Here is a 224,939-nt window from a genome sequence, read left to right as displayed (position 1 = left end):
CCGCCGCGTAGGCCTCGGCGAACTCGTCGTAGTCGGTGGTCGGCACGGTGTCGGCCGGCTCAGTCGAGTACGCCGGGCGCGGCTCCCTCGTCGTCCAGCCAGTCCTGGCCGTCGTCGAACAGGTCGCGCTCCTGACCCTTCTCGTCGTCGCGCTTGCGCTCGCCGCGCCGGCCCCCGGCGGCCGCACCGGCGGCTCCGGACCGGCCCCGGGCGCCCTGGTTGCCGCGGCCGCCGGCCCCGCCCGCGGCGCCACCGCCCCGGCCGCCGCCCGCGCCGCGGCCGGCGGCCCGGTTGACCTGGCTGCCGGGCGTGCCGGTGCCGGTACCGGCGCCCACGCCGCCGCGGGTCAGCGAGCCCGGGCCGCCGGTGCGGGTGGTGCCACCGATGGTGCCGCCCGAGCCGCTCAGGCCGCGGCCGTTGAGCAGGCCGCGCAGGCCGTTGACCAGGCCCGGCCCGCCGAAGACGCCGGCGCCGACCGCGCCGCCGAGGACCGCGGGTCCGACGCCGCCGCCGCCGCCCGGGCCTCCGGGCACGTGCGGACCACCGGGGTCGACCGGCGGGAAGCCGGTCGGGACCTCGGGCGGGTGGACCGGGCCGACCGGCGGGACCGGCGGGTGCTCGATCGTGGGCGGCGGGTGCTCGATGATCGGCGGCGGCGTGACCGGGATGGTCGGGTGCAGCGGCGGCGGCACGTACGGCGTGCCCGGCCGCCCGATCGGCGGGACCCCGCCGCCGGCGCCCGGGTCGGCTCGCCCGGGCTTGTTGGGGGTGCGCTCCTCGGGCTCGCCGTGGATGCGCTGGAAGACGTCGCCGGCCTCGCGGTAGCGGGCCCGGAGGTTCTCGAGCTTGACCCGGGCGTCCTCGTCGGCCCCGGCGTACGCGCTGACCTGGTTGTTGTAGGTCTCCATCTGGCGCGCGTGCTTCTTGAGCGCCTGGATCTCGGCCGCGTCGTCGGTGCCGGTCGGCGTCGGGAAGGGCGGCGGGCTGCCGGGGGAGGTGCTGGGGGCGCCGGCGGCCGCGGTCCGGGCCGCCTGCATGGCCGGGAGCACCTTGAGCAGCACGTCCTGGGCGTCCGCGAGGTCGGTCTGGCGCTCGCCGATCCGGGTGGCCGCCTGGACGAAGGCGTCGTGGGCGTCGGTGCCGATCGTGGAGCCGGCCCCGAAGCCCTCGAGGATCTTGGGCGCGGCCTGGGTGAGCGCGCCGGCGATCTTCTCGAACGCGGTCGCGTTGTTGTTCCACGCACTGCGGGAGGTGGCGACGTCGTCCATCGCGCCCTCGTCGATCCCCGTCGTGACGTGCTTGAGCTCCGCGATGTGCTGCCCGGTCATGAGGGGTCCTCTCCGGTCTCGTCGTCGGTGCCCGCGGGGGTCTCGTTGCTGGGCAGGTCGTTGGTGTGGTCGTTCTGGGCGTCGACGTGGCCCTGCTGGCCCAGGTCGATGTTCTCGGTCCGGGCCACGATCTGGGTCAGGTCCGCCTGGGCCTGCTCGTCGGTACGGGTGATCAGCGCCTGGGCGTCGAGGACGGCGGCGTGGAACTTCTCCAGGTCGGCCTTCATGCCCTTGAGCGTGTCGACCACGACGCCGTGGGCGCGGGTGTGGTGGTACGACAGCCGCGTGGCCTCGGTGCCCATCCCGAAGGACGCGGCGCGGATGAAGCCGTCGACGGGGAACTTGTTGGTCTCCAGGTCGGTGATGCCCTCGTCGAGGGCGGTCAGGACGAGCTGGATCTGCTCCTCGACCAGGTCGAGGCCCTGGGCGGGGGCACCGTCGGGTTTGAGGTCGCCGATCGAGAGAGCGCCGGCGAGCCGTGTGCCGAGTTCAGCGAACATGGTGCGTATGTCCTTCGGATCCGAGAGGGGAGGGCCATCGGCCGACTACCCACCCCGGTCCGCGGTGAAACCGGCCCGTCGTCCTCCGTTGCTAGGGTGGCCGCTCCACTGCCCCCGGAAGGATGGGTCGGATGTCGTCTCGGGTCCCTCGTGCCGCGCTCGCGGCCCTCGCCGCCGGTGCGCTGGTCGCGGCTCTCGCGGCGTGCGACGACGAGCCGGGCAAGGCCGGGGGTGACGGCCCCAGCGGGACGCCGACCGCGGCGTCGACGGCCACCTCCGGCAGCACCGGTACGCCCTCGGCCACCGTCGAGCCCGCCACCGGCGAGGTGCTCGAGGTCGCCGCGCTGAGCCTGCACCTGACCGAGGGACCGCGGTGGCTCAAGCCGCCGGCGGGCGCCCTGACGGTCTCGGCGACCTACGTGAGCGACAGCGGCCTGCCCGTGACGATCACGCTCAGCGACATCAGCGCGGTGCAGACCGACCTCGAGGCGGACGCCGAGGCGTTCCTCCAGGTCTCCAAGTACGACCCGCCCCCGCGCCGTACCGACAACCGCGTCGTGGCCGGGGTCGAGGTCTGGGCCGCCGAGGGCAGCAACGCCGAGCTGCGCTCCTCGTGGATCGGCGGCATCCACGACGGCCGCCAGTGGACCCTCCAGGTGGAGACCCCGGTCGACCTCCCGGATGCCGACCGGCTGCGCGAGCAGGTCATCGCCAGCATCGCCTGGAAGTAGCCGGCGCCCGGGGCCTCAGCCCGCCGCGCCCACCAGGCGCAGCGCGAGATCGGCGTAGTAGTCGCCGATCTGGGTCGGGGTCCACTCGCCGTCCTCGCGGTACCACCGCGCGATGTCGACGCCCATCGAGGCGAGCGCCGTCGCGGCCAGGGCCGGGTCGGGGGCGTCGAAGACGCCGGCCGCGACACCGTCGCGCACCAGGGTGCGCAGCTCCTGGTCGATGCCGGTGCGCAGCTCGTCGATGCTCGCCCGGTGCTCCTCGCTGAGCGCGGCGAGCTCGTAGTTGAGGATCCGCGCGACCGTGTGGTGGTGGGCGTGGAACTCCGCGAACGCGCGGGCCACGGCCGCCAGCTGCGCGACCGGGTCGGCCGTGGTGGCGCGGGCCGCGCGGATGATGTCGAGCGCGGACTGGTGGCCCTCGCGCGAGATGAGGAAGAGCAGCTCCTCCTTGGACTTGTGGTGCACGTAGACCGCCGCCGGGCTCATCCCCGCCGCGCCCGCGATGTCGCGGGTGGTGGTGCCGTGGAAGCCCTTCTCGGAGAAGGCCGTGACGGCGGCCTCGAGCAGCCGGGCCCGGGTGGCCTCGGCACGCGACGAGCCGGTCATCGGCGTCCCTCCTCGGGTTCTTGACGGGGCGCGGTGCCCGCGTGCAGAGTAGAGGCTAGCGCGCTAAGCAAGCGCTTAGTAACCACTTGACGGAGTGAGGCAGACGGTGAGCACCAGATTCGAGGGCAGGACGGCGATCGTCACCGGCGCGAGCCGGGGGATCGGACTCGCGATCGCCGAGCGGCTCGTCGCCGACGGCGCGCGGGTGGTCATCACCGGGCGCGGCCAGGAGGCGCTGGACGAGGCCGTCGCGACGCTCGGCGGCCCCGCGCACGCGCTCGGCGTGGCCGGCAAGGCCGACGACGCCGCGCACCGCGCGGACACGGTGCGCCAGGCGATCGCGACCTTCGGCAGTGCCGACCTCCTCGTCAACAACACCGGCATCAACCCCACCTCCGGCCCGATGATCGAGCTCGACCTCGACGTCGCCCGCAAGGTCGTCGAGGTCAACTGCATCGCCGCCCTGGCCTGGGCCCAGGAGGTGCACGCCGCCTGGACCAAGGAGCACGGCGGCGCGATCGTCAACGTCTCCTCGGTGGCAGGGGTCAAGCCGGCGCCCGGCATCGGGATCTACGGCGCCAGCAAGGCCATGCTCATCTCCATCACCGAGCTCCTGGCCGTCGAGCTCGGCCCCGGCGTCCGCGTCAACGCGGTCGCCCCGGCCGTGGTCAAGACCAAGTTCGCCACGGCGCTCTACGAGGGTCGCGAGGCCGAGGTCTCCGCGCAGTACCCCCTCAAGCGGCTCGGCGAGCCCGACGACATCGGCAGCGTCGTGTCCTTCCTGCTCTCCGGCGATGCCGCCTGGATGACCGGCCAGACCCTCGTCGTCGACGGCGGCGTCACCCTCACCGGAGGTGTCGAGTGAACCCGCCGGGCCTCGACCTCGACCGCCTCGGCGCCTGGCTGTCCGCCGAGGTGCTCGGCGCCGGCGCACAGCTGAGCGCCGAGCTCGTCGCGGGCGGCAAGTCCAACCTGACCTTCGTCGTCTCCGACGGCACCCAGGACTGGATCGTGCGCCGCCCGCCGCTGGGTCACGTGCTGGCTACCGCGCACGACATGGGCCGCGAGTACCGCGTGATGTCGGCGCTGCAGGACACGGGCGTCCCGGTGCCGCGCACGTTCGCGTTCTGCTCCGACCCCGAGGTGATCGGCGCGGACTTCTACGTCATGGAGCGCTGCGCCGGCGTGCCCTACCGCCGCGCCTTCGAGCTCGAGCCTCTCGGCGCGGAGCGCACCCGCGGCATCTCCGAGCGTCTCGTCGACACCCTGCTCGCGCTCCACGCGGTCGACCCGGCGGACGTCGGGCTCGGCGACTTCGGCCGCCCCGAGGGCTTCCTCGGGCGCCAGGTCGGACGCTGGCGCAAGCAGCTCGACGCGTCGTACACGCGGGACCTGCCGGCCGCCGACGAGCTGCACCGCCGGCTCGCCGCGAGCGTGCCGCCCGAGTCGCCGACCGGGATCGTGCACGGCGACTACCGCCTCGACAACGTGCTCGTCGACAGCACCGACGGGCGCGACCGCGCGACCGCCGTCCTGGACTGGGAGATGGCCACGCTCGGCGATCCCCTCACCGACCTCGCACTGATGCTGACCTACCACCAGCTCGCCACCGAGATCGGCGAGGCCGTCGCCGACGCCTCCGAGGCGCCGGGCTTCCTGGGCGAGGACGAGATCGTCGCCCGGTACGCCGCCGGCAGCGACCGCGACCTGTCCCGCTTCGGCTGGTACCGCGGCCTCGCGGCGTTCAAGCTCGCCGCGATCCTCGAAGGCATCCACTACCGCTTCCTCGCCGGCCAGACCGTCGGCGAGGGCTTCGCCGGGATCGGCGAGGCCATCCACCCCCTGCTCGATGCCGGCCTGGCCGCACTGAAGGAGAACGACTGATGGACTTCGGATTCGACGCCCGTACCGAGGAGCTCCGGGCCACGCTGCTCGACTTCATGGACTCCCACGTGCACCCGGCCGAGGCGGTCTTCCACGACCAGCTCGCCGCGCTCGACGACCGCTGGGCCTGGGACTCGACGCCCGTCATGGTCGAGCTGCGCGCCGAGGCGCGCCGCCGCGGCCTGTGGAACCTCTTCCACCCGGGCGCGGAGGGCGCCGGCCTGACCAACCTCCAGTACGCCGTGATGGCCGAGATCTCGGGCCGCAGCATCCACCTGGCCCCGGCCGCGATGAACTGCGCCGCCCCCGACACCGGCAACATGGAGGTGCTCTCGCAGTTCGGCACCCCGGAGCAGAAGGCGCAGTGGCTCGAGCCCCTGCTCGCCGGCGAGATCCGCTCGGCGTTCGCGATGACCGAGCCCGACGTGGCGTCCTCCGACGCGACCAACATCGAGATGTCGATCGTGCGCGACGGCGACGAGTACGTCCTCAACGGCCGCAAGTGGTGGATCACCGGCGCGATGAACCCCAACTGCACGATCTTCATCGTCATGGGCAAGACCGACCCGGCCGCCGAGCGGCACCGCCAGCAGTCGATGGTCCTCGTCCCGCGCGACACCCCGGGGCTCGAGGTCGTGCGCGGCATGGAGGTCTACGGGTACGACGACCACGAGCACGGCGGCCACGCCGAGCTGCGGTTCACCGACGTCCGGATCCCGGTCAGCAACCTGATCGGCGAGGAGGGGGGCGGCTTCGGCATCGCCCAGGCCCGCCTCGGTCCCGGCCGGATCCACCACTGCATGCGGTCGATCGGCATCGCCGAGCGCGCCATCGAGATGATGTGCGAGCGGGCCGACGCGCGGGTCGCTTTCGGCAAGCCGCTTGCCGACCAGGGCGTCGTCCGGGGCTGGATCGCGGAGTCGCGGGTGCGCCTGGAGCAGCTGCGCCTGCTCGTGCTCAAGACCGCGTGGCTGATGGACACCGTCGGCAACAAGGGCGCGCACACCGAGATCCAGGCGATCAAGATCGCCACCCCCGAGACCGTCCAGTGGATCCTCGACAAGGCGATCCAGCTGCACGGCGCCGGCGGTCTCTCGCAGGACCTCCCGCTCGCCAACATGTACGCCGGCATCCGCACCCTGCGCTTCGCCGACGGCCCCGACGAGGTGCACAAGAACGCCCTCGCCCGCACCGAGCTGCGCCGCCAGGCGGCGGCCCGCGAGGCGCGCTGAGCGCGGCGGAGAGCTGCGGGGAGGGCCACTACGATCGTCCTCATGAGCGCGACCCTCGTCACCAAGGACCTTGCCGGGGGCCACGCTCACCGCACCCTCTTCGAGTCCCTCGACCTGACGGTCGCGCCGGGCGACGTGGTGGGGGTGGTCGGCGCCAACGGCGCCGGCAAGACCACCCTGCTGCGGATCCTCGCCGGTGACCTGGCGCCGCTCGACGGCGTCGTCTCGACCGCGCCCTCCGACGCCTTCGTCGGCTGGCTCCCGCAGGAGCACGAACGCATCGCGGGGGAGAGCGTCGGCCAGTACGTCGCCCGCCGCACGGGCGCCACGGCCGCGACCGAGGCGATGGAGCAGGCCGCGGCGGAGCTGGGCACCGGCGAGGATCCCAGGACCGCGGACGCCTACGCCCACAGCCTCGACCACTGGCTGGCCAGTGGCGCGCCCGATCTCGACGAGCGGATCCCGCCGATGCTGGCGGACCTCGGGCTGGAGGTCGGTCCCGAAGCCCTGATGACCTCGCTGTCCGGCGGTCAGGCCGCGCGCACCGCGCTGGCGGTGCTGATGCTGAGCCGCTTCGACCTGGTGCTCCTCGACGAGCCGACCAACGACCTCGACCTCGCCGGGCTCGACCGCCTCGAGGACTTCGTGCGGGGACTCCGCGCGGGCGTCGTCCTGGTCTCCCACGACCGCGAGTTCCTCTCCCGGGTGGTGACGCGCGTCGTCGAGCTCGACCTCGCCCAGCACCAGGTCGCCGTGTACGACGGCGGCTACGACGCGTTCCTCGAGGAGCGGGCCATCGCGCGGCGCCACGCGCGGGAGGCCTACGAGGAGTTCGCGGACAAGAAGGCCGACCTGGTCCGGCGCGCCCGGGTCCAGCGGGAGTGGAGCTCCCAGGGCGTGCGCAACGCGATGCGGAAGTCGCCCGACAACGACAAGGTCCGGCGCCGGGCGCAGTCGGAGTCGTCGGAGAAGCAGGCCCAGAAGGTCCGCCAGATGGAGTCGCGGATCGCGCGCCTGGAGGAGGTCGAGGAGCCGCGCAAGGAGTGGGAGCTGCGCTTCTCGATCGCCGCCGCGCCGCGGTCGAGCTCCGTGGTCGCCACCCTCGACGAGGCCACCGCACAGCTCGGCTCCTTCGCCTTCGGCCCGGTGTCGCTCCAGGTCAGCGCCGGCGACCGGATCGGCATCGTCGGGCCCAACGGCGCGGGCAAGACGACGCTGCTGCGGCTCCTCCTGGGCCGGCTGGGTCCGGACACGGGCCGGGCCGCCATGGGCGCGTCGGTCGCGGTCGGCGAGATCGACCAGGCACGCACCGGACTCGACGACGACCTGCCCCTCGGGACGGCGTTCGAGACGGCCATGCCGGACCTCGCGCCGGCCGACGTACGCACACTGCTGGCGAAGTTCGGGCTCAAGGCCGACCAGGTCACGAGCCTCGTCGGCCGGCTCTCGCCCGGCGAGCGGACCCGTGCGGCGATGGCGCTCCTGCAGGCCCGCGGGGTCAACCTCCTCGTCCTCGACGAGCCCACCAACCACCTCGACCTGCCGGCGATCGAGCAGCTCGAGGAGGCCCTCGACTCCTACGACGGCGCGCTGCTGCTGGTCACCCACGACCGCAGGCTGCTCGACAACGTGCGCCTCGACCAGCGCTGGCAGGTCGACGACGGTCGCGTCGCCGCGGTCCAGCCGGCCTGACGGGACCAGGGTCAGGTGAGCGCCCGCGCCGCCGCGGTCACCCGCCGCGTCCCGGCCTTCGTCTGACGCGAGGCCGCCCACCGGATCGGGCTGTTCGGGTCGGTGCCCTTGTCGACGAGGAACCAGTCCGCCTGCACCCGGTCACTGGCGAACTCCACGACGAGGCAGCCGGTCCGGAAGCCCTCGGACCAGCGGATCCACGGGTTCGCGAGCGCCGCGTTGGTGTTGAGGACGGTGTCGAGCAGGTTGCCGACCCCGGGCGCGACCTGGTTGACCATCGTCTGCAGCGACGGCGAGGCCACGCCCGGCGTGACGTACTCGACGGCGACGGACCTGCGGTCGAGCAGGTAGCGGTTGGGGCGGGCCGGGATCTCGCTGGCGAAGCTCTGGTGCACGTCGCCGGTGAGGATCACGACGTCCTCGATGCCGGCCATGCCGTCGACGAGGCGCTGGCGCTGGGCGAGGAAGCCGTTCCAGTCCTCGACGTAGAGCTGCAGCAGCGGCTCCTCCAGCTTCTTCGACAGCGCCGGGCCGAGCAGGTCGGTGATCTGGCCGGGGAGCTGGGGGAGCAGCACCTGCGGGAAGAACGGCACCTGGTTGCCGAGCACCTTCCAGCGCGCGGTGCTGGCGGCCAGGCCCTGGACCAGCCAGTGCTCCTGGTCGTCGCCGATCATCGACGCGTCGGGGTCGCTGGACGACGAGCCCAGGGCGACGTACCCGAGGAGGGCGCTCTTGGGCGGCTGGGTGCGGAACCGGCGCTCGTCGAGCATCCAGAGGTCGACCTGGTCGCCGAACGCGAGGCGGCGGTTGATCCGCTGCCAGTCGTCGGGGTCGGTGTGCCGGATCGGCAGCCACTCGAGGAACGCGCGGCGTCCCGCGGTGGCCCGGGTCGCCCAGTCGCCCTCGGTGGCGGGATCGTGGTTCTCCGCGCCGTTCTGCCAGGTGTCGTTGGCGATCTCGTGGTCGTCCCACACCGCGACCATGGGGTGCGCGGCGTGCAGGTCCTGGAGGTTCGGCTCGAGCTTGTAGCAGCCGTGCCGCACGCGGTAGTCGGCCAGCGTCGTGCACTCGTGGAGCGGGTCGGCGTTGCGCGGGTTCTTGGGGTAGCCGCCGAGGACGCCGCCCGGGGCGTACTCGTAGACGTAGTCACCGAGGTGCAGGATCGCGTGCAGGTCCGTGCGCTGGGCGAGGAACTTGTAGGGGACGAAGTAGCCCCAGTCGTAGTTGGCGCACGAGACCACGCCGAACCGCACCGGCGCCGACGAGCCGGGCGCGGCCGCCGTACGGGTGCGGCCGGTGCGGGAGGTCGCGCCCAGTGCGGTGAACCGGTAGAAGTACGCCGTCGCGGGCTGCAGCCCGCTGACGTCGACGTGCACGGTGTGGTCGCGCTCGGCGGAGGCGACGGCGCTGCCCTGCTGGACGACGAGGCTGAAGCCGGCGTCGCGCGCGATCTCCCACGTGACGTCGACGTCCGGGCCGACGCCGGAGCCCGGCGCTGCCTCGACCGACGGCGTGACCCGGGTCCACAGCACGATGCCGCCGGGCAGGGGATCGCCGGACGCGACGCCGTGCACGAACGGCGCGCCCGCGGCGACCGCGTCGGGCCACGAGGCGAGGGCGAGCGCCGCACCGCCTCCGATGGCGCCGGCGATGAGGGTGCGCCGGGACAGGGCGCGCTGCGGAAGGGACGAGTCGGACACGGGGGCCTCCTGCTGGACTGACCTCGCAACGACCCGGATGTGACCTGCGTTACGTCCCGGTCTGGTCCGGCCGTGCTTGCTTATCTTTGTAAGTCGTACTTATTGTTCTCAACATGACCACGCTGACACCCCGCGAGCGCCAGATCGTGGAGCTGCTGCGGACGCAGCCCCTCCTCGACGCGCAGGCCATCGCGGAACGGCTCGGCAGCACCCGCGCCTCGGTCGCGATGGCGCTCTCGTCCCTCACCCGCAAGGGCGCCATCGCGGGCCGCGGCTACATCGTGCGCGACGAGCCGCACGTCGTCGTGCTCGGCGGCGCGGTGATGGACATCAAGGCCCGCACCGTCGCGGCCGCCGGGCTGCACACCAGCAACCCGGCGACGATCCACACCTCGCCCGGAGGGGTCGGCCGCAACATCGCCGAGGGGCTGGCGCGGCTCGGTCGTCGTACCTCGTTGATCGCGGCGGTCGGCGACGACGTGTTCGGTCGCGAGCTGATCGCGCACACCGCCGACGCCGGCGTGTACGTCGACCACGTCGTCCGCGGCGCGCTCGCGACCGGCACCTACCTCGCCACGCTCGACCGCGACGGCGAGCTCCTCGTCGGCGCCTCCGACATGCGCGCGACCGACTCCCTGACCGTCGAGCAGATCGGCCGCGGGCGCGACGTCCTCGCCCGCGCCGACTTCGTCGTGATCGACGGCAACATCCCCGCCGACGTCGTGCGGTGGGCGCTGCAGACCTGCGCCCAGCACGGCGTACCGGTGCTGCTCGACCCGGTCAGCGTCGCCAAGGCCGCGCGCCTCGCGCCGCTCCTCGACGGCGTCGCGGTCGACACCGTCACCCCCAACATCGCCGAGCTCGGCGCCTTCGCCGGCGCCCCCGTCGCCGACAACCGGCCCGCGATCACCCGCGCCGCGGCGGCCCTCCACGAGCGCGGCGTACGCCGGGTGTGGGTGCGGCGCGGCAAGCGCGGCAGCCTGCTCAGCGACGACGGCGAGGTCACCCTCCTCGCCTCGCGCCCGGCTGACGTCGTCGACGTCACCGGCGCCGGTGACGCCATGACCGCCGCCTACGTCGACGCCCGCAGCGGCGGCGACACCCCCGTCGATGCGGCCGACCTCGGCCACGTCGCCGCCGCCCTCACCGTCGCCCACCCCGACAACGTCCGCCCCGACCTCGACGCCGCGGCCATCCGCACCGCCCGAACGGAGACCCCCTCGTGACCAGCATCAACCCCGTCCTGTCCGTCGCCCCCGAGGTCCGCACGGCCCTCGAGTCCGGCGGCCCGGTCGTGGCCCTCGAGTCGACGATCATCAGCCACGGCATGCCCTACCCGCGCAACGTCGAGATGGCCCGCGAGGTCGAGCAGATCGTCCGCGACCACGGCGCCACCCCCGCCACCATCGCCATCCTCGACGGGGTCCCGCGCATCGGCCTGTCCGCCGACGAGCTCGACGTCCTCGCCTCCGACGAGTCCGTCGCCAAGGTCAGCATCCGCGACATCGGCTACGTCGCCGCCCGCCGCGCCCACGGCGCCACCACCGTCGCCGCCACCATGCGCCTCGCGGCCCTCGCCGGCATCCGCGTCTTCGTCACCGGCGGCCTCGGCGGCGTCCACCGCGGCGGCGAGACCTCGATGGACGTCTCCGCCGACCTCACCGAGATGAGCCGCACCGACGTCGCCATCGTCAGCGCCGGCGTGAAGTCCCTCCTTGACATCGGCCGCACCCTCGAGGTCCTCGAGACCCTCGGCGTCCCCGTCGTCGTCCACGGCGCCGACGAGTTCCCGTCGTTCTTCTCCCGCTCCAGCGGCTTCGCCGCCCCCATGCGCCTCGACTCACCCGCCGACCTCGCCGCCATGATGCACGCCAAGTGGTCCCTCGGCCTCGAGGGCGCCGTCTCCATCGCCAACCCCGTCCCCGCCGCCGACGAGATCCCCCAGCCCGAGATCGAGGCCACCATCCGACAGGCGCTGGCCGACGCGGACGAGCGGGGGATCCGCGGCAAGGACATCACGCCGTACCTGCTGGGGCGGATCGTGGAGCTGTCCGACGGGGCTTCGCTGGAGACCAACATCGCGCTGGTGCGGAACAACGCGCGGCTCGGGGCGGCGGTCGCGGTGGCGTACGCGGGGCTCGGCGCCTAGAGGCTCTGGGCGCGGCCTCAGCCGGAGCCGCTGGCCTCAGCGGTGAGCGAGTGGAACGTCAGCTCAGGACCGTAGTCACCGTCAGGATCGGTGAGCACCCGGAACGTCCGCGTCGGGAAGGCTGCTCGCAGCGCCGCACCCCACGACGTCGCCAACGGGGCCAACAAGAGCTCCGTCTCGGCCTCGAAGGCGGTGCTCGGCGCGAAGACGTCCCAGAGGTGGATGTGGTTCATGACCAGCTCGACGGCGACGGCGTCGCCGTCGAGCTGTTGGAACCAGGCCTCCACGGCCTCCTCGTCGTATGCGCTCTCGAGGAGGACTGCTCCGCGGTGCTCGACGAACCTCGGGAAGGCGAACGTCAGGGCCAGCGCCATCATCGAGGGCTTGAGCATGATGCTCAGGTAGGTCCGCGGGTTGTACTCGGCTCGGGGACCGAGCAGCTCGGTCACGTCGGAGAACCCGGCCAGGTCGATCTCGACGTGCTCGGGATGCACCTGCCCGTCTGCGGTCACGGTCGCGAGCGTAGGCCCTGGTGAGCGAGCCGGGCCACGAGTTATCCGCAGTTTGCGAACAGCCCTTCCGGAGCCCGCAGACCCCGACCTAGGTTGCTGGTCAGCCAGCCGTCCTATCTCGGGGAGTCGTCATGGCGCTGCTCCAGCCACCCGTCGTGTCCGACGACCTCGTCGCGCGTCTCGACGACCACCTCCGCGCCGCCGTACGGCGTGAGGCGATCGACCCGCAGCGCGATCCCGCCGCCGTACGGCGCCTCGCGGTCGCCCTCGTCCGCGACCACGACGAGCGCAGCCTGACCGGTGTGGTGCCACCCGTCGGCGACCACGAGGCGGTGCTCACCGAGCTGATGGCGCGGGTGGCGGGGTTCGGGCCGCTGCAGCGCTATCTCGACGACCCGACGGTCGAGGAGCTGTGGATCAACGCGCCCGACCGGGTGTTCGTGGCCAGGGCGGGGCGGCACGAGCTGACCAACGTGGTGCTCACCGAGGCCCAGGTGGGTGAGCTGGTCGAGCGGATGCTCAAGTCGACCGGGCGGCGGGTCGACCTGAGCCGGCCGTTCGTCGACGCGGTGCTGCCAGACGGTCATCGGCTGCACGTGGTGCTCCACGGGATCGCGCGGGGGTTCTCGGCGGTCAACGTCCGCAAGTTCGTGGTCCGGGCGGCGCGGCTGGCCGAGCTGGTCGAGCTCGGGACGTTGACGCCCGAGGCGGCGCGGTTCCTGGAGGCGTCGGTGCGGGCCGGGCTCAACATCCTGGTCACCGGCGGCACCCAGGCCGGCAAGACCACCCTGCTCAACTGCCTGGCGGCCGCGATCCCCGGTGGGGAGCGGGTGATCTCGGCCGAGGAGGTCTTCGAGATCCGCTTCCCGCACCCCGACTGGGTCGCGCTCCAGACCCGCCAGGAGGGTCTCGAGGGCACCGGCGAGGTGCGTCTGCGCGACCTGGTCAAGGAGTCGCTGCGGATGCGGCCCAGCCGGATCATCGTCGGCGAGGTGCGCGCCGAGGAGTGCCTCGACCTGCTGATCGCGCTCAACGCCGGGGTGCCGGGCATGTGCACGCTCCACGCCAACAGTGCCCGCGAGGCGCTGACCAAGGCCTGCACGCTGCCGCTGCTGGCGGGCGAGAACATCTCGGCGCGGTTCGTCGTACCGACGGTGGCGGCGTCGGTCGACCTCGTCGTGCACCTCGCCCTCGATCCCTCGGGCGTACGCCGGGTGAGCGAGGTCGTCGCGGTGCCCGGACGGATGGAGGGCGACGTGATCGAGACCGAGACGATCTTCGAGTGGCGCGAGGGCGTGCTGCGCCGGGGGATCGGCCTGCCGCCGCGGATCGAGCGGTACGAGCGGGCCGGGGTCGACGTCGTCCGGCTGCTGCGCGAGGCCCGGTGACGACATGGGTGCGCTCGTCGGTCTGGGGTTCGGGCTCGGCTGCCTGCTGATCGCCCGGGCGTTCACCCAGCGTGCGCCCGTTGACGCCACAGTGTCGCCGTCGCCGCCAAAGCACGTCGACCGCGGCCTCGTCGCCCTGTGCCTGACCAGCGGGCTGGTCGGTGCCGTGCTCGCACTGGGGCTCACCCACGTGCTGCCGATCGCGGTGGTGCTCGGTGCGCTCGCCGGCTACCTCCCGCTCGCCCTCGCGCAAGGTCGGGCGCGGCGCCGGCAGCGTGAGCTCGCGGAGGTGTGGCCCGAGGCGGTCGACGACCTCGCTTCCGCCGTACGGGCGGGGATGTCGCTGCCCGACGCCGTCGCCGCGCTCGAGATACGCGGCCCGGGCCCGCTGCGGCCGGCGTTCGCGGCGTTCGCGCTCGACTACCAGGTCTCCGGCCGGTTCGGTGACTGCCTCGACCGGCTGGGGGAGCGGCTGGCCGATCCCGTCGGCGACCGCGTGGTCGAGGGGCTGCGGATCGCGCGGGAGGTCGGAGGCGGTGACCTCGGCCGGCTGCTGCGCAACCTGTCCGGCTACCTGCGCGACGACCTGCGCACCCGCTCGGAGCTCGAGGCGCGCCAGTCGTGGGCGGTCAACGGCGCCCGGGTCGCGGTCGCCGCGCCGTGGCTGGTGCTGCTGGTGATGTCGACCCAGCCGACCGTGCTCGCGCGCTACCAGTCGGCCGGCGGGGTCGTCGTCCTGGCGGCCGGTGCGGCGCTGTGCGTGGCCGCCTACCGGCTGATGATCCGGCTCGGCCGACTGCCCGCCGAACGGCGGATCCTGCGATGAGCGCCGCACTCGCCGGCGGCCTCGTCGGACTCGGTACGGCGCTCGGCCTGCTCCTCGTCGTCGTCCGCGTGGCCGCGATCCGCCGGCCGCCGCTCGAGGCGCGGGTCCTGCCCTACGTCCGCGACCTCCTGCCCGCCGCCACCGCGGCGACGCCGGCGCGGACCGCGACCGGCCGTGGCCCGGGCGTGGGTCTCGGCGTCCTCGTGGGGCTCGGCGACCTGGTCGACCGGGTGGTCGGCGGTGCGGCTTCGGTACGCCGGCGGCTCGACCGGGCCGGCCTCGACCTCACCGTGCGCGAGTTCCGTACCCAGCAGGTGCTCTGGGGACTGGCCGGGTTCGCCCTCGCGGTGGCGCTCGCGCTGCTCCGCTCCTGGGAGCGGCCCACCGCGAGCGCGCCGCTGCCGCTGCTGCTGGCCTGCGTGGGAGCGTTCGGCTGCGGGGTCCTGCTGCGCGACCAACGGCTGACGACCCAGGTACGGCGTCGCGAAGCCGCGATGCTCGCCGAGTTCCCCACTGTGGCCGAGCTCCTCGCGCTCAGCGTCGCCGCCGGCGAGTCACCCGTCGCCGCGCTCGACCGCGTCGTGCGCCGCAGCCGGGGCGAGCTCTCCCGCGAGCTGGGCGAGGTGCTCGCCCGGATCCGCACCGGCGAACCCGTCGCCGATGCCTTCGACCGGCTCGCCGCCGCTAGTGGCCTCGGCGTGGTCGCCCGGTTCGCCCACGGCATCGCGGTCGCGGTCGAGCGCGGGACGCCCCTCGCCGACGTCCTCCACGCCCAAGCCGCCGACGTCCGCGAAGCCGGACGCCGCGCGCTGATCGAGCAGGCCGCCCGCAAGGAGATCGCGATGCTTGTACCGGTCGTGCTGCTGGTGCTGCCGACGACCGTCGTCTTCGCCTTCTGGCCGGGCTTCGTCGGCCTGACCCTGAGTCACTGAACCGAGAGGAACCACCGATGATCCACCTCCGCCGCCCACCGCGCCACCGCCGCGCCGACCAGCGCGGCGACGTACCGGGCTGGGTCCTGGTGACCTTGATGACCGTCTCCATTGGCGTGGCGCTGTGGGGGATCGCCGAGCCGCGCCTGGTCGGCCTGCTCCAGTCCGCGCTCGACTCGGTGAAGTGACCCGGCTCGGCCGGAAGGCCCGGCTCGGTCGCGCGGGGAGCCAGCGCGGTACCGCCCTGGTCGACCTGACCCTGGTCACGCTCGTGCTGCTGCCGGTGGTGCTCGGGATCGTCCAGGTCGCCCTCGTCCTCCACGTCCGTACGACGCTCGCCGCCGCCGCGTCCGAGGGAGCCCGGCTCGCGGCGACCGCCGACCGCGACCCGGCCGACGGCGTCGCCCGGACCCGCGAGGTCGTCGCGACCTCGCTCTCGGGCCGCTACGCCCGCGACGTCACCGCCCGCCGAGTCCTCGTCGACGGGGCGCCGGGGGTGGAGATCACCGTCCGCGCCGTGGTCCCGGCGCTCGGCCTCGGCGGACCCGGTGTCGAGCTCGCCGTGACCGGCCGCGCAGTGTCCGAGGTCTTCGAGGCGGCGCCGCCGTGAGCCGGGCAGTGAGCCAGGTAGTGAGCCGGGTCGGGAGGGACCAGCGGGGGAGCGGCCTGGTCGAGCTGGTCTGGCTCAGCCTGGTCCTGCTGCTCCCGCTGCTGTGGATCGTGCTGGCGGTGTTCGAGGTGCAGCGCGGCTCCTTCGGGGTCAGCGGGGCGACCCGAGCCGCGGCGCGTGCGTACGCGCTGGCTCCCGACGACCGCACCGGCCAGGCGCGCGCCGAGCAGGTCGCCCGCCGGGTCCTCGCCGACCAGGGCCTCGCGGACGTGCCGCTGCGGGTGCGGATCACCTGCACGCCGTACCCGGGGAGCTGCCACCGGGGGACCTCGGTGATCACCGTCCGGATCGACAGCGCGGTCACCCTCCCGCTGCTGCCGGACGTGCTCGGCTCGGGGGCGCCGACCTTCCGGCTGAGCGCGGCGGAGAGCGTGCCGATCGGCCGCTACCGCGAGTCCGCCGGCGCCCCATGACCAGCCACCCCACGACCGGCCGCCCCACGACCGGCCACCCCACGACCAGCCACCCGGCGACCGGTGCCTCGGCAACCCGCGGCTCCACCACCCCGCTGGTGGCCGGCTTCGCCGCGGTGATCCTGCTCCTTGTCGCGGTCGTCGTCGACGCCAGCGCCGCCCAGCTCACCCGCCAGCGCCTGGACGCGGTCGCCGACGGCGCCGCGCTCCAGGGCGCGGACCTCGGTGCTCAGGGCCGTGACGCCTACGAGGGCGGCCTGGCCGGTCACGACCTCGCGCTGAGCCGGGCCGCGGCGGAGCGGGCGGTGGCGGGCTACCTGCGTGACAGCGGTGCGCTGCGCGAGCACCCGGGGCTGCGCGCGACCGTACGGGTCGAGGGGGAGCGGGTGGTCGTGGTCCTGGTGGTGGGGGTGGAGCTGCCGTTCCGGGTGCCGGGCGGACCGGGCTACGCGACGGTGCGGGCGGTCGGGTCCGCGGTGGTCAGGCCGGCTCGGCGTCCCACGACTGCGCCGGTACGCCGAGCTCGTCCATCCGCTCGGCGTAGCGCCGGTACGCCAGCCGGGCCTCGCCGTAGCGCCCGGCCGCGCGCAGGGCGCCCACGAGCGTGAGGTGGTCGGGCTCGTCGTAGGGGTCGGCCCGCAGCAGGCGGGTCAGCCAGGGGACGGCGGCGTCGGGCGCGCCCTGGCGCAGGTGGCGCCCGGCCAGGGCGCGGTGGACCTGGCGCGCGAGCCGGGCGAGCTCCTCACGGATGTCGTCGGCCCAGTCCGCGTCCTCGCCGTCGGCGAACGGGCCGGTGTAGAGCGACGCGGCCGTCTCGAGGGCGGCGAGGACGCGGCGGGCGTGCTCGGCGTCGCCGGGTGGGGTCCGGGCGTCGTCCTCGGCGAGCGCCGTGCGGGCCGCCTGGCGGAACTCGTCGACGTCGTGCTCGACGTGCTCCGGGGCGAGGGAGAGGAGGCCGCCGGAGGTACGGAGGAAGTGGTTGCTCGGGTGCGTGCGGGTCGGGTCGAGGGTGACCCGGAGGTGGGACAGGGCGACCGAGAGACGGTTGCTGACCTCGCGCGTGCCGGGCCAGAGCAGCTCCGCGAGCCGCGCTCGGGTGAGGCCGGCGGGACCGTGCGCGGCGATCAACCGCAGCGCCTCGTGCGCCTTGCGGGAGGGCCACTCGTCGACGGGGACCGGCTGGTTGTCGCGCAGGACCGCGAACCGGCCCAGGGAGTGGATCCGGACGGGTGCGGTGGTCGCTCCGACGCCGATCGCGTGGAGCTGTCCGGCGATCTGGCCGACGTCGGCGACGACACCGTGGCTGCGGAGCTCGGCGACGGCCAGCCGGCGCTCGACCGGGTCCGCGCCGAGGTGGGCGGCGACCAGCCGGTGGATCGCGATCCGGATCGGGTCGCCGATGCGGCGGCGGAGCTGGTCGGCCTCCCGCAGGCGGGGATCGTCGGCACCGGTCCGGTCGAGCAGGCACAGGATCTCCAGGGACTCCGCCATCCGGGTCAGGTCGTTGACCTTGCCGGACTCGACGACGGCGAGCTCGGCCTGCGCGCGGGCCCGTTCGGGGTCGCCCGTGCACAGGTGCACCCAGGCGGCCGCGGTGAGGACGCTGGCGCTGCGGACCGCGATCGGCTCGCGCTCGATGCGGGCGAGCAGAGCGGTCGCGGCGGCCGGCTCGCGCGGAGCCGTGACCAGGGCCAGCCCGGCGAGCGAGGGGACGAGCGTCTGGGCGTCGCCCTCGACCTGGGCGGCCTCGATCGCGTGCCGGAAGGACGCCGCCGCCTGCGTGGCGAGCCCGAGCACGGCCTGGACGTCGCCGGCCAGCTGCCAGGAGCCGCCGGCGTTGGGCGAGCCGGCCGAGACGTAGAAGGTGCGGGCCTGGTTGGCCGCGGTGAGCGCTTCGTCCAGCCGGCCGAGGGTCATCAGCGCCTCGGCGAGGTTGTGCCTCAGGAGCGCCAGCCCGGACTGGTGACCTGTACGGAGGTTGACCTGCTGGCCGGCGATCGCGGCGGCGACCGCTGCCTCGGGATCGCCCTCCTCGAGGGCTCGCGACGACAGGTTGTTGAGCACCCGCTCCAGGGTCAGGTCGTCCCCGGTCCGCTCGGCCCAGGCGCGGGCCCGGTCGTAGTAGCGCTGGTTCGCGTCGCGGTCGCCCTCGGCGGCCGAGAGCAGGGCGAGTGCCACGTCCACGACGCCCTGGGCCGCGCCTGCGGCGATCCGGTCGAGCTCGGTGGCCCGGTCCGCATGCCTGCGTGCGGCGTCCTGGTCGCCCCGGTTCCAGGCAACGGCGGCGCGGACGGCGTGGATCCGAGCGAGGTCGGCCGGCGCCGAGGCCGGGTCGACGCGCTCGGCGACCAGCTCGGCGTCGCGGAGGTGCCCGAGGTGGTGCAGGCCGTAGGCGGCGCGCCACACGAGCCAGCCGGGGACCGGGGCCGGCAGCCGGTCGAGCAGGGCCAGCCACTGGTCGCGCAGGAGCAGCGCCGTCAGCTCCGGGGCTCGCGCCCGCGCCCGCTCGAGCGGCTCGGTCGCCTGTAGGACATCGGCCAGCAGCGCATCCGCGGCCTCGTGGGGCGCCGGCTCGGTCACGCGCACATCGTAGAGGCGGGACGCCTCCCGAAAGACGACTTTAAGGTCGTCCGCTCACCCTGGTGCGGGCCGCACGGCCCCGGCATGCCCGCACACACCTAGGGAGACAGATGCGTTCCAAGATCATGACGGCCCTGACCGTCCTCGGCGCGGTCACCGTTCTGGTCCTCGCCGCCAACACCGCAGCCCTCGCCGCCACCGGCAAGGGCTTCCTGCTCGGCAAGGTCAACAGCACGAGCAAGGTGAGCACCCTGGCCCGTACGAAGCCCGGCCCGGCGCTCTCCGTCAAGACGAAGACGGGCACCGACGCCCCCTTCGCCGTCAACGGCAAGGGCAAGGTCACCAACCTCAACGCCGACACGGTCGACGGCAAGGACGCGAGCGCCCTCGGCACGCGCGCCTGGGTCTGGTCGTACTCCGGCTCGTCGTCCGCGTCGAGCGCGCACACCTACACGCTGCCCAACCTGCCCGCGGGCACCTACCTCTTCAACTACGAGGCGTGGCTGCGGCCCAGCACCTACAACGGTGCCGGGATCCTCGACTGCTACCTCAGCCGCGGTTCCCTGTACGGCGCCGAGTCGGGCGCCCCCGGCACCGCCGGCTTCGGCACCGGGGTCACCGGCTCGGCCACCATGACGCTGCCGGTCCCGGCCAGCGTGAGCCTGAACTGCCGGGTCAGCACCGGCACGTCCACCTGGACCTTCGACCAGAGCCAGCCCCTCCGGATCAGCGCCATCCCGATCAGCGAGCTGACGCTGAAGGGCTTCCCGAACGCTCGGGTGCTCCCACGGAGCAAGTGACCGAGCGGCCCTGACCTCGGACGCCCGACCCGTGGGGAGGTCGGGCGTCCGTGCGTCCGTGGACCGGGCCATTTCCGCCCCGCCGACCGCTCCGGCCCGCTAGCGTCCCGGGTAACTACGTCCCGGGCCACCCGGGCGACGACGATGGGGAGTCGACGAATGCGTGTGCAGATGCTGAGCCGTGCCCGGCGGCGCTGGGTCGGAGCCGCCCTGGCGGCCGCGACGGCCGCGGCGGCCGCGGCGGGAGCGGGCCTCGGGACGATGGCGAGCGCCGAGGCCGCCGAGCCGGTCCCGGTCGGGGCGATCTCGGGCACGGTGACCGCTCAGGTGGGCGGTGCGCCGGTCAAGGACGTCACGGTGATCGGCTACCAGCTGACCAGCGAGGCCGACGGCCCGGTGCGGACGTGGGTGCCGGTGCGGTTCGCGAAGACGAACGCGGCCGGGGCGTACACGCTCTACGGCTCCCCGGGCGAGTACCGGGTCCAGTTCTCGGCCTGCCCGTCGCAGGACTGCGCGGCGCCGACCTACGCGCCCGAGTTCTACAACGACGTGACGACGGTCGACGCCGCGACCACGCTCACCATCACCGACAACGCCGACCGCACCGGCGTCAATGCGTCGCTGGCGCCCGGCCACCTGCTCGCGGGCACGGTCACCGGCCCTCAGGCAGCGGCGGTCGGCGACGGCCTGGTCACGGCGTACACCAAGACCGGCGACACCTGGAACGCCACCTACTTCTCGAAGATCGAGTCCGACGGCACCTACTCGTTCGTCGTGCCCGACGGCAGCTACAAGGTCGGGTACGCCGGCAAGGGCGCCAACTACGCGCGGGAGTACTACAACGACAGCGCCGACCTCGCCGGGGCGCAGGCGCTCGCGGTCGCGGGTGCGCCGCGGACCGGGATCGACGCCCAGCTCGCGCTGATCAAGGTGCAGCCCACGGCCAAGCCCTACATCAGCGGCGTGCCGCGGGTCGGTGACACGCTCGCGGTGACGGTGGGCTCGTGGCTGCCGCAGTCCGACGACTACCAGTTCACCTCCACGTGGTTCCGCTCCGGCTCGCCGGACCCGATCGGGACCGGCGACAGCATCGTCGTCCCGGCCGCCGCGCTGGGGGAGAGGATCACGGTGCGCGTCTCCGGCACCCTCGCCGGGTACGACGCCAACGCGATCGCGTCCGAGCCGACCCCCACGGTGGCTCCCGAGCCGACCTCGCTCGCGTCGGTCGTCCCGCCGCGCGTGCTGGGCACCGCCCAGGTCGGCCGCACGCTGACGGTCGACCCCGGCACCTGGGAGGCGACGCCCAACGCCTACGGCTACCTCTGGCTGGCCGACGGCACGCAGATCCCCGGTGCGACCGCGAGGACCTTCACCCTGACGCCCGCCCAGCTCGGCAAGGACATCACGGTGCTCGTCACCGCGATCGCGCCCGGCTACCTGGCCGGCTACGGCCAGGCGCGTGCGGCGACCGAGGTCAAGCCGGGTGCGCTGAGTGTGCGCACCGCGCCGCGGATCAAGGGCAAGGCGAAGGTCGGCTCCCGGCTCACGGTCACGTACGCCGCCGCGAGCCCGGCCGCGACCGTCCGGATCCAGTGGACCGTCGGCGGCAAGCCCGTCGCGGGCGCCACCCGGGCGACGTACAAGCCGGGCAAGGCGGCCAAGGGCAAGAAGGTCCGCGCCGTGGTGACCTACACCGCGCCGGGCTACGACCGGCGGAGCGTGGGTTCGGCGGCCGTTCGGGTGCGATAGCCCTGGGATTCACCTGTCGTTGGCCGGGTGTCGTGATCGTGCGAGCGTGCGATCAACCCCCCGGCTCACCGGCCTGCTCGCGGCAGCGACGCTCCTGGTGCCCGTCCCGCTCGTCCTGTCCACCACGGCGCCCGCGCAGGCGGCTGCCTCCGACGTCCAGATCACCGAGTGGGCCTACAACGGCTCGGAGTTCGTCGAGATCACCAACACCGGGTCCGACCCGGTGGACCTGACCGGCTGGTCGTTCGACGACAGCAGCCGGACCGCGGGTGCCTTCCCGATCGGGAGCCTGGGCACGCTGCGGGCGGGGGAGTCGGCGATCATCAGCGAGGCGACCGCGGCGGCCTTCCGGGCCGAGTGGGACCTGCCGATCGGCGTGAAGGTGGTCGGCGACAACGACCAGAACCTCGGTCGCTCCGACGAGATGAACATCTACGACGCGGGCGGCACGCTGGTCGACCGGCTGACGTACGACGACCAGACCGGACTCGGCCCGCGCACCGACCTGTCGAGCGCCTGGGTGCCCGACGCGGCGGCGCTGGCCCACCCGGACGCGACCGGGTGGACGCTCTCGACCGCCGGCGACGCCGAGGGCTCCTGGACCTCGGCCGGCAACCACCACGGATCGCCGGGGGTCTCGACCCACGGCGGCGCGAGCACCGTGCGGATCACCGAGTGGGAGTACAACGGCTCGGAGTTCTTCGAGATCACCAACCTCGGCGCCGGACCGGCCGCCCTGACCGGGTGGTCCTACAACGACAGCGCGCGGACCCCGAACGCCGTCAGCCTCAGCCCGCTCGGCACGCTGGCGCGCGGTGAGTCCGCGGTCGTCAGCGAGGCGACCGCCGAGGCATTCCGCGCCGAGTGGGACCTGCCGGCGACGGTCAAGGTGCTCGGCAGCAACCCGGTCAATCTCGGGCGCAGCGACGAGATCAACATCCACGACGCCGCGGGTGCGCTGGTGGACCGGCTCACCTACAACGACCAGGGCGCCGGCGACGTCGCCGGTCCGCGCACCGACACCGCCAGCGCGTGGGTGCCGGAGGCCGCGCTCGGCGCCAACCGGGCCAGCGCCTGGACCCGGTCGACCGCCGGTGACGCCGAGGGCTCCTGGACCTCGACCTCGGCCGGGGCGTTCGTCGCCTCGCCGGGCACCAGCACGCTCGGCAACAACCCTCCGGGCAAGCCCGGTGGCGGTGGCACCGGCCCCGACCCGAGCACGATCAAGCTCAACGAGGTCGAGTCCAACGGCGACGCCGTCGGCGACTGGGTGGAGATCACCAACACCGGCACCGCGCCGGTCGACGTCTCGGGCTGGAAGGTCCGCGACGCCGACGCCGGGCACCCGTTCGCCGTCGTCCCCAGCGGTACGACGCTCGCGCCCGGCGCCTTCTTCGCGCTCTACACCGAGTTCCCCCCGCCCGGCTTCGGCCTCGGCGTCGACGACTCGGTCACGCTCTACCAGGCCGACGGCACCTCGGTGGTCGACACCTACGCGTGGTCCGGCGGGCACGCCGCGACGACGTACGGCCGCTGCCCCGACGGCACCGGCACCTGGGAGGTGACCACGGTCCCGACGCGCGGGGCGGCCAACGCGTGCAGCCCGATCCGGATCAACGAGATCGAGTCGAACGACGCGGCGGCGGGCCCGGACTGGGTCGAGCTGGTCAACCTCTCCGACGCCCCGGTCGACCTGGCCGGCTGGGTGCTCAAGGACAGCGGCGAGGCCGACCCGACCACGCTGCCCACGCCGAGCGTCGTCCCGGCGCACGGCCACCTCGTGGTGAGCACCCTGGCTGCGGGCCTGGGCGGCGCGGACAGCGTCCGCCTGCTCGACCCGGCCGCCAAGCTCATCGACTCGTTCTCCTGGACCGCGCACGCCACCCAGACCTACGGCCGCTGCAAGGACGGCGTCGGCGCCTTCGTCGACAACGTCGCGCCGACGCCGGGTGCGGTCAACAGCTGCCCGGGCCTCGACACCCAGGCTTGGCCGGGCTCCCAGACGGTCCGCACCGTCGACCAGGCGGGCACGTTCAACCAGGACGCCAGCGGCCTGGTCTTCGACCCCGAGGACCCGAGCACGCTGTGGGTCGCGCAGAACAAGGCGGGCACGCTGACCAAGCTGGTCAAGGACGGCGACGGCTACGTCCCGGCCGCCGGCTGGTCGCCCGGCAAGAACCCGCGCTACGCCGACGGCACCGGCGCCCCCGACACCGAGGGCATCACGATCGGTCCGGACCACGCGATCTACCTGGCCGCCGAGCGCAACAACGACGTCAGCGGCGTCAGCAAGAACGTCGTGCTCCGCTACGAGCCCGGCACGTCGATGAACGCCACCGACGAGTGGGCGCTCAACGGCCTGCTCCCGGCGGTCGGCGCCAACCTCGGCCTCGAGGGCATCACCTGGGTGCCGGACTCCTACCTCACCGGGGGCGGGCTGATCGACGAGACGACCAACCAGCCCTACAACCCGGCGTCCTACCCCGCGCACGGCACCGGCCTGTACGTCGTCGCGGTCGAGGGCACCGGCCGGCTCTACGTGCTCGCGCTCGACCAGACCGCCGCCGTCCAGGAGAGCGCCCACCTGGTCGCCACGATCGACCCGCAGCTCAAGACCAACGCCGGTCCTCCGGGCGTCATGGACGTCGTGTGGGACCCCGAGGCCGAGCGGCTCTGGGCGGTCTGCGACGACAGCTGCGACGGCGTCTCGGTGACGCTGAAGCTCCAGCAGAGCGGCCGGTTCGGGATCACCGCGGCCTACCAGCGCCCGGTCGGCATGCCGAACCTCAACAACGAGGGCTTCGCGCTCGCGCCGCAGTCGACCTGCGCCGCGGGGGAGAAGGCGGTGCTGTGGTCCGACGACGGCGACACCGGCGGCTTCTCGCTGCGCCAGGGCACGTTCCCGTGCACGGAGGTCTCGACCCCGCCGACGCCGGTGGTCAACACGGCCGCACCGGTGGTCACGGGCCGCGCCCAGGTGGGCGCGACCCTGACCGGCACGGCCGGGACCTGGACGCCGGCGCCGGGGACCGCGGCGTACCAGTGGCTGGCGAACGGTACGCCGATCGCCCGGGCCACCGGCACGAGGCTCGTCCTCACCCCCGCCCTGGCCGGCAAGCGGATCAGCCTGCGGGTCGCGGTCACCGCCGACGGCTTCCTCGAGGCTGCGAAGACGTCGAGCGCCACCGCACCTGTCGCGGCGGGCACGCTGGCGCTCGCGGGCCGGCCGAAGATCACCGGCAAGGCGCGCGTCGGCACGAAGGTCGCGGTCCGGCTCGGGCGGGTCAGCCCGGCCGCGAAGGTCGGCTACGCCTGGTACGTCGACGGCCGGAGGATCGCCGGTGCCAAGGGCGCGAAGCTCCGTCTGGAGCGGAAGTGGGCCGGGCACCGGATCACCGTCAAGGCGACCTACACCGCTCCCGGCTACGCGCCGGCGACGGTGACCTCGCCCGCGGTGAAGGTCCGCCGCCGCTGACCCGCGAAGTGCGCGGGTTGCTGGCACGAAGTTAGGGGGTTGCTGCCTCGAGATCCTGATCTCGAGGCAGCAACCCCCGCACTTCGTGGAGGGGTCAGCCCCGCCCGCCGCCGTGGTCGGTGGTCGGGAGGTAGCTGGCGTTGCCGGCGAACGTCACGTCGAAGCCCTCGGCGTTGACGTAGGCCGGGATCCCGCCGGGCACCCGGCACGACGCCGTACCGGCGCTGTCGGTGACCGCGTCGCAGATGAACAGGTAGCCGCCCGCCAGCGAGCTGGTCGTGGAGAAGACCAGACGCTGGCCCGCGAGCGGGGCCCCGCCGACGCCGCGCAGCGTCGCCTTGACCGTGCGGACGGTCCACAGCTGCGAGTTGATCACCGCCATGTCGGTGATCGTCGCCCGCGCCCGGTCGACGACCTGGACCAGCTCGGGCGAGGCGCTGCCCGCCCGGCTCAGGTCACCGGAGTAGGTCGCGGTCAGCCGGTGGCTGCCCGCGGCGAACCCGTCGACCTGCAGGGTCGCCCGCTGCTGGCCCTCGACCGTCGCCAGCGGCGCGGTGCCGAGCACCGCGTTGCCGGAGCGGAAGGTGACCGAGCCGGTGGGCTTGCCCGGGGTCGGGACGGCGTCGGAGACGATCGCGGTGAGCGTCACCCGGCCGCCGAACGTCGCCGGGTTGGCGCTCGACGTGATGCCGGTGACGGTCTCGACCGCGCCGACGCTCACGCCGGTGGCGGACTCGCTGCCGGTGTAGTTGAAGCTGCCGCCGTAGACCGCACGGACCTGGTGGGCGCCGGGCGTGAGCCCCGTGGTCGTGAACGACGCGGTGCTGGTGCGCTCGGCCGGCGCGGGAGCGAGGTTGGCCGCCCCGAGCAGGGTGTCGCCGTCCCAGAACTGGACCGGACCGGTGGCCCGGCCGGTGGCCGGCGAGACGACCTGGACCGTCGCGGTGAAGGTCACCGGCTGGCCCTGGTCGGCGGTCTCGGCGTCCGCCTCGAGGTCGAGCGCGGTGCCGCCCTTGCCGACGGTCTGGCCGTTGCCCTGGTCGAGCAGGCCGGTGCTCCCGACGAACCGCGGGTCGCCGCTGAAGACCGCGGAGATCCGGTAGGTGCCGGGTGCCGCCGAGCTGAAGGCGCTGCTCTGGGCGACGCCGCCGACGAGGGCCACCGGACCGCCGAGGTTGGCGCCGTTGATCTTGAACTGGACGGTGCCCGAGGGCGAGCCGGCGCCGGGGGCGACCGGGCTGACCGTCGCGGTGAAGGTCACCGAGCCGCCCGACGGCGTCGGGTTGGCCGACGAGGTCAGGAGCGTCGAGGTCTGCGCCCGCTGCACCTTCTGCGCCACCGAGCCGTTGCTGCCGGTGAAGCTGTCGTCGCCGTCGTACGTCGCGACGATCGCGTGCTGGCCGACGCCGAGGTCGTCGAGCGTGACCGAGGCGATGCCGCCGGTCGCGGAGGAGACCGGGACGGTGTCGAGCACGGTGTTGCCGTCGGTGAAGGTCACCGTGCCCGAGGGCGAGCCGGCACCGGGGGCGACGACGCCGACGGTGGCCGTGAAGGTGACCGGCTGGCCCGAGACCGCGGTGGGCGCGGAGCTGACCACGGTCGTCCTCGTCGCCGCCTTGTTGACCGTGTGGGTGGCGGTCGTGGAGACGCTGGTGACGAAGTTCGGGTCCGCGCTGAGGTAGCGGGCCTTGACCTGGTGGGTGCCGCGGGCGAGCGTGCTGGTGCTCATCGTGGCGGTGCCGTCCTCGAGCGCGACGTAGGGGCCGGGCTGGCCGTCGATCTCGAACTGGACGGCGCCCTGCGGGTCGCCGGTCGCCGGGGCGTCCGGGGTGACCGTCGCGGTGATGGTCACGTTCTGGCCGACCACCGACGGGTTGGGGGCCGAGCTGACCGAGGTCGTCGTCGTGGCCGCGAAGACCTTCTGGGTCAGCGTGGCCGAGCCGCCGGCGAAGCGGTCGTCACCCTCGTAGTTGGCCGTGATGACGTGGTTGCCGGCGTCGAGGCCGACCGGCGGGGAGACCGCCGTCCCGCCGTTGAGGGCGACCGGGGCGCCGATCGGCTCGCCGTCGGCGGCGAACTGGACGGTGCCGGTCGGCTCGCCCGCGCCGGGACCGGTGACCGTGACGTCGGCGGTGAAGCGCAGCGGCTCACCGGCCACGGCCTGGGCGTTGGACGTCGAGACCTCGACCGTGGTGTCGGCCCGGTTGACGCCGTGGGTGAGCTCGGCCGAGCTGCTGCTCGCGAAGTCGCCGTTGCCGTTGTACGTCGCCTGCACGGCGTGGTTGCCGGGACGCAGGTTGCTGACGGTCAGGGTCGCGGTGTCGCCGGTGAGCGGGATCGCGGTGCCGTACGGGTCGCCGTCGATGTTGAACTGCACGGCGCCGCCGAGCTGGCCGACGCCGGGCGCGACCACGTCGACCTCGGCGGTGAAGGTGACCGCCTGGCCGCTCACCGTGGGGGAGCCGGTGCTGGTGAGCACCGTCGCGGTGGGCGCCTTGCCGACCGTGAGCTCCTTGGTGGCGGCCGTGCTGCCGATCAGGTTGCCGTCCCCGCTGTAGGAGGCGCCGATGGTGTGGGCGCCCGTGCTCAGCGAGTCCGTCGACGGCGAGGTCGCGGTGCCGGCGACGACCGGGACGGGGGCCCCGAGGTCGTTGCCGTCGACCGTGAACTGCACGGTGCCGGTGGGCTCGCTGGTGCCGTTGACCCGGGCCACCTGCGCGGTGAACGAGACGGCCTCACCGTGGACCACGGACGCCGGCGGCGCCAGCGTCGTGGTCGACGGGTTCTTGCCGACGGCGAACGGGCTCGAGGCGCTCGACGGCTTGTAGTAGGCGGTCTGCGCGAACGACGCCGTCACGGTGGCGTTGCGCGGGGGACCGGACAGCGGCAGCGTCGCGGTGGCGACGCCGTTGGCGTCCGTGGTTGCGTTGACCGACGTACCGCCGCTCAGCGCGAAGGTGACCGTCCGGCCCGGCAGCACCGAGGTGCCGAGGTTCGGGTCGGTCAGCGTCGCCTTGACGGTCGCCGAGGTGTTCTGCGCGCCGTCCGTGGCACCGGAGTAGGCGAGCTGGGTGATGTTGTCGATCGTCACCGACCGGTTGGTGGTCTTGGTGTTGTTGGAGCAGTAGAGGAAGCCCGAGCGGTTCCGCTCGATGGCCCGGGCCGTGTAGGCCCCGTTGGGGTAGTTGTGGGTGTCGATGCCGGCGCTCTTGCCGCCGGTACCGCCCTGGACGCTCTCGAACACGACCCCGCCGGTGCTGTTGATCAGCTGCAGCGTGGTCTGCGGTCCACTGGCGTTGAGGCAGCCGGTGCCGTCGGAGGCACCGCTGTTGGACAGGGTCGCATTGCCCCGGAGGGTGGCCCCGTCGGCGGGCCCGTTGATGTCCGCGGACGCCGAGGAGGCGAGCAGGACGGGCGTGCCGAGGGTCAGGGCGAAGGCCGCGAGAGCGGCGATGGATCGGCGCACAGCGGGTCTTCCTTTCACTTGAGGATGGCGCCGCGCGCCGTCGAGGACAGGTGGTTGGCGTCGCCCTGGAAGGTCGCGACGTAGCCGCCGTTGAGGGTGAGCTGGAGCAGGTAGGCCGCCGCGCTGCACACGGCCAGGCCCGACTCGTTGGAGGTGGAGGTGCACACGACCTTGGCGCCGACCTTGAACTCCACCGGCACACCGGCCAGCGGGGTCGAGCCCGCGGTGACCGTCGCCCGGAGCACGCCGAGCGGGACCGCCAGCGGGGTCAGGGACAGCACGGCGGGAGCGGTGCTCACGCTGGTCGCGCGCTTGGCCACGGCGACCGGCTTGTTGCCGGACGTGCTGCCCTCGAACTTCGGGCCGCCCGCGAACACCGCGCGCACCGTGTGGTTGCCCGCGCCCGGCGAGGCCAGGGTCACCGTGGCGACGGAGGTGCCGCCGCTGCCGGCGACGAGGGTGCCGGTCGCGACCGGCTGCCCGTCGACGGTGAAGGTGACCGTGCCGGTCGGCGCACCGAGGTGGTCGTCGGCCGCGGTGACCGTGGCGGTGGCCGTGACCGGGTCGCCGTAGGTGGTCTGGGCGCGGTCGAGGGCCAGCGTGGTCGTCGTACCCAGGCGCAGGACGCGCTGGGTCAGCTCGGCGGTGGCCGCGCCGTAGCGCAGGTCGCCGGAGTAGACGGCCGTGACGGTGTGCTCACCCGGGGTCAGGTTCGCCAGCGCCGGGCTGGTCGCGGTGCCGTTCTCGAGGGTGAGGGCGGGACCGGACGGACGCCCGTCGATGACGATCTGGACCGAGCCGGTCGGGGTCAGCCCCGCGCCCGGAGCGGAGACCGTGACGGTGAACCGGACGTCGTCGCCGACGCCCGCGTCGGTGTCGGACGAGGTCAGGTCGACCTCGACGCTGCCGGTCTCGACCGTCTGGGTCAGGATCGCGCCGCTGCCGGAGAAGCCCGGAGCGCCGACGAAGCTGGCGATGACGGTGTGGTCGCCCGGCTCGGCGGAGGTGACCGCCTCGCTGCGCGCGACCCCGTCGCCGTCGACCGGCACCGGGGCGCCGACGTCCTGGCCGTCCACGGAGAACTGCACCGTGCCGGACGGGACGCCGTCGGTCGAGGTGACCTCGGCCCGGAAGCGCACCGCCTTCCCGTACGTCGCCGGGTTGGCGTTCGAGGTGAGCTCGGTCGTGGTGGCCGCGACCGCGGTCCCGGCGATCACCGTGTGGCTGGTCGGGGCCGACTCCGCGCCGCGGTAGTCCGCGTCGCCGTCGTAGGTCGCGACGAGCTGGTGGGTGCCCGGCGGCAGGTCGTCCAGGTCGAGGACGGCGGTGCTGCCGGACGCCGAGGCCTCCAGCGGCGCCGAGCCGATCGGGTCACCGCCGGAGAGGAAGGTGACCGTGCCGGTGGGAGAGCCCGAGCCGGGCGCGGTGGCGACGACGCTGGCGGTGAGCCGGACGTTCTCGTCCTGCACCGACGGCGACGGGTTGGCCACGAGCGCGACGGTCGTGTCGGCCGGAGCCACGTCCTGGGTGCGCTGGTCGGTGCCGGCGGCGTACCGCCCGCTGCCCGAGTACGACGCCCGCAGGGTGTGGGTGCCCGCCGTCAGCGAGGTCAGCGGCGGGAAGGCCGCGGTGCCGTTGACGACGTCGACCGGCGCGCCGACGGGGCTGCCGTCGACGAGCAGCTGCACGGTGCCGTCGGGGGCACCGCCGCCCGGGGACCGGACCGCGACGGTCGCGGTCAGGCCGACGGCCTCACCGGTGACGGTCGAGGAGTCCGTGGCGTCGAGGGTGACGTCGACGGCGGCCTTGTTGACGGTCACGGTGCGCGGCGAGGCGGCGCTGACGCCGAAGACGTCGTCACCGCGGTAGGTCGCCACGACCGGGTTGCTGCCGACCGGGAGGTCGCTGACCGTGGTGGTCGCGGTGCCGTCGGGGGCGACGCCCGCGCGGCCGACCTCGTGACCCTCGACGGTGAAGACGACCTCACCGGTGGGGGTGCCGACGGCCGTCGTGACGGTCGCGCCGAGGGTGACCTGCTCGCCGTACACGGCGGTGCCGGGGGTGACGGTCGAGGTGGTCGTGGTCGGCTTGAGCGGCTCGCGCACCCGGAAGGTGACCGCGGCGGAGGTGCTGCCGGTGTGGTCGGTGCTGCCGTTGTAGACCGCGGTGACCGTGTGGTCGCCGAGGGCCAGCGTGGACAGCGGCGGGCTCGTGGCCGAGGACCCGGACAGGGCGACGGCCGCGCCGAAGTCGGCGTTGTCGACGCGGAACTGCACGGTGCCGGACGGGTTGCCGCCGTGCGACGGGCTGACGTTCGCGGTGAACCGGACCGGCTCGCCCAGCGGGACGACGGCCGGGTCGGCCGCGACGGTCGTGGTGGTCGCGATCGTGCCGACGGTGAAGGCCGACGAGGTGCTGGCGGGCTCGAGGCCCGCGTTGCCGTCGTACGACGCGGTGACGGTGGTGGCGCGCGGCGGACCGGCGACCGGGACCGTCGTCTGGGCGACACCCGCGTTGTCGGTGGTGGCGGTCGCGGTGGCGCCGCCGGCGAGTGCGAAGGTGATCGTCCGGCCGCTGACGTCGCCGCCGGTGCGATCGGTGAGGACCGCGCGGAGGGTGGCGGTGCTGCCCTGGGCCGCGGAGGTGTCACCGGTGTAGACCAGCGTGCTGCAGCTGCGCGGGGTGACGACGAGGGTGCCGGCCGCGGACGCGCCGCCGGCCGTCACGACGACGCCCCAGCTGGCGCGGGCGCCGGTCTTGCTCAGGCCGTCGGCCTCGGCGGGCGCGGCGATCGTGGCGGTGTAGTTGCCGCCCGCGGTGGTCGTCGCGCTCGCGGTGACCGCGCCGCCCGGGTCGAACGGGGACTTGTCGAGCGCGATCGCGACCGGGACGCCGGCCGCGCCGCTGCTGAGCCGGCCGGCGACGGTGACGTCGCCCCCGGCGCAGGAGAGCGAGGGGGTGATCGTGCCGGTCAGCGTGGTGCCGGGCGCCGGGGTGGACGCCGAGGAGAGCTTGCGGTCGAGGGTCAGCGAGCCGCCGTCCAGGGGCAGCCGGAGCAGCTCCTGGGCGTCGTTGCGGTGCGTGGCCGACCACCAGTGGGTGTTGACGGTCTGGCCGTCGGCGCTCTGCGCGTGCACCCGGCGGGTGTTGACCGAGCCGATCGGGACGGCGCTGGTGGCGTTGGAGACCGAGGAGGGGTCCTTGAAGGAGAAGATCCCGTCGAAGGTCGACGAGCCGCTCGCCAGCGAGCCGGCGTTGTAGCTGAACCCGCCGTTGTAGGCGACGTCCACGTCGTTGTTCCACGACTGGCCCGCGTCGAGCGGGAACGCCAGGGCGCGCCAGCCGCGCTGCGGCGTCATCACCAGGTCGATGGTCGCGGTGATGTTCTGGGTGATGATGCTGACCTTGGCCCGGCCGGTGAGGTTCTGGTGCTGGGTCTCCTGCAGGAGGGCCAGGTCGGAGCGCCGGACGAACTTGGTGCCCGTGACCGAGCCGGCGAAGTTGCTCAGCTCGGCGTTGCCGACCCCGTCGACGGCCGCGCTGCCGCTGCCGCCGGTGATCGTGCCGGTGATGTTGAGCTTGTACGCCTGCTGACCTTGGAAGGTCTCCACACCGGCGACGGTGTAGGTGACGTTCTCGTTGAGGGAGACGTCGGTCCCCGCGGCGAGGTAGCGGAAGTTCGACTGGTAGGTCCACGACCAGCCGGTGCTCCAGGCCGGGACGTCGTCCCCGGAGGCCTGGGCGGCGCCGGCGGGCGCGGCTCCGGCGGTGGCCACCATCGTCGCGACGATGGTCGCGAGGACGCTGAGCCAGGCGAGCCGGCGTCGGAAGGCCCGGGCCGCGCGCTGGCGGCCGCGGGTGGGCAGGGTGCTGTCGATCGGCGCAGGGAGCATGCGTCACCGTCCCGTGGGTCGGGGGGATGCCACCCGAGAGGGACGGGCACGGGAGCCCATGTGGCGGAGGGAGTGGCCGGATTCAAGCAGGTTTGTGACCCGTCGCACAGTGTTTTCTGAAAAGGGTTCACGTTTTCTTTGCCTGAGTGACCGCGGTTCGCCGCCACGCGCCTGCGCGCCGTAACCTTGGGCCTTGTGGCTGGCCCTGACTACGACTCCGAGATCAAGCAGCTGACTGCGACGATGCACACCATCGAGCAGGTCCTCGACCTGCCCGCGATGGAGCAGGAGATCGCGGACCTCGGCGTCCAGGTCGCCGCACCCGACCTGTGGGACGACCAGGCCAACGCCACCCGCGTCACCGGCCGGCTCTCCGCGCTCCAGGGTCAGGTCGAGCGCTTCCGCACGCTGCAGCAGCGCATCGACGACCTCGCGGTCCTCGCCGAGCTCGCCGCCGAGGAGGCCGACGCCGACACCCTCGCCGAGGCCGACGCCGAGCTCGACAAGGTCAAGAAGGCCGTCGAGGGCCTCGAGGTCCGCACCCTCCTCTCCGGCGAGTACGACGAGCGCGAGGCCATCGTCACCATCCGCTCCGGCGCCGGCGGCGTCGACGCGGCCGACTTCGCCGAGATGCTCATGCGGATGTACACCCGCTGGGCCGAGCGCAACAAGTACCCCGTTGAGGTCTACGACATCTCCTACGCCGAGGAGGCGGGCATCAAGTCCGCCGAGTTCGCGATCCACGCGCCCTACGCCTACGGCACCCTCTCCGTCGAGGTCGGCACCCACCGCCTGGTCCGGATCAGCCCGTTCGACAACCAGGGCCGGCGCCAGACCTCCTTCGCCGCGGTCGAGGTCGTGCCCCAGCTGGAGCAGACCGACGAGATCGAGATCGACGAGAACGAGATCCGTACCGACGTCTTCCGCTCCGGCGGCCCCGGCGGTCAGTCGGTCAACACGACCGACTCCGCGGTCCGCCTCACGCACATCCCCACCGGCATCGTGGTCTCGTGCCAGAACGAGAAGTCGCAGCTGCAGAACAAGGCCGCCGCGATGATCGTGCTCAAGGCCAAGCTCCTCGCGAAGAAGAAGGCCGAGGAGGCCGCGCTCAAGAAGGACCTCAAGGGCGACGTCGCCGCGAGCTGGGGCGACCAGATGCGCAACTACGTCCTCAACCCGTACCAGATCGTCAAGGACCTGCGCACCGGCTACGAGACCGGCAACCCGCAGCCGGTGTTCGACGGCGACATCGACGGCTTCCTCGAGGCCGGCATCCGCTGGCGCCGCGGCGCCGAGAAGGCCGCCGACAACTGATCGTCAGCGCGCCTTGGCCGCGGCCGAGCGTGGGCTGAACCCGCTCCACCCCAGCTTGTTGCGCGCCTTGACCCGGACCGCCCAGCGGCCCTTGGGCAGCAGCAGCTGGACCGCGGTCGAGCCGGGCGGCAGCACCGCCGTGCTGCGGGTGCCGATGACGCGCCCGCCGGCGGAGATCTTGAACGCCTTGATCACGTAGCCGGTGATCGCCGCGCCGCCGGTGGCGGGCGGCGTCCAGCGCACGCCCACCGAGAGGCGACCACCTCGCGCTCCGGGCCGGACGGCGGCCGCGCGCGGCGTACCGGGTCGGGTGGCGGGTCCGGAGGCCGGCGGCTTGCCCGAGCCCACCGGGGGCGGATCGGTCGGGTCGGTGCCCGGTCCGGGGCCCGGCGTGCCGGAGCAGCCGGTGACGGACAGGTGGTAGCTGCCGGCGCTGCCGTAGCTGTCGTAGCCGCCCGAGCCCCAGCCGCTGCCCCCGCCGGAGAGCGAGCCCGCACCCGCGACGACGACGTGGAAGGGGCCGCCGTTCAGGGTGCCGGTGACGCTCGCGCCGAGGCCGGTGACACCGGAGGAGGTCCGGGCGGTGGCGGGGGCGGCGGCCTGGAGGAGGGCGCCGGTGCTGTCGCGCAGCTCGACGCGCAGGTCGAGGTTCGGGCCGACCGGCGCGGGGGTGGCGGTCGCGGTGACCGGACCCGTGCAGTCGGTGACGCTGAACCAGTCCCGGTCGTCGCGACCGGTGATCACGCCGTCGCCGCCGGGCAGGGACGACAGCGGGACGGCGGTGGCCGGGGTGCTCCCGGCCTCGTCGGGGCGCAGGCTCGCGCCGTTGGCGCCCAGCACGGCGAAGTCGTCCTCGCGGTTGTTCGCCGAGGGGTAGTCGCCGCGCGACCACTGGGTCACGCCCGCGGAGTAGGGGCTGCCCATGAGCGGACCCCACAGGGCGGTGCCCGCGTAGTAGCCGCTGCTGGTGGTGCCGTCGTGCCCGAGCCCGAGCGTGTGCCCGGCCTCGTGGGAGGCCGCCTCGGCCATGTTCTTGGCCTTGTTGCTCAGCGACGAGGGGAACACCCAGGCGGGGCTGCGGGTCTCGCCGTTGGTGATCGAGTCGAAGGTGCCGATCCAGGCGATGCCGCCGCAGGCGCCGCCGCACAGCTGGGTCTGGATCGAGCTGCCCGAGCTGAACGCCACCCGGGCGCCGTAGACCTGGTCGGCGGCCGAGCTGCGCCACAGCCCGCCGGCCGGGGGCTCCTCGGTCGTGACGTCGACGTCGAAGGGGGCGTAGTCCTCGGCGACCCGCGCCCACACCTCCTGGATCATCGAGCGCTCGGTGTCGGAGAAGGCCGACGAGCCGTCGAGCGACCAGCCGGGGAAGAGCAGCGTGCTCAGGCCGTTGAGCAGCCAGGAGTTGCTCGAGAGCAGCGAGCCCCCGTTGAAGTCGAGGTAGATCGTCCGGTTCGCGCCGGGGCGGCTGTGCAGCGTGAACGTGTCGGCCAGCGTCGCCGAGGCCAGCGCCTCGCCCTGGTCGAGCCGGGTGCCGTCGCCGGCCGCGCTCTGCGCCGTCGCGACCGGCGGGTGCCACTCGTCGACCGCGAAGAGCGTCCCGTCGGGGGCCACGTCGACCGCGGGGTCCGTGGCCAGCATCCTCGCCTCGTGGGCGCTCAGGCCCGGGACGTCGTCCCCGTCGGTCCGGTCCGGTTCGGTGGCGGAGGCGGGGATCGCGAGACCTGCCACCGTGAGGGCGAGCCCGGCGACGCCGAGACCCCCCGCACGCACGAGATGCAGCATGACGACACCGTTCGGTCGTCACGGGGCGCGCTTGAGGGGTCCGGGACCGTCGTCCCGGGAAGTCCGGGACGGGGTCCTGGGGGGTGTTCCGGGGGCTCAGCCGACGGGGACGGCGGCGGCCTGGGCGACCGCCACGCACCAGCGTCCGGCGCGGTCGACGAGCTGGTCCTGGGGGAGCCCGGCGGGCAGGCTCAGGCTGCACGCGAGCCAGGCGTCGCCGTACAGGCCGCGGAAGGTGATGCTGCGCTGGTCGCCGTTGGTGCAGACCAGGCCGACCGAGGGGGCGCCGTACGCGGGGGTGCCGGGGAGCGGCGCGCAGCCCGGGGTGCGCCCGGCCGCGGCGACCAGGCGCTGGGCCCAGTCCGCGGTGACCGGGGGAGCGAAGACCCACGCCTCGGCCAGTCCGGGCGTGGCGCCCTCGGTGGCGCTCGCCCGGCAGCCGTACTCGTGGGCGACATCACCTCCGGCGATCGCCTCGGTCTGCTCGCCGTTGTCGTAGCCCGCCGCCGACGCCTCGGTGCCGAGCGCGGCCTTGACCGCCTCGGCGGGCACGAGCTCGCAGAAGGGCGCACGTCGTACGACGGCCTTGGTGCTGTCGAACTCGCTCAGCGGCGTGCCCGTGTAGGCGGCGGGCTTGCGGGCCGGCGGGGGAGCGGTCTCGTCGGAGACGACCACCCCGATCGCGACGGGGATGAGCGTGAGCAGCGCGGAGAGCAGCAGCGCACGCAGGACCGTCGGCACGCAGGTCACCCTAGAGGACGCACCTGAGAGGCCGACGCACCGGCGCACGCGTCCACCGTGCGGCCTTGTCCGTGGCGTACCGTCTTGCCAGTGATTCGCTTCGAAAAGGTCACCAAGCGCTACCCCGGGCCCGGGAAGCCGGCGCTCGACCAGGTCACCCTCGACATCGACAAGGGCGAGTTCGTCTACCTCGTCGGTACGTCGGGCTCCGGCAAGTCGACCGCCCTGCGGCTGGTCCTGCGCGAGCTCCGTCCGACCACCGGCCGGGTGCACGTCGCCGGCAAGGAGATCAACCGGATGGCCGGGTGGAAGGTGCCCCGGCTGCGCCGCTAGATCGGCACCGTCTTCCAGGACTTCCGGCTGCTGCCCAACAAGACCGTCAGCGAGAACGTCGCCTTCGCCCAGCAGGTGATCGGCAAGTCCCGCCGCGAGATCGCCAAGGTCGTCCCCGAGACCCTCGAGCTGGTCGGCCTCAAGGACAAGGGCGACCGGATGCCCGACGAGCTCTCCGGCGGCGAGCAGCAGCGGGTGGCGATCGCTCGCGCGTTCGTCAACCGCCCGATGATCCTCATCGCCGACGAGCCGACCGGCAACCTCGACCCTGCGACCTCCGTGGGGATCATGAACCTCCTGGGTGACATCAACGCCACCGGGACGACCGTGCTGATGGCCACCCACGACCACGGCATCGTCGACCAGTTCACCAAGCGGGTGATCGAGCTCGAGCACGGCCGGGTCGTCCGCGACGAGGCTTCCGGTAGCTACGGCTTCCAGCACTGATCCAGGAGAGCGTCCCTTCCCATGCAGCTGCGCTACGTCTTCACCGAGCTCCGCACCGGTCTGCGGCGGAACCTGTCGATGCACCTCGCGGTCATCGTCACCCTTTTCGTCTCGCTGTCCCTGGCGGGCATCGGCATCCTGCTCCAGCAGGAGGCCAAGATCGCCCGCTCCACCTTGGGCGACGAGCTCAAGATCCTGGTCAACCTCTGCACCCAGGACGACCCCTCCAACAGCCCCAACTGCGGCAGTGGTGAGGTCACCGAGGAGCAGAAGCAGCGGATCGAGCAGGAGATCAAGGACAACCCCGAGGTCCGCTCCTTCCGCTACGTCTCCAAGGAGGAGGGCTTCGACAACGCCCGCAAGTCCGGCCAGATCCCCGACAGCGCCATCACCGGGCCCAACCCGGTCGTGACCGTCGAGCAGTGGCCCCAGGGCTACTGGGTGACCCTCAAGGACCCCAACGAGGCCGACGGCATCACCAGTGCTCTCGTGGGCCTCGACGGCGTCTCGGGCATCAAGGACCAGCGCAAGGCGCTCGGCCAGATCTTCGGGATCATGAAGGTCCTCAAGTACGGCTCCTGGATCGGCTCGGCGTTCCTGATCTTCGCCGCGCTCCTCCAGGTCACCAACACGATCCGGCTGGCCGCCCTCGCCCGGCGCCGCGAGATCGCGATCATGCGCCTGGTCGGCGCCTCCACGCTCTACATCGCGCTGCCCTTCCTCCTCGAGGCGCTGGTCACCGCGATCGTCGGGGTCGGGCTCGCCGCGGGCGCGCTGGCGGCGTTCCAGTACTGGGGTGTCGAGAAGGGTCTCGCCGAGCACGTGCAGTTCCTGCCGTGGGTCGACTGGGGCGACTACTTCCAGTCGCTGGTCGGGTTCTTCCCGGGGATTCCCGGCATCGTGATCCTCGGTCCGGTGCTCACGCTGCTCCCGACACTCCTGCTGACCCGCAAATACGTCAAAGTGTGAGTCCGGGCGGTTACGGTCGAGAGGTTCACTTCCCCGAACACTGATTGGTCTGACCCGTGCGCTTCTTCCCCAGCGCCCCCTGGCTCCGCCGTGCCTTCGATCGGCTGCCGGGATGGGCTCACCCGCAATGGCTCGTCGTCATCGGCGCGACCCTGGCTGCCGTCATCGGTCTGGCGATGCCGCTGGCCAACGCCGACGACCGCAACGACCTCAAGCACCAGCAGGACAAGGTGCGCGGCGAGATCTCCAGCGTCAAGGGAGACATCCACGAGGCCAGCCAGAAGGTCGCCCGGATCGCCGGCCGGCTCGAGACCGCCAAGGCGCAGCTGAGCACCGCGCGCACCAAGCTCGCCTCGGTCCGCAGCGACCTCGGCAAGGCGCAGGCGGCCGCGGCGACGCTGGCCACCAAGCTCGCCGACGCCGAGCAGAAGCTCGTGGTCGCCAAGGAGGCGCTCGTCCAGGCCCGCGCCGATGTCGTCGTCCAGCGGGGGGAGAGCCGCCGCGCCGTCGTGTCGATGGCCACCGGTGACGACGCCCGGATCGCGCTCATGGAGTCCTACCTCACCAGCGGCACCATCGAGGACGTCCTCACCGGCCAGACGGCGTACGAGGTGGTGACGGGGCGGCAGAACCAGGCCCTGGTCAAGCTCGAGGAGGCCGAGGACGCGATGCAGGAGCAGCGCGACGCGGTCCGCTCGGCGCGCGACGAGGTCGCCACCGCCAAGAAGGCCGCCGACGACAACGTGCTCACCGTCCAGCGCCTCGTCGACCGCGCCGCGGCCACCGAGGCCGAGGTCTCCGCCCTGGTCACCAGCACCGAGAGCGCCCGCGCGGCCGTCGTCCGCGCCCGGGCCGAGGACCAGGCGGCCCTGCGCCGCCTCGAGAAGCGCGAGGCCCGCATCCGCGCCCGCATCCTGGAGCTGTCGAAGAAGCAGGGCGGCTCCTACAACGGCGACACCGGCGGCCTCCTGGCCAAGCCCGGCCCCGGCCCCGTGACCTCGCCCTTCGGCTGGCGGATCCACCCGATCTACGGCTACTACGGCCTGCACAACGGCACCGATTTCGGCACCGGCTGCGGTGCCGCCCTGTGGGCCGGCGAGTCCGGCACCGTGATCAGCGAGTACTACGACGAGGTCTACGGCAACCGCCTCTACCTCGCCATCGGCAAGGTCAACGGCGCCAACATCACGCTCGTCTACAACCACCTGAGCCGCTACGCCGTCAGCCAGGGCGCCCGGGTCAAGCGCGGCCAGGTCGTCGGCTACTCCGGCACCACCGGCTGGTCCACCGGCTGCCACCTGCACTTCACGGTGCTGCGCAACGGCGAGGCCGTGAACCCGATGCAGTACCTCTAGGACTGCCGCCAAACCGGTTGCGGGCTCCTGAGAGAATCGTCGGTATGGCCAAGAAGTCGGGTGCGACGAAGAAGGAGGACGCGAGCGGGCGCACGCTCGTCGCGTCCAACAAGAAGGCGCGCCACGACTACCACATCGAGGACACCTTCGAGGCCGGCCTCGTGCTCCAGGGCACCGAGGTGAAGTCGCTGCGGATGGGCCGGGCCAGCCTCGTCGACGGCTTCGTCGACATCGACGGCGGCGAGGCCTGGCTGCACGGGGTGCACATCCCCGAGTACGCCCAGGGCACCTGGACCAACCACGCCGCGCGCCGCAAGCGCAAGCTCCTGCTGCACCGCCTCGAGATCGACAAGATCGAGCGCAAGGTCAGCGAGAAGGGGCACACCGTGGTCCCGCTGGCGCTCTACTTCGTCAAGGGCCGCGCCAAGATCGAGATCGGCCTGGCCAAGGGCAAGAAGTCCTGGGACAAGCGCCAGGCGATCGCCGAGCGCACCGCGGACCGCGAGAAGGAAGAGGCCATCGGCCGCCGGCTCAAGGGCATGCGTGACTGAGGCCGAGGTCGCCGACATCGCGGAGGTCGCCGAGGTCCGCGCGTTCTGGGAGCGGCTCGGCCTGCCGGGCCTGATGGACCTGCACGTGCACTTCCTGCCGCCGCCCATCGAGCGCGCGGTGTGGCGCGAGTTCGACAACGGGGGAGAGCTGATCGGGCGCGAGTGGCCCATCCGCTACCGCTTCGGCGCCGACGAGCGCCTCGCCCTGCTGCGCGCCTTCGGCGTGCGCCGCTTCCCGACCCTGCCCTACGCGCACAAGCCCGGCGTGGCCGGCTTCCTCAACGACTGGAGCCGCACGTTCGCCGCCGAGGTGCCCGAGGTGCTGTGGACGGCGACCTTCTACCCGGAGCCCGAGGCGCCGTCGTACGTGGAGGGGTTGGTGCGCGACGGCGTCGCGCTGTTCAAGCTCCACTCCCAGGTCGGCGGCTTCCACGTCGACGACCCCCTGCTCGACGGGGTCTGGGAAGTCCTCGCCGACAGTGGGACACCCGTCGTCGCGCACGTCGGCTCGGGGCCCGTCGGGACGCCGTACACGGGGCCGGAGGCGATGACCCGCCTGCTGCGCCGCTTCCCGCACCTCCAGGTGCTCATCGCCCACCTGGGCGCCCCGGAGACCGCCGACTTCATCGCCCTCGCCGAGCAGTACGACGGCGTCCACCTCGACACCTCCATGGCCCTCGCCCCCTTCTTCACCGACCCCCACGGCGGACGCGGCGAGCTCGGACGCGACCTCGTCCCACGCCTGGGCGACCTGCGGCACAAGGTCGTCTACGGCTCGGACTTCCCGACGCTGCCGTTCGGCTACGCCGAGCAGCTCGGCTGGCTCGCCGACCTCGACCTGGGTGACGACTGGCTGCGCGACGTGTGCTGGCACAACGCCGTACGGCTGGTGGGGGAGTCGGTCCCGGCCGCCGAGGGATAACCAGTGCCGCCCTCGCCGTACGGGTCGCTAGACTGGACCCGACGGCGCGGCGACGCGTGGTCGGTTGACAACTCAAGAGGGGCTGATCGGTTTCGACTTGGGACGTTTGTCCCAGGGGAAGCGGGTCGAGAAGCCAGCGTCATCTCGTAAACGATCGCTGGAAACCAATAACTGCCAACGCTAAGCGCAGTTCCTTCGCTCTCGCTGCCTGAGCAGTGATCGAAGCGTCTGACCGGGCATCCGTCTCCGTCCCGGACCCAGACGTCATCTAGGAGACTTGCTGCGTCACTCTCGCCGGGAGGGTGACGCGGGACTCAAACCCGGCTGGGCCTGTCGGCGACGTGTCAGTGCGAGCGCCGGGGCCGAGTAAGACGACACCACTGACTGCACCCGGAGAAGACCTGGCTCGGCGCTCGAGGACCGGGGTTCGATTCCCCGCAGCTCCACTCAACCCCCCAAGGGCCTGACCGCTGACGCGGTCGGGCCCTTCGTGGGTTTTCGTTGGAGCTGCAGGAGGTGGTCGCTGAGATCGACGGACGCTTCGGCCCGCCTGATCTAGGCTCGGTCGCTGTGCGGCGCTTTCTGATCATGTTCACAGTCCCCTCGTTGCTGTTCGCATTGACGGTCGGGGTGGCCCCGCCGGGCCACGCTGGGGAGCGTGACATTCCGTCGAACGGGTTGCGCGTCGGTCCGGGCTACTGGTGCGACAAGCCCGAGTACGACTTGCCGTGCACGACCGACCTCGAGGTCAACGCCACGAAGGTCATCAGTGTCGATGAGACCTCGGCGTCCGCACGGCTGATTTCCCTCTCGAACGGTCAGGTCGTCCCGCTGGACGACGACTACGCCTGGGGGACCGACAGCGACAAGGCGATCTTCGAGACGGCCAGCGTGCTTCCGACCGGCCGGTACGAGCTGGTCGTCACGTTCGATACGCCGGGGCACTGGTGGTGCTCGAAGTACAACCCGGACGGTTGCTCGTGGATGGAGAGTGAGACCGACACCCTGCGCTGGAGGTTCGTCCACACTGCGGGTGGTGGCTCGGTGTTCTACCGGGAGTACCTGGTCCCGAGGACGACGGTCCAGAAGTGGCGGCTGGGTTCGCCGTCGGCGACGAAGCGTTCGGTCTCCGGCACGGTCGTCAGCCGGATCGAGCAGTCGGACTACACGCTGACCGGGTGGCAGGTGCAGAAGGCCAGGAAGGTTCGTGTCCAGATGAAGGAACGCGGACGGTGGCGCACCATGAAGACGGTCCGCACGAATGCCAGTGGGAAATTCAAGGCGATCGTGCGGGTGAAGGCCCGAAGCCAGCACTACTGGCGGGTCGTGATCCCCGCTGCGGGCAAGTCGCCGGGCGTCACGTATTGAGGCTGGCGGCGGTTGCGCCTGACCGGTAGGGGAAGTGAGGCGCGGGCCAGGCTCAACCGCTGACGGCGGCCGCGACCGCCTCGGCGACCGGCGTGTCCCCACCGACCAGGTTCCACTGCCGCCCGACCGTACGAGCATCCCCGACCACCGCGGCGACCACCGCCGCGACATCGGCCCGGGTGACGTCCCCGCGCGCGACCGACGGCCCCAGCGCCACCCGGCCGGTGGGTGGGTCGTCGGTGAGGCGGCCGGGGCGGAGGATGGTCCAGTCGAGGGGGCTGTCGCGCAGGGCGGTGTCGGCGTCGCGCTTGGCGGCGACGTAGGCGGCCCAGACGGCGGGGGCGTCGGGGGAGACGGGGTTGTCGACGTCGATGGCGGAGACCTGGACGAAGCGCTGGATGCCGAGGCTCTGGGCGGCGGCGGAGGACTTGAGGGAGCCTTCGAGGTCGACGGTGCGCTTGCGGTCGATATTGCCGTCGGGGCCGCCGCCGGCGCTGAAGACGACGGCGTCGCAGCCGGCGAAGGCGGTGGCGAAGCCGGCGACGTCGCTGTTCTCGATGTCGAGCAGGCGGACCTCGGCGCCGAGGGCCTCGAGGGCGGTGCGCTGGGACTCGCTGCGGACCAGGGCGACCGGTTGGTGCCCGGCGGCGACGAGCAGGGGGTGCAGCAGGCGGGCGATCTGACCGCTTCCTCCGACGACGGCGATACGCATGCCCCCACCGTACGCCGGGCGCCCACCCGGTCCGCGCCGCCCGGCAGCGCCGTCCGGCGGTGGCCACGCCCTAGGCGTCGACCAGGCCCAGCCCGATCGCGACGGCGACGGCCTCGACCCGGGTGGTGACGCCCATCTTGGTCAGGATGTGCTCGACGTGGGTGCCGACGGTGCTGCGGGAGAGCACGAGCTCGGCGCCGATCTGGGGGTTGGTGCGGCCGCGGGCGAGGAGGGCGAGGATCTCGCGCTCGCGCGGGGTGAGGCCGAGGGCGGAGGCGTGGGCGGTCGTGGCGGCGAGGTCGGTGAGGGCCTGGGCGAGGCTGGTGAGGACGGCGCGGGCGTTGGGCGGGACGTAGGGCTCGGGGAGGCTGAGGTGGGCGATCCCGACGGCCTGGCCGTCGCCGCCGCGCAGTGCCATCGAGGTGCCCTCGGCGAAGCCGCACGGGCGGAGCACCTCGCGGGCGACGGTGTCCTCGGAGAAGCCGGTGATGTCCTCCCAGAAGTACGCCTTGCCGGGTTGGGTCATCAGCCGCCGGACGAGGGGGTGGGCGGCGAAGTCGCCGAAGATGAAGTCGACGACCTCGGGCCGGTAGCCGGTCTGGACGAGGGGGCGCATCCGTCCGGTGTGCGCGTCGCGGTAGCCCAGCACCCACGCGGAGAACGGCACCGCCGCGCTCGCCAGCTCGAGGAGCTGGCGGGCGCGGCGCGACGTCGACGGGTAGGCGTCGACCGGCACGGCTGAGGTCACCGCACCAGTATCGGTCAGCGGCAGGCGGGCGGACAGTGCTGCGCCCACGGCGCCCGCTCCTCCAGTACGGCGGCCGCGCGCAGCAGCAGCGCGTCCTGGTGCAGCCCGGTGGCGAGCTGGAGCCCGACCGGGCAGCCGTCGGGGGTGAACCCGGCGGGCACCGACATCGCCGGGGTGGTCAGCAGGTTGAAGGGGTAGGTCAGGAACCAGCCGAGCAGCTGCTCGCGCAGCGGGCGCCCGGCGAGGTGGTCGGGCGCGAACTGGCCGTGGGGGAACGCCGGGGTCGCCACCGTCGGGGAGACGAGGACGTCGTAGCGCCCGAGGAAGCGGGCGAAGGCGTCCCACATGACACCGCGGGCGGCGTCCGCACGGCCGATGTCGACGCCGGTCAGCCGCTCGCCCTCGGCGATGAGCTCGATCAGCTCGTCGTCGACCTCGCCGCGCAGCGAGGCCCAGTCGAGCAGGTCGTGCTCGGAGGCGAAGCCCGGCACCCAGATCCCGTTCCACATGGCCGTCTGCGGGTCGGCGCCGCCCCAGTCGGGGGTGGCCTCCTCGACGGTCGCGCCCGCCGCGGCGAGCGCCTCGACCGCGGTGCGGCAGAGCTTCTCGATCTCCGGGTCCACGGCGATGCCGAGGCCGAGGTCGCTCGACCACGCGACGCGGACGCCGGTGAGGTCGCGGTCCGCGATGGCGGCGGTGAAGTCGACCCGGTCCGGAAGGCTCAGCGGGTCGCGCGGGTCGGGTCCGCTGACCACGTCGAGCATGAGCGCGGCGTCGGCGACGGTGCGCGTGACCGGGCCGTGGTAGGCCCAGGAGTAGAAGCGTCCCGGGAGGATCGTCTGGGGGATCCGGCCGGTCGAGGGCTTCACCCCGACGACGCCGCAGAGGGAGGCCGGGATGCGGACCGAACCGCCGCCGTCGCTGGCCTCGGCGAGCGGCCCGAGGCCGGCCGCGACGGCCGCACCGGCGCCACCCGACGAGCCGCCGGCGGTGTGCCCGGGACGCCACGGGTTGTGGGTCGCGCCGAACAGGTGGTTGTCGGTCGCGCCCTTGTAGCCCGACTCCGGGGTGTTGGTCTTGCCGAGGAACAGCCCGCCCGCGGCGGTCAGCCGCTCGACGATCACCGCGTCGTGATCGGCGATGTTGTCGCGCAGGGGCTTCATGCCGAAGGTCAGCGGGACGCCGGCGACCGCGGTGAGGTCCTTGATCGTGAACGGTACGCCGTGCAGCGGGCCGGTCGCCGCGCCCGCGTCCTGGGCCGCGTCGAGGGCCGCCGCGTCCCGGCGTACCTGCTCCGGGTCGAACCACACCAGCGCGTTGACGGCGGGGTTGATCCGCTCCACGCGCTCGATCATCGCCTCCGCGATGTCGGCGACGCGCAGCCGCCGGCTGCGGACCGCCGCGGCGATCTCGGTCGCGCTCAGCCACCCGATCTCGTCGGTGGGGGTGGGCGTCAGGTCGGTCATCTCGGCTCCTCTGCTCGGTGGGTTCCGCGCACCGTAGGGCGGCGGGAGGAGCGAGCGGATCGGGCAGATGACCGACTTCGGCCCGGGAGTGCCCGGCGCTAGGGGCGCACCGTCAGCGTCTGCGCGATCGTGCCGAGGGGGCCGGTCTCGTCGTGCATCTTCGAGCTGGTGACCCCGATCCCGCCGGGGCCGTAGGACTGGGTGGTGTCGAGCCCGAGCCAGCCCTCGGCGGGGGTGCGCAGGAAGTGCGCGGTGAGGTCGAGGTTGGGGAAGGCCACCTTGGCCGGGTCGGTGCGGACCGCGATGCCGTTGGTGACGTCGACCAGCCCGGCGACCGCGGCGAGCCGGCTGACCGGCTCGTCGGCGACGAGCGGGTGGGCGGTGCGCACCCACACCATGGAGCGGCCGGGGCCGAGCTCCTTGCGGCGGACCTCGATCGAGGCGATGAACCCGCCGGCCCACAGCCCCGCCATGTCCCACGGCTGCAGCTCGTCGGGGCCGGGGATCGAGGGCAGGTCGGTGCCGGCGAGCGGGGAGGTGTCGTAGGGCTCCACCAGCCACGCCCGCAGGACGACGACCGCGCGGCCGCCGTGGCGGGCGGTCGCCTGGACCAGCTCGATCGTGCGGCCCGGGCGCAGCACCTCGACCTCGACCTCGATCGCCTCGATCGGGACGGTGCCGAGGATGTCGTAGGAGAGCCGGCTGACCACGAGGCCGTCGGAGCGCCGTGCGTCGCGGTCGCGCTCGATCTCGTGGGCCAGGACGCCGAGCGCCGGCGCGATGTGCTGGGTCGCGAGGTCCCAGGCGCCGCCGACGTGCTCGGTGGGGGTGAAGGTGTGCGGGGCGGTGCGCTGCCAGTAGGCCATCACTCCATTGTCCCGCGCGGCCGGGGGCGCGGCGTACCCCCTATCGGAGGGGAGCCGGTCGACCCGGCTTCACCTGCGCCTCGGCCGGGCGCCACCTGGGGCTGATCGGCTGCGGGCATGACCTCTCGGAACCACCCCCTGCTCGGGCGCGCCCTCCTGGCCGCCACCGCCACCGCCGCCGTCGCCGCGCTCGCGCTCGGTACGGCGGCCGTCCCGGCCCACGCGGACCGGGACCGGCCCGACCGGCCCGGCCGCCCCGACCGGCACCCGACCGCCGAGCCGCTCGTGATCGCCCACCGGGGCGCCTCCGGCTACCGCCCCGAGCACACGCTCGCGGCGTACCGGCTCGCCATCGCCCAGGGCGCCGACTACGTCGAGCCCGACCTGGTCTCCACCAAGGACGGCGTCCTCGTCGCCCGCCACGAGAACGAGATCAGCGGCACCACCGACGTCGCCGCGCACGCCGAGTTCGCCGGGCGCCGGACCACCAAGGTGATCGACGGCGTCCGGGTCACCGGCTGGTTCACCGAGGACTTCACCCTCGCCGAGCTCAAGACCCTGCGCGCCAAGGAGCGGCTGCCGCAGGTGCGCCCGGGCAACACCCGCTACGACGGCCGCTTCGAGATCCCCACGCTCGACGAGGTGATCCGCCTGGTCAAGCGCGCGTCCGGCCGGTCCGGGCGCACGATCGGGATCGCGCCGGAGACCAAGCACCCGACGTACTTCGCCTCGATCGGGCTCGCGCTCGAGGAGCCGCTCGTGCGCACCCTGCGCCGCAGCGGCCTGGACCGCCCGAACGCGAAGGTCGTCATCCAGTCCTTCGAGACCGGCAACCTGCGCCGGCTCGACCGGATGACGCGGGTGCCGCTGGCCCAGCTCGTCGACGCCTCCGGGCCGCTGGCGCTGGTGACCCCCGCGGGCCTGGCCGACATCGCGACGTACGCCGACTGGGTGGCGCCGGCCAAGAACCTGATCCTGCCGCCCGACAGCACCGGCGCCATCGGCACGCCGAGCCCGCTGGTCCGCGACGCGCACCGGGCCGGGCTCAAGGTGGTCACCTGGACGATGCGCCGGGAGAACCAGTTCCTGCCGGCCAACCACCGGATCGGCACCGACCCGACCGCCCCCGGCGACCTGGCGGGGGAGATCCGCCGGTTCCTCGACGCGGGCGTCGACGCGCTGTTCTCCGACCAGCCCGACATCGCGGTCGACACCCGGGACGCCTGGGTGGGGGAGCGGCACCCGCTCGCCGGGTGAGTCGTCGCCCGTCAATCGACGATTCGCGCACGCTTCCCCGGTCTGCCTTGACCCCTCATCTGCAGATGGGCATTCTTGAATGGTGATCTCTTAGGGGGGATTACCGGCGGCCTCGGCCGCCAAACGGGGGTTCCCGGCCGGCTCGCCGGATCGGCGTTCCCGACGGCCCTCCGGGGCGGGCTCGCTCCCGCTCCGGAGAGCACGATCCGGACGCCCGCTGGGTTTCCTGGACGGGGCCGGTTCCGACAGCGTCGGGGCCGGCCCCGTCACCCGTACGCTCTGGCCATGGCCGACTGCGTCTTCTGCACGATCATCGCGGGTGGGGCGGAGGCGGATGTCGTCCTCGACGAGCCCGATCTGCTCGCCTTCCTCGACCGGCGACCGGTGTTCAAGGGACACGTCCTGCTCGTCCCGCGCGAGCACGTCCCGACCCTGCCGGACCTGCCGGCCGCCCAGCGCGACGGCTTCCTCGCGGCCGCGCAGCGCCTCGCCACGGCCGTCGTCGCGGGCCTGGGCGCCCAGGGCAGCTTCGTGGCGATGAACAACGTCGTGAGCCAGTCCGTGCCGCACCTGCACCTGCACGTGGTGCCGCGGACCAAGGGCGACGGCCTGCGCGGCTTCTTCTGGCCCCGCACGAAGTACGCCGCCGGCGAGTCCGCGGACTACGCCGCCCGCCTGCGCACCGCGCTGGAGGCCTCGTGAGCACCCACTTCGTCGGCATCGACCTGGCCTGGGGCGAGCGCCGGCCGAGCGGCCTCGCGGTGCTCGACACCGAGGGCACCCTGGTCGCGGTCGCCGCGGTGCGCACCGACGACGAGATCGTCGCCGCCCTGGCGCCGTACGTCGAGGGGGACTGCCTGGTCGCGATCGACGCGCCCATCGTGGTGCCGAACGCCACCGGGAACCGACCCGCGGAGGCCGCGCTCAACAAGGACTTCGCGCGCTTCGACGCCGGCGCCCACCCCTCCAACACCGGCCAGCCGGAGTTCCGCGACCAGCCCCGCGCCGCGCGGGTGGCGGCCCGGCTCGGGCTCGACATCAACCCGCGCTCGCGGCGCCCGCGACGCGCGATCGAGGTCTACCCCCACCCGGCGACGGTCGCGCTCTTCCGGCTCGGCCGCACCCTGAAGTACAAGGACAAGCCCGGCCGCGACCTGGAGCAGCTGCGCGCCCAGCTGCTCGTCCTGCTCGGCCTGGTCGAGGGGCTCGAGCACGCCGAGCTCCCGCTGCACGTCACCGGGCTCGCGGCCTGGCAGGGGCTGCGCACCGCGGCCGAGACCGCCGAGCGCAAGAGCGAGCTGCGCGTCGTCGAGGACCAGGTCGACGCGGTGGTGTGCGCCTACATCGGGCTGTTCGCCGAGCGTCGTCCCGAGCGCACCACGACCTACGGCGACCTGGCGACCGGCTACATCATCACGCCCACGCTGCCCGACGACCTCGAGCCGACCCCGCGACCGCGGCGCGGCTCGGAGGCGCCGCTCGACGTGGGCTCCGCGGTCCGCCGCTACGCCGAGATGCAGCCCGGCCTGCTCGCCGTGACCGACGGCTTCGTCCGGCTGGTGACCTCGATCCTCGACGAGGCGGGCATCAACTACCTGACCGTCACCGGGCGCACCAAGTCGGTCTCCTCGTTCGCGCTCAAGGCTGCCAAGACCGTCGACGGCCTGCCGATGTTCGCCGACCCGCTGCACGAGATCACCGACCAGATCGGCGTGCGCGTGATCACCTACGTCCACAGCGACGTCCAGGCCGTCGTCGACCTGCTCGACGACCAGGTCGTCGTCCACGACGACCGGGACCTGGGCCAGGAGACCGCCAGCGAGGGCCGCTTCGGCTACGCCAGCCGGCACCTGCTCGTCGGTCTCGACCCCACCCGCGAGGGCGAGGGCGGGCTGCTCCAGGGACACCGCGCGGCGCTCCAGATCCGCACCGTGCTGCAGCACGCGTGGGCCGAGTTCGAGCACGACGTCCGCTACAAGGGCGCCGTACCGCCCGAGCACGCCCACGAGCTCGACCGCCGCTTCACGCTGGCGGCGGGGCTCCTCGAGCTCGCCGACCGTGAGTTCTCGACGATCCGCGACCTCCTGCGCGACGCCCCGGCCGAGCCGGTGGTGGCGGCCGAGGCCGGCGAGGACGACCCGCGGATCAGCCCGCGCGAGCTCGCCGCCTACCTCGCCGGCCAGTACGCCGACGCCGGCTGGTCGCGCACCGAGCACTACGGCTGGATCTCGGCCCTCCTGCTCGAGCTCGGCATCACCTCGCTCGGCGCCCTCGGCGCGACGCTGCGCTCGGTCGACGACGACGCCCTGCGCGAGCGGATGGACTACCGCTACCCGCCGGGCGCCGTACGGCGGCTCGACGACGCGCTGCTGTGGGTCCACGGCGACCGGTACGTCGAGCTGCGCGGCAACGAGCACCGCGCTCCCGCGCTGCGGGCCCGGCTGGCCAAGATGCGCGACGAGGACTGAGCACGCGCTTAGCGCCGCGGGGAGACGCCGTAGGCTGCGACCGATCGAACTTGGACCGAGCCGAAAGAGCTGAGGTAAGCAGATGGGTCGTTTCGACGGGCGGGTCGCCGTCATCACCGGTGCCGCGCGGGGGATCGGGTTCGGTACCGCCACGCGTTATGCGGAGGAGGGTGCCTCGGTCGCGATCGTGGACCTCGACGAGGCTGCTGCGGCCGAGGCGGCGGCGAGGCTGCCGCTGGTCGGGGGCGCGAAGGCGGTGGGGATCGGTGCGAACGTCGCTGATGGTGCGTCGGTCGAGGCCGCTGTCGAGCGGGTGGTGGCCGAGCTGGGTGGGATCCACGTGCTGGTCAACAACGCCGGCATCACCCGCGACAACCTGTTGTTCAAGATGACCGAGGACGACTGGGACCTGGTGATGGGGGTGCACCTGAAGGGTGCGTTCTTGATGACCAAGGCCGCGCAGAAGCACTTCGTGGAGCAGAAGTACGGCAAGGTCGTGAACATCTCCTCGATCTCGGCGCTGGGCAACCGGGGCCAGGCGAACTACTCGGCGGCGAAGATGGGGATCCAGGGGTTCACCCGGACCCTGGGCATCGAGCTGGGCCCGTTCGGGATCAACGTGAACGCGGTCGCGCCGGGTTTCATCGCGACCGAGATGACCGATGCCACCGCGGCTCGTCTGAAGATGGATGTCGAGGAGTTCCGGCGGCTCAACGCGGAGGCGAACCCGGTGCGCCGGGTGGGTCATCCTGAGGACATCGCGGCGGCGGTGACGTTCTTGTCCAGTGACGAGGCGTCCTACATCACCGGCCAGACCGTCTATGTCGACGGTGGCATCTCGCTCGGCACCTGAGCCGCGCGCACCCTGAGACGCGTCCGGTCTAGGGGCTGCTGAGGACGAGGTCGGTCGCCACGATCTCGTCGTCGCTGTCGAGGTAGAGGGTCCAGCTGAATGCGGCGAAGCAGTCCTGGTGATCTTCATCGGGAACGATCGAGACCGACCGGGCGGCTTCCGGGACAGGTGGGCGCTTCGGTCTGTCGCAACCGACGACTGCCGGAGCGCCCACGGTCGTGGCGGTGACCCCGCCGTCGGCGAGCAGGGCGGCGAGTGGCGCCGCAGGACCGACGGGGCAGGAGCGGCCCGCGTACTCCAGATCGCCTTGGGGGCAGCCGTCCCAGGACGCCCCGGCCGAGGCCTCGGCTGCAGTGATCCGGCCCGCGGGCCGGCCGCCGATGTAGACCCTGACCTCCGGCGCCCAAGCAGGAAGGCCCGCCCCCGTGGCCCGGCGGTAGGCGTCGCGCACCGCAGCGTCGACGGGATCCGTGGCGTCGGCCCCGGCAGAGGTGCTGCTCGGCGTCGGTGTCGGCGGCATACTGTCGCTCGCCAGCTCCGAGCGCGACCCGCAAGCGGCGAGCGCGGTCAGGAGCAGGGCGCAGGCCAGCGCGGTCACAGCCGGCTGGATGACGGCGCGGGTGCGGGTCATCAGGACCTCCAGTAGTTGTTGATCCACCAACCCACCTTGTCGCGAAAGTCGCCGGGGGCTGGGAACGAACCGCCGGGATCCCACTTGCCTGTCGTCGACGTCTCCGCATGCGCTCGGACGTAGCGCTTGCCGCGGCCGAGACGGGTCACCACGGCGGCTGCGGCCTGCATGGCGGCGTTCACCTGGGCGGACGACGGTGTCTGCCCGAGCTGGGGCGCGTAGTCGACCTCGATACCGACGTACATCGTGTTGCCGTCGCCGGCGGGCAAGGGACCGCTCGCACGTGCGGTGTTGGCGTGGTTGGCGCGGCCGGCTGCGATCACCCGGACCTTGCCGTTGTAGCCGACGAGGAGGTGGCACAAGGGGCCGGGAAGGTCCGGTCGCCCGTTGATCACGGTGTCCAAGCCCGGAAAGGGGTCGGCGTTCGACGACCGGTAGCCCGTGTGGTGCATCAGCACCCCGATCGGGGCGAAGCTGCCGGGCCGCTTGCGACTCCTCCACCCAGGCTGTTCGATGACGGTGAGGAACTCGTCGCGGTAGAGGCGCTGGGCGAGCCAGGTGGCGTCGGCCATCAGCTCGCTCCCGGGACCAGGTCGGCGAGGCACTCCGGGGCGGATGATGCCGCCGCTGCGAGAGGGGCGGCGAGCCCCGCGGCACCGATCGTGCTCCCCGCCGCGCCTGCCAACAGCGCTCGCCTGGTCATGGGCCGCGCCTGCCGGGACGGTCTCTTCTGTTCGTGAGCCATGCTCTGAGTAGCGCCGAAGCGCCCGCTGATGTCCACGGGAAGACAGATCCAGTTCGCAAAAGAGCGAGAACTGACCGCTGTCGTGCGACACGCGGCGGGTGCTCCGTCGTCCCGGCCGTGGGTGAGGAACACTTGCCGAGTGCGCCTTTCCACCCTCCGTACCGCCGTGCCCGCCACCCTCGTCGCGCTGAGCCTCGTGCTCGCCGGCTGCGGGGGAGACGACACCAAGAAGCCCGAGGCGGACAAGTCGTCGGTCGCCCCCGTGCCGGAGGAGCCGGCCACCTGGCCGCTGACCGGCCTGGAGGCCAAGGAGGGCCAGTCGGTCGAGCTCGACCACCCGGTCGTGGTCACCAAGATCGACAACTCCACCGCCAGCTCGCCGCAGATCGGCCTGAGCAAGGCCGACCTCGTCGTCGAGGAGCTGGTCGAGGGCGGGATCACCCGCCTCGCGGCGTTCTACTACTCCCAGTTGCCGGCCAACATCGGTCCGGTGCGTTCGATGCGGGCCAGCGATATCGGCATCGTTTCTCCCGTCAACGGAGTGATTGCCACGAGCGGGGCCGCGAACGAGACCATCCCGCGGATCAACAAGGCCAAGATCAAGTTCTTCCAGGAGGGCGGCCCCGGCTTCTACCGCGACAACAGCCGCCGCGCGCCGTACAACCTGTTCACCGACCTCAAGAAGGTCGCCAAGGCGGCCGAGGACGGCAAGGCCGAGCGTCCGGCCGACTACCTGCCGTGGGGCACCGAGGCCGACTTCACCAACGGTCAGCCGGCCGGCACGATCCAGGCCGACTTCGGCAGCCACACCACGAGCTGGCAGTTCCAGGGCGGCAAGTACGTCAACAGCAACTCCAACGCCGCCCAGGGCGACCGCTTCCAGCCCGACACCGTTCTGGTGATCCGGGTCAAGATCACCGACGCGGGCTACCGCGACCCGGCCGGCAACTTCGTGCCGGAGAGCCACTTCGTGGGCAAGGGCAAGGCCCAGCTCTTCCACAACGGCCAGGTCGTCGAGGGCACCTGGGCCAAGGACAAGCTCGCCTCCGCGGTGACGCTCGCCGCCGCCGACGGTACGCCGCTCAAGGTCCCGGCCGGCAAGGTCTGGATCGAGCTCGTCCCGGTCGACGCCAACAACGGATCGGTCACGTTCGGCAAGTGACCTGCTGACGGCTGACGCCGCCGGGCCCTACTCGGGCTCGGCGGCGTCGTCGTTCTCGGCGTCGGCCTCGGCGGACTCCTCGAAGGCGCTGGGCATCTCGATGCCCTGCTCGACCAGGCTCTGCACGCCGGCGAGCAGGAAGCCGATCGCGTGCTCGACCCGGCGGGCCGCGGCCTCGGGGTCGGTCGCGGTGGCGACGGACTCACCGGCCGAGGACATCGCGCCGAAGAAGATCCGGGAGAAGGTCTGCAGCATCTCCTCGTCGAGCTGCCACGAGCCGGCGTCGAGCGTGGCACGGACGATCTCGACGATATTGGCGAACGTCGAGCGCTCCTCCTGCTCGCGGTAGCGCTCGTAGCCGAGCACGGCCGGACCGTCCTGGATCACGATGCGCCGGTAGCGCGACTCCTGGACGACGTCGAGGAACGAGCGCAGGCCGCGCAGCGCCTTGAGCCAGGGGTCCTTCTCGGCGCGCAGCGCCTTCTGGATCCGCTTGGACGACTCCTGCTCGACCCGCTCGAAGACCGACTCGAAGAGCGCCTGCTTGCCCGAGAAGTGGTGGTAGAGCGCGCCCTTGGTCACCCGCGCGCCGGAGACGATGGCGTCGAGGGAGGTCGCGGCGTAGCCCTTCTCGGCGAAGAGGCCCTCGGCGACGTCGACCAGGGCCCGCTTGGTCGAGGCCGAGTACGCCGCACGGCGCGACGCCCCCGGCACCCCGGGGACCTTGGGGACGAGTTTCGAGACCGATGCCTTCGCCACCGGGCCAGCATAGGTGTGGCGCCGCGTCGCGAGTGACACCGGTCACGGGCGACGGTCACGACCGGGGTGGGCGGGATCACGGTGTCGTGCCGTTTGGCATACCCCTGGTCTGCGCCATACTCGTAGTACGTACCAGCGGTATGTCGGATACCCCGAGTTCCGGAGCCGCCGCACGAGAAGCAAGGAGCTGACCATGACCTGGAAGGCCTTTCACAGCCGGGGCGAGACCCTCCGCTCCGTCATCGCGACCTCGGCCGTCCGTCGGGACGGCCTGCTGCCCATGGACGTCGACGGCGTCTCCGTGGGCTTCCGCGACGAGCTCGACCTGCTCGCCGCCCTCACGCTGAAGTGGCACACCCGCCTCTCCGGCCAGATCGAGCGGATGCTCGCGCACCAGCCGATGGACCTCGACGAGGCCGTCGCCATCGCGTGGAGCAACACCGCCCACGAGCTGCCCGGCGTGCGGATGATCATCGACCACTACCGCGCCCAGCCCGTCGACGCGGCGATGGCCACGGCCATGGCCGCCGCGCGGTTCAAGGAGCACCACCTGCTCGCCGTCATGGCCGGCCGGACCAGCCTCGGCGACGAGGCGTCCGACCGGATCGGCGGCGAGATCGAGGAGCGGGCCCGCCTGCTGCACCGGGGCACCCCGATGATCACGCCCGACGCGGCGTACGCCGAGCCCGAGGTGCGCGGGTCGCTGCTCGAGCGGCTGCGCGCGGTCGTCGCCGCCTGACATCCTCCCTAGAGTGCGGCCCCGGGCCCGACGCGAGCTCCCTCCCATCGCTCGCGCGGGTCCGGGGTCGCCTGCTTCGCGCCCCCGGTCGCTGGGGGATGATGGAGCCATGTCGAGTGACCTCGCCGCCGGGCAGCTGCTGCTCGCCGCGCCCGAGCTGCTCGACCCGAACTTCGCCGACACCGTCGTGCTGCTGCTCGACGTGAACGACGACGGCGCGCTCGGCGTCGTCCTCAACCGGCCGACCGCGCTGCCCGTCTCCGAGGTGCTGGGCGACTGGGGCGACGTCGTCGAGGAGCCCGAGGTGCTCTTCCAGGGCGGACCCGTCGCGACCGACGGCGCGCTCGCCGTCGCCCTGGCCGTGCCGGGCGGGGAGCAGGCGGCCGGCTTCCAGCCGCTGTGGGAGCGGATCGGCCTGCTCGACCTCGACACCCCGCGCGAGCTCGTCGAGGGCACGGTCGACCGGCTCCGCATCTTCGCCGGGTACGCCGGCTGGGGCGCCGGCCAGCTCCAGGCCGAGATCGCCGAGGGCAGCTGGTACGTCGTCCCCGGCCTCGCCGACGACGTCTTCCTCGGCGACACCCGCGACCTGCGCCGCCGGGTGCTGCGTCGCCAGCCCGGCGACCTCGCGCTGCACGCGACCCGGCCGGCCGACCCCGAGCTCAACTGAGCGGGCCGGCGCCGGTGACGGACGTCGCATGCCAAGAAGTTGAGACATTGATGTCTCACGTGAGACTCTTGTGTCTCAACCTCAGGAGGAACCATGTCCACCCGCGACACGGTGCTGGTCGCCGCCCAGCGCCTGCTCACGACCGACCCGACCGCGTCGATGGCCCAGATCGCCACCGCGGCCGGGGTCGGGCGCGCGACCGTGCACCGGCACTTCGCCAGCCGTGAGGACCTGCTGCACGAGATCGGGCTCCGCTCGCTCGACCGCTGGGAGGAGAGCCAGCGTGAGGCCGGCCTGGCCGAGGTCGTCGCCGGGGGAGACCCGGACCGGATCCGGGCCTGCCTGGAGGACCTCCTCGACCGCTTCGTGGTCGATGCCGACGAGATCGGCATCGCCCTGACCGACACCACGGTGCTCAACGCGCCCGACCTGCGCGAGCGCGCCGACACGCTGTTCGCCCAGGAGGTCACCCTCTACGCCGCCGCGCAGGCCGCCGGCGTGCTGCGCGCCGACGTCCCCGCGCGCTGGCTGGGGCACTCCGTCTACGGCCTGCTCATCGCCGTGCGCGACGCACTGGTCAGCGGCGACATCGCCCGGCGCGACGCCGAGGCGCTCGTCCGGTCCACGTTCCTCGAGGGAGGTGCGGCGCGATGACCCCGCCGATCCCGGCCGACGCCACGGCCGCGACGCTCACCGAGCGCCAGAGCCGCCTGCGGTGGGGCGGCCTGGCCGTCCTCGCCGCGAGCCTGCTCGTCGTCGTGATGGACATGACCGTCCTCAACGTCGCGCTGCCCGACCTGACCGAGGACCTCCACGCGGGCGGGCTCGCCCAGCTGTGGATCGTCGACGTCTACTCGCTGGTCCTGGCCGGCCTGCTCGTGCCGCTCGCGGCCGTGGCCGACCGCTGGGGCCGGCGCCGGATGCTGCTCACCGGCTTCGTGATCTTCGCCCTCGCCTCGCTCGGCGCGCTCGTCGCAAAGAGCCCGGGCGACGTCATCGTCGTGCGCGCCGTGCTCGGCATCGGCGGCGCGATGATCATGCCGGCCACGCTGTCGCTGATCCGCGCGCTCTTTCCCGACGCCCGCGAGCGGGCCTTCGCGCTCGGCCTGTGGGCGGCCACCGCCGCCGTCGGCGGCGCGGTCGGCCCGATCGTCGGCGGCGCGCTGCTGAGCGCGTTCAGCTGGCACGCGGCCTTCCTGGTCAACGTGCCGCTCATGGTCGTGGCGTTCGTCGCCGGCCTCCTGCTGCTCCCCGAGAGCCGCTCCGAGCGGCCCGGCCGGGTCGACGCGATCGGCGTCCTGCTCTCGGTCGGCGGCATGGTCGGTGCGGTCTACGGCATCAAGCACCTCGGCAAGGGCGACGTGGACGCCGTGACGATCCTCGTCCTCGTGGCCGGCGTCGCGCTGCTCGCCACCTTCGTCCGGCGCTGCCTGGGCCAGGACCAGCCGATGCTCGCCGTCCGGCTCTTCGCCAACCCGGTCTTCCGGGCCGGTGTGGTGACCGCGCTGGTGAGCAGCACCGTCACCATGGCGCTGCTGTTCGTCGGCTCGCAGTGGCTGCAGCTGGTCCAGGGCTGGACCCCGCTCGTCGCGGGCGTCGCGCTGCTGCCGATGGCGCTGGGCGGGCTGATCGGCCCGCCGCTGGCCCCGGCGCTCGCCGCCCGGATCGGGGCCCGCACCGTGATCGTGGCCGGCCTGGTCGTGCTCGCCGGCGGCCTGCTCACGCTGTGGCTGCTGCCCCGCCCGATGCCGTACGCCGGCGTCGCCGTGGCGCTGCTCCTCGTCGGCTTCGGCTCGGCCGCCCTCGGTCTGGCCTCCGCGCTCATCATGGGCGCCGCGCCGGCCCACCAGGCCGGTTCGGCCGCCGCGGTCGAGGAGATGTCCTACGAGGTCGGCGGCGTGCTCGGCATCGCCGTGCTCGGCAGCATCGCGGGGCTCGTCTACCGCCAGGGGCTCCCGTCCGGGGCGGGCCACGAGGCGCAGGAGTCGCTCACCGGCGCGCTCGGCACCGCGGTCGAGCCGGCGGCCCTGGCGTCGTACACCGACGCCTTCGGGGCGGTGGGTCTGGTCGGGGGCGTGGTCACCCTGGTGATCGCGTTCCTGGTCTGGCGCCAGCTCCCGAAGGACGTCGATGTCTCCGGAGGGCACTGACGGCCATTAGACTGCGGGCGTGACCACGATCGGCTTCTCGACAGAAACGGATGTCCGCGAGGACCGCCGTACCGTCCCGACCGACGAGGGCGACCACGAGCGTTTCTCTCACTACGTCGACAAGGACAAGCTGACCGAGGCCATGGTCATGGGCACGCCCGTGGTCGCGCTCTGCGGCAAGGTCTGGGTGCCGAGCCGGGCGCCGGAGAAGTTCCCGGTGTGCCCGGACTGCAAGGAGATCTGGGAGAGCATCCCGCACGGCGACGACGGGTCCGGTTCCGACGAATGAGCTCGCTCGGTCCGGCTTGGCCGGAGCGGGCAGCCTGGGGCACGGCGCCGTCGCTGCGTGCCTGGCAGTCTGCCGCTCTCGACGACTACCTCTCGCGCAACCCGCGTGACTTCCTCGCCGTGGCGACCCCCGGCGCGGGCAAGACGACGTTCGCGCTCACCGTGGCCGCCGAGCTGCTGGGGCGCCGCGTCGTCGACCGGCTGATCATCGTCGCGCCCACCGAGCACCTCAAGATGCAGTGGGCCGAGGCGGCGGCGCGGGCGGGCATCCCGATCGACCCGACCTACTCGGCCGGCTCGGGCAAGATCTCCAGCGACTACGTCGGCGTCGCGGTCACCTATGCCGGTGTCGGGGTCAACCCGCTGGCGCTGCGGATCCGCACCGAGCGGTTCCGCACCCTGGTCATCCTCGACGAGATCCACCACGCGGGCGACTCGCTCAACTGGGGCGAGGGAGTGCGCGAGGCGTTCGAGCCGGCCGCGCGCCGCCTGGCGCTGACCGGTACGCCGTTCCGCTCCGACATCAACCCGATCCCGTTCGTCAGCTACGCCCCCGGCGAGGGCGGCTTCCCGACGTCGGTCGCCGACTACACCTACGGCTACGCCGAGGCGCTGGCCGACCACGTGGTCCGGCCGGTGCTCTTCCTGGCCTACTCCGGCCAGATGAGCTGGCGCACCCGCGCGGGCGACGAGGTCGCCGCGTCGCTGGGCGAGCCGCTCACCAAGGACATGACCTCCCAGGCGCTGCGCACCGCGCTCGACCCCCAGGGCTCGTGGATGCCCTCGGTGCTCGAGGCGGCCGACAAGCGGCTCTCCGAGGTACGCCGGCACATCCCCGACGCGGGCGGCCTGGTGATCGCCTCCGACCAGGACAGCGCCCGCGCCTACGCCAAGCTGCTCAAGTCGATCAGCGGCGAGTCGGCGACCGTCGTGCTCTCCGACGAGAAGGCGTCGTCGAAGAAGATCTCCGCGTTCAGCGAGGCCGACTCGCGCTGGATGGTCGCGGTCCGGATGGTCTCCGAGGGCGTCGACGTCCCGCGCCTCGCGGTCGGCGTGTGGGCCACCACGACCTCGACCCCGCTGTTCTTCGCCCAGGCCGTCGGCCGGTTCGTGCGCGCGCGCAAGCGCGGCGAGATCGCCTCGGTGTTCCTGCCGTCGGTGCCGAACCTGCTCTCGTTCGCCTCCGAGCTCGAGGCCCAGCGCGACCACGTCCTCAAGCGCAAGGTCAGCGACGACGGCGACATCTTCGCCGCCGAGGACGATCTGCTGGCCCAGGCCAATGCAGCCGAGGGTGCCTCCGAGGAGCTCGAGCTGGGGCCTTTCGAGGCGCTCGGCTCCGAGGCCCGCTTCGACCACGCGCTCTACGACGGCGCGCAGTTCGGCCACGAGGGCGAGGTGCACGTCGGCTCCGAGGAGGAGATGGACTTCCTCGGCATCCCCGGCCTGCTCGAGCCCGACCAGGTCAGCGCCCTGCTCCAGCAGCGCCAGGCCGACCGCCGTCGTACGCGCTCGGGGCCGGTGGCCGAGGAGCGCCCGGCCGACACCGTCGCCGAGGTGACCACCCACGAGCAGCTCGGGCTGCTGCGCCGCGAGCTCAACGGCCTGGTCGGCTCGTGGAACCACCGGACCGGCCAGGCGCACGGCATCACCCACGCCGCGCTGCGCAAGGAGTGCGGGGGCCCGGCGGCCGCGGTCGCCAATGCCGAGCAGCTCCAGAAGCGGATCGACCGGATCCGGGAGTGGTCGGTCCGCAAGACCTCCTAGGCCCCGGCGGGGCTCAGCCCTCGAACGGGCGTACGCCCGGCCCCGGCCTGGTCGCGACCTGGCGCGGGTCGGCGAGGTGGTGGCCGGCCGCGCAGCGGACCTCGACGTGCACCTCCTCGGCGCACTCCTCGTCGCGGTGCACGAAGACCGTCGGCGGGCCGCCGGGGTCGGCCAGGTGCCGGTCGCCCCAGTGGCTGATCGCGAGCAGGACGGGCTGGAGCTCGAGGCCCATCGCGGTGAGCCGGTACTCGTGCCGGGTGCGCGCGCCGTCGGCGCGGTAGGGGACCTTGCGCAGGATGCCCTGGTCCACCAGCGCCGCGAGCCGGTTGGTGAGCACCTGGCGGGGGATGCCCGCGTGCCGGCGGATGTCGTCGAAGCGGCGTACGCCGAGGAAGACCTCGCGCAGCACGACCACGGTCCACCGCTCGCCGAGGATCGCCATCGCCCGGCCGAGGGTGCAGTTGTCGACCGACCACGCCATCGCGGCCGGGGCGCTCGGCTCGGTCCCGGTGGTCCTCATCGGGCCAGCATAGAGCGATCTAGGTCTCGTTGACAGACTCAGCATCGGACTGGTCTGATGGCGCCATGACTGAGTCCGTGATCCAGACCCAGGTGAACCCCGCCGAGCTCGACGGGCTCGCCCAGCTCGAGGCCATGCGCGACGGGCTGATCCCCGCGGCGCCGATCGCCGAGACGCTCGGCTTCGCCGGCTTCGACGTCCCCGAGCGGGGGACCGCGATCTTCGAGCTCGACCCCGAGCTGCGCCACTACAACCCCATCGGCAGCGTCCACGGCGGCGTCTACGCCACGCTGCTCGACTCCGCCTGCGGGTGTGCGGTGCACTCCACGCTCGCGGTGGGCGAGGGCTACACCTCGCTCGACCTGACCGTGAAGTTCCTGCGCGCCGTCACCGTCGACTCGGGCCGGCTGCGGGCCGTGGGGACCGTGCTCCAGCGCGGCCGCCGTACGGCGCTCGCCGAGGCCAAGCTGTACGACGGGAGCGGCAAGCTCGTCGCCTACGCGTCCAGCAGCTGCATGATCTTCAGCTGAGGCGCCCGCGCCTCACAGCGGCCAGGTCGGGTCGACCTGGCGGACGACCGAGGCGCCCGGCTCGTCCGGCCGCTCGGCGAAGTAGCGGGTGCCGAGCTCGGCCATCCGCAGGAAGAGCGGGTCCTCCACCATCGTCGCCATCTCGTCGGCGGTGAGGCCGACCTCCGCGTCCGGGCCGACCGCCTGCAGGCCCCACTCGAGGAAGAAGTTGTCGCCGACCACGAGCACGCCGGCGCCGTGGCTGCCCTGGCCCGGGGTGTCGGACTGGTCGCCCCCGACCGTGTACTCCCGGTCGGCGAGGTAGTCGAGCTCGCTCGCGATGGTGCCGTCGACGCAGTCGGTGACGTCCCAGCGGAAGTCGGCCTCAGCTGCGACCTGGCGCAGCCCGGCGCAACCGCTCGTGCCGGGCTGGTCGGCGCGCGGCCCCTCGTAGCCGCCGATGGACAGCCAGGAGTCGAACCGCGGCGTGCCCGCGGTCGTGCGCAGCAACGGGGCCGAGCCGGGCTCGCGGGTCAGGGTGACCCCGCCGAAGCGACGCGGCAGCAGAGCGTCCCAGGTCGCCGCGAAGGCGTCGAGCCAGGCCTGCTCCGTGATCCGCGGGCTCGCCATCGCTCGCGCGACGGCCTCCTCGGCAGTGGTGCGCCGCGGGTCGCCGCCGGGGCGCTCGCTCCGGGGTGCGGGATCGGCCGCGGCGTCCGGCGCGGCGGAGGGGTCCCGGTCGACGGCGGCGTACCCGACCCCGGCCACGACGGCGACGGCCGCCGTCACCGCGGCGACGCGAAGCGTGCGGCGGCGACGCACCCGCCGCTGCCCGGCGGCTCGGGCGCGGCCCACGCCATCGGTCATCGGGGCGAGCGTGGACAGCTCCTCGTCGATCGCGGAGCGGAGCTCCTCGGTGGTCGGGCTCATGGTGCGTCCTCCTGGCTGGTGGGTACGACGGCGACCCGCTCGGCGAAGCTGTCGCCGAGTGCGGCCCGCAGCTTGGCGAGTCCCCGGCTGGCGCTGGACTTCACGTTGCCGGTGCTGGTGCCGAGCAGGGCTGCGGTCTGCTCGACGCTGAGGTCCTCCCAGTAGCGGAGCACGACCACGGCGCGCATCCGTGCCGGCAGCGTGCCGAGCGCCTCGACCACGGTCAGCGTGCGGGCCGGGTCGTGGTCCGGCCCGGCGCCGTCGCCGAGCCGGTGCAGGGCCCGCTCGCGGTCCCGGCGCCGTGCGGTGCGCCAGTGCTCGCGGAGCATCGTGCGCCGGGCGTACGGCGCCGGGTCCTCGACGCGCGGCCACGCGACGTACAGGGCGGTCAGCGTCGTCTGGACCAGGTCCTCGGCGGCGGCGCGGTCACCGCACAGCAGGTAGGCCTGGCGGAACAGGCGTTGCTGGTCCGTGCCCGCGAACGCGGTGAAGCCGTCGCGGTCGTTCCTGCCGAGCATGGGTCTCCTCGTCGCCGTCGGTTCTCATCATGGTCTGAGTCACGAGCGGCGCACGAGGTTGCTCGGCGGGGCGAAGCAGGATCAGGCGAGGTCGCCGAGCGCCTCGGCCTCCGCCTCCTCGGGCGAGTGCGCCGCCGGGGCGGCGTCCCCGTGCAGGGCGGTGTGGACCGTGCGCGCTCCGGCGACCATGACCACCACGCCGACGGCGACGGCGATCCCGCCGAACCAGAACGGCGCGGCCGAGCCCTGGTGCTCGGCGAGCTTGAGGGCGACGTAGGGGCCGACGGCGCCGCCGGTGAACCGCACGAACGAGTACGCCGCGGAGGCGACCGGGCGCTCGACGGGAGCGGCGCCCATGACGGCCTCGGTGACGAGGGTGTTGATCACGCCGAGGAAGGCGCCGGCGACGATGATGCCGACGGTGACGACGCCGGCGTGCGCGGCGCCCAGGGCCATGACGATCAGGTCGGCGGCGAACAGGGTGAGGGCGCCGATGAGGGCGGGGACGGTGCCGATCCGGCGCTGGATCCACGGGGCGAGGGCGACGGAGGCGACGGCCAGCAGGATGCCCCAGCCGAAGAAGATCCAGCCGATCTGCATGATCCCGGCCTCGGGCAGCGCGAACGGGCCGGCCGCCAGGAGCGAGAAGAAGCCCAGGTTGTAGCAGACCGCGACCGCGGCGATGACGGCCAGCGCGGGGTAGGCGAGGGCGCGGAACGGGTCCGCCAGCGTCGTACGACGCGGGGCCGGCGGGGTCGCGGGCAGGAAGATCGCGGTGGCCACCAGGGCGATGGTCATGAGCACCGAGACGCCGAAGAAGGGCCCGCGCCAGGAGTGCTCGCCGAGCAGGCCGCCGACGAGGGGGCCCGACGCGATGCCGAGGCCGAGCGCGGCCTCGAACAGGATGATCGCCTGGGCCAGCGAGCCCTTCGAGGCGCTGACGATCGTGGAGAGTGCGGTGGCGATGAAGAGCGCGTTGCCCAGGCCCCAGCCCGCGCGGAAGCCGATCACGGCGCCGACCGAGCCGGACATGCCGGCCAGGCCGGCGAAGACGATGATGAGGACCAGGCCGGTGAGCAGGGTCTTCTTGGCGCCGATCCGGGTGGAGACGACGCCGGTGATGAGCATCGCGACGCCCATCACGGCCATGTAGCTGGTGAAGAGCAGCGAGACCTGGCTGGGCGTGGCCTCGAGCTTGGCTGCGATCTCCTTGAGGATCGGGTCGACCAGGCCGATGCCCATGAAGGCGATGACGCAGGCGAAGGCGACCGCCCACACCGCACGCGGCTGGCGCAGGAACGAGCCGGAGGTGGTGTCGGGGTCGGCGTGGAGGGTGGTCACGAGATTCCTTCCGAGGAGGGTTCGACGACGGCCTGGAGCACGGCCACTGCGGTCGCGAGGTCGTCGGGGGAGAGGTCGGTACGACGCGCGAGGCGCTCGGTGACGAGCGCGGCGCTGAGCCGGCGGATGCGCCGCAGCTCGGCGCGGCCGGCGTCGGTGAGGTCGACCAGGCTGCTGCGGGCGTCGGTGGGGTGGGGCGTCTTGGTCACCCAGCCGGTCTCGACGAGCTGGCGGACCTGGCCGGTCATCGTCGGCTGGGAGCAGCGGTCGACCTGGGCCAGCGCGGTGATCCCGAGCGGGCCGAGCTCGTCGAGGATCGAGAGCACCCGGGAGCCGGCGCTGGGCGCGTGCTCGCGCCGGACGAGCCGGACCAGCCGGGCGGCGTAGACGGAGAGGTCGCTGCTGAGGCCGTCGGTGTCGGGGGTGCTCACGTCCAGCCAATTTACATTGGAAACCTATGGATGTCACGTGTCGGTGGCGCACGCCACACTGGTGCCCATGCCGACCTACGTCGCCTTCCTGCGCGCCATCAACCTCGGACCGAACCGCAAGTTCGCCAAGGCCGACATCGTCGCGGCCACCGAGGCGGCCGGCGGGACCGGCGTGCTGACCCACATCAATACCGGCAACGTCCGGCTCACCACGTCGCTGCGCTCGCGGGCCAAGGTCGAGGCGGCGCTCGAGGCGGCGTACGCCGAGCGCCAGGGCTTCGAGGTCCCCACCATCGTCTACACGCCCGCCGAGCTCGTCGCGATCGCCGACGACGCGCGCGAGCTGACGGCGGCGCGCACCGACCTCGAGCGCCACTACGTCTACCTGCTCAAGGACGAGCCCGATCCCGCGCTCGTCGCCGAGATCGAGGCGCGCAGCGACGACGTCAACGCGGTCGTCGTCCGCGGGCGCGCGGCACACCTGCTGCTGGGCCCGGGCTACGAGGCCGGCGGCGTCGACCCCTACAAGACCGAGAAGGCGCTGCGCGTGGTGGCGACCAACCGCAACTTCAACGTGGTCACCACGCTGGCCGACAAGTGGTGCTCCTAGGGCGTGGCCCTAGCCGCGCCGACGCCCTGTGCGACGATGGGGCCGTGACGACCGCGAGCCCGGAGAAGGTCGATCCGGGAGTCCAGAAGGACCTCGCCCCGGACGACATCACGCTCGCCGACACCCCCTGGGTGACGGTGGTGTGGAACGACCCCGTGAACCTGATGTCCTACGTGACCTTCGTCTTCCAGAAGCACTTCGGCTACGGCAAGAAGAAGGCCGAGAAGCTCATGATGGAGGTGCACGAGGACGGCAAGTCCGTCGTCAGCAGCGGCACCCGCGAGGAGATGGAGCGCGACGTGCAGGCGATGCACGAGTACGGCCTGTGGGCGACGTTGTCGAAGGCGGAGTGAGCGCGGCGTGACCTCTGGATTCGTCCGGCACCGCCGGAGCAAGCGCGTCATCGCGACGTTCTCGGCGTTCGAGGCCGACCTGCTGCGCTCGCTGGCCGCCCAGCTCGTCGAGCTCCTCCACGACGAGTCGGCCGTCGCGCCCGTCGAGCGCGACCCGCTGGAGCAGCTGCTCGACTTCTCCGGCCCGACGACCGAGCCCGAGGACCCGGTGCTGCGCCGGCTGTTCCCCAACGCCTACCGCGGCGACGACGACGCGGCGGCCGAGTTCCGCCGGTTCACCGAGGGCGACCTGCGCAACGGCAAGGCGCGTGCCGCGGGCAGCATCATCGACGTCCTCGACGAGGCCGGCCTGCCGCCGGAGCCCACCGACGAGGACCTGACCATCGACGTCGAGCTCGACCAGGAGACCGCGCTGGTCTGGATGCGGTCGTTCACCGACCTGCGCCTGGCGCTGGGCACGCGGCTCGAGGTCGAGGACGGCGACGAGGACTACTGGTACGCGCTGCCCGACGACGACCCGCGCGCTCAGGCGCACCACATCTACGAGTGGTTGGGCTTCCTGCAGGAGACGCTGGTCGGCTCGCTGTCCTGAGCCGCGGCCCGTGCCGTCCCGCGCGCTACTCCGCGGCCGGCTTCACGGCCAGCACGGGGCAGTGCGCCTCCAGGATGATCCGCTGCGCCACGCTGCCCAGCAGCAGCTTGCCGACCGGGGTGCGGTGCCGGATGCCGACGACGATCAGCGTCGCCTGCTCCTCCTCGGCGGCCGCGACCACGGCGTCGGCGACGTCCGGCACCACCTCGTGCCGGACGACGACCGCCAGTCCCTCGGCGACCAGCCCGTCGCGCACGGCCTCGATGTCCGCGTCGTGCGCGAAGCGGCGGTCGACGAGGCTGCCGCCCTGGGTGGCGTTGACGATCACCAGGCGGGTGCCGTCCTTGCGGGCCAGGCCTGTGGCGTGCTCGAGCGCGGCCTCGCCGTAGCGATCGGCGCTGTAGGCGACGACGATGCTCATCGGTTCACCAGCTCCTCGGTCTCGTCGGTGTCGTCGTTCTCGTCGGTCGCGGTGGGGGTGGTGGGGGTGGTCGCGGAGGGGTTGCGGCGGCCACGCACCGCGCCGACGGCCATGGCGAGGAGCATGAGCGCGATCACGGCGTACACCGCGACGGCGACGGGCTCGCTCCACAGGGTGCCGAGGTCGCCGTCGGAGATCTGCAGCGCGGTGGTGAGCTGGAGCTCCATGGCGGGGCCGAGGATGACGCCCACGATGAGCGGCAGCACCGGGAGTCCGAAGCGGCGCATCGCCAGGCCGAGCAGGCCGAGCGCGACCAGCAGGGCGAGGTCGAAGGGCTCGAAGTTGGCCGTGTAGGCGCCGAGCGTGGCGAAGAACAGGATGCCGGCGTAGAGCTGCGGCCGCGGGATCTGCAGCAGCTTGGCCCACAGCGGCGCCATCGGCAGGTTGATGACGAGCAGCAGTGCGTTGGCGATGACCAGGCTGGCGAGCAGGCCCCACACGAGCGCCGGCTCGTTGGTGAGCAGCTGCGGGCCGGGCTGGATGCCGTAGCTCTGGAGCGCCAGCAGCATGATCGTCGCGGTCGCGGTCGTCGGCAGGCCCAGCGTCAGCAGGGGGAGCATGGTGCCGGCGGCGGAGGCGTTGTTGGCGGCCTCCGGTCCGGCGACACCCTCGATCGCGCCCCGGCCGAACTCCTCGGGGTGCTTCGAGAGCTTCTTCTCGGTGGCGTACGACAGGAACGTGGGGACCTCGGCACCACCGGCCGGGACGGCGCCGAACGGGAAGCCGAACGCGGTGCCGCGCAGCCACGGCTTCCAGGAGCGCCTCCAGTCGTCCTTGCTCATCCAGGGCTGGCCGACGGGGATGATCTCCAGCGGCTTGCGGCGCAGGTGGGCGGCGACCCAGAGGGCCTCGCCGATCGCGAAGATGCCGACCGCGACCACCACGACGTCGATGCCGTCGGCGAGCTGGGCGTTGCCGAACGTCAGCCGCGCCTGGCCGGTGGCCGTGCCGACCAGGGCGATGCCCAGGCCGAGGAAGAGCGAGATGAAGCCGCGCAGCTTGGACGAGCCGAGCACCATCGTGACCGCGAAGAACGCCAGCACCATCACCGCGAAGTACGACGGCGCACCCAGCGTCACCACGATGTCGGCGACCCGGGGGACCAGCACCCACAGCAGCACCGTGCCGATCGTGCCGGCCACGAAGGAGCCGATCGCCGCAGTGGCGAGCGCCTGCGCGGCGCGCCCCGACTTGGCCATCTTGTTGCCCTCGATGGCGGTGATCACCGACGAGGACTCGCCGGGGGTGTTGAGCAGGATCGAGGTGGTCGAGCCGCCGTACATGCCGCCGTAGTAGATGCCGGCGAACATGATGATCGCGCTGTCCACGCCGACGCTGTAGGTCATCGGCAGGAGCAGGGCCAGCGCCATCGCGGGCCCGATGCCGGGCAGCACGCCGACGGCGGTGCCGAGCATCACGCCGATGAGCGCGAAGAGCAGGTTCTCGGGGGTCAGGGCCGTCTGGAAGCCTTCGAGCAGCAGGTCCATCAGAGCACTCCGTCCAGGATGCCGGCCGGGATGGGCAGGCCCAGCAGGACGTAGAAGCCGTACCAGCTGCCGAACGACAGGGCGGCGCCGATCGCGAGGTTGCGGACCCAGGTCCGGCTCCCGAGCACGTACGTCGTACCGGCGAACAGCAGCGCGCCCGTGATCGCCCAGCCCAGCCAGTCGATGAGCAGCAGGTTGGCGACGAGCACGCCGACCAGCAGGCCGATCGTGCGCACGTCGGTGCCCTGGCTGAGGTCGACGTCCTCACCCTCCTCGGCCTCGGGCCGGTCGCCGCGCGCGGTCGCGACGGCGAGCAGCACGCCGAGCAGGACGAGGGCGGCGCCGACGACGTACGGCAGCGCGTAGGGCTGCACGGGCTGGTCGGCGAACGCCCGGTCGAGGGTGGAGGCGTCGTAGAGGACGTAGCCGCCGGCGAGCAGGAGGAAGCCCGCCAGGCCGTACTGCGCCTTGTCGATCGCCGGGCGGGTCGGCCAGGCGGTGTCGGTGGTGGTCATGCGAGTCCCAGCTCCTTCAGGGTGTCGGCCACGCGGGCGTCCTGCTCGACGAGGAAGTCCTCGAACTCCTTGCCGGTGGCGAAGTTGTCGCTCCAGCCGTTGTCGGCGAGGGACTCCTTCCACTCCTCGGTGTCGTGCATCTCGGTGAGGAGGTCGGTGAGGTAGGCGCGCTGGTCGTCGGAGATGTCCGGCGGCGCGAGGACGCCGCGCCAGTTGGTGAACACCAGGTCGACGCCGGCCTCGGTCAGCGTCGGCGCGTCGATGCCGTCGAGACGCTCGGCGCCGGAGACCGCGAGGACGCGGAGCTTGCCCTCCTCGATCTGGGCCTCGAACTCGCCGAGACCGGACATGCCGATGTCGATCTTCTCGCCGAGGAGCGCGGTCGTGAGGGGGCCGCCGCCGTCGTACGGGATGTAGCGGACGTCGCGGGGCGAGATGCCGATCGTGTCGGCGAGCTGCATCGGGAACAGGTGGTCGGGGCCGCCGCTGCTGGAGCCGCCGCCGACGGTGATGCCGCCGGGGTCCTTCTTCCAGGCCTCGACCAGGTCGCCGACGGTCCGGAACGGGGAGTCGGCGGGCACGAGGATGCCCTCCTGCTCCTCGACCAAGCGGGCGATCGGAGTCATCTTGAGCGGCGTGGCCTCGGACTTGTTGGTGTAGACCGCGCCGACCACGCCGAGCCCCATCACCATCATGAGGTCGTCGGAGCCCTTCTCGTTGAGCAGCCGCTGCATCGCGACGGTGCCGCTGGCGCCCTGGATGTTGCGGATCTCGAAGCGTCCGGTCAGCTCGTTGTCCTGCATCGCGCGGGCCGCGGCCCGTCCGGTCAGGTCGTAGCCGCCGCCGGGGCTGTTGGGGATGAACATCCGCAGCCGCCGGTTGTCCGGGTCGTCCGCGCCGCGGGTGACCCCGCAGCCGGCGGCCAGCACGGTGAGCGCCAGCACGGTGAGGAGCGCCAGTAGGCGATGCATGGAACCTCCGGGTCGGGTCGTGACCGCCGTCACGTGCGATCCGTGCCAGCATGGCGGTGGGCTGTGGCGGTCGTCACGCTTGCGGACGTAGAGGAGGTTGTGGTCGTTGTGGTCGCCGTTGCGCCGAGGTGAGCTGACCCTCGCGGCCAAGGTGCTGCTCCTGCAGCTCGCCGTCATCGCGACCCTGCTCGTCGCGGTCGGCGTGCTGAGCATCCGGCAGTCCAATGCGGACTTCGCCGAGGAGCGCGGTGCCGTGATGCGCAACGCCGCCGAGTACGTCGCCGGGCTCCCCATCGTGCGCGGCGAGCTCGAGCGGGTGCGCAGCGGCGAGGCCGAGGCCAGCGACACCCCGCGGGCGCTCGCGCCCTACCTCGACTGGGGCGTCACCGCGCGCGGCGCGCAGACGGTGACCCTGGTCTCGGTCGACGGCGAGGTGCTCGCGGCGACCGACCCGAGCCGGGTGGGCGACCGGGCCGCGCTCGGCGGCAGCGACGCGCTGGAGGGGCGCGGGTGGTCCGGCGACGTCGAGCCCGACGGTCATCGCGCCGTGGCCGGGCACGCGCCGGTCATCTCCGAGGTCGACGGCGCCCTGCTGGCGATCGTGACGGCCGAGGTGGAGTACCCGACCCTGGCCGACCAGGTCGGCACCGCCGCGCCGGACCTCGGGCTCTTCCTGGGCCTCGGCGCGCTGCTCGGGCTGATCGGCACCTGGTTCGTCTCGCGCGTCGTGCGCCGCTCCACCCGCGGCCTGGGCACGACCGAGCTGGCCAACCTCGCCGACCACCGCGAGGCGCTGCTCCACGCGATCCGCGAGGGCGTGGTCGGCGTCGGGACCGACGGCCGGGTGACCGCGATGAACGACGCCGCCCGCAGCACCCTCGGGCTGGACGCCGGACCGGACCCGGTCGGGCGCCCCGCTGACGAGCTCGGCCTGGACCCCCAGGTCGTCGCGCTGCTGACCGGCGAGGGCGCCGACGTCCGCGACGCGCTGGCGCTGGTCGGCACCCGGGTCGTCGTCTTCAACCGCGGGCGGGCGTCGTCCGGCGGGCGGGGGATCGGCACGGTGACGACGCTGCGCGACCGGACCGAGCTGGTCTCGCTGCAGAGCCAGCTCAGCTCGAACCTGTCGCTCACCGACACGCTCCGCGCCCAGACCCACGAGTTCGACAACCGGCTGCACACGATCTCCGGCCTGGTCCAGCTCGGCGAGTACGACGAGGTGGCCGCCCTCGTCGGCACCCTCACCCGGCACCGCGCCGAGATCGAGGACTACGTCGCCCAGCGCCTGGCCGACCCCGCCCTCGCCGCGCTCGTGCTGGCCAAGCACGCGGTCGCCGAGGAGCGCGGGGTGACGCTCGAGCTCGACCCCGGCTCCCGGCTGCCCGTCCTCGCCCCCGACCTCGGCGCCGACCTGACCACCGTGGTCGGCAACCTCGTCGACAATGCGGTCGACGCGTGTGCGGGGCGCCGCGAGGCGACCGTCGAGGTCTGGCTGCACGCCGACGACGAGGCGGTCCACCTCCGGGTGCGCGACAACGGGCCGGGCATCCCGGCCGAGCTGCGCGAGGCGGTCCTGGTCCGCGGCTACTCCACCAAGGAGGTCGCGGGGGAGGAGCCGGTGGCCGGCGGACGCGGGATCGGGCTGGCCCTGGTCCGGCTGATCTGCACCCAGCGCGGCGGCGACGTGGTCGTCGACGACGCCGACCCGGCCGGTGGCGGAGGCGGCGCCGAGCTCCGCGTGGTGCTGCCGCTCGGACCGGTCCTGGTCCAGGATGGTGCACCGTGACGGCTGTGCTCCGGGTGCTCGTGGTCGACGACGACTTCATGGTCGCGCGCATCCACGGCCGTTTCGTGGAGCAGACCGACGGCTTCGAGGTGGTCGGCACCGCCCGCACCGGCGAGGAGGCGCTCGCGCTGACCGCCGAGCTGCGCCCCGACCTGCTGCTGCTCGACGTGCACCTGCCGGACCTGTCCGGGCTCGAGGTGCTCGAGCAGCTGCGCGGGCGCGGGGACGACGTCGCGGTGGTGATGGTGACCGCCGAGCGCGGCGCCGCCGCCGTCCGCGCGGCGCTCCACGGCGGAGCGCTGCAGTACCTCGTCAAGCCCTTCGAGTACGACGACCTCGCCGACCGCCTGCACCGGGTGGCCGCCACGCTCGCCACCCTCGGTGCCGCCGAGGTCGACCAGGCGACGATCGACCGGGCGTTCGGGACGGCGCGGGCGGGCGGCGGTGCCGACGTACCGGCGGTGCTGCCCAAGGGCCTCAGCGCCGAGACGGCCGACCTGGTGCTCGCCGCCGCCCGCCGCGCGGGCGAGATCTCGGCGTCCGAGACCGCCGAGCAGCTGGGTCTGTCCCGGGTCACGGCACGGCGCTACCTGGAGCACTTCGTCGACGCCGGCACCGCCGAGGTGCGGCTGCGGTACGGCGGTACTGGACGCCCCGAGCGTCGCTACACGGTCACGCCGTAACCTGTTCCCAGCGAGTCCGCCGACCCAGCTGGAGCCCTCATGACCGCGATCGACGACCGCCCCGAGCCCCCGGTCCTCCGGGCCACCATGGGTGCCGACACCCAAGGCCCGTGGGAACGCTTCGCCCTGGCGCTGTTCATCGCCGTGCCCTTCCTCGCCATCGTCGCGGCGATCCCGATCGCGTGGGGCGGCTGGCTGGGGTGGAGCGACATCGCGATCACCTTCGTGATGTACGGCCTGACCCTGCACGGCATCACCGTCGGCTTCCACCGGCTCTTCACGCACAAGTCGTTCAAGCCCAACCGCGCGGTCAAGATCACCCTCGCGATCGCCGGCTCGATGGCGATCGAGGGCCCGGTCATCCGCTGGGTCGCCGACCACCGCAAGCACCACAAGTACTCCGACAAGGACGGCGACCCGCACTCGCCGTGGCGCTACGGCAACAGCCTGCGCGGCCTGACCAAGGGCTTCGTGTGGGCGCACGTCGGCTGGCTGTTCGACCCCGAGCAGACCTCGATCGACAAGTACGCCCCCGACCTGGCCAAGGACCGCGACCTGGTCCGGATCTCGCGCACCTTCTGGGTGTGGGTGCTGACCTCGATCTTCCTGCCGCCGGTCCTCGGCTTCCTGCTCACCTGGTCCTGGCAGGGCGCGCTGACCGCCTTCTTCTGGGGCACCGTGGTCCGGATCGGCCTGATCCACCACGTCACCTGGTCCATCAACTCCATCTGCCACACGCTGGGGGAGCGGCCCTTCGCCTCGCGCGACTTCTCCGGCAACGTGTGGTGGCTGGCCATCCCCTCGGGCGGGGAGTCGTGGCACAACCTGCACCACGCCGACCCGACCTCGGCGCGGCACGGGGTCAAGCGCTTCCAGCTCGACACCTCGGCCCGGATCATCTGGGTGCTCGAGAAGCTCGGCTGGGTGCGCGACGTGCGCTGGCCGACGCCTGAGCGGATCCGGGCCAAGTCGGTCACCCCGACCGCCTGAGCTCACCCGGTCACCCGATCAGGTGGTCTCGGCGAGGTAGCGCTCCATCCGCTCCAGGATGCTCGCCCGGTAGGGCAGCGCCCGCGCGATCCCGAGCGGTGTCCGGCCGTTGTCGGCCGGCGTCTCGAGGTCGAGGACCCCGGGCTGGTCGAACCAGAGCGCGTAGAGCGGCTCCAGGTCCTCGTCGGTGTGCTTCATCCACAGCACGTCGCAGAAGACCAGCCCGCTGACGGGGCTGACCGCGTTGACGTCGGCGCCGATCGCGATCAGCTGCTCGGCGATGGCGCGCGCGGCGGGGATGTCGTGCTTCACCTGCCCCAGCAGCACGTGCAGCTCGGTGAGGCCCTCGGCGTTCGGTGCGCCGAGCGGGCACCCGCGGTCGAGGAGCCACTGGGCGGAGGCGTACCGCGCGCCCAGGTCGGTGTTCGTCAGGGCGGCGAGCAGCAGCGAGGTGCCGTCGGGGAGCGGGGCCGTCACGTCGGCGTCCGCGGCCGCCGCGACCAGCTCCTCGGTCGGCTTCATGCTGGCGATCAGGTCCAGGGCCTCCATCTCGCCACCCTAGGCGCTCGCCGGGTGCGCACCGCCGCCGCCACGCGTCCCGCCACCCGGCCCGGTTCGGCCACGCTCGCCCCGACGCAATACCCTGGACCGGTGCTGCAGATCGACCGGACCACGTACGACGCGATCGTCGCGCACGCCAAGCGCGACCACCCGGTCGAGGCGTGCGGGATGGTCGCCGGACCCCTCGGCAGCGATCGCCCGGAGCGGTTCATCGAGATGGTGAACGCCGCGGGGAGCCCCACGTTCTACGAGTACGACTCGACGGACCTGCTCAAGCTCTACCGCGACCTCGACGACCGCGACGAGGAGCCGGTGGTGATCTACCACTCGCACTCGGAGACCGAGGCGTACCCCAGCGTGACCGACATCAACCTGGCCAGCGAGCCCGGCGCCCACTACGTGCTCGTCAGCACGCGGGAGCACGGGAATAACGAGGGCCCCGTGGAGTTCAGGTCCTACAGAATCATCGACGGCGTCGTGACCGAGGAAGAGGTCCGCGTCATCCCTGCAGAGGAGAGCAGCTGACATGGCCATCGAGGTCCGGATCCCGACCATCCTGCGCACCTACACCGGTGGTGAGAAGGCGGTCAACGCCGACGGCGCCAACCTGAGCGCGCTCATCGACTCCCTCGAGGCGAACCACCCCGGCATCAAGGACCGCCTCATCGAGGGCGGCGACCTGCGCCGGTTCGTCAACATCTACATCAACGACGAGGACGTCCGCTTCATCGGCAGCCTCGAGGCCGCGCTCTCCGACGGCGACCAGGTCGTCATCCTGCCGGCCGTGGCCGGCGGCGCGCGCTGATCGTCCGCTGATCCGATGACGCGCTACGACAGCCTGCTCGCCTCCGTCGGCAGTACGCCGCTCGTGGGGCTCCCGCGGCTGTCGGCGCCGTTCAACACCGCGGGTGCGCCCGAGGTGCGGATCTGGGCCAAGCTCGAGGACCGCAACCCGACCGGCTCCATCAAGGACCGGCCGGCGCTGCGGATGATCGAGGAGGCCGAGAAGGACGGCACGCTGCGTCCGGGCTGCACGATCCTGGAGCCGACGTCGGGCAACACCGGCATCTCCATCGCGATGGCGGCCAAGCTCAAGGGCTACCGCTGCGTCTTCGTGATGCCCGAGAACACCTCCGAGGAGCGGCGCCAGCTGCTGCGGATGTGGGGCGCCGAGATCGTCTCCTCGCCCGCCGCGGGCGGTTCCAACGAGGCGGTCCGGGTGGCCAAGCAGATCGCGGCCGAGCACCCCGACTGGGTGATGCTCTACCAGTACGGCAACGCCGCCAACGCCCTCGCGCACGAGGAGGGCACCGGTCCCGAGCTGCTCGCCGACCTGCCCTCGATCACCCACTTCGTCGCCGGCCTCGGTACGACGGGCACGCTCATGGGCGTCTCCCGGTTCTTCCGCCGGGCCCAGCCCGAGGTCAAGATCGTCGCCGCCGAGCCGCGCTACGGCGAGCTCGTCTACGGCCTGCGCAACCTCGACGAGGGCTTCGTGCCCGAGCTCTACGACGCCGAGCTGATCGACAGCCGGTTCTCGGTCGGCCCGCGCGACGCCGTACGACGGGTGCGCGAGCTGCTCGAGCTCGAGGGCATCTTCGCCGGCATCTCCACCGGCGCCATCCTGCACGCCGCGCTCGGCCAGGCCGCCAAGGCGGCCAAGGCGGGCGAGGGCGCCGACATCGCCTTCGTCGTGGCCGACGGCGGCTGGAAGTACCTCTCCACCGGCGCCTACGAGGGCACGATCGACGAGGCCGAGGACCGGCTCGAGGGTCAGCTCTGGGCGTGACGGCTCCGGCCGCGAGCGAGCCGGAGGTCATCGACTCGCTCGGTCACTACACGCTGTGGTGGCGCGGGCTGATCGGTCCGGCGGCCGCGGACCGCACGGTGCTCATCGCGACCAACTGGATCCGGACGCCGCGGCTGCCGGTGTCCTGGGGTGAGCACGTCCACCCCGACCACGAGATGCTCTGGGGCTCCGACGGCAAGGTCGGGGTCCAGGTCGCCGGGCGCGAGTACTGGGTGCCGGCCAGCTACGGGCTGTGGATCCCGGCGGGGGTGCCGCACTCGGCGTGCGCGGTCTCGGGCACCGGCTTCAACTGCACTTGGGTCGACCGCGAGCGCTCGCCGGTGAGCGCCACCGAGCCGGTGCTGCTGCCGATGTCGCCGCTGCTGGTCGACCTGCTCGACCACCTCCGCATCGACACCACGACCCCCGAGCGCCGGCGCCGGGCCGAGGAGTTCGCGCTCGACCTGCTCGAGCCGGACGCCCGCGGCCCGCTCTCGGTGCCCCGGCCCACCAGCGCCGCCGCGCGCCGGGTCGCCGACGCGGTGCTCGCCGAGCTGACCGTCCCGCGTACCGCGGAGGAGTGGGCGGGGGAGTTCGGGATGAGCGCGCGCAGCCTCAACCGCGCCTTCGTCGCCGAGACCGGGCTGGCCTTCGGGCAGTGGCGCGTCCGGGCCCGGATGGCGATGGCCGCGACCCTGCTCGACCAGGGCCGCACCGTCGCCTCGGTCGCCCGCCAGGTCGGCTACCGCAACTCCAGCGCGTTCATCGCGGCCTACCGCCGCACGACCGGGGCCAGCCCGGCCCAGCACCGGCAGCACATGACCCACGTCACCTGATGTCGAGTTCGCGACACCACTTGTCCGTTTCGCGCACCAACCGGCCCGTGTAGGCGTTGCCAGCGCGGCCCACGATCTCCACTCTTGGTCAGGTAAGCCTAACCAAAGAAGGAGTGGACCATCGTGGTGCGCACGCCCCGTTATCTCGGCCGTCTCGGAGTGGCCCTCACCCTGGCGGCGGCCCTCGCGCTGTCCGCCTGCGGCAGCGAGGACGACGACCCGGGCACGTCCGGCGCGGACACGCGCACCGTCGCGTCGGCGTACGGCGACGTGGAGGTCCCGGTGAAGCCCGAGCGGGTCGTCGCGGTCAGCTACGACACGCCCTGGCAGCTGCAGTCGCTGGACGTGAAGCCGGTCGCCACCCAGGACTACGGCAAGTGGGTCGACACCTTCAGCGCCGACCAGCAGGCGTTCGTGAAGGGAGTCGCGACGATCGGCTCCTTCGGCGAGACCAACTACGACGCCATCGTCAAGGCCGCTCCCGACCTGATCGTCGGTGACGCCTACGAGGTCGACGAGAAGGCGTACAAGCGGCTCTCCGAGATCGCCCCCACCGTGGTCGTGAAGGGCGGCTTCCGCGGCGACTGGAAGGCCATCGTGTCCGGGCTCGCCGACGCGACCGGCGCCGGCAAGGCGCTCGGCGAGCGGGAGAAGGCCTACACGGCCAAGGTGGCCGAGCTCAAGGAGAAGTACGCCGACCAGCTCGCCCTGACGTGGGCCACGGTCTCGATCGGCGACGCCGAGGCGGAGTTCTCGGTGCTCTACCCGACCGGCATCATCGGCGCCCTCCTCGACGAGCTGGGCGTGACCCCCGCGCCGGGGATCCCCGAGGCCTCGCCCGAGCCGGGCTACGCGAGCTACTCGTTCGAGCGGCTCGACGAGATCCTCGCCACCGCCGACGTGATCGTCACCCCGGCCAACGCGGACGGGACGCCGTGGGAGCCGTTCGCCGCGATCAAGAGCAACTCGCTGTTCACCTCGCTGCCCGCGGCGAAGTCCGGCTCCGTGTTCGACCTGCCCTACGGCGTCACGGACTACGACACCGCGCTGGCGTTCCTCGACGTCGTGGAGACCAAGGTCCTGGAACCCCTCGCCGCACGTTCGTGACCACGGGTCGCACCCTCGGGGCCCTGCTGGCCGCCGTCGCCCTCGCGACGGTGGCCAGCCTGTGCCTGGGCGGCCGGGTCTTCGGCCCGGTCGAGATCGTGCAGGCGCTGTGGTCGGGGGACGGCTCCGCGCACGACCAGGTGATCCGCGACCTGCGGGTCCCGCGGACCGTGGTCGGCCTCCTGGTCGGCGCCGCGCTGGGGCTCTCGGGCGCGCTGATGCAGGGACTGACCCGCAACCCGCTCGCCGATCCGGGCATCCTCGGCGTCAACGCCGGAGCGGCCCTCGGTGTCGCGCTCGCGATCACCCAGTGGGGGATCGTCCACCCCGGCGGGCAGGTGTGGTTCGCCCTTGCCGGCGCTGCACTCACCACGCTCGTCGTCGCCGCGATCGGCCGCCCGCGCCGGGGCGGCGACGTCGTCACGCTGACCCTCTCCGGCGTCGCGGTCGGCGCGGTCCTGACCGGTATCACCTCCGGACTGGTGCTGCTGCACCCGCGCGCCTTCGACAGCATGCGCAGCTGGAACGCCGGGTCGATCACCGTGGTCGGCTACGACCGGGTGCTCGCCGTGCTGCCCTTCATCGTGGCGGGCGTCGTGATCGCGCTCGCCCTCGGCCGCAGCATCAACGCCCTCGCGCTGGGCGACGACACCGCGCAGGCGCTCGGCGTACGCCTGCTGCGGACCCGGGTCCTCGCCCTGGTCGCGGTCACCCTGCTGTGCGGTGCCGCGACCGCCGCGGCCGGCCCGATCGTCTTCGTCGGCCTGATGGTGCCGCACATCGTCGCCGCCCTGATCGGCCCCGACCACCGCCGCGTGATGACCTGCTCGCTGCTCGCCGGCCCGGTGCTGGTGCTCGGCTGCGACCTCCTCGGCCGGTACGTCGCCCAGCCCCGCGAGCTGCCCGTCGGGGTGGTCGCGGCCGCCGTCGGCGCCGTCCTGCTCGCCGTCGTCATCCGGAGGCGCTCGTGAACCGCGTCGTGCCCGTGCGCCTGCTCGGCGGGCGGATCAGTGGCCGGGTCCGGGTCCGCGGCGTGCTCGGCGTCGCGCTGCTCGTGCTGGTCGCGGCCGCGATCGGCGTGGCCTCGCTGCCCAGCCCGGACGCCGGGGTGTCGCTCGGCGAGACGATCGACGTGCTGCGCGGCCGGGGTACCCGGGTCACCGAGCTCGTCGTCCTCGACTGGCGGCTGCCGCGGGTCCTCGCCGCGCTGCTCTTCGGCGCGATGATGGGGCTCAGCGGCGCGATCTTCCAAGTGGTGACCCGCAACCCGCTCGGCTCGCCGGACGTGATCGGCTTCTCCAGCGGCGCCTACACCGGCGCCATCGTGGCCATGCTCGTGCTCGGCCTCAGCGGCACCGCGGTCCCGCTGGCCGCGACCCTCGGCGGACTGCTCACCGCGGCCCTCGTCCTCGGCCTGGCCGGGCACGAGGGACTGCGCGGCGCGCGCTTCGTCATCCTCGGCATCGCCGCGGCCGCGCTGCTCTCGTCGGTCAACACCTGGCTGGTGCTGCGGGTCACCGCGGAGGAGGGCCTGCAGGCCTCCCAGTGGGGGGTCGGCACGCTCAACGAGATCACCGGGAGCGACCTCCGGCTCGCCGCCCTGTGCGGGCTGGTGCTGCTGCCCGGCTGCCTGCTCCTGGCGCGGCCGCTCGCGCTGCACGAGCTGGGGGACGACGTGGCGGTGGCGCTCGGCGTACCGATGCGGTCGCGGCGGCTGCTCGCCATCGGCGTCGGCGTCGCGCTCACCGCGGTCACCACGGCCGCCGCCGGCCCGATCGCCTTCGTCGCACTCGCCGCGCCCCAGCTCGCCCGGCGGGTCGTCGGCGGCACCCCGCCGGCGCTGCTCGGCTCGGCCGCGATGGGTGCGGCCCTGCTGGCCGCCTCCGACCTGCTCGCCCAGCGCGTCTTCGCCCCGACCCCGGTGCCGGTCGGGATGGTGACCGTCGTCCTCGGCGGCTGCTACCTCGCGTGGTTGCTCTCCCGGCGCCGGTGATGCCTACGGTGGGGGAGTGCGCCACCTCCTGCTCACCCCCGTCCTCGCCCTGCTCCTCGCGCTCGGCCTGAGCGCCGCGCCCGCGCCGGCGGGGGCGGCCGCGTCCGACGAGCCGCCGCCGCTGGTGTCGGTCACCGCGCCCTCGGTCGCCGGCGTCGCCCGCTACGGCCGCACGCTCGTCGCTGAGCCGGGCGGCTGGGCGCCGGGTCCGGCCCGGGTGCGCTACGAGTGGCGGCGCGGCGACCAGGTCGTCGGCACCGCCCGCCGCTACCCCCTGCAGCCGGCCGACGTCGGGCAGCGGCTCACGCTGGTGGTCACTGCGTCGGCACCCGGCTACGCCGACACCCCCGCCCGGGCGGTGACCGCGAAGGTCAAGCACCGCGTCGACGTGCGCCGTACGGTCCGCTACAGCGTGCGGGTCAAGGGCCGGCTCGGCCCCGGCGTCGACGTCGCGGCCTTCCGCCGCCTCGCCCAGGAGACCTACGACGACCCGCGCGGCTGGCGGGCCCGGGGCGTCCGCTTCGTCCAGGTACGCCGCGGTGGCGCGTTCACCCTCTGGCTCTCCGAGGCCGCGCGCGTGCCCGGCTTCTCGTCGGTGTGCAGCCCCCAGTGGTCGTGCCGGGTCGGCCGCAACGTGGTGATCAACGTGCAGCGCTGGCAGCACGCCTCACCCGCGTGGCACCGGCTCGGCCGCTCGCTGCGCGACTACCGGCACATGGTGGTCAACCACGAGACCGGGCACTGGCTGGGCCGTGGGCACGCCTCGTGCCCGCGTCCGGGGGCGCTGGCACCGGTGATGATGCAGCAGTCCAAGGGGCTCCACGGCTGCCGCGCGAACCCCTGGCCGACGCCCCGCGAGCTGCGCCGCTAGCACGAAGTGCGCCGGTTGCTCCGACGAAGTGCGCCGGTTGCTGGTGCGAGATCACCAGGCATGCGGATCTCGGACCAGCAACCTCCGCACTTCGTGGGGGGTTAGCGCCAGCGCAGGTCCTGGGCGCGGTCCCACAGGCTGCCCGGTACCGGCCCGAGGCCGAGGATCGAGAGGCTGACGTTGGCCAGCTCGCCGTTGCGGATCGGCTGGCGCGCGGCGCCGAAGCCCGGCCGGGTCCGGCCGGGGTTGGCCCGCGTGGTCCGGTTGAGCTGGTAGAGGTCGGCACGGGTGATCCCGGCGCCCCAGACCGCGAACGGGACCCGGTAGTTCTCCCGGTTGTGGATGTCGCTGTGCCGGGTCGCGCCGGGGATGCCGCCGTGGTCGGCGGTGAGCACGACCACCGTCGAGCTCTTGAGCGACGGCGTGCTGCGGATCTGGTTGAGCACCGTGCCGATGAGCCGGTCGACGGTGGCGACGGCGTCGAGGTAGCGCGGGCTCAGCCAGCCGTGGTCGTGGCCCACCTGGTCGGGCTTGCCGAGGTGCAGGAACGCGAAGGACGGCGCCTTGCGGGCCAGGTCCTGGCGCAGCGCGCGGACCACGGCGGCGTTCTTCTCGACCTTGATCACGTTCTTGTCGACCGCGGCCGGCCAGGAGCGCTCGAAGAGCAGGAACTTCGACTTCGTCGCGTAGACGGCGGTCGAGCCGCCGCCCGCGTGGACCACCTCGAAGACCGACGAGACCGGGTGTCCCGCCGCCTGCTGGACCGACTTGGTCACCGTGTCGTCGTTCCAGGTGACGCCGTGCCCGCCGCGGCTCGCCTTGATCCGGCGCCCGGTCACCATGCTCGTGTGGTTGGGCAGGGTCACCGTCATCTCGAGCTGGGAGCGCGCGTTGAGCGTGCCCGCGCCCTGCTCCGAGATCAGCTGGTGCAGGTACGGCGTCCGGGCCCGCCCGAGCTTGTTGAGGGCCCGCGGGTTGAGCCCGTCGACGGAGATCGCGATGACGTGCTTGGCGTTGACCGCCCGCGGCGCGAGGTCGGTGCCCGCGGGCCCGACCGGGGTGGGCGCGACGGCGTGGCCGGGGGCGGTCGCCGCCCCGGTCACCAGCGCCGAGAGCGTCGCGAGCAGGACGAGCGCGGACCGGGTCCGAGACAGCGAGGTCACCGGCCCAGGGTACGCCTGGCGTGACGTGATCTGCGTCCCGGAATGCCGACTGCGGACACCCCGACGCCGTAGTCTGGCCGGGTGCGGCACCTGGACGACCCCCGAGCGCGTGGCGAGATCGACGCCCCGATCGGGATCTTCGACTCCGGTTTCGGCGGCCTCACGGTCGCTCGCTCGGTCATCGACCAGCTGCCCCACGAGTCGATCACCTACGTCGGCGACACCGCCCGCCAGCCCTACGGCCCCAAGCCGATCGGCGAGGTCCGCGAGTACGCCCTCGAGTGCCTCGACCACCTCGTCGACAAGGGCGTCAAGGCCCTCGTCATCGCCTGCAACTCCGCCTCGGCCGCCATGCTGCGCGACGCCCGGGAGCGCTACGACGTCCCCGTGGTCGAGGTGATCTACCCGGCCACCCGCCGCGCCGTCGCGGCCACCCGCAACGGGCGCATCGGCGTCATCTCCACCCGGGCCACCGCCGAGTCGATGGCCTACGACGACGCCTTCGCGGCCGCCCCCCAGATCTCCCTCACCACGCGGGCCTGCCCGCGCTTCGTCGACTTCGTGGAGGCGGGGGTGACCGGCGGCGACGAGCTCATCGCGGTCGCCCGCGAGTACCTCGACCCGCTCACCGAGCTCGGCATCGACACCCTGATCCTCGGCTGCACCCACTACCCGCTGCTCACCGGCGTCATCTCCTACGTGATGGGCGACGACGTCACGCTGGTGAGCAGTGCGGAGGAGTGCGCCAAGGACGTCTACCGGATGCTGGCCGACACCGGCCTCATGCGGCCGTCGGGCGACCCGTCGTACATCTTCACGACGACGGGCTCACCGGCGGAGTTCGAGACGATCGGGCGCCGGTTCCTCGGCCCCGAGCTGGTGGCGGCCGGACAGTTCGCAGGGGGTCTTGCATGAGTGACGACGTGGTGGCACCGGAGACGACTCGGCTGCGGGTACCGCCGGACGGAGCCGACCACGCGGTCACGGTGACGATCGTCGGCTGCTCGGGCTCCTACCCGGGCCCCGAGTCCCCGGCGAGCTGCTACCTCGTCCAGGCCACCGACGCGCTGCGCACCTGGAGCCTCGTGCTCGACATGGGCAACGGCGCGCTCGGCGTCCTCCAGCGCTACGTCGACCCGCTCAAGGTCGACGCCGTCTTCATCAGCCACCTGCACGCCGACCACTGCGTCGACATGACCAGCTACTACGTGCTGCGCAAGTACCACCCGACCGGCACCCAGCCCAAGATCCCCGTGTGGGGCCCCAAGGGCACCGCCAAGCGCCTCGCCAAGGCCTACGACCTGCCGCGCAAGCCCGGCATGCGCGAGGAGTTCTCGTTCCGGGTCTACGGCGACCCGGTCGAGATCGGCCCCTTCACGATCGAGTCCTACGAGGTCGACCACCCCGTGCCGGCCTACGGCCTGCGCGTCTCGGCCTTCGGCAAGGTCCTCGCCTACAGCGGCGACACCGGCCCCACGGACGCGCTCTACGACATCGCGGCCGACGCCGACCTCTTCCTGTGCGAGGCCTCGTTCCGCGAGTGCGACGAGAACCCGCCCAACCTGCACCTGACCGGGCTCGAGGCCGGCGAGATCGCCACCAAGGCCCGGGCCAAGCGGCTCGTCGTCACCCACGTGCCGCCGTGGCACGACGCCCAGACGATGCTCGCCGAGGCGCAGTCGTCGTACGAGGGGCCGCTCGAGCTCGCCGTCCAGGGCGCGGTCTACGAGCTCTAGGCACAGGTGCGCAGCTCCCCGGTGCGCTGGGGCCGACCGTCGATCTGCCGCACGAGCTCGCCGTGGGGCCGGCCCGTCCGCGAGCTGGCGAGCGGGAGCGGGGGCTCGACGTCACCGGGATCGAGCTCTTCGAGGCGATGGTCGCGCAGCTGCGGCACAAGGTCCCCGCGACCGAGATCCCCGTCGTGGTGGGCGACATGGCGACGGCGACCGCGCCCGGCGTGGGCGACTACGCCCTCGTCGCGCTGGTCTGGAACACCCTGTCGAACCTGCGCACCCAGGACGAGCAGGTCGCCTGCTTCGCCAACGCGGCCCGGCACCTGCGCCCGGGCGGGCGGTTCGTGATCGAGCTGTGGGTGCCGCCGATCCAGCGGCTCGCGCCGGGGGAGCACGCCGTACCGATGACGGTGAGCGCGGAGCACGTCGTCATCGACACCTACGACCTGCTCACCCAGTCCTGCGCCTCGCACCACTACCACCACGACCCGGACGGCACGGTGCGCTCCGGGGTCGGGCACTTCCGCTACGCCTGGCCCTCCGAGTGCGACCTGATGGCCCGGCTCGCGGGCCTGGAGCCGGAGGCGCGCTGGGCCGACTGGGACCGTACGCCGTTCACCGCGACCAGTCCGAGCCACGTGTCGGTCTGGCGCAAGACCTAGTCGACGGGGTGTCCCGCGTCCCGGATGGTCAGCGCGATCTGCACCCGGTTCGTGGTCTCGAGCTTCTCGAACAGCCGCGAGACGTGTCCCTTGACCGTCGGCACCGACAAGTGCAGCTCACGCGCGATCTCGGCGTTGGAGAGCCCGCGGCCGACCGCGCAGGCGACCTCGAGCTCGCGCTCGGTGAGCCGGTCGAGGCGGCGCTGGGCGTCGGCGGTCCGGCTGTCGCCGGACTCGGTGCGGACCCGGTCGATCAGGGTGCGCGTCACCGAGGGGGAGAGCATCGGGTCGCCGTCGGCGACCTTGCGCAGCGCGGCGACGATCTCGGCCGGCGGGGTGTCCTTGAGCAGGAAGCCGTCGGCGCCCGCGGCCAGCGCGCCCACGACGTAGTCGTCGGCGTCGAAGGTGGTCAGCACGATCACCCGCGGCGGCTGGGGGTCGGCGTGGAGGACCCGGGTCGCGGCGAGGCCGTCGAGCACCGGCATCCGGATGTCCATGAGGACGACGTCCGGGTTGAGCTCGCGTGCCAGCGCGACGCCGGCGCGGCCGTCGGGCGCCTCGCCGACGACCGCCAGGTCGGCCTGCCCGCCGAGCATCAGCGAGAGCGCCGAGCGCACCAGCGGGTCGTCGTCGACGATGATGACGCGGATCTGCTCGCTCATGACGGGATCTCCTCCTGCTCGGCGGCCCACGGTAGCCAGGCGTGCAGCACGAACGCATCCGGGGCCGTCGCGTCCGCGGTGTGCTCCACCCCGTGCGTCAGCCAGCCGCCGCGCAGCTCGGCCCGCTCGGTCAGCCCGACCAGGCCCAGCCCGGCGCCCGGGGTCCGGGTCGGCCCGAAGCCGAGGGCGTTGCGCAGCACCACGTCGACACCGTCCGCGGGGGAGCCGCTGAGCGTGATCCGCACCGTCGCCGCCCGGGCGTGCTTGGCGGCGTTGGTGATGCCCTCCTGGACGATCCGGTAGACGGTGCGGCCGACCGCGTCGGGCAGCTCGCCGGCGTCGGGGGCCAGGCGGTCGTCGTACTCGATGGCGGTGCCGGCCTCGCGCGCGTCGTCGATGAGCGCGTCGAGGTCCCGGTACGTCGGCTGGGGCCCGGTGAGCGGCCCGCCGCCCTCGGCCTCGCGCAGCACGCCCAGCACCTCGCGCAGGTCGCGCAGCGCCTCGTGCGCCTTGGCCTGGATGACCGTGACGCTGCTGCGCATCTCGTCGGCGCTCAGGTCCTCGCGATAGGTCAGCGCCCCCGCGTGCATGGAGATCTGCGAGATCCGGTGGGCCAGCACGTCGTGCATCTCCCGCGCGATCCGGGCCCGCTCGTTGGAGCGGGCCTGCGTCGCCCGCAGGTCGCGCTCGGCCTCCGCCGTCTCGGCCCGCTGGCGCAGCGTCCAGATCAGCTCGCGCCGCGAGCCGATGAACATGCCCCAGGCCAGGATCGCGGCGCACACCGCGACACTCACCGTGGCAGTCAGCCACCACGGGTCGCTGTCGTGCATCGGCTGCACCCAGTAGTAGGCCCAGCCCCCGAGCAGGTTGAGCACGCCCACCGCGATCACCTGCCACCAGCGCCGCCGGGTGGCCAGCGAGACCGTCGCCAGGGTCGCCGGTCCGGCCGCGAGCGAGCTGAACGGCGTCATCACGATGGTGGCGACCGCGATCGGCACCGGCCAGCGCCGCCGGTAGGCGACGACGACATAGGCGATGAGGCCGACGACGATGTCGATCCAGAACAGAATCGGCATCTCGTCGACCTGCTCGTCGATGGCCGGTGCCCACACCAGGAGGCTGATCACCAGCATCAGCAGGTAGCGCCACAGATGCCCGTACCAGCGCAGCCGTGGCTGGTAGTCGTCCGGGCTCGGCTCATCCACGACAGCGACCCTAGGGCCTCAGGGCGGGGTGGGGGCAGCATCCCCGGGCCGGAGCGGTACCTACTTTGGTCGGGGCGACTCGCGACGCCGGTTCGATGTGCGCGGGGCCGGGCTGGGGCAGGCTGGTGCCATGATCACAGTCGAACGACTCACCAAGACCTACGGTGCGTACACCGCCGTGGACGACGTCAGTTTCGCCTGCCAGCCCGGCCGGGTGACCGGCTTCCTCGGCCCGAACGGCGCAGGCAAGACCACCACGATGCGGGTCATGGTCGGCCTCACGCTGCCGACCCGCGGCCAGGTCACCATCGGTGGCTACAAGTACCACGACATCCCCAACCCCGGCCGCCACGTCGGCACGCTGCTGGACGCCTCGGCCCAGCACGTCGGCCGGACGGGGCGCGAGATCCTCACGATCGCGGCCAAGACGATGGGCCTCCCGGCCAGCCGGGTCGACGAGATGCTCGCCCTGGTGGGTCTCAACGACTCCGAGTCGCAGCGCCGCCTGCGTAACTACTCGCTCGGCATGAAGCAGCGCCTCGGCATCGCCCACGCGCTACTCGGCGACCCGTCGGTGCTCATCCTCGACGAGCCCGCCAACGGCCTCGACCCGGCCGGCATCCGCTGGATGCGCGGACTCCTCAAGGGGTACGCCGACCGCGGCGGCACGGTGCTGCTCTCCAGCCACCTGCTGCACGAGGTGGAGATGATCGCCGACGAGATGATCCTCATCGGCCACGGCCGGATCGTCGCCCAGGGCGACAAGAAGTCGCTGCTGGCCGGTGCCAACGGCGCGGCGACGACACTGGTGACCTCGCTCGACAACGCCGCGCTCGGCGCCGCGCTCTCGCAGGGCGGTCACGGCGTCGAGCCGGTCGGCGAAGGCCTCAAGGTGCAGGCGACCCCGGAGCAGGTCGGCCGTGCCGCCCTGTCCGCCGGCATCGTCCTCACCGACCTCCGGTCCGGCGGCGCCGGCCTGGAGGACCTGTTCCTCGAGCTGACCTCGGAGACGGCCCGCGAGGCCGTTCCCGGTGTCGGTGCACCGACCACCGGAGGTACCCCCGCATGAGCGCCACGACTCCCGCCCCGACCCTCGACATCTCCGGGACGCCGCGGACCCCGATCACCCGGCTCGCCAGCGTCGAGTTCCGCAAGGCCATCGACACCCGCGCCGGCTTCTGGCTCGCGACGTCGATCCTGGCCCTGGTCATGATCGTCCTGCTGATCTTCGTCCTCGCGGTCGACGGCCAGAAGGACTTCGGCGACCTGCTCAGCGTGGCCGGCGGCGTGCTCGGCTACTTCATGCCGATCCTGATCATCATGCTGGTGACCAGCGAGCAGTCCCAGCGCAACGGTCTGGTGACCTTCACCCTGGAGCCGCAGCGCTCCCGGGTGGTCATCGCCAAGTTCCTCGCCGGCCTGCTCCTCGCGGGCACCGTGATGATTCTCGCCGCGGTCCTCGCTGCGGCCTTCACCGTGCTCGGCGCGATCACCGGCAGCTCGCCGTCCTGGTCGCTCGACGCGAACCTGCTGTTCAACGGCTTCGTGCTCTCCAACGTCATCGGGATCCTGGTCGGCTTCGCGATCTCGATGCTGGTCATGAACACCCCGGCCGGCATCGTCGCCTACTTCGCCTACAGCCTGATTCTCCCGACCGCGGCCGGCATCCTCAGCGCGCTGAGCTCGGGCTTCGAGAAGATCGCCCCGTGGATCGAGTTCAACACCGCGCAGACGCCGCTGTTCACCGGCGACTACCAGCCCTCGGGCGAGCAGTGGGCGCAGATCGCGACGTCCGGCTTCATCTGGCTGATCGTGCCGCTGGCACTGGGCCTGTGGCGCCTGATGCGCATCGAGTTCAAGTGATCGCGTAGCACCCACCCCGGCGCTTCACCGAAGATTGCCGGACACGTCACCGTGGCGGAGCCTGCTGGTAGCGGGCTCCGCCACGGTTGTCTTCCGTGGGCAACGGATACCTGCGGTTCGCCGCCCTCGGCGACAGCACCACCGTCGGGCTCGGCGACCCGGTCCCCGGGGGTGGTTGGCGGGGGTGGGCACGGATCCTCGCGGAGTCCCTCCGCACGTCGTACGACGTCTCGTTCTGCAATGTCGCCGTGTCGGGGGCGACCGCCGGGATCGTCCGCGAGCGCCAGCTCGACCAGGCGCTCGCGCACCGGCCCGACCTGGCCTCGCTGCTGGTCGGGGTCAACGACACGCTGCGCTCGACGTGGGACCCGGCGCGGCTGCGGACGGACCTCTTCGCCACCGCGGCGGCGCTGACCAGCGGCGGTGCGACGCTGATGACGGTGCGCTGGCACGACCACGGGGCGCTGCTGGGGCTGCCGCGGGTGCTGACCCGGCCGATGGGGGAGCGGATCGACGTGGTCAACGCGGTCTACGACGACCTCCACGCGGCGTACGGCGGCCTGCGGCTCGACCTGGCCCTGATGCCGGAGGTGCTCGACCGCTCGTGCTGGTCGATCGACCGCTTCCACCCCTCCGAGCTCGGCCACCGCGCGCTCGCCCGGGCCTGGGCCGAGCGGCTGCGGGCGGCGGGCTACGACTTCCCGCTCCCCGGCCTGGAGCCGTACGGCGGCTGCCCGCCGAGCTGGCGTCGCGACGTGGCCTGGATGGTGACCGAGGGTGCCCCCTGGTTCGGCCGGCGGGCGCGCGACCTCGGCCCCTGGGCGGTACGACGGGCGCTCGCCGCCGCCCGCTGAGCCCCCGCTAGGTTGGGGGACATGAGCACCCGCGAGGACGGCCGCGCCGACGACGAGCTGCGCCCGATCAAGATCACCCGCAACTGGCTCGACCACCCGGCAGGGTCGGTGCTGATCGAGTTCGGCAAGACCCGCGTGCTGTGCGCGGCGTCCGCGTCCGAGGGCGTGCCGCGCTGGCGCAAGGGATCCGGCCTGGGCTGGGTCACCGCCGAGTACGCGATGCTCCCCGCCTCCACCAACACCCGCTCGGACCGCGAGTCGGTCAAGGGCCGGATCGGTGGCCGTACCCACGAGATCAGCCGCCTGATCGGCCGCTCGCTGCGCGCGATCATCGACGACAAGGCGCTGGGCGAGAACACCATCCAGATCGACTGCGACGTCCTCCAGGCCGACGGCGGCACCCGCACCGCCGCGATCACCGGCGCCTACGTCGCCCTCGCCGACGCGTGCGCCAAGCTCGGCGTGCCCGGCGCCCTCACCGGCTCGGTCGCCGCGGTCAGCGTCGGCATCATCGACGGCGTCCCGCGCCTCGACCTGCCCTACGTCGAGGACGTGCGCGCCGAGACCGACATGAACGTCGTGATGACCGGCGCCGGCTCGTTCGTCGAGGTCCAGGGCACCGCCGAGGGCGCGCCCTTCGACCGCGCCGAGCTCGACGCCCTGCTCAACCTCGCCGAGAAGGGCTGCGTCGACCTCACCCGCCTCCAGCAGGAGGCGCTGTCGTCGTGAAGGTGCTCGTCGCCTCGCGCAACGCCAAGAAACTCGAGGAGATGCGCCGCATCCTCGCCGAGCACATGACCACCGTCGAGGTGGTCGGCCTCGACGACGTCACGCCGTACGACGAGCCGGTCGAGGACCAGCCCACCTTCGAGGGCAACGCCCTGGTCAAGGCCCGCGCCGGCGTCGCCGCGACCGGCCTGCCCACCCTCGCCGACGACTCGGGCATCTGCGTCGACGCCCTCAACGGCATGCCCGGGGTGCTCTCGGCGCGCTGGTCCGGCCCGCCCAAGTCCGACGAGCGCAACAACACGCTCCTCCTCGCCCAGCTGGCCGACGTCCCCGACGAGCGTCGTACGGGGCACTTCGCGTGCGCCGTCGCCCTCGCCCACCCCGACGGCCGCGAGCTCGTCGTCGAGGGCCGGATGGACGGCACCGTGATCCGCGAGGTGCGCGGCGCCGGCGGCTTCGGCTACGACGTGCTCTTCGTCGCCGACGACCGGCCCGGCGTGACCACCGCCGAGCTCACCCGCGAGGACAAGGACGCGATCTCGCACCGCGGCAAGGCGCTGCGCGAGATCGCGCCGCTGGTCGCCGACCGGCTGGGCTAGCGGCGACCGCGGGCCTCGGTGCGGCGACCGACTCAGCCGCGGGAATCAGTCCCTCTCAGAACGAGGAGGACGCTTGGTAGTTGCAGGGCATCTGGGTAGCGGTCTGAGCCGGGGCAGATCGACTTGGATCCGTGGTGCCGACGAGCCCAAGGGCACGCAGGCTCCACCGGACTGTCGGTCGCATCAGCGACAATCAATCATGGCAACCCGACGTCCAGCCAGACGGTCCCCTCAGGTGCGGAAACGAACCAGGCCCACCTCGAAGGAGGCTCCCGGACCGCCGCTGCGAGTCACGGTCGTCACGTCACCGCAGCAGACTCCGGACGGCAGTCCGTCCCTTCACAACGATGTCGAACTCGTGAAGAGCGCCTTGATGTATGCGGACCAGGTTGAACTGATGGGGCTCTCTGCCAACCTGGTGTATGCCGCGGGCATGGCTCCGAGCGTCAAGCAGACCTCGCTGTCGGAGATCATGGAGATGACCGAGGTCGTCAGCGACGACGTGCGTCTCACCCCCGAACTACGTCGTGTGATCCAGAAGCTTGAACGAGCCGAGCGTCGGGGGACCCTTCTGCCGATCGAAATTCGGGCACAGGCCGCGGAAATCGAGGACTTCCGCGCGGAGAGTGCACGGCTTCTCCGGGCAGCAACCGATGAGATCATCACGAACACGGGTCTTGTGTTGCTTCAGCCGGCATTGGATGCCGGGTTGATCACTATCACCGACCTTGGTATCACCCGTGCCGACGCTGTTCGTGCCGCTGCCGGCAAATCGAAGGGGAGCGCTGCCGAAGTCCAGCGGTGGGCAGACTCGATCGCCGCGCGTCTGCGTGATCCCCGCTCACGGCTCCTCCTCGACTCTGAGACTGCATCGTTCGTCGACTTGATGGTGCGCGAGGGAAAGGCTGAGATCACGACGACAGGGAGGGACCGCCTGGGCGCGACTGCATTGGGTGCAGGGTTCTCTGCGCGGCTGCCGACGTTGGAACATGCGACGGTCGAGGAGATTCTCGAGGTGCGTGGTGACCTGGAAGGTCCGCTGGTCCGCTATAGGAGTGCGGTTGCTCGGATGTCGAAGACGCTCCCGGACATTCCACTGACGGAGTTCGATGCGGCCGTGGATTCCGAGTGGGAGGGCGTCGTCGGTCCGTCCCTGCGAGAGATCCAGGAGGAGTTGATCGGGCACGGCATCGTGAAAGAACTGGCTCATCACGCCAAATTGGACGCCGCCGCCTACATCACCGTTGGTACCGGGCTACTTGTGGGCGTCAACCAGTTCACCGACATCGATCCGCTCGTCAATGCAATCGTCGCCGGTCTGCCGACTGTCGCCGGCACGCTCGGCGCGAGATCCGTTGCCCGGCGGAATCGAGTAGAACAAGCGCAGCGTCGGGAGTTCTACTACCTTCACGCAGCAAGTCAGTCCTTGGGTCAGACCTGACGACGTGTCGAATCCGATCGACGGCGCGATACCGGCTGCTGTTTTCTGACAGTACTGATTCGAGTCCCTGTCTAGGGCGCTGGGTATCGGTCGCCCGAAGGAAGGATGCCCCCTGGGGCGGCGAGGTCTTGAGGTCAGGACAGACCCAGATCGGTATCGAGACGATCGACGCCAGGCGACTCATCCANNACTCATCCAACCGACTCAAGTCGCGAACGATGGGATCCTCGCTCGGCGGAGCACGCCATCGACCTGCTTCCGACACCGACAAACTCGAAGCTGAGCCAGCGAAGGTGCCCGCCAACTGCTCAACATCGGCGTGGTCGCACGTCCCAGCTCGCACCGCTGAGCCTGAGCGCTGCCCTCGTGGCGGCCCCTGCACCCGGAGCAGGGCCGTCTGAACAGGAGTAGCCATCGCTGCGCCTCGGCTGGAGCAGAGGAGACCGTGGAGCTTTCCCTCCTCGAGGTTCCACGTTGACTCATTGGTGCCGGAGGCGGGACTCGAACCCGCACACCCGAAGGCACAGGTACCTAAAACCTGCGTGTCTGCCAGTTCCACCACTCCGGCGATGAGCGCCACGAGTCTAGGGGCCGTTGCCCGCGCCCGCCCCGCGGGGAAGGATGCGAGCATGCCGTCCACCCCCGAAGCCCTGATCGCGATCTACGAGGACCTGCACCGCCACCCCGAGCTGGGTGGTCAGGAGCACCGCACCGCGGGCATCGTCGCCGACCACCTCCGCACCCTCGGGTACGACGTCACGACCGGCGTGGGCGGGACGGGTGTCGTCGCGACGCTCGAGCGGGGTGCCGGCCCGACGGTCCTGCTGCGCGCCGACATGGACGGCCTGCCGGTCCGCGAGGACACCGGTCTGCCCTACGCGAGCACCGCCACGGCCACCACCGCCGACGGCAAGGAGCACCCGGTGATGCACGCGTGCGGGCACGACGTCCACGTGACGTGCCTGCTGGGGGCGGCGGCTCGGCTGGTCGAGGACCGGGAGTGGCAGGGCCGGGTGCTGCTGGTGTTCCAGCCGGACGAGGAGACGGGCAACGGGGCCCGGGCGATGGTCGCCGACGGGCTCTACGAGCGGTTCGGCAAGCCGGACGTGGTGCTGGGCCAGCACGTGGCGCCGCTGCCGGTGGGCGTGCTGGGCGTGACCGCGGGGCCGGCGTTCGCAGCGTCGGACAGCCTGCGGGTCGTGCTGCACGGCAGCGGCGGGCACGGGTCGCGGCCGGAGGCGACGGTCGACCCGGTGGTGCTGGGGGCGGCGACGGTGCTGCGGCTCCAGACGGTGGTCGCGCGCGAGATCGCGGGCAGCGACATGGCGGTGGTCACCGTGGGCTCGTTCCACGCGGGGACGGCGCCCAACATCATCCCGGACGAGGCGGTGCTGCAGCTGTCGATCCGGACCACCGACGAGCACGTGCGGGCCCGGGTGCTGGCCGCGGTCGAGCGCATCGTCCGGGGCGAGGCGGCGGCCGCGGGTGCGCCCCGCGAGCCGGAGGTCGTGACGATCGACGGGACGCCCACGGTGGTCAACGACGCCGGTGCGTGCGCGCGGGTCACCGCGGCGTTCCAGGCGGCGGGCGGGCACCTGGTGGTCGACCCGGGGACGGTGACCGGCAGCGAGGACGTGGGCATCCTGGCCGACGAGGCGGGGGTGCCGTGCGCCTACTGGCTGCTCGGGGGAGCGGACCCGGCGCTGTTCGCGGGCGCGACCACGGTCGAGGAGCTCAAGCGCGTGGTCGGTGAGCTGCCCTCGAACCACTCGCCCCGCTTCGCGCCGCTGGCCGCGCCCACGCTGGAGTCCGGCGTCGCCGCGCTGGTCACCGCGGCCCGGTCCTTCCTGGGCTGAACACCCTCAGGTGCCGGCGTCCTCGGGGGCGCCGGTGAGCCCGAGGGCGGCGGCCCGGCTCAGCACCTCCTGGCGCGTGGAGACCTCGAGCTTGGTGCGCAACGAGTTCATCTGGGACTTCACGGTCTCGCGCGAGACGAACCACTTCTCGGCGATCTGCCCGAGCGTGAGCGGTCCGGCCAGCTCGTGGAGCAGCTCGCGCTCGCGGCGGGTGAGCTGGACCGAGACCACCTGGTCGGGGTAGATCTCCCCGATCCGGCGCTCCTCGAGCCGGGCGAGCACGTCGCGCAGGCCGGGCACCCGCGGCTCGACCGCCTCCAGGACCGCGCGGGGCACGGTCGCGAACACCCGCAGGATGCCGTGCGGCTCCGCGAGACGCACCGCCGTGGCGAGGCGCTCCGCCGCCGGCTCCGGCTGGTCGCGGGCCACGTCGGCGGCCGCGCCCGCCAGCAGCAGCTCCAGCCGGCCGCGGAGGCTGACCGTCTCGTCGTGCCCGGCGGCGTCGGCGAGCGCGGCGGTGCGGTCGGGATCGCCCTCGAGGAGGGCGAGCCGGGCGAGCGTCGGTACGGCGGCCGGGTCGTCCTCCAGGCCGCGCAGGGCACTGCGCGCCACGGTCCCGCGGCCCTGGGTGAGTGCGAGGTCGGCGCGGGCCAGGGCGAGACCGGTCCGGCCCAGCCCGGTCTCGCCGGTCCAGCGCTCGTGCGACTCCTCGAGCTGGGCGACGAAGGCGACCGCTCCGGCGATGTCGCCGAGGACCAGCTCGATGCTCGTGTAGGCGAACAGGACGCCGGCCCAGTGCTCGTCGTGGTCCGCCGAGGTCGCGGCGCGTTCCAGGAAGCGCAGGCAGCCCTCGCGGTCGAGCCGGTCCGCGGCGGCGATGCCGGCCGCGACGTCGATGGGCACCTGGACCAGCGGTCCGACCCAGGTCGGCCTGTGGGTCTCCGCGAGCGCCCGGGCCAGCCAGGCGTCGGCCTCGACCAGGCGTCCCGACAGGGCCTCGATCATCGCCATGTTGCCGGCCGCGTCGCGCCCGACGATGTCGTAGGCCGAGGCCTCCCGGCTCCGGTACGCCGCCCGGTGCAGCCGGCGCGCGATGCCCAGCTCGCCGGCCAGGTGGGCGGTGATGCCGGCCTGGAGCTGCCAGAACGGCAGCAGTCGCCGGACCTCGCGGAACATCACGAACTCGGCGGCGTCGGCGACGACGGTGCCGCGGGCGACGTACTCCATGGCGCTGGTGTGCAGGCCGCGGCGGCGGCGCGCGGCCATCCCCGCCAGGGTGCGGCTCAGCACCCGGTGCGCGGCCGGGGAGCGTCCCAGCGCGCGCAGCGTGCCGTGGTCGGCGGGCACCTGGGCGTTGACCGAGCCGGGTGGGAGCCGCCCGACGTTCTCGGCGACCAGGCCCGCGGTCGGCGGCTCGTGGAGGAACTGCTCGGGGAGCGTGGCGACGACCTGGCCGACCGCGTCGAGGTGACCGGTCATCGTCAGCTCGATCCAGGCCTCGTCGATGATCGTGGAGGCCTGGGCCCAGTCCTGCCCGCGGACCGCCCCCAGGAGTCGGTCCGCGACGGCGGTGCTCCCGTCGCCGCTCATCGCGCGTGTCGCTCCTCGGGCCGGTCCAGGTCCAGGTCCATGGGGTGAATAGTGCCGAACATCAGCGGTGGGGGAGAGCGTGTTTCACGAACCGGGGACCAAGGTGCCCGGTGCCGCCCCCGCGCGCTGCTTCCTGGGCTGCGCGGCGGCCTCGGCCGAGCGGGTGGCCGCGCTGCCGTAGGCGTAGACGCACATCAGCGCCACGAACGGCCAGACCAGGCCGAGCACCACCGAGGGCACCGCGTTGAGCACCACGAACGGCAGCGGCACGACGATGAACAGCAGCGCCGCGACGACCGCGCCGATGGTGGTGAGCAGCAGCAGCCCGAGCAGCAGCACGGGCAGCAATGTCGTCACCGAGTGCCGGATCAGCCGGATGCTGCGGGGCAGCCCGCCGAACCCGGCCCGTCGCTCCAGCACCACGACCGGCACGAGCAGCACGCCCGCGGTGAGGACGACGAGCGCGAGCGGCGCGAGCACGACCGAGGTGGTCAGCAGCACCACGAGGACCGCGGTGACCACCATGGCCGGCAGGCCCGCGCCGAGCCGGCGCAGGCTCTCGCCGTAGGCCGCGCGGAGGTGGACGCGTGCCTCGATCCCCTTGTCGTCGAGGGTCCGTACGACGACGGCCAGGGCGCCCGCCGAGACCGGCAGGGTGAGCAGGCCGAGCAGCAGCGCGGCACCGCCGACCCAGCTCGGCACGAAGCGCGCGATCGTGACTCCCTGCAGCACCGCGGCGAGCACGTTGAGCAGCGCCGGCGGCAGCAGGCTGAGGAAGAACAGCACCGGCCGCTCGCGCAGCACCCCCAGCGAGGCGGCGACGACCTGGCCGCTGGAGCGCCGTGCGCGCAGGGGGAGCGCACTCGTCGCCCACGACGTACGCCGCAGCAGCCAGCCGAGCCCCAGCAGCGCGGCGACCAGGATCACCAGACCGCGCCACGGGTCGTCGACGTAGCCGCGGAACAGGTCGCTGCCCTTGCCGACCAGGTCGCAGTAGGTCTGCGCGACCGCGGCATTGCTGGACCCGCCGGCGGGCACCTCGATGGAGGAGCTGCGGGCCTTGGCCGACCAGGCGAACGGCCGGCTCCAGGCCTGCTTGCGGTTGGGGCCGGTCGGCCCGGCGTAGAAGCGCTTGGGCCCGACCTCGCCGTAGTGACCCTCGTAGGTGATCCACGGGAACGCGCGCTGCCCGAGCACCGGGTCGGACGGGATTGTCTTGACCAGCGCCTCGATCGCCTCGTGCTCGCCGGCGGTGGTGTCGCAGCCGAACCCGGTGTTGGCGGTGTTGCCCATGAAGATGCCGGACGAGAACTGGTTGGCGTGCGACCCGGCCGAGACGTAGACGACCGGGTGGGTCTCGTCGCGGATCTCGAGCTTGTCCTCGCCCCAGGTGGCCTTCTCGGAGCCGTAGTGCTGGGAGTAGACGGCGAGCTCGGGCTCGAGCTCCTCGGCCAGCGCGGTCGCGGCGTCGGGCGCGGCGAACTCGAGCTGGATGCGCTCCCAGTCGGTCTCGTGCTTGTTGTTGTAGTCGTTGAACGCGTAGAAGAAGAAGTACTGCAGCGCGAACCGGTCCTCGACGCCCTTCTGGGTGGCGAGGTGGGCATAGATCGTCGGCTCGCTGCCGGCCCACTGGGAGCGGGCCCAGCTCTCGTAGTCGCAGCCGGGCGTGAGGGGGTTGCCGGGCAGGTCGAGCTCGTAGCCGGGCAGGCCGGGCGAGACGTCCTCGGCCGAGGGCCCGACCTGGACCAGGTCGCGCCCCGTCCACGGCCCGCGCAGCGCGATCGTGGGGTTGTCGAAGAGGACGTCGACGTCGCTGGGCAGGTAGGGCTCACCGGGTCCGCAGGCCTGGCGCTGACGCACGAGCATGAGCACCGGCGCGAACTTCTCGGCCAGCGCGGCCTCGGCGGCGGCCGCCTCCTCGGCACCGGGGGCCGGCTCGGTGCCGACGTCGGGGTCGTCGGGGGAGCCGGGGACGACGTCCGGGTCGGTGTCGATGATCGAGGTGCCGGGCTCGTCCTCGTCGGTCGGCTCGTCGGTCGGCTCGTCCTCGGGCGTGAGCGTCGGGGGCGACGCGGGCGTCGGGGACGGCGTCGGCTTCGGGGTCGGGGCGGAGACGGCGAACCCCGCCCCGGCCGAGGCCGGAGCGGGGTGCAGCGCGGGGAACGCCGGCAGGAACAGCGCGACGAGCAGGAGCAGCAGGCGGCGCATGGTTCGGCTCAGCTCACTCGGTCCACGTCCAGGTGTCGAGGATCTCGTCGAACTTGTCGAAGACCGAGGTGTCGCCCTTCTTGAGCGAGACGGTGATCGAGTAGCCCTTGTCGCCGCTGACGACCAGGTAGGCGCGCTGCGCCACCTCGACGCCGTTGTCGTTGGTGCGGGCGATGTCGACGCCGATCGCCGACTCGCCGTCGATGGTCTTGGCGTCGATGTCGGTCACCTCGACGCTGGGGTCGCCCGAGCTGAGCGCCGTCTTCCAGGTGCTCTCGAGGTCGGCCGGGTCGGTGCTGCCGTAGGCCGACTGGGTCTCGACGATCACGTTGGCGCGGGCGGTGTTGAAGGTGCTGCCCCAGATCGCGACCTTGTCGAGCGTGGTCACCCCGGGGTTCTGGGCGAGGAAGTCCTCGGTCGCGTCCTTCCAGCCGGCGGGCAGCGTGAAGAAGTAGCCCAGGCCCTGGAGGGCGTCGGCGGGCGGGGTCTTCGGCTCGTCGGGCTTGTCGGTCGAGCCGGTGTCGTCGGTGGTGGCGGTGGTCTCGGGGTCGTCGGCCTTCTTGTCGTCGCCGCCGCCGTTGGCGAGCGCGACGATGCCGATGACACCGCCGACGATGAGGACGAGGGCGACCACGATCGCGGTGACGATGAAGCCGGTGTTGCTCTTCTTCTTCGGCGGGGGCGGCTGCTGCGACCAGCCGCCCGCGGCGTACGACGGGGTGCCGTAGCCGGCGCCGCCGCCCTGCTGGACCGGGTGCGGCGGGGACACCATCGGCTGGTGCGGGGGCGAGACGATCGGCTGCTGGGGCGGCGCGACGGGCGAGGTCATCGGGGCCGGCGGCGGGGGCGTGGGGGCGACGGGCGCCGTCCCCCCGGGCCCGTACGACGGCGGCGCGGCCGTCCCGGCGTCGGGGTCGAGGCCGGCGACGAGCGTCTCGGGCACCTTGCCGAGCGCGAAGCCGAGCACCGCGACGGCCCACTGGCAGCCGCGGACGTCGGCGCTGCCGCGGTCGCGGGCCAGGCGCTGACCGGCCGACTCGACCGCGTCGGCGGGGTTGGCCCCGCTGTCGAGCATGGTCACCATGCCGTCGAGGGCACCCAGGCGCACCGCGTCGGTGAGCAGGTTGATCGTGCCGCTCGAAGCCTGGCCCTCGTCGAGGTAGTCGTCGAGCGAGCCACGGAAGGCCGTGGCGTCACGGAACAGGTCGTGTCCGTGGTCGCGGGCGAGGTCGGCGAGCGCCTGGTGCAGCTTCATGGGAGTCCTTCTCTAGCGGGATTCGGGTCAGGCGGGCGCGGCGAGCCCGAGGTCCTTGCGGAGCTTCGCCACGTGGCCGGTCGCCTTGACGTTGTACTGCGCGAGCTCGATCGCCCCGTCGGTGCCGACGACGAACGTCGAGCGGATGACGCCCTCGACGAGCTTGCCGTAGAGCTTCTTCTCGCCGTAGGCGCCGTAGGCGCGGTGCACGGCCAGCTCGGGGTCGGAGAGCAGGGTGATGGTGAGCCCGTCGCGCTCGCGGAACTTGGCGAGCTTGGCGGGGGTGTCCTTCGAGACGCCGACCACGGTGTAGCCCGCGGCCTGGAGGGCGTCGAGGGAGTCGGTGAAGTCGCACGCCTGCTTGGTGCAGCCCGGCGTCATCGCGGCGGGGTAGAAGTAGACGATCACCTTGCGCCCCTCCTTGCGGAGGTCGGCGAGGGAGACCTCACGCTCGTCGTCGGTGACGAGGGTGAAGTCGGGAGCGCTGTCGCCGGGGGCGAGGCGGACGGGGTCGCTCATGTGTTCCAGCTCCTGACAAGGTTGCGTTGTTGCAAAGCAAGTGCAATAAAGTGGATCGTGCTCGTGACCATCTAACTACCCCGGTGGCGCGCTTCCGAACACTGGACCGAGTACAGGAGCAACGATGCACGTCCCCGACGGCTTCCTCGACGCCCCGACGTCGATCGCGACCGGCGTCGTCGCGGCCGCGGGCGTGGGCCTGGCGCTCCGCAAGGCGCGCACCGAGCTGGACGACCGGACCGCTCCGATGGCCGGCCTGGTCGCGGCCTTCGTCTTCGCCGGCCAGATGATCAACTTCCCGGTCGGCGCCGGTACCAGCGGCCACCTGCTCGGCGGCGCGCTCGCCGCCGTCCTGGTCGGTCCGTGGACCGCGATGCTCTGCATCAGCGTGGTGCTGCTGGTCCAAGGTCTCTTCATGGCCGACGGCGGGCTGACCGCCCTCGGCACCAACATCACGCTGATGGCGATCGTCGGGGTCGTCGTCGGCTACGGCGTCTTCCGGCTCGCGCTCGGCGTGCTGCCCCGCAAGGTCGGCTCGGTGCCCGTGGCCGCCGCGGCCGGCGCGCTGGTCTCGGTCCCCGCGGCCGCGACCGTCTTCAGCCTGCTCTTCGCGATCGGCGGCACCGCCGACATCGCCACCGGCAAGGTGCTCGCCGCGATGGTGGGCTGGCACGTCGTCATCGGCATCGGCGAGGCCCTCATCACCGGCCTCGTGGTCAGCGCCGTGGTCACCTCCCGCCCCGACCTCGTGCGCGGCGCGCGGGGGATCGCCGGGCGACGAAGCCGCCTCCGGACCGAGGAGGTGGGCGCGTGAAGAACCGCCGCTTCCTCCTCGCGGGCCTGCTCGTGGCCCTGCTTGTCGCGGGCATCGGCAGCTACTACGCCAGCAGCCACCCCGACGGCCTCGAGTACGTCGCCGGCAAGACCGGCTTCAGCGACTCCGCCGACGACCCGGTCGACACCGGGAGCCCGTTCGCGGACTACAGCACCAAGGGCGTCGACGACGAACGGCTGAGCGGAGGGATCGCGGGCGTGGCCGGCGTCCTCCTGACGCTGGTGATCGGCGGGGGACTCTTCTGGGTCCTCCGGCGTCGCGATGGCTCCGCCGGCGATGTGGCGCCGGCGGAGCCACCGGTGCCGGCCGACGCGGACTGACCCGGACGGCGACGCGATGGGCGCGGGGCACGGGCACCGGCTGCACTTCCACGGGCACTCCGTGGTGCACCGGGCTCCGGCGCACCTCAAGATCCTCGTGCTGCTCGGCTTCGTGCTGGGCGTCGTCGCCACCCCGCGCGAGTGGTACCCGGTCTTCGGCGGCTACCTGGTGCTCGTCCTCGGCGTGGTCGTGCTGGCCCGGGTGCCGCTGCGCTACCTGCTGCCACGGATGGTCATCGAGGTGCCCTTCCTCGTCTTCGCCGCGCTCGTGCCGTTCGTGGCCGAGGGGGAGCGGGTCGCCGTCCACCTGGTCGGCGGCTGGGAGCTCTCGCTCTCGGAGTCCGGCCTGCTCGCCGCCTGGGGACTGGTCGCCAAGGGCACGCTCGGCGTGCTCGCGTCGCTGACGCTCGCCGCGACCACCGAGCCGGCCGAGGTGCTGCGCGGCCTCCAGCGGCTGCGCTTCCCCGACCTGCTCGTGCAGATCATGGGCTTCATGATCCGCTACCTCGACGTGGTCACCAGCGACCTCGGGCGGATGCTCACCGCGATGCGCTCGCGCGGCGTCGACCCCCGGTCTCCCCGGCACTGGCCGGCGCTGGCGCGTACGCTCGGAGCCCTGTTCGTGCGGTCGTACGAGAGGGGAGAGCGCGTGCACCTGGCGATGCTCTCGCGCGGCTACGACGGCCGCCTCCCCGAGGAGGCCCGGTGACCACGCCCGTCCTCGACGTCCGCTCCCTGGCCTTCGCCTACCCCGACGGGCACCAGGCGCTCTTCGGCGTCGACCTCCACGTCCACGCGGGGGAGCGGGTCGCCCTGCTCGGCCCCAACGGCGCCGGCAAGACCACCCTCGTGCTGCACCTCAACGGCATCCTGTCCGGCGAGAGCGGCGACGGCGCGGGCAGCGTCGCGGTCAGCGGCCTGCCGGTGACCAAGAAGAACCTGCTCGAGATCCGGCGCCGGGTCGGCATCGTCTTCCAGGACCCCGACGACCAGCTCTTCATGGGCTCGGTCCGCGCCGACGTCGCCTTCGGCCCGGCCAACCTCGGCCTCAAGGGCGCCGCGCTCGACGAGCGGGTGATGACCGCGCTCGACCAGGTCGGCATGGCCGACTTCGCCGACCGGCCGCCGCACCACCTCTCCTTCGGCCAGCGGCGCCGGGTCGCGGTCGCGACGGTGCTGGCCATGGAGCCCGAGATCCTCGTCCTCGACGAGCCCAGCTCGAACCTCGACCCCGCCTCGCGCCGCGAGCTCGCCGACATCCTGCGCGGGCTCGACGTGACGCTGCTGATGGTCACCCACGACCTGCCCTACGCCCTGGAGCTCTGCCCCCGGGCCGTGGTGCTCAGCGACGGCAAGGTCGTGGCCGACGGATCGACGTACGACGTGCTCACCGACGAGGCCCTCATGCGTGCCCACCGGTTGGAACTGCCCTGGGGTTTCGACCCGCGCACCATCGCGGTTGATAGCCTGCCCCGGTGAGTGAGACTCCCTCTGACATCGAGCGTGAGATCGAGGAGGCGCGCGAGCGCCTCGCAGGCACGATCGACCAGCTCCTCTACCGCTCGCACCCCAAGACGATCGTCAGTCGCGAGGTGGCGCAGGTGAAGGCCCACTACGTCGACGTCCAGACGGGCGAGCCCCGCACGGACAACATCCTCAAGACCGTGGGGATCGTCGTCGGGGTGATCGCCCTCGGCGTCGTGCTGCGCAAGATCACCCACTGAGGTCCGGCGCGCCCGTGACCGACAAGACCCCCATCAAGATGCTGCACGACCGCATCCTGTGCGAGACCGACACCGAGGCCGGCGAGCGCCGCTCCTCGGGCGGCATCGTCATCCCCGCCACCGCCGCGATGGGTGCCCGCCGGCTGGCCTGGTCGCGCGTGGTCGCGGTCGGCCCCCACTGCCGTGCGGTGGTGACCGGTGACAAGGTGCTCTACGACCCCGACGACAAGGCCGAGGTCGAGGTCTCCGGCGACGTCTACGTCGTGATGCGCGAGCGCGACATCCACGCGGTCGCCGCCGACCGGCTCGGCGACGAGGCGGCCGGGCTCTACCTCTGAGCCTCCCGCCGCGCCCGGTGTGACGTAACGCACATCGGCTGCAACTCGTTGCACCCTCGTGCGCTCCCCCCGACTGCTGACGCTGCTCGCCGCCGCCCTCGTGGTGCCCGTCCTGGCCGCGGCCGGGCCCGGGCCCACCGACGCGGCACCGGCGCCGGCGCCCGCATCGGCTCCCGCGCCGTCGTACCAGGCGACGGTCAAGATCACCGCCCACGGCATCCCGCACATCACCGCGCGCGACTGGGGCTCGCTCGGCTACGGCAGCGGCTACGCCACGGCGCGCTCGTCGATCTGCAACCTGGCCGACACGGTGCTCACCGCGCGCGGTCAGCGCTCGCGCTACCTGGGGCCGGACGCGCGCTACCGCGACGGCGTCTCGATGGAGGCCAGCAACCTCCAGGTCGACGCCTTCGTCACCGACCTGCGCAACCGCAAGGTGGTCGAGGGGCTGCTCACCTCGCCGGCCGGTCCGACCCCGCGGGCCCGCGAGATGGTCAAGGGCTACGCGGCCGGGGTCAACCGGTGGCTGCGCGAGAACCGGATCACCGACCCGGCCTGCCGCGGCCAGGCCTGGATCAAGCCCGACGCCACCGAGCTCGACCTCTGGTACGGCGTCTACCTGGCCAACCTGATCGGCTCCTCGGGGGTCTTCGTCAAGGAGATCGTCGAGGCGGACCCGCCGACCCTCCAGGACCCGGGCCTGCCCGACCTCGGCATCGACCTGCCGCTGCCCACGACCAAGGCCGAGGTCCCGGCGTACGCCGCGCGGGTCGACCGCGAGGCGCTCCTGCGCTCGCTGGGGCAAGAGAGCGACTTCGGCTCCAACGCGACCGCCATCGGCGGCGACAAGAGCTCCACCGGGCGCGGGCTGCTGCTCGGCAACCCGCACTTCCCGTGGGTCGGGCGCTACAAGTTCACCCAGCAGCACCTCACCCTCCCCGGCCAGTACGACGCCGCGGGCGGCTCGCTGATGGGCTCGCCCGTCGTCAACATCGGCTGGAACAAGGACGTCGCGTGGAGCCACACGGTCTCCACCGCCTACCGCTTCACGCCCTACGAGTACCTCACCGTCGGCCCCGGCCCGCTCTACCTCAGCGCCAACGGCCTGCTCAAGAAGGCCGAGCGGCGCTGGGTCGAGATCGCGGCCAAGCAGCCCGACGGCTCCATCAAGACCGTGCGCGAGGACCTGTGGCGCACGCCCCAGGGCTACGTGATCGACAGTCCCTCGCAGTTCATGGGCTGGTCGCCGATCAGCCTCTGGGCGATCCGTGACGCCAACGCCGAGCACCTGCGCACCATCGACACGTTCCTCTCGATGGGCCAGGCCACGAGCAGCCGTGACCTCCTGCGCCGCCAGGACGCCGGGGGCGGCATGCCGTGGGTCAACACGATCGCCGCCGACCGCGGTGGCGACGTGCTCTACGCCGACCACAGCGTCGTCCCCAACGTCCCCGACGCGCTCGTCACCCGCTGCCTGACGCCGGTGGGCCTGCTGCTCAAGACCGTGGCCGGGCTGCCCGGCCTCAACGGCCTGCTCGCCGACAGCGCCTGCGCGTGGGGCACCGACGCCGACGCGCAGCGCCCCGGAATCCTCGGGCCCGCCAAGCTGCCCGCCGTCGTCCGCCGCGACTGGGTGATCAACGCCAACGACTCCTACTGGACGCCCAACGACCAGGTCCGGCTCGAGGGCTACGCCTTGATCATCGGTTGCGAGAAGTGCGCGCGGACGATGCGGACCCGGATGGTCGCGCAGTACGTCATCGACCGGCTGAAGGTGGGCAAGGAGACCCCGGAGACCCTGCGCGGGCACGAGTACGAGAACCGGGTGCGCGCCGCCGAGGTGATGCGCGAGGGCGGCCGGCTCGACGAGGTGTGCGCCAAGACGGGCGAGACCCGTGCCTGCGCGGTGCTGAAGGCCTGGGACGGGCACTCCGACGTGACCTCGGTCGGCACCCACCTGTTCGAGGCCTTCGTCGAGCGCGCGCCGACCGGGACGAACCTGTGGACGGTCCCCTTCGACGCCAAGAGCCCGTTCACCACCCCGCGCGGACTCAAGACCACCGCGCCCGTGGTCAAGGCGATGCAGGCCGCGATCGATGCCGTCCGCAAGGCCGGCGTCGCCTTCGACGCCCCGTGGGGGAGCCTGCAGGTGGCCGGCGACCGCGGCGCGCCGGCGTACCCGCTCGGGGGCGGGGAGGGCGACCTCGCGGGCAACGCCAACGCGCTCGCATCGATCGCCCCGGCAGGCAACACCGACCGCTACAAGCCGGTCAGCTACGGCTCCTCGCACGTGCAGGCGGTGTCCTACCTCGCCGACGGCAGCGTCGACGCGCGCACGATCCTCACCTACAGCCAGGACGAGGACCCGGCCTCGCCGTGGTCCGCCGACCAGACCCGGCTCTACTCCCAGGAGCAGTGGGTGCGCTTCCCGTGGACGCCCGCCCAGGTGCAGGCCGCACTGGTGCGGACGATCACCCTGCAGGGGAGCTGACCCGGCCACCGATACGCTCGACGCGTTCGACCGAGCGCGGAGAGGCAGGACCACGGTGGCGAAGGGGCCAGGACGCGACCAGCGCGCGCCCATGGAGCGGCTGGTACGCATCGCGGCGGTGCTGCGCGCGGCCGGCGCGGCCGGGGTGCCGCGCGACCGGCTGCTCGAGGTGGCCGGCTTCGACGGTGCCGACGCCCCGACCCAGCTCAGCCGCGAGCTGCGCAACCTCAACCGGCTCGGCTGGCTGATCGACAACGTCGCCGAGGCCGGCGACGACGCGCGCTACCGGATGACCACCGTCGACAACCGGCTGCGCGTCCGGCTCACCCCGGAGCAGCAGACCGCGCTGCGCCGCGCGGTGCTCCTCGCCGACCGCGACGACCTGGTCGAGCGGCTCGGCCTGCCCGCCGACGCCCGGCCGGTCGAGGTCGCCGCGCCCGCGCCCGCCCTCGACGGCACGACGAGCGGCGCGCTCTCCGAGGTCGTCCGCGCGGTCCGCGACCGCTGCGTGCTGCGCTTCGGCTACAAGGGCGTCGCGCGCGTCGTGCACCCCGAGTCGCTCCAGACCCGCAACGGCGCCTGGTACCTGCGCGGCGTCGAGGACGCGGCCGTCGCCGACGCAGGCCCGGTCAAGACGTTCGTCGTCGACCGGATGGCCGAGCCCGAGGCCGGTCCCGCCGGCTCGGCGGCCCTGGTCCCGCCCGTGCGCCATGCCGGGCTGCACCCGATGACCTGGCAGCTCGACCCGCCCGTCGACGTCGTGCTGCGCACCCCGGCCCGCTTCGAGCCCGACGTACGACGCTGGCTGGGCGAGCCGCACGAGGTCGTCCCCGAGGGCGCCGGCAGCGACGACGTGCTGCTGACCTACCGGGTGACCAACCGTGAGGCGCTGCGGGCCCGGATCTACGAGCTCGGCACCCGGGTCCGGGTGGTCGGCCCGCCCGAGGTCCGCGAGGACCTCGTCGCCGCCCTCGCCGCGGCCGCCGGGATGGAGTACCCCGCATGAGCCAGGTCCCCCTCTACGCCGCCCGGATCGCCCGCCTGCCGCGGGCCTTCGAGCGCCTCGCCGCCCATCCCGACGGCCTCCCGCTCGCCGACCTCGCCGCCGAGCTCGGCGTCCCGGCCGCCGAGCTGCGCGACGACCTCCTGGCGTTCTACACCGCCGACGTCTCCGCGGACTGGCTGCTGGGCCTGACCCGCCCCGACGTGCTGGAGTTCCTCGGTCCCGACGGCTCCGACGTCGACCCTGCCGAGGCCGAGATCGTCCGCTTCGTCGAGGAGACCGGCGAGCTCGGCGTCGAGTACGTCGACGCGGCCGAGCTCGCCCTCGTCCACACCGCCGCCCTCGCCCTGCTCGACCTGGAGCCCGACAACGCCGACCTTCTCGGTGCCCTGGAGGTGCTCACCGAGACCCTGCTCGGCACCCCGGGCGACGTGCCGCGGCTCGCCGACCGCAACCGCTCCCTGCCGCTCCTGCAAGAGGCGCGCGAGTCGCGCCGGGCCGCGCGGATCGTCTACTCCCGGGCCTGGCAGCCGGGCGTCTCCGAGCGCGAGATCGACCCCTACCGGCTCGTCCAGACCCGGCGCGGCTGGGAGGTCGACGCCGGGCCGCCCGACGAGCACGGCCGGCTGCGCACCTACCTGCTCTCGAACATCCGCGAGGTCACGCTCCTGGACCGGGAGTTCGTCGTACCGGAGGACCTGGGGGAGGTCCTCGCCGCGCAGCGCGCCACCACGACCGTGCGCGTGCTGCTGCCCCAGGAGGCCCGCTGGGCCGCGGACTTCTACGCCGAGCAGGTCACCCTGGTCCAGGACGACGAGGAGTCGGTCGTCGTCGACGTCGACCTCCTGCCGCCCCTGGAGCGCCGGGTCGGCCAGCTGCTGCTCGCCGCCGGGCCGACCGCCTTCGTGATCGAGCCGCCCGCGCTCGAGAACGCCGGCGTCGTCCTGGCCGAGGAGCTGCTGCTCCACCACTCGGCGTGATGCCCGCGCGGGCCGCCGTGGTCTAGGCTCGGCGCGAGCGGCTCAGGACGGGGGCTGCGCCCGGGTCCGCGCGACCCCGCTGCCAGGAGGTCCCCGTGCCCCCGCTCTCCCACGTCCTCGTCGAGCTCGCCGAGGGCAGCGTCCCCGGTCTGGTGCTCAAGACCGCCCCGGACGGCCGCTCCGTCCTCGTCACCTACGAGCTGGACGGGCACGTGGCGACGGCCTGGCTGCCCGTGGAGAAGGTGTCCCTCACGCCCGGCCCTCGTTGACGAACCGCTCCGCCGTCGAGTCGACGATCTCCTGCGCGATGGCGCGCAGCTTGATGTTGCTGGTGGACGAGGCGCGGACCAGGAACTGGAACGCGCGGTCCTCGGGGATCCGGTAGCGCTCCATGATGATCCCGACCGCCGTCCCGATCGCCTGGCGCGAGGCGACCGACTCGTTGAGCTGGTGCTCGTGGCGGGCGCGGCCCAGGGCGATCGCGGCGTGCGCGGCGAAGAGCTCGGCGAGCTGGATCGCGTCGGGGTCGATGCCGGGGGCGCGGGAGTAGAGGTTCAGGCCGCCGAGGGCGCCGTCGTCGGTGTAGAGCTGCAGGCCCATCTGGGCGCGCAGGCCGAGGCGTCGTACCTCGTCGACGTAGCGGGGCCAGCGCTCCTCCTGGTCGATGTCGTCCATGACGGTGACGCCGCCGTGCCGGATGGCGTCGTAGCAGGGTCCCTCGGCGAGCTTGTACTGCAGCTCGTCGACCTCCCAGACGAGCTGGCCGGTGCCGGCCCGGGTCTCGATGGTGCCGTTGCTGTGGGTGATCGAGATGCCGACGTGCTCGAAGGCCGGCACGGTCTGCTGGGCGGCCCGGACGATGGCGTCCAGGGTGTCGTCGAGCGAGCGGTGGCGGTGGATCTCCTGCGCCGCCTCGGTGAGGGCGGACGCGATCTCGTTGCGGTCAGGGTTCACGACGGACCTCCTCGGTGCTCCGGGGCGGTACCCGGAACCGACCGGATCAGTCGGTCGACCGGTAGAGGCAGGCGAACCAGCGCTGCCCCTGGATGTAGGCCGTGGTGCTCGGCGGGAGCACGAAGACGTCGAAGGTGCCCCGCTGGGCCCGCCCCTTGTCGCCGAGGTAGGTCCGCAGGTTCGCCTCGGTGCAGGTCGCGTCGACCGTGGGGTCGGCGCCGACGGCGTCGGTCGTGACGTCCGTGGTGGCCTCGTCGAACCGGCCGACCTCGAAGACCTCCCACGGGCCGTCGGTGCAGGGGCCGGACGTCGCGCTCAGTGCCTGGCCGATCTGCTGGACGCCGCTGTAGCAGGCGCCGAGCTTCGGCGCCCCCGACAGCGGGTCGGCGGCGGGACCCGCCCCGGGGTCGCCGGTGCGGTCGGTCGCGGTGGGGGTGTCGCGGTCGTCGCCGCTGTCGCCCGCGGCGCCGTCGGGCGCGAGCAGGACGCCGCCCAGTCCTCCGAGCGCGAGCCCGGCGACGGCACCGGCGACGGCCAGCGGCCAGCGCCGGCGCGGGGGAGCGGGCGCGGTGGTGCTCCGCGGCGAGGGCGGTACGGCGCCGCGCAGCTGGGTGAAGCTCGCCTCGGGCCCGCCCACGACCAGGCCGCCGCTGCCGACCCCGGGCCGGATGGCGCGCAGGGCGTCGTGGAGCTGGCGCGCGGTCGGGTAGCGGTCCGCGGCGTCGTACGCCGTCGCGGTGCGGATGACGTGCATCAGGCCCGCGCCGTCGGGCAGTCCCGGGTCGGGCAGCTCGCTGCGCAGCCCCGCGAGGATCTCCTCGACCGACGCGGGCCGCCCGTCGGTGCTGCGCCGCGGCGAGGCACCGGTGATCATCGCGTGCAGCGTCGCGCCCATCGAGAAGACGTCGGACTGCGTGGTCGGTGGCGCCGCGGCGAACGCCTCGGGCGAGGCGTACGCCGGCGTCAGGGCCTCCAGGCTCACCGACAGGTCCTGCCCCGGCTGGGGCAGCGCGGCGAGGCCGAAGTCGGACAGCCGCGGCGTCCCCCACGCGTCGATGAGGACGTTGCCCGGCTTGAGGTCGCGGTGCAGGATCCCGGCCTCGTGGGCGGCCGCCAGCGCACTCGTCACGGCCAGCCCGACCTCGATGGCCTCGTCGACCCGCAGCGGCCCGTGCGCGTCGAGGTAGGAGGCCAGGCTGCCGTTGGCGCAGAGCTCCATCACGAGGTAGGGCCGGTTGTCGTTGGTGACGCCCACGTCGATCAGCGACACCACGTGCGGGTGCCCGCTGATCCGGCTCACCGCCGTCGCCTCGCGGACGAACCGGCGCCGGTTGGTGTCGTCGTCGACCACCCGGTTGTCGATCTTGACGGCCACCTCGCGGTCGACCGCCACCTGGCGCGCCCGCCAGACCTTGGCGAAGCCGCCGCGGCCGATCTCCTCGACCAGGTCCACGCCCGGGACGATCAGGGTGTGCTGGGTGGGCGGGCCGTCGTACCCGGCGGGCGGGGGCGGCGGCGGAGGGGGCGTGGCCGGGGGAGGCGGCGGAAGCGGTGGCTGGGGGTCCACCGGGGGATCGTAGTGGAGCACGCGGGGAGACGACGAAGGCCGGGTGACCTCGTGGTCACCCGGCCTTCGTCTTCGTCTGGTACGCCATCAGGGACTCGAACCCCGAACCCGCTGATTAAGAGTCAGCTGCTCTGCCAATTGAGCTAATGGCGCTTGTCTTCCACGTCCGTTGAACGCGAGAAGAAACATTACCAGCGTACGTCGGCCGCGACGAAATCGGGACCCACGTCAGCGCGATTCGAGGACCGCCTGGGCCGCGTTGTGACCGCCCAGGCCGGACACCGCGCCGCCGCGGCGGGCGCCGGACCCGCAGAGCAGGACGGCGGGGTGGTCGGTCTGCACGCCCCACCGCTCGGCGGGGGTCGCGAGCCGGGCGCGGTGCGAGGCCCAGGGCCACTCGAGGTCGCCGTGGAAGATGTGGCCGCCGGGCATCGCGAGGTCCGCCTCGATCTCCTGGGGGATCTTGGCCTCGATGCACGGGGTGCCGTCGGCGTCGCGCAGGAGGACGGACTCGATCGGCTCCTCCAGGACGGCGTCGAGCGCGGCCAGCGCGCGGCGTACGGCCTCGGCCTTGGTCGCCTCGGGGTCCTTCTCGAAGAGGTGCGCCGGGGTGTGCAGCCCGAAGTAGGTGAGCGTGTGGGTCCCCGGCGGCACGTCGCCGAGGATCGACGGGTCGGTCAGGGAGTGGCAGTAGACCTCGCCGGGCAGCGGGTTCGGCAGCTCGCCGCGGCGCGCCGCCGCCCAGGCGACCTCGAGGTCGGAGGCGGCCTCGGCCAGGTGCAGCGTGCCCGCGAAGGCGACCTCGGGGTCGATGCCCGAGCGCAGTCGCGGCAGCCGGGAGAGCAGCAGGTTGATCTTCAGCTGCGCGCCCTGCGGCTTGGTGGTGGGGTCCTCGTCCTCGCCGAGGAGGATGCGGAGCACCCACGGCGCGACATTGGCTAGCACGGTCGACGTCGCGACGGTGTGCTCGGTGCTGCCGTCGTGCCAGGTGACCTCGGCGCCGTCGGTGCCGCCGGCGCCGGGCCGGACGGCGCTCACGCCCGCGCCGGTCACGATGGTCGCGCCGGCCTCGACCGCGGCCCGGGCGAGCGCGTCGGTGACCGCGCCCATCCCGCCGACCGGCACCCGCCACTCGCCGGTCCCGTTGCCGATGAGGTGGTAGAGGAAGCACCGGTTCTGGACCAGGCTCGGGTCGTGGATCGACGCGAACGTGCCGATCAGCGCGTCGGTCGCGACCACGCCACGGACCAGGTCGTCGCGGAAGCGCCGCACGATCGCGGTGCCGATCGGCTGCTCGACGACATCGCGCCAGATCTCCGGGTCGACCTGGGCGCGCAGGTCGGCGTCGGTGGCCAGCGGACGGGTCAGGGTCGGCGCGACCGCGTGGGCCAGGCCGGAGACGCCGGCGTAGAAGGCCCGCCACGCGTCGTACTCGTCGTCGGAGCCGGTCAGCGCCCGGAACGACGCCCGGGTGGCCTCGCCCTCGTCCCGCTCGACCAGGAGCCCGCCGGGGTGCCCGCCCCGCATCGTCGGCGAGTACGACGCGGTGGTGCGGCTGACGAGCGCGAGGTCGAGCCCGAGGTCGTCCTGGACCTGCTGGGGGAGCAGCGAGACCAGGTAGGAGTAGCGCGAGAGCCGGGTCGGGAAGCCCGGGAACGCCTGCGCCGAGACGGCGGCGCCACCGATGTGGCCGAGCCGTTCGAGGACCAGGACCGACAGCCCGGCCCGAGCCAGGTAGGCGGCGGCGGTCAGGCCGTTGTGGCCGGCGCCGACGACCACGACGTCGTAGCGGTTCATGGCCCGACCCTAGGCGTGCCCGACTCCTGCGGGAATGCGCCACGCGGTGTTATGGTTGACACGGCAACCAATCCGATCGACCACCACGGAGGTGGATGTCATGCCCGCGATCACCGTTGACGACCTCACCGTCCTGCCCCGCGTCAAGACGCCGGGCCTGGGCGACCAGCCCCGCCCCGTCTGGCAGGTGAGCACCGCGCCCCAGGGCTACGAGGGGGAGGGCTTCCCGGTCCGCCGGGCGTTCGCCGGCATCGACATGCGCCACCTCGACCCGTTCATCATGATGGACCAGATGGGCGAGGTGGAGTACGCGCCCGGTGAGCCCAAGGGCACGCCCTGGCACCCGCACCGCGGCTTCGAGACCGTCACCTACATCATCGACGGCACCTTCGACCACCAGGACAGCCACGGGGGCGGCGGCACCATCACCAACGGCGACACCCAGTGGATGACGGCCGGCAGCGGCCTGCTCCACATCGAGGCGCCGCCGGAGTGGCTCGTCCAGCAGGGCGGGCTGTTCCACGGCATCCAGCTCTGGGTGAACCTGCCGCGCGACTCCAAGATGAACGACCCGCGCTACCAGGACATCCGCTCGGGCCAGGTCGCGCTGCTCACCTCGGACGACGCGGGCGCGCTCGTCCGGGTCATCGCGGGCAGCGTCGACGGGCACGAGGGGCCCGGGTCGACGTACACGCCGATGTCGCTGGTGCACGCCACCCTCGAGCCCGGCGCCCGGCTCGACCTGCCGTGGCAGGTCGACTACAACGCGCTGGTCTACGTCCTCAACGGCTCCGGCACCGTCGGTACGACGGACGCCCAGCCGATCCACACGGGCCAGTCCGCGGTCCTCGGCGCCGGCGACTTCCTCACGATCAGCGCCGACGAGAAGCAGGAGAGCCGCTCGCCCCAGCTCGACGTCATCGTCGTCGGCGGCCGCCCGATCAAGGAGCCCATCGCCTGGGCCGGGCCGTTCGTGATGAACACCAAGGCCGAGGTGATGGCGGCCTACGAGGACTTCCAGAAGGGCCGGTTCGGGCTGCCGATCGGCGGCTGACCTCAGAGGCTCTTCTCGAAGAACGCCTCGGCGTAGGGGTTGTCGTTGTAGCGCTCGATCCGGGTGTACCCGGAGCGCTCGTACATCGCGATCGCCTCGACCAGGGTGCCGTTGGTGTCGAGCACGACCCGGCGGTACCCCTGGTCGGCGGCGAGCGCCTCCAGGTGGCGCAGCATCCGCGACCCGAGTCCGGCCCCGCGCCAGTCGCCGTGCACCCACATCCGCTTGATCTCGGCGGTCTCGTCGTCGATCACCGGCCGCACCCCGCCGTAGGCCACGGGCTCGCCGTCGGAGGTCGCGACGACATACGTCGCCCCGGGCTCGGGCGCATCCGGCCCACCTGGGTCGAACCCGTCGGGGAAGCGCGCGTCGAGCTCGTCGAAGTAGCGCTGCGTCGCGATCCGCGCCACCGGGTCGTCCGAGGTGACCTCGCGCAGCCGCACCGTCGCCGCCCGCACCAGCAGGTCGGCGGTGGCGAGCGCCTCCGCGAGCCGCTCCTGCTGGCGCGCGGTGAGGGGAGCGACCAGCGTCGCGGCCCGCTCCTCGGAGCGGCGCTCCAGGTCGTCGTACGCGTGGCGGCCGGCGGTCGTCAGCCGCACCACCCGCCGCCTCCGGTCACCCTCGTCCGCCGCCGTCGCCACGAGCCCCTCGCCCTCGAGTAGCCGCAGCAACCGCGACAGGTGCCCCGAGTCGAGCTCGAGCCGGTCCCGCAGCGCCCGCACGCTCGCCCCCTCGTCGTTGCCCACCTCGAACAGCAGCCGCGACGCCGCCAACGGCCGCCCGGTCCCGAGGAACGACTCGTCGAGCACGCCGATGCGCTGGGTGTAGGTGCGGTTGAAGCGGCGCAGGACGTCCGTGAGCATTCTCTGACTTTAGTCAGAGAAAGTCGCCGATGTCGATCTGCGGCCGACTGCCCGGGCTTGCCTCGCGGACGGCGTATGCTGTTGCTCCGGGTCACGCCCGGAGAGAGTGAGGCCCCTGATGAACTGGTTCACCTGGCTCGTGATCGTCCTGGGCGGCGGGTCCGTCGCCTACACCCTCTTCCTGCTGGTCCGTCCGCGCCGCTCGAAGGTCGACGAGACCGCGAGGCTGCGCGAGAAGTACCAGGGCGAGGACTTCTACCGCGGTGGCAACCCCGGTATCGGCGGCTTCAACGGCCCCGGCGATCCGTTCAACCGGCGCTAGGCCGGGCTGCCGGAGCCCGTTTGTTGAGAAGGGTCCGTAAATCCAGCGCGGACGGACGAGGCGGCCCCTAGTCTCGCCCCATGATGACTCGAACGACCCTCGCGGCTCTCGCGCTCCTCGGCGGCGCCGTGCTCACGGGCTGCGGCGACGGCGACGGTGACAAGGGCGCTGACGCCGACCCGACCAAGGCCGCCGGTACGCCGACCAGCGCCACGCCGACCCCTACCCCCACGCCGACCCCGACCGGCACAGGCATCCTCGAGACATGCCTGGCGATCGGCGACGAGATGCCCGAGAAGGTCCAGCCGTACGGCGCCCGCTGGGACGCGTGGGTCGACGTGATGGACACCGCGATGGCCGAGGCCGACGACGAGGCGCGCGCGGCGCTGCAGCCGTGGGTGGACGAGATGCACGCGATCAGCGAGCTCGAGGTGGATCTCGACGGCATCACGGAGCGCTTGGACCGCTTCGGCAAGGGGGCGGACCTGTTCGTCCAGGCCTGCGAGGCCTGACCCGGACGATCGGACCCGAGAGACTGCCCCGGCCTTCGGGCCGAGGCGGTCGCTGGGCCCGATCTCGATCTTGCTCTGGTCGCGGAAGTGCAGGCCCACGACTCGACTCGATCCAGGGATTCTCGATCCCGGCGCAGCCTGGCGACGGCTCTAGGTCGAAGCACCTCGTGTCCACCTGGACGACATCGGCCCTGTGCCGGGCGATGGTGCGACGCCCTTGAACGGCTCGATGTCGAGGTCGGGCGGCGGTGCCGGTCGGCGGTGGCTCGGCCGGGCTCGGTCGGCCCCCACGGCAGTTGACGCCGCGTTGACATCGATCAGAAATGAGAGCCGGCCCCTGACCTGTTCCCAGGTCAGGGGCCGGCTCTCTTGGGGTGAGTAACGGGACTCGAACCCGCGACATCCGCCACCACAAGGCGGCGCTCTACCAGCTGAGCTATACCCACCATCGACTCTCCGACGAGCGAAGAGCCGGGAACGAGTGTAGAGGTAACCGGCCCGGAACTAGGAATCGATACCGGTTCCAGGCGTGCCGAGCCCGGTGATCGAGCCGCCGTGGCGGGCGGCGGCGGCCTTGGCGGTGTCGCCGTCGGGGCCCGGGAGGGGAACGAAGACGGTGTCGCGGTAGTAGCGCAGCTCCTCGATGCTCTCCTGGATGTCGGCGAGCGCGCGGTGGTTGCCGCGCTTGGTCGGGGCGTTGAAGTAGGCGCGGGGGAACCAGCGCTTCGAGAGCTCCTTGATGGAGGAGACGTCGACGATCCGGTAGTGCAGGAAGGCGTCGAGCTCGGACATGTCGCGGGCGACGAAGCCGCGGTCGGTCGCCACGGAGTTGCCGGCGAGCGGGGGGCGGCTGTCGGGGCCGCAGTGCTCGCGGAGGTAGGCCATGACCTGGTCCTCGGCCTCCTGGAGGGTCACGCCGTTCTCGAGCTCGGCGAGGAGGCCGGAGGACTCGTGCATGTTCCGGACGAAGTCGATCATCTGGTCCAGCGCCTCGGCCGGGGGCTTGATGATGACGTCGACGCCGTCGCCGAGGACGTTGAGGTCGAAGTCGGTCACCAGGGCGGCGACCTCGATCAGGGCGTCGTTCACCAGGTCGAGCCCGGTCATCTCGCAGTCGATCCAGACGAGTCGTTCATTCACGAAGGTGCACCCTACGCCGTATCCGGGCGGGGCACCGGTTCTCAGCAGCCGCTCAGCGGGGCCCGTTAGCCTCGTCGGCGTGAACGGAGCACTGGCCTGGGCAGGTCTGGTCGCCCGGTTGGTGACCGGTGGCGTCTGGATCGTTGCCGGCGCGCTCAAGATCACCGAGCCGGACGCCAGCATCGCCGCGGTGCGCGCCTACCAGCTGCTGCCGTCGTCGGTGGCCGAGACGGTGGGGATCGCGCTGCCGGCGATCGAGTTGGTGATCGGGCTGGCGCTGGTGCTCGGGGTGCTCACCCGGGGCGCGGCGCTGCTCTCGGCGCTGCTGTTCGTCGCGTTCATCGTCGGGATCGCCTCCGTGTGGGCCCGCGGCATCGAGATCGACTGCGGCTGCTTCGGCGGTGGCGGGTCGAAGGCCGGTGCCGCGTCGGCGTACCCGTGGGAGATCGCGCGGGACGCGGCGCTGCTCGCCGCCTCCCTCTTCGTCGCGTGGCTCGGCCGTACGCGACTTTCCCTGGATTCCCTGTTGTTCGACCGGCGCTCGGAGAGCGCCCCTGAAGGAGCTGTTTAGCCGATGTCCTCCAACTCGAAGGCCACTGCCCGCTCGCAGAAGGCCGCCGAGATGCGTGCCGCCCAGAAGAAGCGGGAGGCGCGCCGCCGCATCCTCACCATCACCGGTGTGGTCGCGGTGATGGCGCTGATCATCGGCGGATCGATCCTGGTCAGCGTCCTGAACAAGAAGGAGGTCAAGGCCGCCGCCGCCGGCTCCAGCGCGTACGGCGTGACCATCGGCAAGAAGGACGCCCCCCACTCGATCGTCATCTACGAGGACTTCCTCTGCCCCTTCTGCCGCCAGCTCGAGTCGGCCACCCGCAGCAAGCTCGAGGGCCTCGCCGCCGACGGCAAGGTCTTCGTCGAGTACCGCCCGTTCAACCTCCTCGGCGGTGAGGGCCGGACCTACCCGATCCGCGCGGCCGGTGCCTTCTCCATCGTGCTGGAGAAGTCCGGGCCGGAGGTCGCCAAGAAGTTCCACGACCTCCTCTTCGAGCACCAGCCCTCCGAGCAGAACGCCGACGCCGAGGGCCCCGACTCCGACCTCGTGAAGTACGCCGTCGAGGCCGGCGCGAACGAGGCCGACGTCAAGGCCGCCATCGAGGCCGGCGAGGGTGCCGACTGGGTGACCAAGGCGACCAAGGAGGCCCAGGACAGCGGCGTCGGCAGCACGCCGACCGTGCTCCTGGACGGCCAGGTCTTCGAGGATGGCCGGACGATCCAGGACCGGGCGAACAGCCTCATCGACGCAGTCGACTGACGCAGTGCGGATGCCGCCTCACCGGCGGCATCCGCACACCGTCTGAGCTGTCGGCTACCTCGCGCCGTCGATGACTGCCTGGACCACCGCAACGACTGCGATGGTGCCGAAGGCGATCATGAGGACGAAGCCGATGGCCGTGAGCAGCCCGCTGCTGCGTCGCCGGGCTCCGACGTCACCACCTCTTGGTGCTGTCACACTTGCCCCCTGCGAAACAGATCCGGCTTCCCATGGGGAAGATCTCAACAGTGAAGTCGAAGGTCTGCGACATCGGGGTCATGGAGACCTTCTGCTTGATCGAGAACCGCCAGGTCACTTTGCTGATGCCGCCGATGTAGGTCGTCTTCTTCGAGATGGTCGGGCCCGAGATGACCTCGACATCCTCGAGAGCTCCCGTCAGGACATTGCGTGTGGGCAGAGTGATCTGAGGGTTCTTGCCCCAGAGAACATGCGTACCGTTGTGGCAGATCCCGAGCGACACATTGAGCTTGTGGCCGGAGAACACGTCCCAGCCGTTCGTGTGGTACTGCCGCAGCCAGTTCCCGCACTTCGCCTGGGTCTGGTACGCCTGAGCTTGGCTCGGCGGTGCGACGAGCATGGTCACCAAGGAGATCAAGGCCGCCAGCAGGGGAGCCAGGAGAGCGGCTCGAGCGCGCGGCGCGATCGCCTGCCTGGCCGAGAGCGAGTGGTTCATTCAAGTCAACCTTTCCGAGAGGGAAGTTGGATCTTGTCACAGGCGGCGGGCATCAATGGAAATGTCCCGGTGAAACCGCTCGGGCGGGGGCCGGCTGGCAGGATCGTCTCGTGCTGAACGACTTCATCGCGGGCCTGCCCAAGGCCGAGCTCCACGTCCACCACGTCGGGTCCGCCTCGCCGCGGATCGTCTCCGAGCTGGCCGCGCGCCATCCGGGCACGGTCCCGGCGGACCCGGAGCGGTTGCGCGAGTTCTTCGCGTTCCGCGACTTCGCGCACTTCATCGAGGTCTACCTCGCGGTCGTCGACCTGGTCCGCACGCCCGAGGACGTCCGCTACCTCACCTACGAGATCGGCCGTGAGCTCGCCACCGGTCAGGCCGTGCGGTACGCCGAGCTGACCTGCACGCCGTACACCTCGGTGCTTCCCGACGACCCCGAGCGGGGCATGGCGATCGAGGCCTACACCGAGGCGATCGAGGACGCGCGGGTCGCGGCCGAGCGCGACTTCGGGCTGGTGCTGCGCTGGATCTACGACATCCCGGGGGAGTCGGGCATCCCGGCCGCCGACGCGACGCTGCGGTTCGCGCTCGACCACGCGCCCGAGGGTCTGCTCGGCTTCGGTCTGGGCGGTCCCGAGATCGGTGTGCCGCGCGCGCAGTTCGCGCCGCACTTCTCGGCCGCGCGGGCCGCCGGCCTGCGCTCGGTGCCCCACGCGGGCGAGACCACCGGTCCGGAGACGATCTGGACGTCGCTGCGCGACCTCGGCGCCGAGCGGATCGGGCACGGCACGTCCGCGGCGGCCGACCCCGCGCTGCTGGCCTACCTCGCCGAGCACCGGATCCCGCTCGAGGTGTGCCCGTCGTCCAACGTGGCCACGCGCGCGGTCGCCTCGCTCGACGAGCACCCGCTGCCGCGCTTCGTCGAGGCCGGCGTCCTGGTGACGATCAACTCCGACGACCCGCCGATGTTCGGGACCACGCTCAACCGCGAGTACGAGATCGCGGCCGACCTCCTCGACCTCGACGCCGCCGGGGTGGCCGACCTGGCCCGGGCCGGCGTCGCGGCGTCCTTCGCGCCGGACGACGTCCGGGCCCGGCTCAGCGCCGAGATCGACGCCTACGCCGCCGGGGGAGCCTGAGCCCGTGGCCACCACCCCGCTCGGCCTGTTCGCCATCGATGGCCTGCTGTCGGACGAGGAGCGGGCGATGCGCGACACCGTGCGCGCCTTCGTCGACGCGCGGGTCCGCCCCCACCTCGCCGACTGGTACGACGCGGGCACGCTCCCCGCCCGCGACCTGGCCCGTGAGCTCGGCGGACTGGGCGTGCTCGGCATGCACCTGGAGGGCTACGGCTGCGCCGGGACCAGCGCGACCGCCTACGGACTGGCCTGCCTCGAGCTCGAGGCCGCCGACTCCGGCCTGCGCTCCCTGGTCTCGGTCCAGGGCTCCCTGGCGATGTTCGCGATCTGGAAGTGGGGCACCGAGGAGCACAAGCAGACCTGGCTGCCCCGCATGGCCACCGGCGAGGCCATCGGCTGCTTCGGCCTGACCGAGCCCGACTTCGGCTCCAACCCCGCCGGCCTGCGCACCCGCGCGGTCCGCGACGGCGACGCCTGGGTCCTGACCGGCACCAAGATGTGGATCACCAACGGCTCCATCGCCGACGTCGCCGTCGTCTGGGCCCAGACCGACGAGGGCATCCGCGGATTCGTCGTGCCCACCGACACCCCCGGCTTCACCGCCCCCGAGATCAAGCGCAAGCTCTCCCTGCGCGCCTCGGTGACCAGCGAGCTCGTCCTCGACGGCGTCCGCCTGCCCGCCGACGCGGTCTTCCCCGAGGTCCGCGGCCTGCGCGGCCCGCTCTCGTGCCTGGACGAGGCCCGCTTCGGCATCGTCTTCGGCTCCCTCGGCGCCGCCCGCGACTGCCTCGAGACCACCATCGCCTACGCCCAGCAGCGCGAGATCTTCGACAAACCCCTCGCCGCCTACCAGCTCACCCAGGCCAAGCTCGCCGACATGAGCCTCGAGCTCGGCAAGGGCATGCTCCTGGCCCTCCACCTCGGCCGGCTCAAGGACGCCGGGCACCTCGCCACCGAGCAGGTCAGCCTCGGCAAGCTCAACAACGTCCGTGAGGCCATCGCCATCGCCCGCGAGTGCCGCACCATCCTCGGCGCCGCCGGCATCACCCTGGAGTACCCCGTCCTGCGCCACGCCAACAACCTCGAGTCCGTCCTCACCTACGAGGGCACCAGCGAGGTCCACCAGCTCGTCATCGGCCGCGCCCTCACCGGCGAGGCCGCCTTCCGCTGAGGGCGGCCCAAAAAAGCATCAGCCCCACGGGGCTCATACCTCCCGCGGGGCTGCCACTTTTGTACGACATCCGGGCCACGCGCCGGGGGAGGCGCGCCGGGCTCGGGCGGGGTGCCCTAGGCGCTGTGCAGCCGGGTCGGCGGCAGCGCCCGCGCGCGCCAGCGGCCGCCGTCCCGGTCGACCTCGATGGGGTGCTCGAAGGTCCGGCTGATCGTGTCGGTGGTGACCGCCTCCGCGACCGGGCCGGCGACGACGACGTCGCCGTGCGAGATGAGCAGCGCGTGCGTCGTGGTGGTCGGCAGCTCCTCGAGGTGGTGGGTGACGAGCACCGAGGCCACCTCGGGCGCGCTGTGCGCGAGCCGGTCGAGCACGCTGAGCAGCTGCTCGCGGGCGGCCACGTCGAGGCCGGTGGTCGGCTCGTCGAGCAGCAGCAGGCGCGGCTGGGCAGCCAGCGCGCGGGCGATGAGGGCGCGGCCGCGCTCGCCCTGGGAGAGGGTGGGCCAGTGCGCGTCGCGGCGGGCGCTGAGGCCGACCTCGGCGATCAGCTCGTCCGCGCGGACGACGTCCTCGGGGGTGGGCGTCCAGCGCATCGGCAGCTCGATCGTGCCGGTGATCCCGGTGAGCACGACCTGGTGCACGCTCAGCCGGGACTCCAGCGGGTGGCGCGGGTTGACGTGGCCGATGTCGCGGCGCAGCTCCTGGAGGTCGACCCGGCCGAGCCGGCGGCCGAGCACGTCGACGGTGCCCGACGTCGGGTGCACCTGGGCGCCGCAGAAGCTCAGCACGGTGCTCTTGCCGGCGCCGTTGGGCCCGAGCAGCGCCCAGTGCTCGCCGGCCCGGACGGTGAGGTCGACGCCGTGCAGGATCTGGTTGCCGTTGCGGCGGAAGGTCACCTCGCGCAGGTCGAGGACGGTCGGGTTCACGTCAGGGTCTCCTTCAGGGACGTCAGGTGGGTCCGGCTGAGCCGGGCGGCCAGGTCGGCATCGCGATCGGCGATCGCGCGGTGCAGCAGGTCGTGGGCCTCGTGGTCGCTGGCGTGGTCGGCGGCGGTGCCGAGGCGGAGCATCTCCACCATCGCCACCCGGCTGCGCGGCACGAAGCTGTCGAACAGGTCCACCAGGACCGGGTTGTGGGCCGCCACGACGACGGCACGGTGGAACGCCATGTCGGCGTCCACCCGCTCCTCGACATCGGTACGACGCGCGCGCTCGGCCAGCGCCCGCCCGATCGCGCGCAGCTCGGTCGGCGTCCGCCGCTGCGCCGCGAGCGCCGCGGCCTCGGCCTCGATCGCCGTGCGCGCCTCGATCACCGAGACGATGTCGGCCCGGCGCAGCACGAGGTCCCAGTCCTCGGGGACGTCGAGCGCGGTGACGAACACGCCCGCACCCTGGCGCGAGGCCAGCACGCCGCGCCCGGCGAGCTGCCGGATCGCCTCGCGCAGCGTCGAGCGGCCCACGCCCAGCTGGGGGGCGAGCGTGGTCTCGCCCGGCAGCTTGGCGCCGAGGGTCCACTCGCCGGCCCGGATCCGGGTGAGCAGCAGGTCCGCGGCCTGGTCGGCGAGCGGCTCGCGGCGTACCTGGGGGCTGGGCATGGGGGCGGGGCCTTGTCTACTTGTCTGAGGAGTTGGGCTAGAGTCTAGGACATGCAGACGACCGTGCTCCTCCTTGCCCGCCGCGGCGGGGCCTGGTGCGGTCGGCTCCTCGTCGCGGAGTGAGGCGTGCGCCGGCCCCACCACGACCGGCAAGGAGCCTCCGCATGACCACCTACGACTGGAACCGCCAGCGTCCCTCGGGGATGCCGTCCCACCGCTACCGCGACGTCCACGACCGCGTCGACGTACCCCTGACCGAGCGGGACTGGCCCACGCGCCGGCTGACCGAGGCGCCCCTGTGGGTGCCGGTCGACCTGCGCGACGGCAACCAGGCCCTGGCCGAGCCGATGGATCCCGAGCGCAAGCGCCGCTTCTTCGCGCTGCTCGTCGCGATGGGCTACAAGGAGATCGAGGTCGGCTACCCGTCGGCCTCGCAGACCGACTTCGACTTCGTCCGGCTGCTCGCGGCCTCCGACCTGGCGCCGCCGGACGTGACGATCGTGGTGTTCACCGCGGCCCGCCGCGACCTGGTCGAGCGGACCGTGGAGTCCGTGCGGGGTCTGCGCAATCCCGTCGTCATCCATCTGTACACCGCGACCGCACCGACCTGGCGCGATGTCGTCCTGGGGCACTCGCGCGAGGCGCTCAAGGACCTGGTCCTGGCCGGGGCGCTCGACGTCCTCGAGCTGAGCGAGGGACTGCCCGACGTCCGCTTCGAGTTCTCGCCCGAGGTCTTCAACCTGACCGAGCCCGACTACGTCCTCGACGTGTGCGACGCGGTCACCGCGCTGTGGGAGGCGACCCCGGAGCGCCCGGTGATCCTCAACCTGCCCGCCACGGTGGAGATCGCGACCCCCAACGTGTACGCCGACCAGATCGAGCACATGCACAAGAACCTCGCGCGCCGCGACAGCGTGATCCTCTCGGTGCACCCGCACAACGACCGCGGTACCGGCGTGGCCTGTGCCGAGCTCGCCGTCCTGGCCGGGGCGCAGCGGGTCGAGGGCTGCGTGTTCGGCAACGGCGAGCGGACCGGCAACGTCGACATCGCCACCCTCGCGCTCAACCTGCACGCCCAGGGCGTCGACCCGATGATCGACTTCTCCGACATCGACGAGGTACGCCGCACGGTCGAGCACTGCACGCGGATCGAGGTGCACCCGCGGCACCCCTACGTCGGCGCCCTGGTCCACACCGCCTTCAGCGGCACCCACCAGGACGCCATCCGCAAGGGCTTCGCCGAGCACCGCGCCCGTGCCGCCGCGCAGGGCCGGGCCGCGTCCGAGATCGACTGGCGGGTGCCCTACCTGCCGGTGGACCCGGCCGACCTCGGCCGCACCTACGACGAGGTGATCCGGGTCAACTCCCAGTCGGGCAAGGGCGGCATCGGCTACGTGCTGGAGCGCGAGCACGGCGTCGTGCTCTCGCGGGAGCGCGAGATCGCGTTCGGCCGGACGGTCCAGCGCCACGCCGACGCGACCGGCACGGAGGTCAGCGCCGCCGAGCTCGGCACCCTGTGGGAGCGCTTCGCGCAGGGGGAGTCCGGCGAGGGGTGACACACTCGGGCCGGTGGCGGACAGGTACGGGGCATGAGTCCACCCCGCGCCCCTGATCCACGCCACCGGTTCGCCGAGCTCTACCGGGCGCTCTACGGCGACCTGGTCCGGTTCGTGCAGCGCCGGACCGGGGCGGGGTCCGGGTCCGCCGAGGACGTCGTCGCCGAGATCTTCCTGGTCGTGTGGCGCCGCGTCGCCGACCTGCCCGCGGACGACGACGCCGCCCGTGCCTGGGTGTACGGCGTCGCGCGCGGTCACCTGCTCAACACCCGCCGCGGCGACCGGCGCCGGCAGGCGCTCGCGGTCCGGCTCGCCGAGGCGGCGCCGGCACCACCGGCGAGCGGCGACGACGACCGCACCGCCGACGCCGCCGCCCGCCGGGTGGACCTCGCCCGCGCCTGGCAGCGCCTCTCGGCGGGACACCAGGAGGCCATCGCGCTGACCGCGCTCGACGGCCTGTCCGCGCCGCGGGCCGCGGAGGTGCTCGGCATCTCGCCGGTGGCCTACCGGCTGCGGCTCAGCCGGGCCCGCCGGGCGCTGCGCCTCCACCTCGACCACCTCCCGCGGACCGCGCCCGCGGCACCCAAAAGGACCTCCACGCCATGACCGACGACCTGATGACCCTCGTGCGCTCGCTCGACCCTGCAGACCCGGCGGCCGCCGTACCGACGGGGGAGGGGGTGCGCGCCCGGGCCGACCTCGCCCGGATCCTCGCCACCGACCCGCTCCCGGCGCCTCGCCGTCGTCCGGCCCGGGTGCTCGTCGCCGCCGCGGCGGCCGTCGCCGTGGTCGCGACGGGCGTCGTCCTCACGCCGTCCGTGATCGGCGGCGACGCCGCCTTCGCCACCTGGCGCCCGCTGCCCCAGAACGTCGTCGGCACCGCCCGGACCGAGGCCGCCGACCGGTGCCGCGACGAGCTGGACGACACCGGCGCGACCGACGCCCTCGACCGGGCCCGGCCCGCGGTGGCCGAGCAGCGGGGCGCCTGGACGCTGGTGCTCCTCAGTGGGACCGGCGGGTTCTCGGGGCTGTGCATCACCGACGACAGCCGCCGGCTGCTCGGCGACATGATCGGCTCGGTCGGCACGGCCGACGTACCGGCGCCCGGGCCGCGCGGGCTCACCGCGACCGACCTCGGCACCGGCTCCCTGGACGCCGGCGACCTCTCGCTCGTCGCAGGCCTGGCCGGCGACGACGTGGTCGCGGTCGCCTACGCCAGCGCCGAGCACGGACGGGTCGAGGCGAGCCTCGGCGAGGGCCGGTTCGCGCTGTGGTTCCCCGGCGACGAGCTGGTCGGCGGGGGCGTGGTGCCCCTGGAGGTCACCTACGCCGACGGCAGCCGGGCGCGCGTCGACGTCGCGCTCTGAGCCCGCAACGCAGCGACCGCCGGCCGGCGTCCTCACGGACGTCGGCCGGCGGTCGTGCTGATGGCGCCCCCGGCAGGAGTCGAACCCGCAACCAGCCGGGTAGAAACCGGCGGCTCTATCCAATTGAGCTACGGAGGCCCGGGCGTCAGGGTATCGCCCCGCGAGCCCGGATCCGCTAGCGAGCGGACGAGCCCGCGATCGCCGCGGCGACCGCGTGGTGCACCTCGGGGTGGAACACCGACGGCATGATGAAGCTCGCGTTGAGCTCGTCGTCGCGCACCACGAGCGCGATCGCCTCGGCCGCGCGGAGCATCATCTCCACGGTCACCTCGGCGGCCCGCGCGTCGAGCAGGCCCCGGAAGACACCGGGGAACGCGAGCACGTTGTTGATCTGGTTCGGGAAGTCCGAGCGGCCCGAGGCGACGACGGCGGCGTACTTCGCGGCCTGCGCGGGGTCGACCTCGGGGTCGGGGTTGGCGAGCGCGAAGACGACCGGGTCGGCGGCCATCGTGGCGATCCACTCGGGCTTGAGGATGTTGGGGGCGCTGACGCCGATGAACACGTCGGCACCCTCGAGCACCTGCTGCAGCCCACCGGTACGACGCTCGCGGTTGGTCAGCGAGGCGAGCTCCTGGTGCGCGGGAGACAGGCCCGCGTCGTCGGCGCACAGCGCACCGCTGCGGTCGACCACGACGACGTCCTGGACGCCGGCGGCCAGGAGCAGCTTGACGATCGCGGTGCCCGCGGCGCCGCCACCGGAGACGACCACGCGCGCGGCGCCGACGTCCTTCTTGACCACGCGCAGCGCGTTGGTGAGCGCGGCGAGCACGACGATCGCCGTCCCGTGCTGGTCGTCGTGGAAGACGGGGATGTCGAGCCGCTCGCGCAGCCGGGCCTCGATCTCGAAGCAGCGCGGCGCGGCGATGTCCTCGAGGTTGATGCCGCCGAAGCCGGGGGCGATCAGCTCGACCGCACGCACGATCTCGTCGGTGTCCTGGGTGTCGAGGCAGATCGGCCAGGCGTCGATCTCGCCGAACCGCTTGAACAGCGCGGCCTTGCCCTCCATCACCGGCAGCGCGGCGCCGGGGCCGATGTTGCCCAGGCCGAGCACCGCGGAGCCGTCGGTGACGACCGCGACGGCATTGCCCTTGATGGTGAGCCGGCGCACGTCCTCGGGGTTCTCGGCGATCGCCATCGAGACCCGCCCCACGCCGGGCGTGTAGGCCAGCGACATGTCGTCGCGGGTCTTGAGCGGGACCTTCGAGGCGACCTCGATCTTGCCGCCGAGGTGGATCAGGAACGTCCGGTCGGAGACCTTGTGCACCTCGACGCCCTCGACCGCGGCGACCGCGGTCTGCAGCTCGAGTGCGTGCTCGGCGTCCGCGGCCGAGCAGGTGACGTCGACGGTGAGCCGGTGCGCGCTGGACTCCGCGACGTCGATCGCGGTGACCATGCCACCCGCGCTCGCGATCGCGGTGGCGACCTCACCCACGACACCGTGGTCGACGGTGGTGTGCAGGCGCATGGTGATCGAGTACGACGAGGCGGTGGCAGTCCTTTTGGGCACGATCCAAGTCTCGTCCCGAGACGGGGTTACTCGGAAGTCGGCGCGGTGTTCGATTTCTCCGCGGGTGCGGCGCGAGGCTCAGCCGCGGTCGTGGGTGTGGGCCACGTAGACGTCGCACGAGGCGTGCGCGGCGACATCGCGCGCGATGCTGCCGAGCACCCGTCCGGCGATGCCCTGGACCCGCTTGTTGCCCACGACGATGAGCTCGGCGCCCAGCGCCTCGGCGGTGCTGACGAGCGCCTCGCCCGGCTTGCCCTCGGCGGCGGCCGTGGTGATCGTGAGCCCCGGGTACGCCGTACGGAGCAGGCCCGCCGCCTTGGTGGCGACCTTCTCGGCCTCGGTCTCGTTGCTGAGCATCAGGGTGTCGCTGCCGATGCGCACCGTCTCGGACTCGAACTTGCCGAACGCCGAGATCAGGTGGAGGCGCGCGTCGAGCGCCTGGGCGAGCACGGCGGCCCGCTCCGCGGCCGCTGCCGCCGTCGCACTGCCGTCGACTCCCGCGACGATGATCTTGTCCGCCACTGCTGCTCCTCACGCCGTTGTGACCTGCGGCCCCAACGTAGCGCTCAACCGCGCAGCGTGGCCATCCAGTCCTCGATCGCCTCGGGGGTGCGCGGCAGCGCGGCCGAGAGGTTGCGGACGCCGTCGGCGGTGACCACCACGTCGTCCTCGATCCGGATACCGATCCCGCGCAGCTCCTCGGGGACGAGCAGGTCGTCGGCCTGGAAGTAGAGGCCCGGCTCGACGGTCAGCACCATGCCCTCGACGAGGTCCGCCTCGCGGTAGGCCTCGGGTGCCGCCTTGCCGCAGTCGTGGACGTCCATGCCGAGCATGTGGCTCACGCCGTGCAGGGTCCAGCGGGCGTAGACCTTGGAGTCGGGGGAGAGGGCCTCCTCGACCGAGACCGGCAGCAGGCCGAGGTCGTCGAGGCCGTGGGCGAGCACGTCCATCGCGGCGTCGTGGCCGGCCAGGAACTTCGCGCCCGGCCGGAGCGCGGCGATCGCGGCCTCCTGGGAGCGCAGCACCAGCGTGTAGAGGTCGCGCTGCAGGGGGGAGAACGTGCCGGAGACCGGCAGGGTGCGGGTCACGTCGGCGGTGTAGAGGTTGGCGCCCTCGACGCCCATGTCGCACAGGATCAGCTCGCCGGGGACGATCGCGCCCGAGTTCTCGATCCAGTGCAGCGTCGTCGCGTGGGAGCCGTTGGCGACGATCGAGTCGTAGCCGAGGTCGTTGCCCATCGTGCGCGCCCGGCGGAAGAACGTGCCCTCGAGCCAGCGCTCGCCGTGCTCGACGACGCGGTCCCACTCGCGCACGCAGTCCTCGAAGCCGAGCGTGGTCGCGTCGACCGCGGCCTGCAGCTCGCCGATCTCCCAGGCGTCCTTGACCAGGCGCATCTCGGAGGCAACCCGCTCGAGCTCGCCGTCGCGCCCCTCGTCACCGGGGACGAGCGCGTCGACCGAGGCCGAGACGCCGCGCAGGACGCGGGTCTTGGCGCTGCGGGCGAGGTCGGCCTCGAGCTCGTCGACGTGCTTGACGGTCAGGCCGAGGGCGGCCTCGAGCTCGCCGGCGGACGGGCGCTTGCCGGCCCACAGGGCGCCGTACTGGCGGTCGCGGAAGAACTCGTCGCTGTCCCGCGTCGAGCGCGGTCGGGCGTAGAGCACCGCGGAGCCGTCGGGCTCGACGACCAGCGTCGCGTCGGAGGTCTGGTTGCCGCTGAAGTAGGCGTGGGCCGTGTCGGCGCGGAAGCGGTAGTCGGTGTCGTAGGCGCGGACCTTGTAGCCGCCGCCGGGCAGCACCAGGCGCTCACCGGGGAACGCCTCGGCCAGCCGGGTACGACGAGCGGCCGCGTGGTCGGCGAGCGGATGGCGCTCGACGTCGTCCTCGCGCTCGTCCCAGCCCGTCCGCATGAAGGCCGCATAGGCCTCCGGGACGGCCGGGTCGTGCTGCTCGGTCTTCGGTCCGTTCTGCGGGGTCTCGGCGCTCACCCCCCTACTGTACGCACGCGCGCACGCCCGTGAAGACGCGGCGATCTCAGGCGCGCGGCACGCTGCGGATAGGCTGCGGCCCATGCCAGCAGTCCGTCGCAACAGTGTTGCCTTCACGGTCGTCGTGGCCGTGGCGGTGGCGCTCGGAGCGCTGCTGACACTGCTCGTGCTCGCGCTCTCCGGCGCGCCGACGATCACGCTGCTGGCGACCGCGCTCGCCGCGCTGCCCGTCGGGCCCGTCCTGGCGGCGTACCTGTGGCTCGACCGCTACGAGCCCGAGCCGCGGATCCTGCTCGCCTCGGGCCTGGCCTGGGGCGCCTTCGTCGCCACGATGGCCGCCATCGTCATCCAGGGCCTCGGCGGGCTCATCGTCGGGTTCACCGACGACGCCTCGCTCGCGATCGCCGCGCCGGTCATCGAGGAGGCGAGCAAGGGCCTCTTCCTGGTCCTGCTGCTCTGGTGGCGCCGGGCCGAGATCGACGGGGTCCTCGACGGCATCGTCTACGCCGGCATGGTCGGCGTGGGCTTCGCGTTCACCGAGAACATCCTCTACCTCGCCGCGGCCTACAACGGCACCGACGGCATGGGGCCGGGCGGGATCGAGGCGGTGACCGGGACCTTCGTCGTCCGGTGCATCTTCAGCCCGTTCGCGCACCCGCTCTTCACCGCCTTCACCGGCGTCGGGGTCGGCCTCGCGGTCGCCTCGCGGCGCCGCTCCGTGCGCTGGCTCGCGCCGCTGGGCGGCTACGCCCTCGCCGTGCTCGCCCACGGCGTCTGGAACGCCTCCACGATCTTCGGCTTCGGCAGCTTCGCCGTGGTCTACGTCGTGATCATGGCGCCGGCGTTCATCGGCATGATCGCGCTGGCGTGGTGGTCGCGCGAGACCGAGGCGCACGTCCTCCGGGTCTCGCTCACCGACGCCGCCCAGCGCGGCCTGCTGCCGGCGACCGACATCGGCTGGGTGGTCAACCTCCGTGCGCGCCGCCAGGCCCGGCAGTTCGCGCGCCGGATGGGCGGACCCGACGCCGAGCGCGCGATGCGCGACTACCAGCAGGCCGCGATCGAGCTGGGCTACCTCCATCACCGGCTCCTGCGCGGCACCGCGCCGGCCGACTGGCAGGTGCGCGGACAGGACTTCCTCGGGCGGATCCAGGCAGCCCGGCCGCAGATCGCATTTCCCGGACAGGTGGTACCTCAGCGATGACTCCCGGACACCAGGCCTCGACGGGCGCCGGCCTCACCGACGACGTCGACGGCCGGATGCTCACCGAGGTGGTGCGTCTCCACGGCTCGCTCAACAACGCGCCGCTGCCGCTCGACCTGCCCAGCGTCGACGCGCTGCGCGTCGGTCGCGAGCACATCATCGAGCAGCTCGAGGACTACATCATCCCGCGGCTGACCGAGATCGAGGCGCCGCTGCTCGTCGTGGTCGGCGGCTCCACCGGCGCCGGCAAGTCGACCCTGGTCAACACCCTCGTCGGCACCAAGGTGACCACGCCCGGTCTGCTCCGGCCGACCACGCGCTCGCCCGTGCTGGTCCACCACCCCGACGACGGCCGCTGGTTCGGCGCCGACCGGCTGCTCCCCGAGCTCGCCCGGGTCGCCCAGCCGACCACCGACCAGGACGCCATCCAGCTCGTCCCGAGCCTGGAGGTCCCGCGCGGGCTGGCGATCCTCGACGCACCCGACGTCGACTCGGTCGACGAGCGCAACCGTGAGCTCGCCGGTCAGCTGCTCGCCGCGGCCGACCTGTGGCTGTTCGTCACCTCGGCGGCGCGCTACTCCGACCAGGTGCCGTGGGACCACCTCAAGCAGGCGGTCGACCGCAACACGGCCGTGGCGCTCGTGCTCAGCCGGACCTCGGCCGACGACGTCTCGACGGTCTCGGTCCACCTCGCCCGGATGATGGCGGCCCGCGGGCTCAAGGACAGCCCGCTGTTCGCCGTACCTCAGGGGCCGGTGAGCGACGAGGGGCTGCTGCCCGCGTCGTACGGTGCCGAGATCAAGGGCTGGCTCGACGCGCTGGCCGCCGACACCGCCGCCAAGCGCGACGTCGTCAACCAGACCGTCGCCGGTGCCGTGCGCACGGTGACCCGCAAGGCGTTCCCGATCGCCGACGCCGTCGACCTCCAGGTCGGGGCCGTGGCCGACCTCCTCGCCCGCGCCGACCGTGTCTACGACGAGGCCCAGACGGCCCTGGTGAGCGCCGGCACCGACGGCACGCTCCTGCGCGGCGACCTGCTCGCCCGCTGGCAGGAGTTCGTCGGCAGCGGCGAGCTGGTCCGGACGCTGGAGGCCAAGGTCGGCTTCGTGCGCGAGCGGCTGGTCAACGCGATCAAGGGCAAGCCCCAGCAGGCCGAGCGGGTCGGGCTCGCCATCGAGATGGCGCTCGAGACGCTCGTCGCCGACCACGCCGAGCGGGCCGCCTCGACCGCGGCCGCCGCGTGGCGCGAGAAGTCCTACGGCGAGGCGCTGCTCCGCTCGACCACCGACGACCTGTCCCGCGCCGGCCGGGGGCTGCGTGCCCAGGCCGAGCAGGAGGTCCGCACCTGGCACGACGGGCTCCAGGACCTCGTCCGCACCGAGGCCGGCGACGCGCGCCACAGCGCGCGCTTCCTCGCGCTCGGCGTCCGCGGGCTCGCGGTGACGCTCGGCGTCGTCGCGCTCGCCGGAGCCCAGCCCCAGGGCGACGCGGCCGAGGCCGTCCGGCTCGGCGAGGGTCTCCTCGCCACCACGCTCGGACAGGCCGGCGCCGACCGACTCGTCGACCAGGCGCGCGGCGACCTCGCGCGCCGGCTGACGACCCTGATGGGCGCCGAGCGCGCCCGCTACCTCGCGCCGGCCGCACAGTGGCAGCTCAAGCCCGACGCGCCGGACCAGCTCCGCCAGGCCGCTCGCCGGGTGGACGACCTGCGGTTCGCCGCGGCTAAGAAGGGAACGGGTGGACACCTGTGACGCAAGGTCTCGACGACGCGACGAAGGTCCCTGCCGACCTCGCCACGCGGGGATCGGCCATCGGCGCCAAGGTCGCCGGGCTCGACGCGGCGGCCCAGGCCGCGCGCGGCCGGCTCGATGACGCGGTGCTCGACGAGGTCGCGGCGGCGGTGGACAAGTCGACCGGCCGGCTGCGGCTCTCGGCGCGCCACACGGTCGTCGCCATCGCCGGAGCGACGGGCTCGGGCAAGTCGTCGACGTACAACTCGCTGACCGGGCTCGAGCTCTCCTCCGTCGGCATCCGCCGGCCCACCACCTCGTGGGCCACGGCCGTGGTGTGGGGGAGCCAGGGCGCCGGCGAGCTGCTCGAGTGGCTCGGCATCCCGCCGCGCCACCAGACGATGCGCGACTCGATGCTCGATACCCCGCGCGGCGACGAGGACTTCGACGGCGTCGTCCTGCTCGACCTGCCCGACCACGACTCCACCGAGGTCTCCCACCACCTCGAGGTCGACCGGCTCGTCGCCACCGCCGACCTCATGGTGTGGATCCTCGACCCCCAGAAGTACGCCGACGCCGCCGTGCACGACCGCTACTTCAAGCCGATGAGCACCCACCAGGACGTCATCCTGGTCGCGCTCAACCACATCGACACCGTGCCGCTCGACCGCCGCCAGTCGATGATCGACGACGTCCGCCGGCTGCTGGCCGCCGACGGCCTGCCCGACGTCCCCGTGCTGCCGATCTCGGCGCGCGAGGGCATCGGCATGCCTGAGCTGCGCCAGGAGATCCTGCGCCGGGTCCACGACAAGCGGAGCACGTCGCTGCGCGTCGAGGCCGACATCGCCGCCGCCGCCGGGCGCCTCGAGCAGGCCGGTGGCAGCACGCCCGCCGCCGACCTCGCGCCCAGCCGGATCGAGGACGTCGAGGACCGCGTCGCCGACGCGGCCGGCGTCTCGGCCGTCGTCGAGGGCATCGAGCGCACCGTCGGCGAGCGCGCCCGCCGTGCCGTCGCCTGGCCGCCGCTCGCGCTGCTGGGCGGTCGCGGCGACGACGCGACGGCGCTCTCCACCGACCCCAAGGTCGCCCCGCTCGACCGCGCCGCCGTCGACACCACCGTGCGCGGGCTGGCCGACGAGGCCGCCGCGGGCGTCGGACCGGGCTGGACCCGGCACGTGCTTGCCGCGGCCACCGGCCGCCTCGACAGCGCCGGCCAGCGCCTCGACCAGGAGCTGCGCCGGGTCGACCTCGGTGGCCGGCTGCCCGCGTGGGTGGGCCTGGTCCGGGTGCTGCACTGGCTGCTCCTGCTGGCCGCCGTCGGCGGCTTCGTCTGGTGGGGCGTCGCCGCGGTCCAGGGCAACGCCGGCGACCTGACCAAGGTCGCCGGGCTCCCGCTGCCGGCCGTGCTCGGCATCGGTGGGCTGGTGCTCGGGCTGCTCCTCGCCGTGGTCGGGGGGATGCTCGTGCGCGGGCTCGCCCGGCAGCGCGCCGAGGCGGCCGACGAGCGGCTGCGCGGGGTCGTGCACCAGGTGCTCGACGCCGACGTGGTCCAGCCGCTCGGCGCCGAGCTCGCGTCGTACGCGGCCTTCCGCCGGGGCATCAACGCCGCGCGTTCCTGACCCGCTGAACCTCACGCCTCTCCCAGACGTACCGCCCCGGTCCCTCGGCTCTCCACAGCCGGCGGGCCGGGGCTCTTCTCTCCCCAGCCCGCCCTGACCCGGACCCGCATCCCCGGCCCCCTGCCATGGACTTCTCTCCTGCCCGGTCACCCCGACCGGGCGCCATCGAGAGGAGAATCCCATGTCCAACGCCCCCTTGGTCACCGTCCAGGGCTGGATCGGCAACGAGCCCACCGCCCGCGAGGTCGGCGGCGTCCCGGTGCTCGGCTTCCGGGTGGGCTGCACACCCCGCCACTTCAGCCGCACCGCCGCCGAGTGGGTCGACGGCGAGACCCAGTGGTACGCCGTCAGCGCCTGGCGCCGCCTCGCCTCCCACGCCGCGAGCTCGCTCCACCAGGGCGACCCGGTCATCGTGCACGGCCGGCTCACCCACCGCACCTACGTCAACAAGCACGGGCTCGAGGCCGTCGCCGTCGAGATCGACGCCCTGACCCTCGGCCACGACCTGACCCGCGGGGTGGCCACCTTCGTCAAGGCCGCACCGCTGCCGCCCGATGCCGCCGGGGCAGCTGAGGCCGCCTCCGGGCTCCCCGCCGCGTCCGACCGGAGCGCCGCCGCATGACCCTCGCGCCGCCGCTCCCGCGCCCCGCCCCGCCGGGCCCACCGTCCCCGCCCCACCGCCCACCCGCACCACCGGCGCCCGACGACCCCGGCGACCCCTGCGGCGCTGGCGGCGCTGGCGGCGATGCCGCCGATGCCGCCGGCCGCGACCGACCGGAGCACCGCCGCATGACCCTCGCGCCGCCGCTCCCGCGCCCGGCCCCGCCGGGTCCGCCGTCCCCGCCCCACCGCCCGCCCGCGCCACCGGCGCCCGACGACCCCGGCGCGGAGCGACCCCGACCACCGTGATCCGCCGGATGCTGCGTAGCCTTGGCCCCATGGCGGAATACGTGCTCTCGCTGCGCAACGTGCGAAAGGCCCATGGCGACAAGGTTGTCCTCGACAACGTGACGCTGTCCTTCCTGCACGGCGCCAAGATCGGTGTCGTCGGACCCAACGGCATGGGCAAGTCCTCGCTGCTCAAGCTGATGGCCGGCCTCGACCAGCCCAACAACGGCGACATCGTGCGCGACCCCGACGCGACGGTCGGCATGCTCCAGCAGGAGCCGCCGCTGACCGAGGGCAAGACCGTCCTCGAGAACGTCGAGGAGGCCGTGGCGGACATCAAGTCCAAGATGAAGCGCCTCGAGGACGCCTACATGGAGATGGGCGACCCCGACGCCGACCAGGACGCCCTGATGGCCGAGACGGGCGAGCTGCAGACCGAGCTCGACAACGCCAACGCCTGGGACCTCGACAGCCGGCTCGAGCAGGCGATGGACGCCCTGCGCTGCCCGCCCTCCGACGCCCTCGTCGACAAGCTCTCCGGTGGTGAGCGGCGCCGCGTGGCGCTGTGCAAGCTCCTCCTCCAGCAGCCCGACCTGCTGCTCCTCGACGAGCCCACCAACCACCTCGACGCCGAGTCCGTGCAGTGGCTCGAGGGTCACCTCAAGTCCTACCCGGGCGCCGTCCTGGCGGTCACCCACGACCGGTACTTCCTCGACAACGTCGCCCAGTGGATCGCCGAGGTCGACCGCGGCTCGATCCACGGCTACGAGGGCAACTACTCGACGTACCTGGAGACCAAGAAGGAGCGGCTCAAGGTCGAGGGCGCCAAGGACGCCAAGCGCGCCAAGATGCTCGAGAAGGAGCTGGAGTGGGTCCGCTCCAACGCCAAGGCCCGCCAGACCAAGTCCAAGTCGCGTCTGGCCCGGTACGAGGAGCTCGCGGCCGAGGCTGACAAGGCCCGCAAGATCGACGCCGCCGACATCAACATCCCGCCGGGCCCGCGCCTGGGTGACGTCGTGCTCGAGGCCGAGCACCTCACCAAGGGCTTCGAGGACCGGATCCTGTGGAACGACATCTCCTTCACGCTCCCGCGTGCGGGCATCGTCGGTGTCGTCGGCCCCAACGGCGTCGGCAAGACCACCCTGTTCCGGATGATCACCGGCAACGAGCAGCCCGACTCCGGCAAGCTCAACGTCGGCCAGACAGTCAAGATCTCGTACGTCGACCAGAGCCGCGGCGGCATCGACCCCAAGAAGAACGTCTGGGAGGTCGTCTCCGACGGCCTGGACTTCATCAAGGTCGCCAACTTCGAGATGAACAGCCGCGCCTACGTCGCGTCGTTCGGCTTCAAGGGCCCCGACCAGCAGAAGAAGGCCGGCGTCCTCTCCGGTGGTGAGCGCAACCGCCTCAACCTCGCGCTCACCCTCAAGCAGGGCGGCAACATGCTCCTGCTCGACGAGCCGACCAACGACCTCGACGTCGAGACCCTGTCCTCGCTCGAGGACGCCCTGCTCGACTTCCCGGGCTGCGCCGTGGTGACCTCCCACGACCGGTGGTTCCTCGACCGGGTGGCCACCCACATCCTCGCCTGGGAGGGCACCGAGGACGACGAGGGCGCCTGGTTCTGGTTCGAGGGCAACTTCGCCTCCTACGAGGACAACAAGATCGAGCGCCTCGGCGTCGAGGCGGCCCGCCCGCACCGCGTCACGCACCGTCGCCTCACCCGCGACTGACCGCGCTCCGCGCGCTCCGCACCGTGCACCGAACGGCCTCGTCGGCCCCCTGAGGGGTTCGCCGGGGCCGTTCGCCATGCCGGCGGCGGCCGCTCGCCGGGCCGTGCGCTGGGCCCGTGCTGACGCAGGCGGAGCCGTTCCCGGCTAGCGGATCTCGCGCTCCGGGTGCGCGCAGATCAGCTCGTCGCACACCGCGTCCATGACCCGCCCGAGCGCGTCGAGGTCGCCGGGCGCGACCAGGTCGATGAGCGACTGCCGGACCGTGTCGACGTGGCCGGGGGCGGCGAGGGTGAGCATGGCGTAGCCGGCGTCGGTGAGCCGGCAGTCGACGCCACGGCCGTCCTCGGGGGACTCCTCGCGCTGGACCAGGCCGGCCTTCTCCATCCGCTTGACCGTGTGGGTGACCCGGCTGCGGCTGTGCGCGAGGGCGGCGGCGAGCTGGGCCATCCGGAGCCGGCCCTCGGACTCGGAGAGGCGGACCAGGATCTCGTACTCGACCGCGGACAGGCCGTGCTGGCGGCGCAGGTCCTCGTCGATCCGGTCGAGCAGGAGCGTGGTGCCGAGCAGGAACGAGCGCCAGGTGCGCTGCTGCTCCTCGTCGAGCCACCGCGGCTCGTGGCCGGCTGCGGCGGCCAGGGAGGCGGCGGTCTCGTCAGTCATCCGCGTCAGTCTAGGTCCTGGGTGAGGTCGTGCCGGAGCAGTACGCGCGGGTGTCCGTTGAGCACCGAGGTGGTGTCGGCGGCCCAGCGGAAGCCGGCGGCCTCGAAGTTGGCCCGCAGGCCGGCGTACGCCATGGTCTGGTCGACCCGGGCCTCGCCGTTGTCGAGGGGGTACGCCTCGAGGGCGGGCGCGCCGTGGTCGCGGGCGTAGCCGACCGCTCCCTGGATGAGGGCGTGCGAGATGCCCTGGCCGCGGTGGCCGGGCCGGACCCGGATGCACCACACCGACCACACCGGCAGGTCGTCGACGTGGGGGATCTTGCGGTTGCGGGCGAAGGTCGTGTCCGCGCGCGGAGCCACGGCCGCCCACCCGACGGGGACGTCGTCGCGGTAGGCGAGGACCCCGAGCGGTCCGTCGTCGAGCAGCTTCGCGACGAACGCGCCGCGCTCCTGCCCACGCATGGCGTTGTTGACCTTGGACGGGATCCGATAGCTCAGGCACCAGCAGACGCTGGCGTCGGGGCGCTGGGGGCCGACCAGGGCCCGGACGTCCTCGAAGACAGTGGCGGGCCGTACCTCGATCTCCGTGCTCATGCACGGCAAGGTACGGCCCGCCACCGACAGTCGCTCAGGGGAGCGTCAGGAGAGGCGCTCCAGGATCATCGCCATGCCCTGGCCGCCACCGACGCACATGGTGATCAGGCCGGTGGACTTGTCGTGCCACTGCAGCGAGTTGAGCAGCGTGTTCTGCAGGCGGGCGCCGGTCATGCCGAAGGGGTGGCCCACGGCGATGGAGCCGCCGTTGACGTTGAGCTTCTCGATCGGGATGCCGAGGTCCTCGGCCGAGGGCAGGACCTGGGCGGCGAAGGCCTCGTTGATCTCGGCGAGGTCGATGTCGTCGATGCTCATCCCGGCGTGCTTGAGGGCGTTGCGGGTGGCCTCGACCGGGCCCAGGCCCATGATCTCGGGGGAGAGGCCCGAGACGCCGGTGGAGACGATCCGGGCCAGCGGGGTGAGCCCGAGCTCGGCGGCCTTGGTGTCGGACATGATCACGACGGCGGCGGCGCCGTCGTTGAGCGGGCAGCAGTTGCCGGCGGTCACGACGCCGTCGGGGCGGAAGACCGGCTGGAGCTGGGAGATCGCGTCGTAGGTGACGCCGGCGCGCGGGCCGTCGTCGGCCGAGACGACGGTGCCGTCGGCGAGGGTGACCGGGGTGATCTCGCGGGCCCAGAAGCCGTCGTTGATGGACTTCTCGGCGAGGTTCTGCGAGCGGACGGCGAAGTGGTCGAGGTCCTCGCGCTTGAGGCCGCGCATCCGGGCGACGTTCTCGGCGGTCTGGCCCATGGCGATGTAGACGTCGGGGAGCAGACCGTCCTCGCGCGGGTCGTGCCAGTCCTTGCCGCCCTGGGCGTAGTCCTCGGTGCGCTGCTGGGCGTCGGCGAAGAGGGGGTTCTTGGTGTTCGGGATGTGGTCGGACGTGCCGAACTGGAAGCGCGAGACCGTCTCGACGCCGGCGGAGATGAAGACGTCGCCCTCGCCGGCCTTGATCGCGTGGAAGGCCATCCGGGAGGTCTGCACCGACGAGGAGCAGTACCGGGTGATGGTGGCGCCGGGGATCTCGTAGCCCATCAGGCTGGTGACGATGCGGGCCATGTTGTTGCCGGCCTCACCGCCGGGCAGGCCGCAGCCGAGCAGGAAGTCGTCGACGTCGTTGGGGTCGAGCGCGGGGATCTTGTCGAGCGCGGCCTTCGCGATGAACGCGGTCAGGTCGTCGGGCCGGAAGTCCTTGAGCGAGCCCTTGTTGGCACGGCCGATCGGCGTGCGGGCGGCTGAAACGATGACGGCCTCGGGCATGGAGACTCCTCGGTGCGGTGACAGGCTGAACCCGGACAGCGTAGTGCGGCAGACCTGTAACAGGTTGCAGTCGTGGCAGATCCCACACAGCGGTCCCTGCATGCGGATCCCCACCCCGCGGTGGGGGCCTCCCGTGGAAGCATGCACGCGTGCGGCACCGTTACGACTGCCCCCTGCGCTGGGGGGACATCGACCAGCTCAACCACGTCAACAACGTGAAGTACGTCGACTACCTCCAGGAGGCGCGCGGCGCGCTCCTGCACGCCTGCCGCACCGCTGCCGGGGTGGAGCACCACCACAACGACGCCTACGTCGTGCGCCGGCACGAGGTGACCTTCCGGGCACCGCTGCGCTTCCGGTTCCAGGCGGTGGCGATCGAGTCGTGGGTCAGCGAGATCCGGACCGCGAGCTTCACCCTCGACCACGAGATCTTCACCGAGGACGCCGACGGCACCCGCACCGTCTACCTCCGGGCCCGGACCGTGCTGGCGCCGTTCGTCCTCGCCACCGGTACGCCGCGCCGCCTCGACGAGCAGGAGCGCACCGCGCTCGCGCCGTACGCCGAGCTGGGGGAGGTCCGCTCCCGCCCGGTCCTGGTCGACGTGGCGCGCGAGCACGCCTCGCACTACCCGGTGCAGGTGCGCTTCTCCGACCTCGACATCTACCGCCACGTCAACAACGTGAAGTACTTCGAGTTCTTCCAGGAGGCGCGGATCGGCTCGATCCGGCGCCTCCAGCAGGGCCTCCAGGGCTTCCCGCGGGTCGTGAGCGTGCTCGCCCAGGCCGACGTCGAGTACGTCGCGCCGATCGTGCTGCGCCCGCAGCCCTACGACTGCTGGTCGGTGATCTCCCGGATCGGCAACAAGTCGATGGTGATCGAGTCCGAGATCACCGACGGCGTGGGCGGTGCGGACGGCGGCGAGGTGCTGGCCCGCTCCAAGGTCGTGCTGGTCTTCTTCGACACCGAGACCCAGCGCTCGATGACGCCGCCGCCGGGATTCCGCGAGGCGCTGGTCGAGGCGCTCGGGGACATGGTCACAGCCCGCTGAAGTCCGGCTCGCGGCCCTCGGCGAAGGCGGCGAGCGCCTCGAGGTTCGCCGGTCCGCCCATCAGCTCGGCGAAGGCGGCGTTCTCCCGGTCCCGGGCGGCGCGGATGGCGGCGCGGTGCGGCTCGGTCATGGTGTGCTTGACCGCGATCAGCGACGAGATCGGCCGGCGGGCGAGGACCTCGGCCTGGCGCCGGGCGGTCGCGAGCAGGTCGCCGGGCGCGCACACGGTGCGGACCAGGCCCATCTCACGAGCCTCCTCGGCGCTGATCCACTCGGCCGAGAGCAGGGCCCAGGCGGCGTTCTGGCGACCCACCAGCGCCGGGAACAGGTACGACGACGCGGCCTCCGGCGCCACGCCGAGCGAGGTGAAGGGGCACTTGAGCCGGGCCTCGGTGGACATCAGCCCGAGGTCGGCGAACCCCAGGATCGTCGCGCCGATGCCCAGGCCGAGCCCGTTGACGGCCACGACGAGCGGCTTGGGGAAGTCGGCCAGGGCGTCGATCAGGCCGATGAACCCGTGCCGGCCGCGCACGAAGGTGGGGTCGGTGGCGATCCGGTGCATCTCGAGCAGGTCGGTCCCGGCGCTGAAGGCCCGCCCGGCGCCGGTGAGCAGGACGACGGCGACCGTGGGGTCGGCGGCCGCGGCGAGGAGCGCCTCGGCGGTCGCGTCGTACAGCTCCTCGTTGAAGGCGTTGAGCGCCTCGGGGCGGTCGAGGGTCAGGGTGCGGACCCGGTTCTCGTCGGAGACCTGCAGCGTCATGACGCCAGGATAGAACGTGTTCTAGGTTCCCGGGTGGTCCAGGACGCCGCGCAGCCGCTTGAGGCCGCGGTGCCGGGCGACCCGGACGGCGACGGCGGACATCCCGAGCGCGGCCGCCGTCGCGGCGACGTCGAGGTCGAGCACCTCGGTGCAGGCGATGACGTCGCGCTCCCGCGGAGGCAGCGAGGCGAGCGCCTCGCGGACCCACTCGTCGGCGATCAGGCGTGGCTCCGGCCCCGGCAGGGTCACGGTCGCGTCGGCACCGAGCGTCTCCAGGCCGCGTGAACGGGTCGCCCCGCGCCGCGAGGCGTTGGCCGCGTGGTTGCGGGCGATGCCGAAGAGCCAGCCACCGAAGTCCGACGAGGTCCCGGTGAAGTCCGCCACCCGCTCGGCCGCCACCAGCCACGCCGCGGCGGCCAGGTCGTCGGGCGCCTCGCCGCCCGGCTTCGCCCGGGACTCGAGCCAGAGCAGCAGCCGGCCCGCGTGGGCGCGATAGAGCTCGCGCCACGCAGCGGCGTCACCGCGCTTCGCCGCGGCGACCAGCTCGTCGTCGGCTCGCACCAGACGTGTCCCACCCCTATTGGCCTGCACGCCTCCGGAGTCGTCCCGGGGCGTGGGGCCTCATTGTCGCGTGCCCCGGGCCCTCCGGGCGACTTATCGGCTATCGGTCGGTGCCGTGGCCCTTGGCCTTGCCCTTGCCGTTGTCGTGGCCCTTGCTGTTGCCGTTGTCCTGGCCCTTGCCGCCGGGGTTGCCCTGACCGTGGGACTTGGCCTTGTCCTTGCCCTTGTCCTTGTCGTGCCCCTTGGCCTTGCCCTGGCTCTTGCCGTTGCCCTGGTCGTGGCCCTTGCCGCCGGGCTTGTTCTCGGGCTTGTCACCGGGCTTGCCGTGGGGCTCGTCGCCGTCGGTGCCCGGGTCGGTCGCGTGCTCCCCGGCCGATCCGGGCGCAGTGCCCGACCCGGTGCCCGACCCCGTGCCCGACCCCGTGCCGGAGGGGTCCACCGATGAGCGGGAGGAACCCGGCAGCCCCGGGGACAGGGGGCTGCCGGGCGTGGATACGTCGGAGTGTGGGGTTCCGACGTCTCCGGGGCTCGGGTTCCCGGTGGGCTCCACCTTGGTCGGGGCGTCGGCGGGGGAGAGTGGGATCTCCGTGCCGGTGGGGATGCCCGCTGCCCAGGTCGCCGCCGCGATCGCGGCCACGGAGGCCGTCGCGACGACGAGGCGGAGCCCGGAGGACCGAGCCGTACGTGGGGGTGCCGTCGGCACCGAGGACGCGCTCAGGTGGGTGAGCATGCCGAGGAACGCGGGGTCCGGCTCCAGCGTCGGTACGTCGACGCGGAGCCGCTCCGTGCGGCGATCGGTGCTCATGGCCTGCTGCCTGTCGGTCGTGCTCGGGTCGGGTACCCGGTCAGGCCCCTCCCGAGACGGGGGCTGTCCTCACCGACTTCATGTAGCCGGGAGGTGCGGTTGTTACGTCCAGAGTAGAGAAAGCACACCACAAGCTCACCCGGCCTCTGGCGCGGCGGTCGGTGCAGCGGTCGGTGCGGCGGTCGGACCCGTGGGTCCCGAGGTCTCTGCCGGGTCGGCGTCCAGCCGGCCGCGCAGGCGCTTGAGGGCCCGGTGGTGCGCCACCCGTACGGCGACCGGGCGCAGGCCGAGCGCGGTCGCGGTGGTCGGTACGTCCATGTCGAGCACCTCGCGGCAGGTGACCACGTCCCGCTCGCGCTCGGGCAGCGTGGCGAGCAGCCGGCGGGCCCAGTCGCTGCCGGTCGTCGCCGGTTCGGGACCGGGGTCGAGGCCGGGGGCGGTGGGGGCGAGGACGCTGGGGTCGCGGCGGGCCGAGCGGCGCCGGGCGTTGGCCAGGTGGTGCCGGGCGATGCCGAACAGCCAGGCGGCGAAGGCGTCGCCGTCGCCCTCGAAGCCGGCGATCTTCTCGGCCGCGACCAGCCACGACGCCGCGGCGATGTCCTCGGGGGTCTCGTCGCCGGTACCCCGGGCGCGCAACCAGACGACGAGACGCGTGGCGTGTGCTCGGTAGAGCTCGCGCCACGCCTCGGGGTCGCCGCGCTGGGCCGCGGCGACGATGTCGTCGGAGGTCACTGAGCCGAGGCCACCTGCGCTTCCTGCGGCTGGGGGGAGCGGCGTGCGTCGTGGTCGCCCTGCTGGTCGTCGTCGTTGCCCTGCTGGTCGTGCGCGTCCTGGTCGCCCTGGTCGTCCCGGTCGCCGTGCTCGGGGACGGGCACCGGCGGCTTGCCGGGCTTGTCGAAGAGGTCGCCCGGCCCCGGAGCATGACTGAGTCCCGGCGGCAGCGGGGCCGACGGGACGGGTGGGACGGGCGGGGTGATCGGGACCGAGGGGAGCGAGGGGAGGGGAAGGCTCGGGGTGGGCAGGTCGAGCGCCGGTGGCGAGCCCGAGCCGTCCGGTACGAGCGCCGGGTCGGTCCCCGCGGTGCCCGGCGAGGCGGGCGCGGTCGACCCCGCATCACCCGCCGAGGTCGGGGATGGGGACTCTCCCTCGGCGGGTGACTCCGGATCATCGGAGTGTGGGGTTCCGACGCCTCCGGGAGAGGGGTCGGCCGGCTGGTGCGTCACGTGCTCCTCGGGGCGGAACGGAGAATCCGTTCCGGGCAGGGCACCCGCAGCCCACGAGGTGGCACCGACGGCGATCGCACCCCCCAGCACAATCGCCCATCGCGCACCAGCCGACCGACTCGGTCGCGTAGCCGGTGCGGCCGAGCCTCGGCTCAGCTCCACCAACTGCGCGAGCAGTGCCGGTTCCGGATCGGCCGGGCGCACGTCCGCGCGCAAGGCCTCGATCCAGTCCGGTCGGGTCATGTTCATCTCTCAACACCTCGGTCCGGAGACCGGAGCGCTCCGGTCACAGGACGAGGGGCCGGGAGCGGCCCCTCGTGGAGTACCTGTCGCGAGAGGGCCCGGGCGTTACATCGCCCGGGAAGTTTTTCTCGGGCTCAGCCCGGGGTGTTGACCATGAAGGTCGCCGCGTGGGTCACGTAGTCCCAGAACCGGGCGTCCTGCTCGGGGGTCAGCGCGACGCTGTCGAGGCCGGCCCGGAAGTGGGTCAGCCAGCGGTCGCGGGCGTCGGCGTCGACGGCGAAGGGCGCGTGGCGCATCCGCAGCCGCGGGTGCCCGCGGTGCTCGGAGTACGTCGTGGGCCCGCCCCAGTACTGGACCAGGAAGAGCAGGAAGCGCTCCTCGGCCGGGCCGAGGTCGGCCTCGGGGTACATCGGGCGGAGCACCTCGTCGGCCGCCACGCCCTCGTAGAACTTCGCCACGATCCGGCGGAAGGTCTCGAACCCGCCGATCTCGTCGTAGAAGCTCGTCTCGTCACTCACCCGACCATCATCCCTCGTCGCCCGCGGCGGCCGGCGCGGGCCCCTGCTCGCCGCCGGCACGGCGGTCCTCGCGGTGCCAGACGACCCGCTGGGCGAACGGGATCTCGATGCCCTCGTGGTCGAAGCGGGCCTTGATCCGCTGGCGCAGCGCCCGGGCGACCGCCCACTGCTCGAGCGGCGCGGTCTTGACCATCACCCGGATGGTCACCGCGTCGGGCGCCAGCATCTCGACGCCGGTCACCTCGGGCTCCTCGATGATGACGTGGTTGAACTCGTCGTCCTGCCACAGGTCGTGGGCGACGTCGCGCAGCACCCGCTGGACCCGGGCGAGGTCCTCGCTGTAGCCGACGCTGACGTCGACGACCGCGCGCGACCAGTTCTGGCTCTTGTTGCCGACCCGCAGGATCTCGCCGTTGGGGACGTACCAGACGGTGCCGTTGATGTCGCGCAGCCGGGTCATCCGCAGGGTGACCAGCTCGATGGTGCCGTTGGCCTCGCCGAGGTCGACGACGTCGCCGACGCCGTACTGGTCCTCGATGAAGATGAAGATGCCGGCCAGGAAGTCCTTGACCAGCGACTGGGCGCCGAAGCCGAGCGCGATGCCGATGATGCCGGCGCTGGCGATGATGGGCGCGATGTCGACCCCGAGCTCGCTGAGCACCATGGTCCCGGCGATGGCCACCACGACGAAGGTGATGATGCTCTTGAGGACGCCGGCCATGGTCGCGGCGCGCTGCTTGCGCCGGGCGGCGACGGCGTTCTCGACCCGCTCGGGCAGGACGCCGCGCTCGGCGCGCCGGGCGATCCGGTCGACCACGCGGTGCAGCATCCAGCGGGCGACGAGGCCGAGCAGGACCAGGCCGATGATGGCCAGCGGCTTGCCGATCAGGACGTCGGACCACTCGGCCAGGCGGCGGTTGCCGGTCACGTCCCAGGCCAGGTCGCACACGGTCTCGCCGTCGGCGCAGGGGCTGGTCGGAGCAGCGGTCGACAGGGCGGAGACGAGCATCCGCTCAGTGTCCCAAATGGGCGGTGAACGCGCTGGGGTGGCACCACCGCGCCACGCGGGGCGCGGAGCCGATATCCTCAGGCCCGTGACCAGCACTGCCGTACGTCGCCTCCTCACCGCCTGCACCCTCGTCGGAGTGAGTGCCTTCCTCGTCGTCGGCGGCGCGGGTGCCGCCTCGGCCGACACGCCCGTGCCGCGGCCGGGCAGCTGGGAGCCCAAGCCCGACATCGACGTGCTCCACGCGTTCTTGATCCTCGGCGGCATCCCGCTGCTGGTCTTCGTGGTGATCACGCTGCTCTACGTCGCCCCGGCGCTCGCCCGTGGCGAGAACCTCGGCGTCAACGCGCTCGAGCCCGAGAGCCAGTGGCTCGGCGGCCCGCGGAAGGCGGCTGGTGAGCTCGCCGAGCCGGACTCCGAGGACTCCAAGGCCGGCGGCGCCGGCGGCACCTGGTAGTCCGCGCCATGCCCACCACGGCCCTCAGCGCCGCCGAGCGCGCTGCCCTCGACGTCACGATCCGCACCGCCGAGCAGCTGTGCCGGGCCGAGATCTCGGTCTTCGTCGGCGCCGCCTCCGGCGACCCGCGCGACTTCGCGACCAGCCTGCACAACACGCTGGTGCTGCCCACCCGCAGCATCCTGATCATGGTCGACCCCGACCGCCGGGTGGTCGAGATCGTCACCGGCGGGCACACCCGTCAGCTGCTCACCGACGAGGAGTCGGCGCGCGCGGTGACCGCGATGACCGAGCGGTTCGCGACCGGCGACCTGGCCGGCGGGCTGACCCGCGGCATCGAGCTCCTCGGCGAGCTCGCCAAGGACTGAGCACCCCCGCACGCAGCACGGCCCGGCACCCCGAGGGGTGCCGGGCCGTGGTGCGTCTGGCCGAGGGTCAGCGGGCGGCGTCGGTGGCCTGGGCGGCCAGCGCCCGGGCCACGTCGGCACGGCCCTCGCGCACGTAGCGCAGCGCGCCCGGGTTGACGCTGTCGCCGGTGCCGGCGAGCCAGGCGTCGACGGCGTCGAGCGTGGCCGGGGTGGCGATCAGACGCGGGAAGATGTGCTCCAGCGCGACCGAGGCCTTGTGCGAGCCGAGCCGGTCCCAGGCGCCGGCGACCTCGTCGAGGTAGCGGGCGACGTAGGGCGCGAGCACCTCGTCCTGGCCGGACTGCCAGAACGCCAGCACGACGCTGCGCTGGGTCTCGTTGGGCACCGACGGGTCGAGGAGGGCCTGGGTCCAGGCGCGCTCCTTGGCCTCGGCGGTGGGCTGCGCGGCGCGCGCGGCGGCGGACTTCTCCTGGCCGGAGATGGTGTTGTCACCGGCCAGCTCGCCGTCGATGCGGGCGTCGTCGGCCTGGCCGACCCGGGCGAGCTGGGTGAGCAGCGCCCAGCGCAGGTCCTGGTCGACGGCGAGGCCCTCGAAGGTCAGCGAGCCGTCGAGGATCGCCTCGAGGTCGGCGATCGCCGCCTCGCTCGACGCGGCCGCGGCGTAGGACCGGGCGAACGTGAGCTGGTGGTCGGTGCCCGGCTCGGCGGCCGCGAGCAGGCCGCGCAGGCCCTGCTCCCACCGCGCCGCGAGCTCGGTACGACGGGCCGGGTCGCTGTAGAGCGCGACGGCCTGGGCGGCGTAGACGGGGATCCGGCTCACGCCCCACGCGTCGGTCTCGCGGCCGATGTTGCCGAGCACCAGCTCGACGAAGTCGGTCGCGGCGAGCTCGGCGTCGCGGGTCATGTCCCACGCCGCGCTCCAGACCAGGGCCCGCGCGAGCGAGTCGTCGAGGTCGGACAGCCGCGCGACGGCCGTCGCCCGGGAGCGCTCGTCGAGGCGGATCTTGGCGAAGGCCAGGTCCTGGTCGTTGAGCAGCAGCAGCTCGGGCTGGGCCTTGCCGACCAGCTCGGCGAGCTCGGTACGGGCGCCCTCGACGTCGACCTCGACGTAGTCGGTGCGCACGAGGCGACCCTCGGGCGAGCTGTTGTAGAAGCCGATGCCGACCCGGTGCCGGCGCAGCGTCGGGTGGTCCTGGGGCGCGCTCTGGTTGACCGCGAACGCGGCGTAGGTGCCGTCGGCGGCCAGCTCGAACGCGGGGGAGAGGGTGTTGGTGCCCGCGGTCTGGAGCCACTCCTGGGCCCAGCCGGTGAGCTCGCGGCCCGAGGCCTTCTCGAGCGCGGTCAGCAGGTCGGAGAACTCCGTGTTGCCGAACGCGTGGTCGTGGAAGTACTGCTTGAGCCCGGCCAGGAACGGGTCGAGACCGACCCAGGCCACGAGCTGCTTGAGCACCGCCGCGCCCTTGGCGTAGGTGATCATGTCGAAGTTGACCTCGACCGCGTGGAGGTCGACGTTGTCGGCCGCGATCGGGTGCGTCGAGGGCAGCGAGTCGGCGCGGTAGCCGGTCTGCTTGCGGGCGTTGGTGAAGCCGGTCCAGGCATCGTCGTAGGACGTCGCCATGGCCTCGGCGTGGTAGCAGGCCCACTCGGCGAACGACTCGTTGAGCCAGAGGTCGTCCCACCACTTCATGGTCACCAGGTCGCCGAACCACATGTGCGCCATCTCGTGCAGGATCACCGAGGCGCGGAACTCGTAGAACGAGCGCGGCTGGCGCGAGCGGGGGAGGTACTCGTCGCGCAGGGTCACCGCGCCGGCGTTCTCCATCGCGCCCATGTTGTACTCCGGCACGTAGAGCTGGTCGTACTTGCCGAACGGGTACGGGTAGCCGAACGCCTCCTCGAAGAAGGCGAAGCCCTGCTTGGTCAGGGTGACGATCTCGTCGCGGTCGCGCTCGAGGTACTCCTTGAGCGACTGCCGGCTGTAGTGGCCGAGCGGGATCGTGCCGTGGGCGCCCTCGTAGACGTCCTGGACCTCGTAGTAGTCACCGGCGACGATCGCGGTGATGTAGGTCGACATCGGCTGGGTGGCCGGGAAGCTCCAGAGCGCCACGCCGTCGCGGACCGGGGCCGGCTCGGGGGTGGCCGCGTTGGAGACGACCTTCCAGTGCGCCGGGGCGGTCACGTTGAAGGTGAACGGCGCCTTGAGGTCGGGCTGCTCGAAGGTGGTGAACACGCGGCGGGCGTCGGGGACCTCGAACTGCGAGTAGAGGTAGACGTTGCCGTCGGCCGGGTCGACGAAGTGGTGCAGGCCCTCGCCGGTGTGGGAGTACGTGCAGTCGGCCTTGACCACGAGCACGTTCTCGGCCTGCAGGTCGGGCAGCGCGATCCGGCTGTCGGCGTACGCCGTGGCCGGGTCGAGCGCGGTGCCGTTGAGGGTGATCTCGTGGATCGTCGCGTCGACCAGGTCGGCGAAGGTGGCCGATCCGGGCTGGCGCGCGGTGAACGTCAGCGTGGTGGTGGACCCGAAGGTCTCCACGCCGTCCTCCGTCGCACGGGACAGGTCGAGATCGATGACATAGGACGTCACGTCGACGAGCGCAGCGCGGGTAGCCGCCTCGTCGCGGGTGAGGTTGGTGCCGGGCATGACAGCCATCCTTGCACCCGCTCCGAGTTGTCAGACAATCGGGGACAAAAGTGCGAACTACAACGATGTAATTCACTTTTGTCAACGCGACACGCCTGTGAATGGTGAGATTTCGGGGGTTTTTGTTGCGTTCTGGGGTGCTTGTGCCCGAAGGTGTTCGACATGCGCTTGCGGGGACCTGGGCACAGATCGGTCGCGCGCTGGGGGACCGGAGTCCTGGCCAGCGCGCTCGTGGCGACCTTCGTGGTCCTCGCCGGACCGTCCGCGGAGCACTCCGGACGGGTGGTGCCGAGCGCGGCGACGACCTACCTGTGCACGGGCTACGCGGCCTGCAACAAGGCCGGCTACTCCGACAGCGGCTACGGCGCGGTGAACGGCAAGATGTACTGGAACATGTACTCGGGCCACAACTGCACCAACTACGTGGCCTACCGGATGATCAAGGCCGGGGGACCGGCCACCCGCCCGTGGTCGGGCGGCGGCAACGCCAGCGAGTGGGGCAAGTTCCTCTCGAGCATGACCGACCAGGTGCCCAACGTCGGCGCGGTCGCCTGGTGGGGGCGCTACTCCAACGGCAGCGGCTCGGCCGGCCACGTCGCCTACGTCGAGCGGGTCGTCTCGGCGACCGAGATCATCATCTCCGAGGACAGCTGGGGCGGCACCTTCCACTGGCGCTCGATCACCAAGTCGAGCGGCCGCTGGCCGACCGGCTTCATCCACATCGTCGACAAGAAGGTCGGCGCCACCGCGCGCCCCGTCGTCACCGGTACGCCGAAGGTCGGCGTCGCGCTCAAGACCACCGCGGGCACCTGGTCCGGCTCGCCGACCGGGTACGCCTACCAGTGGCTGGCCGACGGCGCCGCGATCGCCGGGGCCACCGCGGCGACCTACACGCCGACGGCGGCCGTGGTCGGCAAGAAGATCACGGCCCGGGTGACCGCCAGCAAGAAGGGCGCCACCAGCGGGGTGCAGGACTCCGTGGCCACCGGTGCGGTCGCCGAGGGCGACTTCGCCCAGCGTGCCGCGCCGGTCGTGACCGGCACGCTGCTGCTCGACAACGTGATCACCGCGAGTGCGGGCACCTGGGCGCCGGCGCCGAGCACCACCGTGTGGCGCTGGTTCGCCGACGGCGTGCGGGTCCCCGACAACACCACGGCCCGGCTGCCGCTGACCGCGGCCCTGGTCGGCAAGAAGATCAGCGTCAAGGTCGTCGCCAAGCAGGCCGGCTACGCCAACATGGTCTCGGCGGCCTACCCGGTGGGCCAGGTGCTGGCCGGCGTCATCCAGCCGACCACGCCCGCAGCCGTCACCGGCCGCCCGGCGCTGGGCCAGGTGCTCACCGTGACGCCCGGGACGCTGACCCCGACCGGCACGGCCGTGACCTACCAGTGGGTGCGCGACGGGGTGCCGATCGCCGGCGCGACCGGCACGGCGTACCGGCTCACCGCGGCCGACGTCGGGCGCCGGGTCACCGCCGAGATGACCGCCACCCGGGCGCAGTACCTGCCCTTCCACACGACCCTGTCGGCCTCGACCCCGGTGACCTCGCCGGCGATCTTCCGGCTCAAGACCCGCTCCGAGCGCGGCCGCGCGATCGTCCGGGTCCGGGTGCTCGCGACGGGCGTCAGCCCGGTCCCGGGCCAGGCGCTCATCAAGATCGGGCGCTGGTCCCAGACGGTCCGGCTCGACGCCAACGGCGTGGCCCGGGTGGTCGCCAAGCTGCCCAAGGGCACCAAGGCGGTCCGGGTGCGCTACCTCGGCTCGACGGTGGTTCCCGCGGCGCGGGTGACCGGGTCGGTCCAGGTCCGCTGAGGAATGTTCACCTCCGCGCGGGAATGCGCGGAGGGGAGCCGGAGGTTTGGTGGAGCATGGCTGACACTTCCGAGCGCAACCGCGCCGACGTCTGGTTCGACCCGCTGTGCCCCTTCGCCTGGATCACCTCGCGGTGGATCCTCGAGGTCGAGAAGGTCCGCCCGGTCGAGGTCTCCTGGCACGTGATGAGCCTGGCCTACCTCAACCAGGACAAGGACATCCCCCAGGAGTACCGCGACCTCCTCGCGCCTGCCTGGGGCCCGGTCCGGGTGCTCATCGCCGCCCAGGAGCGCTACGGCGACAAGGTGCTCCGCCCGATGTACGACGCCTTCGGCCAGCGCATCCACCTCGACGGCCGCCGCCTCGACCACGAGCCCGACGGGGGCCTCGGCCTCATCGCCGAGGTGCTCGCCGAGGTCGGTCTCGACGCCGGCCTGATCGAGGCCGCGGGCGACGCGTCGTACGACGAGGCGGTGGCGCGCTCGCACCACGAGGGCATGGACGCGGTCGGCAACGACGTCGGCACGCCGACGATCCACGTCAACGGCACCGCCTTCTTCGGCCCGGTGCTGACCCGGATCCCGCGGGGCGAGGACGCCGGGAAGCTCTGGGACGGCACCGTGGCCGTCGCCGCGTTCCCGTACTTCTCCGAGCTCAAGCGCGCGCGCAACGGCGACCTGGACTTCAGCTGAGCCTGGTGCCCCTGTGACTGGTGTGACGGGTGTGATTTAGTCCCGGCGATCGGCGACACGCGGAGCGAGGACTCGCGCAGCGGCCTCCGATGACGCATGCTCGATGGTCATGAGCTTCTCGGACTCGTCCTTCCGCCGTCGTGACCTGGCCGGGCTGGCCGCCGCGGTGGCCGCCGTCCCGGTGGTCGCGCTCGCCTCGGGCGCCGCGCCCGCGGGTGCGGCGCCCGCACCCGCCACCACCGGTCCGCGGGTCCGGCTGCGCGCCGAGGGCACCGACAGCCCGGTCTCCGCGGTCGACGTCCCGCTGGCGATCGGCGCCGGCGGTCTGGCCCGCGCCGGGGGACCGGCGCGCACCGCCGCCCTCGACACCGACCGCTTCGCGCTGCTCGGCGTGACCTGGCGCGACGGACGCGGCGCGGTCCGGGTGCGGGCCCGGGTGCGCGCGGCCGGCGGCGCCTGGAGCGCCTGGCGCCGGCTGCCCGTGCTGCACGACCGGCCGGACCCGGCCACCGCCGAGGGCCGGGCCACCCCGTCGGCCACCGAGCCGGTCTGGGTCGGCCCGAGCGACGGCGTCCAGGTCGAGGTCGACGGCGCGATCGTGCAGCCGGTGCTCACCCTGATCGACCCCGGCGTCCGCAGCGCCGACAGCACGGTCACGCCCACCCGGGCACCCGCCGCCTCCGACGCGGCCGTCACCGCCCGCACCGGCGCGAAGCCCAAGAAGAAGGCCCCGAACCGGCAGCCGGCGTTCTACTCCCGCGCCCAGTGGGGCGCCGACCCGACCTGGGCGAGCGGCCGGCCGGTGCAGGTCCGCACGGTCAAGCAGGTCCACGTCCACCACACCGCGACCGGCAACGACTACGCGGCCGCCGACGTGCCGGGCATCCTGCGCGGGATCTACCGCTACCACACCAAGTCCCTGGGCTGGTCCGACGTCGGCTACAACTTCTTCGTCGACCGCTTCGGCCGGATCTGGGCCGGGCGCCGGCGTCCCAAGCACGAGACCCAGGGCGCGCACACCCTCGGGTTCAACCACGTCTCGGTGGGCATCGCGGTGCTCGGCAACCACGAGGTGGTCGCGCCCAGCGACGCCGTGATCGCCGGCGTCACCCGGGTCGCGGCGTGGAAGCTGGCCAAGTACCACCGCAACGCCGCCGGCACCATCAAGGTGACCTCCCGCGGCAGCGACAAGTACCGCAAGGGCCGCGCGGTGGTGCTCCCGGTGATCGACGGTCACCGCGACACCAACGACACCGACTGCCCCGGCCGCTACCTGTACGCCGAGCTGCCGCGGATCCGCGCCCGGACCGCCCGCCGGATCCGCCGCTTCAACGCGTAGGGGTCGACCCTAGGATTCAGGACATGACGCACGTCCTCTCCGCTGTCGCCTGGCCCTATGCCAACGGTCCCCGCCACATCGGCCACGTGGCCGGGTTCGGGGTGCCGTCCGACGTGTTCAGCAGGTACCAGCGGATGGCGGGCAACGACGTCCTCATGGTGTCGGGCTCCGACGAGCACGGCACGCCGATCCTCATCGCCGCCGACGAGGCCGGGCTGACCCCGCAGGAGCTCGCCGACCAGAACCACCGGCTCATCGTCGAGGACCTGGTCGGGCTCGGCGTCAGCTACGACCTCTACACCCGCACCACGACGCGCAACCACCACGCCGTCGTCCAGGAGCTCTTCCTCGGCGTCTACGAGAACGGCTACTTCGTCGAGCAGACGACCTACGGCGCGATCTCGCCGTCGACCGGGCGCACCCTGCCGGACCGCTACATCGAGGGCACCTGCCCCATCTGCGGCTACGACGGCGCCCGCGGCGACCAGTGCGACAACTGCGGCAACCAGCTCGACCCCCACGACCTGATCGACCCGCGCTCCAAGATCAACGGCGAGAAGCCGGAGTTCATCGAGACCCAGCACTTCTTCCTCGACCTGCCGGCGCTGGCCGAGGCGCTCACCGAGTGGCTCGACGGGCGCGAGGCGACCGGCCTGTGGCGGCCCAACGTCATCCGGTTCTCCAAGAACATCCTCAAGGAGATCCGCCCCCGCGCGATGACCCGCGACATCGACTGGGGCATCGCCGTCCCGCTCGATGGCTGGCGCGAGAACCCGACCAAGAAGCTCTACGTCTGGTTCGACGCGGTGATCGGCTACCTCTCGGCATCCATCGAGTGGGCCCGGCGTACCGGCGACGCCGAGGCGTGGCGCGCGTGGTGGAACGACCCCGAGGCGCTGTCCTACTACTTCATGGGCAAGGACAACATCACCTTCCACTCCCAGATCTGGCCGGCCGAGCTCCTCGCCTACGCCGGCAAGGGCGACAAGGGCGGCGAGCCCCGCGAGTACGGCGTGCTCAACCTGCCGACCGAGGTCGTCTCCTCGGAGTTCCTCACGATGGAGGGCAAGAAGTTCTCCTCGTCCAAGAAGATCGTCATCTACGTGCGCGACCTGCTCGCGCGCTACCAGCCCGACGCCTTCCGCTACTTCGTCGCCTCGGCGGGCCCCGAGAACCAGGACTCCGACTTCACCTGGGCCGAGTTCGTGCGCCGTACCAACGACGAGCTCGTCGCCGGCTGGGGCAACCTGGTCAACCGGACGGCCACGCTGATCGCCAAGAACTTCGGCGAGCTGCCGGCCGCCGGTGAGCTGAGCGCCGAGGACAAGGCCGTGCTCGACACCGTCGAGGGTGCCTTCACCTCGGTCGGCGAGCTGATCGGCAAGCACCGCCAGAAGCAGGCGATCGGCGAGGCGATGCGAGCCGTCGCCGAGGTCAACAAGTACGTCTCGGACTCCGAGCCCTGGAAGCTCAAGGACGAGGCGCAGCGCGAGCGGCTCGGCACGATCCTGCACGTGATGGCCCAGTGCGTCGCCGACCTCAACCTGGTGCTCAGCCCGTTCCTGCCGTTCTCGGCCAACGAGGTCGACAAAGCGCTCGGCGGCTCCGGTGCGATCGCGCCGATGCCGCGGATCGAGGAGGTCAGCGACCTCGACGACACCGCGCGCGGCTACCCGATCATCACCGGCGACTACACCGGCTTCCCGGCCTGGCGCCGCCGGCCGATCGAGGTCGGCCGTGCGGTCGCCAAGCCGAGCCCGGTCTTCGTCAAGCTCGACCCGTCGGTGATCGACGAGGAGCTCGCCCGCCTGGGCGCCTGATCCGGTCGTGCTCGTGACGCCGCTGGTCGATCTCGGCACGCGCAAGTTCTGGCGCGCGCTCGGGCGGCCGATCGACGTGGCCGGCGAGCACGCCTGGCTGCGGGCCCCGACCAGCGACTCGGCCGTGGTCCGCGACGGCTGGTTGGCGGCCGAGGCGGCCCTGCACGGCGGCACGGTCGACGACGCGACGCCCGGTGCGGGCCTGCTCGCCTCGCTCGACGAGCTCGACGGACCCGGCTTCCGTGCGCGCGACGTGGCGCCGCAGGTGCGCGACTTCTACGAGCACACCTCCGACTGGCGGGTCGAGGTGTGGAGCGGCTGGTCGCCGTGGGCCTGGCCGGGCGGTGAGCTGGTCTCGCGCGTCTTCGGCAAGCGCATCGAGCAGCTCGCGCTGCCCATGCGCCCGCTCGACGTGGCCCAGGGGATGGACAGCCGGGTGTCGGTGATCCGGGACGCCGCCGGGCGCCAGGTCGGCGCCGGCTGGCTGCGCACCCTGCGGGCCACGGGGGACTACGTGTTCAGCGGGTGCTACGCGACGCGGCGGCTGCCGGACGCCGTACGGGCGTCGGTGCACGTGGCCTTCCCGCTGGAGTCGGGCAACCTCCAGGTCTTCCTGCGCCCCGAGGTGCTGCCCGACGGCTCCTTCCGGCTCGTCTCGCCCTCGGGCCGGTTCGGCGACGACGGCGCTTATGTCGTGGCGGCCGACGGCGGCGCGACCTACGCTGCCCGGGTGCCGGTGCACGAGACCTTCCACCTCTACGTCGACGACCGCGGTGTGCTGCGGACCGACCACGTGCTGCGGCTGTGGGGCGCGACGGCGATGAGGCTGCACTACAAGCTGGAGCGCGACCGATGACCGAGTCCCACGACGTCTGGTTCACTGACGACCCCGCGGCCTTCCTCGCGGTCGCCGGGGATCGGCTGGCCGAGGACCCGGTGACCGCGACGGTGGTCACCTCCACCGCCGACCGCTTCGCCGCGCACGGGGCGCCGGCCGGCGTACCGCACGCGTGGTTCGCGGTCGTGCGCGACGGCGCGGGGCAGATCGCCGGGCTGGCGATGCGGACCGCACCGTTCGCGCCCTACCCGGTCTACCTGCTGGCGATGCCCGACGACGCGGTCCGCGCGCTCGCGGCCGCGGTGCTCGCGCGCGGCGAGGAGGTCGGCGGGGTGACCGGGCTGCGGCCGGCCGCCGATGTGTTCGCGGCGGCGGTCGCCGAGGCGACCGGAGGCGCTGTCGAGGTGCACGTGCACTTCCGGCTGTTCGAGCTCGGCACGCTTGTCGAACCGCGCGCCGTGACCGGCCGCCTGCGGCCGGTGCGCGCCGACGAGGCCGAGCTCGCGCTGGCCTGGATCCACCGGTTCTTCGCCGACGCCGACGAGCAGGCCGGCCGCCCGGCCGGGCACCTCGAGGAGGCGAGCGCCTTCGGGATGGCCGACGTGGAGCGCAAGCTCGCTGAGGGCGTGCTGTGGTTCTGGGTCGACGACGAGGACCGCCCGGTGCACCTGACCGGCGCCAACCCGGCGTCGTACGGCGTCGCGCGGGTCGGTCCCGTCTACACGCCCGTCGAGCTGCGCGGTCGCGGCTGGGCCGGCGCCGCGGTGGCCGAGGTGTCCCGCCTGCTGCGCTCGGGCGGGGACCGGGTCACGCTGTTCACCGACCAGGCCAACCCGACCTCCAACGCGCTCTACCTGGCGCTGGGCTACGAGCCGGTGGTCGACACCGTCCAGCTCGTCGTCCGCTGAGCGGGGCTCAGCCGGGACTGTCGAGCCACGAGCGCACGTAGGCGCGGTCGGCCTCGGGTGCCCCGGCGACGAGCTCCTCGGCGGCGCCGCGGTGGACCGTCGCGGCCGCGTGGTCGCCCCGGGCCGCGGCCGTGTCCGCCAGTCCGCGCAGCGCCCGGACCTGCTCGGGCAGCAGCCCGGCCCGGGTCGCCAGGCCGACGGCGGTCTCGAAGCGGGCCCGGGCCGCGTCGTGCTCACCGAGCGCGAGCCGGGTGCCGCCGAGCCCGCAGTGGGCCGAGGCCTCGAGCACCGGGTCGGCGACCTGGCGGGCGATGGTGAGCGCGGCCTCGTGGTGCTCCTGGCTCTCCTCCGCCCGGCCGAGCGCGGTGAGCGCCCGTCCCCAGGCGGTCAGGCCGTAGCCGCGGACCGGGGTGAGGCCGAGCTCGCCGGCCAGGCCGACGCCCTCCTCGGCGGAGCCGAGCGCGGCGGCCGGGTCGCCGAGGGTGAGCTGGAGGACGGCGGAGTTGACCAGGCTCTGCGCCCGCGGCGCCGCGGCGCCGGCCCGGACGGCGACCTCCTGGGCCCGCTGGTGGTAGGTCAGCGCCTCGGCGAGGTGACCGAGCCGGTGCTCGACGATGGCGACGTTGTCGAGCGAGAGTGCCTGGCCGACGAGGTCGCCGGTCTGCGCGGCGAGGTCGGCGCAGCGCCGGAAGCGGGCGGCCGCCTCGTCCGGGCGGCCCTGCTGGGCGGCGACGATGGCGAGGGCGTTGAGCGCCTCGCGCGCCTCGGTCGGGAAGCCGGCCTCCTCGAGCCCGGCATGGACCGCGCCCAGGTGCTCGCCGGCGGCGTCCAGGTCGCCCAGCCGGACCAGCGTCCGGCCCAGGTCGAGCCGGGCGCGGAGCACGGCGTCCGGGCGCTCGGCGGCGCGGGCCACGGCCCAGGCGCGCTCGTGCAGGACCCGGGCGTCGCCGTACCGGCCCCACTGGTCGAGGCGCGACGCCACCGCGCGGGCGAGGTCGGGCAGCGCATCGGTCAGCGGGCCGTCGGCGAGACCGGCGAGCAGGACGAGCGTGTCGGCCTCGCGCTCCACCCGGCGGCGGGCCTCGTCGGCGTCGAGATCGGGCAGCGCGAGCCCGGCCGGCGGCGGGCGGCCGTTGCCCGAGCGCAGGTGCACGTGGTCGGCCCAGGCCAGGGCGAGCAGGTGGTGGGCGAGGCGGTGCTGGGCGTCGGCGCGCTCGACCGGGCGGTCCTCGTCCTGGGAGCGGTCGAGCGCGAACGTGCGCACCAGCGGGTGCATCCGCAGCCGGTACGGCGCCGCGCGCTGGAGCAGGTGGTGGCGCCACAGCTCGGCGAGCGCGGCGGCGCTCTGGTCCGGCGGCGCGTCGGCGACGGCCGCGACCGCGGTCTCGTCGAGGTGCTCGACGGGCGGCGCCGAGAGCAGCCGCAGGAGGCGCTGGGCGGCGGGGCTCAGCACGCCGTACGTCGCCGCGAGGGTCGTGGCGACGGCGTCGTCGACGCGCAGGCTGCGCCGGCGGGCGTCGGCGACCGCGACCAGGTCGGCCAGCGACCAGTCGCTGCGGGCGGCGACCCGGGTGGCGACCAGCGAGACCGCGAGCGGGAGGTGGCCGGTCGCCTCGGCGAGCGCGGCCGCGGCCGCGGGCTCGGCGGCGACCCGGTCGGTCCCGGCGATCGCTCCCAGCAGCCGGACCGACTCGGCCGCCGAGAACGAGCCGACCGTGACCGCCGCGGCACCGTCGAGGCGCAGCGCGCGCCGGCTGGTCACCAGGAGGACGCTCGGCCCGGACCGCACCAGGAGCGGGCGCACCTGGTCCTCGCTCGCCGCGTCGTCGAGGACGACGACCCGGGGCAGCTCGCGCAGCAGCGTCGCGTAGCGCTGGCGACGGGCGGCGACCGCGGCCGGGGCGTTGCCGTCGTCCGCCGCGCGGACCGCGGCGCTCAGGGCCGCCTCGGCCTCGACCGGCGGCAAGGTGTCGTGGAAGCCGCGCAGGTCGACCTCGAGCCGCTCGCTCACCCGCCCCAGCGCGAGGAGCCGCTCCGTGGCCCGGCGGGCGAGCTGGGTCTTGCCGCTGCCGGCCAGGCCGTCGATGACCACGACCCGTGCGCCCGCGGCCACCGCGGCGAGGACGGCGGCGAGCTCGGACCGCTCGATCGAGGGCTCGTCCGGGGGCGGCGGGGTCGCGGTCGCGGTCCCGACCATGCCGGCGTCGCGCCGGTGCTGGGCCGCCCGCGCCCGGCCCCGCCAGTGATCGGCGGTCGCGTCGTCGTACGCGAGGGCGAGGACGATCTCGGCGACCAGGTCGGCGTCGACCCGGCGCCGGCCCGCGCGGAAGCAGTCGTAGACGGTGATCCGGCCGACGTGGCTCTCGGCCTCGGGCACCCCGCGCGAGCGGCGGGCCGCGACGACCCGCTCCGCGACCCGGGCGTACGACGGGCTGCCGGCGGCGGAGCGGAGGGCGCGCAGCCCGGCCGCGACGTCGTCCAGGCTCTCCGGCATGGGTACGGGCACGGGTCACCAGGTCCAGTGCGCGCCGACGGAGCCCGGACCGAACCCGCGCACGGCGTGGTGCACGCTGCTCACGTCGCTGAGGTCGATCCGGACCGTGCTCGCCGGCCCGCCGAGCTCGGCGCTGCGCAGGGTGCACGCGGCCGGCACCCGGGCGCGGTCGAACCGGACCCACAGCTCGATCTCGCTGGTCCGGCGCGGCGGGCTCAGCACGAACTCGGTGTCGACGGCGGCACCGTCCCCCGGAGCCCGCGGCACCTCGAAGGTCGCCTCCACCACGGTCGCCTCGCCCGGGGCGAGGGGCCGCTCGAGCAGCACCTCCTGGACCGCGAGACCGGCGGCGAGGTCGTCGACCCGCCGGGCCGGGACGGCGCCGTGGAGGCCGGACAGCCGCAGCGGCTCCGGTACCGGCCGGTCGACCAGGAACCACAGCGGGATCCGGGCGACGCCCTCGTCCAGCGCGCGGATGCGCAGCCGCGAGCGGATCGACGCGAAGCAGCCGCGGTCGTCGAGGTCGACGGTGAACGACGCCGCCTCGTCGAGGGTCCGCGAGGGCGCGTCCGCGAGGTCCAGCGCGTCGAGGGCCCGGGCGAGGGCGTCGGTACCGCTGCTGTCGACGATCTCGCCGACCTGGGCGGTGCGTGCCGGGACCCCGGGCCGGCGGGAGGGACCGATCCGGTCGCCCAGCGTCCCCGGCGCCAGGGCGAGCAGCTCCTCGATCACACCGATCGCCTCGGACGAGGCCGCGCCCTCGGGCCGCCGCTCGCCGGAGCGCCAGTAGCTCAGCGCGGACAGGCTGACCCGGACCCCGCGGTCGTGCAGCCGCTCGCGCAGCCAGGTCAGCGAGCGTCCCTGGTCGCGCAGGGCCGCGGCGAGCAGGTCGGCCATCTCGTCACCGGGAGCGACCCGGGACCGTGGCCGGTGGGACGTCATACCGCCCATGACTACCACGTGCTCCGAGCGGTCCACCGGTTCACGGTTCTCGTCCTGCGGTGTGTGGAGGCGCGCCGACTAGCGTCGCCGAGGACGTGTTCGGGAACCGTCGGGATCGCGGTGCCCGGTGCCGCGCCGGGGTCAGGCTCGGGCCGAGCCACCGGTGCCGTGCCGGGCGGCCGCGGAGGACGAGGAGTGGTGGCAGGTGCGCAGGAGCGTGGGAGCGATGGCGGCCGGGGTGCTGCTGGCCGGGGTGCTGACCGGGGCGGACCCGGCGGGCGCGGCGGGCGCGGACGGGCCGAGCGCGGGTGGGCCCGCCGAGCGGGCCGCCGTACCGACCCGGGGGCCGAGCATCGCCACCTATCCCGTGCCGACGGCCGGCGCCGGTCTCGACTCGATCGTGCGCGGCCCGGACGGCAACCTGTGGGTGAGCGAGGCGAAGGGCTGGAAGCTGGCCCGGGTCACCGCGCGCGGCGCGATCACCGAGTTCCCGGTGCCGGTCACGAGCTCGGGCAGCGGCCCGACCGGGCTCGCCTCCGGGGCCGACGGCTACCTGTGGTTCCTCTCCGACAGCCGGGCCAAGGTCCAGCGCGCGACCACCTCCGGCGCGGTCGAGAGCATGGGCACCAACGCCAGCGGGCGGATCTTCGACGAGATCGTCGCGGGCCGGACCCGGGGCGTGTGGATGACCGAGACCGGTGGCGCCGGCGGCGACAAGGTCTACCGGCTGCTGGGCAAGACGCCCGACGGCAGTGCGCTCGAGGGCTGGAGCGCCCCCGGGTCCTACCTCGCGCCGTCGCCGGTGGCGCTCGCCCCCGACGGTGCGCTCTGGCACGGTGACGCCGGCGGCTACCTGCGCCGCATCGATGAGGCCGGCAATGCGACGTCGTTCCCGGTGCGCTGGCCCAACCCGAACATCGACGCCACCTCGCTGGCCTTCGCCCGCGACGGCGGGCTGTGGGCGACGGCCTTCGCGCCGGGCTCACCGATCAGCAGCGCCGAGGGCGGCATGGTCGGCCGCTTCTCCCACGGCCGGCTGACCTCGTGGACCTTGCCCCAGCTGGCCCGCAACGTGCACCCGATCCCCGGCTCGATGACGCTCGGCCCCGACGGCGCGCTGTGGTGGGCCGAGAAGGAGGGCATCGGCCGGATCACCACCTCCGGCACGATCTCCCGGGTCCGGATCGCGCCCTGGCGCCCGCGCGACATCGCCTTCGGTGCCGACGGCCGGCTGTGGTTCATCGACCAGGGTGCCAACCGGGTCGGCGCGATCACGATCAACAGCAGCCTCTTCCCGCCCCGCAACGTCGCCCGCGCGGTCAAGCTCAGCAGCGCCGGCAAGCGGGTCAAGGGCCGGGTCACCTCGTCGGTCGCCGCCTGCCGTCCGGGCAAGGTCGTCGCCTTCCAGAAGAAGGGCCGCAAGGCCCGCAAGATCGGGGCCGGCCGGGCCAACGCCGCGGGCAAGTTCGCCTTCGGTGTGCGCAAGCGCGGCAGCGGCAAGGTGTACGTCGTGGTCAAGGCCTCCGCACCGTCGAGCTCGGTGCGCTGCCTGGCCGCGCGGTCGCGCCTGCGCTGACCGCGGCCCGGCCGGTGCTGGCTAGGGTGCCGCCCATGGCTCTGCACCCCCAGGCCCGCCGCGCGATCGAGAACGCGGCGGGCGAGGTCCCCGTCACCGACCCCGCCTTCGACATCGCCGCGGCCCGGGCGCAGGCGCGCGCGGGCGTGCGCGACCAGCCCCGGCTGCCACTGGCCGAGGTGCGCGAGGTCGACGCGGGCGGCGTACCGGCGCGGCTCTACCTCCCCGCGCAGTACGACGCCGTGGTGCTCCACGCCCACGGCGGCGGCTTCGTGCTCAACGACGTCGAGGTGCACGACGCCGCGGTCCGGCGGTTCGCCCGGCTGGCCGGCGTCGCCGTGCTCAGCGTCGACTACCGGCGTCCGCCCGAGCACCGCTTCCCGGCGGCGCCCGACGACCTGAGCGCCGCGCTGGCCTGGCTGGGGGAGCAGCCCGAGCTGGCCGGCCTCCCGGTGTTCGCCCACGGCGACAGCGCGGGCGGCAACCTCGCGCTGGTCACCGCGCTGCGCCACCCGGGCCGGTTCGCGGGCGTCGTGCTGATCTACCCGTTCCTCGACCCGAGCGCCGGGTTCGACTCCTACCGGACCGCCGCCGACGGCTTCGACCCGACCGAGGCCGCCTGGTACTGGCAGCAGTACGCCGCCACCCCCGCCGACCTCACCGACCCCGACCTCGCGCCGCTGCTCTCACCGCACCTGGGCACGCTCCCGCCGACCTTGGTCACCACCGCCGAGCACGACCCGCTGCGCGACGAGGGCGAGCACCTGGCGCACCTGCTCGCCGAGGCCGGCGTCGAGGTCGTCGGCACCCGGTACGTCGGGCAGATCCACGGGTTCTGGCGCCACACGGACGTCTTCGACGCGGCCGAGCCGATGATGGCGCAGGTCGCCGGGTGGATCCGGCTGCAGGTGGCGCGCCGGGAGAGCCCGGAGCGCTAGGGCCGCTCCGTGAGCACGACGACGTCGCCGTGGCCACCGTACCCGAGGGTGTCGGCGAACCGGTCGGTGCCGTCGAAGGTGACGATCAGCCAGGTCCCGTCGGCCCGCACGATCGCCTGCGGGTGCGGGATGTTGGTGCCGTAGGGCGCATCGATCCGGCCGACCCGGCGCAGGGACAGGTCGTAGGCGGGGTACTGCCGGGCGTCGCCGTCGCTGGCCAGCACCAGCCAGCGGTCGGTGTCGCGGACCAGCAGGGTGCCCTCGGTCTGGTGCCGGGTGCGGTCGGCACCGACGGCGCGCAGGCGCCGGAACGGATCGGCGCCGTCCGCGCGGGCCAGCGCCGGGTGGAAGTCGAACGGCGACTGCGACGGGCTCGCGACGTACGCCCAGGTCCAGGTGCCGTCGATGCGGGTCAGCGACGGATCCCAGGCGTCGAGGTCGGTCGGCAGCGCCAGCGGCTCGGTCTCCAGCACGTGCACGCCGTGGAGCACGTCGGCGGTGCTCATCGCGTGGCGCACGTGCACGCCGGAGCCGTCGAAGTCGCCCCACGACGAGCTCGCCACGAGCCAGCGCTCACCGTCGCGGACCAGCTGGCCGGCGTGGTCGCCGAGGAGCAGGCCGTCTCGCCGTACGTAGATCTGGGCGACCTGCTCCATCGCCACCGGGTTCTCGGGGTCGAGCGCGAACACGCCCCAGTGCGCCTGCTGGAAGAAGCCGGTGCCCGCGCACGTCCAGGTCAGGAACACCCGCCCGCCCTCGGTGTACGGCGTCCCGTCGGCGTGCTGCACCAGGTGCGGGTCGCGCAGCCCGGTCATCCCGAACAGGCCGCCGCGCGCGGAGCGCACCGCCCGCCCGCCCCACACGAACCCGAGCCCCGCGAGCGTGGCCGGTACCCGGAAGTCGATCCGCGCGGCGATCTCGTCCCGCGCGGTGAGCAGCGCCCGCCAGGCACCCCGGCGCGGACGGACGAGCACGGTCGCCCGGTTCTCGCACAGCGCCAGCCCGAGCGTGAACGGTCCGTCCGGGAGGCGGACCCCGCTCCGGCCGAGCACGACCGGCCGGTCGCCGCTGCCGCTGCCGCCGGCGACGAGCTCGAGGCTTACCTCACCGGCGTCGAGGTCGAGCCGGGCCCGGAGCGCGGTCCTGCCGTCGGCCGACGCGAGGCCCACGGTGACCTCACTGCTGCCGCTGCCGGTTCCGACCTCGACCTCGGCCTCGACGCCGACGAACGGCGCGGGCAGGTCGGCCGGGTGCCGCTCCTCGGCCGCGCCGACCCGGGTGGCCGAGGCGAGGACGAAGCCCGGCGCGACCACCTCGACGGGATGGAAGCGTCCGGTCTCGGCGAACGTGGTCTCCAGCAGCGAGCGCCGGGGCCGCACCACCGCGGGAGCAGTGGTGGGCGGGTCGCTCGGCGCGGCCCGTGGGCCCGGCGTCGGCGCCGGGCCCGGGTCGGGGCCGGTCCGGTCGTCGCACGCCGCGGCGGCGAGCCCGGCCGCGAGCGCGACCAGGACGGTCCGCCGGCCGGCAGCGGGGGCGGCGGGGCGCGCGGGGGTCAGCAGGCCCGCGCCTTGAGCGCGCGCCACGTCGCGGCGTCCATCGCGCCGGTCCGGTCGAGCCCGTTGTCGCCCTGGAGTGCCGAGACGAAGCCCGCCGTCTGGCTGCCGAACTTGCCCGGCACCAGCCGCTGCGGGTTGTAGCCCGCCTCCCAGAGCATGTACTGGAGCTCCAGCGTCCAGAACCGGTTGTCCCCGCGCGGCGCGGAGTCGTCGACGCGGTTGAGCAGGGGGAGCGCCGCGTCGTCGTACGAGCAGGCGCAGAAGGTCGCCGTGGTCGCGTCCTGCGCCACCCCGATCACGTACGTCGTCGTGTCGGCCACCGCCATCCGGGCCTGGCACGCGGCGACCGCGTCCGGGTAGGGCCCGATGTAGGGCACCCGGGCCAGGTTGACCTTGTTGGTCAGGTGGCTCAGGTTGCGGCAGGAGCGCGCCGGGTCCAGGTACGCCCGGCCCTCGGCCCGCGGGAACCGGTCGAGCGCGTCCTGCACCGTCGCCGCCGGGCTGGCGCCCTCGGCCGAGGCGAGGACGACGATGTAGCCGTCCGAGCAGGGCTGGTTGCGCAGCGGGTAGCCCACGCCCAGCGGGTCGGGTGCGGTCCCGCCCGACTCGGCTCCCGCCGGGTCGGTGGAGCCCGTCGGACCGGAGCCCTGCGTCGGGTCGGTGCGCTCCGTGCTGCCCGTCCGGTCCGCGGGGCCGGTCGGCGCGGAGGTGCCGTCCGAGGCCGAGGCCGCGGTGGGAGCGTCCTTGTCCTTGTCGCGGCCGCTCAGCAGCACGCCGACGCCGATCCCGCCGCCCAGCAGGGCCAGCACGACCAGGACGACCAGTGCCAGCCGGCCGCGCCCCGAGCGGGCCGCGGGTGCCGCGGGTGCCACCGGGGTCACGGGCGTCACCGCGGCGGCCGGAGACGGCGGGGGCGGGGGAGGCGGCGGCGGAGGGGCGGCCTCGGTCGGAAGTGTGGGCAGCGTCGGCGCGGGCCCGAGCTCCGTGGCCGGCGCCGGTGCCGGCGTCGGCGCGGGCGGGGCAGCGGGCGCCGGGACGCTCGGCGGGCGCGGCACCGTCCCGGCCGCGGTCATCTCCGCGTGCCGGGCCCGGACCTCGGCGTCACCGACCCGTCCCAGCGCGAAGCCCAGCGCGGCCAGCGCCCACCGCGCGCCGCCGGCCTCCGTCGTCCCGCGGTCGCGGGCGAGCTGGTCGCCGTGCAGGTCGATCGCGGCGGTGGGGTCGGCGTCGCGGTCGAGCATCTCGACCAGGCGGCCCAGGGCCCGCATCCGGATCGCGTCGACGAGCAGGTTGAGCTCGCCGGTCGTGATGCTGCCCTCGGGCACGAAGTCGTCGACCGCGGCCCGGAAGGAGTCCGCGTCCTCGAGGACCTGGGCACCGGCGGAGCGGGCGAGGTCGGCGAGCTCGTCGTGTACAGCCACGCGCGCAGTGTCGCGCAAGCGGACCCCGGTCGCGGCCGCAATGGACTGTTGAACTAGATTCGTTGTTGCAATGAACATGCAACAGGGCGGAGTGCGCCGGGCTCGCCGGTGGACCCTCGGTCTCCTCCTCGCCCTGGTGCTGTCCGTGGTCGCCGGGATCGCGCTCGGCGCGGTCTACGTGCCCTTCGACAGCGTCGTGAAGGTGCTCGGCCACCACCTCTTCCTGGTGCCGGGCGAGCGGACCTGGAGCGCCCCGCGCGACTCGATCATCTGGGACGTCCGGCTGCCCCGGGTGCTGCTCGCGGCGCTGGTCGGCGCGGGCCTCGCGGTCTGCGGCATCGCGCTCCAGGCGATGGTGCGCAACCTGCTCGCCGACCCCTACCTGCTCGGCGTCAGCTCCGGCGCGTCGGCCGGCGCGGCCGCGGCGATCCTGTTCGGCATCACGCTCGGGCTCGGTGAGCACGTGCTGTCGGGCAGCGCCTTCGTCGGGGCCCTCGCCGCCTCCGTCCTCGTGTACGCCGTCGCCCGCTCCGCCGGCCGGGTGACCTCCACGCGGCTGCTGCTCGCCGGGGTCGCGGTCGGCTACGCGCTCCAGGCGGTGACGAGCTTCCTCATCTTCGCCTCCGACTCCGCCGAGGGCGCCCGCTCGGTGATGTTCTGGCTGCTCGGGTCGCTGGCGCTGGCCGGGTGGGGCCAGCCGCTGGCCGTCGCCGTGGTCGTCGTGCTGCTCACCGTCGCCGTGCTCACCGTGCTCGGCCGCCAGCTCGACGCGCTTGCGGTCGGCGACGAGACGGCGCTGGCGCTCGGCGTACCCCCGGAGCGGCTGCGCACCGCGCTGCTCGTCCTGGTCTCGCTGTGCGTGGCTGTCGTCGTCTCGGCGGCCGGCAGCGTCGGCTTCGTCGGGCTCGTCGTCCCGCACCTGGCCCGCCGCGCCGTCGGCGCCGCCCACGTCCGGGCCGTCCCGGTCGCCGCCCTGATGGGCGCGATCCTCCTGATCTGGGCCGACATCGTCGCCCGGGTGCTGCTCGCCCCGCAGGAGATCCCGATCGGGATCATCACCGCGGTCGTCGGCGCACCGTTCCTGCTCGTCCTCGTCCGCCGTCTCCAGGCCACCGCCGCCTGATCCCCCAGGAGCACATTCCCCATGCGCCGCGCCCTGATCGCCCTGACCGCCTCGGCCTCCGTCCTCGCCCTCAGCTCGTGCGGGCTCTCCTCCGACGGCGGCCGCTCCGCCACCGGCGGGTCCGGCGGTCCCTACCCGCTGACGGTCGAGAACTGCGGTGCCGACGTCACCCTCGACGCCGCTCCCGGGAAGGTCGTCCTCCTCAAGAGCGCGGCCGTGCCCTACCTGGCCGAGCTCGGGGTCCTCGACAAGGTGACCGCCCGGGCGGGGGAGTACCCCCGCGACTACTACGACGACGCGACCTTCGCCGCGCTGGAGAAGATCCCCGCGCTCACCGGCAAGACCGACACCTCCGGCCACCTGCTGATCTCCAAGGAGGTCGTCATCGGCAAGGAGCCCGACCTCGTGCTCGGCGAGATCGACAACCTCAGCCGGGCCACCCTCGACCAGGTCGGCATCCCGCTCATCGAGGAGCCGGCGATGTGCCCGCAGGGCCTCGACGACCCGGGCTTCGACGACATCTACGCGCAGATGGAGACCTACGGAAAGGTCTTCGACCGCACCGACGAGGCCGCCGCGGCCAACGCTGTGCTGAAGAAGCGCGTCGCCGAGCTGACGGCCGACCCGGCCGGCGAGCGCCGTACGGCGGCCGTGCTCTACCCGACCGTGGGCGGCGGCGTGACCTACGCCTACGGCACCCGCAGCATGGCGCACCCGATCCTCGAGGCCGCCGGCCTCGAGAACGTCTTCGCCGACACCGACGAGCGGGTCTTCGAGGTGACGCCCGAGGAGCTCATCGGCCGCAACCCCGACGTACTGATCCTGCTGCACAGCGCGGGCGAGCCGGCCAAGGTCGCCGACGCGATCACCAGCCTGCCGGGCGCCAAGAGCATCGCCGCGGTCCGCGACGACAACGTGCTGCCGCTCCTGTTCAACTACGTCGAGCCGCCGACGCCGCTGGCCCTCGACGGCCTGGCCAAGATCGAGGAGAGGTTCGGCGAGAAGTCGTGATCGTCGCCGAGGCCCTCGAGTTCGGGTACGGCGCCGCGCCGGTCCTGCGCGGCGTCGGGCTCACCGCGCGGCCGGGCCGGGTGCTCGGCCTGCTCGGCCCCAACGGCAGCGGCAAGACCACCGCGCTGCGGATGCTCTACGGCTCGCTGCGCCCGGCCGCCGGCCGGGTGACCCTCGACGGGCGGCCCCTGGCGACGCTGTCGCCGCGCGAGGTCTCCCAGCAGGTCGCCGTCGTGGTGCAGGAGTCCGACGCCGAGTCGATGCTCACCGTGCACGAGATGGTCTCGCTGGGCCGGCTCCCGCGGCTCAAGACGTTCCAGCGCGCCGGCGCCGAGGACCACCGGGCCGTGGCCGAGTCCCTGGACGCGGTCGGTGCCGGGCACCTGGCGCGCCGCCGCTTCGCCGAGCTCTCCGGCGGCGAGCGGCAGCGCGTGCTGGTCGCGCGGGCGCTCGCCCAGGAGGCGGAGTTCCTGCTCCTCGACGAGCCGACCAACCACCTCGACATCCGCTACCAGCACGAGGTGCTCCACCTGGTCCGGACCGTGGCGACCAGCGCGGTCGTCGTCCTCCACGACCTCAACCTCGCCGCCCGCTACTGCGACGACCTGGTCCTCCTCGACGGCGGCCGCGTCGTCCGGTCCGGCTCGCCCGACGAGGTCCTCGACCCGGACCTGATCGCCGAGGTCTACGGCATCGGCGCCACCCGGGCCGACGCCGGCGGCCACCCGCAGCTCCTCTTCCACCCCCTGAACACCGACGAGAGGCTTCCCGCATGAGTGCCGTCCAGGACAACGTCGACGCCTACTGGACCGGCCGCGCGCCGTCGTACGACGACTACCAGCAGCGTCCCGAGCGCCTCGCCCTCGACCAGGCGGCCTGGTCCGCCGTGCTCGCCGCGGCCCTGCCCGCCGCACCGGCCGACGTCCTCGACCTCGGCACCGGCAGCGGGTACGTCGCGCTGCTGCTCGCCGCCCTCGGCCACGACGTCACCGCCACCGACCTGTCCGAGGGCATGCTCGAACGAGCCCGCGTCCACGCCGCGAGCGCCGAGCGGGCCCCCGACTTCCGCCGCGGCGACGCGGTCGCCCCCGACTTCGCCGACGCCTCGTTCGACGCGATCACCAACCGCTACCTGATGTGGACCCTGCGCGAGCCGGAGCGCGCACTGGCGGCCTGGCACCGGCTGCTGCGCCCCGGCGGCGTGCTCGCCGTGGTCGACTCCACCTGGTTCCCCGACGGGCTCGACCGCGACACCACCGAGGACTTCGTCCGGCTCTACGACGCCGGCGTGCGCGACGCCCTCCCGCTCGCCGCCGCGGAGTCCATCGACGCCACCCGCGAGCTCGTCGTGGCGGCCGGCTTCCGCGACGTCACGGTGACCCCGCTCACGAGCATCCTCGAGCTCGACCGGGCCCACGGCGTCGCCCCCGACCACGAGGTGCGCCTGCAGTTCCTCGTCCGGGGCCTGCGTCCCTAGGGCGTGTCTCCCCAGACCGCGTCTGCTGCGCGGCGCTGGCGACTCGATCCGGCGGCGTTGTCGCAGACTCGACGGGCCTCCGGCCCGCCTTCGCTGCTCCGCCTTGCCCGATCGGCCGCCAACACCGCTCGCGACGACGCGGTCTGGGGAGACACGCCCTAGACTCAGGGCGCCATGACTGAGCCCGTAGCGCGCCCCGCAGAGACCTTCGCCGAGGCCGAGGACGCCCTGCTGTCCCGGTGGCCCGAGACCCGGCTCGAGCCCTCGCTCGACCGGATCCAGGCGTTCACCGAGATCCTGGGTGACCCACAGCGGGCCTACCGGTCGATCCACCTGACCGGAACCAACGGCAAGACGTCGACCTCGCGGATGATCGACGCCCTGCTCCGCGCCCTCGACCTGCGCACGGGCCGGTTCACCAGCCCGCACGTCGAGAAGATGAGCGAGCGGATCAGCATCGACGGCGAGCCCCTCGACGACGAGACGTTCGTCCGGGCGTTCAACGACATCGCGCCCTACACGCACCTGGTCGACCAGGCCGAGGAGCACCCGCTCAGCTTCTTCGAGACCGTCGTCGGCATGGCCTACGCCGCCTTCGCCGACGCCCCGGTCGACGTCGCGGTCGTCGAGGTCGGCATGGGTGGCTCGTGGGACGCCACCAACGTCATCGACGCCGACGTCGCGGTGGTCACGCCGATCGCCGTCGACCACGCCGACTACCTCGGCGGTACGCCGGTCGAGATCGCCCGTGAGAAGGCCGGGATCATCAAGCCCGGCGCGACCGCCGTCCTGGCCCAGCAGAGCGCCGACGTGGCCGTGGTCCTCCTCGAGCGCGCGGCCGAGGTCGGTGCCACCGTCGCCCGCGAGGGCCTCGAGTTCGCCGTCGTGGCCCGCACCGCCGCGGTCGGCGGTCAGGTCGTCACCCTCCAGGGCCTCCGTGGCCGGTACGACGACCTCTTCCTCCCGCTCTACGGAGCCCACCAGGCCCAGAACGCCGTCACCGCCCTCGCCGCCGTCGAGGCCTTCGTCGGGGGAGAGGAGCCGCTCGGCGACGACATCGTCCGCGGCGCCTTCGCCGAGATCACCTCGCCGGGCCGGCTCGAGGTCGTCCGGCGCAGCCCCACGATCGTGCTCGACGCCGCCCACAACCCCCACGGCGCCGCGGCCACCGCGGCCGCACTCGACGACTCCTTCCAGTTCGACCCGATCGTCGGCGTGATCGGCGTGATGGGCGACAAGGACGCCGAGGGTCTCCTTGCCGCCTTCGAGCCGCTGCTGTCCCACGTCGTGATCACCCAGAACTCCACCGACCGCGCGATGCCGGCCGAGCGCCTGGCCGTCGTGGCGCGCGAGGTCTTCGGCGAGGACCGGGTCAGCGTCGTACCGCTGCTGGCGGACGCGATCGACGCCGCCGCGGCCGTCGCCGAGGACGAGGGCCACGACGCGCTCTCCTCCGGCGCGGTCCTGGTCACCGGCTCGGTGGTCACCGTCGGTGAGGCCCGGGTGCTGCTCGGAGGCCGCAAGTGAGCGACGAGCGCGACAAGTCCCCCCGGCGCGCGATGTGCGCCGCGGTCCTGACCCTCGAGGCGATCGCGGTGGCGCTGTCGGTGCCGGTGATGATCGGGATCTCCGACATCCGGCCGGCCGTCGCGCTGCCCGTCGGGCTGGGCGTGGCGCTCGCCTGCCTGCTGGTCGCCGGGATGCTGCGCCGCGAGTCGGGCTACACCGTGGGCCACGTGCTCCAGGTCGCCGCGATCGCGCTGGGCGTCCTCGCGCCGCTCATGTACTTCCTCGGCGCGATCTTCGCGCTGCTCTGGGGCACGGCCTACGGCCTGGGCCGCAAGATCGAGCGGGAGCGGGCCGCGGCCTTCGCCGAGTACGACCAGAACCAGGCGTCCTAGGTTCTTCCGCGCCCACCGGACACCGTCGGCTCTCGCCCTTGGTGACTGCTGGGTAGAGTGGCCGCGTGCCAGTGATCATCGACAAGCTCCTCCGCATCGGAGAGGGCAAGATCCTTCGTCAGCTCGAAGGCGTCGCCAAGGCGGTCAACGCCATCGAGGACGACTTCAAGGCGATGTCGGACGACGAGCTGCGGGGCATGACCGACGAGTTCCGCAAGCGCATCGCCGACGGGGAGTCCCTCGACGACCTCATGCCCGAGGCCTTCGCCACGGTGCGCGAGGCAGCGCGCCGGGTCCTCGGTCAGCGCCACTTCGACGTCCAGATCATGGGCGGCGCGGCGCTGCACATGGGCAATATCGCCGAGATGAAGACCGGTGAGGGCAAGACCCTCGTCTCGACGCTGCCGGCGTACCTCAACGCCCTCGAGGGCAAGGGCGTCCACGTCGTCACGGTCAACGACTACCTGGCCAAGTTCCAGTCCGAGATGATGGGCCGGGTCCACCACTTCCTCGGCCTCACCGTCGGCGTGATCCTGCCGAGCATGCGCCCCGACGAGCGGCGCGAGGCCTACGGCTGCGACATCACCTACGGCACCAACAACGAGCTCGGCTTCGACTACCTGCGCGACAACATGGCCTCCTCGCTCGAGGAGTGCGTCCAGCGCGGCCACAACTTCGCCGTCGTCGACGAGGTCGACTCGATCCTCATCGACGAGGCGCGGACCCCGCTGATCATCAGCGGTCCGACCCAGGACGAGGTCAAGTGGTACGGCGAGTTCGCCAAGATCGCCCAGCAGCTGACCAAGGACGTCGACTACGAGGTCGACGAGAAGAAGCGCACGATCTCGGTCCTCGAGGACGGCATCACCAAGGTCGAGGACCACCTCGGCATCGACAACCTCTACGAGTCGGCCAACACCCCGCTCATCTCGTTCCTGCACAACTCCATCAAGGCCAAGGAGCTGTTCCGCAACGACAAGGAGTACGTCGTCATGGAGGGCGAGGTGCTCATCGTCGACGAGCACACCGGCCGCATGCTCGCAGGCCGGCGCTACAACGACGGTCTGCACCAGGCCATCGAGGCCAAGGAGGGCGTCAAGGTCCGCGAGGAGTACCAGACCCTCGCCACCGTGACCCTCCAGAACTACTTCCGCCTCTACGACAAGCTCTCCGGCATGACCGGTACGGCGCTCACCGAGGCCTCCGAGTTCGACAAGATCTACAAGCTCGGCGTGGTCCCGATCCCGACCAACAAGCCGATGCAGCGCAAGGACCAGCCCGACCTCGTCTACCGGACCGAGGAGGCCAAGTACGACGCGGTCGTCGACGACATCGTCGAGCGCCACGAGAAGGGCCAGCCGGTCCTCGTCGGCACCGTCTCGGTCGAGAAGTCGGAGTACCTCCACCAGCAGCTGACCAAGCGCGGTGTGGCCCACTCGGTCCTCAACGCCAAGGTCCACGCCGAGGAGGCCAAGATCGTGGCCCTCGCCGGCCACAAGGGCGCGGTCACCGTCGCGACCAACATGGCCGGTCGTGGTACCGACATCATGCTCGGCGGCTCGGTCGAGTTCCTCGCCGACGAGGAGCTGCGCAAGCAGGGCCTCGAGCCCGGCGGCGAGACCGCCGACGAGTACGACGCCGCCTGGCCCGCGATGATCGAGAAGATCAAGGCCCAGGTCGAGGCCGAGCACGACGCGGTCAAGGACCTCGGCGGCCTCTACGTGATCGGCACCGAGCGCCACGAGTCGCGCCGGATCGACAACCAGCTCCGCGGTCGTTCCGGCCGTCAGGGCGACCCCGGCGAGAGCCGCTTCTACCTGTCCCTCCAGGACGAGCTGATGCGGCTGTTCAAGTCCGACTGGGTCGACCGCGTCCTGCTCATGCTCAAGATCCCGGACGACGTCCCGATCGAGAACAAGCGGGTCACCAACGCCATCGCCAACGCGCAGGGCCAGGTGGAGTCCCAGAACTTCGAGTCGCGCAAGAACGTCCTCAAGTACGACGACGTGATGGACCGCCAGCGCAAGGTCATCTACGGCGAGCGCCGTGAGGTGCTCGAGGGAGTCGACCTCGAGGACCAGGTCCGCACCTTCATCGACGACGTCGTCACCGGCTTCGTCAACGGCTCGCTCGACGAGTTCTCCGAGCAGTGGGACCTCGACCAGCTCTGGACCGACCTCAAGCAGTTCTGGCCGGTCTCGATCTCCTGGAAGGACCTCGTCGAGGACGAGGGCACCCAAGCCTCGCTCGAGAAGCCCTTCCTCGTCGAGAAGCTCAAGGAGGACGCCCACGCGGCGTACGACCGCCGCGAGGAGGAGGTCGGCGAGGAGGTAGCCCGCGAGCTCGAGCGTCGCGTGCTGCTCTCCGTGCTCGACCGCAAGTGGCGCGAGCACCTCTACGAGATGGACTACCTGCGCGAGGGCATCTACCTGCGGGCCTACTCGCAGCGCGACCCGCTGGTCGAGTACCAGCGCGAGGGCTTCGACATGTTCGCCGCGATGATGGACGGCATCAAGGAAGAGACCGTCGGCTTCCTCTTCAACCTGGAGGTCCAGGTCGAGGAGGACGAGGAGATCCACTACCACGCCGACGGCTCCGCCCACGCGGGCCCGATGCACGAGGGTGCCTTCGCCGAGCCGCCCGTCGGCCTCGGGGTCGGCGCCGGTGGTGGCGAGATCGACCTCGAGTCGATCTCGGCCGAGCTCAGGGCGAGCACCCCCAAGGTGACCGCCAAGGGTCTCGACACCCCCAAGCAGCCGCAGAACCTCACCTACTCCGCGCCCGACGAGACCGGTCACGAGGAGGTCCGCGGCAGCGGCGCCGCCTCCAATGCCGACGACGAGTTCGGCGACATCGGCCGCAACTCGCTGTGCCCCTGCGGCTCGGGCAAGAAGTACAAGCGCTGCCACGGCGCCCCCGGCGGTCCCACCGGGACCACCGCGCGGGTCAGCTGACCCGGCTCCGCACCGACGCGACGACGCCCCCTCCCGGACGGGAGGGGGCGTCGTGCGTTCTCACTGCAGGGTCATCCGCGGCTCACCGTTGACCAGCCCGGTGCCGCTGCGCACGCACGCGCCGCCGCGCGCCGTACCGCCGTTGTTGTAGGCCTGGCGCACGCACGAGCGCACCGCGAGCTGGCCCCAGTAGTTCGGGTGCAGCGACTCCTGGATGTAGTACGGCGAGTCGCCCGCCGTGGTGACCGTGCGGATCTGGTTGACCCACTCGGTGCGGTCGACCGCGCCGGCCGTCGTCCAGCTCGCGAGCCCGACCTCCTCGTACAGCCCGACGCCCGACTCGCACAGCCGGCGGCCATTGAAGGTGGCGGCCAGGTTGAGGACCTTGGCGTTGGTAATGCCGGCCTGGGTGATGGCGCCGGTGACGGCGTTGTTGATCGTGGGCAGCGCGGTGTTGTTGGCCCAGTCGGCGTCGGCGTTCCAGAAGCCGCAGCCGCCGGTGTTCTGCCGGCCGTAGCCGCTCTGGCCGTAGCGGAACCCGGAGCCCCCGGGGATCGGTGAGGGATAGGTCTGCACGAGCATCGTCCACTGGCCGTCGGCGTACCCGGCGTTGCGCAGGGCGGTGCGGACGTTGGTCAGCGCCCCGGCGATCCGGCTCTTCACGGCCGCGACGTTGGCGCTGGTGAAGTTGCGGGTGACGCTGCTGTCGTCGTTGCAGTAGTCCTTCCACCACGACGGCGAGAGCAGGAAGTCCTGCACGCACTGCTGCACGACGCCGGCGAACCCGAAGTCGTTGCCGCCGATCGAGACGACGACCATGCGCACGTTGTGCCCGGCCGCGAAGTCCTGGAGCGCCCGGGCCTGCCCGACGCCCTGGCTGCCGCTGTAGAAGTCCAGGCCCGGCTTGAAGTTGTCGCCCGTGGTGGTCCCCGTCGTCGCCCCGGAGCAGGCCAGGTTGAGGCTGCTCACCCCGCCGCCGACGTGGATCTCCGCGCTGCGCGAGCGGTGGCAGCGCGTGATCGCCTCGCCGGTGCCCGCCGCGTTGTCGTGGTAGGCCGAGGGCCCGAGCGCGTCGGCCCGGGCGCTGCTGCTGTTGGACGAGCCGGCCCAGCGACCGGCCTCGCCGGAGATGTAGGAGTCGCCCACCGAGACCACCCACGGCCCGCCCACCCCGGGGCCGTCGGCGTGGGCCGCGGGAGCGGGGGCGGAGAGGGGGACGACGAGCGAGGCGCTGACGGCGGCGAGAGTGGCCGCGAGGGCACGGATCATGATCGCAACGTAGTGACCCAGGTCACATCTGACCAGCATCCGGGTCCGCGGCGCGTCGTCCGCGGTGGGTCAGGAGAAGTCCAGCGCGGTGCAGATCCAGCGCTGGCCCAGCCGCTCGAACCGCGCCGCCACCGCCCGCGACCGGGCCCCGTGACGTACGTGCACCCCGCACTCGACGACCGTGTCGCTGATGAAGCAGGCGTGGACGCTGCGTACCCGCGGCCGTACCGCCTGGACCCGGGCCAGCCCGGGCTGGTGACCGCCCGCGCGGGCGACGAGGAGCGCGCGGCGGTGGAGGTCGCCGTACACCTCGGGGGCGGTCCAGCGCACCAGCTGGGAGACCGGACGATCCCCACCGACGATCTCGACCGCGGCCTGCACGAACCGGTGCGTCCACTCCTCGATCGTGCGCCGCAACCGCTGGTCGATCGGGACCACGACGCCGCCGGGGCGGGGGCCGGGCGGGGGACTGGGTGGCGGACCGAGGTCCGGGTGGTGCCTGCGGGCGGGTGGGTCCTGGCGGGGGAGCAGGGCGAGCGCGAGCGTGCCCTGGGTGGAGGTGACCGGGACGGTCGGGCGGTCGTGGTCGTGCTTGTGGTCGTGGTCGCGGGAGCTGGGCATGGTGCCTCCTGGGCGGGCAGCGGGTCAGTGGGTCTCAGGGAGGTGGAGGACCGGGCCGGGCCGGATCCGGTCCGGGTCGGGGCCGATCACGGGGGCGTTGCGCGCATGGATCCGCCGCCAGTACGCCGTCACGTCGGCCGCGCTCGCCTCCGGCCCCAGCGCCCGGGCGGCGATCGCCCAGAGCGTGTCGCCCGGCCGGACCTGGACGATCCGGGACCGGGCCGGCGCAGCCCCGTCCACCGGACGCTCGGGGAGCGGCAGCCCGGCGAGCGCATCGGCGTCCACGTCCAGGGCAGCCGGTGGCGGCGCCGGCTCGGGGGTGCCCGCGCTGACGGGGGCCGCGAAGGCGGTGACCCCGCAGAGCGCGAGCAGCCCTGCCCGGACCGGTCCCACCCGTCGGGCGCGGAGCCGGGGCCGGAGCCGGGCCGGCCGCAGTACGGTCCACGCGACATCGCTCGCCGCGACCCACAGCCCGCCCAGCGCGACCAGTGCGACGACCGCGCAGCACCCGACGACGAGGTCGGCGAAGGTGACCGCCCCCGACGGCCGGACGAGCGCCACCGCGGCCGGCCCGGCGAGCATCCCGCCCAGGACCGAGCCCGCGCTCACGCCGACCCACAGGAGCAGGCCGCGTCGGCGCGCGGTGGCAGGCGCAGCGACAGGCGAGGCAAGCACGTGTTCCATCCCGAGAGAACCTTTGCGTTTGCTTGTGTTTGCCTCAGGATGTGTTCGCTCACGGGCCTGGTCAACGAATGCCTTGCGACTGGCCGCAAAGCGTCGATTTCGATCCGCCGCCCACGGCCGGCCGACCCCGTACCGTGACCGCGTGGACCTGCGCGCCGCCGGCGAGTTCCGGCGTACCCCGCTCGAGCGGGCCGACCAGAAGGTCTCCTGGGCGCGCGGGGACCAGGCGTTCTTCGCCTCGGGCGCCTGCCACGTCCTCGCCTGGACCGTCCGCGCCGTTCACCTCGGCCACGCGCTCGCCGTCGTGGGTCTGCGCCGGCCGGGTGAGGCGGCGATCTGTCACGTCTACGCGGTGCGCGCCGACGGCCGGGCGTTCGACCACGGGGGCGGCATCCGGAGGCGGATCTGCCGGTCCCGGAGGCGACCACCCTGGCCGCGTTCTGCGCCGCCCACCGGCACCGGACGCCGACCCAGTACGCCGGCGACCCGTGGCCCCGCGCCCGCGCGTACGTCGACCGGTACCCACCGCCCGCGACCTGATCATCCCGTGCGAGGCTGGCTCCCATGGGCTGGGAGGACGAGCTGTTCGCGCTGTTCGACGACCTGGAGGACCAGGCGACCGCCCTCTACGCGGCCGAGCGGGACGTCGAGGTGGCCGATCGGAGCCGGGCGGAGTACCAGCAGGTCACCCTCGCCGGGCGGCTGATGGCGACCGTCGGGTCGAGCGCGGTCGTGGGCGTCGAGGGAGTCGGTCCGGTCGCGGGGGTCGTCGAGCGGGTGGCGTCCGGATGGCTGCTCGTCGCGGCCGGTGACCAGGACTGGGTCGTCAACCAGGACGCCGTGACGACGGTCGAGGGTGCCTCGGTCCGGGCCGTGCCCGAGGTGGCGTGGTCGCCGCTGACCCGGTTGGGGCTGGCCTCGGCGCTGCGCCGGATCTCCGAGGCCGGGGAGGCGTGCGTGCTGCACCTGCGCGACGGGAGCCGGCACGAGGGGCACCTGCGCCGGGTCGGCGCGGACTTCTGCGAGCTGAGCACGGGGGAGGAGCGCCGGACCGTGCTTGTCACCTTCGCCGCGCTGGCCGCGGCGCAGTCGCGGGGCTGAGGATCAGGTCGCGTCGAAGTCGTACGGCGGCCGCTCGCCCGGAGCGAGCGGGAGCGAGGAGGGCAGGTCGTCCTCGCCGGCGTTGCGGACCGCGTCGTCGAGCTCGTCGAGCTCGGCCATCGCCTCGGCGAGGTGCTTGCGGACGATGGCGCGCGGGTCGAGGTCGCTGAGCTCGAGGTCGGCGTACTCGGGGCCGAGCTCGGTGCGCAGCTCGTCGCGCGCGTTGTTGGCGAACTGGCGCATCTGCCGGACCAGCTTGCCGGCCTGGCGCGCCACCTCCGGCAGCCGGTCGGGGCCGAAGACGAGCACGGCGATGAAGGCGATGACGATGATCTCGCCGAACCCGATACCGAACACCCGCCAGCTCCTGTCGCCCTACCCGCGTGCTGTGCTGGTCAGAACTTACTGGTCGGCGTGAGGCCGAGCTGCATACCGGCGAGTCCCCGGCCGCGTCCGTCGAGCCGATCGGCCACCGCGCGCAGCGCCTGGGCGGCCGCGGAGGTGGGGTCGGAGTCGACGATCGGCTTGCCGGCGTCGCCGCCCTCGCGCAGCGAGACGTCGAGCGGGATCTGGCCGAGCAGCGGTACGTCGTACCCGAAGCGCTCGGACAGCGTGGCCGCCACCCGCTCGCCGCCACCGGAGCCGAAGATCTCGAGCCGGTGGTCCTTGCCCTCGGGGGTGCAGTGCGGGCAGGGGAGGTAGCTCATGTTCTCGACGACGCCCACCACGCGCTGGTGCATCATCGAGGCCATCGTGCCGGCCCGCTCGGCGACCTCGGCGGCCGCCTCCTGGGGGGTGGTCACCACGACCACCTCGGCGCCGGGGAGGTGCTGGCCGAGCGAGATGGCGATGTCGCCGGTGCCCGGGGGCAGGTCGAGCAGGAGGACGTCGAGGTCGCCCCAGTAGACGTCGGCGAGCATCTGCACGAGCGCCCGGTCGAGCATCGGTCCGCGCCAGGCGACGACCTGGTCGCGGCGCGGCTTGAGCATGCCGATCGAGATCACCGAGACGCCCGAGGCGGTGGGCACCGGCATGATCAGGTCGTCGACCTGGGTGGGCCGGGAGTCGGCGACGCCGAGCATCGCCGGGATCGAGTGGCCGTAGATGTCGGCGTCGACCACGCCGACCTTGCGCCCGGCCGCGGCCAGCGCGAGGGCGAGGTTGACCGTCACCGAGGACTTGCCGACGCCGCCCTTGCCGGAGGCGATCGCGAAGACCTTGGTCAGCGAGCCGGGCTGGGCGAAGGAGATCTCGCGCTGGGCCTGGCCGCCGCGCAGGGTCTCGTGCAGGCCCGAGCGCTGCTCGGCCGTCATCACCCCGAGCTCGACCTCGACGCCGGTGACGCCGGGGAGCGCGGTGACCGCGGCGGTCACGTCGCGGGTGATGGTGTCCTTGAGCGGGCAGCCCGCCACGGTGAGCAGCGCCTTGACGGTCACGACCGACCCGCCGTCACCCGCCGCGATGTCGACGCTGTCGACCATGCCGAGCTCGGTGATCGGCCGCTTGATCTCGGGGTCGTTGACCTTGGCCAGCGCGGCCATGACCTGCTCGAGCGAGGGGGAGTGCTGCGGGGTGCTCACAACCACGGAGTCTAGTGACCGCTCGGTCGCCCGGACCGGTCGCCCCGCACCCTGGGCACGCACCTCGCTACGTCGGCGACACTCGCCGGGCACCCGGCACGCCCACGCGCCGCCGCCTTGCGCTGCACGCACCCAGCGCACGGCTCGACCACCCCGGCCGGCCGAGCGGTCCCTACGGAGCCCCCGCAGCGTCCTCGTCGGCGCCGTCCTCCTGAGACGGCACGCGCTCCTCGGCCCGCTCGTCGAGGTCGGCCAGCAGGCCGCGCAGCTCGGAGCGCAGGAAGTCGCGGGTGGCGACCTCGCCGACCGCCATCCGCAGGGAGGCGACCTCGCGGGCGAGGAACTCCATGTCCGCGTGCGCCCGGGCGTCGGCCTGCCGGTCCTGCTCGGCGATGACCCGGTCGCGGGCCTCCTGGCGGTTCTGCGCGAGCAGGATCAGCGGCGCGGCGTACGACGCCTGGAGACTCAGCATGAGCGTCAGGAAGATGAAGGGGTAGTTGTCGAAGCGCAGGTCGTCGGGCGCCATCAGGTTCCAGCCGACCCAGAACAGGACGAACAGCGTCATGTAGATCAGGAACGTCGCGGTCCCCATGAACCGCGCGAACTGCTCGGCGAAGACCCCGAACGTGTCCGCGTTGTACGACGGGCGCCGGACCAGCTGGCGCCGTTCCTCGCGCGGGGTGTCGAGCCGCTCGCGCATCCGCCGGGTGTCGCTCATCGGCTGCCCGCCTCACGCTCGCGGGCCCGGTCGCGCCAGTTGGCGGGGAGCATGTGGTCGAGCAGGTCGTCGACGGTGACCGCGCCGAGGAGCCGGCCGTTCTCGTCGATGACCGGGGCGGCGACGAGGTTGTAGGTGGCCAGGTGGGCGGCGACCTCGTCGATGCCGGCCTCGGGGCGCAGCCACTCCATCGAGTCGTCGAGCGCGCCCGCGACCAGGGTCGAGGGCGGCTCGCGCAGCAGGCGCTGGATGTGGGCGACGCCGAGGAGCTTGCCGGTGGGGGTCTCCAGGGGCGGGCGGCAGACGTAGACCAGGGCGGCCAGGGCCGGGGTCAGCTCGGGGTTGCGGACGTGGGCCAGGGCGTCGGCGATGGTCGCGTCCGGGCCGAGGATGACCGGCTCCGGGGTCATCATCGCGCCGGCGGTGTTCTCGACGTAGGAGAGCAGCCGGCGCACGTCCTCGGCCTCGTCGGGCTCCATCAGCTCGAGCAGGATCTCGGCGGTCTCGGGCGGCAGGTCGCGGACCAGGTCCGCGGCGTCGTCGGGCGACATCTCCTCGAGGACGTCGGCCGCGCGCTCGGAGTCGAGGCCCTTGAGGATCTCGACCTGGTCGTCCTCGGGCAGCTCCTCGAGGACGTCGGCGAGGCGCTCGTCGTCCAGCGCCAGCGCCACGGCGGTACGCCGCTCGGGCGGCAGGTCGTGCAGGATGCTCGCCGCGTCGGCGGGCCGCATCTCGTTGAGGGCGGCGACCAGGTGGGTGGCGCCCTGGCGGTCGTCGCTGCGGGTCAGCCCGGTCACGTCGCGCCACTCGACGACGTGGGACTGGCCGCGGCGCCGGAAGCCCTTGGAGGGCTCGCGCACGGCGACCCGGCTGAGCACCCAGTCGCGGGTGCGTGCGGGCTCCATCGCGACGTCGTACACGGTACCGGTGATGCCGCTGTCGGTGATCGTCACGGTGCGGTCGAGCATCTGCCCGATCACCAGGGTCTCGGTGGAGCGCTGCTCGAAGCGGCGCATGTTGAGCAGGCCGGTGGTGTAGACGTGGCCGGCGTCGATGTTGGTCACCCGGGTCATCGGCACGAAGATCCGGCGCCGGCCGAACACCTCGGCGACCATGCCCAGCACCCGCGGCTGGGTGCCCTCCGTGCGCATGGTGACGACCAGGTCCCGGACCTTCCCGACCTGGTCGCCCTGGGGGTCGAAGATCGGGAGCCCGACCAACCGGGCCGCGAACACGCGCGACGGTGTGGTGCTCACGCTCGAACGGTACCGGTCACCGGCGCCGGTGCCGTGCTGGCGCGCTCGCGGGGGACGCTCGCGGGGGACGCTCGCGGGGGATTGGTGTGACTCAGGACGCAAGGTAGAGTCCGTGACTCCGATCAGCCGTCCCCTTGCCGATGGGACGTCGGGAGGTAGTTGAGGGTGACCGAGGACCGGAAGCGCAAGCGCGTCAAGCGCGCCATCTCGCGCACGGAGCTCGTCGTGGTCGTCCTGGCCGCCGTCGCGGGACTCGCGGCGATCGTGGTCGGCACGGTGGTCGACACGTCCGTGACGCCGATGGGGGCCGACGTGGCCGCCGCCGGACCGTCGTCCTCCCGCTCGCCCGAGGCGAGCGAGGGCTCGGGCACCCGGGTGCCGGCGTCGAGCAGCGATGAGGCGAGCGGCGCGCCCACCGAGACCGGCTCCGCGACGCCGGACGGCGCCACGGGCGAGGTCGGCGAGGGCCGCTCCGCCGAGGCGCCCTCGCGCAACCAGGAGCGCAAGGTCAACCCGCTCGTCGAGCAGGTCGAGGCGATCGCCCGCAAGAGCCAGCCCTCGACCACGAGCTTCCGGATCGCCACGCTCAACATCCTCGGCAGCAACCACGCCGGCAACGGGCTCAACCGCGCCGCCCGCGAGGCCGCCCTGCTCCGCGACCGGGGGGTGTCGATCGTCGGGCTCCAGGAGGTCCAGCGCGACCAGCGCCCGGTCTTCATGAACAACCTCTCCGCGATGCAGATGTGGCCCCAGGACGCGCTGGGCCGCGACGGCTACCGGGTCCAGATCATGTGGCGCACCGACCGCTTCGAGATGGTCGACAACGGCGGCTCCTCGCACACCTTCAACGGCATCGGCAGCGTCCCGATCCCCTACGTGCTGCTGCGCGACAAGAAGACGGGTGCCCGGTTCTGGGTGATCGTCACCCACAACTCCCCGCAGGGCCGCCAGGCCGAGCGCAACGCCTCGGCGGAGATCCAGATCGACCTGGTCAACCAGCTGCGCCAGACCGGGCACCCGGTGCTGCTCATGGGCGACCTCAACGAGAAGACCACCGTCTTCTGCAAGTTCGCCACCCGGGCCGGGATGACCTCGGCCAACGGCGGCTCCGGTGGCGGCGGCTGCAACCCGCCGGGCGGCCCGCAGCGGATCGACTGGATCCTCGGCTCCGCCGACGCCATCGACTTCTCCGGCTACGTCCAGGACAACACCACGGTCTCCCAGGGCCTCAGCGACCACCACATGATCTACGCCGACGCCAAGGTCGCCGACAAGGCGTCCTGATCGCCACGGTGCGGAGCCCGCGGACCCCTACGATGGTCCGCATGCCTTCGTTCCTGCCGCCCCGGCTCGGGGTCCTGGTCGCGGCGCTCACCTGCACGCTGGCGCTCGCCGGCTGCGGTGACGACGACAAGTCACCCGACGCGGACGCCTCGACGCCGGGCTCCACCGCGCCCGCCTCCACGCCCGCGACCGACACCCCGGCGGCCACGCCGAGCAAGAAGCCGGTCCAGCTGCCCGCGTGCGAGAAGCTCTGGGTCGAGGGCAAGATCCTGCCCGCGTCGTACCGGGGGTGCGAGGACCAGTACGGCCAGGTCTCCAAGAGCATCCGCGGCTGCGTCAACCGCAAGCTAGCCCAGCACGGCGACCAGTTCTACGCGATCGTCGGGCGCGAGGTCGTCCGGGCCACCCCGGACCGCGAGCACGACGCCGACTACATGTCCTTGCTGGAGGCCTGCTCGGGCTGAGCCCGGCACCGGGTGACGGTGTTCACGTTCCTGCTAGTACCTGCGACACCGTGGGATACGATGTCGGCTGATTTTGCGCCGGGGTTGTCCCCGCCGTCCTTCTCGGGCATGGCCGGGGGTGACGAGGCCCAGACTGAGGAGTGCTTGTGATGCGTCGTGCCGGAACCGGCGTCGTGATCTGGGTGACGGCGATCGCCGTCGGTCTGGGACTCGGGGCACTCCCCGGCGCCCACGCCGCCGTCCCGTCGTCCGCCGTGGTCGCCGCCCCGGCCGCCGTCGACGCGTCCGCGCCCGCGACGGTCGACCGCAAGAAGAAGAAGGCCAAGCGCGACCACTACAACCCCAACCCGGGGCTGCGGTTCAACGAGCCCTACAGCCGCGGTGGCAAGAAGGCGACCAACATCCGCCGCCACATCCTGCGCAGCATCGACAGCACCCGCAAGGGCGACGTCATCCAGATGGCCGCGTGGAACGTCCGCGGCCGGTCCTGGTCCAACGCGCTGATCCGCGCCCACAAGCGCGGCGTCGCCGTCCAGATCATCATGGACAAGGTCAACTGGAGCCGCGAGCACCCCAACCCCGAGGCCGCGGCCGTCGCCAAGGTCCTCAAGGGCAAGGAGAAGGCCCGCGCGGTCCAGAGCTGGCTGCGCCTGTGCGCCGGCTCCTGTCGCGGTGCGCGGGGCATCCCGCACTCGAAGTTCTACCTGTTCAGCCGGGTCCAGGACCGCAAGTACGTGACGATGTTCGGCTCGAACAACGCCACCGACGTCGCGGCCAAGGACCAGTGGAACGACCTCTACACCTGGGTCAACAACAAGACCATCTACGACACCTTCCAGCGGGTGTTCAACGAGATGCGGCTCGACAAGAACCAGGGCAACAAGGGCTACGTTCCCGCCAAGTTCAGCGAGACTCAGAGCGTCTTCTTCTACCCCTACAAGGGCGCGATCCCGAACCAGGTCGGTGACCCCGACATGGCGCGGCTCAACAAGATCAAGTGCGTCGGTACGACGGGTGGCGCGGGCTACAACAACCGCACCAAGATCCGGATCATGCAGACCGCGATCCACGGCGACCGCGGCATCCGCCTGGCCCAGAAGCTCGTCCAGCTCAAGAAGGCCGGCTGCGACATCCGCATCGTCTACGCGCTCATGGGCAACAACGTCCACGACCTGCTCTCCAAGAACAAGGTCCAGAAGCTCCAGCTCGCCTACGACCGCGACCGCAACGGTGTCTACGACATCTACCTGCACCTCAAGTCGCTCGCGATCAGCGGCAACTACGACGGCAACACCGCCGCGCGCGTGGTCTACAACGGCAGCGCCAACTGGAGCTCGGTCCCGCTGGCCAGCGACGACGTCGTGGGCGAGTTCAAGGACGTCGCGATGACCAAGGCCTACATCGACTGGACCGACTTCCTCTACAAGCACCGTCCCGGCTCCTGGGGCCCGGTCAACCTGGCGCCGATCACCTCCTCGGTGGTCGAGGGCCGGATCGCGCCGGTCGACCCGTACGCGTTCATGAAGGAGAACGGCCTCTGACGGCCGCAGACGCCGGGGTCCTCGTCGACGGCGAGGGCATCCATCTCCCCGCCTCCTTCACGGGCTCCGGCGACGTCTACTTCGGCGAGCACCGCGGGTGGTCGTTCTCGGTCGACGCGCCGGGCAAGACGCTCGTGCCGTGGCCCAAGCGGCTCCGGGCGTTCCTGGTCGGCTGGTCCGACGTCCGCGTCGTGGCCGAGGAGCGCACGCTGTTCACCGGCCGGGTCGCCTTCACCGAGGACGATGCCGCGGTCGACATGCGCGACCGGCACGGCCTGCCGGTCATCGTGGACAAGTGGGGCCTGCTGCAGCGGCCCTTCGACACCCGGGGCGAGGGCCTGCTCGGCCTGCTCGCGGACGAGTCGCAGCGGATCATCGACGTCCTCGAGAACACCTGCGACGTCCGCTCCTGGATCTCGTTCGGCACGCTGCTCGGCGCCGCCCGCAGCGGCAAGGCGATCGGTCACGACTCCGACGTCGACCTGTGCTACCTCTCCGAGAAGGCCACCCCGGCCGAGATGCAGCGTGAGCTGTGGGACATCGCCCGCGCGCTGCGCGCCGAGGGGATGAGCCTGCAGATCCGGGCCGGCTGCTTCCTGACCGTGCAGGTCCCCACGCCCGACGGCGCGGGGGCCGGCATCGACGTCTACACGACGTTCTTCTTCGACGGGAACCTCTACGAGACCGCGACCGTGCGCACCCCGGTGCCGCGCGAGGCGCTGCTCCCGCTGAAGCCGATCGAGTTCGAGGGCCGGATGCTGCCGGCCCCGGCCGACCCCGCCAAGATCCTGGAGATCTCCTACGGGCCGAACTGGAAGGTGCCGGACCCGTCCTTCCAGCACCAGCCCGGACCCGAGATCGAGCAGCGCTTCGACGGCTGGTTCGGCAAGCTCTGGCGCCAGCGCCGCGAGTGGAACGCGTTCAACCGCACCGCCGCCAAGGCCGCGCCCGGACCGTCGGCGTTCGCCCAGGACGTGCTGCCCCGGCTGCCCGAGGGGGTCCGCGTCCTCGACGTGGGCGCCGGCACGGGCGCCGACGCGGCCTACTTCGCCCGCGCGGGCGTGCCGACGGTCGCGCTCGACTACGCCCTGCCGCGGCGCCGGATCTGGCCCGAGGCCGAGGGCCTGTCCCGCAACGAGGTCAACCTGTACGACGTCCGCGACGTGCTGACCCGTGCGGTGCTGCTCGCCCGGCACCGCGGGCCCCAGGTGGTCTACGCCCGCGGCCTGCTGGAGTCGCTGGCCCCCGACGGCCGCGAGCAGTTCTGGCAGCTCGTCGCGACCGCGCTGCGCCGCGGCGGGGAGGTCCACCTCGAGTCGCAGGCATGGTCGCGTCCGGCACTGGCCGAGCGCACCGAGGCGCTGGGCGGCCGGTTCTGGCCGACCGGCCCCGCCGAGACCCGCCGGGCCGCCGAGGCGATCGGCGCCGAGGTGCGCGCCGAGTCCGGGGTGCGCGCGGCCGAGGCGGCCCTGACCGCCACCACCTCCGTGCCGCCGGCGACCTGGCGGATGACCATCCACGTCCCGCCCCGAGGGGGGAGCTCCGCATGACCCGCACCGTCTACCTGCACGTCGGCTCGCCGAAGTCGGGCACGACGTACCTCCAGCGCGTGCTCGACGGCAACCGCACGGCCCTCGCCGACCAGGGCGTGCTCGTCGTGGGACGCGACCAGGGCACCCGGGTGCAGGCCGCGCTCCAGGTCCGCGAGGACCCGCGCTGGGAGAAGCTCCCCGCCGACCGGCGCGACCAGTGGGGCCGTCTGGTCAAGGAGATCCGCGACTGGAGCGGTCCGAGCGCGATCTTGAGCTACGAGCTGTTCTCGGCCGCCTCGGCCGAGCAGGCCGCGCGCGCGATCGGCGACCTCGCCGGACTCGACGTCCACGTCGTCATCACCGCCCGCGACCTGGCCCGCTCGGTGCCCTCGGCCTGGCAGGAGCGGCTCAAGTTCGGCCTCACCACGCCGCTGGAGGACTGGAAGCCGCCCAAGGCCGAGGCGCCGCGCAGCGAGTGGGGCTGGCGCACCACCGACCCGACCAGCGTCGCCGAGCGCTGGGGAGCCGGCCTCGCGGCCGACCACGTGCACGTGGTCACGGTGCCGCGCAGCCCGGCCGATCCGACCGAGCTGTGGCGCCGGTTCGCGGCCGCCTGCGGCATCGCCGACGCCCCGGTCGACCTCGACCTGCCCCGCGTCAACGAGTCGCTGGGTGCCGTCGGCGCCGAGCTGCTGCGCCGGGTCAACGAGCGGCTCGGTGCGCCGCTCGACAACAGCCGCGAGAAGGCGCGCTGGCTGCGCGACACCCTGGCCCACCGGGTGATCGCCCCGCGCCAGGACCAGCCGCTGGCCATGACCGACCGCCAGTACGACGAGGCGCAGGCCCGCGCCGAGCAGGCCATCGCCACCCTCGCCGCCTCCGGGCACGTCGTCCACGGCGACCTCGACGACCTGCGCGCCACGCGGCCCTCCGGACGCCTGTCCGGCGAGGTGAGCGACGCCGAGGTGCTCGACGCCGCCCTCGACGCGCTGCGCGACCTGCTGCTGCTCTGGCGGGCCGACACGACCGGCGAGGCGGGGGAGGGGAGCGCCTCCGCAGGTGCGGCCACCGCCCCGGCCGGCGGCCGGCTGCGCCGGATCGCCCAGCGGGTCGCGGCTCCGGCCGTCGACCGCTCCGAGGAGCAGCTGCGCCGCCGGATCACCGAGCTCGAGGCCGAGGTGGCCAAGAGCCGCGCGCTGCACCAGCGCGTCGCGATGCTCCAGGACGTCGTCACCGAGCTGCTGCTGCCCGCCGACCTCGCCGACGGCGACGTGACCGGCGCGGCCCTGCGCACCTACCGCGCGGACTCGCTGTGAGCGCCGCGGACCGGCTCCGCGGCCGGGCCGTCGCGGCCGCCGAGGTGACCGGCCTGCTGCGGGTCCGGCGTCAGCGCGCCCGGGTCGCGGAGGCCGAGGTCGCGGTGCGCGAGAACGCGCTTCTCGACGTCGAGCTGGCGCGCGTCGTACGGCAGATGGAGCAGGCGCTGGTGCCGCTCCTCGAGGCCCGCGCGCGCCGCTGACGAACTACACCGTTGTGGTTCAGCGGGGGCCGGAAACCCCCGTGAGAACTACACATTTGTAGTTCCTACGCGGGACTTGCCGTGGTGTCGATGTGACTGGTGTGATCCCTGTGCACCAGTGTTTCGAGACCCCACGGAGTGCTCTCATGTCTTTCCTCCGATCCGTCGCGCGGACGCCTCGTACGGCCGTCGTCGCGGTCGTCGCTGCCCTCGCCGTCAGCCTGCTCTGGCTGCCCGGGAACGGTGGTGGCGTCCGGCTCGCTGCGGACACCCCCGGTACGCCCGGCACGCCGGGCACCGACCCGGTCTCGGCGCCGCTGCGCATCGTCCAGGCCAACATCAAGTCGAACATGTCGACGGCCAAGACCAAGGCGGACATCGCCGCGGTCTACGCCCAGCGTCCCGACTTCGTCACCTTCAACGAGGTGACCTACCGGCCCGACTCCTGGCTGGCGCCCGCGGGCTACCAGCTGTGGCGCACCCCCGGTGCCTACACCGGCGAGACGCCGGTCGCCTGGAACACCGCGCGCTGGAATGTCGTCGCCCAGGGCACCTGGATGATCAGCAACAAGCTGCGCAAGCAGCCGAGCAAGGCCTTCGAGCTCGGCAAGCGCTACGCCAACTGGGTCTCGCTGCAGAGCAACATCGGTGAGCGCATCTCGATCGTCTCGGCCCACTTCGCGCCGCGCGCCGGCTACACCAAGGACCTCACGATCCCGTCGTTCCAGCGCCTCGGCCTGCTCGTCGACCAGCTCCGCGCGCACGGCCCGGTCCTCGTCGGTGGCGACCTCAACGTCAACTACCGCGCCGTCGCGGAGTACCCCCGCACCACGGTGACCGCCCTCGGCCTCACCCCCGTGTATGACGTCACCGGCACCGCGCTGCCCACCGGCATGTACCGCAACGCGACCATCGACTACGTGCTGCTCGCCTCGGCCGGCCAGTACACCGTCCGCAGCCAGTCCGTGCGCGTCACCAACTCCGACCACCGCCAGCTGACCGCCGACCTGGCCCTCACCGGCTCCAGCGCCTCGGCGTTCTCACCGGGCGTGGTGATGACCGACCCGCGCACCTCGCCGCGTGCGGTCACCAGCCTGATGGTGCGCTCGATCAACCTCGCGCCCAAGGGCGCCGTGGTCCACCTGGTCAGCCGCGACCTCAAGATGCCGGTCGTGGTCAAGGCGATCCAGCAGGCGCGCAAGCGCGGCGTCCACGTCCAGCTGCTCACCTCCGGCAAGAAGGTCACCACCGGCGAGCGCACGCTGATCAAGCTGCTGGGCACCAACGTCCGCAAGAAGTCCTGGGTCGCCCACCAGCGCAATTGGACCCGCTACCGCCTCCCGGCCGCCAGCTCCCTGGTCAGCGCCAGCGGCGGCACCCGGGCCCTGCGGATCGACTCGAACCGGCCGCTGGTCAAGGACACCCACAAGGTCGCGACGCGGGCCGTGGTGACCATCGACAAGACGAGCTACGACAACCTGTTCGTGCCGTTCTTCCAGGCGGCCGGCCGGCCGCTCTGAGGCACCGGTCTCGCGGCGGCTAGGAGCGGGCGCCCTTGGCCGCCGCGACGCCCTTCTTGACCGCTGCCGAGGCGACCTGCCCGGCGAGCGCGCCGGCCACCTTGAGCTGGTCGCCGACCTGCTGGGTGGCGGCGAGCGGGGCGAGGAGCTTGTCCGCGCGGGCGAGCAGCCCGTCGGCCTTGTCGACGACGCCGTCGAAGCCGGCGATCGACGTCTTGAACTCCTGCACGGCCGTGGTCAGCTCGGCCAGCACCGTGCCGAGCTGGTCGAGGGTGGCGTCGAGCCGGGCGGCGGTCGCGTCGAGGTCGTTCTGGCTGGTCATGGGCCCCAGGCTAGGTGCGTCGTGACGGCCGGGGGAGCACCCCGGCGACGTGCGATACGTCACGAGCTCAGGGGATCCAGGGCCCCTTACTCGCCGGTACAGTGCGCTGCGGTAGCACCAGCGAAAGGGAACCGATGCCGAAGCTCTGCCAGACCGAGGGACTCACCGAGGACCAGACCGAGATCCTGAAGGCCGTACGGACCTTCGTGGACGAGCAGATCATCCCGGTGGCGCAGGAGCTCGAGCACTCCGACACCTACCCCCAGGAGATCGTCGACGGGCTCAAGGAGCTCGGCGTGTTCGGCCTGACCATCCCCGAGGAGTTCGGCGGCCTGGGCGAGTCCCTGCTGACGTACGCCCTCGTGGTCGAGGAGATCGCCCGCGGCTGGATGAGCGTCTCCGGCGTCATCAACACCCACTTCATCGTGGCCTACCTGCTCATGCAGCACGGCACCGAGGAGCAGAAGCAGAAGTACCTCCCGCGGATGGCCACCGGCGAGGTCCGCGGCGCCTTCTCGATGTCCGAGCCCGGCCTGGGCTCCGACGTCTCGGCCGTCTCGACCAAGGCGACCAAGCAGGACGACGGCTCGTACTCCATCACCGGCCAGAAGATGTGGCTGACCAACGGTGCGTCGTCCACGCTGGTCGCGCTGCTCGTCAAGAGCGACGAGGGCGCCGAGAGCGTCTACAAGAACATGACCACCTTCCTCGTCGAGAAGGAGGCCGGCTTCGGTGAGACCGCCCAGGGCGTCACCGTGCCCGGCAAGATCGACAAGATGGGCTACAAGGGCGTCGAGACGACCGAGCTCATCCTCGAGGGCCACCGCATCGGCGCCGACCAGATCCTCGGCGGCGAGCCCGGCAAGGGCTTCTTCCAGATGATGGACGGCGTCGAGGTCGGCCGCGTCAACGTCGCCGCCCGCGCCTGCGGACTGGCCTGGCGCGGCTTCGAGCTCGGCGTGGCGTACGCCCAGCAGCGCAAGACCTTCGGCAAGCTCATCGCCGAGCACCAGGCCGTGCTCTTCCGGATCGCGGAGATGGCGACCAAGGTCGAGACCGCCCACAACATGATGGTGCGCGCCGCCCGCCTCAAGGACACCGGCAAGCGGATGGACGTCGAGGCCGGCATGGCCAAGATGGTCGCCTCCGAGTACGCCAACGAGGTCGTCGAGGACTCCTTCCGGATCCACGGCGGCTACGGGTACTCCAAGGAGTACGAGATCGAGCGGCTCATGCGCGAGGTGAAGTTCATGCTCATCGGCGAGGGCACCTCCGACATCCAGAAGATGATCATCGGGCGCTCGCTGCTCAAGGACTACGCGCTCAAGGGCTGACCTGGCCCGCCCGGCGCTGCGACGACCGGCGATCACCCTCGGGTGGTCGCCGGTCGGTGTCTTTTCGCGCGAAGTGCGGGGGTTGCTGGTCCGAGGTGCGGATGTTGGCCAGCAATCCCCGCACTTCGGACCAGCAACCCCCGCACTTCGCGGGTGGCTCAGGCCGGTGCGTCCTGCTCGCGGCGGCGACGGCGGGTGAGCAGGTCGTACCCGCCCAGGGCCAGGGCGCCCAGGAAGCCGATGCCGACGCCGAGGTTGGCGATCGCCTTGCCGGGCCGGTCGTAGGTCAGCTCGAGGGTGCCCTCGGCGCCGCGGGGCAGGTCGAGGGTGACCAGGCCGGCCTTGTCGTGCCCGACCTCGATCTCCTTGCCGTCGAGGGTGGCGGTGTAGCCGGGCCACTCGAGGAGGGCGAAGGTGACCTGGCCGCCGCGGGGGGCGGAGAGCTTCACGGTCTCGGACAGGCCGTCGCGGTGGGCGCTGTCGACGCTGACGCCGGGGGAGGCCCAGCTGAGCTCGCTGTCGGGCCAGGGGAGGGCGTCGGTGCGGACCAGGACGATGCGGTCGCCGGTCTCGGCGTACCTCCAGTTGGGCGGCGGGGTGACGCCGACGGTCTGGGCGGGCTGGGCGACGACGGTCTGGAGCTTGAGGAGGTCGGCGAGCGGGGGCTGGTCCTGGCCCTTGGTGAGGGGCTTCCACACGCGCTTGTAGCCGCAGGGGGTGGTGAAGCCCTCGTAGTGCATGCACAGGCGCTTCTCGAACGGCCGGAAGCCCATGCCGGTGTAGTTGTTGACCGACTCGACCCCGGCGACGTGGTACATGCTGCCGGGCAGGAAGTTCTTCCAGGCGCGGCGCAGCTTGCGGTCGTCGCCGGTCTGCTGGGCCTTCTTCTGCACCTTGCGGAGGTCGGCGAACTGCATGACCCGGCCGTCGAGGTCGCCGAAGCGCTTCTGGAGCGCCGCGACGTCGGTGGGGACGTGGTAGAGGCGGGCGCCGTCGTTCTCCTCGTAGACCTTGGCCTGGAGGCCGAGGGTGACCGCCGTCCCCCCGATCAGTACGACGGCCAGCAGCGAGGTCGCGCCCGCCCGGTAGTGGTGCACCAGGAGGGCCGCCGCGGTCAGGGCGGCGAGGACGAGGGCGCCGGCGAGCGTCGAGGCGAGCCAGGTCGGGTGCTGGGCCCAGGCCTGGAAGGACAGGGCGAGGACGACCGCGGCCGAGCCGGCCACGCGGGCGCGCCGGTGGTCGCGGGCCAGGCCCTTGCTGAGGACGATCGCGAGGGCGACGCCGAGGGCGAGGTAGAAGTACTCGATGAGGCGCAGCGGCCAGCGGAACAGCCACAGGTTCGAGGGGCCGAGCGTGAGGGCCAGGTAGAGGAGCCCGATCATGCCGAGGCCGGTCAGCTCGCGCCAGCGCTCGCGCACGACGCCGTAGCGGAGCCAGGGGAGCAGCGGCAGGATGAACCAGCAGAAGTAGGCGACCGGGACCTGGGTCGGCCCGGTGATCGAGATGATCGACGGGACGAAGGTCGGGTTGCTCATGCCGAGCAGGTCGCCGAGCTCGGGGCGCAGCTTGCCGTTGTTGCCGAAGACCGGGCCGTCCGAGCGCGCGGCGAGCTCGGAGGCGCGCAGCAGCGGGATGTAGATCAGGGGGAGCAGGGCGGCGACGAAGCCACCCGTCAGCACCAGCCGTACGGCGCCCGCCCGGTTGCGCGTGACCAGCCCCTCGATCACGAGCCCGAGGCCGACGACGACCACCGCGAGCGTGCCGTAGGGGTTGCCCTGGGTGACGCCGAGCGCACCGATGAGGAAGGCCCAGAACGGGTTCATCGCGCCGCGCAGGGTGCGCCGGAAGGCCCACCACACCCAGGGGGCGTAGGCGAACGCGGCGAGGCCGGCCGGCCAGGAGCCGGCGTCCCACCAGAGGGTGAAGCCGGAGAAGGGGAGCGCGATGGCGACCGCGGCGGCGGCCCACGGCTGGGCGTCGTACTCGCGGGCGACGAGGTAGGTGCCGAGGGCCAGCGCGACGAGGATCGCGATCTTGACCACGACGACGGCGAACAGCAGGTCGCCGGCGCCGGCGACGAAGAGCCAGATCAGCAGGTTGATCGGGTTCCAGATGCCGAAGAGCGCCTCGGCGGCGAAGTTGCCGCCCGCGAACGAGCTCGGGTCGAGGCCGATCGGCAGGCCGCTGTCGCGCACCGTCTGGCCGAGGTACCACCAGGTGGGGGCGAACTGGGCCGCGGAGTCGCCGCGCAGGTAGACCTCGCGGCTCCCGAGGAGGGGCAGCAGGCCGTAGAGGCCTGTCACCACGACGACTGCGAGGGGCCAGGTCAGCCGCTTGATCACGCGCGATCCTCGTTCAGGTTGATGAACTGCTCGTGCTCCTGGCCGAGCAGGACGGCGACCGGGGTCCGGTCGGGGCCGTCGCTGCTCTCCTTGAGCAGGAAGTGGGGGCGTTGCTTGGTCTCGAGGTAGATCCGGCCGAGGTACTCGCCGATCACGCCGAGCAGGATCATCTGGACGCCGCCGAAGCCGACGACGGTGCAGATGGTCGTGACGTAGCCGGGGGCCTGGTTGCCGTTGATGATCGCGTCGCCGAGCACCCACAGGGCGTAGACGAAGGCGACGAGCGAGATGAACGCGCCGAAGTAGATCGCCAGCCGCAGCGGCCGGGAGTTGAAGGAGACGACGCCGTCGATGCCGTAGTTGACCAGGCTGCGCATGCTCCACTTGGTCTCACCGCCGGCCCGGGCGACGTTCTCGTAGTCGACCACGGCGGTCTCGAAGCCGATCCACGAGAACAGGCCCTTGGAGAACCGGTTGTACTCGCCCACGGCGAGCAGCGCCCGGACCGCGCGGCGGCTGAGCACCCGGAAGTCGCCGGCGCCGTCCTCGAGGGTGACGTCGATGAGCCGGTTGAAGACCCGGTAGTAGGCCTTGGAGAAGAGCGTGCGCAGCGGCTTGTCACCGGTGCGGGTACGCCGCGCGATCACCTGGTCGTTGCCGGCCGCGAGCAGCGGCAGCATCTGGGCGAGCAGCGCGGGCGGGTGCTGGAGGTCGGCGTCGAGGATCGCCACGGCGTCGCCCTTGGCCTGGCTGAGCCCGGCCAGCATCGCCGACTCCTTGCCGAAGTTGCGGCTCAGCGCGAGGTAGCGGAAGCGCTCGTCCTCGGCGTTGATCGCGCGCAGTCGCTCGAGGGTGCGGTCGCTGCTCCCGTCGTCCACGAGGAGCACCTCGAACGAGGCGGCGATCCCGGGCAGCACGTCCTGGAGGACGGCGACCATCGAGTCGACGACGGCCTCTTCGTTGTAGCAGGGGACGACGACGGAGAGCATCCCGGTAAAAGTCTTGCTCGAATCCGCCACGGCCTGCACCCTATCGGGTATTCATGGGCACATGACTCGCCGCGCGCTCGGGCGCCCGAACGACCCGCGCCCGCGCGTCGTCTTCGTGGTTCTCTCGATCCACGGCCGCAGCGGCGTCTCACGCGCGGTCACCAACATCGCGGGGGCCCTCGCGGCGACCCACCGCGTCGAGATCATCAGCGTGTACGACGGCGGCTCGCGCGCCTTCGCGATCGACCCTCGCATCGAGGTCACCCACGTGGTCCCGGTCGGCTTCCGCCAGCTCGACACCCTGCCGTGGCGGAGCCGGCGCCAGGCCCACCGGCGCAGCCGGTTCCTCGAGGAGAAGTACTACTCGGCGCTCACCGACGCCGGGCTGAGCGCCGCCCTCGGGCGCTACGGCCCCGGGGACGTCGTGATCACCGCGCGTCCCTCGCTCCACCGGTTCGCCGCCGAGGTGCTCGGCCCGGAGGTGACGCTGGTCGGCTGGGACCACCTCAACTTCCCCGCGCGCAAGCGCCCGGGCGGCGGGCTCAAGTCGATCCGCCAGGCGATGCCGCGGATGGCGGCGTTCGTCGTCCTAACGGAGGCCGACCGGCGCGACTACGCCCGCAAGCACCCCGAGGCGCGGATCGTGGTGATCCGCAACGCGATCCCGTGGTCGGCGCCCGCCGAGCGCGCCGCGCGGGACACCCGGACGGTGGTCGCCGCCGGGCGGCTCGCGCCGGTCAAGGGCTTCGACCGGCTCATCGACGCCTGGGCGGTGCTGGCGCCCGAGGCGCCCGACTGGCGGTGCCGGATCCTGGGCATGGGTCCGCTGCACGACGCGCTCCAGGAGCAGATCACCCGGTCGGGCCTGACCACGATCGAGCTGGCCGGCAACTCCGACGACATGCCCGGCGAGCTGCGCGGGGCCGAGGTCTTCGCGATGTCCTCGCACCACGAGGGGCTGCCGATGACGATCATCGAGGCCCTCAGCCAGGGCACGCCCGTGGTGAGCTTCGACTGCCCGCGCGGTCCCGGTGAGCTGGTGACCGAGACCAACGGCCGGCTGGTGCCCGACGGCGACGTCCCGGCGCTGACCGCGGCGCTGCGCGAGCTGATGGGCAGCAAGGAGCTGCGCGACCGGCTCGGGACGCAGGCCCTGCAGGACTCCCGGCAGTACGACATCGATCACGTGGCGGAGGTCTGGCGGAGGCTCCTGGCCGACCTGGCAGGATGACCGCCCATGAGCAAGACGAACCCGGGCAACTTCTTCGAGGACTTCACGGTCGGCCAGGTCATCCGCCACGCCACGCCGCGCACGGTGACCGAGGGGGACCGGGCCGTCTACGGGTCGCTCTACCCGACGCGCTTCGCGGTGCCGTCGTCGGCGGCCTTCGCCGCGGCGGTCGGGCTCGACCCGCACCCGGTCGAGGAGCTCATCGCCTTCCACATCGCCTTCGGCAAGACCGTCCCGGACGTCTCGCTCAACGCGGTCGCCAACCTCGGGTACGCCGAGTGCCGGTTCCACCTGCCCGTCGTCCCCGGTGACACGCTGAGCACGACGTCCGAGGTGATCGGCCTCAAGCAGAACTCCAACGGCAAGAGCGGCGTCGTCTACGTCCGCTCCACCGCGACCAACCAGCGCGGCGAGGTCGTCCTCGACTGGGCCCGCTGGGTGATGGTCCACAAGCGCGACGCCGACGCGCCCGCGCCCGAGCCCGTGCTCCCCGAGCTGGCGCCCGCCGTGGCCGCCGCCGACCTGGTGGTCCCCGCCGGCCTGGACTTCACCGGCTACGACTTCGCGGCGGCCGGCGAGCCGCACCGCTTCGACGACTACGCGGTGGGCGAGAAGATCGACCACGTCGACGGCGTCACCCTGACCGAGTCCGAGCACCAGCAGGCCACCCGGCTGTGGCAGAACACCGCCAAGGTGCACTTCAACGTCGAGGCCCGTCCCGACGGCAACCGGCTCGTCTACGGCGGTCACGTGATCTCGCTGGCCCGCGCGCTGTCGTTCAACGGCCTGGCCAACGCCCAGCTCGTCGCCGCGATCAACGCCGGCGCCCACACCGCGCCCGCGTTCGCCGGCGACACCGTCTACGCCTGGTCCGAGGTGCTCGACAAGGCCGAGACGTCCGCGCCCGGGGTCGGCGCGCTGCGCCTGCGCCTGGTCGCGACCAAGGGCCGCGACGAGTCCATGACGCTGCGCGGCGACGACGGCAAGTACGCCGCAGGGGTGCTGCTCGACCTCGACTACTGGGTGCTCGTGCCGCGCTGATGGCCGTGCTCCGCCGGGTCCCGTTCACGATCGGCGTCGCCGCCCTGATCCTCGGGCTGGCGATCGCCACCGGGACCCTGTGGTCGCCGCTGGAGTCGAAGGACTGGTTCGCCGACGTGGCCTACGGGCCGCAGGCGCTCGCCGACCACCGCTGGTGGACGTTCGCGACCGGGGCGCTGTTCGCGCTCGCGCCGTGGCAGTACCCGGTGGTGATCGGCTTCTTCGTGCTGCTCTCGGGGCTCGCCGAGTGGCGCCTGGGCACCAAGGTCGCCGCGGTCTGCGTCGTGCTCGGCCAGCTGGTCGGCGTGGTCGGCGGCTGCGCGCTCGTGCTGCTGCTCGCCGAGACCGGCTGGGGCTGGGCGGTGCGGATCTCCGACGACCTCGACCTGGGCTTCAGCGCGGGTGGGATGTGCGCCGCGATGATCGCCAGCGCCGGGCTGCGCCGCCGCTGGCGCGGCCGGGTCCGGCTCGCGCTCGTCGGCTACACGCTCACCTCGCTGACCTTCCTCGGCTTCCTGTACGACGTCGAGCACCTCGTCGCCGTGGTCGTCGGCCTGGCCGCGGGCCCGTGGGTGGTGGGCCGGCGCCCGACGCCGCTGCGCACGGTGCTGCAGGCGACGTTCACCCGGCGCGACCTGCGGCTGATCGCGGCCGGCTTCTTCTGGTGGAGCGCCGCGCTGACGCTGATCGCCCAGGTGGTCGACCGCGAGGGGCCGTTCGGGCAGATCGGCGGTGACCCGGAGTCGTGGTGGTGGGTGCTCGTGCAGGTCGCCGCGGACCTCGTCGTCGCCCAGGGGCTGGTCCGCGGGCGTCGTACCTGGTGGTGGGTGGCGGCGGTGATCACCGCGCTGAGCGTGGTGCTGGTCCTCGTCTCGGCCGGCTTCGTGCTGGCCGGCGAGCTCGACAACAGCGGCCTGCTCTGGTTGAGCCTCGTGCTCGACGGGCTCGGTCTCGTCGTCCTGCTCTGGGGCCGTCGCGCCTTCCGCAACCCCGGCCGCCGCGGCCTGCGCAAGGCCGGTCCCCAGAGCATCGGGGCGCTGGCCACCGACGCCCACCGGGCCCGGGCGCGGGCCCTGCTCGCCGACCACGGCTCCGGCAACCGGCTCGCCTGGATGACCACCTGGCCGCAGAACTCCTGGTGGTTCGGCCCCGAGGACGGTGCGGTCGCCTACCGGCTGACGTCGGGCGTCGCGATCGGGCTGTGCGACCCCATCGCCGGCGAGCGGCACCCGCACGAGGTCGCCGACGCGTTCGTCGCCGCGGCCCGCGACGGCGGGACGACGCCGTGCCTGTTCAGCGCGAGCCCGGTCCTCGCCGACTGGGCCCGGGAGCGCGGCTGGCTCGCGGTCCAGGTGGCCGAGGAGGCGATCGTCGACCTGGCCGGCCTGGAGTTCCGCGGGAAGAAGTGGCAGGACGTGCGCTCGGCGTTCAACCAGGCCGAGAAGCAGGGCATCGAGGTGCGCCTGCACCGGCTCGCCGAGGCGCCGCGCAGCATCCGGGTCCAGGTCGCGGCGATCTGCGACGAGTGGGTCCACGACAAGAAGCTGCCCGAGATGGGCTTCACCCTCGGCGGGCTCGAGGAGGCGAAGGATCCCGACGTGTGGATCGCCATCGCCGTCGACCAGGACATGACCGTGCACGGCGTGACCAGCTGGATGCCGATCCACGGCACCAACGGCCAGGTCGAGGGCTGGACCCTCGACCTCATGCGCCGGCTGCCGGGCGGCTTCCGCTACGCGATGGAGCTGCTCATCGCGGGCTCGTGCCAGATCTTCCGCGACGACGGCTACGCGCTCGTCTCGCTCTCCGGCGCACCCCTGGCCCACGCCCGGGGCGGCGACGAGGACGAGCGCGGCGTCGTCGACACGATGCTCGACCGGCTCGGCGAGGTGCTCGAGCCCTACTACGGCTTCCGCTCGCTCCAGGCGTTCAAGGCGAAGTTCCAGCCCCGCTACGAGCCGCTCTACCTCCTCGTCGAGGACGAGGCGGTGCTGCCGCTGGCCGGGGTCGCCATCGGGCGCGCCTACCTCGCCGACGCGACCCTGGGCCAGCTGCTCTCGCTGACCGTCAAGGGCTGACCCGGACGTCCTTGATCGCGTAGGTCACCTCGTCGTCGACCGCGTTGGCGATCCGGTCGAGCTGCACCGAGGTCGGGTGGTCCTGGCCGTCGGGCCAGTCCACCTGGACCTTGGCGGCGTCGGGGTCGTTGGCCATGGCGATCACGTCGTTGATGGTCAGCCGCGTGAACTCCGGCGCGGACTGACCCTTGCGCGGCCCACCGGCGATGACGGCCTCGGTGACCGCGCCGTCGGCCACGGTGACCTCGACGGTGCCGACCTGCGGGCAGTAGCAGAGCACCCGGAGCCGGTAGACGTAGTCGGCCGGGGCGAACGTGGGGTAGCGCCCGGTGCTGCTCGGGCTCTCGCTCGGGCCGGTGCTGGTCGGCGCGCTGGTGGGTGCCTCCGAGGCCGGGTCGGCGGCCCGGCCGTCGTTCTCGTTGCTGCACGCGGCCAGGGCGATCAGCAGCGGGGGGAGGACGGCGAGCAGGCGGAGACGCGACGACATGGCTCTCATGATGCCTGGGACGTCGTGGCGGCCCGGCGCGTTCCCCCGGCTTCCGGGAGAAAACTGAAACACGTTGCATTCCGAGCGTGACCCGGGTCACAGCGCCGTCGTTGAGCGACTGAGGTCCCCGGGACCGGGACCTTGCTGTGCTCCCGATGCGAGAGGTCCGCATGCCCATGAGTCTGCGCACACGCCGGTATCTCGGTGTGACCGTCCTGGTGCTCGCGCTGAGCGCCTGCGGATCCCAGCTCGACCCGAGCACCGTGGCCAAGGTCGACGGCTCCGGCGGTTCCGGCGGCGGGTCGGGAGCGGTCGGTGCGCCGGTCTCCGGCGACGGCGGCGGCACCGCGGGTGACCCCGCGGCGGGCGGCTCCGGGGGCGGTACGTCCGGCGACGCCCCCGGTACGCCGGGCGGCGGCTCCGGCAGCAGCGGCGGCTCCGGGGGCGGCACGGCCGGCTCCCCGTCGTCCGGCAAGGGCGGCGCCTCCGGCGGCGTCAAGGCCGGGTCGTGCGACGGGTTCAAGAACCAGAAGGGGATCACCGACAAGACGATCACCCTGGCCAACGTCGCGGACCTGTCCGGCCCGGTCCCCGGCATCTTCGAGGCCTCCCAGCAGGCGGCCCGCGCGTACGTCGAGTACTTCAACTCCCAGGGCACGATCTGCGGGCGCAAGCTCGAGCTGCTCAACCTCGACAGCCGGGCCGACGCTGGCGCGGACCAGCAGGCCTACACCAAGGCCTGCGACCAGGCGTTCGCCGCGATCGGCTCGATGGGCGCCTTCGACTCCGGTGGCGCGGGCGTGGCCCAGTCGTGCGGGCTCCCCGACATCCGGGCGGCGAGCACCACGCCCGAGCGGGCCGCGTGCGGCACCTGCTTCGGCGTCTACTCGATCCGGCCCAACCTGATCGCCGACTCCGGTCCCAAGTGGCTCGCCAAGCAGTACCCCAGCGCGGTCAAGAGCGTCGGCGTCCTCTACATCAACGGTGGCGCGGCCCCGGTCAACGCCAAGAGCCAGGCCGCGGCCTGGGGCAAGATGGGCTGGTCGATCAAGTACACCCAGGGCATCGACGTGGCGGAGTTCAACTTCGCGCCCTACGTCCAGCAGCTCAAGGACAAGGGCATCAAGATGGTGGTCTACACCGGTCCCTACCAGAACACGGTCAAGCTGCAGCAGGCCATGCAGCAGCAGGGCTACAAGCCCGACGTGTTCCTGCAGGACCCGACGATCTACGACCAGCGCTACATCCAGCAGGCGGGTCCGCTGGCCGAGGGCACGATCGTCTACTCGACCACCGACCTGTTCGAGAACAAGAACAACGCCGAGGTCCAGCTCTACCTCTCCTGGCTGCAGCAGGTGAAGCCCGGCGCGATCCCCAACTTCTACGGCCTGTTCGCCTGGTCGGCCGCGCGGCTCTTCGTCGAGCAGGCGGTCGCGCTCGGCGGCAAGCTCAGCCGCGCCTCGCTCGTGGCGGCGGTCAAGAAGGTCACCGCCTGGACCGGCAACGGCGCGCACACCGCCATGCGGGTCGGCACGGCGCAGACGCCGCCGTGCCAGAAGATCATCCAGTACAAGGGTGGTCGCTGGCAGCAGATATCTCCCGGCGCCTGGCTGTGCGGTGGCGTCGTCAACTCCGGTGTGGGGGGCTGACGCCATGAGAGGACACCAGAACCGCTGGCGCCGTACGGCGGGCGTGGCGGTGGTGCTGCTGGCACTGACCGCGTGCGGGTCGCAGCTCGACCCCCAGACCGTCGCCAAGGTCAACGACCAGGGCGGTACGACGGGCGTCAACGGGGACACCGGCGTCGACGGCGGGTCCGGCGGCACCGGTGGGACCGGTGACCCGGGCACCGACGGTGGCGCGAGCGGCGGCGACGCGGGCTCCGGCGGCTCCGGCAGCAGCGGGGGCTCCGGCGGCAGCGGTGGCGGCGGCACGGGCGGGTCGGGCGGCGGCGGCACTGGGGGGTCGCCGACGTCCGGGAACGGCTCGGCCTCGGGCGGCGTCAAGGCCGGCTCGTGCACCGGCTTCAAGAACCAGACCGGCATCACCGACAAGACGATCACCCTGGCCAACGTCGCCGACATCTCCGGCCCGGTGCCGGGCATCTTCGAGTCGGCGCAGCAGGCGACCCGTGCCTACATCGAGTACTTCAACTCCCAGGGGAGCATCTGCGGGCGCAAGCTCGAGCTGATGAACCTCGACAGCCGGGCCGACGCGGGCGCGGACCAGCAGGGATACGTCAAGGCGTGCGGCGCGGCGTTCGCGACGGTCGGCTCGATGTCGGCGTTCGACTCCGGTGGTGCTGCCACCGCGCAGGGCTGCGGTCTCCCGGACCTGCGCTCGGTCACGGTCAACCCGGAGCGCCAGGCGTGCAAGACCTGCTTCGCGGCGTACTCGATCCGGACCAACCTGATCTCCGACCCGGCCGCGAAGTGGCTCGCTCAGAAGTACCCCAGCGCGGTCAAGAACGCCGCGGTGCTCTACATCAACGCGGGCGCGGCGCCGGTCAACTCCAAGAGCCTCGCGGCCGGCTTCGAGAAGGGCGCCGGCTGGAAGGTCAACTACATCCAGGGCATCGACGTCGCGGAGTTCAACTTCGCGCCCTACGTCCAGCAGATGAAGGACAAGGGGATCAAGGCCGTCACCTACCAGGGGCCCTACCAGAACACGGTCAAGCTCCAGCAGGCCATGCAGCAGCAGGGCTTCAAGCCGGACTTCTTCCTGCAGGACCCGACGATCTACGACAAGCGCTACATCGACCAGGCGGGCGGGCTCGCCGACGGCGTCTTCATCTACTCCGCCAACGACCTGTTCGAGAACACCAAGAACGCCGAGATCCAGCTCTACCTCTCCTGGTTGCAGCAGGTGAAGCCCGGCGCGACGCCCAACTACTACGGGCTCTACGCCTGGTCGGCGGCCCGGCTCTTCGTCGAGCGGGCGATCGCGCTCGGCGGCAAGCTCACCCGGGGCTCGCTCGTCGACGCGGTACGCCGTACGTCCTCGTGGACCGGCAACGGCGCGCACACGGCGATGAACCTCGGCACCGCCAGCACCCCGCCGTGCCAGAAGGTCATCCAGTACAAGAGCGGGCGCTGGCAGCAGGTCTCGCCGGGCTCCTACATGTGCGGCAAGGTCGTCAACACCGGGATCGGCGGATAGGCGGTCGTCATGGGATCTCTCTTCGCCTTCGTGCTGCTGGGCCTCTTCACCGGCGCGGCCTACGCGATCATGGCCAGCGGCCTGGTGCTCACCTACACCACGACGCGGGTCTTCAACATCGCCCACGGTGCGTTCGGCATGCTCCTGTCGTTCGTCTTCTGGGACTTCACCCAGCGCCAGGGCGTGCCCACCTGGCTCGCGCTCGTCCTCGTCCTCGGCGTCGTGGCGCCCGCGATCGGCTGGTTCATCCAGCGCTTCGTCACCCGCGGGCTGGGGGAGGGGCCGGTCTCGGTGGCGCTCGTCGTCACCGTCGGCCTGCTGGTCGGCCTGATCGGCCTCGCCCAGCAGCTGTGGCCGCCGGAGCCGCGGGTGCTGCTGCCGTTCTACTCCGGCACCGGCTGGAAGATCGGCGACACCTACATCACCGCCCACCAGCTGATCACGCTGGTCTGCGCGATCGGCGTCGCGGTCGGCCTCTACCTGCTGCTCAACCGGACCCGGATCGGCACCGCCATGCGGGCCTCCGTCGACAACCCCGAGCTGCTCAAGCTGTTCGGCGGCAAGCCCGACCGGGTGGCCGCGCTCTCGTGGGCGATCGGCATCTCGCTCGCCGCGCTCGGCGGCATCCTGCTCACGCCGGTCGTGCTGCTCGACTACTACGCGCTGACGCTGCTCGTCATCAACGCCTACGCCGCGGCGATGCTCGGCCGGCTCAAGAGCCTGCCGATGACCTTCGCCGGCGCCATGGCGCTGGGCATCCTCGAGTCGCTCGCGGTCGGCTACCTGCCGACCGACGGCTTCCTCAGCTCGTTCCGCCCGGTGATCCCGGCGCTCTTCCTGTTCGCGATCGTCGTGCTCATGCCCCAGGCCCAGCTGCGGATCGGCCAGGTCAAGGGCATCGTCACCGCCCCGGTGCCGACGATGCGCAAGTCGATCGGCTCGGGCGCGGTGCTGCTCGCGGTGGCGTTCGTGCTCCTCAACGTCGTCGCGCCCAACCAGGTGCTGCTGATCGGCGTCGCGGCGACGTACGCGATGGTGATGCTCTCGCTGGTCCTGCTCACCGGGTACGGCGGCCACGTCTCCCTCGCGCAGTTCACGTTCGCCGGCGTCGGTGCGCTGACCTACGCCAAGCTCGACGAGCCCAACCTGTTCGGCCTCGCGATGGCCGCGCTGGTCGCGGCGGGCGTCGGAGCCCTGGTCGCGCTGCCGGTGCTGCGGCTGACCGGGCTCTACCTCGCGCTGTCGACGATGGCGTTCGCGGTGCTCATGGACAAGGTCGTCTTCAACGCCGACTTCGCCTTCAAGTTCAACGGCACGCTCGCCGCCGAGCGGCTCTCGATCCTCGGCGTGCAGATCGGCAAGGACACCTCGTACGTGTGGTTCATGGTCCTGGCCTTCGTGCTCCTGGCGCTCGGCCTGCTCCTGCTGCGCCGCGGCGCGCTCGGCCGGCTGCTCGTCGCCATGCGCGACAGCCCGTCGGCGTGCGGCACGCTCGGCCTCGACATGCGCTGGTTCCGGGTCGGCCTGTTCGCACTGTCGGCCGGCATCGCCGGTCTCGCGGGCGGTCTGTTCGCCGGCCTGCGTGGCACGGTCGGCGCGGCGGACTTCCTCTACTTCCAGTCGCTGCTCGTGCTGCTGCTCGCGGTGGTCTTCGGCGCCACCTCGGTCACCGGCGCCCTGCTCGGCGGTACGGCGCTCATGCTGCTGCCCGAGCTCCAGGCCTCGCAGCCGCAGGCGGCCGGCCTGCTGTTCGTGGTCATCGGCTTCGGCGCGGTGCTGCTCGGCCGCGACCCCAACGGCATCGCGAACCACGTCTTCAAGGTGGGCCGCTGGACCCGGGACCGGGTGGCACCCGGCCTCGACGAACGGCTCCAAGCCCTGCTGCCCCGCGGCGGCAGGGCCGGTGCCGGCGGCGAGGACGGCTCGGTCGACGTACCGCTGGTGGACGTGTCGGGCGTCGAGCCCGACCCGCGCGTGATCGAGAAGGTGGTCTGAGCCATGGCGCTGCTCGAGGTCGACGACGTCGTCGTCCGGTTCGGCGGGGTGACCGCCGTCAACCGGGCCACCTTCACCGCGGACCGGGGCCTGATCACCGGCCTGATCGGCCCCAACGGCGCGGGCAAGACGACCTGCTTCAACGTCATCACCGGACTCCAGCGCCCCACCAAGGGCAAGGTCCGCTACCGCGAGCGCGATGTCACCGGCTGGCCCGTGCACAAGCGGGCCCGGCACGGGATCGGCCGCACCTTCCAGCGGCTCGAGGCGTTCGGCTCGCTCAGCGTGCGCGACAACGTCCGTGTCGCGCACGAGATCCACGGCGGCCCACTGGCCTGGTTCGGGCGCGCGGGCACCAACATCGAGGCGCTGCTCGACCGGGTCGGCATCCGCGACTACGCCGACGAGCGCGCCGACTCGATCCCGACCGGCACCGCCCGGCTGCTCGAGCTCGCCCGCTGCCTGGCGAGCGACCCGAAGCTGCTACTCCTCGACGAGCCCTCGTCGGGCCTGGACGAGACCGAGACCGACGCCTTCGGCGAGCTGCTCGTCGAGCTCGCCGCCGAGGGCTGCGCGGTGCTCATGGTCGAGCACGACATGGACCTGGTGATGAACGTGTGCCACGAGATCCACGTCCTCGACTTCGGCGAGATCATCGCCTCCGGCGCCCCGGCCGCGATCCGGTCCGACCCCCAGGTGCAGCGCGCCTACCTGGGCTACTCCGAGCAGGACTCCGAGACCAGCGTGATCGAGGCGGTGACGTCATGAGCGTGCCCATCCTGGAGGTCCTCGACCTGCACGCGGCGTACGGCCGGATCGAGGTGCTCCGCGGCGTCGACCTCGCCGTGCCCCGCGGCGCGGTGATGGCACTGCTCGGCCCCAACGGCGCCGGCAAGTCCACCCTGGTCAAGGTGATCAGCGGCCAGAAGGAGGCGACGTCCGGCGACATCCACCTGGCCGGCGTCCACGTCCGCAAGGCACGCTCCGACGAGCTCGCCCGGGTCGGCCTGTGCACGATCCCCGAGGGCCGCTCGGTGTTCCCCAACCTCACGGTCGAGGAGAACCTCACCCTGATGTCCTACGCCGGCGTCCCCGCGGGAGCGATCCTCGAGACCGCCTACAGCTACTTCCCGCGGCTCCACGAGCGGCGCCACCAGCTCGCCGGCACCATGTCCGGCGGCGAGCAGCAGATGCTCGCCATGTCGCGGGCCCTCGCCTCCGACCCGGCGCTGCTGCTGCTCGACGAGCTGTCGATGGGCCTCGCGCCGCTGATCGTCGACGAGCTCTACGAGACCGTCGCCCGGATCGCCGAGTCCGGGGTGTCCATCCTCTGCATCGAGCAGTTCGCCCGCACCGCGCTGCGGGTCTCGGACTACGCCGCCGTGATGAGCGGCGGCCGCATCGTGGCCACCGGAGAGCCGGGGGAGATCCTCGACACGATGGCCGACGTCATCCTGGGGGGAGCAGCATGAGCAGGTTCCGACAAGGGCGTAGCTGGACGCTCGCTGCCGTCGCGAGCGGTGTCTCGCGCCGGTCTGGCAAGGCGGCGGAGCGACGGCATGCTGGATCGCACGACGAGCGACGCCAACGCTGCCAGGGCGGATGCGAGGCGCCGCGCAGCAGGCGGGGAGCGTCCAGGTACGCCCTCCTGGTCGCCGGGGGCATCGTCGCCTCGATGGTGCCGATGGCCGCCGGCCCCGGAGTCGCACCGGCCGCGGCCACCACCGCCGCCGCGCCGGCGTACGGCGGCTTCTCGACGACCGCGTGGTCCGCACCGATCCGGGTGGAGATCTACGAGCCCAGCCTGCCGATCCCGGCGAGCCCGCAGGTCGAGTTCGAGATGGGCTACAGCAAGGTCAAGGCGGACTCCGGCCAGTCGACCGGACGGGCCAGCCTGTTCTGGCCCGGCGACCCCGTGGGCGAGGGCCTCAAGACCTTCGCCGAGCAGCTTGGGCTGCCGTCGACGCCGCTCACCGAGAACGGCTACCCGGTCCAGGTCAACTCGCAGTTCCCGGGCGACACCCCGACCCAGAGCGACGAGAAGATCCCCGGCACGATCATGCGGACCACCTCGGGCGACAAGACCGCCACGGCCGAGACGGGCTTCTCGCCCGACGGCGCGGTGCTCGGTCCCGACGCCGACGGCGACGGCAAGGCGCCCGCCGGCGGCAACCCGCTGACCAACCTGCTCGACCAGCTCAGCGGAGCCCTCACCGGCGGCCTCGCGGGCACCAAGAAGACCGCCGCGCCGGGGCTTCCGCCCCAGCTCGCCGCGATCGTCGACGTCGACGGCTACGTGTCCAGCAGCAAGATGTCGGCGACCGAGAGCCCGGTCACCGGCGCCTCCCGATCGACGCTGGGCGAGATCCGGCTGCTGGGCGGGCTGATCACGCTCGGCGGCGTCGAGTCGGTCGCCAAGGTGAGCTCCGACGGGACCAAGGGCAAGGCCACCGGCAAGGCGACCTGGGGCAAGATGGCGATCGCGGGCCAGGAGTTCTCCATCGGCCCCGACGGCGTCACCGCCACGGGCAAGACCACCCCGATCCCCGGCCTCAACAAGCTGCCGGTCGCGGCGCTGGAGAAGCTCGGCGTGAAGTTCGAGATCCCCGAGCCGGTCCGCAAGGTCGAGGGCGATGCCGCGACGAGCCTGTCCGAGGGCCTCAAGATCACCATCGACACCAAGATCCTCGCGCCGGTGCTCAAGCTGCTGCCCACGAATATCCTCGCCCAGCTGATCCCCGCCCAGGCCGGACCGCTCAAGGGCGTCGTGGCGGGCCTGTCCGGCCTCGCGCCCAAGATCGTGGTCACCCTCGGCGTCGCCTCGGCGACCGTCGACACGGTGCCGCCCATCGCGAGCGTTCCGACGCCCGGCACGGGCACCCCGCCCGCCACCGGTACGCCGCCCGCGGCCTCCGGCGGCAAGCCCGCCGCCGGCTCGGTCGGCGTCCCGCCCGCCGCGGGCCCGGCCCCGGTCGGCGGCGCCCCCACCGGCGGCGCGCCGGTCGGCGACCTGCCCGCCGCGGCCCCGGCCAGCGCCGGACTGCCCGAGCTGTTCTCGATCCCCGGGATGCTCCTGATCGGCGCGTTCGTCCTCGCCGCCTTCGCCGGCAGCTGGTTCCGCCGGCTCGGCGTCCTCGCCCTCGGCGGCGGTGCCGCCTGCGCCCACGGCCTCGACAGCGGCCTCCCCGACCTCCGAAAGGCATGACCATGACCGCAAGCAGCCTCCCGCGCGTCGGCGAAGCGTCCTCCCGTTCCGGCGTCGCGCCGCTCAAGGACAACTACTACGCCCTGCTCCAGGTCGTGCTCTTCTGGGCGGGCGCGATCATGCTGCCGCTCGGCATCGTGGTCATCATCCTCGGCTGGTACGGCGCCGCGAACACGCCCTACCAGTGGGACCAGCTGTCCTACGTCGTCTCCGGCGGCATGCTCGGCCTCGGCCTGACGTTCGTCGGCGGCTTCCTCTACTTCGGCGCCTGGCTGGCCCGGATCGCCGCCGACGGCCGGGAGTCGTCCAAGCGCCTGGCCGACACGCTGCTCGTGCTCGCCGAGGTGACCGCCACCAACGCGCGCACCGACGAGCAGGGCCTCGACGTGGGCGCGATCCCCGTCGTCGCCGGCGGCGGTACGACGATGCACCGCCGCGACTGCGCCCTCATCGCGCACCGCGACGACCTCACCCCCGTGGGTGAGGACAACGCCCACCTCACGACGTGCCGCGTCTGCCGGCCTACCGCTCGGCGCTGAGCTCCTCGGTCGTCGCCGGCTCGGGCCGGCCGGCGCTGAACCAGCGTGCCAGCGGCAGCAGGGCCAGCACGAGCACCATCGGCACCACGAAGCCGTAGCGCAGCTCGTCCTTGCCCACCACGCCGGTGAGCACCGCGCCGAGCAGTCCTCCGACGTAGTTGAACTGGTTGAACCGGGCGATCACCGCGTCCACCCGTTCGACCGAGCCGCCGGCGATCCGCGCGGCGGCGGAGAAGCTCAGCGGCGCGACCACCGAGATGCCGGCGCCGGTGAGCGTGAAGCCGAGCACGGCCACGCCCCAGGTCGGCGCGGCGGTGACCACGACGAGACCGGCGCACGCGACGACCGCGCCGATGCGCAGGACCGGCGTGGCGCCGTACCGGAGGACGAGGCGGTCGCCCGCCATCCGCACCGCGAGGCTGGCGACCAGGTAGGGGAGCGTGGCCAGGGCGACGAACCGCGAGGGCGCGTCGACGACCTCGTCGAGGTAGACCGCGCCCCAGGTCTGGGCGGCGGTGTCGACCATGTAGAACACGACCATCCCGAGCCCGACCATCAGGATCGGGCGCCACGGCACCGCGATCTCGGTGGCGCCCGCGGCGGTCGCCGACGGTGCCCCGGCCGCGCGCGGCAGGAAGGCCGCGCCGGCCACCAGCAGCGGCAGCACGGCGATCCCCGCGGTCCAGGCCAGGTCGACGTCCGAGGTCGCGAGGGTGACCGCCGCGCCGATCAGGCCGCCGAACGTCCACGCGCCGTGGAAGCTCGGCAGGATCGGGCGCCCGTAGCGCAGCTCGAGCGCCACCGCCTGCATGTTGGTGGTGGCGTCGACCATGCCGAGCCCGACGCCGTAGACCGCGACCCCGGCGAGGTACGCCGCCCAGGCCGGCGCCGCGAGCATCAGCCCCGCGCCGACCGCGACGAGCACCAGCCCGGCGCGCAGCACCGACGCGCTGGCCGTGCGCGCCGCGAGCTTCTCGGCGACGACCGAGCCCGCGCCCGCCAGCAGCACGATGCCGAGCAGCACGCCGGAGATGCCGAGCTCGGAGAGGTCCCAGCGGTCCTTGATCTCCGGCAGCCGTGTGGTGAGGCCGATGAAGACGAAGCCCTGGGTGGCGAACGCGGCCGCGATCGCCAGGCGGTGACGGGACAGGGGCATGCCCGGATCCTGCCACCGCGGCGACCTCGCTGGCAGGATGTCCGCATGGCCGATTCCGCCTTTCTCGTCCGGCACGGGGCGACCGAGTGGAGTGTCTCGGGACGGCACACCTCGACCACCGACCTGCCGCTGCTGCCCGAGGGCGAGGAGGTCGCCCGCGGGCTGCCCGCGCGGCTCGCCGGGCCGTCGTACTCGCTCGTGCTGACCAGCCCCCTCGAGCGCGCCCGCCGCACGGCCGAGCTCGCCGGCTTCCCCGACGCCGAGGTCGACGACGACCTGCTCGAGTGGGGCTACGGCGACTACGAGGGCCGCACCACCCCCGAGATCCGCGAGGAGGTGCCCGGCTGGACCGTGTGGACCCACCCCTGCCCCGGCGGCGAGAGCGCCGACCAGGTCGCCGCGCGCTGCGACCGCGTGGTCGCCCGGATCCGCGCCGCGCAGGCCACCGGACCGGTGCTGGTGTTCGCGCACGGGCACGTGCTGCGCGCCCTCGCCGCGCGCTGGCTGGGGCAGCCGGTGGCCGAGGGCCGGCTCTTCCGGCTCGACACCGCGACCGTCTCGACGCTCGGCCACGAGCGCGAGACGCCCGTCCTGGTCCGGTGGAACGCCTGATGCTTGACGAACGCGTCATCGCGCAGGACGGTGTCGGTCATGCCGACCGATGAGCCCGCGCCGGGAGAGGGCGCTGGACGTGCCGAGGTGCGGGTGGAGTGCCCGCGCTGCCCGGCTCCCGTGGCCGAGGTCGGCGACGGCCGCTGGTCCTGCCCCGAGCACGGCGTCGTGGTGCCGCTGTGGCGCCCCGCCACGTCGTCGTACGACGGGTTCGCGGGGCACCTGCTGCGGGTGGGCCGGTTCCCGACGTACCTGCCGTGGCCGCTCGGACCCGGCTGGGCGGTCAGCGACTTCGCCGCCGTCGTCACCGAGGGCGACTTCCCGCGCGCCACGATGACCTGCGTGGCCGGCACCAGCCAGCTCGACGGCCCGGTCGACGTCATGGTGATCAGCGAGGAGCCCGGCACCGGCTTCGGGGCCCGGGTAGCCGGCCTCGGCGCCGAGGGCGCCGACCCGCTCGACCCCGGCCACGAGATCGGCGACGGACCGGCACCGGTGCGGGTCCGCGTCGACCAGTACCCCGTCGGCCTCTGGCCGGTCTCCGTCAGCACCTCGCCGGGGGAGTGGGACCGCTCGGTCCTCGCCGGCGAGGCCGGAGGCCGGTGGCTGTGGCTCGTGCTGCGGCCGGCCTCGGCCATCCTGCTGCTGCGCGACGACTGGATCCTGCGCGACGTCTCGGCCACCGGGCCCCAGCTCGTCGCCCTGCCGTTCGGGGGGCCCGCACCGTCCTGGTGAGGCAGTTTCCCGGTTCGGGCCCGCGCGGGCCCCGGGATGCGGGACGATCCTCCGTTGGAGCCGTCGGGCCCGCTGGACCAGGAGGACACCATGGCACGCAATGCGCAGACCCTGCGGCGTCGTACGGCTGAGGCGATCGGTCAGCGGTCCGGGCCGACGGTCCGCTCCGGCCCGCCGGCGGTCGGCCTGCGGGCGCGCCTGCAGTACGCCTTCGACAACACCATGTCCCGCGGTACGCCGGCCCTGGTCGCCTGGCTGTTCGTCGTCACCGTCGCGCTGGTGGTCGTCTTCGCCGTCATCGACATCGTGACCGGGATGCGCGAGCAGCACATCGGCTTCTGGGAGGCCGCCTTCCAGGCGCTGCTCCACGCGCTCGACCCCGGCACGGTCGCCGGGGACACGGGCGCCCGGTGGTCCTTCATCGTCATGATGCTGGTGCTCACCATCGCCGGCCTCTTCATCGTCAGCGCGCTCATCGGTGTCATCGCGGCCGGCATCGACGCCCGCATCGCCGACCTGCGCCGCGGGCGCTCGGTCGTCCTGGAGACCGACCACACCGTCATCCTGGGCTGGTCGGACTCGATCTTCACCGTGATCAGCGAGCTCACCCTCGCCAACGAGAGCCGCCGCCGCCCGGTCGTCGCGGTGCTCGCCGACCGCGACAAGGTCGAGATGGAGGAGGAGATCCGGGCCAAGGTCCCCGCGCTGCGCGGCACCCGCGTCGTGTGCCGGTCCGGCTCGCCCGCCGACCTCGACGACCTGGCGATCGTCAGCCCGCGCGCCGCCCGCTCGGTGGTGCTGCTCTCGCCCGACGCCGGCGGCCGCGACCGGTCGGCGTTCGACCCCGACCGCGAGGTCGTGAAGTCCCTGCTCGCGCTGCGCTCCACGCTCGGCACCGACGCGGGCCCGCGGGTCGTCGCCCAGCTGCGCGACCCCGCGAACCTCGAGGTCGCCCGGCTCATCGGCCGGGACCGGCCCGGCAGCCTCTCGCTCCTCGACATCCGCGAGACCGTGGCCAAGCTGGTCGTGCAGACCTCGCGCCAGTCCGGCGCGGCGGCCGTCTACCGCGAGCTGTTCGACTACGACGGCGACGAGATCTACTTCGTCGAGGACCACCCGCTGGCCGCCGAGACCTACGCCGACGCCCAACTGCACTACGAGACGCTCACCGTCATCGGCGTCGTCGACGGCGGCACCGTGCAGCTCAACCCGCCCGGGGACACCGTCATCGGCAGCCGTGCGCTCGTCGTCGTCGCCGAGGACGACTCGATCCTGGGGACCGCACCCCGCTCGACGGCGGGCGTCGACCTCGCCGCCCTCGCCGAGCCCCCGGTCGAGGAGCTCCACGCCACCCACGCCGTCGTGCTGGGCTGGAACGAGCGCGCCCCGATCATCCTCAGCGAGCTCGACCGGTACGCCGCGCCCGGCTCCACCCTGACCGTGGTGACCGAGCACGGGACGCCCGTCGTACCGGCGACGCGGAACCTGGCCGTCACCGTCGTCCAGGCCGGCACCACCCGCCGCGCCGTCCTCGACGAGCACGTCCCTGCCGACTGCGACCAGGTGATCGTGCTCTGCTACTCCGACGACCTCGACGCCGAGGCCGCCGACGCGACCACGCTCGTCACGCTGCTCCACGTGCGCGACATCCTCGCCACCTCGGCCAGCAGCACGCCGGTCATCAGCGAGATGATGGACGACCGCAACCGGGTCCTCGCCCAGGTCGCCGACATCGACGACGTCGTCGTCAGCGGCGAGATCGTCAGCCTCATCGTCACCCAGCTCTCCGAGGACGCCCGGATCGAGCCGGTCTTCCAGGACCTGCTCCAGGCCGAGGGCAGCGAGATCTACCTGCGCCCCGCCGAGGGCTACGTCCTCCCGGGCCGCGAGGTCGCCTGGGCGACCGTCGTCGCGGCCGCGGCCCGCCGGGGCGAGACCGCCATCGGCTTCTCGTCGGCCTCGCTGGCCGACGAGGGCTCGCGCTTCGGCGTCGTCGTGAACCCGCCCAAGGGGGAGCGGCTGACGATCGGCGACGGCGACCGGGTCGTGGTGCTCGCCGAGCTCTGAGCTCGCCCCACCTCCTCCTGGGGGTAGTGCGCGCACTACCCCCGGCCGGGCCCGTGCGCCACTGACACCGCGGCGGCGCGCGACGAGGCTGGGCGCATGCCAGCCACCGAGTCCTCCGCACGCCGCCGGCCGTTCACGGTCGCCGGGCTCCTGCTCCTCGTCGCCGTCGGCATCGTGACCGGCGCCGCCACGGGTGACGTCCTCGACCACGGCTGGGCCCGCGCCCTGGCGTACGGCCCGGACGCCCTCGCCGCCGGCCACTGGTGGACGCTGCTGACCGGCCCGCTGCTGGTGATCTCACCGTGGTGCTACGTGCCGGTGCTGCTCAGCTTCGCGCTGTGCGCCGGGTACGCCGAGCGGCGGCTCGGGACCCTGCGGACGGCGCTGTTGTGGCTCGTGACCCAGGTCGGCAGCGTGGTGGTGGCCGGCCTGCTCGTGCTGGCGCTCGGCCCGGACTCGCTGCAGCACGCCCGCGACGTCGGGCCGTCGGGCGGCGCGCTCGCGCTCGGCGCGGTCATGACCGCCTTCCTCGGTACGACGGCGCGCCGGGTCACCCGGACCGGCCTGGTCGGCTACGCCGTCGTCTCCCTGCTGCTCGTCGGGCACCTGGCGGACGTCGTCCACCTCGTCGCCGTCGCCGCGGGCCTGCTGATCGGCGCGGCGATCGGCCCGCGCCGTCGTACGTTGGTCAACCGGGACCGGGCCGTCGAGCACCTGCGCCGCGACGGCGGCGGCACGCTGTCCTGGATGACGACCTGGCCCGGGGTGCGCTACTTCTACGACCCGCGCGGCCAGGGCTTCATCGCCTACCGCCGCCACCTCGGTGTGGGGCTCGCTCTCGGCGACCCGATCGGTACGCCGGACTGGCAGGCCCGGGCCGCGGGGGAGTTCGCGGCCTTCTGCGCCGGCGAGCACCTCGTGCCCAGCCACTTCGCGGTGACCGCACCCGTGGCCCGGGCGATCGGTGGCCGCAGCCTCCAGATCGGGGAGGACACGCTGCTCGACCTGCCCGGCCTGGAGTTCCGCGGCAAGCGGTGGCAGGACGTGCGTACGGCGCGCAACCGGGCGGCCCGCGACGGGATCCGGTTCGAGCTCGTCGTCCTCGCCGACGCCGACCCGCGCATCGTCGCCCAGGTGCGCGAGATCAGCGCCGGCTGGCTGCGCCGCCAGCGCACGCCCGAGCTCGGCTTCACCCTCGGCGGTGTCGACCACGCCATGGACCCGCGGGTGCGGGTCGCCCTGGCGCTCGACGCCGACGACCGGGTGCACGGCTTCCTCTCGTGGCTGCCGGTCCACGGTGGCGCGGGACGTGTCGACGGGTGGACCCTCGACCTGATGCGCCGCCCGGACGACGGCTTCCGGCCGGTGATCGAGTTCCTCATCGCCGAGTCCTGCCTGGCCTTCCAGGCCGAGGGGGCACGGGTCGTGTCGCTCTCGGCGGCGCCCCTGGCGCGGAGCGAGGGGGAGCCCGAGGGCTGGCTGCAGCGCGGCCTGGAGCGCTCGGCGCGCCTGCTCGAGCCGCTCTACGGCTTCTCGTCGCTGCACGCGTTCAAGGCCAAGTTCTCCCCGCGCTGCGAGCCGCTGCACCTGACCTACCGCTCTCTGGCCGAGCTGCCGCGGATCGGCGCCGCGGTCCTGGTCGCCTACCTGGTCACGCCGAGGACGCAGGACGTCAGCACGCCGACCAGCACGCCGCAGCTCGCCCTGCCGGAGCGGGCCGCCGGAGAGCGCCGCGAGCATGCCGAGCGGGAGCGCGTCGCCGCCTGACGGGCACGCACCGGGTCGGAGCACTAACCTCGTACGGTGACGATCGACCTGCACACCCACTCCAGCGTCAGCGACGGCACCGAGCCGCCCGCCGCGCTGGTCCGCGCGGCGGCCGCCGCCGGGCTCGAGGTCGTCGCGCTCACCGATCACGACACCACCGCGGGCTGGGACGAGGCGGTCGTCGCGGCCGAGGAGGCCGGCATCGGCCTGGTCCGCGGCATCGAGGTGAGCACCCACTTCCGCGACGCGGGCGTGCACCTGCTCGTCTACCTCCCCGACGCCACCGACGCCGGCCTCCAGGACGAGCTCGCCCGGATCGTCGCCGGCCGGGCCGGCCGGGTGCCCGCCATGCTGGCCCGGCTGCGCGAGCTCGGCATCCCCGCGACCGAGGAGGCCCTCGCCGCCGCCAGCCCCGGCAACCAGGTCACCGGCCGCCCCCACGTCGCCGACCTCCTCGTCCGCCTCGGCGTGGTCGCCGACCGGGACGAGGCGTTCGCCCGTTACCTCTCCGACGGCGGCCCGGCGTACGTCGACCGCTACTCCGCCGACCTGCTCGACATGCTCGCCCGGGTCGAGGCGGCCCGGGGCGTCGCCGTCGTCGCGCATCCGTGGGGGCGCGGGTCGGCCGACGTACTCGACGAGGCGGCGTTCGGGACACTGGCCGACGCGGGCCTGGCCGGGATCGAGGTCGACCACCTCGACCACGACGCCGCGGCCCGCGCGCGCCTGCGCGCCATCGCGCACCGGCTCGACCTCGTCGTCACCGGCTCCAGCGACCACCACGGCGCCGGCAAGACCGGCCACCCCCTCGGCGTCGAGACGACGGCCCCCGACCAGCTGCGCCGGATCCTCGACCGGGCCGCCGCGTTCGGCTCACCCACCACGCTGGCCGGTCCGGCGGGCAAGGAGCTCCGATGATCGAGCACGTCCTGCTGGTCGAGGTCTTCGTGACCCTCTTCGTGATCATGGACCCGGTCGGTACCGTCCCGATCTTCCTCTCGCTCACCGCCGGCCGCAGCCCCGCCACCGCCAAGCGCGCCGCCTGGCAGGCCGTCGCGGTGTCGTTCCTGGTGATCACCCTGTTCGCGCTCTTCGGCCAGCAGGTCCTCGACTACCTGCACATCTCGCTGCCCGCCCTCCAGTGCGCCGGCGGCCTGCTGCTCCTGCTCGTCGCGCTCGAGCTGCTCACCGGCAAGGAGGAGGAGATGACCGCCTCCACCGACGCCAACATCGCCCTCGTCCCCCTCGGCACCCCCTTGCTGGCCGGCCCCGGCGCGATCGTCGCCACCATGCTCTTCGTCCAGCAGGTCGACGACTGGTCCAGCGGCCTGTCCGTCGCCCTCGGCGTGATCGCCGTCCACCTCGCCCTCTGGGCCGCCATGCGCTACTCCCTGCCCATCCTCCGCCTGATCCGCGAGGGCGGCGTCCTCCTCGTCACCCGCATCGCCGGCCTTCTCCTCTCCGCCATCGCCGTCCAGCTCGTCGCCGACGCCGTCCGCGCCTTCATCGCCGGCGAAGGCTGACGAAGGCGCACCCTTCCGCCGCCGAGGGCGCAGGTCTCCGGCTCCGAAGGCGCGCGTTTCCCGCGCCGAGGTCGCGCCGTTCCGGCGTACGCCGGGTCCCTGCGCCTTCGAGGCCCGAAACCTGCGCCCTCGGCAGCGGAGACCTGCGCCCTCGGCAGCGGAGACCTGCGCCTTCGGCGGGGCGGGGGCTACTTGCGGCCGAGGGACTGGAGGCGCTGGAGCGCCCCCCGCGGTACGACGCGGCTGCCGGCCACGATCGCCTTGTAGCGCTTCGAGGGGATCGACATCGCCCGGCCCTTGTCGAAGTCGGCGAGGGCCTCGCTCACCAGCCGGTCCGCCTCGAGCCACAGCGCCTTGGGGGCGGAGGAGTCGCGGTCGATGCCGAGGCGCTCGTGGAACTCCGTCTTGACGAAGCCCGGGCACAGCGCCATCACGGTGACGCCCTGGGCGGCGTACTCGGCGTGCGCCCAGGCGCTGAACGAGTTCACCCACGCCTTGGCCGCGCTGTAGGTCCCGCGCGGCAGGAACGCCGCCACGCTCGACACGTTGATCACGCCGCCGCGACCGCGCTCGACCATGCCGCCGAGGGCGGCGTGGGTCAGCCGCAGCACCGCGCGCACGAGGACGTCCTGCTGGGCCTGCTCGACGTCGATCGGGTTGTCGAGGAAGCGCTCCTTGAGGCCGAAGCCGGCGTTGTTGACGAGCAGGTCGACCGGGCGCTCCCGGTCGGCGAGCCGGGCCTCGACCGTGGCGAGCTCGTCGAGCGAGGTCAGGTCGGCGGGGAGCACCTCCACCCCGACCCCGTACGACGTCCGGAGGTCCTCGGCGACACCGGCCAGCCGCCCCCGGTCCCGGGCCACCAGGACGAGGTCGTCGCCGCGGGCGGCGAGCTGGCGGGCGAACTCCAGGCCGATGCCGGCCGTGGCGCCGGTCACGAGTGCGGTGGGCATGTCCGACAGTCAACCAGCCCGGCCCCGGGTGTTGCCCCCGAGACGTGCGTGCGTCCGGCATGATGGACCCCGATGAACAGCGAGCATGCTCCCCCCACCATCCTCGCGGTCGCCAACCAGAAGGGTGGCGTCGCGAAGACGACCAGCGTCGCCTCCATCGGCGCTGCGCTGGCCGAGCGTGGCCAGTCGGTGCTGCTCGTCGACCTCGACCCCCAGGCGTGCCTGACGTTCTCCCTCGGTGTCGACCCCGAGGACCTCGAGCTCTCCGTGCACCACGTGCTCACCAAGGGCACCGACGTCGCCGAGGTGATCATCGCGACCGAGGACGGCGTCGACCTGCTCCCGGCGACCATCGAGCTGGCCCGGGCCGAGGCCGACCTGCTCACCCGGACCGGCCGCGAGCACGTGCTGCGCGGGGTCATGGAGGACCTCCGGGCGGCGGGGACCCACTACGACTGGATCCTGCTCGACTGCCCGCCCTCGCTCGGTGTGCTCACCGTCGCGGCGCTGACCGCCGCCCAGGGCGTGCTCATCCCGCTCCAGTGCGAGACGCTCTCGCACCGTGGGGTGGGTCAGCTGCTCGACACCGTCCACGACGTACGCCGCTTCACCAACCGCGACCTCGCGGTGTGGGGCGTGCTCCCGACGCTGTACGACGGCCGCACCAACCACGCCCGCGCCGTCCTCGACACGATCGCCGAGACCTACGACCTCGAGGTCGTGGAGCCGCCGATCCCCAAGACCATCAAGTTCGCCGAGGCGCCCGCCGCGGGCCGCTCGATCCTCGCGACCAGCCGCACCAGCAAGGGGGCCGAGGCCTACCGCGAGGTGGCCGGCTCCCTGATCGCCCGGGCGGCGCGCTGACGTGAGCCAGCCTCCTGGACGCCGCAGGGCGGAGCCGCCGGCCGGACGCCGTCGCGCCGAGCCGCCGGGTCGTCGCCGGGCCGAGCCGCCCGGCCGTCGCCGCGCTGCCGAGCCCACCGGTCGTCGCCGGGCCGCCGAGCCCGCCGGACGCCGCCGCGCCGCCGAGGTGCGTCCCCGCTACGGCCGGATCACCGCCTTCGGCGCCGCGCTCGCGGTGACCTCGGTCGCCGTGGCCGGCGGCTTCGGCCTGCTCCCCTCGGACCCCGACGGCTCGCGCGGGATCGACGCCACCGGCGCGTCGAGCGCGATCGCGCCCTCGGTCGATCGCCAGGGCGACCAGGAGCCGGCCCGCTCCGACGGCCGCCGTACGACGACCACCCCGGGCCTCCTCGACGCCGCCGGCGGCGAGATCGCCGCGCTCAGCGGGACCTCCGCGCTGCCCGCGGGCTCCGGCACCGGCCGGCGGATCGTTTTCAGCGAGGGCCGCCAGCGGGTCTGGCTGATCGACGGCGCCGGCAAGGTGATCCGGACCTACCTGGTCTCGGGCAGCGTCACCGACAACCTCAAGCCCGGCACCTACGCCGTCTACTCCCGCAGCCGCAACGCCATCGGCATCGACGACTCCGGGACCATGGAGTACTTCGTCCGCTTCACCCAGGGGACCCAGGGCGCCGCGATCGGCTTCCACACGATCCCGGTCGACGACGGCAAGCCGGTCCAGACGGTGGCCCAGCTCGGCTCGCCGCGCTCGCACGGGTGCATCCGCCAGGAGCGCACCAACGCCATCGCGCTGTGGGACTTCGCGCCCATCGGTACGACGGTCGTCGTCACCGCCTGAGCCCGCCTCCGGCGCGCGCTGCCCGAAAAGCACCGGAGCCCCCGGCGGACCGGGGGCTCCTGCGTGCTCGGGTGCGGGGGAGCGTCGGCTCAGGCCTCGGCGGCCGGCTTCTCGGCACCGCCACCGCCGCCACCGCTGCGACGACGCCGCCGGCGCCGGGGCGCCTCGGAGCCGCCCTCGGCGGGAGCCGCCGCGCCCTCGGCCGGAGCCGCGGCGTTCTCGACGGGCTGGCCACCACGGGTGCGGGTGCGCGTCCGGGTCCGGTCGCGGTTGCGGGCCGGGCGCTCGGTGCGCTCGCCCGAGCGCTCACCACGGTCGCCGCGGTCACCCTTGGGCGCCGGCGGGGCGGGGGGCACGATCCGGCCCTTGGTGCCCGGCGCGATGCCCTGGTCGTGGAAGAGGTGCTCGGAGGTCGAGTAGGTCTCGAGCGGCTCGTCGAAGGGCAGGTCGAGCGCCTTGTTGATCATCTTCCAGCGGTGCACGTCGGTCGCGTCGACCAGCGTGATCGCGATGCCCGAGGCGCCGGCCCGGCCGGTGCGGCCGATCCGGTGGACGTAGGTCTTGTCGTCCTCGGGGCAGGTGTAGTTGACCACGTGGCTCACGCCGGAGACGTCGATGCCGCGGGCGGCGACGTCGGTGGCGACGAGGACCTTGATCTTGTCCTCGCGGAACCGGTTCAGCGCCTTCTCGCGCGCCACCTGGGCCATGTCGCCGTGCAGCGGGCTGGCCTTGAAGCCGCGCTCGACCAGGTCGTCGGCGACCCGCTGCGCCTGGCGCTTGGTGCGGGTGAAGACGATCATCTTGTCGGCGTCCTCGGCCTGGAGCAGGCGGCCGAGGATCTCGGGCTTGTCGAGGTCGTGGGCGAGGTAGATGAACTGCGCGGTGGCCGGCACCGTCGCGTTCTCGTACGACGACTCGGCGCGGATGTTCATCGGGTGCCGCATGTGCATCCGGGCCAGCGAGACGATCGCGGCCGGCATGGTCGCCGAGAACAGCATGGTCTGGCGGGTCTCGGGGGTGAGCCGGAGCAGCTTCTCGACGTCGGGCAGGAAGCCGAGGTCGAGCATCTCGTCGGCCTCGTCCAGCACGAGCGCGTGCACGTGGGACAGGTCGAGGACCTTGCGGTTGGCCAGGTCGATGAGCCGGCCCGGCGTACCGACGACGATGTCGACGCCGGTCTCGAGCGCCTCGATCTGGGGCTCGTAGCCCACGCCGCCGTAGACGGTCAGCACGCGCAGGCCGCGGTCCTTGCCGGCCAGCTCGAGGTCGTTGGAGACCTGGAGGGCGAGCTCGCGGGTCGGCGCCACGATGAGCGCCTGCGGCTTGCCCTGGGGGATCTCGGCGTAGTCGGGGTCGGACGGCGCGACGCTGCGCTGCAGCACCGGGATGCCGAACGCGAGGGTCTTGCCGGTGCCGGTGCGGGCCTGACCGATGAGGTCGGTGCCCAGCAGGGCCACGGAGAGGGTCATCTCCTGGATGGCGAAGGGGTGGGTGATGCCGGCCCGGTCCAGGGCGTCGCAGATCAGGGGCATGACCCCGAGATCGCGGAAGCTGGGCGTGGTCGTCTCGGTGTTCTGCGTGGAAGTCAGTGTCGTGTCGCTTTCGTGAGTGTCGTCAGCCGGTCGGCGTGGCGCCAGAATCAATGCGGCTGATTCACACTCAGCCGCGCACATACGTGGGCGGGTGCCCGGGCGGGCCTCGCCGCACCCCAGGGGTGCGGACAGGCTCTCGCCGCGACCTATCATACTTGTAGGGTTCAGGCATGGCTGAATCCGCCGATGCGACCGCCACCTCCGCCGACGCGGACCCGCTCTACCGCGAGGCCGTCGTGGACCTGCTCGCGGCGATCGCCTACGGCGAGATCTCGGCGTTCGAGCGGCTGGCCGAGGACGCCAAGCTGGCCCCGAGCCTGGCCGACAAGGTCGACCTGGCCACGATGGCCAGCGGCGAGCTGACCAAGGTCCACGCCCTGCACGACCGGCTGCGCGCCCTCGGCGCCGACCCGTTCGCGGCGATGGCGCCGTTCCGCGAGCCGCTCGACGAGTTCCACCGCCACACCGCGCCCGCCGACTGGTACGAGGGCCTGGTCAAGGCCTACGTCGGCGACGGGCTCGCCAACGACTTCTACCGCGAGATCGCGGCGTACCTCGACCCCGAGACCCGCGACCTCGTCGTGTCCTCGATGGAGGAGGGCAGCCACGCGACGTTCGTCGTCGACCGGGTGCGCGCCGCCATCGCCGAGGACAGCCGGCTCGGCGGCCGGCTCGCCCTGTGGGGCCGCCGGCTGATGGGGGAGGCGCTCACCCAGGCCCAGCGGGTCGCGGCCGACCGCGACGCGCTCACCGCGCTCCTGGCCGGCGGCGTCGACCGCCCCGGACTCGACCTGGCCGCGATGGGCCGGATGTTCACCCGGCTCACCGAGCGGCACATGGCCCGCATGGGTGAGCTCGGCCTCGACGCGTGAGCACCCCCGAGCGCGCGGTCGAGCGCCTGCTCTACCGCTACGCCGACGCGATCGACGCCGGCGACCTCACCGCGCTCGGCGCGCTCTTCGCCCACGGCCGGATCGCCCAGCAGACTCCCGACGGACCGCTCACGCTGGCCGAGGGCAGCGCGGCGGTCGAGGCGTTCTACCGCTCCCTGGTGATCCTGTACGACGACGGCACGCCCCGCACCCGCCACGTCACGACCAACGTGGTGATCGACGTCGACGAGGCCGCGGGCACCGCGACCGGCGCGGCGACGTACACGGTGCTGCAGGTGACCGAGGGCCTGGCGCTCCAGCCGATCATCGTGGGCCGCTACCGCGACAGCTTCCGCCGCGTCGAGGGGGAGTGGTGGTTCGACACCCGCGCGATGAGCGTCGACCTGACCGGCGACCTCAGTCGGCACCTGCGGAGCTGAGCTCGCGCTCCTTCGGCGCCCACCCCGGCGGGCCGAACACGTAGCCCAGCCGCTCCCGCCAGCCCGTCGCGCGACGGACGTTGCGGGCGATGGCCGCGTAGTCGCCGTACTCGAGGGTGATCAGGTTGAAGGTCTCGACCGGCTTGGTCAGCCCGTACGTCGGCCGCTGCCGCTCCGGCTCGAAGGTCCCGAACAGCCGGTCCCAGACGATGAGGATGCCGGCGTAGTTCTTGTCGAGGTACTCCGGGTCCGAGCCGTGGTGGACCCGGTGGTGCGAGGGCGTGTTGAAGACCAGCTCGATCGGCCGGGGCAGCCGCCCGATCGTCTCGGTGTGCACGAAGAACTGGTAGACGAGGTTGATCGAGAAGGCGACGTAGAGCGTCCACGGCGCGAACCCGAGGAACGGCAGCGGCAGCCAGAAGAAGAACTCGAACCACGGGTTCCACTTCTGGCGCAGCGCGGTCGCGAAGTTCATGTACTCGCTGGAGTGGTGCGCCTGGTGGGCCGCCCAGCCGATGTTGACCCGGTGCACGAAGCGGTGGTTGCCGTAGTAGGCGAGGTCGAGGCCGACGATGAGCAGCACCCAGTACCACCAGGTGTCGGTGGGCAGGTGGAACGGCGCGAGGTGGGTCGAGATCGCGGAGTAGGCGAAGAACGTCCCGACCTTGAAGACGGTCAGGAAGAAGATCGAGCCGACCCCCATCGCGATCGAGGTGCGCGCGTCCTTGAGGGCGTAGCCGGTGACATTGTCGTCGTGGTCGAGCCAGCGCAGCGCCGCGAGCTCGACGAGGATGCTCAGCACGAAGAACGGGACGGCGTACGTCACCGGGTTCTGCATCGGGTCGAGCAGGTCGTGCATGGCGGCTCCTTGAAGTGACTTGGGGGTAAGTTACTACAGAGTCAATTGATTGGGTAGGGTGATCCGCATGACCACGGCCACTCGTCGTACCGGAACCAAGGGCGTGGCCCGCGCCGAGCGTGAGCAGCAGATCCTCGAGGTCGCCGGCCGGGTCTTCGGCGAGCACGGCTTCGCGGCCACCAACGTCGCCGAGATCGCGCGCGAGGCCGGCATCTCCAAGCCGCTGATCTACAACTACTTCGGCTCCAAGGAGGCACTCTTCGAGCGCTGCCTGGCGACCGCGTCCGACCTGCTCATCGACGAGATCGAGCGCACCGCCGCCCTCGGCGCGGTCGGCCTGACCCGTGCCCTGGCCACCCTCGACGGCGTCTTCGGCGTCCTCGCCGGGCGGACCTGGGTCTGGCGCGTCGCCAACGACCCCAGCGCCCCGTCGTCGGCCTCCGCCCTCCTCGGCTCCTACCGTGAGCGCCTCGAGGCCCTCGCCCACGACGGCGTCCGCGAGCTCCTCGCCCTCGCCGGGGACGACGACCCGCTCGACCTGGCCGCCATGGTCGCGGTGTGGAGCAGCGTCTTCGCCGCGCTCGTGGACTGGTGGTGCGCCCACCCCGGCGTCGCGCCCGCCGAGATGAGCGCGCGCTGCGAGCGGCTGTTCGCCGCGGTGTTCGGCGCCGAGGTCAGTGCCTGAGCAGAGCGCTGCCCAGCGCCACCAGCATCAGCACACCCACCGCGCCCAGCACGACCATCCCGCCGGTGAACCCGGGGAACGCCCCGCCGGTGCGCATCGCGATCTCGGTGCGCGTCCAGCGGTGCCACCCCACCCCGAGCGCCACCGCGGCCACGACCACCAGGCCCACCGACAGCACCAGGCGCGCGGTCAACGAGAACTCCAGGGCCGGCGAGCTCACCGCGACGGCGCCGGCGACGAGCGCGAGCGACGTACGGACCCAGGCGAGGAAGGTGCGCTCGTTGGCGAGCGAGTCGCGCGGCTCGGGGTCCTGCCCAACGGAGTACACCCGATACGGGCGGCGGTGGCTCACGGCCCCAGCATGCCGCAGTCGGTACGCCGCGCGGTGGGTGCTGCCCGATCCGGCGCCCCCCGCGGTCGAGAGGCTGGGGTCCGCGGGCTCGCGGTCCGCACGGCGCTCAGCGCGCACGCTGGCGGCGTTGCCGACACTCGACAGGCCGCCGGCCTGCCCTCGCGCCGGCGCCTTGCCATCGCACGCGCTGAGCACCGTGCGGCCTGCGCGATCCCGCGGACCCCATCCTCTAGGCTGACCGCGACGACACCCTCGTCGGCATCCTCCCCGACTCCAGGAGCAGTACAACGTGGCAGCGATCGAAGCCGTCGGAGCCCGCGAGATCCTCGACTCGCGCGGCAACCCCACCGTCGAGGTCGAGGTGCTGCTCGACGACGGGTCCTTCGCCCGCGCGGCGGTCCCCAGCGGCGCCTCCACCGGCGCCTTCGAGGCGGTCGAGCTGCGCGACGGCGGTGACCGCTACGTCGGCAAGGGCGTGCACAAGGCCGTCGACGCGGTGATCCAGACGCTCGGCCCGGCCATCGAGGGCCTCGACGCGGCCGACCAGCGGCTGATCGACCAGACCCTGCTCGAGGTCGACGGCACGCCCAACAAGGCCCAGGTCGGGGCCAACGCGATCCTCGGCGTCTCGCTCGCGGTCGCCCGCGCCGCGGCCGACTCGGCCGACCTGCCGCTCTACCGCTACGTCGGCGGCCCCAACGCGCACCTGCTGCCGGTCCCGATGATGAACATCCTCAACGGCGGTGCCCACGCGGACACCAACGTCGACATCCAGGAGTTCATGATCGCGCCGATCGGCGCCCCGACCTTCCGCGAGGCGCTGCGCGTCGGCGCGGAGGTCTACCACGCGCTCAAGTCGGTGCTCAAGGACAAGGGCCTGGCCACCGGCGTCGGCGACGAGGGCGGCTTCGCCCCCGACCTGCCGTCCAACCGGGCCGCGCTCGACCTCATCGCCGAGGCGGTCACCAAGGCCGGCTACGAGCTCGGCAAGGACGTCGTCCTCGCGCTCGACGTCGCCGCGTCCGAGTTCTACGAGGACGGCGGCTACCAGTTCGAGGGCGCCGAGAAGTCGGCCGACGAGATGATCGCCTACTACGCCGACCTCGTCGCGAACTACCCGATCGTCAGCATCGAGGACCCGCTCGACGAGGACGACTGGGACGGCTGGAAGGCCATCACCGACGAGCTCGGCACCCGGACCCAGCTCGTCGGCGACGACCTGTTCGTCACCAACGTCGAGCGCCTGCAGCGCGGCATCACCGGCGGCCAGGCCAACGCGATGCTGGTCAAGGTCAACCAGATCGGCTCGCTGACCGAGACCCTCGACGCCGTCGAGCTCGCGCACCGCAGCGGCTTCCGCAACATGATGAGCCACCGCTCGGGCGAGACCGAGGACACCACGATCGCCGACCTCGCGGTGGCGACCAATTGCGGCCAGATCAAGACCGGCGCCCCGGCGCGGTCCGAGCGGGTCGCGAAGTACAACCAGCTCCTCCGCATCGAGGACGAGCTGGGCGACGCCGCCCGCTACGCCGGCGCTGCCGCCTTCCCGCGCTACCAGGGCTGACCCGAGCCCTCAGGAGACCGCCGTGGCTGCGACACCGGGCGACCGCCGTACGTCCCGCAAGCCGGGCCGCCCCGCCGCGGGGCGGTCCGGGCCGCGGTACGCCGAGCGGCTCAAGGCCGAGCGCAAGAAGGCGGCCCGGGAGCGCGAGGCCGCCCTGGTCCGGGCCCGCGAGGAGCACCAGAAGAAGTCCCGGCTGACCAGCCGGGCCGCGATCCTGGTGCTGGTCCTCGCGGTGCTGGCCGTCTCCTACGCCTCGTCGCTGCGGGCCTACCTGCAGCAGCGCGGCAACATCGACCGGCTCGAGGCGCAGATCTCCGAGACCCAGGGCAAGATCGACGACCTCAAGCGCGACAAGGCCCGCTGGGAGGACCCGGCGTTCGTCAAGCAGCAGGCCCGCCTGCGCTTCGGGTACGTCGAGAAGGGCGAGACGCCGTTCGTCGTCGTCGACGAGAACGGCAACCCGCTCGACGCCTCGGCCGACCTGGCCGACCCGTCGCGGGTAGCCGACCCCGACAAGGTGACCTGGTACGAGGGCACCTGGGAGTCGGTCAAGCTCGCCGGGCACCCGCCCAAGGTGCGCGGCCCCAAGAGTGAGATCCAGGCTCCCAAGGAGGACCTGAAGGAGTGAGCACCGCCAACTTCGAGGCCGCCGACGAGGCCGTCATCACGGCCCAGCTCGGTCGGCCCCCGCGCGGCGTGCACGCCGTCGGGCACCGCTGCCCGTGCGGCAACCCCGACGTCGTCACGACCGAGCCGCGGCTGCCCAACGGCACGCCGTTCCCGACGACGTACTACCTGACCTGCCCGCGGGTGAACTCGCGGATCGGCACCCTCGAGGCCTCCGGGCTGATGAAGGAGATGCAGGAGCGGCTCGGCACCGACCCCGAGCTCGCTGCCGCCTACCGCGGCGCGCACGAGGCCTACCTGGCCGACCGGGCCGCCGTCGGCGTGGCCGGCGGCTTCGACGTCCCCGAGATCGACGGGATCTCCGCGGGCGGCATGCCCGACCGGGTCAAGTGCCTGCACGTCCTGGCCGGGCACGCGCTGGCCGCGGGCCCGGGCGTCAACCCGCTCGGCGACGAGGTCCTCGAGATCCTCGGCGAGTGGTGGGCCAATGGCCCGTGCGTGAGCGCCGCCGCTGCCGATGAGTGACGCCGCGGTCGCCGCGATCGACTGCGGCACCAACACGATCAAGCTGCTCGTCGGGGACCCCGTGGGCGACCCCGACGGCGTCCGCCGCGAGAGCCGGATGATCCGGCTCGGCCAGGGCGTCGACGCGACCGGCCGGCTCGCCCCCGAGGCGCTGGAGCGCGCCTGGGTGGCGATCGACGAGCTCGCCGCGATCATCACCGAGGCGGGCGTCGGTCCCGACCGGATGCGCTTCTGCGCGACCTCCGCGACCCGGGACGCCGCCAACGCGGCCGAGTTCGCCGCCGGCGTCCGGGCCCGGCTCGGCATCGACCCCGAGGTGCTCTCCGGCGACGAGGAGGCCCGGCTGGCCTTCGCCGGCGCGGTCCGCGGCCTGCCCGCCGCCGGCCTCGCCGCGCCCACGCTCGTCGTCGACATCGGCGGCGGCTCGACCGAGCTGATCCTCGGCGACCCGGCGACCGGTCCGAGCGCCGCGCACTCGATGGACATCGGCTCGGTCCGGCTCCACGAGCGCCACGTGCGCACCGACCCGATCAGCACCGACGAGATCGCCGCCATCACCGCGGACGTCGACGCGGCGCTCGACGCCTGCCCGGTCGACCCGGCCGCGGCGGCGTCCGTCGTGCTCGTGGCCGGCACCAACACGACCGTCGCCGCCGGGACGCTCGGCCTCGCGGTCTACGACCGGGCGCTCATCCACGGGCAGACGCTGCCCGTCGGCGACGTGCTCATCCAGGTCGGGCGGCTGCTCGGCATGAGCGTGGCCCAGCGCCGCGAGCTCGGCTGGATGCACCCCGGTCGCGCCGACGTGATCGACGCCGGCGCCCTCATCGTGTCCCGCGTGCTGCAGCGGCTCTCGGTCTGCTCGGTGCTGGTCGCCGAGACCGACATCCTCGACGGGATCGCCTGGTCGCTGGTGGGCTGAGATGAGCGGACCCGCGGAGGCGATGGCGCGGCTGGACGACCAGGTCAGCCGGTGCCGCCGCTGCCCGCGGCTGGTCGCGTGGCGCGAGCAGGTCGCGCGGGACAAGCGCGCGGCGTACGCCGACCAGGACTACTGGGGCCGCCCGGTGCCCGGTTTCGGCCCGGCCGACGCCCGGATCCTCCTGGTCGGGCTCGCTCCGGCCGCCCACGGGGCCAACCGCACCGGCCGGATGTTCACCGGCGACCGGGCCGGCGACTGGCTGTTCGCGTCCCTGCACCGGGTCGGTCTGGCCAACCAGGCCGCGAGCGTGGCGCTCGACGACGGCCTGGAGCTGCACGAGGTCCGCATGGCCGCACCGATCCGCTGCGCGCCGCCGGCCAACAAGCCCACCCCCGAGGAGCGGGCCGCCTGCGCGCCCTGGCTCGACCGCGAGCTGGCGATCCTGCGGCCCTCGCTGCGCGCGGTCGTCGCGCTCGGGGCGATCGGCTGGCAGTCGGCGCTCACCGCGCTCGGTGGCGCGGGCTGGACAGTGCCCCGGCCGCGGCCCCGCTTCGGGCACGGCGCCGAGGCACTGCTGGGCTGGGCCGGTCGCGGCGCCGGAGCGGACGTCGTCCTCCTCGGCTGCTTCCACCCCAGCCAGCACAACACGTTCACCGGACGGCTCACCGAGCCGATGACCGACGAGGTGCTGCTGCGGGCGCGGGAGGTCGCTGAGACAATGGCCCGGTGAGCACCGACCTCTACGCCGTCACCGTCCTGGGCCACGACCGTCCCGGCATCATCGCCGCCACCACGGCCGGCCTCGCCGAGCTCGGGCTCAACATCGAGGACTCCACCATGACCCTGCTGCGGGGTCACTTCGCGATGATGCTGCTGTGCCGCGGTGCGGCCGACGGCGCCGCCATTGAGCGCGCCCTCGCCCCGCTGGCCGCCGACGGCGACCTCGACGTCGCCGTCCGCCCGGTCACCGACGAGCCCGCCCCCGCCGCCGGCGGTACGTCGTGGGTGCTCACCGTCCACGGCGGCGACCGCTCCGGCATCGTCTCGGCGATCATCACCGAGGTCGCCCAGGCCGGCGGCAACATCACCGACCTGACCACCCGCCTGGCCGGCGACCTCTACCTGCTCGTCGCCGAGCTCGCCCTGCCCGTCGGTGCCGACGTCGCGGCCGTCGAGACCGCCATCCGTACGGCGGCCGAGCGGGTCGGCGTCACCGCCACCCTGCGCCCGGCCGAGGCCGACGAGCTGTGACCAGCGAGCGCGTCGCGGCCTGGTCCGAGACCGAGCTGGGCGTCGAGGGGCGCGTGCGCGACGTCGTACGGGCGCCGGAGGGCGTGCTCTCTGCCCGGGGCACCGACGTCGACCCCACCGACCCCGAGATCGTCCAGCTCGCCGCCGACCTCGTCGCCACCATGCGCGTCAGTCCCGGCTGCGTCGGCCTCGCCGCCAACCAGGTCGGTGTCGGCGTCCGGATGTTCTGCGTCGACGTCGTCGAGCACCCCAAGACCCGCACCCAGCACGGCACCTTCGTGCTCTGCAACGCCGAGGTCGTCGAGTCCAGCCGCAACGAGAAGGCCCGCGAGGGCTGCATGAGCGTCCCCGACTTCACCGGCGACGTGAAGCGCGCCTCGCGGCTCACCGTCCGCGGCCAGCTGCCCGCCACCGGCGAGTCCGTGGAGTTCAGCACCGACGCCTTCGAGGCCCGCGCCCTGCAGCACGAGATCGACCACACCGACGGCTTCCTGTTCCTCGACCGGGTCGCCGGGGCGCACGCGATCTACCCGCGCCAGACCTACTTATGAGCCGGGCTCGTCGCGTCCCGCCCCCGTATCCCAACCGGTAGAGGAAGCCGCCTTAAAAGCGGTCCGAGTGTGGGTTCGACTCCCACCGGGGGCACTGAGAGCCGAACCCACGCGGTGGATCAGGCGTTCTTGATCGCGGAGATGTCGAACTCGAGCTTGATCTTCTCGGAGA

Annotated in this window: 216 protein-coding genes, 5 tRNA genes, 1 other RNA gene and 2 pseudogenes (1 of these 224 running past the window's edge); 142 read left to right on the top strand and 82 right to left on the bottom strand. The window is 72.9% G+C overall.

What is annotated here, in order from left to right:
- The 3 genes in view from CCO04_RS22805 to CCO04_RS22795 are tightly spaced (at most 13 nt apart) and all read right to left on the bottom strand, a layout consistent with a single transcriptional unit that may run on beyond the window.
- Positions 1-46, bottom strand: partial view of a class I SAM-dependent methyltransferase gene (locus CCO04_RS22805; RefSeq protein ID WP_215816454.1) — the 5' portion only. The gene continues 653 nt to the left of window position 1, outside the view; 46 of the gene's 699 nt are visible here — the first part of the coding sequence; the start codon lies at positions 44-46; its stop codon lies off the left edge, out of view.
- A 13-nt stretch (positions 47-59) separates the two neighbouring features.
- Entirely contained in the window at positions 60-1,328 is a 1,269-nt protein-coding gene (locus CCO04_RS22800; RefSeq protein WP_215816453.1) for a hypothetical protein, read from the bottom strand.
- Positions 1,325-1,828: a hypothetical protein gene (locus CCO04_RS22795; RefSeq protein ID WP_215816452.1), complete on the bottom strand. Its 504-nt coding sequence runs from the start codon at positions 1,826-1,828 to the stop codon at positions 1,325-1,327. The genes CCO04_RS22800 and CCO04_RS22795 overlap by 4 nt, the downstream gene beginning before the upstream one ends.
- Positions 1,829-1,959: 131 nt before the next feature.
- On the opposite strand from CCO04_RS22795, the gene CCO04_RS22790 reads away from it, so the two are divergent.
- Positions 1,960-2,559 carry a hypothetical protein gene (locus CCO04_RS22790; RefSeq protein WP_215816451.1) on the top strand — a complete coding sequence of 200 codons (600 nt, stop codon included), beginning with the start codon at positions 1,960-1,962 and terminating at the stop codon, positions 2,557-2,559.
- Between the two features lie 15 nt (positions 2,560-2,574).
- Here CCO04_RS22790 and CCO04_RS22785 read toward each other — a convergent pair whose 3' ends face one another.
- The gene (locus tag CCO04_RS22785; protein WP_215816450.1) at positions 2,575-3,165 is read right to left on the bottom strand and encodes a TetR/AcrR family transcriptional regulator; all 591 of its coding nucleotides are present in this window, start codon (positions 3,163-3,165) and stop codon (positions 2,575-2,577) included.
- A gap of 106 nt (positions 3,166-3,271) precedes the next feature.
- On the opposite strand from CCO04_RS22785, the gene CCO04_RS22780 reads away from it, so the two are divergent.
- From CCO04_RS22780 to CCO04_RS22765, 4 genes are read left to right on the top strand one after another with little or no spacing between them, the layout of a single operon-like run.
- On the top strand, positions 3,272-4,030 hold the full coding sequence (locus CCO04_RS22780) for an SDR family oxidoreductase (protein ID WP_308281463.1): 759 nt from the start codon (positions 3,272-3,274) through the stop codon (positions 4,028-4,030).
- Positions 4,027-5,049, top strand: coding sequence for a phosphotransferase family protein (locus tag CCO04_RS22775; protein WP_215816448.1), 1,023 nt, complete (start codon positions 4,027-4,029; stop codon positions 5,047-5,049). Before CCO04_RS22780 ends, CCO04_RS22775 begins: the two co-directional genes overlap by 4 nt.
- Positions 5,049-6,281, top strand: a complete 1,233-nt coding sequence (locus CCO04_RS22770; RefSeq protein WP_215816447.1) for an acyl-CoA dehydrogenase family protein — start codon at positions 5,049-5,051, stop codon at positions 6,279-6,281. Before CCO04_RS22775 ends, CCO04_RS22770 begins: the two co-directional genes overlap by 1 nt.
- Positions 6,282-6,323: 42 nt before the next feature.
- Complete coding sequence (locus tag CCO04_RS22765; protein ID WP_215816446.1) at positions 6,324-7,973, top strand: ABC-F family ATP-binding cassette domain-containing protein; 1,650 nt, start codon at positions 6,324-6,326, stop codon at positions 7,971-7,973.
- 11 nt (positions 7,974-7,984) lie between these two features.
- On the opposite strand, the gene CCO04_RS22760 is transcribed toward CCO04_RS22765, so the two are convergent.
- Entirely contained in the window at positions 7,985-9,673 is a 1,689-nt protein-coding gene (locus CCO04_RS22760; RefSeq protein WP_215816445.1) for an alkaline phosphatase, read from the bottom strand.
- A 113-nt stretch (positions 9,674-9,786) separates the two neighbouring features.
- Between CCO04_RS22760 and CCO04_RS22755 the strand changes: the two genes are divergently transcribed.
- A complete protein-coding gene (locus CCO04_RS22755) occupies positions 9,787-10,899 on the top strand; it encodes a PfkB family carbohydrate kinase (RefSeq protein WP_215816444.1) in 1,113 nt (370 codons plus the stop codon).
- Positions 10,896-11,822, top strand: a complete 927-nt coding sequence (locus tag CCO04_RS22750) for a pseudouridine-5'-phosphate glycosidase (RefSeq protein WP_215816443.1) — start codon at positions 10,896-10,898, stop codon at positions 11,820-11,822. The genes CCO04_RS22755 and CCO04_RS22750 overlap by 4 nt, the downstream gene beginning before the upstream one ends.
- Positions 11,823-11,839: 17 nt before the next feature.
- On the opposite strand, the gene CCO04_RS22745 is transcribed toward CCO04_RS22750, so the two are convergent.
- On the bottom strand, positions 11,840-12,334 hold the full coding sequence (locus tag CCO04_RS22745) for a hypothetical protein (protein ID WP_215816442.1): 495 nt from the start codon (positions 12,332-12,334) through the stop codon (positions 11,840-11,842).
- A 131-nt stretch (positions 12,335-12,465) separates the two neighbouring features.
- Here CCO04_RS22745 and CCO04_RS22740 point away from each other — a divergent pair, with 131 nt between their 5' ends.
- The 7 genes and pseudogenes from CCO04_RS22740 to CCO04_RS28855 all read left to right on the top strand — a co-directional run.
- A complete protein-coding gene (locus tag CCO04_RS22740; RefSeq protein WP_215816441.1) occupies positions 12,466-13,722 on the top strand; it encodes a CpaF family protein in 1,257 nt (418 codons plus the stop codon).
- A gap of 4 nt (positions 13,723-13,726) precedes the next feature.
- Entirely contained in the window at positions 13,727-14,548 is an 822-nt protein-coding gene (locus CCO04_RS22735; RefSeq protein ID WP_215816440.1) for a type II secretion system F family protein, read from the top strand.
- A complete protein-coding gene (locus CCO04_RS22730) occupies positions 14,545-15,480 on the top strand; it encodes a type II secretion system F family protein (RefSeq protein WP_215816439.1) in 936 nt (311 codons plus the stop codon). The genes CCO04_RS22735 and CCO04_RS22730 overlap by 4 nt, the downstream gene beginning before the upstream one ends.
- Before the next feature lie 17 nt (positions 15,481-15,497).
- Positions 15,498-15,668, top strand: a complete 171-nt coding sequence (locus CCO04_RS22725; RefSeq protein WP_215816438.1) for a hypothetical protein — start codon at positions 15,498-15,500, stop codon at positions 15,666-15,668.
- Positions 15,665-16,090, top strand: a complete 426-nt coding sequence (locus CCO04_RS22720) for a TadE/TadG family type IV pilus assembly protein (protein WP_215816437.1) — start codon at positions 15,665-15,667, stop codon at positions 16,088-16,090. The genes CCO04_RS22725 and CCO04_RS22720 overlap by 4 nt, the downstream gene beginning before the upstream one ends.
- The gene (locus CCO04_RS22715) at positions 16,087-16,563 is read left to right on the top strand and encodes a hypothetical protein (RefSeq protein ID WP_215816436.1); all 477 of its coding nucleotides are present in this window, start codon (positions 16,087-16,089) and stop codon (positions 16,561-16,563) included. The genes CCO04_RS22720 and CCO04_RS22715 overlap by 4 nt, the downstream gene beginning before the upstream one ends.
- Positions 16,560-16,769 (top strand): annotated as a pseudogene (locus CCO04_RS28855) (pilus assembly protein TadG-related protein); the annotation flags it as partial. The gene CCO04_RS22715 and the pseudogene CCO04_RS28855, both read left to right, overlap by 4 nt.
- Before the next feature lie 274 nt (positions 16,770-17,043).
- Here the strand turns inward: CCO04_RS28855 and CCO04_RS29965 are convergent.
- Positions 17,044-19,143, bottom strand: a complete 2,100-nt coding sequence (locus CCO04_RS29965) for a BTAD domain-containing putative transcriptional regulator (RefSeq protein ID WP_308281461.1) — start codon at positions 19,141-19,143, stop codon at positions 17,044-17,046.
- A gap of 110 nt (positions 19,144-19,253) precedes the next feature.
- On the opposite strand from CCO04_RS29965, the gene CCO04_RS22705 reads away from it, so the two are divergent.
- The 3 genes from CCO04_RS22705 (at position 19,254) to CCO04_RS22695 (ending at position 25,167) form a co-directional block, all read left to right on the top strand.
- Positions 19,254-19,943: a hypothetical protein gene (locus CCO04_RS22705; protein WP_215816434.1), complete on the top strand. Its 690-nt coding sequence runs from the start codon at positions 19,254-19,256 to the stop codon at positions 19,941-19,943.
- 159 nt (positions 19,944-20,102) lie between these two features.
- A complete protein-coding gene (locus CCO04_RS22700) occupies positions 20,103-21,692 on the top strand; it encodes a carboxypeptidase-like regulatory domain-containing protein (protein WP_215816433.1) in 1,590 nt (529 codons plus the stop codon).
- Positions 21,693-21,738: 46 nt separating this feature from the next.
- A complete protein-coding gene (locus tag CCO04_RS22695) occupies positions 21,739-25,167 on the top strand; it encodes a lamin tail domain-containing protein (RefSeq protein WP_215816432.1) in 3,429 nt (1,142 codons plus the stop codon).
- A 94-nt stretch (positions 25,168-25,261) separates the two neighbouring features.
- Here CCO04_RS22695 and CCO04_RS22690 read toward each other — a convergent pair whose 3' ends face one another.
- Together CCO04_RS22690 and CCO04_RS22685 are read right to left on the bottom strand one after the other, a co-directional pair.
- A complete protein-coding gene (locus CCO04_RS22690; protein WP_215816431.1) occupies positions 25,262-28,633 on the bottom strand; it encodes an Ig-like domain-containing protein in 3,372 nt (1,123 codons plus the stop codon).
- A 14-nt stretch (positions 28,634-28,647) separates the two neighbouring features.
- Entirely contained in the window at positions 28,648-32,526 is a 3,879-nt protein-coding gene (locus CCO04_RS22685; protein WP_215816430.1) for an Ig-like domain-containing protein, read from the bottom strand.
- Positions 32,527-32,721: 195 nt separating this feature from the next.
- Between CCO04_RS22685 and prfB the strand changes: the two genes are divergently transcribed.
- The gene (gene prfB, locus CCO04_RS22680; protein WP_215816429.1) at positions 32,722-33,840 is read left to right on the top strand and encodes a peptide chain release factor 2; all 1,119 of its coding nucleotides are present in this window, start codon (positions 32,722-32,724) and stop codon (positions 33,838-33,840) included.
- 3 nt (positions 33,841-33,843) lie between these two features.
- Here prfB and CCO04_RS22675 read toward each other — a convergent pair whose 3' ends face one another.
- Positions 33,844-35,622 (bottom strand): fibronectin type III domain-containing protein, encoded by a 1,779-nt coding sequence (locus CCO04_RS22675; protein ID WP_215816428.1) that lies wholly within the window; start codon positions 35,620-35,622, stop codon positions 33,844-33,846.
- A 96-nt stretch (positions 35,623-35,718) separates the two neighbouring features.
- Positions 35,719-36,363: a hypothetical protein gene (locus tag CCO04_RS22670; RefSeq protein WP_215816427.1), complete on the bottom strand. Its 645-nt coding sequence runs from the start codon at positions 36,361-36,363 to the stop codon at positions 35,719-35,721.
- A 90-nt stretch (positions 36,364-36,453) separates the two neighbouring features.
- Between CCO04_RS22670 and ftsE the strand changes: the two are divergent.
- From ftsE to CCO04_RS22635, 7 genes and pseudogenes are all read left to right on the top strand, one after another.
- A pseudogene (gene ftsE, locus CCO04_RS22665) lies at positions 36,454-37,143 on the top strand (cell division ATP-binding protein FtsE).
- Positions 37,144-37,164: 21 nt separating this feature from the next.
- Positions 37,165-38,112: a permease-like cell division protein FtsX gene (gene ftsX, locus CCO04_RS22660; RefSeq protein WP_215816426.1), complete on the top strand. Its 948-nt coding sequence runs from the start codon at positions 37,165-37,167 to the stop codon at positions 38,110-38,112.
- A 56-nt stretch (positions 38,113-38,168) separates the two neighbouring features.
- Entirely contained in the window at positions 38,169-39,467 is a 1,299-nt protein-coding gene (locus CCO04_RS29960; RefSeq protein WP_215816425.1) for a M23 family metallopeptidase, read from the top strand.
- Positions 39,468-39,511: 44 nt separating this feature from the next.
- The gene (smpB, locus tag CCO04_RS22650) at positions 39,512-40,018 is read left to right on the top strand and encodes an SsrA-binding protein SmpB (RefSeq protein WP_215816424.1); all 507 of its coding nucleotides are present in this window, start codon (positions 39,512-39,514) and stop codon (positions 40,016-40,018) included.
- A complete protein-coding gene (locus CCO04_RS22645; RefSeq protein ID WP_308281459.1) occupies positions 40,011-40,940 on the top strand; it encodes an amidohydrolase family protein in 930 nt (309 codons plus the stop codon). Before smpB ends, CCO04_RS22645 begins: the two co-directional genes overlap by 8 nt.
- 78 nt (positions 40,941-41,018) lie before the next feature.
- Positions 41,019-41,389, top strand: a transfer-messenger RNA (tmRNA) gene (gene ssrA, locus CCO04_RS22640).
- A 52-nt stretch (positions 41,390-41,441) separates the two neighbouring features.
- A complete protein-coding gene (locus tag CCO04_RS22635; RefSeq protein ID WP_215816423.1) occupies positions 41,442-42,308 on the top strand; it encodes a hypothetical protein in 867 nt (288 codons plus the stop codon).
- Positions 42,309-42,360: 52 nt separating this feature from the next.
- Here the strand turns inward: CCO04_RS22635 and CCO04_RS22630 are convergent, their stop codons facing one another.
- The 4 genes from CCO04_RS22630 to CCO04_RS22615 all read right to left on the bottom strand — a co-directional run bounded on the left by CCO04_RS22630 (position 42,361) and on the right by CCO04_RS22615 (position 46,100).
- Positions 42,361-43,020: an SDR family oxidoreductase gene (locus CCO04_RS22630; protein ID WP_215816422.1), complete on the bottom strand. Its 660-nt coding sequence runs from the start codon at positions 43,018-43,020 to the stop codon at positions 42,361-42,363.
- A 70-nt stretch (positions 43,021-43,090) separates the two neighbouring features.
- A complete protein-coding gene (locus tag CCO04_RS29955; RefSeq protein ID WP_215816421.1) occupies positions 43,091-43,816 on the bottom strand; it encodes a response regulator transcription factor in 726 nt (241 codons plus the stop codon).
- Entirely contained in the window at positions 43,783-45,234 is a 1,452-nt protein-coding gene (locus CCO04_RS22620) for an amidase (protein ID WP_215816420.1), read from the bottom strand. Before CCO04_RS22620 ends, CCO04_RS29955 begins: the two co-directional genes overlap by 34 nt.
- Before the next feature lie 98 nt (positions 45,235-45,332).
- Complete coding sequence (locus tag CCO04_RS22615; protein WP_215816419.1) at positions 45,333-46,100, bottom strand: thioesterase family protein; 768 nt, start codon at positions 46,098-46,100, stop codon at positions 45,333-45,335.
- A 117-nt stretch (positions 46,101-46,217) separates the two neighbouring features.
- On the opposite strand from CCO04_RS22615, the gene CCO04_RS22610 reads away from it, so the two are divergent.
- From CCO04_RS22610 to CCO04_RS22595, 4 genes are all read left to right on the top strand, one after another.
- The gene (locus CCO04_RS22610) at positions 46,218-47,357 is read left to right on the top strand and encodes a glycerophosphodiester phosphodiesterase (RefSeq protein WP_215816418.1); all 1,140 of its coding nucleotides are present in this window, start codon (positions 46,218-46,220) and stop codon (positions 47,355-47,357) included.
- A gap of 285 nt (positions 47,358-47,642) precedes the next feature.
- Entirely contained in the window at positions 47,643-48,059 is a 417-nt protein-coding gene (locus tag CCO04_RS22605) for an HIT family protein (protein WP_215816417.1), read from the top strand.
- Entirely contained in the window at positions 48,056-49,825 is a 1,770-nt protein-coding gene (locus tag CCO04_RS22600) for a DUF429 domain-containing protein (RefSeq protein WP_215816416.1), read from the top strand. The genes CCO04_RS22605 and CCO04_RS22600 overlap by 4 nt, the downstream gene beginning before the upstream one ends.
- Before the next feature lie 82 nt (positions 49,826-49,907).
- Positions 49,908-50,678, top strand: coding sequence for an SDR family NAD(P)-dependent oxidoreductase (locus CCO04_RS22595; protein WP_215812124.1), 771 nt, complete (start codon positions 49,908-49,910; stop codon positions 50,676-50,678).
- A gap of 28 nt (positions 50,679-50,706) precedes the next feature.
- Here the strand turns inward: CCO04_RS22595 and CCO04_RS22590 are convergent, their stop codons facing one another.
- Complete coding sequence (locus CCO04_RS22590; RefSeq protein ID WP_215816415.1) at positions 50,707-51,309, bottom strand: hypothetical protein; 603 nt, start codon at positions 51,307-51,309, stop codon at positions 50,707-50,709.
- On the bottom strand, positions 51,309-51,881 hold the full coding sequence (locus tag CCO04_RS22585; RefSeq protein ID WP_215816414.1) for an N-acetylmuramoyl-L-alanine amidase: 573 nt from the start codon (positions 51,879-51,881) through the stop codon (positions 51,309-51,311). Before CCO04_RS22585 ends, CCO04_RS22590 begins: the two co-directional genes overlap by 1 nt.
- Positions 51,882-52,193: 312 nt before the next feature.
- Between CCO04_RS22585 and CCO04_RS22580 the strand changes: the two genes are divergently transcribed.
- A complete protein-coding gene (locus CCO04_RS22580; protein WP_215816413.1) occupies positions 52,194-53,216 on the top strand; it encodes a DUF3048 domain-containing protein in 1,023 nt (340 codons plus the stop codon).
- A gap of 27 nt (positions 53,217-53,243) precedes the next feature.
- Here the strand turns inward: CCO04_RS22580 and CCO04_RS22575 are convergent, their stop codons facing one another.
- Positions 53,244-53,975 carry a TetR/AcrR family transcriptional regulator gene (locus CCO04_RS22575; protein ID WP_215816412.1) on the bottom strand — a complete coding sequence of 244 codons (732 nt, stop codon included), beginning with the start codon at positions 53,973-53,975 and terminating at the stop codon, positions 53,244-53,246.
- A gap of 193 nt (positions 53,976-54,168) precedes the next feature.
- Between CCO04_RS22575 and CCO04_RS22570 the strand changes: the two genes are divergently transcribed.
- The 6 genes from CCO04_RS22570 (at position 54,169) to CCO04_RS22545 (ending at position 59,586) form a co-directional block, all read left to right on the top strand.
- Entirely contained in the window at positions 54,169-54,714 is a 546-nt protein-coding gene (locus CCO04_RS22570; protein ID WP_215816411.1) for a hypothetical protein, read from the top strand.
- A 109-nt stretch (positions 54,715-54,823) separates the two neighbouring features.
- Positions 54,824-55,384, top strand: coding sequence for a YqgE/AlgH family protein (locus CCO04_RS22565; protein ID WP_215816410.1), 561 nt, complete (start codon positions 54,824-54,826; stop codon positions 55,382-55,384).
- A gap of 93 nt (positions 55,385-55,477) precedes the next feature.
- Positions 55,478-56,038: a TetR/AcrR family transcriptional regulator gene (locus CCO04_RS22560; RefSeq protein WP_215816409.1), complete on the top strand. Its 561-nt coding sequence runs from the start codon at positions 55,478-55,480 to the stop codon at positions 56,036-56,038.
- On the top strand, positions 56,035-57,534 hold the full coding sequence (locus tag CCO04_RS22555; RefSeq protein ID WP_215816408.1) for an MFS transporter: 1,500 nt from the start codon (positions 56,035-56,037) through the stop codon (positions 57,532-57,534). Before CCO04_RS22560 ends, CCO04_RS22555 begins: the two co-directional genes overlap by 4 nt.
- 28 nt (positions 57,535-57,562) lie before the next feature.
- On the top strand, positions 57,563-57,823 hold the full coding sequence (locus tag CCO04_RS22550) for a DUF3039 domain-containing protein (RefSeq protein ID WP_215816655.1): 261 nt from the start codon (positions 57,563-57,565) through the stop codon (positions 57,821-57,823).
- Positions 57,820-59,586: a DEAD/DEAH box helicase gene (locus CCO04_RS22545; protein WP_215816407.1), complete on the top strand. Its 1,767-nt coding sequence runs from the start codon at positions 57,820-57,822 to the stop codon at positions 59,584-59,586. The genes CCO04_RS22550 and CCO04_RS22545 overlap by 4 nt, the downstream gene beginning before the upstream one ends.
- A gap of 13 nt (positions 59,587-59,599) precedes the next feature.
- Here the strand turns inward: CCO04_RS22545 and CCO04_RS22540 are convergent, their stop codons facing one another.
- Positions 59,600-60,106 carry a helix-turn-helix domain-containing protein gene (locus CCO04_RS22540; protein ID WP_215816406.1) on the bottom strand — a complete coding sequence of 169 codons (507 nt, stop codon included), beginning with the start codon at positions 60,104-60,106 and terminating at the stop codon, positions 59,600-59,602.
- A gap of 65 nt (positions 60,107-60,171) precedes the next feature.
- Here CCO04_RS22540 and CCO04_RS22535 point away from each other — a divergent pair, with 65 nt between their 5' ends.
- Positions 60,172-60,636: a PaaI family thioesterase gene (locus CCO04_RS22535; RefSeq protein WP_215816405.1), complete on the top strand. Its 465-nt coding sequence runs from the start codon at positions 60,172-60,174 to the stop codon at positions 60,634-60,636.
- 12 nt (positions 60,637-60,648) lie between these two features.
- Here the strand turns inward: CCO04_RS22535 and CCO04_RS22530 are convergent, their stop codons facing one another.
- The 4 genes from CCO04_RS22530 to CCO04_RS22515 all read right to left on the bottom strand — a co-directional run bounded on the left by CCO04_RS22530 (position 60,649) and on the right by CCO04_RS22515 (position 63,835).
- Positions 60,649-61,545 (bottom strand): hypothetical protein, encoded by an 897-nt coding sequence (locus CCO04_RS22530; protein ID WP_215816404.1) that lies wholly within the window; start codon positions 61,543-61,545, stop codon positions 60,649-60,651.
- Positions 61,542-62,063, bottom strand: a complete 522-nt coding sequence (locus CCO04_RS22525) for a SigE family RNA polymerase sigma factor (protein ID WP_215816403.1) — start codon at positions 62,061-62,063, stop codon at positions 61,542-61,544. The genes CCO04_RS22530 and CCO04_RS22525 overlap by 4 nt, the downstream gene beginning before the upstream one ends.
- A gap of 81 nt (positions 62,064-62,144) precedes the next feature.
- Positions 62,145-63,404: an MFS transporter gene (locus CCO04_RS22520; protein WP_308281457.1), complete on the bottom strand. Its 1,260-nt coding sequence runs from the start codon at positions 63,402-63,404 to the stop codon at positions 62,145-62,147.
- Positions 63,401-63,835, bottom strand: a complete 435-nt coding sequence (locus CCO04_RS22515) for a MarR family transcriptional regulator (protein WP_308281456.1) — start codon at positions 63,833-63,835, stop codon at positions 63,401-63,403. Before CCO04_RS22515 ends, CCO04_RS22520 begins: the two co-directional genes overlap by 4 nt.
- Before the next feature lie 67 nt (positions 63,836-63,902).
- On the opposite strand from CCO04_RS22515, the gene CCO04_RS22510 reads away from it, so the two are divergent.
- From CCO04_RS22510 to CCO04_RS22500, 3 genes are read left to right on the top strand one after another with little or no spacing between them, the layout of a single operon-like run.
- A complete protein-coding gene (locus CCO04_RS22510) occupies positions 63,903-64,445 on the top strand; it encodes a DUF1697 domain-containing protein (protein ID WP_252373717.1) in 543 nt (180 codons plus the stop codon).
- A gap of 44 nt (positions 64,446-64,489) precedes the next feature.
- Positions 64,490-64,798, top strand: coding sequence for an ATP-dependent Clp protease adapter ClpS (clpS, locus tag CCO04_RS22505; RefSeq protein WP_038677635.1), 309 nt, complete (start codon positions 64,490-64,492; stop codon positions 64,796-64,798).
- A 7-nt stretch (positions 64,799-64,805) separates the two neighbouring features.
- Positions 64,806-65,390, top strand: a complete 585-nt coding sequence (locus CCO04_RS22500; RefSeq protein WP_215816402.1) for a DUF2017 domain-containing protein — start codon at positions 64,806-64,808, stop codon at positions 65,388-65,390.
- A gap of 25 nt (positions 65,391-65,415) precedes the next feature.
- On the opposite strand, the gene CCO04_RS22495 is transcribed toward CCO04_RS22500, so the two are convergent.
- Genes CCO04_RS22495 through CCO04_RS22480 form a run of 4 tightly spaced genes read right to left on the bottom strand, consistent with a single transcriptional unit; the run spans position 65,416 to position 68,844 of the window.
- On the bottom strand, positions 65,416-65,811 hold the full coding sequence (locus CCO04_RS22495) for a universal stress protein (RefSeq protein WP_215816401.1): 396 nt from the start codon (positions 65,809-65,811) through the stop codon (positions 65,416-65,418).
- Complete coding sequence (locus tag CCO04_RS22490) at positions 65,808-67,358, bottom strand: tripartite tricarboxylate transporter permease (RefSeq protein WP_215816400.1); 1,551 nt, start codon at positions 67,356-67,358, stop codon at positions 65,808-65,810. The genes CCO04_RS22495 and CCO04_RS22490 overlap by 4 nt, the downstream gene beginning before the upstream one ends.
- Complete coding sequence (locus CCO04_RS22485; RefSeq protein WP_215816399.1) at positions 67,358-67,873, bottom strand: tripartite tricarboxylate transporter TctB family protein; 516 nt, start codon at positions 67,871-67,873, stop codon at positions 67,358-67,360. The genes CCO04_RS22490 and CCO04_RS22485 overlap by 1 nt, the downstream gene beginning before the upstream one ends.
- Complete coding sequence (locus CCO04_RS22480) at positions 67,870-68,844, bottom strand: tripartite tricarboxylate transporter substrate binding protein (protein ID WP_215816398.1); 975 nt, start codon at positions 68,842-68,844, stop codon at positions 67,870-67,872. The genes CCO04_RS22485 and CCO04_RS22480 overlap by 4 nt, the downstream gene beginning before the upstream one ends.
- Positions 68,845-68,950: 106 nt before the next feature.
- On the opposite strand from CCO04_RS22480, the gene CCO04_RS22475 reads away from it, so the two are divergent.
- The 3 genes from CCO04_RS22475 to CCO04_RS22465 are packed head-to-tail and all read left to right on the top strand — an operon-like array spanning position 68,951 to position 72,303.
- Entirely contained in the window at positions 68,951-70,630 is a 1,680-nt protein-coding gene (locus CCO04_RS22475) for an ATP-binding protein (RefSeq protein ID WP_215816397.1), read from the top strand.
- Entirely contained in the window at positions 70,627-71,313 is a 687-nt protein-coding gene (locus tag CCO04_RS22470) for a response regulator (RefSeq protein ID WP_257754346.1), read from the top strand. The genes CCO04_RS22475 and CCO04_RS22470 overlap by 4 nt, the downstream gene beginning before the upstream one ends.
- Positions 71,314-71,352: 39 nt before the next feature.
- The gene (locus CCO04_RS22465; protein ID WP_215816396.1) at positions 71,353-72,303 is read left to right on the top strand and encodes an acyl-CoA desaturase; all 951 of its coding nucleotides are present in this window, start codon (positions 71,353-71,355) and stop codon (positions 72,301-72,303) included.
- An 18-nt stretch (positions 72,304-72,321) separates the two neighbouring features.
- On the opposite strand, the gene CCO04_RS22460 is transcribed toward CCO04_RS22465, so the two are convergent.
- Positions 72,322-72,852 carry a hypothetical protein gene (locus CCO04_RS22460; RefSeq protein WP_215816395.1) on the bottom strand — a complete coding sequence of 177 codons (531 nt, stop codon included), beginning with the start codon at positions 72,850-72,852 and terminating at the stop codon, positions 72,322-72,324.
- A gap of 102 nt (positions 72,853-72,954) precedes the next feature.
- Between CCO04_RS22460 and CCO04_RS22455 the strand changes: the two genes are divergently transcribed.
- The 8 genes from CCO04_RS22455 to CCO04_RS22420 all read left to right on the top strand — a co-directional run bounded on the left by CCO04_RS22455 (position 72,955) and on the right by CCO04_RS22420 (position 79,460).
- Positions 72,955-73,389 carry a Mov34/MPN/PAD-1 family protein gene (locus CCO04_RS22455; RefSeq protein ID WP_215816394.1) on the top strand — a complete coding sequence of 145 codons (435 nt, stop codon included), beginning with the start codon at positions 72,955-72,957 and terminating at the stop codon, positions 73,387-73,389.
- Position 73,390: 1 nt separating this feature from the next.
- The gene (locus CCO04_RS22450) at positions 73,391-73,669 is read left to right on the top strand and encodes a MoaD family protein (protein ID WP_215816393.1); all 279 of its coding nucleotides are present in this window, start codon (positions 73,391-73,393) and stop codon (positions 73,667-73,669) included.
- Positions 73,670-73,684: 15 nt separating this feature from the next.
- Complete coding sequence (locus tag CCO04_RS22445; protein ID WP_215816392.1) at positions 73,685-74,653, top strand: PLP-dependent cysteine synthase family protein; 969 nt, start codon at positions 73,685-73,687, stop codon at positions 74,651-74,653.
- Positions 74,650-75,489, top strand: coding sequence for an AraC family transcriptional regulator (locus CCO04_RS29950; protein WP_215816391.1), 840 nt, complete (start codon positions 74,650-74,652; stop codon positions 75,487-75,489). Before CCO04_RS22445 ends, CCO04_RS29950 begins: the two co-directional genes overlap by 4 nt.
- 123 nt (positions 75,490-75,612) lie before the next feature.
- Positions 75,613-76,596: an ABC transporter substrate-binding protein gene (locus CCO04_RS22435; RefSeq protein WP_215816390.1), complete on the top strand. Its 984-nt coding sequence runs from the start codon at positions 75,613-75,615 to the stop codon at positions 76,594-76,596.
- Positions 76,593-77,567, top strand: coding sequence for an iron ABC transporter permease (locus tag CCO04_RS22430; protein ID WP_215816389.1), 975 nt, complete (start codon positions 76,593-76,595; stop codon positions 77,565-77,567). Before CCO04_RS22435 ends, CCO04_RS22430 begins: the two co-directional genes overlap by 4 nt.
- Entirely contained in the window at positions 77,564-78,589 is a 1,026-nt protein-coding gene (locus CCO04_RS22425) for an iron chelate uptake ABC transporter family permease subunit (protein ID WP_215816388.1), read from the top strand. The genes CCO04_RS22430 and CCO04_RS22425 overlap by 4 nt, the downstream gene beginning before the upstream one ends.
- Positions 78,590-78,605: 16 nt before the next feature.
- Positions 78,606-79,460, top strand: a complete 855-nt coding sequence (locus CCO04_RS22420; RefSeq protein ID WP_215816387.1) for a DUF3152 domain-containing protein — start codon at positions 78,606-78,608, stop codon at positions 79,458-79,460.
- Between the two features lie 101 nt (positions 79,461-79,561).
- On the opposite strand, the gene CCO04_RS22415 is transcribed toward CCO04_RS22420, so the two are convergent.
- Complete coding sequence (locus CCO04_RS22415; RefSeq protein WP_215816386.1) at positions 79,562-80,623, bottom strand: alkaline phosphatase family protein; 1,062 nt, start codon at positions 80,621-80,623, stop codon at positions 79,562-79,564.
- An 81-nt stretch (positions 80,624-80,704) separates the two neighbouring features.
- Between CCO04_RS22415 and murI the strand changes: the two genes are divergently transcribed.
- The 3 genes from murI (at position 80,705) to CCO04_RS22400 (ending at position 83,018) form a co-directional block, all read left to right on the top strand.
- Positions 80,705-81,538 (top strand): glutamate racemase, encoded by an 834-nt coding sequence (murI, locus tag CCO04_RS22410; protein ID WP_257754353.1) that lies wholly within the window; start codon positions 80,705-80,707, stop codon positions 81,536-81,538.
- The gene (locus CCO04_RS22405) at positions 81,535-82,359 is read left to right on the top strand and encodes an MBL fold metallo-hydrolase (RefSeq protein ID WP_215816385.1); all 825 of its coding nucleotides are present in this window, start codon (positions 81,535-81,537) and stop codon (positions 82,357-82,359) included. The genes murI and CCO04_RS22405 overlap by 4 nt, the downstream gene beginning before the upstream one ends.
- A 62-nt stretch (positions 82,360-82,421) precedes the next feature.
- The gene (locus CCO04_RS22400; protein WP_308281453.1) at positions 82,422-83,018 is read left to right on the top strand and encodes a methyltransferase domain-containing protein; all 597 of its coding nucleotides are present in this window, start codon (positions 82,422-82,424) and stop codon (positions 83,016-83,018) included.
- On the opposite strand, the gene CCO04_RS22395 is transcribed toward CCO04_RS22400, so the two are convergent.
- Positions 83,015-83,680, bottom strand: coding sequence for a response regulator transcription factor (locus CCO04_RS22395; RefSeq protein ID WP_215816384.1), 666 nt, complete (start codon positions 83,678-83,680; stop codon positions 83,015-83,017). The two genes, CCO04_RS22400 and CCO04_RS22395, sit on opposite strands and share 4 nt — an antisense overlap.
- Positions 83,677-84,885 (bottom strand): histidine kinase, encoded by a 1,209-nt coding sequence (locus CCO04_RS22390; RefSeq protein ID WP_215816383.1) that lies wholly within the window; start codon positions 84,883-84,885, stop codon positions 83,677-83,679. Before CCO04_RS22390 ends, CCO04_RS22395 begins: the two co-directional genes overlap by 4 nt.
- Before the next feature lie 130 nt (positions 84,886-85,015).
- Between CCO04_RS22390 and CCO04_RS22385 the strand changes: the two genes are divergently transcribed.
- From CCO04_RS22385 to CCO04_RS22360, 6 genes are all read left to right on the top strand, one after another.
- The gene (locus CCO04_RS22385) at positions 85,016-85,954 is read left to right on the top strand and encodes an ABC transporter ATP-binding protein (protein WP_215816382.1); all 939 of its coding nucleotides are present in this window, start codon (positions 85,016-85,018) and stop codon (positions 85,952-85,954) included.
- Positions 85,951-86,748, top strand: a complete 798-nt coding sequence (locus CCO04_RS22380; RefSeq protein WP_215816381.1) for an ABC transporter permease — start codon at positions 85,951-85,953, stop codon at positions 86,746-86,748. Before CCO04_RS22385 ends, CCO04_RS22380 begins: the two co-directional genes overlap by 4 nt.
- Before the next feature lie 95 nt (positions 86,749-86,843).
- The gene (locus CCO04_RS22375) at positions 86,844-87,602 is read left to right on the top strand and encodes an SGNH/GDSL hydrolase family protein (protein WP_215816380.1); all 759 of its coding nucleotides are present in this window, start codon (positions 86,844-86,846) and stop codon (positions 87,600-87,602) included.
- Positions 87,603-87,623: 21 nt separating this feature from the next.
- Positions 87,624-88,331 (top strand): ribonuclease PH, encoded by a 708-nt coding sequence (gene rph, locus CCO04_RS22370; RefSeq protein WP_215816379.1) that lies wholly within the window; start codon positions 87,624-87,626, stop codon positions 88,329-88,331.
- On the top strand, positions 88,328-88,930 hold the full coding sequence (gene rdgB / locus CCO04_RS22365; RefSeq protein WP_308281452.1) for an RdgB/HAM1 family non-canonical purine NTP pyrophosphatase: 603 nt from the start codon (positions 88,328-88,330) through the stop codon (positions 88,928-88,930). The genes rph and rdgB overlap by 4 nt, the downstream gene beginning before the upstream one ends.
- A gap of 358 nt (positions 88,931-89,288) precedes the next feature.
- Positions 89,289-90,371, top strand: a complete 1,083-nt coding sequence (locus CCO04_RS22360; RefSeq protein ID WP_215816378.1) for a hypothetical protein — start codon at positions 89,289-89,291, stop codon at positions 90,369-90,371.
- 483 nt (positions 90,372-90,854) lie between these two features.
- Here CCO04_RS22360 and CCO04_RS22355 read toward each other — a convergent pair.
- Positions 90,855-90,939, bottom strand: a tRNA-Leu gene (locus CCO04_RS22355).
- Positions 90,940-91,000: 61 nt separating this feature from the next.
- Here CCO04_RS22355 and CCO04_RS22350 point away from each other — a divergent pair.
- Positions 91,001-92,227, top strand: coding sequence for an amidohydrolase (locus CCO04_RS22350; protein ID WP_215816377.1), 1,227 nt, complete (start codon positions 91,001-91,003; stop codon positions 92,225-92,227).
- Positions 92,228-92,233: 6 nt separating this feature from the next.
- Here the strand turns inward: CCO04_RS22350 and CCO04_RS22345 are convergent, their stop codons facing one another.
- From CCO04_RS22345 to bcp, 4 genes are all read right to left on the bottom strand, one after another.
- Positions 92,234-93,817 (bottom strand): helix-turn-helix transcriptional regulator, encoded by a 1,584-nt coding sequence (locus CCO04_RS22345; RefSeq protein WP_215816376.1) that lies wholly within the window; start codon positions 93,815-93,817, stop codon positions 92,234-92,236.
- Between the two features lie 84 nt (positions 93,818-93,901).
- Complete coding sequence (locus CCO04_RS22340; protein ID WP_215816375.1) at positions 93,902-96,025, bottom strand: hypothetical protein; 2,124 nt, start codon at positions 96,023-96,025, stop codon at positions 93,902-93,904.
- A 13-nt stretch (positions 96,026-96,038) separates the two neighbouring features.
- Positions 96,039-97,280, bottom strand: coding sequence for a hypothetical protein (locus CCO04_RS22335; RefSeq protein WP_215816374.1), 1,242 nt, complete (start codon positions 97,278-97,280; stop codon positions 96,039-96,041).
- Between the two features lie 27 nt (positions 97,281-97,307).
- On the bottom strand, positions 97,308-97,799 hold the full coding sequence (gene bcp, locus CCO04_RS22330) for a thioredoxin-dependent thiol peroxidase (protein WP_215816373.1): 492 nt from the start codon (positions 97,797-97,799) through the stop codon (positions 97,308-97,310).
- Positions 97,800-97,923: 124 nt separating this feature from the next.
- Between bcp and CCO04_RS22325 the strand changes: the two genes are divergently transcribed.
- The 10 genes from CCO04_RS22325 to CCO04_RS22280 all read left to right on the top strand — a co-directional run bounded on the left by CCO04_RS22325 (position 97,924) and on the right by CCO04_RS22280 (position 105,759).
- Positions 97,924-98,613 carry an energy-coupling factor ABC transporter permease gene (locus CCO04_RS22325; protein ID WP_215816372.1) on the top strand — a complete coding sequence of 230 codons (690 nt, stop codon included), beginning with the start codon at positions 97,924-97,926 and terminating at the stop codon, positions 98,611-98,613.
- Positions 98,610-98,954: a PDGLE domain-containing protein gene (locus CCO04_RS22320; protein ID WP_215816371.1), complete on the top strand. Its 345-nt coding sequence runs from the start codon at positions 98,610-98,612 to the stop codon at positions 98,952-98,954. Before CCO04_RS22325 ends, CCO04_RS22320 begins: the two co-directional genes overlap by 4 nt.
- Before the next feature lie 16 nt (positions 98,955-98,970).
- Entirely contained in the window at positions 98,971-99,663 is a 693-nt protein-coding gene (gene cbiQ / locus CCO04_RS22315) for a cobalt ECF transporter T component CbiQ (RefSeq protein ID WP_215816370.1), read from the top strand.
- Complete coding sequence (locus tag CCO04_RS22310) at positions 99,660-100,433, top strand: energy-coupling factor ABC transporter ATP-binding protein (RefSeq protein WP_215816369.1); 774 nt, start codon at positions 99,660-99,662, stop codon at positions 100,431-100,433. Before cbiQ ends, CCO04_RS22310 begins: the two co-directional genes overlap by 4 nt.
- Positions 100,430-100,678 carry a DUF3618 domain-containing protein gene (locus CCO04_RS22305; protein WP_215816368.1) on the top strand — a complete coding sequence of 83 codons (249 nt, stop codon included), beginning with the start codon at positions 100,430-100,432 and terminating at the stop codon, positions 100,676-100,678. Before CCO04_RS22310 ends, CCO04_RS22305 begins: the two co-directional genes overlap by 4 nt.
- Positions 100,679-100,716: 38 nt before the next feature.
- Positions 100,717-101,016, top strand: coding sequence for a co-chaperone GroES (locus tag CCO04_RS22300; RefSeq protein ID WP_215816647.1), 300 nt, complete (start codon positions 100,717-100,719; stop codon positions 101,014-101,016).
- Positions 101,017-101,074: 58 nt separating this feature from the next.
- Positions 101,075-103,507 carry a penicillin acylase family protein gene (locus tag CCO04_RS22295; protein ID WP_215816367.1) on the top strand — a complete coding sequence of 811 codons (2,433 nt, stop codon included), beginning with the start codon at positions 101,075-101,077 and terminating at the stop codon, positions 103,505-103,507.
- Positions 103,508-103,598: 91 nt separating this feature from the next.
- Positions 103,599-104,513 (top strand): WYL domain-containing protein, encoded by a 915-nt coding sequence (locus tag CCO04_RS22290; RefSeq protein WP_215816366.1) that lies wholly within the window; start codon positions 103,599-103,601, stop codon positions 104,511-104,513.
- Positions 104,510-105,490: a WYL domain-containing protein gene (locus tag CCO04_RS22285; RefSeq protein WP_215816365.1), complete on the top strand. Its 981-nt coding sequence runs from the start codon at positions 104,510-104,512 to the stop codon at positions 105,488-105,490. Before CCO04_RS22290 ends, CCO04_RS22285 begins: the two co-directional genes overlap by 4 nt.
- A gap of 95 nt (positions 105,491-105,585) precedes the next feature.
- Positions 105,586-105,759 carry a hypothetical protein gene (locus tag CCO04_RS22280; RefSeq protein ID WP_215816364.1) on the top strand — a complete coding sequence of 58 codons (174 nt, stop codon included), beginning with the start codon at positions 105,586-105,588 and terminating at the stop codon, positions 105,757-105,759.
- Here CCO04_RS22280 and CCO04_RS29945 read toward each other — a convergent pair.
- From CCO04_RS29945 to CCO04_RS22260, 4 genes are all read right to left on the bottom strand, one after another.
- Positions 105,740-106,444, bottom strand: a complete 705-nt coding sequence (locus tag CCO04_RS29945) for a GAF and ANTAR domain-containing protein (RefSeq protein ID WP_215816363.1) — start codon at positions 106,442-106,444, stop codon at positions 105,740-105,742. The genes CCO04_RS22280 and CCO04_RS29945 overlap by 20 nt on opposite strands.
- A 46-nt stretch (positions 106,445-106,490) precedes the next feature.
- Positions 106,491-108,011 (bottom strand): serine/threonine-protein kinase, encoded by a 1,521-nt coding sequence (locus CCO04_RS22270; RefSeq protein WP_215816362.1) that lies wholly within the window; start codon positions 108,009-108,011, stop codon positions 106,491-106,493.
- 77 nt (positions 108,012-108,088) lie between these two features.
- Positions 108,089-108,164 (bottom strand) — tRNA-Lys (locus CCO04_RS22265).
- A 75-nt stretch (positions 108,165-108,239) separates the two neighbouring features.
- Complete coding sequence (locus CCO04_RS22260) at positions 108,240-109,808, bottom strand: NAD(P)/FAD-dependent oxidoreductase (protein ID WP_215816361.1); 1,569 nt, start codon at positions 109,806-109,808, stop codon at positions 108,240-108,242.
- Positions 109,809-109,908: 100 nt separating this feature from the next.
- Here CCO04_RS22260 and CCO04_RS22255 point away from each other — a divergent pair, with 100 nt between their 5' ends.
- Complete coding sequence (locus tag CCO04_RS22255) at positions 109,909-110,862, top strand: pirin family protein (RefSeq protein WP_215816360.1); 954 nt, start codon at positions 109,909-109,911, stop codon at positions 110,860-110,862.
- 2 nt (positions 110,863-110,864) lie between these two features.
- On the opposite strand, the gene CCO04_RS22250 is transcribed toward CCO04_RS22255, so the two are convergent.
- Positions 110,865-111,725, bottom strand: a complete 861-nt coding sequence (locus CCO04_RS22250; RefSeq protein ID WP_215816359.1) for a bifunctional helix-turn-helix transcriptional regulator/GNAT family N-acetyltransferase — start codon at positions 111,723-111,725, stop codon at positions 110,865-110,867.
- 118 nt (positions 111,726-111,843) lie between these two features.
- Between CCO04_RS22250 and CCO04_RS22245 the strand changes: the two genes are divergently transcribed.
- On the top strand, positions 111,844-112,047 hold the full coding sequence (locus CCO04_RS22245) for a hypothetical protein (protein ID WP_215816358.1): 204 nt from the start codon (positions 111,844-111,846) through the stop codon (positions 112,045-112,047).
- 80 nt (positions 112,048-112,127) lie between these two features.
- Entirely contained in the window at positions 112,128-112,559 is a 432-nt protein-coding gene (locus CCO04_RS22240) for a hypothetical protein (RefSeq protein WP_215816357.1), read from the top strand.
- 370 nt (positions 112,560-112,929) lie between these two features.
- Here CCO04_RS22240 and CCO04_RS22235 read toward each other — a convergent pair.
- A tRNA-His gene (locus CCO04_RS22235) sits at positions 112,930-113,005 on the bottom strand.
- A gap of 58 nt (positions 113,006-113,063) precedes the next feature.
- The gene (orn, locus tag CCO04_RS22230; protein ID WP_215816356.1) at positions 113,064-113,699 is read right to left on the bottom strand and encodes an oligoribonuclease; all 636 of its coding nucleotides are present in this window, start codon (positions 113,697-113,699) and stop codon (positions 113,064-113,066) included.
- Positions 113,700-113,778: 79 nt separating this feature from the next.
- Between orn and CCO04_RS22225 the strand changes: the two genes are divergently transcribed.
- Positions 113,779-114,270 carry a DoxX family protein gene (locus tag CCO04_RS22225; RefSeq protein ID WP_215816355.1) on the top strand — a complete coding sequence of 164 codons (492 nt, stop codon included), beginning with the start codon at positions 113,779-113,781 and terminating at the stop codon, positions 114,268-114,270.
- A gap of 3 nt (positions 114,271-114,273) precedes the next feature.
- Positions 114,274-115,011: a thioredoxin domain-containing protein gene (locus CCO04_RS22220; protein ID WP_215816354.1), complete on the top strand. Its 738-nt coding sequence runs from the start codon at positions 114,274-114,276 to the stop codon at positions 115,009-115,011.
- Positions 115,012-115,186: 175 nt separating this feature from the next.
- Here CCO04_RS22220 and CCO04_RS22215 read toward each other — a convergent pair whose 3' ends face one another.
- Positions 115,187-115,705, bottom strand: a complete 519-nt coding sequence (locus tag CCO04_RS22215; protein ID WP_215816353.1) for a hypothetical protein — start codon at positions 115,703-115,705, stop codon at positions 115,187-115,189.
- 110 nt (positions 115,706-115,815) lie between these two features.
- Between CCO04_RS22215 and CCO04_RS22210 the strand changes: the two genes are divergently transcribed.
- Positions 115,816-116,844 (top strand): adenosine deaminase, encoded by a 1,029-nt coding sequence (locus CCO04_RS22210; protein WP_308281450.1) that lies wholly within the window; start codon positions 115,816-115,818, stop codon positions 116,842-116,844.
- 4 nt (positions 116,845-116,848) lie between these two features.
- The gene (locus CCO04_RS22205) at positions 116,849-118,015 is read left to right on the top strand and encodes an acyl-CoA dehydrogenase family protein (protein ID WP_215816352.1); all 1,167 of its coding nucleotides are present in this window, start codon (positions 116,849-116,851) and stop codon (positions 118,013-118,015) included.
- Positions 118,016-118,131: 116 nt separating this feature from the next.
- Here CCO04_RS22205 and CCO04_RS22200 read toward each other — a convergent pair whose 3' ends face one another.
- Both CCO04_RS22200 and CCO04_RS22195 read right to left on the bottom strand, forming a co-directional pair.
- Positions 118,132-118,938, bottom strand: coding sequence for an ABC transporter ATP-binding protein (locus tag CCO04_RS22200; RefSeq protein ID WP_215816351.1), 807 nt, complete (start codon positions 118,936-118,938; stop codon positions 118,132-118,134).
- Positions 118,935-119,606, bottom strand: coding sequence for a FadR/GntR family transcriptional regulator (locus tag CCO04_RS22195; protein WP_215816350.1), 672 nt, complete (start codon positions 119,604-119,606; stop codon positions 118,935-118,937). Before CCO04_RS22195 ends, CCO04_RS22200 begins: the two co-directional genes overlap by 4 nt.
- 164 nt (positions 119,607-119,770) lie before the next feature.
- Between CCO04_RS22195 and CCO04_RS22190 the strand changes: the two genes are divergently transcribed.
- From CCO04_RS22190 to CCO04_RS22180, 3 genes are read left to right on the top strand one after another with little or no spacing between them, the layout of a single operon-like run.
- On the top strand, positions 119,771-121,162 hold the full coding sequence (locus CCO04_RS22190) for a 2-isopropylmalate synthase (protein WP_215816349.1): 1,392 nt from the start codon (positions 119,771-119,773) through the stop codon (positions 121,160-121,162).
- A 33-nt stretch (positions 121,163-121,195) separates the two neighbouring features.
- The gene (locus CCO04_RS22185; protein WP_215816348.1) at positions 121,196-121,768 is read left to right on the top strand and encodes an RNA polymerase sigma factor; all 573 of its coding nucleotides are present in this window, start codon (positions 121,196-121,198) and stop codon (positions 121,766-121,768) included.
- Positions 121,765-122,529 (top strand): hypothetical protein, encoded by a 765-nt coding sequence (locus CCO04_RS22180; RefSeq protein ID WP_215816347.1) that lies wholly within the window; start codon positions 121,765-121,767, stop codon positions 122,527-122,529. Before CCO04_RS22185 ends, CCO04_RS22180 begins: the two co-directional genes overlap by 4 nt.
- 61 nt (positions 122,530-122,590) lie before the next feature.
- On the opposite strand, the gene CCO04_RS22175 is transcribed toward CCO04_RS22180, so the two are convergent.
- The 4 genes from CCO04_RS22175 to CCO04_RS22160 form a co-directional block, all read right to left on the bottom strand.
- A tRNA-Arg gene (locus CCO04_RS22175) sits at positions 122,591-122,667 on the bottom strand.
- A 37-nt stretch (positions 122,668-122,704) separates the two neighbouring features.
- A complete protein-coding gene (locus CCO04_RS22170) occupies positions 122,705-124,054 on the bottom strand; it encodes an NAD-dependent malic enzyme (protein WP_215816645.1) in 1,350 nt (449 codons plus the stop codon).
- 120 nt (positions 124,055-124,174) lie between these two features.
- Positions 124,175-124,618 (bottom strand): universal stress protein, encoded by a 444-nt coding sequence (locus tag CCO04_RS22165; RefSeq protein ID WP_215816346.1) that lies wholly within the window; start codon positions 124,616-124,618, stop codon positions 124,175-124,177.
- Positions 124,619-124,662: 44 nt separating this feature from the next.
- The gene (locus CCO04_RS22160) at positions 124,663-126,081 is read right to left on the bottom strand and encodes an aminopeptidase P family protein (protein ID WP_308281448.1); all 1,419 of its coding nucleotides are present in this window, start codon (positions 126,079-126,081) and stop codon (positions 124,663-124,665) included.
- An 82-nt stretch (positions 126,082-126,163) separates the two neighbouring features.
- Here CCO04_RS22160 and CCO04_RS22155 point away from each other — a divergent pair, with 82 nt between their 5' ends.
- The 5 genes from CCO04_RS22155 to ettA all read left to right on the top strand — a co-directional run bounded on the left by CCO04_RS22155 (position 126,164) and on the right by ettA (position 133,255).
- A complete protein-coding gene (locus CCO04_RS22155) occupies positions 126,164-127,285 on the top strand; it encodes a PrsW family intramembrane metalloprotease (RefSeq protein WP_215816344.1) in 1,122 nt (373 codons plus the stop codon).
- Positions 127,282-129,036, top strand: a complete 1,755-nt coding sequence (locus CCO04_RS22150; RefSeq protein ID WP_252373716.1) for a dynamin family protein — start codon at positions 127,282-127,284, stop codon at positions 129,034-129,036. Before CCO04_RS22155 ends, CCO04_RS22150 begins: the two co-directional genes overlap by 4 nt.
- The gene (locus CCO04_RS22145) at positions 129,033-130,634 is read left to right on the top strand and encodes an ABC transporter (protein ID WP_215816343.1); all 1,602 of its coding nucleotides are present in this window, start codon (positions 129,033-129,035) and stop codon (positions 130,632-130,634) included. The genes CCO04_RS22150 and CCO04_RS22145 overlap by 4 nt, the downstream gene beginning before the upstream one ends.
- A 181-nt stretch (positions 130,635-130,815) precedes the next feature.
- On the top strand, positions 130,816-131,256 hold the full coding sequence (locus CCO04_RS22140) for a single-stranded DNA-binding protein (protein WP_215816342.1): 441 nt from the start codon (positions 130,816-130,818) through the stop codon (positions 131,254-131,256).
- 316 nt (positions 131,257-131,572) lie between these two features.
- Positions 131,573-133,255, top strand: coding sequence for an energy-dependent translational throttle protein EttA (gene ettA, locus CCO04_RS22135; protein ID WP_215816341.1), 1,683 nt, complete (start codon positions 131,573-131,575; stop codon positions 133,253-133,255).
- A gap of 144 nt (positions 133,256-133,399) precedes the next feature.
- Here the strand turns inward: ettA and CCO04_RS22130 are convergent, their stop codons facing one another.
- Genes CCO04_RS22130 through CCO04_RS22120 form a run of 3 tightly spaced genes read right to left on the bottom strand, consistent with a single transcriptional unit; the run spans position 133,400 to position 135,768 of the window.
- Positions 133,400-133,915 (bottom strand): MarR family winged helix-turn-helix transcriptional regulator, encoded by a 516-nt coding sequence (locus tag CCO04_RS22130; RefSeq protein ID WP_215816340.1) that lies wholly within the window; start codon positions 133,913-133,915, stop codon positions 133,400-133,402.
- Positions 133,916-133,920: 5 nt separating this feature from the next.
- Positions 133,921-134,508, bottom strand: coding sequence for a GNAT family N-acetyltransferase (locus CCO04_RS22125; RefSeq protein ID WP_215816339.1), 588 nt, complete (start codon positions 134,506-134,508; stop codon positions 133,921-133,923).
- A 45-nt stretch (positions 134,509-134,553) separates the two neighbouring features.
- Complete coding sequence (locus CCO04_RS22120; RefSeq protein WP_215816338.1) at positions 134,554-135,768, bottom strand: acetyl-CoA C-acetyltransferase; 1,215 nt, start codon at positions 135,766-135,768, stop codon at positions 134,554-134,556.
- 149 nt (positions 135,769-135,917) lie between these two features.
- Here CCO04_RS22120 and CCO04_RS22115 point away from each other — a divergent pair, with 149 nt between their 5' ends.
- Positions 135,918-136,817 carry a thioesterase family protein gene (locus CCO04_RS22115; RefSeq protein WP_215816337.1) on the top strand — a complete coding sequence of 300 codons (900 nt, stop codon included), beginning with the start codon at positions 135,918-135,920 and terminating at the stop codon, positions 136,815-136,817.
- Here CCO04_RS22115 and CCO04_RS22110 read toward each other — a convergent pair.
- The 7 genes from CCO04_RS22110 to CCO04_RS22080 form a co-directional block, all read right to left on the bottom strand.
- Positions 136,804-137,577, bottom strand: a complete 774-nt coding sequence (locus CCO04_RS22110; protein WP_215816336.1) for an enoyl-CoA hydratase/isomerase family protein — start codon at positions 137,575-137,577, stop codon at positions 136,804-136,806. The two genes, CCO04_RS22115 and CCO04_RS22110, sit on opposite strands and share 14 nt — an antisense overlap.
- Positions 137,578-137,598: 21 nt before the next feature.
- Positions 137,599-138,138 (bottom strand): RNA polymerase sigma factor, encoded by a 540-nt coding sequence (locus CCO04_RS22105; protein WP_215816335.1) that lies wholly within the window; start codon positions 138,136-138,138, stop codon positions 137,599-137,601.
- A gap of 100 nt (positions 138,139-138,238) precedes the next feature.
- Positions 138,239-138,943, bottom strand: coding sequence for a hypothetical protein (locus CCO04_RS22100; RefSeq protein WP_215816334.1), 705 nt, complete (start codon positions 138,941-138,943; stop codon positions 138,239-138,241).
- Between the two features lie 135 nt (positions 138,944-139,078).
- Positions 139,079-139,675, bottom strand: coding sequence for an RNA polymerase sigma factor (locus CCO04_RS22095; protein WP_215816333.1), 597 nt, complete (start codon positions 139,673-139,675; stop codon positions 139,079-139,081).
- The gene (locus CCO04_RS22090) at positions 139,672-140,166 is read right to left on the bottom strand and encodes a hypothetical protein (protein WP_215816332.1); all 495 of its coding nucleotides are present in this window, start codon (positions 140,164-140,166) and stop codon (positions 139,672-139,674) included. The genes CCO04_RS22095 and CCO04_RS22090 overlap by 4 nt, the downstream gene beginning before the upstream one ends.
- A 377-nt stretch (positions 140,167-140,543) precedes the next feature.
- Entirely contained in the window at positions 140,544-140,927 is a 384-nt protein-coding gene (locus tag CCO04_RS22085) for a globin (RefSeq protein WP_215816331.1), read from the bottom strand.
- 7 nt (positions 140,928-140,934) lie between these two features.
- Positions 140,935-141,936: a mechanosensitive ion channel family protein gene (locus tag CCO04_RS22080; RefSeq protein WP_215816330.1), complete on the bottom strand. Its 1,002-nt coding sequence runs from the start codon at positions 141,934-141,936 to the stop codon at positions 140,935-140,937.
- An 85-nt stretch (positions 141,937-142,021) separates the two neighbouring features.
- On the opposite strand from CCO04_RS22080, the gene CCO04_RS22075 reads away from it, so the two are divergent.
- Positions 142,022-142,390 carry a hypothetical protein gene (locus CCO04_RS22075; protein ID WP_215816329.1) on the top strand — a complete coding sequence of 123 codons (369 nt, stop codon included), beginning with the start codon at positions 142,022-142,024 and terminating at the stop codon, positions 142,388-142,390.
- Positions 142,391-142,398: 8 nt separating this feature from the next.
- Positions 142,399-142,758 (top strand): DUF5130 family protein, encoded by a 360-nt coding sequence (locus tag CCO04_RS22070; RefSeq protein ID WP_215816328.1) that lies wholly within the window; start codon positions 142,399-142,401, stop codon positions 142,756-142,758.
- Positions 142,759-142,825: 67 nt separating this feature from the next.
- Here CCO04_RS22070 and pepN read toward each other — a convergent pair whose 3' ends face one another.
- Positions 142,826-145,399, bottom strand: a complete 2,574-nt coding sequence (pepN, locus tag CCO04_RS22065; protein ID WP_215816327.1) for an aminopeptidase N — start codon at positions 145,397-145,399, stop codon at positions 142,826-142,828.
- Positions 145,400-145,561: 162 nt separating this feature from the next.
- Between pepN and CCO04_RS22060 the strand changes: the two genes are divergently transcribed.
- The 6 genes from CCO04_RS22060 (at position 145,562) to CCO04_RS22035 (ending at position 152,808) form a co-directional block, all read left to right on the top strand.
- Positions 145,562-147,211, top strand: a complete 1,650-nt coding sequence (locus CCO04_RS22060; protein WP_215816326.1) for a CHAP domain-containing protein — start codon at positions 145,562-145,564, stop codon at positions 147,209-147,211.
- Between the two features lie 56 nt (positions 147,212-147,267).
- On the top strand, positions 147,268-147,903 hold the full coding sequence (locus CCO04_RS22055; protein WP_215816325.1) for a DsbA family protein: 636 nt from the start codon (positions 147,268-147,270) through the stop codon (positions 147,901-147,903).
- Positions 147,904-148,012: 109 nt separating this feature from the next.
- On the top strand, positions 148,013-149,242 hold the full coding sequence (locus CCO04_RS22050) for an N-acetylmuramoyl-L-alanine amidase (RefSeq protein WP_215816324.1): 1,230 nt from the start codon (positions 148,013-148,015) through the stop codon (positions 149,240-149,242).
- Between the two features lie 23 nt (positions 149,243-149,265).
- Positions 149,266-151,062, top strand: a complete 1,797-nt coding sequence (gene metG / locus CCO04_RS22045; RefSeq protein WP_215816323.1) for a methionine--tRNA ligase — start codon at positions 149,266-149,268, stop codon at positions 151,060-151,062.
- A gap of 13 nt (positions 151,063-151,075) precedes the next feature.
- Positions 151,076-151,918, top strand: coding sequence for a hypothetical protein (locus CCO04_RS22040; protein ID WP_215816322.1), 843 nt, complete (start codon positions 151,076-151,078; stop codon positions 151,916-151,918).
- On the top strand, positions 151,915-152,808 hold the full coding sequence (locus tag CCO04_RS22035) for a GNAT family N-acetyltransferase (RefSeq protein WP_215816321.1): 894 nt from the start codon (positions 151,915-151,917) through the stop codon (positions 152,806-152,808). Before CCO04_RS22040 ends, CCO04_RS22035 begins: the two co-directional genes overlap by 4 nt.
- Before the next feature lie 7 nt (positions 152,809-152,815).
- Here CCO04_RS22035 and CCO04_RS29525 read toward each other — a convergent pair whose 3' ends face one another.
- Together CCO04_RS29525 and CCO04_RS22025 are read right to left on the bottom strand one after the other, a co-directional pair.
- Complete coding sequence (locus CCO04_RS29525; protein ID WP_215816320.1) at positions 152,816-155,302, bottom strand: tetratricopeptide repeat protein; 2,487 nt, start codon at positions 155,300-155,302, stop codon at positions 152,816-152,818.
- Between the two features lie 15 nt (positions 155,303-155,317).
- Complete coding sequence (locus CCO04_RS22025; protein WP_215816319.1) at positions 155,318-156,244, bottom strand: hypothetical protein; 927 nt, start codon at positions 156,242-156,244, stop codon at positions 155,318-155,320.
- 205 nt (positions 156,245-156,449) lie between these two features.
- Here CCO04_RS22025 and CCO04_RS22020 point away from each other — a divergent pair, with 205 nt between their 5' ends.
- Both CCO04_RS22020 and CCO04_RS22015 read left to right on the top strand, forming a co-directional pair.
- Positions 156,450-157,820: a hypothetical protein gene (locus CCO04_RS22020; RefSeq protein ID WP_215816318.1), complete on the top strand. Its 1,371-nt coding sequence runs from the start codon at positions 156,450-156,452 to the stop codon at positions 157,818-157,820.
- A 35-nt stretch (positions 157,821-157,855) separates the two neighbouring features.
- Positions 157,856-158,758, top strand: coding sequence for an alpha/beta hydrolase (locus CCO04_RS22015; RefSeq protein ID WP_215816317.1), 903 nt, complete (start codon positions 157,856-157,858; stop codon positions 158,756-158,758).
- Here CCO04_RS22015 and CCO04_RS22010 read toward each other — a convergent pair.
- Together CCO04_RS22010 and CCO04_RS29940 are read right to left on the bottom strand one after the other, a co-directional pair.
- The gene (locus CCO04_RS22010) at positions 158,755-160,341 is read right to left on the bottom strand and encodes a hypothetical protein (RefSeq protein ID WP_215816316.1); all 1,587 of its coding nucleotides are present in this window, start codon (positions 160,339-160,341) and stop codon (positions 158,755-158,757) included. The genes CCO04_RS22015 and CCO04_RS22010 overlap by 4 nt on opposite strands.
- Positions 160,311-161,735, bottom strand: coding sequence for a peptidoglycan-binding protein (locus CCO04_RS29940; RefSeq protein ID WP_215816315.1), 1,425 nt, complete (start codon positions 161,733-161,735; stop codon positions 160,311-160,313). Before CCO04_RS29940 ends, CCO04_RS22010 begins: the two co-directional genes overlap by 31 nt.
- A gap of 70 nt (positions 161,736-161,805) precedes the next feature.
- Here CCO04_RS29940 and CCO04_RS22000 point away from each other — a divergent pair, with 70 nt between their 5' ends.
- The 7 genes from CCO04_RS22000 (at position 161,806) to secA (ending at position 170,201) form a co-directional block, all read left to right on the top strand.
- Positions 161,806-162,858, top strand: a complete 1,053-nt coding sequence (locus CCO04_RS22000; RefSeq protein ID WP_215816314.1) for an iron ABC transporter permease — start codon at positions 161,806-161,808, stop codon at positions 162,856-162,858.
- A gap of 21 nt (positions 162,859-162,879) precedes the next feature.
- Positions 162,880-163,869, top strand: coding sequence for an ABC transporter substrate-binding protein (locus CCO04_RS21995; protein WP_215816313.1), 990 nt, complete (start codon positions 162,880-162,882; stop codon positions 163,867-163,869).
- On the top strand, positions 163,866-164,645 hold the full coding sequence (locus CCO04_RS21990; protein ID WP_215816312.1) for an ABC transporter ATP-binding protein: 780 nt from the start codon (positions 163,866-163,868) through the stop codon (positions 164,643-164,645). The genes CCO04_RS21995 and CCO04_RS21990 overlap by 4 nt, the downstream gene beginning before the upstream one ends.
- The gene (locus CCO04_RS21985; RefSeq protein ID WP_215816311.1) at positions 164,642-165,346 is read left to right on the top strand and encodes a class I SAM-dependent methyltransferase; all 705 of its coding nucleotides are present in this window, start codon (positions 164,642-164,644) and stop codon (positions 165,344-165,346) included. Before CCO04_RS21990 ends, CCO04_RS21985 begins: the two co-directional genes overlap by 4 nt.
- Positions 165,347-165,520: 174 nt before the next feature.
- Positions 165,521-166,873: a folylpolyglutamate synthase/dihydrofolate synthase family protein gene (locus CCO04_RS21980; RefSeq protein WP_215816310.1), complete on the top strand. Its 1,353-nt coding sequence runs from the start codon at positions 165,521-165,523 to the stop codon at positions 166,871-166,873.
- On the top strand, positions 166,870-167,247 hold the full coding sequence (locus CCO04_RS21975; RefSeq protein WP_308281443.1) for a DUF4233 domain-containing protein: 378 nt from the start codon (positions 166,870-166,872) through the stop codon (positions 167,245-167,247). Before CCO04_RS21980 ends, CCO04_RS21975 begins: the two co-directional genes overlap by 4 nt.
- 65 nt (positions 167,248-167,312) lie before the next feature.
- Positions 167,313-170,201: a preprotein translocase subunit SecA gene (secA, locus tag CCO04_RS21970; protein ID WP_215816309.1), complete on the top strand. Its 2,889-nt coding sequence runs from the start codon at positions 167,313-167,315 to the stop codon at positions 170,199-170,201.
- A 60-nt stretch (positions 170,202-170,261) separates the two neighbouring features.
- On the opposite strand, the gene CCO04_RS21965 is transcribed toward secA, so the two are convergent.
- From CCO04_RS21965 to CCO04_RS21950, 4 genes are all read right to left on the bottom strand, one after another.
- Entirely contained in the window at positions 170,262-171,470 is a 1,209-nt protein-coding gene (locus CCO04_RS21965; RefSeq protein WP_215816308.1) for a hypothetical protein, read from the bottom strand.
- A gap of 69 nt (positions 171,471-171,539) precedes the next feature.
- Positions 171,540-172,091 carry an Rv3235 family protein gene (locus tag CCO04_RS21960; RefSeq protein WP_215816307.1) on the bottom strand — a complete coding sequence of 184 codons (552 nt, stop codon included), beginning with the start codon at positions 172,089-172,091 and terminating at the stop codon, positions 171,540-171,542.
- A gap of 24 nt (positions 172,092-172,115) precedes the next feature.
- Positions 172,116-172,775 carry a LysM peptidoglycan-binding domain-containing protein gene (locus tag CCO04_RS21955; protein WP_215816306.1) on the bottom strand — a complete coding sequence of 220 codons (660 nt, stop codon included), beginning with the start codon at positions 172,773-172,775 and terminating at the stop codon, positions 172,116-172,118.
- Between the two features lie 61 nt (positions 172,776-172,836).
- Positions 172,837-173,157 (bottom strand): hypothetical protein, encoded by a 321-nt coding sequence (locus CCO04_RS21950; protein WP_215816305.1) that lies wholly within the window; start codon positions 173,155-173,157, stop codon positions 172,837-172,839.
- A 182-nt stretch (positions 173,158-173,339) separates the two neighbouring features.
- Between CCO04_RS21950 and CCO04_RS21945 the strand changes: the two genes are divergently transcribed.
- On the top strand, positions 173,340-173,876 hold the full coding sequence (locus CCO04_RS21945) for a hypothetical protein (RefSeq protein ID WP_215816304.1): 537 nt from the start codon (positions 173,340-173,342) through the stop codon (positions 173,874-173,876).
- 3 nt (positions 173,877-173,879) lie between these two features.
- Here the strand turns inward: CCO04_RS21945 and CCO04_RS21940 are convergent, their stop codons facing one another.
- From CCO04_RS21940 to CCO04_RS21925, 4 genes are all read right to left on the bottom strand, one after another.
- Complete coding sequence (locus CCO04_RS21940; protein WP_215816303.1) at positions 173,880-174,233, bottom strand: sec-independent translocase; 354 nt, start codon at positions 174,231-174,233, stop codon at positions 173,880-173,882.
- Between the two features lie 38 nt (positions 174,234-174,271).
- Positions 174,272-175,417 carry an Mrp/NBP35 family ATP-binding protein gene (locus CCO04_RS21935; RefSeq protein ID WP_215816642.1) on the bottom strand — a complete coding sequence of 382 codons (1,146 nt, stop codon included), beginning with the start codon at positions 175,415-175,417 and terminating at the stop codon, positions 174,272-174,274.
- 211 nt (positions 175,418-175,628) lie between these two features.
- The gene (locus CCO04_RS21930; RefSeq protein WP_215816302.1) at positions 175,629-176,174 is read right to left on the bottom strand and encodes a DUF1003 domain-containing protein; all 546 of its coding nucleotides are present in this window, start codon (positions 176,172-176,174) and stop codon (positions 175,629-175,631) included.
- Positions 176,171-177,430, bottom strand: coding sequence for a magnesium transporter MgtE N-terminal domain-containing protein (locus CCO04_RS21925; RefSeq protein ID WP_215816301.1), 1,260 nt, complete (start codon positions 177,428-177,430; stop codon positions 176,171-176,173). The genes CCO04_RS21930 and CCO04_RS21925 overlap by 4 nt, the downstream gene beginning before the upstream one ends.
- A gap of 165 nt (positions 177,431-177,595) precedes the next feature.
- On the opposite strand from CCO04_RS21925, the gene CCO04_RS21920 reads away from it, so the two are divergent.
- From CCO04_RS21920 to CCO04_RS21890, 7 genes are all read left to right on the top strand, one after another.
- The gene (locus CCO04_RS21920; RefSeq protein WP_215816300.1) at positions 177,596-178,714 is read left to right on the top strand and encodes an endonuclease/exonuclease/phosphatase family protein; all 1,119 of its coding nucleotides are present in this window, start codon (positions 177,596-177,598) and stop codon (positions 178,712-178,714) included.
- Positions 178,715-178,755: 41 nt separating this feature from the next.
- Positions 178,756-179,178 (top strand): hypothetical protein, encoded by a 423-nt coding sequence (locus CCO04_RS21915; RefSeq protein ID WP_215816299.1) that lies wholly within the window; start codon positions 178,756-178,758, stop codon positions 179,176-179,178.
- A 149-nt stretch (positions 179,179-179,327) separates the two neighbouring features.
- Entirely contained in the window at positions 179,328-180,719 is a 1,392-nt protein-coding gene (locus tag CCO04_RS21910) for a phospholipase D-like domain-containing protein (protein ID WP_215816298.1), read from the top strand.
- Positions 180,720-180,853: 134 nt separating this feature from the next.
- Positions 180,854-182,269, top strand: a complete 1,416-nt coding sequence (locus CCO04_RS21905) for a bifunctional 2-polyprenyl-6-hydroxyphenol methylase/3-demethylubiquinol 3-O-methyltransferase UbiG (RefSeq protein ID WP_215816297.1) — start codon at positions 180,854-180,856, stop codon at positions 182,267-182,269.
- Entirely contained in the window at positions 182,266-183,567 is a 1,302-nt protein-coding gene (locus CCO04_RS21900) for a DUF6752 domain-containing protein (protein ID WP_215816296.1), read from the top strand. The genes CCO04_RS21905 and CCO04_RS21900 overlap by 4 nt, the downstream gene beginning before the upstream one ends.
- Positions 183,564-183,770: a hypothetical protein gene (locus CCO04_RS21895; RefSeq protein WP_215816295.1), complete on the top strand. Its 207-nt coding sequence runs from the start codon at positions 183,564-183,566 to the stop codon at positions 183,768-183,770. The genes CCO04_RS21900 and CCO04_RS21895 overlap by 4 nt, the downstream gene beginning before the upstream one ends.
- 146 nt (positions 183,771-183,916) lie before the next feature.
- Positions 183,917-185,290 (top strand): endonuclease/exonuclease/phosphatase family protein, encoded by a 1,374-nt coding sequence (locus CCO04_RS21890; RefSeq protein ID WP_215816294.1) that lies wholly within the window; start codon positions 183,917-183,919, stop codon positions 185,288-185,290.
- Between the two features lie 19 nt (positions 185,291-185,309).
- Here the strand turns inward: CCO04_RS21890 and CCO04_RS21885 are convergent, their stop codons facing one another.
- Complete coding sequence (locus CCO04_RS21885; RefSeq protein WP_215816293.1) at positions 185,310-185,612, bottom strand: hypothetical protein; 303 nt, start codon at positions 185,610-185,612, stop codon at positions 185,310-185,312.
- A gap of 134 nt (positions 185,613-185,746) precedes the next feature.
- Between CCO04_RS21885 and CCO04_RS21880 the strand changes: the two genes are divergently transcribed.
- Positions 185,747-186,946: an acyl-CoA dehydrogenase family protein gene (locus CCO04_RS21880; RefSeq protein WP_215816292.1), complete on the top strand. Its 1,200-nt coding sequence runs from the start codon at positions 185,747-185,749 to the stop codon at positions 186,944-186,946.
- A 158-nt stretch (positions 186,947-187,104) separates the two neighbouring features.
- Here CCO04_RS21880 and CCO04_RS21875 read toward each other — a convergent pair whose 3' ends face one another.
- Positions 187,105-189,288, bottom strand: a complete 2,184-nt coding sequence (locus CCO04_RS21875; protein WP_215816291.1) for a hypothetical protein — start codon at positions 189,286-189,288, stop codon at positions 187,105-187,107.
- Complete coding sequence (locus CCO04_RS21870) at positions 189,285-190,307, bottom strand: glycosyltransferase family 2 protein (RefSeq protein WP_308281439.1); 1,023 nt, start codon at positions 190,305-190,307, stop codon at positions 189,285-189,287. The genes CCO04_RS21875 and CCO04_RS21870 overlap by 4 nt, the downstream gene beginning before the upstream one ends.
- Positions 190,308-190,338: 31 nt before the next feature.
- Between CCO04_RS21870 and CCO04_RS21865 the strand changes: the two genes are divergently transcribed.
- Genes CCO04_RS21865 through CCO04_RS21855 form a run of 3 tightly spaced genes read left to right on the top strand, consistent with a single transcriptional unit; the run spans position 190,339 to position 194,627 of the window.
- Positions 190,339-191,508, top strand: coding sequence for a glycosyltransferase (locus CCO04_RS21865; protein WP_215816290.1), 1,170 nt, complete (start codon positions 190,339-190,341; stop codon positions 191,506-191,508).
- A gap of 6 nt (positions 191,509-191,514) precedes the next feature.
- Positions 191,515-192,549 (top strand): MaoC family dehydratase, encoded by a 1,035-nt coding sequence (locus CCO04_RS21860; RefSeq protein WP_215816289.1) that lies wholly within the window; start codon positions 191,515-191,517, stop codon positions 192,547-192,549.
- Positions 192,549-194,627, top strand: coding sequence for a bifunctional lysylphosphatidylglycerol flippase/synthetase MprF (locus CCO04_RS21855; RefSeq protein WP_215816288.1), 2,079 nt, complete (start codon positions 192,549-192,551; stop codon positions 194,625-194,627). Before CCO04_RS21860 ends, CCO04_RS21855 begins: the two co-directional genes overlap by 1 nt.
- Here the strand turns inward: CCO04_RS21855 and CCO04_RS21850 are convergent.
- Positions 194,617-195,114 carry a DUF6174 domain-containing protein gene (locus CCO04_RS21850; RefSeq protein WP_215816287.1) on the bottom strand — a complete coding sequence of 166 codons (498 nt, stop codon included), beginning with the start codon at positions 195,112-195,114 and terminating at the stop codon, positions 194,617-194,619. The two genes, CCO04_RS21855 and CCO04_RS21850, sit on opposite strands and share 11 nt — an antisense overlap.
- 176 nt (positions 195,115-195,290) lie before the next feature.
- On the opposite strand from CCO04_RS21850, the gene CCO04_RS21845 reads away from it, so the two are divergent.
- The 7 genes from CCO04_RS21845 (at position 195,291) to CCO04_RS21815 (ending at position 204,012) form a co-directional block, all read left to right on the top strand.
- Entirely contained in the window at positions 195,291-196,763 is a 1,473-nt protein-coding gene (locus tag CCO04_RS21845) for an ABC transporter substrate-binding protein (protein WP_215816286.1), read from the top strand.
- A gap of 4 nt (positions 196,764-196,767) precedes the next feature.
- Entirely contained in the window at positions 196,768-198,273 is a 1,506-nt protein-coding gene (locus CCO04_RS21840) for an ABC transporter substrate-binding protein (protein ID WP_215816285.1), read from the top strand.
- A gap of 9 nt (positions 198,274-198,282) precedes the next feature.
- Entirely contained in the window at positions 198,283-200,268 is a 1,986-nt protein-coding gene (locus CCO04_RS21835) for an ABC transporter permease (protein WP_215816284.1), read from the top strand.
- Positions 200,269-200,271: 3 nt separating this feature from the next.
- The gene (locus tag CCO04_RS21830; RefSeq protein WP_215816283.1) at positions 200,272-201,036 is read left to right on the top strand and encodes an ABC transporter ATP-binding protein; all 765 of its coding nucleotides are present in this window, start codon (positions 200,272-200,274) and stop codon (positions 201,034-201,036) included.
- The gene (locus tag CCO04_RS21825) at positions 201,033-201,740 is read left to right on the top strand and encodes an ABC transporter ATP-binding protein (RefSeq protein ID WP_215816282.1); all 708 of its coding nucleotides are present in this window, start codon (positions 201,033-201,035) and stop codon (positions 201,738-201,740) included. Before CCO04_RS21830 ends, CCO04_RS21825 begins: the two co-directional genes overlap by 4 nt.
- 203 nt (positions 201,741-201,943) lie before the next feature.
- A complete protein-coding gene (locus CCO04_RS21820; protein ID WP_215816281.1) occupies positions 201,944-203,473 on the top strand; it encodes a choice-of-anchor P family protein in 1,530 nt (509 codons plus the stop codon).
- A 2-nt stretch (positions 203,474-203,475) separates the two neighbouring features.
- Positions 203,476-204,012: a hypothetical protein gene (locus tag CCO04_RS21815; protein ID WP_215816280.1), complete on the top strand. Its 537-nt coding sequence runs from the start codon at positions 203,476-203,478 to the stop codon at positions 204,010-204,012.
- Here CCO04_RS21815 and CCO04_RS21810 read toward each other — a convergent pair.
- Positions 203,996-205,204, bottom strand: a complete 1,209-nt coding sequence (locus tag CCO04_RS21810) for an MFS transporter (protein WP_374197024.1) — start codon at positions 205,202-205,204, stop codon at positions 203,996-203,998. The genes CCO04_RS21815 and CCO04_RS21810 overlap by 17 nt on opposite strands.
- A 9-nt stretch (positions 205,205-205,213) precedes the next feature.
- On the opposite strand from CCO04_RS21810, the gene CCO04_RS21805 reads away from it, so the two are divergent.
- From CCO04_RS21805 to CCO04_RS21780, 6 genes are all read left to right on the top strand, one after another.
- The gene (locus tag CCO04_RS21805; RefSeq protein ID WP_215816278.1) at positions 205,214-205,780 is read left to right on the top strand and encodes a histidine phosphatase family protein; all 567 of its coding nucleotides are present in this window, start codon (positions 205,214-205,216) and stop codon (positions 205,778-205,780) included.
- Between the two features lie 39 nt (positions 205,781-205,819).
- On the top strand, positions 205,820-206,515 hold the full coding sequence (locus CCO04_RS21800; RefSeq protein ID WP_252373715.1) for a DUF6758 family protein: 696 nt from the start codon (positions 205,820-205,822) through the stop codon (positions 206,513-206,515).
- A gap of 90 nt (positions 206,516-206,605) precedes the next feature.
- Entirely contained in the window at positions 206,606-208,582 is a 1,977-nt protein-coding gene (locus CCO04_RS21795; RefSeq protein ID WP_215816277.1) for a hypothetical protein, read from the top strand.
- 96 nt (positions 208,583-208,678) lie between these two features.
- Entirely contained in the window at positions 208,679-210,349 is a 1,671-nt protein-coding gene (locus tag CCO04_RS21790) for a bifunctional lysylphosphatidylglycerol flippase/synthetase MprF (protein ID WP_215816276.1), read from the top strand.
- 36 nt (positions 210,350-210,385) lie between these two features.
- On the top strand, positions 210,386-211,267 hold the full coding sequence (locus tag CCO04_RS21785; RefSeq protein WP_215816275.1) for a PHP domain-containing protein: 882 nt from the start codon (positions 210,386-210,388) through the stop codon (positions 211,265-211,267).
- Entirely contained in the window at positions 211,264-211,872 is a 609-nt protein-coding gene (locus CCO04_RS21780) for a MarC family protein (protein ID WP_215816274.1), read from the top strand. Before CCO04_RS21785 ends, CCO04_RS21780 begins: the two co-directional genes overlap by 4 nt.
- 188 nt (positions 211,873-212,060) lie before the next feature.
- On the opposite strand, the gene CCO04_RS21775 is transcribed toward CCO04_RS21780, so the two are convergent.
- Positions 212,061-212,822 (bottom strand): SDR family oxidoreductase, encoded by a 762-nt coding sequence (locus tag CCO04_RS21775; protein WP_215816273.1) that lies wholly within the window; start codon positions 212,820-212,822, stop codon positions 212,061-212,063.
- 72 nt (positions 212,823-212,894) lie between these two features.
- Between CCO04_RS21775 and CCO04_RS21770 the strand changes: the two genes are divergently transcribed.
- On the top strand, positions 212,895-213,686 hold the full coding sequence (locus CCO04_RS21770) for a ParA family protein (protein ID WP_215816272.1): 792 nt from the start codon (positions 212,895-212,897) through the stop codon (positions 213,684-213,686).
- Position 213,687: 1 nt separating this feature from the next.
- Positions 213,688-214,524 (top strand): L,D-transpeptidase, encoded by an 837-nt coding sequence (locus CCO04_RS29935; protein ID WP_215816271.1) that lies wholly within the window; start codon positions 213,688-213,690, stop codon positions 214,522-214,524.
- A gap of 89 nt (positions 214,525-214,613) precedes the next feature.
- Here the strand turns inward: CCO04_RS29935 and CCO04_RS21760 are convergent, their stop codons facing one another.
- Complete coding sequence (locus CCO04_RS21760; RefSeq protein WP_252373714.1) at positions 214,614-216,056, bottom strand: DEAD/DEAH box helicase; 1,443 nt, start codon at positions 216,054-216,056, stop codon at positions 214,614-214,616.
- A gap of 230 nt (positions 216,057-216,286) precedes the next feature.
- On the opposite strand from CCO04_RS21760, the gene CCO04_RS21755 reads away from it, so the two are divergent.
- Positions 216,287-216,988 carry a ferritin-like fold-containing protein gene (locus CCO04_RS21755; protein ID WP_215816269.1) on the top strand — a complete coding sequence of 234 codons (702 nt, stop codon included), beginning with the start codon at positions 216,287-216,289 and terminating at the stop codon, positions 216,986-216,988.
- Positions 216,985-217,428: a nuclear transport factor 2 family protein gene (locus CCO04_RS21750; protein ID WP_215816268.1), complete on the top strand. Its 444-nt coding sequence runs from the start codon at positions 216,985-216,987 to the stop codon at positions 217,426-217,428. Before CCO04_RS21755 ends, CCO04_RS21750 begins: the two co-directional genes overlap by 4 nt.
- On the opposite strand, the gene CCO04_RS21745 is transcribed toward CCO04_RS21750, so the two are convergent.
- The gene (locus tag CCO04_RS21745; protein WP_215816267.1) at positions 217,406-218,287 is read right to left on the bottom strand and encodes a sterol desaturase family protein; all 882 of its coding nucleotides are present in this window, start codon (positions 218,285-218,287) and stop codon (positions 217,406-217,408) included. The genes CCO04_RS21750 and CCO04_RS21745 overlap by 23 nt on opposite strands.
- 67 nt (positions 218,288-218,354) lie before the next feature.
- On the opposite strand from CCO04_RS21745, the gene CCO04_RS21740 reads away from it, so the two are divergent.
- Entirely contained in the window at positions 218,355-218,972 is a 618-nt protein-coding gene (locus CCO04_RS21740) for a TetR/AcrR family transcriptional regulator (protein WP_215816266.1), read from the top strand.
- Here CCO04_RS21740 and CCO04_RS29930 read toward each other — a convergent pair.
- Complete coding sequence (locus tag CCO04_RS29930) at positions 218,962-219,324, bottom strand: YidH family protein (protein ID WP_215816265.1); 363 nt, start codon at positions 219,322-219,324, stop codon at positions 218,962-218,964. The genes CCO04_RS21740 and CCO04_RS29930 overlap by 11 nt on opposite strands.
- Before the next feature lie 289 nt (positions 219,325-219,613).
- Here CCO04_RS29930 and eno point away from each other — a divergent pair, with 289 nt between their 5' ends.
- The 8 genes from eno (at position 219,614) to CCO04_RS21695 (ending at position 224,861) form a co-directional block, all read left to right on the top strand.
- Positions 219,614-220,891, top strand: a complete 1,278-nt coding sequence (gene eno, locus CCO04_RS21730; RefSeq protein ID WP_215816264.1) for a phosphopyruvate hydratase — start codon at positions 219,614-219,616, stop codon at positions 220,889-220,891.
- A gap of 22 nt (positions 220,892-220,913) precedes the next feature.
- Positions 220,914-221,519, top strand: coding sequence for a septum formation initiator family protein (locus tag CCO04_RS28805; protein ID WP_215816263.1), 606 nt, complete (start codon positions 220,914-220,916; stop codon positions 221,517-221,519).
- Positions 221,516-222,043 carry a DUF501 domain-containing protein gene (locus CCO04_RS21720; protein WP_308281433.1) on the top strand — a complete coding sequence of 176 codons (528 nt, stop codon included), beginning with the start codon at positions 221,516-221,518 and terminating at the stop codon, positions 222,041-222,043. Before CCO04_RS28805 ends, CCO04_RS21720 begins: the two co-directional genes overlap by 4 nt.
- Positions 222,036-222,965 carry an exopolyphosphatase gene (locus tag CCO04_RS21715; protein WP_215816262.1) on the top strand — a complete coding sequence of 310 codons (930 nt, stop codon included), beginning with the start codon at positions 222,036-222,038 and terminating at the stop codon, positions 222,963-222,965. The genes CCO04_RS21720 and CCO04_RS21715 overlap by 8 nt, the downstream gene beginning before the upstream one ends.
- Before the next feature lies 1 nt (position 222,966).
- Positions 222,967-223,695: a uracil-DNA glycosylase gene (locus CCO04_RS21710; RefSeq protein WP_252373712.1), complete on the top strand. Its 729-nt coding sequence runs from the start codon at positions 222,967-222,969 to the stop codon at positions 223,693-223,695.
- Positions 223,692-224,216 carry a glycine cleavage system protein R gene (locus CCO04_RS21705; RefSeq protein WP_215816261.1) on the top strand — a complete coding sequence of 175 codons (525 nt, stop codon included), beginning with the start codon at positions 223,692-223,694 and terminating at the stop codon, positions 224,214-224,216. The genes CCO04_RS21710 and CCO04_RS21705 overlap by 4 nt, the downstream gene beginning before the upstream one ends.
- Positions 224,213-224,767 carry a peptide deformylase gene (gene def / locus CCO04_RS21700; RefSeq protein WP_215816260.1) on the top strand — a complete coding sequence of 185 codons (555 nt, stop codon included), beginning with the start codon at positions 224,213-224,215 and terminating at the stop codon, positions 224,765-224,767. Before CCO04_RS21705 ends, def begins: the two co-directional genes overlap by 4 nt.
- A gap of 19 nt (positions 224,768-224,786) precedes the next feature.
- Positions 224,787-224,861 (top strand) — tRNA-Leu (locus CCO04_RS21695).
- The last annotated feature ends 78 nt before the right edge of the window (positions 224,862-224,939 follow it).

Origin of the sequence: Pimelobacter sp. 30-1, from assembly GCF_018831735.1 — a bacterium.
Classification (GTDB): domain Bacteria; phylum Actinomycetota; class Actinomycetes; order Propionibacteriales; family Nocardioidaceae; genus Nocardioides.
The sequence above is the reverse complement of the archived record's forward strand: the minus strand, read 5'-3'. Positions and strand labels throughout refer to the sequence as shown.

What these genes read in the sequence shown, in the direction of transcription:
- CCO04_RS22240 (WP_215816357.1), top strand. Translation starts at nt 112,128, where the DNA reads ATGATGACTCGAACGACCCTCGCGGCTCTCGCGCTCCTCGGCGGCGCC.
- CCO04_RS22300 (WP_215816647.1), top strand. Translation starts at nt 100,717, where the DNA reads ATGCTGCACGACCGCATCCTGTGCGAGACCGACACCGAGGCCGGCGAG.
- CCO04_RS21780 (WP_215816274.1), top strand. Translation starts at nt 211,264, where the DNA reads ATGATCGAGCACGTCCTGCTGGTCGAGGTCTTCGTGACCCTCTTCGTG.
- CCO04_RS21995 (WP_215816313.1), top strand. Translation starts at nt 162,880, where the DNA reads ATGCGCCGCGCCCTGATCGCCCTGACCGCCTCGGCCTCCGTCCTCGCC.
- CCO04_RS22480 (WP_215816398.1), bottom strand. Translation starts at nt 68,844, where the DNA reads ATGCATCGCCTACTGGCGCTCCTCACCGTGCTGGCGCTCACCGTGCTG.
- CCO04_RS22595 (WP_215812124.1), top strand. Translation starts at nt 49,908, where the DNA reads ATGGGTCGTTTCGACGGGCGGGTCGCCGTCATCACCGGTGCCGCGCGG.
- CCO04_RS22485 (WP_215816399.1), bottom strand. Translation starts at nt 67,873, where the DNA reads ATGACCACCACCGACACCGCCTGGCCGACCCGCCCGGCGATCGACAAG.
- CCO04_RS22255 (WP_215816360.1), top strand. Translation starts at nt 109,909, where the DNA reads ATGCCCGCGATCACCGTTGACGACCTCACCGTCCTGCCCCGCGTCAAG.
- CCO04_RS22460 (WP_215816395.1), bottom strand. Translation starts at nt 72,852, where the DNA reads ATGGAGGCCCTGGACCTGATCGCCAGCATGAAGCCGACCGAGGAGCTG.
- CCO04_RS21845 (WP_215816286.1), top strand. Translation starts at nt 195,291, where the DNA reads ATGAGTCTGCGCACACGCCGGTATCTCGGTGTGACCGTCCTGGTGCTC.
- CCO04_RS22445 (WP_215816392.1), top strand. Translation starts at nt 73,685, where the DNA reads ATGACGCGCTACGACAGCCTGCTCGCCTCCGTCGGCAGTACGCCGCTC.
- CCO04_RS21835 (WP_215816284.1), top strand. Translation starts at nt 198,283, where the DNA reads ATGGGATCTCTCTTCGCCTTCGTGCTGCTGGGCCTCTTCACCGGCGCG.
- CCO04_RS21865 (WP_215816290.1), top strand. Translation starts at nt 190,339, where the DNA reads ATGACTCGCCGCGCGCTCGGGCGCCCGAACGACCCGCGCCCGCGCGTC.
- CCO04_RS21860 (WP_215816289.1), top strand. Translation starts at nt 191,515, where the DNA reads ATGAGCAAGACGAACCCGGGCAACTTCTTCGAGGACTTCACGGTCGGC.
- CCO04_RS22685 (WP_215816430.1), bottom strand. Translation starts at nt 32,526, where the DNA reads ATGCTCCCTGCGCCGATCGACAGCACCCTGCCCACCCGCGGCCGCCAG.
- CCO04_RS22350 (WP_215816377.1), top strand. Translation starts at nt 91,001, where the DNA reads ATGCCGTCCACCCCCGAAGCCCTGATCGCGATCTACGAGGACCTGCAC.
- CCO04_RS22080 (WP_215816330.1), bottom strand. Translation starts at nt 141,936, where the DNA reads ATGCTCGTCTCCGCCCTGTCGACCGCTGCTCCGACCAGCCCCTGCGCC.
- CCO04_RS22215 (WP_215816353.1), bottom strand. Translation starts at nt 115,705, where the DNA reads ATGAACCACTCGCTCTCGGCCAGGCAGGCGATCGCGCCGCGCGCTCGA.
- CCO04_RS22495 (WP_215816401.1), bottom strand. Translation starts at nt 65,811, where the DNA reads ATGAGCATCGTCGTCGCCTACAGCGCCGATCGCTACGGCGAGGCCGCG.
- CCO04_RS22570 (WP_215816411.1), top strand. Translation starts at nt 54,169, where the DNA reads ATGACCTGGAAGGCCTTTCACAGCCGGGGCGAGACCCTCCGCTCCGTC.
- CCO04_RS22755 (WP_215816444.1), top strand. Translation starts at nt 9,787, where the DNA reads ATGACCACGCTGACACCCCGCGAGCGCCAGATCGTGGAGCTGCTGCGG.
- CCO04_RS22740 (WP_215816441.1), top strand. Translation starts at nt 12,466, where the DNA reads ATGGCGCTGCTCCAGCCACCCGTCGTGTCCGACGACCTCGTCGCGCGT.
- CCO04_RS21855 (WP_215816288.1), top strand. Translation starts at nt 192,549, where the DNA reads ATGGCCGTGCTCCGCCGGGTCCCGTTCACGATCGGCGTCGCCGCCCTG.
- CCO04_RS21900 (WP_215816296.1), top strand. Translation starts at nt 182,266, where the DNA reads ATGACCCGCACCGTCTACCTGCACGTCGGCTCGCCGAAGTCGGGCACG.
- CCO04_RS22125 (WP_215816339.1), bottom strand. Translation starts at nt 134,508, where the DNA reads ATGAGCACGGAGATCGAGGTACGGCCCGCCACTGTCTTCGAGGACGTC.
- CCO04_RS22465 (WP_215816396.1), top strand. Translation starts at nt 71,353, where the DNA reads ATGACCGCGATCGACGACCGCCCCGAGCCCCCGGTCCTCCGGGCCACC.
- CCO04_RS22340 (WP_215816375.1), bottom strand. Translation starts at nt 96,025, where the DNA reads ATGCGCCGCCTGCTGCTCCTGCTCGTCGCGCTGTTCCTGCCGGCGTTC.
- CCO04_RS22770 (WP_215816447.1), top strand. Translation starts at nt 5,049, where the DNA reads ATGGACTTCGGATTCGACGCCCGTACCGAGGAGCTCCGGGCCACGCTG.
- CCO04_RS22510 (WP_252373717.1), top strand. Translation starts at nt 63,903, where the DNA reads ATGCCGACCTACGTCGCCTTCCTGCGCGCCATCAACCTCGGACCGAAC.
- CCO04_RS22070 (WP_215816328.1), top strand. Translation starts at nt 142,399, where the DNA reads ATGCCCACCACGGCCCTCAGCGCCGCCGAGCGCGCTGCCCTCGACGTC.
- CCO04_RS22785 (WP_215816450.1), bottom strand. Translation starts at nt 3,165, where the DNA reads ATGACCGGCTCGTCGCGTGCCGAGGCCACCCGGGCCCGGCTGCTCGAG.
- CCO04_RS22180 (WP_215816347.1), top strand. Translation starts at nt 121,765, where the DNA reads ATGACCGACGACCTGATGACCCTCGTGCGCTCGCTCGACCCTGCAGAC.
- CCO04_RS21960 (WP_215816307.1), bottom strand. Translation starts at nt 172,091, where the DNA reads ATGCCCAGCTCCCGCGACCACGACCACAAGCACGACCACGACCGCCCG.
- CCO04_RS22325 (WP_215816372.1), top strand. Translation starts at nt 97,924, where the DNA reads ATGCACGTCCCCGACGGCTTCCTCGACGCCCCGACGTCGATCGCGACC.
- CCO04_RS21825 (WP_215816282.1), top strand. Translation starts at nt 201,033, where the DNA reads ATGAGCGTGCCCATCCTGGAGGTCCTCGACCTGCACGCGGCGTACGGC.
- CCO04_RS22150 (WP_252373716.1), top strand. Translation starts at nt 127,282, where the DNA reads ATGACTCCCGGACACCAGGCCTCGACGGGCGCCGGCCTCACCGACGAC.
- CCO04_RS22190 (WP_215816349.1), top strand. Translation starts at nt 119,771, where the DNA reads ATGACCACCTACGACTGGAACCGCCAGCGTCCCTCGGGGATGCCGTCC.
- CCO04_RS22490 (WP_215816400.1), bottom strand. Translation starts at nt 67,358, where the DNA reads ATGGACCTGCTGCTCGAAGGCTTCCAGACGGCCCTGACCCCCGAGAAC.
- CCO04_RS21710 (WP_252373712.1), top strand. Translation starts at nt 222,967, where the DNA reads ATGAGCGGACCCGCGGAGGCGATGGCGCGGCTGGACGACCAGGTCAGC.
- CCO04_RS22800 (WP_215816453.1), bottom strand. Translation starts at nt 1,328, where the DNA reads ATGACCGGGCAGCACATCGCGGAGCTCAAGCACGTCACGACGGGGATC.
- CCO04_RS22050 (WP_215816324.1), top strand. Translation starts at nt 148,013, where the DNA reads ATGAGCTTCTCGGACTCGTCCTTCCGCCGTCGTGACCTGGCCGGGCTG.
- cbiQ (WP_215816370.1), top strand. Translation starts at nt 98,971, where the DNA reads ATGGGCGCGGGGCACGGGCACCGGCTGCACTTCCACGGGCACTCCGTG.
- CCO04_RS22015 (WP_215816317.1), top strand. Translation starts at nt 157,856, where the DNA reads ATGGCTCTGCACCCCCAGGCCCGCCGCGCGATCGAGAACGCGGCGGGC.
- CCO04_RS21715 (WP_215816262.1), top strand. Translation starts at nt 222,036, where the DNA reads ATGAGTGACGCCGCGGTCGCCGCGATCGACTGCGGCACCAACACGATC.
- CCO04_RS22730 (WP_215816439.1), top strand. Translation starts at nt 14,545, where the DNA reads ATGAGCGCCGCACTCGCCGGCGGCCTCGTCGGACTCGGTACGGCGCTC.
- CCO04_RS22585 (WP_215816414.1), bottom strand. Translation starts at nt 51,881, where the DNA reads ATGGCCGACGCCACCTGGCTCGCCCAGCGCCTCTACCGCGACGAGTTC.
- CCO04_RS22140 (WP_215816342.1), top strand. Translation starts at nt 130,816, where the DNA reads ATGTCCAACGCCCCCTTGGTCACCGTCCAGGGCTGGATCGGCAACGAG.
- CCO04_RS22395 (WP_215816384.1), bottom strand. Translation starts at nt 83,680, where the DNA reads ATGAGCGAGCAGATCCGCGTCATCATCGTCGACGACGACCCGCTGGTG.
- CCO04_RS22170 (WP_215816645.1), bottom strand. Translation starts at nt 124,054, where the DNA reads ATGCGCCTGCACACCACCGTCGACCACGGTGTCGTGGGTGAGGTCGCC.
- CCO04_RS21930 (WP_215816302.1), bottom strand. Translation starts at nt 176,174, where the DNA reads ATGAGCGACACCCGGCGGATGCGCGAGCGGCTCGACACCCCGCGCGAG.
- smpB (WP_215816424.1), top strand. Translation starts at nt 39,512, where the DNA reads ATGGCCAAGAAGTCGGGTGCGACGAAGAAGGAGGACGCGAGCGGGCGC.
- CCO04_RS22705 (WP_215816434.1), top strand. Translation starts at nt 19,254, where the DNA reads ATGCGTTCCAAGATCATGACGGCCCTGACCGTCCTCGGCGCGGTCACC.
- CCO04_RS21760 (WP_252373714.1), bottom strand. Translation starts at nt 216,056, where the DNA reads ATGCCCCTGATCTGCGACGCCCTGGACCGGGCCGGCATCACCCACCCC.
- CCO04_RS22565 (WP_215816410.1), top strand. Translation starts at nt 54,824, where the DNA reads ATGTCGAGTGACCTCGCCGCCGGGCAGCTGCTGCTCGCCGCGCCCGAG.
- CCO04_RS21800 (WP_252373715.1), top strand. Translation starts at nt 205,820, where the DNA reads ATGCCGACCGATGAGCCCGCGCCGGGAGAGGGCGCTGGACGTGCCGAG.
- CCO04_RS22405 (WP_215816385.1), top strand. Translation starts at nt 81,535, where the DNA reads ATGAGTGACGACGTGGTGGCACCGGAGACGACTCGGCTGCGGGTACCG.
- CCO04_RS21945 (WP_215816304.1), top strand. Translation starts at nt 173,340, where the DNA reads ATGGGCTGGGAGGACGAGCTGTTCGCGCTGTTCGACGACCTGGAGGAC.
- CCO04_RS22055 (WP_215816325.1), top strand. Translation starts at nt 147,268, where the DNA reads ATGGCTGACACTTCCGAGCGCAACCGCGCCGACGTCTGGTTCGACCCG.
- CCO04_RS21955 (WP_215816306.1), bottom strand. Translation starts at nt 172,775, where the DNA reads ATGGAACACGTGCTTGCCTCGCCTGTCGCTGCGCCTGCCACCGCGCGC.
- CCO04_RS22555 (WP_215816408.1), top strand. Translation starts at nt 56,035, where the DNA reads ATGACCCCGCCGATCCCGGCCGACGCCACGGCCGCGACGCTCACCGAG.
- CCO04_RS22250 (WP_215816359.1), bottom strand. Translation starts at nt 111,725, where the DNA reads ATGCTCACGGACGTCCTGCGCCGCTTCAACCGCACCTACACCCAGCGC.
- CCO04_RS22380 (WP_215816381.1), top strand. Translation starts at nt 85,951, where the DNA reads ATGAGCGCCACGACTCCCGCCCCGACCCTCGACATCTCCGGGACGCCG.
- CCO04_RS21915 (WP_215816299.1), top strand. Translation starts at nt 178,756, where the DNA reads ATGCCTTCGTTCCTGCCGCCCCGGCTCGGGGTCCTGGTCGCGGCGCTC.
- CCO04_RS21740 (WP_215816266.1), top strand. Translation starts at nt 218,355, where the DNA reads ATGACCACGGCCACTCGTCGTACCGGAACCAAGGGCGTGGCCCGCGCC.
- CCO04_RS21880 (WP_215816292.1), top strand. Translation starts at nt 185,747, where the DNA reads ATGCCGAAGCTCTGCCAGACCGAGGGACTCACCGAGGACCAGACCGAG.
- CCO04_RS29525 (WP_215816320.1), bottom strand. Translation starts at nt 155,302, where the DNA reads ATGCCGGAGAGCCTGGACGACGTCGCGGCCGGGCTGCGCGCCCTCCGC.
- CCO04_RS22790 (WP_215816451.1), top strand. Translation starts at nt 1,960, where the DNA reads ATGTCGTCTCGGGTCCCTCGTGCCGCGCTCGCGGCCCTCGCCGCCGGT.
- CCO04_RS21980 (WP_215816310.1), top strand. Translation starts at nt 165,521, where the DNA reads ATGACTGAGCCCGTAGCGCGCCCCGCAGAGACCTTCGCCGAGGCCGAG.
- CCO04_RS22000 (WP_215816314.1), top strand. Translation starts at nt 161,806, where the DNA reads ATGAACATGCAACAGGGCGGAGTGCGCCGGGCTCGCCGGTGGACCCTC.
- CCO04_RS21755 (WP_215816269.1), top strand. Translation starts at nt 216,287, where the DNA reads ATGGCTGAATCCGCCGATGCGACCGCCACCTCCGCCGACGCGGACCCG.
- CCO04_RS21745 (WP_215816267.1), bottom strand. Translation starts at nt 218,287, where the DNA reads ATGCACGACCTGCTCGACCCGATGCAGAACCCGGTGACGTACGCCGTC.
- CCO04_RS22155 (WP_215816344.1), top strand. Translation starts at nt 126,164, where the DNA reads ATGCCAGCAGTCCGTCGCAACAGTGTTGCCTTCACGGTCGTCGTGGCC.
- CCO04_RS22385 (WP_215816382.1), top strand. Translation starts at nt 85,016, where the DNA reads ATGATCACAGTCGAACGACTCACCAAGACCTACGGTGCGTACACCGCC.
- CCO04_RS21820 (WP_215816281.1), top strand. Translation starts at nt 201,944, where the DNA reads ATGGTGCCGATGGCCGCCGGCCCCGGAGTCGCACCGGCCGCGGCCACC.
- CCO04_RS22450 (WP_215816393.1), top strand. Translation starts at nt 73,391, where the DNA reads ATGGCCATCGAGGTCCGGATCCCGACCATCCTGCGCACCTACACCGGT.
- CCO04_RS22345 (WP_215816376.1), bottom strand. Translation starts at nt 93,817, where the DNA reads ATGAGCGGCGACGGGAGCACCGCCGTCGCGGACCGACTCCTGGGGGCG.
- CCO04_RS22110 (WP_215816336.1), bottom strand. Translation starts at nt 137,577, where the DNA reads ATGACGCTGCAGGTCTCCGACGAGAACCGGGTCCGCACCCTGACCCTC.
- CCO04_RS22700 (WP_215816433.1), top strand. Translation starts at nt 20,103, where the DNA reads ATGCGTGTGCAGATGCTGAGCCGTGCCCGGCGGCGCTGGGTCGGAGCC.
- CCO04_RS21885 (WP_215816293.1), bottom strand. Translation starts at nt 185,612, where the DNA reads ATGACCAGCCAGAACGACCTCGACGCGACCGCCGCCCGGCTCGACGCC.
- CCO04_RS22195 (WP_215816350.1), bottom strand. Translation starts at nt 119,606, where the DNA reads ATGCCCAGCCCCCAGGTACGCCGCGAGCCGCTCGCCGACCAGGCCGCG.
- CCO04_RS22100 (WP_215816334.1), bottom strand. Translation starts at nt 138,943, where the DNA reads ATGAGCACCGATCGCCGCACGGAGCGGCTCCGCGTCGACGTACCGACG.
- CCO04_RS22725 (WP_215816438.1), top strand. Translation starts at nt 15,498, where the DNA reads ATGATCCACCTCCGCCGCCCACCGCGCCACCGCCGCGCCGACCAGCGC.
- CCO04_RS21795 (WP_215816277.1), top strand. Translation starts at nt 206,606, where the DNA reads ATGGCACGCAATGCGCAGACCCTGCGGCGTCGTACGGCTGAGGCGATC.
- CCO04_RS22675 (WP_215816428.1), bottom strand. Translation starts at nt 35,622, where the DNA reads ATGCTGCATCTCGTGCGTGCGGGGGGTCTCGGCGTCGCCGGGCTCGCC.
- CCO04_RS21815 (WP_215816280.1), top strand. Translation starts at nt 203,476, where the DNA reads ATGACCGCAAGCAGCCTCCCGCGCGTCGGCGAAGCGTCCTCCCGTTCC.
- CCO04_RS21775 (WP_215816273.1), bottom strand. Translation starts at nt 212,822, where the DNA reads ATGCCCACCGCACTCGTGACCGGCGCCACGGCCGGCATCGGCCTGGAG.
- CCO04_RS22220 (WP_215816354.1), top strand. Translation starts at nt 114,274, where the DNA reads ATGTCCTCCAACTCGAAGGCCACTGCCCGCTCGCAGAAGGCCGCCGAG.
- CCO04_RS21790 (WP_215816276.1), top strand. Translation starts at nt 208,679, where the DNA reads ATGCCAGCCACCGAGTCCTCCGCACGCCGCCGGCCGTTCACGGTCGCC.
- CCO04_RS22285 (WP_215816365.1), top strand. Translation starts at nt 104,510, where the DNA reads ATGAGCCAGGTCCCCCTCTACGCCGCCCGGATCGCCCGCCTGCCGCGG.
- ettA (WP_215816341.1), top strand. Translation starts at nt 131,573, where the DNA reads ATGGCGGAATACGTGCTCTCGCTGCGCAACGTGCGAAAGGCCCATGGC.
- CCO04_RS21965 (WP_215816308.1), bottom strand. Translation starts at nt 171,470, where the DNA reads ATGATCCGTGCCCTCGCGGCCACTCTCGCCGCCGTCAGCGCCTCGCTC.
- CCO04_RS22525 (WP_215816403.1), bottom strand. Translation starts at nt 62,063, where the DNA reads ATGCTCGGCAGGAACGACCGCGACGGCTTCACCGCGTTCGCGGGCACG.
- metG (WP_215816323.1), top strand. Translation starts at nt 149,266, where the DNA reads ATGACGCACGTCCTCTCCGCTGTCGCCTGGCCCTATGCCAACGGTCCC.
- CCO04_RS21830 (WP_215816283.1), top strand. Translation starts at nt 200,272, where the DNA reads ATGGCGCTGCTCGAGGTCGACGACGTCGTCGTCCGGTTCGGCGGGGTG.
- CCO04_RS22530 (WP_215816404.1), bottom strand. Translation starts at nt 61,545, where the DNA reads ATGAGCCCGACCACCGAGGAGCTCCGCTCCGCGATCGACGAGGAGCTG.
- pepN (WP_215816327.1), bottom strand. Translation starts at nt 145,399, where the DNA reads ATGCCCGGCACCAACCTCACCCGCGACGAGGCGGCTACCCGCGCTGCG.
- CCO04_RS21850 (WP_215816287.1), bottom strand. Translation starts at nt 195,114, where the DNA reads ATGTCGTCGCGTCTCCGCCTGCTCGCCGTCCTCCCCCCGCTGCTGATC.
- CCO04_RS22795 (WP_215816452.1), bottom strand. Translation starts at nt 1,828, where the DNA reads ATGTTCGCTGAACTCGGCACACGGCTCGCCGGCGCTCTCTCGATCGGC.
- CCO04_RS22185 (WP_215816348.1), top strand. Translation starts at nt 121,196, where the DNA reads ATGAGTCCACCCCGCGCCCCTGATCCACGCCACCGGTTCGCCGAGCTC.
- CCO04_RS22535 (WP_215816405.1), top strand. Translation starts at nt 60,172, where the DNA reads ATGACTGAGTCCGTGATCCAGACCCAGGTGAACCCCGCCGAGCTCGAC.
- CCO04_RS21935 (WP_215816642.1), bottom strand. Translation starts at nt 175,417, where the DNA reads ATGGCCGCGCTGGCCAAGGTCAACGACCCCGAGATCAAGCGGCCGATC.
- CCO04_RS21805 (WP_215816278.1), top strand. Translation starts at nt 205,214, where the DNA reads ATGGCCGATTCCGCCTTTCTCGTCCGGCACGGGGCGACCGAGTGGAGT.
- CCO04_RS22610 (WP_215816418.1), top strand. Translation starts at nt 46,218, where the DNA reads ATGACCTCTCGGAACCACCCCCTGCTCGGGCGCGCCCTCCTGGCCGCC.
- CCO04_RS21985 (WP_215816311.1), top strand. Translation starts at nt 164,642, where the DNA reads ATGAGTGCCGTCCAGGACAACGTCGACGCCTACTGGACCGGCCGCGCG.
- CCO04_RS22245 (WP_215816358.1), top strand. Translation starts at nt 111,844, where the DNA reads ATGAACTGGTTCACCTGGCTCGTGATCGTCCTGGGCGGCGGGTCCGTC.
- CCO04_RS21840 (WP_215816285.1), top strand. Translation starts at nt 196,768, where the DNA reads ATGAGAGGACACCAGAACCGCTGGCGCCGTACGGCGGGCGTGGCGGTG.
- rph (WP_215816379.1), top strand. Translation starts at nt 87,624, where the DNA reads ATGAGCACCCGCGAGGACGGCCGCGCCGACGACGAGCTGCGCCCGATC.
- CCO04_RS22735 (WP_215816440.1), top strand. Translation starts at nt 13,727, where the DNA reads ATGGGTGCGCTCGTCGGTCTGGGGTTCGGGCTCGGCTGCCTGCTGATC.
- bcp (WP_215816373.1), bottom strand. Translation starts at nt 97,799, where the DNA reads ATGAGCGACCCCGTCCGCCTCGCCCCCGGCGACAGCGCTCCCGACTTC.
- CCO04_RS22545 (WP_215816407.1), top strand. Translation starts at nt 57,820, where the DNA reads ATGAGCTCGCTCGGTCCGGCTTGGCCGGAGCGGGCAGCCTGGGGCACG.
- CCO04_RS22630 (WP_215816422.1), bottom strand. Translation starts at nt 43,020, where the DNA reads ATGCGTATCGCCGTCGTCGGAGGAAGCGGTCAGATCGCCCGCCTGCTG.
- CCO04_RS22560 (WP_215816409.1), top strand. Translation starts at nt 55,478, where the DNA reads ATGTCCACCCGCGACACGGTGCTGGTCGCCGCCCAGCGCCTGCTCACG.
- CCO04_RS22615 (WP_215816419.1), bottom strand. Translation starts at nt 46,100, where the DNA reads ATGGCCTACTGGCAGCGCACCGCCCCGCACACCTTCACCCCCACCGAG.
- CCO04_RS22035 (WP_215816321.1), top strand. Translation starts at nt 151,915, where the DNA reads ATGACCGAGTCCCACGACGTCTGGTTCACTGACGACCCCGCGGCCTTC.
- CCO04_RS22620 (WP_215816420.1), bottom strand. Translation starts at nt 45,234, where the DNA reads ATGACCGACCTGACGCCCACCCCCACCGACGAGATCGGGTGGCTGAGC.
- CCO04_RS21890 (WP_215816294.1), top strand. Translation starts at nt 183,917, where the DNA reads ATGTCTTTCCTCCGATCCGTCGCGCGGACGCCTCGTACGGCCGTCGTC.
- CCO04_RS21910 (WP_215816298.1), top strand. Translation starts at nt 179,328, where the DNA reads ATGCGTCGTGCCGGAACCGGCGTCGTGATCTGGGTGACGGCGATCGCC.
- CCO04_RS22060 (WP_215816326.1), top strand. Translation starts at nt 145,562, where the DNA reads ATGCGCTTGCGGGGACCTGGGCACAGATCGGTCGCGCGCTGGGGGACC.
- CCO04_RS22130 (WP_215816340.1), bottom strand. Translation starts at nt 133,915, where the DNA reads ATGACTGACGAGACCGCCGCCTCCCTGGCCGCCGCAGCCGGCCACGAG.
- CCO04_RS22590 (WP_215816415.1), bottom strand. Translation starts at nt 51,309, where the DNA reads ATGACCCGCACCCGCGCCGTCATCCAGCCGGCTGTGACCGCGCTGGCC.
- CCO04_RS22605 (WP_215816417.1), top strand. Translation starts at nt 47,643, where the DNA reads ATGGCCGACTGCGTCTTCTGCACGATCATCGCGGGTGGGGCGGAGGCG.
- CCO04_RS22260 (WP_215816361.1), bottom strand. Translation starts at nt 109,808, where the DNA reads ATGAACCGCTACGACGTCGTGGTCGTCGGCGCCGGCCACAACGGCCTG.
- CCO04_RS22025 (WP_215816319.1), bottom strand. Translation starts at nt 156,244, where the DNA reads ATGACGTCCCACCGGCCACGGTCCCGGGTCGCTCCCGGTGACGAGATG.
- CCO04_RS22290 (WP_215816366.1), top strand. Translation starts at nt 103,599, where the DNA reads ATGGAGCGGCTGGTACGCATCGCGGCGGTGCTGCGCGCGGCCGGCGCG.
- CCO04_RS22540 (WP_215816406.1), bottom strand. Translation starts at nt 60,106, where the DNA reads ATGAGGACCACCGGGACCGAGCCGAGCGCCCCGGCCGCGATGGCGTGG.
- CCO04_RS22335 (WP_215816374.1), bottom strand. Translation starts at nt 97,280, where the DNA reads ATGAAGCTGCACCAGGCGCTCGCCGACCTCGCCCGCGACCACGGACAC.
- CCO04_RS22120 (WP_215816338.1), bottom strand. Translation starts at nt 135,768, where the DNA reads ATGCCCGAGGCCGTCATCGTTTCAGCCGCCCGCACGCCGATCGGCCGT.
- CCO04_RS22765 (WP_215816446.1), top strand. Translation starts at nt 6,324, where the DNA reads ATGAGCGCGACCCTCGTCACCAAGGACCTTGCCGGGGGCCACGCTCAC.
- ftsX (WP_215816426.1), top strand. Translation starts at nt 37,165, where the DNA reads ATGCAGCTGCGCTACGTCTTCACCGAGCTCCGCACCGGTCTGCGGCGG.
- CCO04_RS21770 (WP_215816272.1), top strand. Translation starts at nt 212,895, where the DNA reads ATGAACAGCGAGCATGCTCCCCCCACCATCCTCGCGGTCGCCAACCAG.